The following is a 230,686-nucleotide window of genomic DNA, read 5'->3' as shown; positions in this document are numbered from 1 at the left end:
TACGAACGCTGGCGGCTTACCGGAAGTTAATGTGCATGGTGAAACCGGCTTTAATGTAGATATCGGTGATATCGATGCTTTTGCTGAACATGTTGAGATGATAATCCGGGATCGCAAATTGATGAAAAAGTTTTCTATAAATGCCAGAGAATTGGCTTCAACAAAGTATAATTCGAACAGGATAGTCCCACAATATCTTGAATATTATCAAAAAATCCTGTCTTCATAACAAAACCCAATTAAGAAAACTGTGGATAAGCAACCACTAATTATTACCCACCGTGGACGGGCAGACCACAATTTGCCCGAGAATACTATTGATGCATGTGAGTTAGCACTGCAACAAGGCGCAAATGCTTTAGAAGTAGATGTTCGTTTTTGCGGCAGCGGTGAGCTTGTAGTCTTTCATGATTTAATGACAAAGAGAATGACTAATAAAAATGGTTTGCTATTTTCCACCTCCCTTTCCGAATTAAAAAAATTGCGCCTTAATCCACAAAATGAGAAACCACTGTATGTCCCGACACTTACAGAATTTATAGAGCATTTCAAAAATACAGTCCCAATCAATCTTGATGCTAAAGTATTTACACCAATTGCCGGACAATTTGCAAAATATATTGTTCGTGCTGTGAAATCATCCGGCTATAGAGAGCAATTCTGGATATCTTCTTTTAATCCTATTTTTTTACGAACAGTTAAATATTGTGGTGAAGATATTAAAACCGGATATCTTTTTGAGAAATATGATATTTTCAGGAAAATTTCAGAACCTTTCTTTTTTGCGGATTATTGGCATCCCGAAATAAATATAGTTAATGATACGTTTATAAAAATTGCACAAGAAAATGATAAGAAGCTTTTTGTCTGGACTGTAAATGAACAGTCCGAAATCAGTCGGCTTAACAATTATGATGCAGTAAAAGGTATTATTACTGACTTTCCACATGAGATTTCAAAATACATTGATCAGAATCCGAACAAATAGTCTATAATCTTAAACACATTCTAAATAATCCTAAAGCCTGTCGAATATTATATCACTTGTGTTCAATCTTCAATGGAGTGAATAATATGCAGGAAGCATTTCAAGAGTATAACCCAAATTATATCCCGGATATGGAAGATGTAAGTACGCTTCCGCCAAAAGTACAGGAAATTCTGTATGAAAAGGAAGTCCAGGTAGAAATACCCAAATATCATGTTGTGTTATTTGATGACAGTGATCATACTTATGATTATGTTATCGAGATGCTGATGGCAATTTTCGGCCATAATAACAGCACGGCCTTTCAGATGGCCTGCGAAGTTGATGTTTTAGGCAAGGTTGTTGTTTATACTTCCAATAAAGAGCACGCAGAACACAAACGCGATCAGATTATCAATTATGGTTCAGATTGGCGGCTAGATCATAGTCAACATTCTATGCGAGCAAGCATTGAATTGGCTAATCAGGATATTGATCTGCAACAATAATCAGTTTTTCATCTTCAGGGCATTTTCAAACTGATCGTAGTCTTTTACAGTCCAAAGGCAAAAGACTATTTCCAGGTCTAAGTTATTTTCCATTAAAAAATCTACACATACTTTTAACATTAGTGGGGCACATCTTTCAATTGGATAGCCAAAGATTCCCGTACTAATTGCTGGAAAAGCAATACTTTTAAGATTGTTTTCACGGGCAAGCTTTAAACTGTTCAAGGTAGCAGAGGCAAGTTTTTCATCTTCCTGGCCTTCACCCATTTTTGGGCCCACTGCATGAATTATGTGTTTCGCTTTCAATTTACCCGCAGAAGTTATAACCGCTGTTCCTACCGGTGTATGACCTATTTTGTTGCTTTCTTTCTGTATCTCAAATCCACCTTTAGAAACAATTGCAAATGCAACACCTCCACCATGTTGCAAAAATTCATTTGCCGGGTTTACAATTGCATCGGTTGCCTGCTCCGTAATATCTCCTTGAAGCAAAGTAATTTTTCCGGAATAAAATGACTTGGAAATCAATGATATTATCCTTCGTAAACTGTCTTTTCATCCACAAAACAAAGTGGATTGCCAAAGGGATCAAGAACATAAAAAAGACGCTCACCCAGTTCATTCTCTTTGATATTGGAATCAATTTCAGCATCCGGGATTTTCATTAACCGGAAAAAAAGCGCATCAAGGTTTTTAACAGAAAAATAAGTGAATTGGTTTTCGTGGTGCATCCAGCCCTGGCCTAATTTATCGCCATTGGCCAATGGGTCATAACATGATAAACTAAATCCTTCATATTCAAAAAAATGTTTACCGCTGGAAACACGTTTTCCTTTAACTCCTAATACCTGGAAATAAAAATCTGCTGCCTGCTCAATATCAGAAACAGGTAATACAATCCGAAATAATTTTGCCATATTTTTTTTCACTCAAAAACGATCCAGGTTTTAAAACCAGAAGATTAAAATATTATTCCCCTGCCATAAGGTCCATAAAAGCTTTACTCATTTTCTCATGTGTAGCATCAAGGGATTCTGATATTACTTTTACACCTGCTATTACGGGCATAAAATTGGTGTCGCCATCCCAACGTGGCAAAAGATGATAATGAATATGTTCTTCAATTCCAGCACCGGCAGCTTTGCCCATGTTCATTCCCATATTAATCGCCTGTGGATTAAAAATTTTGCGCAAAACCAAAATTGATTTATTTATTAACAAATTGCATTCAGCTTGTTCTTTATCTGTAAGTTCCAACAAATCGTTTGTATGCCGGAATGGGACGATCATAATGTGCCCGTTATTATAGGGGAATTTATTCAAAATCACATAACAATACTTGCCGCGATACACAATGTGATTTGTTTTGTCATCGTCTTTTACAACATTACAAAAAACACAGCCTTTGGTCTTTGTTGTTGTAGATACATACTCCATTCGCCAGGGTGCCCACATATTTTCCATAATAAAATCCAAAATGTAATATTACTTTTTAAACAAAAAAAGATGACGAAAAAGCTAAAATAAAATTTAAAACATTTCCGTCATCAATTTACTTAAAACCACTGAATTTTTAAAAAACAGCTGGTTTATTCTTCATCTTGTTCTTTGGCAGCTTCAATAATTTTTTGTGTTTCTTCACCCGGAACTTCCTCGTAGTGAGAAAACTTCCTGCTGTGAATACCACGGCCCTGGCTCATTGAGCGCAGTGTAGTAGAATATTTATAAAGCTCCGACAGAGGTACATTTGCTTTAATAACCTGGAATTTTCCATCTGCATCCATACCCTGAATTTTACCACGGCGGCTGCTTAAGTCCCCCATTACATCGCCCATATATTCATCAGGTACTCTTACATCAATAGTATAAATCGGCTCCAGGATAACGGGTTTTGCAGCCATAAAAGCTTTTTTAAAAGCCATGGAAGCGGCCACTTTAAAAGCCATCTCCGAAGAATCCACATTGTGATAGCTTCCATCAAAACAAGTTGCCTTTATATCAATAACAGGGAATCCGGCTAATACGCCTTTTTCCATTGTTTCTACAATACCTTTTTCAACCGCCGGGATAAATTTACCGGGGATAACACCGCCAACAATTGCATTTACAAACTCAAAACGTTTTCCACGCGGTAACGGTTCAATTTTGATATGACAATCTCCATACTGCCCTCTACCACCGGATTGCTTTTTAAATTTACCTTGAGTTTCTGCACGGCCTTTTATTGCTTCCCTATAAGGAATGCGTGGTGTTTCTTCTTCTACCTCAACCCCAAACCTTGTTTTTAAGCGGCTTAAAATTGTAGCAAGATGTAATTCTCCCTGGCCGGAAATAATTGTCTGGTGTAATTCTGCATCATTAGTATAAACAAATGTCGGGTCTTCTTCATGTAATGTATGCAAGCCTTGTGCAATTTTATCCTCATCACCTTTGGCTTTTGGTTTAATTGCTTCACGAATACGTGGTTCAGGAAAATCAATCTTTGGAAAATGAATTTTACTACCCTTTTTACAAAGCGAATCACCAGTATGGGTTTCTTTAAGTTTTACAAGTGCTGCGATATCACCAGCAACCAATTTATCAACAGAATCTTTGTTTTTCCCATTTAAAGAATAAATCTGCGCGATACGTTCGTTTTTGCCGCGCGTAGTATTTTCAACTTCATCTCCAACACTTAATACCCCGGAAAAAACCTTAATAAACGAGAGTTCACCCATGTGTTGCTCACCACTGGTTTTAAAAATCAATGCTGATAAAGGACCTTTTGTATCAACATGAATTTTTTCACCTTCTTCGGTATTATAATCTTTTAATTCATTTGGCGCAGGGCAAAAATTAACTATTACATCCAACAATCTTTTAACACCGATATTTTTTTCCGCAGATGTACAGAAAACAGGATAAACCAAATCGTGGGCCATTGCTGTTTTTAGTCCTGTTCTAAAATCATTTTCATCCAGGCCGCTTTCAAAATATTTTTCCATTAATGAGTCATCGCTCTCAGCAACGGCTTCTACAAGTTTTAAATGGAGGTCATCTGCTTTTTCCTTTAAATCGCCTGGAATATCTTCCTCGGTGAATTGACCGCTTCCATCTATTTTAAATTTTAACAGTTTCATTTTGATTAAATCGACGATCGAATCAAAACCCGGACCCGCATTAACAGGAAACTGTGCCAACACAATTCTATGATCAAGATCTTCTGTTAAATCATGATATACTTGGTCAAAATCTATATTTTCCTTATCCAGTTTATTTAAAATAAGTACACGGGGTACATCATTTTTTTCCGCTTCTGCCCAAACGAGCTCTGTTCCAACTTCAACTCCGGAAGGTGCGGAAACTACCAGGAATACGCTATCTAAAACACGCATACTACCTACAACTTCACCAAAGAAATCTGAAAAACCTGGAGTATCGACAATATTAATTTTATGGTCACGCCATTCACCGTGCATTAAACTTGTGTTAATTGAAATTTGGCGTTCAATCTCATCAGAATTGTAGTCGGAAGTAGTTGTCCCCTGCTCAATACTGCCAATTCTGTTTACTACTTTCAGGTTATGAAGCAATGCATCTGCGAGCAGGGTTTTGCCCGCACCTCCATGCGCACATAACCCAATATTACGAATTTGATCTGTTTGAAATACTTTCACTGTTTCCTCCTTACATATTGCAAGTTTGTTAGGTAGAATGTTATTCTTGATACGGGAACCGTTGGCATTAAAGCTGACAACGAAGACCAGGTAAAAAGAGTTTAATTTTAATATTCAGATACCTGTAAAAAACCAAAAAATGTGGTTTTTTAAAAGGCGAGATTTCAATGACAAAAGCTACTAAAAAGAACCGAATCATACAAGATAATATCAGCCTCTTTTTCTTAATCTGCTTCATTCTTACATAAATTTTGTTACTGAAAAAAATTGCAAGAATTTAATCAAACAACTGTCAAAGTTTTATTAATACCTTCTATGGAGATATAAAATGAAAATTATACATGCGATCTTATTAATGCTTTTTACAGTTGCATTTTTTGCCTGCTCAAACCAAACAATTGAAAGTAAGAAACCAGAAACGCAAATCTTAGTTGATGGGATTGGTAACGATTGGGAAAAATACAACTTAGTTTTTAACGAAGATTTTAATATTGTTTTCGGGGCATTAAATACAGATCCCACTTTATACCTGATGTTCCGTTTTAATGATCAGAGGCTGGCACGAATGTTTGCATCACGTGGTGTTTATCTTTGGCTGGATAAAGAAAAAGAAACCGGTATTATGTATCGCGATGAAAATCTGTTTCCGAATCCTGGACAGCGTAGAAACCGCGGAGATATTCAACAAGGCTATTTCCCAAATGGAACCTTTATTGTCCAAAAAAAGGATACTGTAATTGAGCAATCTTTAAAAAGCTACCCAAACTTAGAGGCCGCCTTTAACCTGAATGATGGTTTATATTGTTTTGAGTTTAAACTGCCTTTAAACTCAACCTCGCCGGTAACTTTTATTTCTGATGATAATGAACTTAAAGTTGGAATTGAACTTGCTGAAGTAAGTGAAGAAGTTCGTTCACAAATGGAACAACAACGTCAAGGAGCGAGAGGATCTGCTATGTCTGGAGGTCGCTCCGGAGGAGGAAGAGGAATGGGCGGACGTGGCGGCATGAGAGGTGGTGGAAGACCAGCTCAGCCGAAAACGGATTTTGACGGAAAAGAAATATGGCTTAACATTATTTTAAACAACTAATATTAACTTTTATAAAGGAGAAATACATGTTTAAATCTATCTTTATGAGCATTTCAATTTTAGTACTATTTTCTGTAACGATAGCTTGCAGTCAGGAAAGGGGAAGACGCTTTTCTCTTGAAGACCAGATAAAGAACTTAAAAGAAAACTTGGAATTGACAGATGAGCAGGTAGAAAAAATAAAACCCATTCTTGAAAAACAACGTGAACAAATGCAGGAGATGCGCGATAATTTTGATGGAGAACGCTCAGAAATGCGTGAGGCGATGACGGAGATCCGTGAAGAAACTGATAAAAAAATCAATGAAGTATTAACAGATGAACAAAAAGAAAAATATCAGGAAATACAGGAAGAGAGACGCTCTCGCCGAAGAAGGCCATAAACAAAACTTTTCCCAAGATATCCGGTTTTTGTAGATGAAAAGGTTTTGGGTTTATACCACGTGTTAATTAAATTCATTGCTCATAAACAAAAGCCGGATTTCTCTTTGTACAACTACCAAAAATCATATCGTTATTTTGCCCAGGTTGCAGATGACATAAAAGACATTGCAGAAGAAGAACTACTTTCCCTTGGTGCAAAAAACACACATTTAGCTTACCGTGGAATACATTTTACCGCAGAGAAAGAGTCACTCTACACCATAAATTTTAATTCCAGATTAATTAACCGGGTTTTGGCACCAATTAAAACTTTTGCCTGCCATTCGGATCAATACTTATATAAAACCGCAGTAAAAATTAACTGGTCCGATTTTTTACAAACGACCGACACATTCGCTGTTTTTGCCACAGTCTCCCACAGTGCCATAAAGCATTCAAAGTTTGCTGCTTTAAGGCTAAAAGATGCGATCGCTGACAGTTTCAGAGAAAACATCGGGCAAAGACCATCTGTTGATACGCGTAACCCTGATGTTTGGATCAATCTGCACATTGAAAATAATGAAGCGGTAATTAGTATTGATACATCCGGTGGAAGCCTGCATCGCCGTGGCTACCGCCGTAGAAGTGTTCAAGCACCAATGGTTGAAACTCTTGCAGCAGCCATTATTAAATATTCTGATTGGGATGGTAATACACCGTTGCACGATCCGTTTTGTGGTTCGGGTACAATTCTATGTGAAGCATTTTTGAAGGCCAGCGCAACGCCAGCTTCTTTTCTCAGGGAGAAATTTGGTTTTGAACAATTACCCGATTTTGATGCTAAAGTATGGCAACAGGTAAAAAAAGACAGTCTTGAAAAAATCGTTTCTATTTCTGAAAACTTAATTACAGGAAGTGACATAGCTTTACAGGCCGTTAAAAGTTCAACTTATAACAGCTCTCTAATCGATCCTAAAAGCTTAATTAAAATCGTACGTAAAGACGTTTTTGAAATTGAGTCGCTTGAAAACAAAACCATAATTGGCAATCCGCCTTATGGCATAAGGTTAAATAATGAGGAGGATCTTAGCAGCTTTTACAAAAACTTTGGAGATTTTCTTAAGCAACGCTGCAAGGGATCCACAGCCTATATTTATTTTGGGGAGCGAAAATATATAAAAAACATTGGATTAAAAGCATCATGGAAAAAAGAGATTTCCAATGGTGGGTTGGATGGAAGACTGGTTAAATATGAGCTCTATTGAAAATAAATTTTCTAAAACCTCAATCGCCACAGTTTCTTTTTAAGCCATTTCTGCGCCAGCTCGTAATTGTCAAAAAGTCTTTCTTTTTCCTTAAAATGGGGTGGATGTACAGAACGCCGGCCATTAATTTTTTTAACCGGGATAACTATATGAAGCATCTCATGATACATTAAATATTCACGCACATAATCCGGAATACGTTTTTTGTCAAAAATGCGCGAGATAACTAATAGATTGCGGGAATGATCGTAAAAACCCAACCGCCTTGTACTTTTATTTAAACTCCAGCCCAATATTGGTTTCGGAACAGCAGAGTCAAAATATGACCTGTTAACCAAATCAAAAATATCAGTTAAATTATGATACTTACCAATGGGCGAATAATCCGGAGAAACTTTGGATTTAGGAAAACTCATATTTGGTACAATGAACTGATTAATGTAATTACGATAATGGTGCCGGATTTCTTTTTTGGTTTTTAGGCGAAACAATTTATCAAATAAAATATACCCAACCGCCTGGATTGTTTCATCCGGGGCATCAAAGAGCTTATCTGAAATGCGAACATAAATAATTCCGTTTCTTAAACGAATGGTATGGCTTAAATTTTTGTAGGCATAATAAGAAACCCGCAAATCATATTGTTCTGCGGGTTTATAGTTAGTTTTTATATTTGAGATTATTGCGTGTAATTTTTCATCCATAAATCAAAATTACAAAACAGCAATCATAAAAAAAATTACAAATTAAAAGAATCGCCAATATCCATTATTTTTACCTCGTTTCCATAGCTAAATGATTTACTGGCAAATTCTTCAGGGTCGACATCAATCATCGGAAAAGTTTTATAATGCATTGGGACCGTTAACCTTGGCTTTACAAGGTCAACTGCCTCAACGGCATCATCAATACCCATTGTAAAATTATCACCGATACAAACCATCATCACATCAACAAGGTTGTGTTTACCGATTAGCTGCATATCAGAAAACAGTCCCGTATCCCCAGTATGATAAAAAGTCTTGTCATCTATAGTTAATAAAATACCGGCAGGCATTCCACCATAAGTACCATCTGGAAATGATGATCCGTGAAAGGCCGGTGTTAATTTTACCCGTCCAAACGGAAAATTATTTCCACCCCCAATATGCAATGGATGCGTCTCAATGCCTTTTGCACCATAATATGTGGCAATCTCAAAATTTGCGATAATAGTACTTTTACAATTTTTAGCGATTGACTCAACATCTGAAATATGGTCTCCGTGTGCATGAGAAATTAAAATATAATCTGCATTTAAATCGGATGCTTTATGTTTAGCAAGCGGATTACCTTCTAAAAATGGATCAATAACTACGCTGGCCTTTGGAGATTCTAACAGCCAACCGGAGTGACCTAAAAATGTTAGTTTTGGCATAAGGAAACCTCCCTTAGTTTTAGTGGATTTTTATGAAAAGCTTACTTCTAATGTACAAAATTGAAAAAAAAATGAAATATCTATATTTCAAGAATACAAAATAAAAAACCCCGAACTTAAATAAGCCGGGGCTTAGAGAGAGTGTTAAAATTAATTTAACACACTTGTATTTTTAAAAGGAACTTTTAATTCTGCAAAATCAGTTATTTCAAAAGAATAAGTTTACGCGTTTGGACAAATTTGCCGGCACTGAAACGAGCAAAATAAATCCCGGATGCCTGTTGTTGGCCAGTCATATTTGTACCACTCCATTTAAACTCATGAACACCGGATGATAATTCCCCGGAATATATTTCTGTAACCAATTCGCCTGCTGCATTATAAACAGCTAGTGATATTTTTGTATATGCTTTTTCAGCCGGTATTTCAAATCGCAAAGTTGTTTCCGGATTAAATGGATTTGGAAAGTTCGGCAGAAGTTTAAATCCTGTAACAATCTGATTTGCAGACGCTTCAATAACTGAGTGATATGTACGGACACCTGACATGCTTATATCTGATAGTCTGTACAAATAGTTCTCTCCATTTACTACATTGTTATCCACATATGAATAATTATTGACGGTGCTTGAATTACCTTGCCCGGCTAATGCCGAGTTATCTTTATATGAAGAAATTTCAGCAAAAGTATTATTCTGTTTTGTTGTTCTTTCTAAAATATAACCCAGGTTATTCAGCTCAGATGCTGTTTCCCAATTTAACTCAATAGAGTTATTTCCTGCTACCGCTGTGAATGAAGTTAACTCAACGGGTAAAGAATTATCTGCAGAATTAGAGCCAATTCCAAACTCTGAAAAACTACTAAGGTTAGCACTGGAGTACAAAGTATTTCCAATACGCTCTGTATTAATTGGGTTCCAGGCTGCTCCACTATTGGCACGTCTTAAAATTACGAGTTTATCCGCATCTGATATTCCACTAACTCCAGTAATATCTATGTAAACCTCTGCAGTAAAATTGCCGGTTAACCCTGTTTCACTTATTGTCCAATACTTAGCCGGGCTCACAACATTGGGCGTAATTGTACTGGCATCAGGCGAGGTGGCACTACCACTAAAGCCAGCATCACCCGGATCAGAATCTGTACGTGAAATGCTTAATGATCCACCATCTGTGTCTGTGTTTGTTTCAAACTCAACAGCCGCTCCAGTATTACCAATAAGGTACATAAAAGCCTGTTGTTTAATAACGCTGGCAGATCCACTTTGTGTAAAAACCATAAATTTGCCTACTGGCATATCAGTGTAAGTTGTCCTTGTCCGGGCAGCTCCACCGCTTGTATTTAACCAGTTTACCTGAATTGAATCAATTTTAGAGGTTGTTCCTAAACCAAAATGGGCACGCATATCAGATTGTGATCCGGCTCCGGATTGAGATGATATTTCTCGCATCTGTTCTGTTGTACTAGTCTGCTCGGGAATATTCGCAAATAGATGAATCTGTGTGCCAATCGCAGAAATATTTTTTGTAGTTCCCACAAGCTTGATATTGGCAAAACTATTTCCGTTGCTTGTTGTATTTGTATAAAGAAGCGGCTTATAAAAACGGCCCACAACAAAATCCTGGTCTCCATCATTGTCAATATCAGCAAATGCTACACCGCGACCATTGCTGGTATTTGTGCCATCGTCAAGTGAAAAAGTTGAAGACATTGTAAGAGTGTAATTTGGAGTTCCCGAATTTACGTACAATCTACTGGCTGGATTTTCAAAAACGGCATCACTCATTGTCGATGTAAAAAGGTCTAAATCCCCATCATTATCAACATCAGCCCAGGCACTACCACGAACATAATATTCATCTGTAGAAATATCCCCGGCTGTTGCATCTGAAAAGGAAGTGGTACTAGTGGTGCTTGTGTTTTCGAATATAAAACTATGCTTTGTTCCTGCTTCAGGTTTTGTACCTGTATATAAATCCAAGTCACCATCGTTATCCCAATCACCCCAGCTGCATGCCTGAGTAGAAGTTTGTGTTGGTCTTAAGGTCGCAGGAGTGTCATCTACAAATGCACCTGATCCATTATTTTTCCAAAGTGTATTAAGTTTAGTAGATCCGCGGGCAGTATATATATCCATATAGCCATCGCCATTATAATCACCCCAAACCATTGCACCGGTTAAGTTAGAATACGCATTGTTAATGCCGTCAATGGTTCCGCCACTTGTAATAATATCTCCAATTCCAGATGGGTTTCTTGTACTTCCGGAACCTGCATCATTTCTAAAAAATATATTGGTCTGGGCAATTTCCCCGGTAAAAAAGATATTCCCTCTTTTTTGATATAAATCAATAAAACCGTCATTGTTATAATCACCCCAACCAACAACTCGTGAATCATCACTATCATCAACAATGTCTCCGAAAGTGGTGTTGTTTGTAAAATCGCCGGCACCATCGTTTATAAAAAGATTATTAGGCGGCTCACCACCATTAAAACCAGGCTCAGCATTTGCAACATATAAATCTATATTTCCATCATTATCATAGTCGCCCCATGTTGCTGTACCAGATGTTCTTTGAGTTGCTGTTATAACGGAAAGACTAGCATCTGAGAAAGTACCGGAAGAGTTACTAAATAAGACATTGTCATAACTTGTGCCATCTGACGCATTTCCACGGCTTAAAAAAAGATCGACCCAACCATCATGATTATAATCTGCAAATGAAACACTTGTTGATTCTTCAGCAATCTCATCAAGGTTTGTTGGCCCGGAAAATGTTTGTGCGGAAATAATTGAGGTCAAAGAAAAAAAGAGAAGTATAAAAAATTTTAGTATCGAGTGTTGCATAAACAACCTCCATGTTGAAAAATTATGATTAAGTTATTATTATTTATGCCGATCATTATGGTTTTTTTAAATCCAACGCTAATTTAAGCGCAGCAACGTTTTATTGGGTGTTATATGTCACAGAACAATATTATCAATTTTTTTTTGATCTGTTTGTAGGAAAATCTTATTTGAAGACTGCTATATTTTACGATTAATAAATCAAATCAGGCTAAGAAAGATCGGAGAGTATTTTCAAAATTTATGGGCGAACTGGAATGAACCCAGTGTGTTGCATTTTTGATTTCTTCAATTCTTGAATTGGGGAATTTCTCTTTAATTATCAACTCATCATTAAATGTAATATACTGAGATTCTGAACCTTTCATGAACAATGTTTTTGTCATCACCGGATTACTTATTTTTAATCCATCTAAAATATTATCAATATTCATTTTCAAAGCAGGCAGGTTCATTCTCCACTTGAAACGATTGTTCTCCGTCCTGAATAAATTTTTAAGCAGGAACTGAATAATACCGGGATGCACTTTTAACTTTTTCAGTAGCTCATTTTCAATTTCTTTTCGGGATTGAAACAGGTTAAGGTTTATAAATAACAACGCATTTATAAAATCAATAAATTGTGTTGAATTATACTTTTTTGGTGCAATATCCACCACTATAAGTTTGCTGAGAAAATGAGAATGGTGCTTTGAAAAATTCATAGCTACCTTTCCACCCATAGAATGACCAATGAGCCGTATATCAGAAAGGTTTTGTCTCTCAAGAAACAGCCTGAGATCATTACTCATTACATCGTAATTTATAACATCACTATGAGGCGAGCGTCCGTGGTTTCTTAAATCCACCAGGTAAAAACAATAATCTGCCGACATTTTCTTTGCTATGGACATCCAATTATCCGACATACCAAAAAGCCCGTGCAAGATAACAATTGCCGGGCCTTCACCAATTTGTTTAAAATTTAGAATCATATATAAAAACTATACCATAGCACCGTGGCACTTTTTGTATTTTTTACCACTGCCACATGGACAAGGGTCATTTGGTTTGGCTTTTTTCTCTACACGAATTGGCTGTTTTTTATTTGAACGTTCTTTAGAAGCCTTCTGAATATCGGTTTCGCCACTGGTATCAACACCGCTGTAGCCCATATTTGTTGTGGTTTCGTGCACCATATTCATGTTTTGTTTACGAAGTTCCGCACGATTCTGTGGTTGTGGTTCTTCAATTTGTAATTTACCAATCAGCCAGTTTAATGTCTTTTCATTAATTGTGTGGATCAAATCCTCAAATAAACCATAGGCTTCACGTTTATACTCAATCAATGGATCTTTTTGGCCATAGGCCCTTAAATGAATACCTTCCTTCAGCATATCCATTTGGTATAGATGATCTTTCCATTCTTCATCGATGACGCGCAAAATAAAATAGCGCTCAAGGACAGCCATTCTTTCACGGCCCATGCGCTCTTCTTTAATTTTGTACACATCCATCAGCGATTTTTTTACAGCTGCTTTCAAATCATCAAATGCAAAAGAATGAACATTTTCCCGAATTTTCTTAAAATCAGAAAAAGCTACTTTTTGGATTGCAGACTCCAGGCCATCGATATCCCATTCTTCCGTATGCCCTACAGGATCAATATAGGCAAGACATGTGGATTCAATAAACTCATCAAGGATATTTTCAAGTTCAGCAGATGGGTCTTCCTCACTTAGGGCAACTCGCCGGCGATCGTAAATCACTGTTCTCTGCTGGTTCATTACATCATCATAATCGATCAGTCTTTTACGAATGGAGAAATTTCGGCCTTCTACTTTTTTCTGTGCTTTCCCAATAGAACGGGTCATCATTTTGTGTGTGATCACTTCACCTTCTTCTGCACCCAAACGTTCCATAATTCCGGCTACACGTTCTGATCCAAACAGGCGCATTAAATCATCTTCCAGACATAAATAAAAAACCGTACTTCCAGGATCGCCCTGGCGCCCACTACGACCACGTAACTGCCTGTCAATCCGGCGCGATTCATGGCGTTCTGTACCAATAACATGTAAGCCTCCGGGAATGTCATTTTCCGGATCACCGGCCTGTAGAACTGTGGGTCCAAGTTTTATATCCGTACCACGACCAGCCATGTTTGTAGCTATTGTTACGGCACCTGGCTCTCCCGCTTGTGCAACAATTTCAGCTTCGCTTTTATGCTGCTTTGCGTTTAGTACATTATGTTTCAGTCCGCGACGTTTAAACATACGGCTCAAAGTTTCAGATACTTCCACTGTAACAGTACCAACCAAAACAGGCCGACCAAGGTTATGCATTTTTTCCACTTCGTTTACAATGGCATTATATTTTTCGCGTTTTGTACGGAAAAGCAAGTCTTCCCAATCATAACGCGTAATAGGTTTATTTGTAGGAATAACCATTACATCAAGCTTGTATATTTCCCAAAACTCAGCTGCTTCAGTTTCAGCCGTTCCTGTCATCCCGGCAAGCTTGCCATACATCCGGAAATAGTTCTGCAACGTTATGGTTGCCAGGGTTTGGGTTTCCCTTTCAATCTTAACATTTTCCTTAGCTTCAATCGCCTGATGCAATCCATCGCTGTAGCGACGGCCGGCTAAAATACGACCTGTGAACTCGTCCACAATAAGTACTTTGCCATCCTGAACAACATATTCCTGATCTTTTTCATACAAAGAATACGCTCGCAACAGTTGGGATATATTTTGCAGCTTTTCGCCACGTTCATTTATTACCTGGTAAATTTCGTCTTTTTTTGCAAGCTTTTGGCTATCGTCCAAAGTGCTATCACTTTCGATAAGGGCAACTTCCTCACCCATATCAGGCAGCAAAAACATTTCCGGTTCTGCCGGATTAAGACACTCACGCCCATTTTCGGTTAAATCGATTGTGTGGCTTTTCTCATCAACGATATAAAACAAGTCTCCAAAATAATGTTCGTCCGAAGTTTTGTTTTGTCCTTTATCGCGCAGATAATCATTTTCAACGCCCTGTACCAGCTTTTTGATGGAGGGATCCTGGTACAATTTCATCAATCGTTTATTTTTTGGAGCCCCTTTTTCCGCAAGCAGAAGTTTTTGCGCGCCTTCATTAACTTTAGAATCGTTTATCAGGCTATTGCCTTCTTGGATAAGGCGGTTAACCAGGCGGCTTTGCTGAGTTACAAGTCGGTCAACCAAAGGCTTCATCTCGCTGTATTTATGTGTTGATACGCTAACAGGCCCGCTGATGATCAGAGGCGTTCTGGCCTCATCAATCAAAACACTGTCAACCTCATCCACTATGGCATAATGATGGCCACGAATCTGAACCATGTGTTCTTTCGTGCTGGCCATATTATCGCGCAGATAATCAAAGCCAAATTCATTGTTCGTTCCATAAGTAACATCACAATTATAGGCAACCATGCGCTGCTCAGGTGTCATATCATTTAAAATTACACCCACGGAAAGACCTAAATAACGGAGAACTTCGCCAACCCAATCGGAGTCACGCTGGGCAAGATAATCGTTTACTGTTATTAAATGAGCGCCTTTACCTTCCAAAGCATTTAAGTAAAGAGGAAGAACAGCAACAAGAGTTTTACCTTCACCTGTGGCCATCTCTGCAATTTTACCCTGATGCAAAATAATGCCGCCTATTAGCTGTACATCAAAAGGGACCATATCCCAGCTTGTATCACGCCCGGCTACTTTCCATGATGTACCCTTCATTCTGCGACAAGCATCTTTAACCACAGCAAACGCTTCAGACATGATGTCATCAACTGTTTCACCGTCTTTTAATCTTTCCTGAAACTCAACTGTTTTGTTTTTTAGTTGTTCATCAGACAGGTTTTGATATTCCTCATAAAAAGTGTTTATTTCATCCACAACACTTTGAAGTTTTTTTACTTCTCTGTCATTTTTTGAACCAAAAATAGATTTTATTACTGTTTGAATCATTATTTCCCCTAGTAACCTTTCAATAGTCTTTCAGCTAAAAAAACCGGTAATCCTGCATTAACGATCTTATTATAAGTTTTTTGAATTTCGTAATCTAACCGAATATACTCGATTTTGTTCTCCGCATCATCATAAACCACAAAGCATGTACGAGGGTCACCATCGCGTGGCTGCCCAACACTGCCCACATTTACCAAATATTTTTGGCCTTTATTAAAAGTGAATTCTGTTTGGCGGTAATAATCTGATTTTGAAAAAATAACCGGAACGTGCGAGTGGCCTATAAAACATGTTTTTTGATTATAAACTTTCAAGTGTTTTTGGGCATCGCTAATGGACAAAACATAATCCCAGTTTGATGGATTTTTAGGTGATGCATGCACCAGGTAGGAACTGTCTAAATCGTGACTAAACGGCCAGGATTTGATATACTCTTTATTTGTTTCAGTTAGTTTTTCCTGTGTCCAGAAAGTTGACAGCTTTGCATACTCATTAAAATGTTGAATATCACCAATTCCGATGGCAGCATAATCATGATTCCCCATTAAAACCACTTCACAATTATCCCTTACCAAATCTATGCATTCATTAGGGTTTGGACCATAGCCGACAACATCACCAAGGCAGTAAATCTTATCAATTTCTTTATCCTTGAGATAATCTATAGCACGTTGCAGGGCTTCAAGATTTGCGTGAATATCAGATATAATTGCGATTGTCATTTTATTAAGTAATCCTGGAAACCAATCCTCGGCCAGATTTTTTAATCCGTTTTTCTGATTTCAATTGTTTTATGAGTGCATCTAAAATACCATTAATAAACTGATCGCTTCTGTCGGTGCTATACAGTTTGCTAATTTCAATTATCTCATCCATTGTAACTTCCGGCGGAACGTCTTCAAAGCAAATAAATTCTGTTAAGGCCATTCTTAAAAGTACTCGGTCAATAACCGCGACACGTTCAAACTTCCAATTTTTTAATTTTCCTTTTATCAATTCATCAAATTCAACTTTGTTTATTGTGCAATCCTTAACAATTTTCATTGCAAATTCAGAAGCATGGTCCGGTTCTGATTGCTTCAGCAAGTTGAATTGTTCATCCAATTCGATATCATTATATTCGCTGGCATATAGTACCTTCAGCGCAAATTCCCGTTCTTTTCTTCTATCCATCATTCGTATTTATAAAAACCTCTTTTAGATTTTCTTCCCAGATAGCCGGCAGCCACCATTTTTTTAAGCAAAGGACATGCCCGATACTTAGGATCACCCAATCCATCATATAAAACATTCATTATACTTAAACACACATCAAGGCCAATAAAATCCGCTAAAGTTAACGGGCCCATTGGGTGGTTCATCCCAAGTTTCATAACTGTATCAATGGCTTCTTCATCTGCAACGCCTTCCATCAGACAATAAATGGCTTCGTTTATCATTGGCATTAAAATTCGATTGGAAATAAATCCTGGGTAATCATTTACTTCAACCGGTGTTTTGCCTAGTTTTTCAGAAATTGATTTAATTTTTGAATAACATGCATCTGATGTTGCCAATCCACGAATTATTTCTATCAATTTCATTATTGGCACCGGATTCATAAAATGCATCCCAATAACTTTATCCGGCCGATTTGTAACTGCTGCGATCTCTGTAATTGAAATAGATGATGTGTTGGTTGCCAAAATCGTATCAGCGTCACAAATAGAATCAAGCTTTTTAAAAATCTCTTCTTTGATTTGTTGGTTCTCGGAAGCTGCTTCTACAACTAAAAGTGAGTCCTTGGCAACTTCATAGTCAGTAGATAATTCAATTCGTGAAAGAGTATCTTTTAGATCTTGTTCACTGATTTTTTCTTTTTTTAACTGCCTGTTTAAATTTGCTTCAATCTTGCTGAATGCCGCATTTAAAAAGTCATCTTTTATATCGATTAGATTAACAGAATAGCCCGTTTGAGCAAATACATGAGCGATCCCATTTCCCATCGTTCCACAGCCAATAACGCTTATTTTCCCTAAAGACATTTTACATCCTTTCTACTATCACTGTTGATGCCTCACCTCCACCAATGCAGATGGAAGCTAATCCGCGTTTAGCACTTCTTTGTTGCATTGCATTGAGCAATGTTACCAAAATTCGGGCACCGCTCGCACCTATTGGATGACCAATAGCAATTGCACCTCCATTGACATTTACTTTTTCAACAGGTATTTCGAGTAAGCGGTTATTGATCAAGGTTACCACAGCAAAAGCTTCATTTATTTCAAACAAATCTATATCATTAATTGTTAAGTCTGCTTTCTTAAGCGTCTTTTTAATCGAGTCTGCCGGAGCCGTTGTAAACTCTTCAGGCAGTCTTGCAGCCGATGACTGGGCTACAATTTTTGCCATTGGTTTCAACCCAAGCTCGTTAGCTTTCTCCGCAGACATCAATAATAAAGCTGCAGCACCATCATTAATCGATGATGCATTTGCTGCAGTTACCGTGCCATCTTTTGCAAAAGCAGGGCGAAGTGTTTTCATTTTATCAAAATTTGCTTTTGATGGCCCTTCATCTTCACTAAAAACTAAGGGATTTCCTTTACGCTGCGGTATTTCTACATCTACAATTTCATTTTTAAACAATGATTTACTTTGGGCTTCCTGCGCACGTTTATAGCTTAAAATGGCAAATTCGTCCTGTGCTTCACGGCTAACATCACAGTTTTTTGCACACAACTCAGCGGCATTGCCCATATGAAAATCATTATAAACATCCCACAAACCATCTTTGATCATTCCATCAACTACCTGACCATGTCCCATTTTACTACCACTACGCAGTTTAGGAAGATAATAAGGTACTTGTGACATATTCTCCATACCGCCTGCAATAATGACATCAGCATCACCAACCATTATGGCTTGCGCAGCCAACATCACAGATTTAAGCCCGGATCCGCAGACTTTATTTATTGTCATGCACTGAACATTCTCATCTAATCCCGCGCCTAAGGCAGCCTGCCTGGCAGGGGCCTGTCCTTCGTTTGCTGCAAGTACATTGCCCATAATTACTTCATCGATCAGGGCTGAATCAATTTTGGATCTTTCAAGAGCTTCTTTAATAACAATGCTGCCTAGTTTTGTAGCCGGAACGTCTTTTAGTGTTCCCATAAATGTTCCAACAGGCGTGCGGGTTGCCGAAACAATTACAACTTCTTTTATATTTTTCATAATAGTCCAAATTATATTATTGATAAGTTTGGCAATTTAGCTATTTTACCTACTTTTATCAACTAGGCAGATGTGTCTTTGTATCAATTATTATTCGGAACAGGATCAGAAGTTATTTGTTATCCTGATTTTCGTCTTCTGAGGAAAAACGGTCGTAAGCATCAATAATTTCCTTTACAAGCGGATGTCGAAAAACATCATTCTCAGACATCTCGACAAAATCAATTTCGCTGACATCTTTTAAAATATTAATGCTGCTTATTAAACCGGATTTTTTTGAGGAGTCAAGGTCAACCTGTGTAATGTCTCCAGTAACCACTGCTTTTGAATTTTTGCCCAACCGTGTAAGAAACATTTTCATCTGCATAAATGTGCTGTTTTGTGCTTCATCCAGAATTACAAAAGCATTATTCAAAGTTCGGCCTCTCATATAGGCCAATGGCAATACTTCAATATTATCATAACTAAAATATTTTTTTAATGCATCCTTTGGAATCATTTCAGAAAGTGCATCATAAAGGGGTTTAAGGTATGGATCAATCTTTTCCTTAAAGTCACCTGGCAAAAAACCCAAACTTTCACCTGCTTCTACTGCCGGCCGTGAAAGAACTATTTTTTTTATTTTCCCATTTTTAAGATTGTTTACAGCCATTGCAACAGCAAGATAGGTTTTGCCGGTTCCTGCAGGCCCGATTGCAAAAACAAGATCATTTTTGATCATTGACTCAATAAACTTTTCCTGCTTTTCAGATTTAGGAGAAATTGTTTTGGAAAGGGTTTGGATGGATAAATCCTTACTTATATATCCATCTTCCTGGTTATTATTATGTATGGCTAACTGGCTTGAATAAATTTGAATTGTTTTAAGTACATCCTGAGATGTAAGTTTTTTATTCTTCTTTAGTGTTTCAGAAATATCACTAAAAATATTGGAGATCAAGTCAATTTCATCTTGCTCACCTATTAGTTTTATTTCACTGCCTCTTGGAATAATACGAACACTAAAACTTTGCTCGATTAGAATTATAAATTCTTCATTTTTACCGTAAAAGGAAACAGCATTTATTTTCGGATCTAACGTGAATATTTTTTCGATTAGTTTTTCCATAAACAGAAAAAGCTTCTGGCCAAATTAACCAGAAGCTTTTTATAGTTTTAATATCTCTTTTAGCGGGCTATTTGAATAACCTGATGTGGATAAACCACGTTTGGATCAGAGATAGAAGTTTTGTTTGCTTCGTATAACTTGTTCCACTGGAAAGTACTTCCGTACACATTTGAATACCCAGCAATCATAGAAAGATTTTCACCTCTTTGCACCAAATGCTCGTTTGGTCCAACTACGCGAGGAATCAAAAATGTCTGATCAGGGAAAATCAAATCAGGATCTTTAATTTGATCTGAATTTGAAGAGTAAATTCTAATCCATGCATAAGCATCATTATAAATATCAGGATTAGCAGCTATTTTCCACAGATAATCACCACGTGTAACTGTATAAGAAGGAGGAACTGCTCCTTTTCCTTTTTCACGTGCCTGATCAATTAAACTTTGGATTTGGTTAATCAATTGCTCATTTGCACTAACAACAGACAGGTCATTTTCTTTTAATGCATCCAAACGCGCCTGCAAGTCATCAAGCTCATTCATTCTTCCATAAATATCTTCAGCAGATAAGGAAAGAACTGAGTTTACGTCGCCCCGAAGTTGTCCTAATTCATCTCCAAATGCCTGGTTTCCAGCTCCATCGGAACCACATTTTGCATAAATGTCAGTCCAGCACTGATCGATCTCAGCATTTAGTCCATCTAATTCTTGTTGCAACCTGGCTATACGCGCATCTTCATCTGCAATACCCTGGTCAGCATTAGTAAGTCTGTCTTGCCATTTTTGTAATTCTGCCACATATACTTCTTCAGTCATTTCCTCGTAATTATAAGAATTCTGAGCAAATGCCGAAACCATAGAAAATATCACAAATAAAAGTGTGATTTTTGCAAATTTCATATCTAGTCTCCTGTCGTTTATAAACGATAATTATTCGGAATCATCCGAATGCCGCTCAGTAACGGCAGCATCTACTTTTGCTTTTTCAGCTTTAACTTTTTCTAACTCAGCTTTCTTACTGTCAACCTGGCTCTGTAAGTCGTCTGCTTCAGCTTTTTTCTCTTGTTGTGTTTTCTCTGCACTTAACGCTGCTGCACGGGTTTCTTCCAACTTCTGAATTTCTTCTTCACTTGGCTTCCAACCACAGCTCGTTAAACTAAGTCCCAAAATTAAGAATAAAGAGATCACCAAGAGCTTGATGGAAAATGTTTGTTCTTTCATTAACAAGCCTCCTAAATGAATAATAATAAATGAATTGCAGGGTGAAACCTACTAAAATACTAGAATTATGTCAAGTTGAATTATCTATCTGGTTAATCTAAAAATCAATGGTTTTAATGCTTAAATCTAAAAGCTGTTTGTTATCAACTTCTGAGGGCGCCATATCCATTAGTGAAAGCCCTGAATTCGTTTTTGGAAAGGCAATTACATCACGTATTGAATCATTTCCAGTGAGCACTGTAACTAGCCTATCCAATCCAAATGCAATTCCTCCATGAGGCGGTGCCCCATATTTAAGGGCATCAAGCAGAAAACCAAATTTACTTTCGGCCTCTTTTTTGCTAATCCCTAATGTTTTAAACATTTTTTGTTGGAGATCAGTATCATGAATCCTTATACTTCCGCCGGCAATTTCATTTCCGTTTAAAACAAGATCATAAGCGCGAGCTTTTACTTTTTCAGGCGTTGTTTCAAGATTTAAAATATCGTTTTTAACTGGACTCGTAAATGGATGATGACGCGCAACATAGCGTTGTTCTTCACTATCATATTCAAGTAACGGAAAATCGGTTATCCATAATAGGTCATATTTAGATTTATCTATCATATCCAACTGTTCAGCCAGGTTCAGACGAATCTGTCCTAAAACATCAAATGTGGTTTGATAATTATCAGCAACAATTAAAACCAAATCATCTTCTTGCAGATTGAGTTTTGCAATAAGCTTTTGCTTCTCAACATCCTTTAAAAATTTTGCAATACCGGTGCTTATTTCACCTTCGGTATACCTGAAAAATGCTAATCCTTTTGCTCCAAACTTTTTTGCATCCGTGATTAAATTGTCGATTTGTTTACGACTAAACCTTTGACCATTTTCAATTTTAAGACATGCTATCTCACCATTATTTCCAACAACATTCGCAAACGCATTAAAATCTGTATTTTGGAATATTTCATTTAGTCTATTAATTTTTAAACCAAATCTTAAATCAGGTTTATCCGAACCATATGTTTCAAAGGCTTCTGTATAACCCATCCTTTTTATTGGCATTTCAATATCAATATTCAGGATTTCTTTAAATAATGTTTGTGTCAATCTACTTGCAACATCTATGACATCATTTTCATCAACAAAAGAAAGTTCAATATCAATTTGGGTAAATTCCGGTTGACGGTCTTTTCTTAAATCTTCGTCACGAAAACACTTAACAATTTGAAAATACTTATCAAAGCCTGAAATCATCAACAACTGTTTATAGGTTTGGGGCGATTGCGGCAAAGCATAAAATTTGCCAGCAAAATTTCTACTTGGAACTAAGAAATCACGTGCACCTTCTGGAGTTGATTTCATTAGAATTGGTGTTTCTATTTCACAAAAACCACTCTCTACTAAATAATTTCTGACGAGATACGAAATTTTACTTCTAACCTGAATGTCTTTATGAAGTTTATCCCGTCTTAAATCCAAATATCGATATTTTAGACGTATTTCTTCATTTACATTAATATTGTCATCAATTTCAAAAGGTGTTGTTTGAGATGTATTTAAAATCTCGAGATCAGTCGATGCAATTTCAATATCACCGGTTGTTAAATTAGTGTTCTCTGCATCTTGCGGGCGGGATTCTACAATACCGGTTATTTTTATTACAAATTCGTTGCGAATTGACTTTGCAACTTCATAGGCTTCGCCATTAATTTTTGGATTAAATACAACTTGTGTAATTCCATATTGATCACGTAAATCTATAAAAATCAATCCGCCATGATCTCTTCGTCGCTTAACCCATCCACTAAGCGTTACAGATTGATTTAAGTTTTCTGCGGATAATTCACCACAGGTATGTGTCCTTAACATATTAAAAAAAACTCCCTAAGAGGTAATTGCTTCATGAGGGCGGAAGATAAAGAAATTAGTGATAGGTCTCAACTAAAAAAAAAGCCCCGATTTAATCGAGGCTTAAAGAGGATTAATTACTGAAAATCCATTTATATCGGGCTTGTACATCACCGTCTTTTTTGTCGATTTTTGCAAATCGCCAACTCTTGATTCTTCGTGTAATACAATTCTCAACATTTCTGCTTTTTAAGGTAGATTTTACTATCCTTACTTTAGTAACCCTTCCTTCAGGAGAAATCGTAAATTGTGCGGTTGCACTTCCCTTTAAGTTTGGATTTATTCTTGATTCTTTTTTATAACAATTTTCAATAGCGTCTGCATGTTTGCCAACAACACGTCCTATAGCATCCTGAGAACGGGCAGTTGATTTTGAGCCTCTACCTGAGATACTACCTTCAACACCTTTAATGGCAAAACTTGCGTCTCTATTAATCGATACGGAGCCGCTTTGTCCAACACCACTGCCAATTAAGTCATCAATTCCTGCTGTTCCCGCACGTCCTCCGCTTCCTGCTCTTTCACCTAAACTGGATCTGCGTGAGGAAGATGATGCGGATTCAAGGCCACCAACTCCGCTAAGTACCTGGTCTAAATCGCCAAGGGCACCACTACCGGACTCTCCTAAAACATCATAAACAGCATCACCTGAACCACCTTCACCACCTGCAGATAATTCACCTAAAACACCTTGACCTGCCACTTGTTGTTGCATAGCATCACGTGCTGAAGCCCTTCTTGCTGCGTCCCTTCTGGCCGCATCTCTTCGTTCCGCTGCTGAAGGTCCTGCCGCTTCTTCCCTTTTCCCTTCATCGCGCTGTGCTCTGGCATCTTGCTCTGGTTCTTGATCAGCAGTTGTACCTTCTTCTTCAAGGGCTAAGGTTTCTTCTTCTGTTTCTTCAATAACAGGTTCTTCAAATGTCGTGTCATATACTTTCTGTATATATTTTGCCTTAATAACGTTTGCTAATTCTTCTTCAGAATACACAGTATTAGCTAGAATAATAACCGTGGTATAAACCAAAATTAGCGATGAGAGTAAGATGAGGTAAAAACGGGAATCAATCCCATCAAGTATCCCTCTTTCAAACTCTTTAGGAAAGCTGACGATTCGATAACCTCCGCCACCGGCGGCACGTTTAACACCTTGAGCTTTAGGATTTGGTTTTAAGACTTTCATTTACATGCCTTTTTAATAATATTTGTTATTAACCTTTTTTAATCGTTAGAAGCCGCATTTTATAAAATTGGGATTTACTACATGTAAACATAATTTTATAAAGCATCTCAAAAGGAACAGTTTGGTCTCCCTGAATTATTACCGTATGAGTAAACTCTGTCCCAAAATCAATTTCAAGTTGCTGTTGCTCCTGTGCTACCGCGGCCAATGCAGTATACAGAGGTTGAATTAAAACACTTTCACTATCAACATCACTTACAGGCATTAATGCATTATTATTTACTAAAATTGCATCTTTTGTAACAGATACCTGTAATTCTTTTTTGGGTTTGTCACCCATAAAAGATTCCGGGAGTTTTAATTCTTCCGAGGCTGTAACCAATGCCCCTTCAGCAGAAAACGACTTTAAAAGGAAAAGAAGAATGATCGTCATCATGTCCATCATGGAGTTCATGTTTAACGCACCAGATTCTTCCCTTTGGTGTCTTTTCGATTTAGATGGTTGAAATGCCATTTAATTCTCCACTATTCTATTGGATAACGCTGCCAAAATTAATTTCCGGGAACAGCGCTTTTTCTGTTCCTTCATCGTCATATGTTTGAATATTGTCAATTACATTTACCAGGTTCTGGTATTCAACACTATTTCCCGCAGTTATTACAGCGCGGTTTTCATCCCGATATCCTTTACCAGCAATCGCTTTTTTAACTTCGATTAGTTTGGTTTTTAATGTTTCATAATCGTATGAACCATCAGGTAAAACAGGAACGGTTGGGCCTTCACCTGATTCTGAAGGAAGTATAACCTGGGCATTAGCTATTGAAATTCCTGCCTGGGTAATGGCCAGCTTAAGGCCAATCTTTTTCTCTTCTTCTTTTTTATCTTGCTGTTCACCAGGGTTATTTCCAACTGACTTTGTGGGAGGAGCATTTATTTCAATAGCGCCTAGTTTAACCCATTCAGCTCCTTGCAACAATAAAGGAATTAACACAACCATTAAGTTCATAACGGGCCTGATATCCAAGTCCATATCCAATTCATCGGAATTTTGCCTTGCAGATGGTTTATAAGCCATTTTTTAACCCTTATAAATATTAACGATTGCCTGTAATAAGATTGATCAACTTAACCAGATGCTCATCCATTTCATCAATGATTTTACTGGTTCTGTTGGCGATGTATGTATAAATAATCAATGTTGGGATAGCTACCATCAGTCCAAAAATTGTTGTATTCATCGCAGTTGATATACCATTGGCTAATAATTTTGATTTTTCTGATTCAGGTACACTTTCACTACCAACAGAAGCAAATGATAAAATAAGACCATAAATCGTACCCATTAGACCTGTTAATGTTGCAACATTGGCGAGCATCGAAAGATAATTTGTTCTTTCTTTTAGCTTAGGGATTACTTCTAATGTCCCTTCATCAACTGCATTTTGAATTGCCCTGAAATCTAATGTTTCGCTTTCATTTGCTCTTTTTAATCCACGTAAAACAACAAATGGTAAAGCTTTTAGTTTTCCTTTTTCACACAATTCAATGGCACGTTCCATGTTACCACCAGCAACCAGTTTTCTTATTTCTGCCATAAACTTATCAGCATTCACATTAGAACGAACAACAATATAATAAATCCGCTCAATTGCTATAGCTGCTGCAATTGCTCCAAACAATGCTATGAAATACATAAACATTGAACCGTCTTGGCCTAAGCCAAATGAATTGCCAAATTGGTCTACAAATAAACCCATGAATTAATCCTCCTACAAAAAGTACTTTTGATTATCGATTTCTGTTTAGTAGTTTTTTTATGTCTATTTTTTCTGCGTCATCTTCTTTAACAGATTTAACCTTTAACGTCTGTCCTTCATCCAATATTTCTTTTAAAAAGGATTTTTCCAGATTAACTTCGTCAAACTCTGGTTTTATTCTTTGGCTAAATAACTGTACTTGCGGTTTTTCAACTTCAATTTTAATAACAGCCTCTCCAGCTTCAACTACGCCATCATCAGCAACCTGAAAGTCTGTTTGAGTAGTATCAGCAACCTGGGCAATTGTGTTTGATGCAAATAGAAAGATTCCGCAAAAAAATGCCAGTAAAAAGAATTTTTGTTTTTTCACTTAGTTTCCTTCATTTCTTAAGGGAATTCTGTTTTTTCTTAGTGTATTGATTTCTTTAAGGGTTTTCGGATCAACAAATGTTGATGAATGTACTTGTTCAGTTTCGGCAGTAGAGTTTAAATCTAAAGGAACTAATTCAAAATAGCCATACAATTTTAAACCCGATCCCGTAAGATCTTTATCTAGTACATCAACGGCGATAATATTTGATCCGCTCTTTACAAAACGGTCAAACGTATAATAGTCCAATGTATCAACAATTGAAAAGTCATCTGCTTCATCATCAACAAGATATTCACCATTCAAATAAAGTCTGAAATCATCATCAGCGCTTACATAAATTTCACCACCAACTACCTTACCATTTAGTGAAAAAGATTTTCTAAAGAAGACTAATGTATCCGCAGCAGGCGTTGAAACTGTCTCGGCTATGCCCATACCAGTACTTGTTGTATCAGATAGCCCCAGACTTGTACCCAGTGAATCCGTTGCAAGATTGGTTGTTGAGTCAACAAGTCCTAATGCGGGATTTGCTGTTCCAAGTGAATCGGCAAGTGAATCTACTGGAGCTGGAGCAAAATCCAAAGCTTCTTTTTTAGCTGCCCAAATTGCTAATGGATCCACACCAAGTCCGCTAAATTGATTAAATGTTCCTGGCACAACGGCAACAGTTTCCCAGGATGAGTCATCAAAATCTGCTTGTATCCATACAATTGGATTATCTGTTATAGAGTGCAACCAACTTTGGTCTGAAGTTATTTCAAAACGTTCTTTTTCAATACTTTCTGAATAGCGAACAGGATCAAGCTCAAGCAATCGCATCATTAATTTGTTTGCCCAAGTCCCTTTTAAGACATATTGTTCTTTTAAATCAAAAGCAGATTCCAGCAAAGCAAGAGAATTATCGCTAAGGTTAAAATAGTAAGTTTCTGTTGCGATACGGCCGTCATCATAATTGTAATTCTGAGTAGAATCAAATAGAGTCTCGTACGCCATACTTGCAGAATTTGCACTATCGCTGTAAACCCTCATCCGTTCACCCATTTCTACTGAAAAACGAAGTATCCTTTCCTGGGTGCTCCGGGTAATATCATTTTCAATATTATTTTCTTGTGCAAGCTGCAATGTATTTGAATATGCCTGTATCGTAAGTTGAGAAAGGTTTGCACTTTCATCGATCATCTGGTTAGCATCATTGTCAACACCGTAATAATCTAATCCTTGAGCATTTTTTGAACCAAATTCTTTCTCAATAAGTTCTCGGTAATCGGAATAATTTTTGTCAAATTGATTTAGCGCTGTAACTGCAAGTTGTTCATATTCATTACCTAATATGTTTGAGGTCAATAAGATTTGTCTTTTTGATTCTTCAACATACTTATTTGAAAGACCTAAATCACCGGCTTCATTAATATTCCGTAAATGCGCTTTGATTGTTTGATCCACCGCAGGCGCAACTACTTTTGTATAAACACTGTTTTGATATAAAATAGCTGACAATAAATTACTTCCCGCAGGCGGTTCAATATTTAAAGCATTTTCAACATTTTCAGATGTCAGGCTTGCCTGTGCATATAATAATTTTGAAATTTTGTCTTTTGCTTTTCCATACCATTTTACAGCAAGATCTTTAGTTGAATCTGCTTCAACTTCACGGGCAGCCAAACTGTCATTCGTAGCCAAAGTTGTATCCCTGGTCCCAAACATATCTACATTTAATTTTTCTGCAATAACAGGAATTTTGTCAACAACTTCTTTATAGCGGTCAACAGCATTTTCGTATAGCGCCGCCGATTGCTCATTAATTTGCTTTTTCTTTACAAACTTTTTGTTCTTATCAAGATTTGGATCCATTTCCTGCTCAACATAGATATCTGCAAACTCTTCGTAACTTCTGGCAATATTATATGTCGCTTCAAAACTTCTTGGAGATCCAAATGCTAAAACCTTTGTATATGCTGTATTTAATTCGGTTAAAAGGCCTGTAAGGGTTTGTCTTTGAGCTTCAATATTTGACTGAGGTTGTGTTAGTTTTACAGAAACAAATTCATCATGGATAATATCCGCCAATTTATGGACAGCTTCACCAGCGATAAATGGATTTGATTCTTTTCCTTCTCTTTTAAACTGCTCACTTTTTGCAATTGCTTTGTTGTATTCAACTTTTGCAGCCACTGTTTGGCTATTATTTAGGAAGTAGTTACCTCTTTCATAAAAAGCTGTTACAACACGATCATCGTTTGGATATTTTTGAGCAAACTCATCATAAATTTTGTTTGCTGCTGCAAGGTTATCAAGTTTTAGATAAAGTTCTGCATTCTTAAAAAATAAGTCTACAGAATAATCCAGTGCAGGATATGCGGCTATATAAAGATTGTTAACACGAATCGCTTCTTGCCATTCACCAGCTTTTTGGTAAAAATAACTACTATTGTACAGTTTTGATTCTATATCCGGGGATTCTGGATAGGAGGTAAAAATTCGTTCCGAAATTTGCGCAGCATTAGAATATTGTTCTAATTCTTTATAGTTATCTACCATTTTATTAAGAGCATCTACTGCAAATTTTGATTTTGGAAAGTTTGTTGCAATCAAATCAAACGTTTCATTTGAACGAACCCAATCGCGTGCTTTTTCAAAATTTAAACCAGCATTCCAAAGCGCTGGTTCAACATATCTTTCATCATCCGGTGCTTCATTATATAGCCGAATAAACTCATTAGCAGCAGAAAAGAAATCACCTTGCTCTGCAAGAAATTCCGCATTTTTAAAGATTGCTTCCGCTAATCTTCTGCTTGCAAATTCACGTTGTTCTTCAGGCAGATTTTCATCGCTTAAAATTCGTTTCGCAATAATTTCACTATCTTTAAATTTACCTAAAGCAAAATAAGAATCCATTATGGAACGCATGGCTAAGCTTTTTTCCTTGGCACCTGGAAATCTACGTACAAGCGTTTGGAAGTAAACTTTTGCTTCACCAAATTTCTTATGGTTATAGTAAATTCCGCCTGCGCTTGCCAGGAAATTTGGAGTATATTCACCATTTGGAAATAAGCGCACATAATTATCATACGATTGAATTAAATTTGTTTCTTCCTGGGTTAATGATTCTGGATTTAACTGAGCTATATCCGCAAGGCTAATGGCAGAACTATCTTGGCCACCATACTTAATTTTAACAATTGTATCAGCTACACCAACGGCATAAAGTGCTGCTTCGTGCTGATGATGTGTTTCCAAATAATCATTACTAACAGTTAAGTATTCTTCAAAGGCTTCATCAAATTTGCTAAGCTCTTTATCTAACATCAAAGCGTAATTCCAGTGAATATCATATGCGTTTGAATCACTTGGAAAAATAGCCAGGTAATCTTTACAACCCTGTCCAAATTTAAGCCAATGTTGTTCAACAGGTTGGCCATCTGCTTTCAATTCCTGGGCTTTCCCAAGATCATAAATAAGATTTGTCCGGAAGGCTTCTTCACTGTTTTTATAAGCCGCATTCAGATAAGTTACTTTATCAAGGTCATCTGAGTTTTCCAGATTTGAATACCAATTTGCCTGAGGATTGTATAGCTTGTAAAGTTTCTCTCTTTCATTATAAGCAGCAATATCATCACCACCGGAATAAACAGCCTTGGCGATAAAATCCTGCATTAATGGTGCTTCTTTATAATCAGGGTACATATCAAGCAAGTTACTGAATGCATATATCGCCTTTTCCTGCTCATCAATTTGCTGATATGTTTGTCCAATAGCGCGCATAATATCAACGCCATAAGGTTTGTCACCTAATTTTTCAATCATTCTTCTGGCTTTATCAACACCGGTTGCTGTATAAGCTTCATCAGTAAAACTTATACCGATATATTCTATCGCTTCATCTCGCACATTGGGATTGCTTATTTCTTGCTTGGGATCCAGTATTTCAGCGCGATGAATATCGTCAGCAACAGCTACAAAATATGTGATCGCATCATTATAATACTTAGGATCATGGGATGACAATTTGTAATAACTCCAGCCTAATTTGTACAGTGCTTCATCGTAGCGGCGTGAGTTTTTGTATCGCAGAACTTTTTTATAAAGCTGAATCGCTTTTCTTAATTCCAGAATCGACTGTTCATCATCATTTTTGTCTTCTCTGGGTTTAAAGTAATATTCTGCCAATTGAATATATGACTCAGGAGCAAAAGGGCTATCAGGATATTTGTCTATTACTTCCTGAAATAATCTTCGGCTTTGAGGACCTTCATCCATTTTGTTTTTTAGCCAGGCAACGCTGTACAAAGCGTCATCCGCAAAGTCACTCGCCGGATATTCATCTAATAGTTTTTCATAAACCTGAATTGCTTTGGTATAGTCTTTTACTGGAGCTTCGGGAAGTTCTGGTTCGGTTGGAATCTCACCATTTGTAAATTTTTCGTATTCAACCTCATAAACATCAAATAACTCATCAAACTTTTCATTTGCCTGGTCGTATTCACGGTCAGCCTCTTCAATGTAATATTCTGAAATCCGAATATAAATTTTATCCCGGTCTTTAATCTTCAGAGCATTATCAGATAGGAAACCTTCTCCAAGTTTTTTCCCTTCAACCAAAGATTTCTCTTCTTCCTTGTGAAGCTTTTCAGCTTTTCTGTCATAGAATTTCTTTATTTCCATTAACTCGTCAATAGAAATCTTCTCAAATAACGAGTCTCTGTTTGCCAAAGCTGCATTTTGTGCAAGTAACGGTTGGCCAATAAACAGAAAACCTAAAATTACTAAGATCAATACTAAATAATTTTTTACTGCTTTTTTACTTTTCATGCTATTATTCCAAAAATTCTCATGTATAAAATTTTTATTGATCCGATTCATCTTCTTCAAAACTTGGCGGGATGGTATTATCTGTATTGTTTACGTCATCAGTTTCATTTGTTTCCGTTTCATGAGTATCAAAATAGCTTTCTTCAAATTGTCGGTTCAATTCTTCCCTCTCACGGATTCGTTCCTGACGCCTAACCCTTCTGGTCATCAACGTTATTTCATTTTGTATCTGGCGAATTTTGTGAACCACATTTTGTTTGCGCTTCATCAGCAAATCATTGATTTTTTGGATTTGTTCACGCATTTGGCCTATTTGTTCTTTTTGCTGGCTACGGATTGCAAAATTAACATTTGCAAGACCAAAGGCACCATAATCGCTCCATCTACCCAGGTTTATATTTGTCTGGTTCATTTTCATTGAAAAAACCCAGGTATCCAGATAATCCAGTTTCTTCAAAAGATCATTAAATCTGTCTTTACTTATTTCCAAGTTAGCCAGTTTTTTATAATCTCTTCTAGATTTTGCATTTTGAATTTGTACATCAAGACGAGAAATCTTTCGTGCAATTTCCTGGCGTTCTGTGCTTGACTCTGCTCTCATTTGTGCAATTTTTTTATTTTCTGATTCAACCACACTTTCTTTTCTGGCCAATGGATGTTCATCAAAATAGTTGAAACCTAAAACTGTACTGCTTTCCAAAGGATAAGAATTTATTGCACGATAAATTTTGAGCTGCATTGATTCTATTCTTTCAACCAATACATCATCATTCTTTTCAGTAGCTTTTTGTTTAAGGCGATCTAATTCCTGCAATTGAGATTTTAATCTTCCAACCTCATTTGTTGCAGCCATTCCTACCGGACTTAAATCTGCATATTTCAATTTGAACAATGGTTGCTCAACTTTTTTACGCATTGTCACAGCTCTATTAAATGCCTCAAGGTTTTTTGACTCAAGCGCTTGTTTTTCTAATCGGCCGGATGTCTTTACAATATCTTCAAGTTTTAATTGCTGTTCATTCAGATTATCCGAATGTTGTTTAATTTCCTTTGCATTGTAAGCAAAACGGAAATTGTCAATCGCCCCTTTTGTGTCGAACTCAAGTTGGTTTATATAACCAAGCAATGTTCTCGCTTCAAGATTATATTCAGAATTTAGGAAATTGGAAATCACCAATTCTAAATACTGTTTGGCATTCTTAAAGTTACGATCAGAAATCATTTTACTAATTTCAAGTTTATAAAATGCCCAACCATAGCCCATTAATACGCGATCGTAATTAGAATAATTACCGGCAATTTCATCATAATGAGTTATTGCCTTTTGCGGGTTGCCTAGCTCGTACTGGATATATCCCATCTTGGCAAGTATATCAAACCTGAAATCCGGTTCAAGATTTGCAGTTTCAAGGATTGAAGAAAGCACGGTATATGCTTCTTCAAAATTTTGTGCCCCGGCCAATGCTTTAGATTGTATAAACCGCGCATAGTCATAAAGTGGAGATTGAGGATTGATTTCATAAGACAATGAAACAGCATCTTCAAAAAACTTTCCATTTAAAGAAGCATTTATTGCAAGTAAAAGGGCCTCTTCATATTGAGCATCCGATGAAGAAATAATATTCTGCATTTGCCGGAAATGCTCAACAGATTCGCTATATCTTTCAAAGTGACTAGTTATTTCAATAAGTCTTTTATATGTTTTGGGTGCATAAGATGATGATGGATAATCACTGATTAATTCTTCAAACTGTTCTTCAGCCATATTAAAACGGCCAAGCTGGTAATTACTTTCTGCCATGTAATATAGAACATCATCCAGTTCACCGATTTGACCATATTTCTTTAATATTTCTGCAAAAGAGAGTTGTGCCAATTCAAAATATCTAAAATTAAAAGCCTGAACAGAATGTTGCAATTCACGACCAAACATGCGCTTTAAATCGCCAACTGTTGATTTTTTTATCAACCTCTTTTTAATAAGCTCTATATCGGTAACACGTAAATGGTATTTAATGCGCTCTGTTCTTTGCCATTCATGGTATACATCAAAAATAGAAGAAGCTCCTGCTGAAGAAGAAGTCGTTTTACCAGTCGCAGCACCAAAAGTAGAAACCATTTTTTGGTTTGCTTTATTTAGGCCTTCAATTATTTGAGGATTTGCGCTCAAGTTAATCGCAGGATCAAGTTTTATCAATTCTTCAGCCAGATATAACAATTGAACAGCATCATCAAACACCCGTTGACGTTTATAATCCATCACACCTTTATCAATTGTAGATTCAATCCTTGTTTCAAGGTCATCAATAAAGCTGTATAATTGAGTCGCAGAAGCAGGTAAACGGTTTTTCAAAGCTTTTATTTCAGATAAGCTTCCTTGTAGTTTGTCAAAATATTGAGCTCTTTTGTCCGAGACACTTCCAACGCGTGATTTAATTTCCTCATTAATCATCCGTATTTGCTGAACAAGATATCTCTCTTTTTCAATATTCTGTTCACCATAACGCGTTAACAACTTATTTATATATGTTTTGAGATGTTCACTAAACTGGTCATCGGTCATTGAACCCGATTGGGCATAGGTAGAATGTTGTAAGAGGATAAAAACTAAAAGGTAAGAAAACCACTTGGAAAGGGTTTTAAAACTCATACCAGGCACCTTATTTTATTTTAACCCTTTGTAAAATTCAAAAGGATATTGAACTTTGTTAGTCAGATGTGTTTTGGGAGGAAAGTAATATAAAAAAAATCAGAAGCAAATTAAGAAGTGTAGTCAGTGACATGAATCCGGTTAATTGCCCGGCTTAACGCTAACTTTGCACGAATATCATCAATATTTTCTGATTTAGTTTTTAACCTCTCCTCTGCTCTTTCTTTTGATTTTAATGCTCTGCTGACATCGATTTCATCTGATTTTTCGGCAGATTCAACAATAACTTTTATTTCATTATTGCGAACTTCACAAAACCCACCACTTGTTGCAATGTAAACACTCTCTTTCGAGTTAGTCCGTATTTTAATTGCTCCGACGGTGATATTAGAAATTACCGGTGCATGATTCGTTAGAATTTGAAATTGACCTCTTACACCGGGAACAACACAACTTAAAACTTCTTCAGAAAAAGTCTTTCCAAAAGGAGTAACAATCTCCAAATGAAGATTTTCGCTCATTTATAGCTCCCTTTTGTTTCGACTGCTTAAATCGAAACTTAAATAAAAAGATGATGCAAAACATCATCTTTTATCATATTTATTTTTTTTCTTAAAATTAATAATTATAAATCTTTAGCACGCTCAAGAACTTCATCAATTCCACCTACCATATAAAAGGCTTGTTCAGGTATATGATCGTATTCACCTTCAACAATACCCTTAAATCCTTTTACTGAATCTTCTAAGCGAACATATTTCCCAGGAGTACCTGTAAACTGTTCTGCAACAAAGAATGGCTGTGATAAATATTTTTGTACCTTACGTGCACGTGCTACTACATTTTTATCTTCATCACTCAGCTCATCCATACCTAAAATTGCAATTATATCCTGCAAGTCTTTGTATTTTTGAAGGATTTCCTGAACACTTTTAGCAACAGAATAGTGTTCTTCACCCACAACACGAGGATCAAGAATTCGCGAAGTAGAATCTAACGGATCCACAGCTGGATAAATTCCAAGTTCAGATATTTGCCTAGATAAAACTGTTGTTGCATCCAGGTGAGAGAAAGTTGTTGCCGGGGCAGGATCTGTTAAATCATCGGCAGGTACATAAATTGCCTGTACAGAAGTAACTGAACCTTTTTTAGTAGAAGTAATCCTTTCTTGAAGGGCTCCCATTTCCGTTGCAAGGTTTGGCTGATACCCAACAGCAGATGGCATACGGCCCAACAGCGCAGATACCTCAGATCCAGCTTGCGTAAAACGGAAAATGTTATCAACAAAAAGAAGCACGTCTTTGCCCTCTTCATCGCGGAAATATTCAGCTTGTGTCAAACCTGTCAATGCAACACGTTGGCGCGCTCCGGGAGGTTCATTCATCTGGCCAAAAACCAGTGCTGTTTTATCAATAACACCAGATTCTTTCATTTCAAGCCAAAGGTCATTTCCTTCCCTTGTTCTTTCACCAACACCGGCAAAAACAGAATAGCCGCCATGTTCGGTAGCAATATTACGAATTAGTTCCTGAATTAAAACAGTTTTACCAACACCTGCACCACCAAACAATCCAGTTTTTCCACCCTTTGTATAAGGTTCAAGAAGGTCAATTACCTTAATTCCCGTTTCAAGGATTTCTGCACTTGTACTCAAATCTTCCAATTTAGGAGCCGGTCTATGTATTGGATATTTTACTTCATTTTTAATTTCCCCTAATCCATCAATTCCTTCACCAATTACATTTATTAATCGCCCCAAAGAGCCTGGCCCTACAGGAACTGTAATAGGAGCACCTGTATCTAAAGCTTCCATTCCTCTTACAAGGCCATCTGTTGAGTCCATTGCCACAGAACGTACAATATTTTCACCAAGATGCTGCTGCACTTCTGCAACTAGTTTTTTGCCATCTGCCAGTTTTATTTCTACTGCATTATAAATAGCCGGCAGTTTACCTTCATCAAATTCAAGGTCCAAAACAGGACCAATTACCTGACTAATTTTTCCTTTATTCATTGAAAAAAAGCCCTCGTTTATGATTCTTTAAGTGCTTCGGCGCCACCAACAATTTCATTCAATTCTGTTGTAATGGCTGCCTGTCTTGCTCTGTTATAGTGCAAGGTTAATTTTGATTTTATTTCTTCTGCATTTTCTGTTGCGCTGTCCATTGCTGTCATGCGTGCACCTTGTTCAGCTGCATTACTTTCAAGCAAAATTCGCCAGATCTGCACATTTAAATGCTTTGGTATTACTGTACTAAGAATCGATTTCACATCAGGTTCGTAGATATAATCTACCGCGTGGTATTCTTCATTATTCGATTCATCTACAGTAAACGGTAAAAACGTCTCAGTAATAAGGTTTTGCTGAATCGCAGATTTAAACTCATTATACACAATTTCAATTCTGTCAAATTTTTCGGATGTATAAGCTGATATCAAGGTTCTAGAAATTTCCAGTGCATCTTCAAATGATAAATGATTGAAGAAGTTTTGTTTTGCAGAAAAAATCGGATAATCACGTTTCCCAAAAAATTCACTGTTTTTTCGGCCAATGGTATACAGTTCATACTCAGTGTCTTTATACTGCGCAATTCGTTCTAAAACACTGCGAACAATATTACTGTTAAATCCACCGCACAGCCCTCTATCCGCCGCAACAGCAACAATTAAAACCTTTTCCACCGGTCTTTTGATCATAAGATCTAAATTTACTTCAGATTGATCAATTTGAGAAAGGTGTGCGATTAGATCTCTCAGATCATATGCATATGGCCTGATAGCTACAATATTTTCCTGAGCCCGCCGCAATTTTGCCGCAGCAACCATCTTCATGGCTTTGGTTATTTGCTGAGTACTTTTAACACTTGCAATTCGCTGCCTTATTTCTCGAAGGGTTGCCATCAATCTCCCTCATACCTGAAAGCTTCAACAAATTTAGATAAAATATCTTTCATTGTATTTTCAAGCTCTTCACTAATCTTGGATTTTTCTGCAATTTCTTTCAAAACGTTCGGATATTTTAGTTCCAAATGATTAATGAACTCTTCTTCAAAACGCTTTATTACAGAAACAGGTAACTGATCGATAAATCCATTTGTAGCTGCAAAAATTATTGCAATCTGTTTTTCAAATGGTAATGGTTGATACTGACCTTGTTTCAATATTTCAACAAGCCGTTCACCACGACGCAACTGTTGTTGTGTCGCTGCATCAAGATCTGAACCGAATTTTGCAAAAGCTTCTAATTCTCTGTACTGGGCAAGTTCCAAACGTAAACTTCCGGCAACCTGTTTCATAGCTTTGATTTGTGCACTACCACCAACACGTGAAACAGATATACCGACATTAATCGCTGGTCTTACGCCAGAAAAGAATAAATTTGATTCAAGAAATATCTGACCATCAGTAATGGAAATAACATTTGTTGGAATATAAGCGGAAACATCACCAGCCTGTGTTTCAATAATAGGCAATGCTGTCAGTGATCCTCCACCAAGGTCATCACTTAATTTTGCTGCACGTTCCAGCAAACGGGAGTGAACATAAAACACATCACCAGGATAAGCTTCACGGCCCGGAGGACGACGTAAAAGCAAGGAAACCTGTCTATATGCCCACGCATGTTTTGATAAATCGTCATATACAACAAGTGCATGTTTTCCATTATCACGGAAATATTCACCCATTGCAACACCTGCGTATGGAGATATAAACTGAAGAGGTGCAGGATCATTTGCATTTGCAGTAACAACAATCGTGTACTCCATAGCACCTTCATCTTCAAGTGTTTTAACAACTCGGGCAACCGTAGATGCTTTTTGACCAATAGCTACGTAAACGCAAAATACGTCTGTACCTTTTTGGTTAATAATTGTATCGATAGCAACGGCTGTTTTACCTGTCTGACGGTCACCGATAATCAACTCTCGTTGGCCACGGCCAATCGGAATCATCGAGTCAATAGCTTTTAACCCTGTTGCCAATGGCTCTTTTACGGGTTGACGTTGAATTACGCCTTCCGCTTTGCGCTCAACTAAAATAAATTTATCTGTTTTGATTTCGCCTTTGCCATCCAACGGAATTCCTAGTGGATTAACAACCCGGCCCAACATTTCTTCCCCTACAGGAACCTGAACAACCTTGTTGGTACGTTTGACAGTATCACCTTCTTTGATCAAAGTATCTTCGCCAAAAAGAATAATACCAACATTGTCCTCTTCAAGGTTAAAAACCATTCCCATCACATCATTAGGGAACTCAATCAGTTCGCCGGCCATGGCTTTTTCCAGGCCATACACACGGGCAATCCCGTCACCAACCTGAAGAACAGTACCAACTTCATAAACATCTGATTCTGTCTGAAAGTCTTTTAACTGTTTTTTCAGAATTGCAGAGACTTCATCTGGTCTAACTGCATTGCTCATTTATTCAACCTCTTATTTAAAACTTTATGAAATCAGTTTTTCTTTTAATTTTGACAATTGATAACGAACACTGTTGTCAATAATTACATCTTCAATCTTCACAGTAAATCCACCAATCAAAGAACTATCTTCCTTTGCTTCAATAAGAACAGACTTTTGTGTTATATTCTCAATGTTTGATTTTATGCTGTCTAATTGTCCATCGTCCAGACTGATCGGACTTGTAACTTCTGCAACGATTTGATTTTTATGACTTAGAAGAAGCTCATCAAACTTTAAAAGGATTTGATCTAAAACATCAACCCGTTTTTTTGAGCTTAACAAGAACAGAAAATTCATTGTCAATGGATCAAGTTTTCCTGAAAATAAATTTTTGAATACTTCTGTCTTCTTAGTTCCACTTAGCAACGGGTTTAATACAAATGTTTTAAATTGAACATTCGAATTAAATAGTTCTTTTAACTCAGCTAAATCATTAGCAACTGTGTCTAGTTTCTTTTCATCTTGCGCCAGCGAAAACAATGCTTTTGCGTAGCGAATTGATATTCTGCTCAAGTAAACTCCTGCTAATTCTTTAACGATTTTGGCATAGAAGAGATATAATCATCAACCACTTTTTTGTTCGTTTCTTTATCTATAGCCTGGGTTAATATTTTCTCAGCTGCACCAATTGCCAAATCTACAACTTCAGCTTTAAGGGATTTGATAGCATCATCACGTTGCTTCTCAATCTCCTGTTTAGCCTTTTCTACTTCTTTTGTAGCATCTTCACGTGCTTTATCCAAAATCTCAGAACGGGTCTTTTGTGCAATATCTTGTGCTTCTCTTAAGACCGACTGTGCTTGTGCATCAGCTTCTGCTATCATTTTTTTATGCTTACTTAATAGTTCTTCGGCTTCTTCACGCTGCTTTTTTGCCTCATCAATATCATTGCGAATCCCCTCTTCCCTTTCGGTAAGAGAGCTTAACAATGGCTTCAGGGCTGTTTTATATAAAATGACCAGTAGTATGAAAAATGTAACCCATACCCAGATCATCATCCCAGGATTTAGTTCTAGCATTTTTAAGTTTCCTAACCTTTGTTAACCAAAAAGAACGCAATTACAATACCAAAAAGTGCAACACCCTCAATCATCGCCGCAGCAATAATCATTGTAATACGAATGGCGTTTCCAGCTTCCGGCTGACGTGCTGTTCCGTCCATTGCTGATGCGGCTAATCTTCCGATACCCATACCAGCGCCAATTGTAGTTAAACCTGCGCCAAGGCCAGCTGCTAAATATGCTAATGCTAATGACCATTCACCCATTTTTAAACTCCTCCTAAAATATTATATGTAAGTGTATTTTATATTTTTATTTTTAACTTTAAATTTCGTTTTAATGATCCGGATTTACACTCATTCCAATAAACAATGCCGAAAGAAGTGTAAAAATATATGCCTGAATTGTTGCTACTAATAATTCCAAAAAGAAAACAAACAATCCAAAAGCAATTGATATTGGTGAAGCAAATAATGTTTTAAATACAACCACCAAACCAATTAATGCAAACAATACAATGTGCCCGGCAGTCATATTTGCAAACAGACGAATCATCAAGGCAACATGTTTTGCAATTAAACCGACCAACTCTACAACAAACATTAACGGCCACAAATAACCAGGAACACCATGAGGAACAAGTCCTTTATAATATCCGATTAACCCGTTTTCTTTTACACCAAAAATTTGAGTTGATAAAAATGTTACCAATGCCAGAGAAGCTGTTACACTGATATTAGCTGTAGATGTTGAAAAAAGCGGAATTAATCCCATCAGGTTGGCAACCCAGATAAACATAAAAAAGGTTACTAATAGTGGTGTGAATTTTTTACCATGTTTTTCACCCATGTTGGAAATTGCAATTTCGTCGCGTACAAAAACAACGATCATTTCCAAAAACATTCCAAATCCGGACTGAACTTGTTTGTCCCGTTTTACTGACCGGAACATAATCAGCAGAATTATCGCTGCAATCCAAATCATTACAACATGGTTTGTAATAGAAAAATCCAGTGAAACTCCACCAATTTGAACTGGCTCAAATTGCGGCAAATGAATATGTATCCCAAAAGGTAAGTGCCATTCCGTACTATTAGAAATATGGTCAATGATCCACTGGCCTATATTTCCCGATTCAGCAGCTTTAGGAACTGTTGCAACAGAATCTGAGACGGCGCTTGTTGTTGTAACTTCGGTCATTTTTAAATTTAGCCTGACTGTTTAAAAGTATGTAAAATGTATATTTCTACTGTTTGAAATAGAAAATATAATATAAAGAAGGCAACGCTAAAAACAAAATGATTTACAGGCATTTTCATCACAATTGTGAAAAAAATTGCGAGCAAAAAAAATAATCTAATTAGTGTTGACCTGATATATCCCTTTACGAACTCAATGTCCGGTTTCTTTAGAATTTTTTTAATAAAAAAAAGGGTAATGAACACATTTATTGTGCAAAGTACCCCTGCAAGTACAAATCCTAAAATTTCGGCCGTTTCTATTTTACTATTAAAATAGATTAATATTACGACACCAGTATAAATCACTAAAATTCCTGAAATATATTTAAATAACTCTTTTAACATCAATCAGGATCTTTTTCTATATGTGTGATAACGATGTATAGCTTATAAAAACCCAAAGATAACCCGACAAACAATCCAATCAATAGAAATAAAAAATTGAAACCATAAGCCTGATCTATTTTATAACCAACAAATCCAAATATGATCATTGCACTTATAAAAAAATAAGTAATATTTAAATAAGGGCCCGCTTTGGAGTAAGCCGAATTAATTTCTTTTTGGTTATCTTTCTTCTTTTTTACAAAAGACACCAAACTACACGTTGCCTTTTTCTACTTGAGAAATTGTATTTTTTGGTATGGAAGAGTTTGTAATTCCCATGTCAGCTGTTCCATCAAAAACCGCACCTTCATCAATAATTAGTTTTTTTGCCTTTAATTCACCAACAAGGCTTGATTTAGGTTCCAGAACAATTTTCTCATTTACGTTTACTTTTCCTTTTACCCGGCCACCAATTACCGCATTCACCGCTTCTATATCACCTTCAACCTGGCCGTTTTCACTAACTGTAACGGTATGTTTACAAATTAATTTACCCTTTATCGTACCGGCTACATGAATACTGCTTTCTGTTTTTATATTGCCTTCGATATGAGTCCCTTTTCCAATAAAATTTAATTCTGCAGATTGGGCCCCTGAGTTATTTTTTAATGCCACTGAAAATTCCTTTCAATTTTTATTACGTTCTAATGCGCTTACATACATCATCGGATCAATCGGCTGGTCGTTGTTCCATACTTCAAAATGAACATGCGCCCCACTGCTGATCTCTCCTGTATCACCAACAAGAGCGATTACCTGCCCTTTGGTCACCTTTTCCAGAATTGAGACCAGGTTTCGTTGATTATGTTTGTACAAAGATGTATATCCATACTTGTGTTTAATTATTAAAATATATCCAGACTTTAATGTCCATCCGGAAAAGATAACTGTGCCATCGGCTGTCGCTTTAATGGCTGTCCCTTTTGAAGCTGCAATATCAAGCCCATAATGCGGATCGACGACTAAATCTTTAACTTGATAACCACGCGTTATAAAACCATTAACCGGCATTATAGAAGGGATAAAATTAAAAATTGTCCGCTTTTTTTCCGGCTTTAGGTTGTCAAAATCCAAGTCTGTCAGCGACGTGTCGTCTTCAGCAGAAACTTTTTCGATTTGGACATAGCCGGTTAGTGTGTTGCGGATATCATCATTCATTTTACGCATTTTTGAAAGGTCGCTCTGCATACCCTCAACACTTTGCAAACTTGTACGCAACTCAAAATTTTCTTCTTTAAGTCTTACATAATCCAAGGCAATGTTCGCCACACTCCAATAGCTTGCGGCACCTAAAACAATCAATACCAAAACTACAACTGCTGATATTAATAATGATCGTACAGCAAAAGCACTTAATGTGAAATTTTTAGGATTGTCTTTGCTATCGGGGATTATGAGGAATGAATATGTTTTGATTTTTCTTTTTGAACGTGACATTTTCTAAACTACTTATCCTGGATTTGATCAAATAATTCCACCAAGCGACTCAGGTCTTCCGGAGAATAAAAGTCAACCTCAATAGTGCCGCCTTCCTTTTTAGGACGAATATTTACTTTTGTTCCCAAAGAATCACGCAAATTATCTTCAACTTTCTGCAGAAATATGCTACGACGAGGTGCTTCTTTCTTTTTAGGCTTTGTTTTAGATTTTTCGTTTGCTTCTTTAACAAGGCTTTCTACTTTGCGTACAGAAAGGCCGTCTTTTACAATTTGTTTCCAGACTGACTTTTGATTTTTTTCATTTGTAATGGCCAGCAAGCTGCGTGCATGCCCCATACTTATTTCACTTTTACGAACACTATCCTGGATTAATGAAGGCAGTTTTAACAGGCGGATGATATTTGTAATTGTACTCCGCTCCTTGCCAATTTTTTGAGCAACTTCATCCTGAGTTAATTTACATTCATCTATCAATCTTTGATAAGCCTGTGCCTGCTCGATAGGATTTAAACGTTCGCGCTGAACATTTTCAATAATGGCCAGCTCAAGCATTTCTTCTTTGGTTTCAATTTGGCGGATATAACAAGGAACTTTATCCAACCCGATTTCTGTGACAGCACGTAAACGTCTTTCACCAGATATCAACTCATAATGGTCATCAACCCGGCGCACTGTAATTGGCTGAATAACACCATTTTCTTCGATGGAAGATTTTAATTCCTGTAAAGCAACAGGATCAAACTCCAAACGTGGTTGATATGGATTTGGGCGGATTAGCAAAACCTCTATTTCCAGAAGGGTTGCATCTTCGCTAATTGGTGCAGATTTTGTATCGGGGATAAGCGCGTTTAATCCGCGGCCGAGCCTATTTGTTTTTTTCACCAAGGACTTCCTCTGCAAGATTCATATAATTCTGACTTCCAATACAGACAGCATCGTACATTATAACCGGCTTACCAAAACTTGGTGCTTCTCCAAGACGCACATTTCTGCTAATGGCAGTTTTATACACCTTTTCTTTAAAATAGTCGCGTACTTCGTGGGCAACCTGGTTACATAAATTTAAACGGTTGTCGTACATCGTTAAAACAACACCCTCAATTTGCAGCGATTTATTTAGGTTTTTTTGCACAAGATGTACAGTATTCAGCAATTGAGAAAGACCCTCCAAGGCGTAATATTCACATTGAATGGGAATCAAAACAGAATCCGCTGCTGTAAGTGCATTTAATGTCAATAAACTAAGAGATGGCGGGCAATCAATAAAAATATAATCATATTTTTCTTTTAACTCGGCCAGGGAATGTTTCAATTTGTATTCCCTTCCGGATTTAGATACAAGCTCTACCTCGGCACCAACAAGACGAATATGCGATGGAATTAAATCCAGGTTTGGAACGACCGTTTTCATTGTCGCATTTGAGGCATCCTGATCACCAACCAAAACTTCGTAAGATGTGACTTCATTGTCTTCAGGATTTACACCGACCCCGCTTGTTGCATTTGCCTGCGGATCCATATCGATTAATAAGGTGGAGCGTTCTGCGATGGCAATACAACTGGCCAGATTAATAGCCGTAGTCGTTTTTCCTACACCGCCCTTTTGATTTGTAATAGCAATTATTTTGCCCATACTTTTCTGATATTCACTTTTTTTAATCTGAATTTGATGATTTTTTTACGATGCCGTTCTTTTTATCGCTGGTTTTTTAAAGCACCCTAAAAAATTGAGATGGGCAATTTAAAATGATCGATCTTTTAAAGCAAGATGATTTATTGAGTCTAAGATGCTGGACTTTAAGATTGTAAGAATCATAATCTGGAAGATTCTTTCTTTTGACTAATATTCAGATTATTTCAATCTTTCAGTCTTTAATTATTCAAATCCTTTTCCCCGCAGCGCTCAGAGACTTCTCTTAAAAGTCTCTGCACTTCTTCATTTTGATCAACCAATTTGTTATTGTTAGTTGAATTCAAGTCTTGCACAACCTTGATTGCCTGGTCACAACTATCTGCCCGGGAATACATATCTGCCAATCTGCCCAAGCAAGTAATTTTATGGTTTGGATTGGCTTGCGGATCGAAGTCAATTAATTCCAACAAAGCTTTATAAGATGCAATTGCCTTGGGAAAATCTTTTTTCTTCATAAAAACATGGGAGTGTGCCCAGCGCATAAAAACACTTTGCGGATATTCCTCGATAATATTAATCGTCAGTTCCTCAGCCTGATCGAATTCCCCAAAATCCAGCAGAATATAAATGAGCTGGTGCATCGCTAAATATTTACTGTACGAGTCATGCTCAATGGTTTTACGGATCAAAGCAATGCCCTCTTCCCTTTGATCAGGGATAAACGGGATCCAGTCTATTTTTGTGCTGAGCCAATATTTGTAGGCACCCAAACCAAGATATGCATCCCAAATTGTGCTATCGGTTTCTATGGCCTGCTCCAGATAATCGGCCGAGCGGCTGCCGTTTTTTACTGCGCTTAACCATTCACCAATTTGTCCCTGGTAAAAAGCCAGATAGCCATAAGCGCTACCAACATAAAATTCTGTTTTGGCTTTTTGCTTTTCTTGTAAATCTTTGCGCTCAAGTTTGGCTTCACCTTTGTTTATCACAAATTGTAGGGCATCGTAAAAGGATTGGTTTTCTTCGGTGTTTTCAAAATGGGTCATTTTGGAGTTGAGAACTGAAGCATAGTAAAAATGCACAGCAAGCGAGGAATCACCATTTTGAATGCGGTTGGTTAGCAAGGTTTCTGCCTGGCTGAATTTGGTGTTTATGGTAAGGTCAATACTTTCTTTTACCCAATTCTGGCTCTGGGCAAAAATTGCCTGACTAATACTTATAATTAAAAAAAAAGTAGTTGAAAATCTTTTTATCATCGAACAACCGCTATTTTACCAACCTGTTTTTTATCGTCAGAGACAACCACAAAGTAATAAATTCCGCTGCTTAACGGTTTATCATTTTTATCACGCAAATCCCAGGGAAGGGTTATTTTTTCTGAGCTTTCATTTTTCAGGGTTTGCACGGGATGTTGGTTCAAATCAAAAATAGATATTTTAGCATTGGCCGGCACCGCGTAAAAATAACTAACCCCAATTTCCACCTTTGCCGGGTTTGGGCCAAACACCACTTTAGATCCATCAGGGGGTTTAATGGTTGAATCCGGGATAAAAGTAAAGTTTGCAGTTACTGATGTATCGCGGCTGTTGGAAACAAGAAATGCTATATCCTGAGGAATAAAATCCAAAACAAGTGGCTGGTTTACACCGGATGAAACTGAGAAACTATTCATGTTTTCAGAATTAAAATGATTTAAGCGGATATCCGGATTATCGCTGTTTGTTGATATGGAGGCTAAACCACCGGTTTGCAGAATTGAATCCACAGAAATATAATAAAATGACTCGCTATTAACTTTGGTTTCAAATTCTACTATTGTACTTCCATTATATTGGGCAGACTCCGAAATTTCAATTTCCGGGAAATCAGCAGCATCATTAAAAAACTGATCCGCAACAGACCGGCTACCGGTAAAATACATCCATTTGCCATAATCATTGAGACTTTCAGAAAATGACGAGCCTTTCTTTTTTAAGACAATATCCATCGCATTCAGGGCTACGACACTTTCTTCGCCAATTGTTTCAAGAATTTCGATTGTCACTTGTGGATTGTATTGTTCAGCAAGCATATGAAAATAAATTCCATTGCCATACATATTGGATTGCGAAGTGAAACGAAGCGACTGAACAGACCTGAAGAGACCCGGTAAATAGGCATAATAATCATTTACATCAGGATATAAAACTTCTTCCAGCCAGGTCGAGAGCATCTCCAGAAAATAACGTTGCGCAAATGGATTTACATTTTCCCAGACCGGATAACCCAATTGAATTGCGTGGTTAAACTCATGAGCTGCAGTTACACGCATCCCATCAAAGCCTTTGGTTGCCAACCCGGAATTTTGGAAATCATTATCCATTTCTATAAAACTTGTGTAAAAAGTTCCAGAGGCACTGTTAACAATTTGTTCGGTAAGAGTATATCCATAATCAAAACTGCTAAGGCTTGAAAAAACTATGGTGTAGGTTTGAACTTCATTACCCAAAATATCCTTTGGCGCTTCAAATCCCAATTGATCAATTTCTATCTCCCAGGAATAATCAAAAAATACTGCAGCGGAGTCAATAAAATCCGGGATGCCATTTTGTGAAATATCTTCCAATGGTACTGAATGTACGTCTGTCGTATCGTAGTGGAGAATAAATTTTCCTTTTGGTGATTGTATTTGCATTTGCCTGGTAGGTACTGTGGCCAAAAGATAATTGTCAGCAGCTTTTTGTAAATCCCTGCTCAACTGATCGTAAATATCACGCAGGGCAAATTGATAAATAAATCCACCGCTCTGCCCACGAGTTAAATTATCAACACCCAAATACGCTTTTACTTTTTCCTGTAGTTCTTTCTGTTCAGCAGTCATTTCCGCAAACAACGGTGATGCAATAAAACCAGATAGGATTAGGATTAGAAAACAATATATTTTAAAACGATTGAATTTTGGATTGGACATTTTTTGTTGGATTAATTGTTTATAATTACTTTGAACCGTCTTTGTTTTTGTTTCTATAAGATAAGATTACCGGCACGCCGCTAAAACCAAATTGTTCCCGCAATTTATTCTCCAGAAAACGTTTATAGTTTTCCGTTATCAGGTTTGGGTGATTGCAATAAAAAGCAAACAAAGGAAAATTAGCATGCAATTGTGTGATATAATTTATTTTGATTTCTTTTCCTTTTACCGCGGGTGGAGTGGTTTCATGGATTAACGGACCAAAAAAATTATTCAGTTCAGATGTCTGAATCCGTTTGGTCATTTCCTCCATAACTGTGTTCACCAAATCCAATGCTTTGTACAACCTTTGCTTATTATGCACCGATACAAACATCATTGGGATGAAACGCAGAACGCCCAATCTCTCTCTGATATCCAAAGTATACTCATTTATAGTTTTATGATCTTTTTCTATCAAGTCCCATTTATTTAGCAGTAAAACAATTCCTTTTCGCTGATTGGTGGCTTCGTTTAACAAATAAACATCCTGGCGGGAAAGTCCTTCATTTATATCAACCATGTAAACCACAACATCGGCGCGCTGAATACTGCGAAAGGTACGCAGATTACTGTAAAAAAGGATGTTTTCTTTTACCTTGGCTTTCTTCTTCAGTCCGGCCGTATCAATCAATAAATATTTTTTATTTTGATAGTTTAGTTCCGAGTCAATTGAATCACGCGTTGTACCGGGAATGTTTGTAACAATCGAACGATTTTGCTCGAGCAGTGTATTTACGAGTGATGACTTGCCAACATTTTCTTTCCCTACAACCGCGATTTTGATACCGTCAAAATCCTGGTCACGCGCCGGAACGGTTTTTATGGCAGAGGCAAGTGTATCCAGAAAATCACCAATACTGCGCCCTTTCATAGCTGAAATTGGAATCGGTTCTTCAAGACCAAGATTATAAAATTCTCCCACATACGGATCGTTACGCTGGTCATCCACTTTATTTACAACAACCAGTACTTTGCTTTCACTTTTCCGCAGCATTGAAGCAATCTGCTCATCAATTTCTGTGATCCCGGTTTGAGCATCTACAACAAACAATAAAATATCTGCTTCATCTACAGCAAGATCAACCTGCTCTTTGATGGCAATATCCATTTGTTCGGTAGAAGCCGGCAAATAACCACCTGTATCAATCAATACAAATTGCTGACCGGTCCACTCTACATGCCCATAATTACGATCACGGGTAACACCGGGTTTGTCATCGACTATTGCCTGGCGCGATCCGATCATGCGATTAAAAAGGGTTGATTTTCCTACATTTGGGCGGCCAATAATAGCCACGATTGGTTCACTCATTTTTACAATACTTTCTTATTTTCTATTATGTTATAACTTCTGAAATCTTCATTCAGCAATCTGCACTCGCCAATCAAAGCATCTGAATTATGAATGCGGATTAACGATTTCCGATTGTGGAAGTTTTAATCTCGATAATCATTCTTAATAATTGCATTTTTTTCTGCTGTCTTCGAACTCTTTACAAAAATTGAAATCAATTCATCATTTTCAGCCAAAGCAATTTGAATTTTTTCCAATGACTTAAAAAGCTTTGCATTCCGTATAATCTTGAGACATACGAAAGATTCTCTCAACTCTTTTAAAACAATTTTGATTTTATGAATGAAGTCCTTTCTCGATTCCGCACTTTGTGCTTCACCATAATTTAAGGCTGGTGATGTCCCTGACCGAACAAGTTGACCCGATAAATGGTTTGCTGCCTTTTTATTTGGCATTTCTTCAATTAATTCTATTATAAGTACAGCAAACTTTATTAGTCTTTCTTCCAGGTTAGAACTTTTATTATTCATGTTATCCATTCAATAATGTCAGCAACCTGCTTTATTTCTGCAATCATCATTCAGCAATCTGCACTCGCCAATCAAAGCATCTGAATTATGAATGCGGATTAACGATTTCCGATTGTTGAAGTTTTAAAAACTCTTCCAGTTCCTTTGGCAAGTCACAAATTTCACCACTATAAACATGGCAGGCAACACCCAGTTTTTCAGATAACTTTTCAACGGTCCAATCATCTAAAAATAAATCATTTTCATTTAAAACTCTCGGCGGCAGTAAAACCACATCACCAAGATCTTTGTCTTTTAGTTGATCATAAATATCTTCCGCCACTAACAAACCGGAGACCTGAATTGACGGCCCATACCATTTGTTGACTATGGGAGTTAAATCAACATTAAGATTTTTTATTTTGCGTAACGGATTTATGATTTCATCTTCGAGTAACTTATGCGCCAAAAGTCCTGTTACCCAGGTGACTTTTACCAGTCTTGACATCTCTTTGGGCATCTTTGGATAATCTTTATTAAAGGTGTCGATCATATCACGAAACTCGCCAACGCCATTTTCAATTTGATAAAACGCATCATAATAAGCTGCAGAAGGCAACGGCTGTTTGGCTTTGATGAAAAACTCATCGGACAAATAAATAAAACTATTGCCCAGTTCTTCCTTCATTTTTACCCTGCGCTGATCAACAAAATCGATCATCTCAGTTAATTCCTGCGCCGTATGGATACGCAAAGGCGTTAAACGTTTACGATGCTGAGTTAGTCCCAAAGGTACAACTGCAATGGATTTTACACCGGGATAAAACTGTTTCAGGTCGTTTACAGTCTGGTCAAATATTTCACCATCATTCACTCCTGGTGTTAACACAATTTGTGTATGTAGTTCAATTCCGTTGGATGTAAGATATTTCATCTTTTCCAAAAGGTGATCATCTTTTTTAATACCCAGCAAAAACTTGCGTGTTTTCTCTTCCGTAGAATGTACCGAAATATAAAGTGGTGACAATCGTTGCTCAACAATCCGTTCCAAATCAGATTGTTTCATTGTTGTCATTGTTACGTAATGGCCATACATAAAAGAGTAACGGTAATCTTCATCCTTAAAATAAAGCGGTTTGCGCATGCCTTTAGGGTTTTGGTAAACAAAACAAAAAACACAATTATTACCGCAGGCCATAAGCTCCATGTCTTCAAGCTCAAGACCAATATCTTCATCCATGTCTTTTTCAATTTCAAACAAGATTTGTTCATCGCCGCGCTGAATTAACACTTCAATTTCTTCACCACTTTGGTGAAAACGGTAATCAAGTCTGTCGTTTATTTTTTTACCATTTATCGATTCGAGCATATCCCCGCTGTGGATTTGCAATTCTTCTGCGATACTGTCTTTTTCTATGGTGGTAATTTTAATCATAATTGGCCTTAAAATAACACGATGCCATCACTCCAGATGATGGCATCGTTTTGCAAATAAAAATTTATTAAAAAGAGTGCGGAAGTTAAAGGTTTGCCCGGGCAAAAGCAAGATAAGAAGATTCTTTAAAAGCTAATAATTATAAAAGTTTAATAGCCATTACAAGTTGGTCATTTTCTTTTTCCGGCAGGTTGGAAAAACAATTTTCAATAGATTCTACAATGTCATTTTTTTCTGATGAAAAATGCGGCAAGCAGAATTCATTCATCGTTTCTGGATCAGTAATATCTTTACCGGAGACATAATTTACCAAAGTCGATTTGGGACGCATTTTTATTTTAGTCGCCTTAATAATTTTGGCATACTTCGATTCGTAAAAAACGGGTAAAGAATCCGGATTAATTACATTATTGTTTTCATTTAAAATTAATGGCAAAGCCTGGTGGATAGAAAATGATGTAAACTCTGGTTTTGCAGCATTTATATGGCCCATGGATAATGTAAACGCCGCATTATAAATATCGGGGGAAAAGGCCCGCAGAATCATATCAAACACATTGTACAAATCTTTTTCCTGAAAGTTTTTTTCTTTTAATCCTCTGAAATAACCTGTAGCAAATTGCTGCAAAAGCAATTGAACAAAAGACGTGTTAATATCTTTTGCAAATCCACCGGATATAATATAAATGTAGTTTTGATTATCAACATATACCGGAATAAAAACAGTTGTAACAGGAGGCGCAGCGAATTTAACCCGTGCAGAAATTCTAAAATATTTATTTGCCTGGCGATAGTTTAAACTTTTAATCGCTTCAAGATTTTTTAATGGCAATTCTGTTGTAGTTTTTTCTTTGCCATTTTGAGCGTTTAATAATTCAGTCCTCAGCTGTTCGTTTTTGTGAAATAAATCGATCACATCTTTACGAATAGCAATATGGCTGTGGATTCGAGCAACAATTTCTACAGGATCAAAAGGTTTTGTCAGATAATCTGCCGCACCAAGAGCTAATCCTTTAGCCTTATCAACGGTTTCATTTTTAGCAGAAAGAAAAATTACAGGTATGTGTTTTGTTTCGTTGCTTTCTTTCAGGATTTTACACGTTTCGTAACCATCCATCCCGGGCATCAGAACATCGAGCAAAATAAGATCTGGTTTTTCAGTATTGGTAACTTCTATGGCTTCCTTGCCGGATGACGCGCTTACAACATTAAAATTATTATTGGTCAGTGTTCTGTCAAGAAGCTTAACATTAATATTGTTATCATCAACAACCAATATTTTAAGATCTTTTAAATCCATTTATTTCTATTCTATTTTTTCCTTTGTCTTCTTATCGGTTTCAGCCAATCAATATTGAGATTTCAGGAAAGAAAGAACGGAAAAGTTATCTCTACTGGATTGCTATTTCGTTTTCATTGTAAAAACGCCATCCCAGTTTTCCCCGGGTGGCTCGGTTTTATTGTATTTACAGCGTCTTACATATCTCTGACAAGGGCCGTCTTTGGCATCAATTGCCAGGGCTTGCTCAAAATAATTGATTGCCCAATCCCAGTTTTGCTCGAGATATTCTTTAAATCCACGTTTAAATAGCTCAATCACTTTCATTTTTTTATCAGGCAATCCTTTTTCTGTAATCCCGACTAATTCATAAACTTTGACTGGCTCAGTTTTCCCTTTTACACGCAAAAGATCAAGCTGACGCGTGATAATTTTGTCACCTGCTTCTTTTACTGTTTCATCGCCAATCATAATATCTGTGCCATATTGCTTATTAGCCGGTTCCAGGCGTGCGCCAAGGTTTACGGCATCACCCATAACCGTATAATCAAAACGGGTTTCGCTGCCCATGTTGCCTACAACCATTTGGCCGGTATTAACACCAATCCGTGCGTAAAGCTCATCACGCCCCTGTTTGCGCCACAGAACACGCATTCTTTCCAGGGCCTCTTGCATTTCTAAGGCAGTAGCACAGGCGTTAAAAGCATCGTTACCATGAGAAACAGGTGCACCAAAAACAGCCATAATTGCATCGCCTTCATACTTGTCCAACATACCATCATATTTAAAAACAATATTTGTCATTTGAGTCAGATAATCATTCAAAAGGCTAACAAGGGCTTCCGGTGATAATTTTTCAGAGATTGTCGTAAAGCCGGCCACATCGCTAAACATTACAGTACACTTTTTCTTTTCACCGCCAAGCTTAATTTTTTCAGGATTGGCAAGCAGTTCATCCACTACGGATTTAGTTACAAAGTGGGAGAAAGTTGTGCGGATAAACCTTTTTTTGCGTTCCTCTGTTGCAAAGCGGTACATGTAGACCAAACTAAATGTCGCAAAAATTGTCAACATGGGCGACACAATTTCTACCCAGATATTCATATCAAATAACATCATAGAGACAATGACATGGAAAAAGCCTGTAAGGATTACTAAAAGGATACTATACAATGGTGTAAAGTAACTCATCAGAATACCAAGGATAATACCGATACTAACCATTAGTAAAAACGATTGCGTATTACTTAACCGCTCAATAAAGTCATCATTGATAAGTGTGTTTATTATGTTGGCATGTATCTCAACCCCAGGGAAGGCAGGAAATACCGGAGTACTTCGTAAATCAAACAGGCCTGCCAGACTGGTCCCAACCAAAAATATTTTATTTTTATAATATTCCTTTGGTACCTCTTCTGCCAAAACGTGATAAAAAGATATATACCGAAATGTTTGAAATGTACCATAATAAGTGATTCGCATATTTCCATTTTCATCAACAGGAATGCTGCGCACCAAATTACCCTGGGAAAATAATTCAAGTCGGTTTGGTCCATTCATGGCAAGTTCATCAATTTTTTCAAGCTCCATAAACATTCTCAAAGCCAACGACGGATATAAATGATTATTAAATTTAGAGAACAGATGAATTGTCCTTGCAACACCATCATCATCGGGATTAAAATTTACATGACCGTTGCCCGTGCTTGCATTTAAAAGCTCAATGAATTCATTTTCAAATCTTTTTTGCTTGGCAAAATCCGGTAATGGGTTGCCTTTTATCTGATAATGGAATTTCCCACTTTCAAAACCTGCCGGCTCTTTGGACATTTCGTAACGGAAATTCAGAGAATCAGCTTTGCCATAATAGAGCGCATTGAAAACATTGCCTGCTTCTCTTACCGAGCTGACAAACTGTAAATCCTGCTCTGTTTGCCAGAGAACTTTATCAAAGATAATATCAAGCCCGATAACCTTTGCGCCACCATCATTTAAGTTTTTAATAAGCTTTGGATAGTATTCCCTTGGCCACTGTGAAAATTTACCAAGCTTTGATGTGGCTAATCCATCAATATCTACAATTACAACGGTGTCAATTGAAAATTTTTCAACATCCTGTACTTTTTTCTTTACGCGCCAGTCATAGGTTCTGGCTTCGTATTCATACATAATGTCATTGGCAAAATAATTAGCCATTAGCCAAACTATCACTGAGGCTAAAAAACCCAAAAACGCACCATAACCAATCCGGCCTAAATGTTTTTTCATTGTTTTTTCCTAAAAGTTGGTTTATAAATGAGAGCGGTGGAATTTCCCGATTAAGTCAATAATTGCATTGATATCATCGCGGTTATTATAAAAATGCGGACTAAAACGTAATGCACCATCCCGGATAGAACAAATCACATTATGCTTTTTTAAAAACATAGATAATTCTTCAGCATCAGGGTGTGAAAAAGAAAAAATACCAGACCAGTAAAACGAATCTTCATGCCCCAGAAATTTCATACCATAGTCAGGCAACCTGTCCACCATTTGTTTTCCCAAAATGAGAAGATGCTGTTCTATCGTTGCAATCCCAACCCGGTGCAATATATCCAGCGAGGCGGATAAGCCACATATTCCTAAATGGTTTTGTGTTGCATATTCAAAACGTCGCGCATCAGGTAGTAATTCAAAATTATAATCGAGATAATCAAGAGAGTTTGTTACACTGTCCCATCCGACAAAAGCCGGTGATATTTTTTCAAATAAATTTTGTTCAAAATACATAAAACCAATTCCCATCGGACCCATTAGCCACTTATGTCCACCGCAGGAAAGGAAATCTATATGACAAGCTTTTACATCCAGCGGAATAGCACCTAAACCCTGAATCGCATCCACACTAAAAATCAAATCATGATGTTTGGATAGAGCGCCTATCGCCAGCAAATCATTACGGTAACCTGTGCTAAATTCTACAAAGCTGATTGAGATCATCCGTGTTTTTGGTGTAATCGCTTTTTCGATATCTTCAACCTCAATGCAGCCATTTTTGCTTTTTACAAAAACGACCTCAACACCCTGTTTTTGCAAATTTAAGAACGGGTAAACATTGGATGGGAATTCAAGATCGGTTAAAATGATTTGATCACCTTTTTTCCACTTTAAACCCTGAGCCAGCCAATTGAATCCCGTGGAAGTGTTGGCAGTAAACGCAATTCCATTTTCTTCAACATTTATAATTTTAGCAAGTAAGGAACGTGTTTGGTCACGTAATTCAACCATTTCTTCAAAAAATTCAATTTCACCAAAACTACGGTTATTGATAAACCAATCCATCTTTTCACGCACATCTGTAGAAAGTGGCGAAACCCCGGCGTGGTTCAAATAAATCTTGCTGTTTGTAAAAGGAAACTGGTTTCTGTAAGCTGTAAAGGGCATTGAATAATCCTCTTCTATTTATAATTCGTTGCAAGCAATAAGGCTTTCTGATTATATAAACTAATGAAATGCTGAACTGTTGAATTAATGCAAAACAATTCTTCCTCGTCTCACCTAATCAAAAATTCAATTATTCATTAATTCATTTCTAATAATCACCATCATCATAAAAGGCAGATTGATGATGCGTAATATTTGCCGGGTAAGATGAAAAATCTACAACAATTACATCTAATCGTACATCTTGCCCTTCGTATTTAGGATTTTCACTTAAAAACCCATAGACACCTTTAATAATTTGTTGCTGTTTTCGCTTATTAACACGAAATTCTGCTGCGCCCAGGGGTTTGGAATAGAAACTTTTTACTTCGGATACTACAACAGTTGAATCTTTTTGGGAAATTATATCCAACTCCGAACGGCCAGAACGATAGTTTTCTGCAATGATATTATGGCCGGCCTGCTCCAAATATTTTTTAGCAAGCTGTTCACCTTTTTTGCCGAGAACCTGATTTGCAGTTTTGTTTCCCATGGAGATTCCGGAGTGCCCGTTAACTATTGAAATGCTGTTGGTTGAACATTACTGTTTATGAAAATAAATTGAAAAACGATCTAGTTCAATAATTTCCAATAACTTAAGGACTTTTTATGAACCGTCTAATAATTATAATTCTCTGTTCCCTTTCTATTGCTTTTGCTCAGGAAACTGATACACTTTACATATTACAAACCACAGATCTACATGGTCAAATTTATCCTTATAATTATTTTACAGACCAGCCGGATGAAAGGGGTGGTTTGGCAAAAGTTTACACACGTGTAAAAGAATATCGTCAAAAGCATAAAAATGTAATTCTGCTCGATTCGGGCGACTTAATGCAGGGAACACCTCTTGCCTATTATTTTAACCAAAATGAAAGACACTTAACCCACCCAATGATTTTAACAATGAATTACATGGGATATGATGCATTTGCTGTAGGCAACCATGATATTGAGCAAGGATTGTTTGTTTATACACAGGCTGAAAAGAATTCAAATTTTCCCTGGCTTTCTGCAAACTCAGTTATGGAAGATGGACGAACATTTTTTGAACCTTCCACAATTATAGAACGAGGGACAATTAAAATCGGCATTTTTGGTTTAACAACACCTGGCATACCCATGTGGCTTGATAAAACGCTCTATCCGGGAATTGAATGGCAGGACATGGTTGAAACTGCCAAAAGCAAAATTAAATCACTCCGCCCCAAAGTGGATGTTATGCTGGGAACTTTTCATGCCGGGTTTAACGCAGAATATAGTAAAGCGGCAAGTGATGCTGCGGGTATTCCCAATGAAAATGCATCAACCTGGGTAGCCGAGCAGGTAAAAGAATTTGATGTTGTTTTTGCAGGTCACTCGCACCGGGCGGGTCCAATGAAAATTGGCAAAGAAAATAAAATGCTCTTTGACGGTGAACCGGCAAAGATCAATGCCGGGTTTTGGGGACGTAATTTGGCCGTAATAGAAATTATCCTTAAAAAAGAAAATGATGCCTGGAAAATTACAAATAAAAGTGGCTGGATTGAATCGATGAAAGATGTTGAGCCGTCTCAATCCATTTTAGACCTGACAGAATATTATCATAAAACTACTTTAAAATACATCCGCACGGAAATCGGCTCATTAACCAAAGCTATTGATGCAAAAAAATCTAAGTTTAAAGATACTGCCGTTATCGAATTAATTAACAAAGCACAGATTGCCCATACAGGAGCAGATATTTCTTTTGCTGCTTCGTTTAACGATCGGTTTAGCATGGAAGCCGGGCCAATTTCCATAAAAGATATTTATGGGATGTACCGTTATGAGAATTTTCTTTACATGGTTGAAATGAGCGGCCAGCAGATAAAAGATTTCCTTGAGTATTCTGCCAAGTATTTTGAAATGGAAGATGGCAAAATTATCGGCAGTAAAAAGATTCCCGGATTTAATTACGACATGGCTGAAGGTGTAAATTATAAAATTGATGTTCGTAAACCGGTTGGTCAGCGAATCATAAAAATGAAAGATGCCAAAACCGGCAAAGCTTTTGATCTTAAACGTAAGTATAAAGTAGCTTTAAACAGCTACCGAGCCAGTGGCGGCGGCGGACATATGGCTGCAGCCGGTGCAAGCGACAACCCGATTATTTTTAAATCTAGCAAAGAAATGCGTAATATTTTGATTGATTATATTTCGAGTGAAAAGACAATTACACCAAGTGTTGATGGAAATTGGGAAATTGTAAAAAACTAATCATGAATTAATGTCATTCCGAGCGGAGCAACGCGAAGAGAAGAATCTTATTATTAAAAGGGATGCTTCGTGACTCAGCATGACATATTAAACTTTGAAAGCAATTGAATAGCAGGTCAATATGAAATCAAAAATCTTCGTAATCCTTATCTTACTTTCCGGCATGGTTTTCTCTCAGGAAACCTTGCAACCCTATCACTGGGCAAATTCTTATATTGATTATTTTATCGTGCGTGGCGATTTACAAAAACTGGACAAGTTGAATCGTCCTTTTTCAAGAATGGAGATTACAAAACTCTTGTTGAAACTGGATTTGGAATCGGACACTTTTTCTGCCAAAGAGCAAAAAATGCTAAAATTACTTCTTCGGGAATTTGAGTTTGAAGGCAGGCAGCTTGTTAAAGAGGAAAGCGGATCCGGCTGGTTGAACTTAATGAATAAGGCAATGAGTTTTTTGGGCAAAAGCAAAGACAAGCTTGGTTTTAAAGCAGGAGCCTATGCAATTGCCGGCTACAATTCGCTTCAAATGGCTGATTCATCTTTTGGATCGTTTCAGCTTAACCCAAGGGCAACTCTGTCATTCCAGGATATTTTGACGCTTCAACTGAATATCAGAATTTTTAACAAAGCACCTGAGAATTATATCGGCAAAAAATTCTCGGGCGTTTATGCTTATACTGAACAAAGTTACCTAAGCCTCAACACCGATTGGTTTGGTTTAAAATTTGGACGTGATTATATGCAAAGCGGGCCGGGACAAACAGGTCAATTACTTTTTTCTGACAACAGCCAACCTTTTGATATGTACCATGTTCGTTTAGGCAAAAGCACCGTTCAGTTCTTATTTTGGGGAATGTTGATGAATGCGGTTTCAACAGCGGGATCTCCACAGGCTAAATTTTCAAACACCGCTGATCGATACCTTAATGGTCATAAACTCAGTTTCAATATTGCCAATAAATATCGTTTTGCCTTTAGCGAAGTAATTTTATACGGCGGGGCAAATCAAGGCTGGGATATGGGACTTGTTAATCCCTTAATGTTCTACTATGGATACAACCTAAACAACAGTAATTTTGACGCAAATATTATGTACAACTTTGAATGGGATCTGTATTTTGATAATAATATAGAATTCTATGGTGAGTTTTTGCTTGATGATTTTCAGGTTGAAAAGAAATCACCGGGTGATCTGGAACCCAACGAGCTTGGACTTATTGCTGGTGTTAAATGGGGTTTACCTTTTGGAATGACTGGCAGTTTGATCAATGCGGAATATGTACAGGTGCGCAACCGCACTTATAATGTAAAAAACAACCGCTGGGAAAAATATCTGCACCGCAACCAGGTAATCGGATATGCACTCGGCAATAACCTTGAGCGCTATTATCTTGAGTATAACTGGTGGGCTTTACCTGAGCTAAAAGTTGCCATAAATGCCGGGTTAATCCGCCAGGGAGAAGGAACTGTCCAGGGCGAATTTAACACAGATTTTGAAAACTATACAGTTGAAGAAGGCTATGACGAACCCTTCCCATTTGGGACGGTTGAATCGGATATCCATACCGGAATAAATGTTTTTTACAAACCAGCAAACATTGGCCATATTGAATTGGATATTAGCAACCATAGTTTTACAAATTATAACCAGATTAAAGGTAACGATGAGAATGATCTACAGGTGCGTTTAAACTTGTGGTTGCAATGGGATTATATTTTTAATCAGGAAGAGGACGAATGAGACTAAATCCGAAAGCAGGATTATAGTTCATCTAAATCCCCCTAATCCCCCTTTAAAAGGGGGACTGTAGTTCATTGGCTAGTACCAAAATCTTGTTAGGGGGATAATAGTAATGTAAAGGAATAAATTTTGTTTTTTGCACATGAACTAAAAGCCCGCGGTTTGATTTATAATGGTCGTCACCTTCCCTATAATCCCCAATTGGTTGAAAGGGCGAAACAACTCCGAAAGAACATGACTTTTGCTGAAAAAAAACTTTGGAAGAAATTCTTTAAGAACTTTCCTTTAAGGGTGCTACGACAAAGACCAATCGATCATTTTATCGTTGATTTTTATATTGCTAAGCTAAAATTGGTAATTGAGATAGATGGCGAAATCCATGAGAAAACAGAAAACATTGAATATGATAAACAAAGATCACTATTTCTTGACGTATATGGTTTAAAAATAGTCGCTTTAACAATGACCAGGTTATCAACTCATTCGAGAATGTTTGCAAAGAAATCAATAGCTACATTGACAATAAGCATAAATAAGCCTTTTCCTGTCTTTTTTTCTTTAACCTAATTCAGTATATTTGTCCTAATAATTTTTTAGGATCCTCAAATGAAAACATTACTCTTTTTTGTATTACTATTTTTTTCGGCTACATATTCTCAGACTTATGAAATTAACAGGAAAATTGCAGCAACCATTTTACCTCAGGGTATTCGCTGGCAGTCACTAAGCTCAAATGGTTTCTCCTATAATTTTCCAACAACTTTATCACAAATTAGCGGAAGCAATCCCGCTGCCCTCGTTTTTTTTGATACTTTGGCTGTTGGGTTGTCCTATCAATATAACTCCAATATAAATGAAGCATATCTCGCTGATTTCGGTTATATCAATAGCTATATTGGTTTGCCCCAATCTTTAGCTTTTGTTTATCCCTGGAATGAGTCTTTAACAATAGGATTTTCAGCTTCTCAAAAATATAATAGTATTTTGGATTTTGGAGAAATGGATATAACAACAATCGAGAATCCGCAAGGAACAGGTGAGACTTTCTCTTCAAAAAGACAAACGAATATTTATGCCTTTTCAGCAATTGCTGCTTATGATATTTCTCGTTTTTTATCTGGAGTAAGTTTCGCAATTCGTGTCAATTATGATTATTTCCGTATGAAAGATAAAATTTGGCACTTAGAAACTAATGCTTCTGGTTCTTCTCCCAGTTTTGCCACAGGAGTTAATTACAGAATTGAAACCGGGCATGGACAAATTGAACTTGCAGGTTACTATGAAACGGGTATTGATATAAGTGGCGATTTGGAATACAAAGGTGTAAATCTCATTCAAACTTTAGACCCTGATCCAAATAATGGTAGTTTTCAAACACCAATTATTAATCCCAGCACTTGGAAGGCAGTTGCTGAGCTTCCAAACCGTTTCCACTTCGGGGTAAATTTTAGAAGTGCGACAGACATATTTTTAATGGAATTGTCCTACGCTGACTGGGAATCAGCAGGTCTTTTTAAAAATAGTCTTGATTTCTCAACAAGTTATGGACATCCGTTTTCAGACCAACTCCTAATTTTCTACGGAATTTTTATTATTAATCACAAATTCAAATCGAAATATTTATATTCCGAAAATAAATTTAACTCAAAATTTTTAACTGTCGGCGCTAATACTCTATTTAATGGATTCAATATCGACATAGTTATTGCAGATAGCCACCTGTTTAGTCACAAGTGGCACAAACAAACAATCTTTAAATTCGCTGTGGGGAAAGCTTTTTGAAACCAAATTTATAAGTCAGCATCGGCTATAGAAATACGTGCCGGTTTATTACCCCACGCCTTTTTTACTTTATCAAGCACTTTTATATAAGTGTTATAATCAGCTTGTGAATTTGATTTTATTGAAACTACTAATTCCGGATGATCAGCAAGTTCTGTTTTCACCAATGATGTGATCTCGGCAAGAGAAATCTCTTCTCCATCAATTGCCACACGGTTTTGCCCATTTATCATAATATTGACAAGGTTATCTGGGTGGATTTCTTTTTCTTTCCCCGGAAATTCTGGTAAATGCAGGCTAATGCCCTTTTCAACATCAATACTTGTTGTTACCAGAAAAAAGATCAACAATAGGAAAACAATATCAGCGAGTGATGAGGTAGGTATTTCTCCATCATTTTTACGTGGCTTAGCTAAAAACATATAACCTCCCAATTTTTGATGAAAAATTTTGTTAACTGGAACAGAATTTGTTGCTCTTTAACTAATTCGTATTAATAGAGATGCCCGATTCTTCTTATTAGAATTTGTGGATAATCGGTATAAGGATATAACCTTTTTGCTTTAAACTAAAAAACATCAAATTTGGGAGAAAGTCAAATTAAAATCAGTGAGGGTATTAAAATATTATTTGGGATACTTTCTTCGTCAACATGACAATCAGATTTAATTATAAAAAAGGCTTGTCATTCCCCGACAAACGGGATTTTCAACCTGCATGTTTTTAGCAGGAATCTAATACATGAAGCACCGGATTCCCGATCAGAACATTCGGGAATGACAAAAAAAAAGCGAGAACAATGTCTCGCTATATAATCTTATCTGCGTTCACGGCGTTTGCCTTTTGAAGGGCCGTCTTTTGGAAATCCACCCCTTTTATCTTTCCGATCGCGGAAGCTTTCTTTTTTTCCGGTGCGCTGATTATCCCTTGGCTGTGCCACTTCTACCTGGATAGATCTTTTATCAAACTTTGCACCGCGGAAGGCAGCTAAAACCTGGTCTGCATAAAATTCGCCCACTTCAAAAAAGGAAAAGGTTTTCATAACTTCAATCTTGCCAATTTCCATTTCCCTATCCTGGCAGTAGCGGTTTATCAATCCAATTAATGTGCCGGCATTCAAATTGTCCTTGTTACCAACATTTATAAAAAAGCGAGTATAGCGTGTTTTGGAAAAATCTCTTCTGGATTTTTTTTGTCTGTCCGGGCGGTCCGAAAAATCGCGTCTTGATTTTTCAACAAAATTAATATCTTTTGCATTTTTATAATAATCGAGAAAGCGGTTAAACTCCAAAGCCACAAAATTTTTAATCAATTCTTCTTTATCCAGATCTTTTAGTTTTTCATAAACATCCGGTAAAAACGGATCGATCTGTTCATGGTCAATTTCAACATTTTGCATTTTATCGATCAGATGAAAAAGCTGGGTTTTGCAAATTTCTGCACCACCGGGAACACGTCGATGTTCAAACTTTTTACCTATCAATTGTTCAATGCGTCGAATCTTGCCCTTTTCCCGGCTATGAACAATATTGATCGCAATACCGGCTTTACCTGCACGACCGGTTCTACCACTTCTGTGCGTGTAAACTTCCAGGTCATCAGGCAAATCAACATTTATTACATGGGTCAAATCATTTACATCCAAACCTCGTGCCGCAACATCTGTTGCAACCAGCATTTGCAGGTTTTTTACCCTAAATTTTTGCATAACAAAATCACGCTGAGATTGAGTTAAATCTCCGTGAAGCGCATCGGCATTATAACCATCGTGAATCAGTTTATCTGCAATCTCTTTTGTCTCTTTTCGTGTACGGCAAAAAATAATCCCGTAAATATCCGGGTTAATATCGGCGATTCTTTTAAGGGCCAGATAACGATCTTTGGCCTGCACCATATAATACAGGTGCTCCACATTTGCGGCTCCGGCATTACGCTTGCCAACCGTAATTTTTTCCGGATCACTCATATAATCTTTAGCAATTTTCTCTGCTTCGCGCGGCATGGTTGCAGAAAATAAAAGAGTGTTTTTATCAGAGGGTGTGTCCTGCAAAATATTATTCAAATCTTCCTGAAAACCCATATTGAGCATTTCATCGGCTTCATCCAAAACCACAGTATTGATTGTTGTAATATCTGCTTTTTTGCGATACATCAAATCCAGCATTCGGCCTGGTGTAGCCACAATAATATGGACACCTTTTTCAAGTGATTTAATCTGCCGGTTAATATCTGTCCCACCATATACAGCAGTAATATTCATACCCTTTATAAACTTAGAATATTTTTTTATATCTTTAGCAATTTGAATACACAACTCGCGGGTTGGGCTGAGAATCAGCGCCTGCGTATTTTTGTTTTCAAGATCAATGTGTTCAATAATTGGTAATCCATAAGCGGCTGTTTTGCCAGTTCCTGTTTGTGCCAATGCAACTAAATCGGTTGGTTTGCTTAACAACAACGGGATTACTTTTTCTTGTACAGGTGTCGGTTTTTCAAAACCAAGTTCCTGAACACCTTTTAAAACATTTTCTGATAGACCAAGCTGATCTATGGTAATACTTTCCAAAATCTTCTTCCTTTTCAAATAAATAAATATACCGATTGAAACAATTTGTATTTTGAATCGAGTATAATTGTCAAACTAAGTAGTTTAAATAACAAACCAATTCTGTTTCAATATAATAGCCGCGAAAGGTACTAACTATTAGGCCAAATAGCGAATCTGTTTTTAATTGTGATTTGCTCTAATAGGACGGGCTCTTTTAACATTATAACTAAAACCGAAACGCAAAAAACCTGTTATGAGTGATTTGTTTAAAAGTTTAGCCACAATTATATTCAATGGAGTGTATAACCACTAATAATAATGAAGGCATAGAAATGACACTTGAAGATTTAGGATATACCAAAGAATTAGAAGCTTACAGAAAAGAACAGAACCTTGACTCGTTTGGAATCGGAAGGGTTATTTCAGAACATAAAGGTCGATTTTCTGTAAAAACTGACTCCGCCGAGTTTGATGCAGAAGTTATTGGAAATATGAGATTTACAGCTTCAAATAGAATTGACTTGCCTGTTGTCGGCGATTGGGTGTCCATTGCAGAATACGATGATAACAAAGCTCTCATCCATGCAATTTTTCCCAGAAAGTCAATTATTGAAAGAAAGGCTGTTGGCAAATTTGGGCAAACACAAATTATTGCTTCAAATATTGATTTTGGAATAATCGTTCAGTCTATAAACAGGGATTTCAACATAAATCGACTGGAGCGTTATCTGACGATATGCAATGCTTCTAAAATTGAACCTATTATTATTTTGAGCAAAGTTGATTTAATTGATAAACAACAAATGGAAGAATTGTTATCTCAAATAAAAGAAAGAATTAAAAACATCCCGATATTTGCAATAAGCAACCAGACTCAATTGGGTATTGATGAGCTAAAATCCAAACTAATAAAGGGGTGTACTTATTGTTTATTGGGTTCATCAGGTGTAGGAAAGTCTACACTTATAAATACATTAACCGGAACCATTATGATGGATACCGGCGAAATAAGCAAAAGTATTGATCGAGGCAAACATGTAACAAGCCACAGAGAATTACTTGTTTTAGAAAATGGAATATTAATTGACAATCCTGGAATGAGAGAAGTTGGAATAACAGATAGTTCTGGTGGTCTTGAAATAACGTTTGATAAAATTTTGACTTTTGCTCAAGATTGTAAGTTTAATGATTGCACCCATACAAATGAAAAAGGTTGCGCTGTGTTGGCTGCAATTGAAAATGAAGAATTAGATTCTGACTCTTATGCAAATTATCTTAAGATGGAAAAAGAAAAAATGCATTTTGAATCGAATGCCCAAGAGCGAAAAAAGAAGGACAAAGATTTAGGAAAATTGATAAAACGCATCAAAAAACAAAAAAGAAATATCAAGTATTAATCATTTAATAATGAGTAAAAATTTAATATGAATATCCTATTTATCATTGGTAATGGATTTGACCTAAACTTAGGAATGAAAACAAAATACACTGATTTTTATAAATATTATCAATCCATTGATTCGTCAAGTGATTCGATAATCAATCTAAAAAAAGACATATCTATAAACTTAAAAAATTGGTCAGACTTAGAATTAGCTTTAGGGAAATATACCCAAAATATTAACTCTGTTAAGGAATTTGACTTAGTATTTGAAGATATCGGTGATAATCTTTGTGATTTTCTTTTACAAACTGAAAGCAATTTCAATTTCAATAAAATAGACAAAAAAAAGCTGTTTGATTATTTCTCTTATCCAGAACGTTTACTTTTGAAATCAGATAAAGATAAGCTTTCTATGTTCAAAAGAAATTGGAATAACTCTAACTGGAATGTTAATGTTATTACTTTCAATTATACTCGGTCTATCGAAAAAATATTGGGGGAAAAACCGCAAAATTTACAAATTGGGTCCAATAATAATTATAAGATAATACTACAAAGGATAGAACATATTCACGGTTATGCGAATGACAGAATGGTGATGGGTGTAAATGACATATCTCAAATCGCTAATACTAGTTTCCATACCAATCAAGATATTTTAGAAGCACTTGTTAAAAACAGTTGCAACCAAGCCAATAAACATGGCATTGACATACTATGTAAACAACAAATATCATATGCAAATTTAATATGCATTTTCGGTTCATCAATAGGTGATACCGATAAAATGTGGTGGATCGAAATTGGTAAACAATTACTTAAAGGAAGTAGTTTAATCATCTTTGAACTGGGTGAACAAATATCGCAAAGAAGAGGATATCTACAGGCGCGAAAAGAAAGAAATATTAAAGAAGCTTTCTTAAACAAAACTGCACTTACAAATGAAGAAAAGAAGAAGGCTGAAAAGAATATTTACGTTGGTATAAATACGGATATGTTTAATATTACAATAGATAATGTGAGCAATCTATAAGGCCATAATTTAAAAAGGATAAATTTGATTATTTTTTATTAAATGTCACATCAAAAGAATCCTAAAACATTAAAAAACATGTGGTAGTAAAGACTACCCTTTCATTGTTTTTTACATTAAACAACGTTTTGACACAACAAATGAGCAAATTTCCAGAAATAGATGAGCTAAATAATATCTTCATAAAACACAAAATAGAAATACGTTTCTCGAGTTCAGATTTCCTTGCTGAAAATGAAGACTATCGAGCGGTTGAATTCAAAGTAGAAGGAAAGACATTTAATTTCTATGTTGAGGATGAAAATGGTGATATTCGCTATAATTATCCATTGTTAAATCTATGTCTTGTTTTGCGGGAACTCGAGTTTTATGCTGAATCTGATGATTTTTTGATATGGTGTAAGGAACGTTATTTAGAGCCCAAAAACGAAAAGGTACTTGCTCATTTTAGAAACCTCGGAACCATTTATCGCGAAGTAGAAAAAATTCTTGGCAAAATTGACAGCCAGGTAAGTGACTGGGATTTTGAGATGGGAAGCGGTCCCATGTGGGATTTGAGAAAAAAGGGAATAAAATGAGTTCGAAATGGTATGACATATTCTCATTTACTTATGACTCGTTCTTAGAAAAATTATATTTTGGAAGTAGACAACAAGCCATAGATTTTTTAGACTTAAAACCTGGACAAACTATACTTGACATTGCTTGTGGTACCGGTGCAAATTTTAAGCATATAATCGCAACAAAAGCGGATATTGAAATTTATGGAACTGACTTATCTGAAGGAATGCTGAACAAAGGCCAGGTAACGATTAGTAAAAAAAAATGGAAAAACATTACATTATTTCAAGCAGATGCGAGAGATTTAACTCCGGCTTTTGTTAAAAAACGAATCAAGAAAGAACCCCATTTTGATAGAATTATTTGTTTTTTAGGGCTTTCGGTTATTCCAGATTGGGAACAGGTTTTAGATAAAATGCTAAATTTGTTGAAAGAAAATGGAAGAATAGTAATTGTAGATGTTTTTGCAGAAAGAAGAAATTTCAATACCTGGTTAGTTGAAAAATTTGCAAAAGCAGATTTAAATCGGAAAATTTGGCAATTGCTAAAAACTAAAACATCTCAATTCCATTATAAATATTTACCCATTAAAGAAAGCAAAGTTGGTGGTAAATTATTTTTAGCCACAGGAATTAAAAATAGTCCTTCTAACAAAATATGAAAACCCAATGCCAACCTATTAGCTAACTGCTTTATCTTCAGCCCAATCCAAACAAACAAGTAATCCTTTGGAATTAATCTCATATTTCCAGCCTGATTTTGAACAGACCATAATTCCATCCTTATCTGCTTCGGGTAGCTTTGCTCCATGGCGGCTCATCCAGCCGACTTGTTTAGCAGGAACACCGGCCATCAATGCATATTGAGGAACATCTTTAACAACCACTGCCCCGGCGGCAATAAATGCAAAACGTCCAATATCATGGCCACAAACTATGGTGGCATTTGCTCCAATCGAAGCACCATATCCAACAATTGTTTTTAAGTAGAATTCTGCCCCTACCTGCGGAAACTCGCATCGTGGTTCCATGATATTTGTAAAAACCATCGAAGGGCCGCAGAAAACATAATCTTCAAGCTCCACACCCTCATAGATTGAAACGTTATTTTGGATTTTGCAAAAATTGCCAATTTTTACATTATTCGCCACATTTACATTTTGGCCAAAAACGCATTTCTTGCCAATTCGAGCAGCACTTTGTATATGGCTGTAATGCCAGACTTTTGTGCCTTCACCAATTTCAACGTTATCATCCACATAAGCGGATTCGTGGACAAAAAAGTTTTGTTCGTTCATTTATAACCTTTGTTTAAAGTACTCATTTTAGTCTGTCATTCCTTGGAGTGAAGCTTGCGGAACGTGCAAGGAATCTGAATGGTCTTATATAAAAATCGGATTCCCGATAAAAACGTTCGGGAATGACAATTTGAAGTTTAATATCTCAAAACTAACTTTGCCTACAACAATAAAAATGGATGCGCTTCTTCGTTACCAGGTTTCTCTATTTTTGCATGGCGGATTTGATAAGCAAGCTCCACAGATGTGCGGGCATGACTAATCCTAAAACCACCACCATTAAGAATATCTTTATAAATCTCTGTGTGTAAATCAGTAAAGCCGCCTGAAAACTCAATCTCATCCCCATCAATTGTGATAGAACGAAAAGTTGTTTTCCCATCATTTACAGCTTGTTCAGGCAAGTCATTTCTATCTAAAGAAAGATACCAGCGTACATTTGCTTTTTCCAATTCTATAAATCCTGAAGCTTTTCTCTTTTCATTAATATGCACCTGGTGATTTTGAACATCCCCAAATATCCAGGTCAACATATCAAAAAAATGTATTCCAATATTGGTTGGCACACCACCCGATTTTTCCTGATCACCTTTCCAGGAATAATCATACCATTTTCCGCGGGAAGTAATATAAGTTAATACGATTTCATGTTTTTTATCGTTTGCTTTTTTCTCAATTTTTTCTTTTAAAGCAATTATGGATTTGTGTAGCCGCAGCTGCAAAACATTATAAATATTTGTTTCAGATTGTTCTTCCAAAGTTTCTAGGGCATCCAGGTTCCAGGGATTCAAAACCAACGGTTTCTCACAAATGGCATGGGCACCAATCCGCAAAGCAAAACGCATGTGTGCATCATGGAAATAGTTTGGCGAACAAATACTAACATAATCGATTTTATCGGCTGTACTTTTTGTTCTCAGCATTTCAACATGGCGATCGAATCGTTCAAACTCTGTAAAAAAATCTACATTTTCAAAGTACCGATCCAGAATTCCAACCGAATCACTTTTATCCAAAGCACATTTCAGATTATTTCCAGTTTCAGCTATTGCCTGCATGTGCCTTGGTGCGATATAGCCGGCAGCTCCTATTAAAGCAAAATTTTTTGCCATTTTTCTCCTTTTAAACCCATTCTGGCCATATGCAAGATTTGGGAAGCGGCGAAATTTCAGGTTTTATAGTCAATAATTTTGGGTTTCAAATGTAAAGCCAATATTAACTATTCTTTAAATTTAAACAAAATTCTAATGATTAAAATCACCATCGTTCACTCTTTTAGCTGTAAATTAGAATTCTTAAAGGAAAATCAATCTTGAAAAAGGAAGTAGGTTTTTAGTACATTTAAAGCTTGTAATAATTGAAAATATTTTTAAATCTACCGATAACCAGAATAGTTCAAAAATTTATGTCAACCAAAGCAACAAACATACATCCGGTTTTAGACCAAATAATCCAAAAAGATGCCAAAGAAAACTTGCTCAAACAAAGAGCAAAAGTCTTTTGGATGACCGGTCTTTCCGGTTCCGGAAAATCTACCATTGCCATCGGTGTTGAAAAGGAACTCCATAAAAAAGGATTTCTTACTCAAATTCTTGATGGCGACAATGTGCGAAGCGGCATTAATAATAATCTTGGATTTTCTGAAGATGATCGCATCGAAAATATCCGGCGCATTTCAGAAGTTTCAAAACTGTTTTTTAATTGTGGTATAATTACGATTAATAGTTTTGTAAGCCCGACTATCGAAATACGTGACCAAGCGCGCAAAATTATCGGGCCGGAAAATTTTGTGGAAATTTATATAAATGCCCCATTGGAGATTTGTGAAAAGCGTGATGTAAAAGGATTGTATAAAAAAGTACGCAATGGAGAGATTAAAAATTTTACAGGAATTGATGCGCCATTCGAGGCTTCTGTAAATCCGGATATTGAAATCAGAACAGCCGAATTAACAATTGAAGATTCAATACAAAAAGTACTTGAAAATATTTTACCATTAATTGAAAAAAAATAGATACCAAATTTTTGAAACAATTTGGAAACCGCAAATTACGAGAGCCAAATAACAAATAAATTACAAAAATGAAACTTTCACTATGCATGACCACAATTCTTTAAGTTTTTATTATAATAAATGTAGTGAAGGTTAATGTGAGTATTATTTTTTTGAGATTTGTTTGTCTTTTGTATTTTGTGTTTTAGAATTTTAGGAGATACCGTGTACAATTATAACATTAGCCATTTGCGGGAACTCGAAGCCGAGTCCATTTTTGTGATGCGTGAAGTGGCCGCACAATTTGAAAAACCTGTCCTGCTATTTTCGGGCGGCAAGGATTCGATTATTATGTTTCACCTGGCACGAAAAGCCTTTTATCCTGCTAAACTTCCCTTTCCGCTTTTGCATATCGATACAGGCCATAACTTTCAGGAGACCCTGGATTTCCGTGATGACCTTGTAAAGAAAACCGGTTCACGCCTGGAAGTACGTTATGTGGAAGATTCTATCAAACAAGGCCGGGTTGCCGAAGAAAAGGGACCTAACCCAAGCCGGAATAAAGCACAAACCGTTACTTTATTGGATGCAATTGAAGAATTACAAGTTGATGCAGCCCTTGGTGGTGGCCGCCGTGACGAAGAGAAAGCCCGAGCTAAAGAACGCTTCTTTTCACACCGTGATGATTTTGGTCAGTGGGATCCTAAAAATCAACGTCCTGAATTATGGAATATTTTCAATGGCCGTAAAAACATGGGTGAACATTTCAGGGTTTTTCCAATCAGTAACTGGACAGAACTGGATGTTTGGCAATACATAAAAATGGAAAATATCGATCTGCCAAACCTTTATTTTACCCATAAACGCGAAGTTGTAAACCGCCATGGAACTTTTCTGGCAAAATCGCCCCATATTCAATTATTGAAAAATGAAAAATGGGAAAAGAAGACAATCCGCTTTAGAACAATTGGCGATATGACTTGTACAGGCGGCGTTGAATCACCGGCTGATAATCTAACAGACATCATCAATGAAATTGCTGCATCACGAACTACAGAACGAGGCACGAGACATGACGACAAACGCTCTGAAGCGGCAATGGAAGACCGTAAAAAAGAAGGATACTTTTAATAATGACCGACCCGATATTACAAAATTATGATAAAAGCGAACTTTTACGTTTTACTACCGCAGGCAGCGTTGATGATGGTAAAAGTACATTAATCGGCCGCTTACTTTATGATAGTAAAGCCATTTTTGAAGACCAGATGGAAGCCATCGAAACAGCCAGCCAAAAAGTAGGTGACGAAGAAGTTAATCTTGCCCTATTAACCGATGGCCTGAGAGCAGAGCGTGAACAAGGGATTACGATTGACGTGGCTTACCGTTATTTCGCAACACCCAAAAGAAAATTTATTATTGCTGATACACCCGGCCATGTTCAATACACCCGCAACATGGTAACCGGGGCTTCCACAGCCAATGCAGCCATAATTTTAATCGATGCACGACATGGTGTGATTGAACAAACTCTGCGCCATGCATTTATTGCTTCTTTACTTCAAATTCCACATTTGATTGTCTGTGTAAATAAAATGGATCTCGTCGATTATGATGAGAAAGTTTTTGAAAAAATAAATGACGATTTTATGGGCTTCTCCGCCAAGCTGGATGTGCAGGATATTCGTTTTATACCAATCAGTGCGCTTAAAGGTGACAATGTTGTAATCCGTTCTCAAAAAATGGATTGGTATAATGGACCAACCCTGATGTATCTGCTGGAAACGATTTATATTGCCAGCGATAATAATCACATCGATCCACGCTTTCCCGTTCAATATGTCATTCGTCCTCAAAGCAAAGAATTCCCGGATTATCGCGGTTATGGTGGACGTATCGCAGGAGGGACATTTAAAAAAGGCGATAATGTTCACATTTTACCATCAGGATTTTCTTCCTCAATTAAAACTATAGATTTTTATGAAGAAAGCCTGGAAATGGCCCACACACCACAATCTGTAACTTTGACACTTGAAGATGAAATTGATATCAGCCGTGGCGATATGATTGTCAGGGAAAACAACCGGCCTAATGTTGACCAGGATATTGATATAATGGTTTGCTGGCTAAATGATAAACCAATGATCCCCGGTGGCAAATATGCCTTAAAACATACGTCAAATGATGTGCGCTGCATGGTTAAAGATGTGAAATACAAAATAGATATTAACACTTTGGATAGAAACAGCGAAGACAAACAAATTGATATGAACGACATAGCACGGCTTTCAATCCGCACAACCAAACCTCTTTTTTATGATAGTTATCGCAAAAACCGTATTACAGGCAGTGTTACTTTGATTGATGAAGGTACCAACGAAACTGTTTGTGCAGGGATGATTGTTTAGATTTTAAAACACAGGATTTTAAAAAAAAATATCAACGGAATTGGGACGCTCCCAATTCCGTTTTTTATTACGAAGAATTTCCCGGGCTAATAGTTTTCCCGTACAAATTTCATAACCTCTTTTTTAACTTTCTCCAAAGAAGTCTTTTGCATATCAAAAGTTAGCTCTGCCTTTTCTGATTTTTCAAAATCGACAGTTACTCCGGGCACATCTTCAAGTTCGCCATTAAACGCTTTTTCGAAGAACCCTTTTTCATCAAATTGTTTAGCAAATTCTGCTGTTGACTCCAGATGCACTTCCACGAAATTTTTACACATCCCCCGCACAAAATCACGGCTTTCAGCATAAGGCGATACAAAGGAAGCAATGGCAATAATTCCATTTTTCTCTAAAATCGATGATAAATGCCCAACGCGTTTTATATGGCTGTTAACCTCGTCTTTGGAGAATCCTACATTTGGAAATAACGCACGAACAGTGTGGCTATCCAGCCGTTGATGCTTGCGTTTTTCTTTTTCCAGTTCTTCAGCAATCATATCTCCTAAAGTAGTTTTACCAGAATATGGAATACCCGTAATCCAGATAACCATCGATGGAACTTCTACTTTGCCAAATTTAAGTTTATCCCAGCCCCGCTCATGAACATAGTAAATGAACATTTTGGCAACCATCTCCAGTAAGCCAACTTCAATAGCTGTTTCGATTTGCCCGGTAAAAATATAAACAATAATTACTGTAGTCGTAGTGGCAGTAATTCGCCAGGAAATGGTTTTAAGAAAAGTGCGTAGTTTTGAGTCTTTAAACATAAGGTATTTTGTAATTAAAATAAGTGTTGAGTTGTAAATTAGCTATTGCCAATTATCGGCTTAATTTTTGCTAAAATGATCGCTTCCGGGTTTATTTTCACCTTCGTTTTCATTCTTAAAAAAATGTTTTCCAAAAATATTATAAAAGATCCTTATCAATCCCGGCCCCCACAAACTGCCGGTTAAAAAATACATCATTAAAATAAAAAAGATGGGTGTATATGGCCATTCATTAATAAGACCGATATTTGAAATTATCAGCAAAACTGCTGAAACGACATACCCAAACTGCTTTATTTTGGCAGTTTCATTTGGTTGTTTTGAACTCATTTTATCTAAGCAGAAACTGCTTTTAAGTTGTCCATATCAATTTCTACGGACAAAGTTTGCATAATTCCATCAATGGTGATTACCAGGCGTGACTCGCCTTTTTTATTCATAACCGTTCCCTGCAATCCTTTAAAAGGACCGGACATTACTTCTACAAGGTCACCTTGCCTGAAATAGTTTTCAAGCTGTAAAGATTGTGGATTTAGTAAAACGGTTCGCATAGCCTCAATTTGCCAATCCGGAACTATGGCAGGCTCGCCATTAAAATTAACAATTTTTATTATGCCGTGTGTTTCAAGAATTCCAAAGCGTTCTTTATACTCAAATTGGCAAAACAAGTAGCTTGGAAATAATGGCAGCTCTACTTTTTTCTTGCGGCTTTTATACTCACGTACGGTGTTCAACAACGGCAAATATGCTGTGGCACCTTTTTCGATAAGAAGCTCGTAGGCCTTTTTTTCATGCCGCGGACGTGTGTATAATGCGTACCAGTTTTTCATAAAATATATTACCAATAATTTCTGAGTTTTATGGAAGCCAAAATTTACGCTTTCTAAATTTATGGTCAAATATTTCTATTGAACAATTTTAAAATAAATTCTGACAAATCTGCTATTGATATATTATTTTTATCGATGTCTGAACCTGTAAACAATACAAATGCATCGTCAAAAGTATGCATACCGTTAAAAACCGTTTTTTCAAAAAGATCCTTATTCCACAATTGTCCTTTCAGGTCATATCCATCATGGGCAATGGCAACCAAATCTGCAAAGGACGAAAAACTATTCTCGTTACCCAATTCCAGTTTTGAAGGATTTCCGTATAATTCCTGGCCTTTAAAAACTTTTTTTATGATTTTTTCGCCGGTAAGCGGATCAGCCATTTCAAATAATTTTTGCTCTAATTCTGCAATTAAGGTATCGTACTCAACGCCCGGTTCAACACTCCCATTTTTCTCGCGTCCTTTTAGGTTGACAAAAATTCTGCCCGGATACAAGGCATACGCTTTTGATTGGGGATGAATATCGTGCAGGGTTTGTGGAACGGGTTTTGTAAAACGCAAATAATCATTTTGCCAGAGCCAATTATTCAAATAGACTTCTTTTTTCAATGTAGTAAATCCATGATCAGATAAAAGCATCAAAGCAGTGTTCTCATCTATTGTTGAAACAATCTGCCCGATAAGTTCATCCAAACGTCCATAAAATTTTTCATATAAATCAACAAAATGCGGATTGCCGGTTTCCATAAATTCCCACGTAAAATGATGCAATCGATCTGTTTCCATTATATGGGTCATAAAAAAATCCCACTCACCCTGCTCAAAATAGTGCCACATCATCTCAATTCGTTTTTCCAGAACAGATTTCAAATCCTGCAGGAAAGCCGGGAAATCTGTTTTTGCAAGTGCGGTATCCGCGTCAATTCGATAACCCTGATCAACAAGAAATTTTCCTTCATTTTTCGGATAGGTTCCTTTTAAAAGGTCATTGCCTAAAAAACCACAAATTGAAATTCCATTAACCGGCTTTGGCGGAAACGTTGCCGGCACATTCATTATAAAAACTCGTTTACCCAAGTCTGAAATCTTTTCAACAATTGTTTTGCATTTTAAATGCCCGGCGTTTGGCGTAAACCAATCCATGGTTTGCGGGTTTCGCTCCGTGAAACTTAGAATGCCATGCTCCTCAGGTTTTTTTCCGGTAAGAAAGGAAGCCCAGGCAACAGAGGAAACAGGCGGAATAACAGAGTCCATTCTTTTAAAAGAATTTTGTTTTGCCAATTTTGCAAAATGGGGCATTTTTCCCGAAGCAATCATTTTTTTCAAAAACGAAAATGGTGTCCCATCCAAGGCCAGAATAAATATTTTAGTAAATTTATTTTTAGTCATTATATCAAACAATTTATAAGTAACTTTATCACAAAAATGCGTAATTATGTTACTACAATGTTATATTTTACAGTTAATATTCGCATCAAGAAGTTATCCGTGCGCACAGATTTAAAAATAGAATGTTGCTAAACTGCCATCTCTTTTGATTCAATTTTACAATCATTTAATTTAAATATTTGTAAATAACCGGACAATAAAAATTACTATCTCCAAAAACTTAACTATCGGAATTGATTGTATTGCCCTGCCACCGAACTTTTCCGGTGCCGCTTATTATATTTTGAATTTAGTCCGCAGTCTACTTCAACAAGAGCGGGATGTGAATTATCAATTTTTTTGCAAAGAAATCCATACAGAATTGTTTTCAGATTATTTGAAAAATGATGACCGGATAATTACAGTTGCGATAAAAAACCGTTTTCAGCAATTATATTTTTACGAATTTTCATTGCACAAATATTTGTTAAAAAACAACACAGATATTTTCCTGGCAACGCATTATATAACACCGAAAGCAAATAATGCCTACAAAATAATTTCAATTTTTCATGATATGGGTTTTATTCTTCATCCGGATTATTATCCCAAAATAAAACAGATTTATTTTTCGCGGCAAATACCAACTTTTATAAAACGGGCAGATAAAATTATAACAGTTTCCAACTCAACTTTAAACGATTTAACAAAACATTTTCCCGAAAGTAGTGAAAAATCTTTATGTATTTATCCGGGAACAGATCACATAAAAAGAAAACCATCGGCAAATAAATCGGCCAGTACTCCCCCGTTTATTCTGGCCGTTAACTCTTTTGAAAAGCGAAAAAACATCCCTTTTATTCTTGAGATTTTTTCCATGCTTAAAACCAAATATAACATTCCTCATCAACTCTATTTGGTTGGTCAGCAAAATAATCACAGCACACATTTGAAAAATTTAATATCAAATCTCAAGCTGAAAAACTCAGTTCAGATTTATGCAAATGTCACAAATGAAGATTTACATAAATTTTATAATGACGCCCAATTTTTTATAAGTACTTCACAATATGAAGGCTTCGGGTTTACACCTTTTGAAGCAATAAAAAGCGGGCTTCCTGCGTTCCTTTTTAAAAATGCTGTGTGCGAAGAATTTTTTGGCAACCATGAATATGTAATTGAAAATACGGATCCTGATGTATGGGCCGACCTAATTTTTGAAAAGATGAACAAAGGATTTCCAAAAGCATTAAATCAAAGTATTTTCGAAGAACTTACCTGGTCGAATACCAGCAAATCATTTTTAGATTTGTTTAAGGGAATGTAAAAATTCATGTCAGAAAAAATGATATTTTCAGTTTTATCCATAGTAGGCAAACTGGGCTCGGCCTTAAATGAAGAATCGCTGCATGCAATTTTACCGGAGGAAATGAAAACCACCGATTTAAAATCCCGCCTGAACACAATGGAATCTTCAGGAAAAATAAGCAGGCTCAATGAACTAATCGTTCCGCATGTAAATCCAAATCAATTTTCAAAAAATAAAAAGCTTAGCCGCGATTTGTTTAAATCCAATAAACGCTATCTTAAACTTTTTGCCCAAATTCCCTGGGTGCGTTATATGGCGCTTACCGGCTCAAATGCTTTTGAATCATGCTCTAAGAATGATGATATTGACCTGTTTGTTATTTGTGCACCAAAAAGATTATGGATTATTTATTTAACAATGACAATATTGGGGAAAGTTTTTAATAAACGACCTCTTTTTTGTGTCAATTATCTTATTGATGAAGATAACCTGAAATTGCCCCAACAGGATTATTACAGTGCTGTACAGTTTTATAAAATGAAGCCACTTTTCAATGCCGGCTTTAAACAAAAGTTATTAATTCAAAATAAATGGATAGCTGAAAATTTGCCGAATGCATCTTCCGCATTTTCAACAGAAGAATTTTACAGACTCCGAAAAGACTTTACCGGAAAAGCAACTAACAGCAGAGTCTGGAGCTGGCTGAATAAAAAAATATTAGACTTTTATAAAAAACGTTGGACACGAATGTACCCGTTTCAGATAAATAAAAATATTTTAATTGACGAAGGTTTGGCAAAACTTCATAGAATTGACCACAGTTCCATTTACGATGAAATTTTATAAATAAACAAAACATAATTTACGCCATGGATAAAAACTGATCATAACAGAAAAAGTCTACAAACATTATAAAGCCGTAATTAACAATTTGAACAATCTCAAAATAATCCGTGCCCTTCTGTGAAAATCCGTGGTTAATAAAAAAATGAAAATCCTACTCAGCCATTCTTACTTTCTTCCTCTGGATCCAAAAGAAGAGGCCAACCACAAGCCTTATCCGCCACTTGCACCTTTGTATCTTAGCGCACTTATCAGGCAGGAAACAGGAATTCAATGTCGTTTTTATGATGTAATGTTTGAAAAAAACGTTTCAGGCTTGAGGGCTGAAATTGAATCTTACCAGCCCGATATTGTCCTGATTTATGATGACGATTTTAACTGGCTCACCAAAATGTGTTTGCAAAATATGCGCAGCGCAATAATTGATCTTGTTAAAAATAAAATTCCCGGAGTCATTTATATTGCGCACGGATCAGATGCATCAGATCAGGCTGAGTTTTATTTAAAATCAGGATTTGATTATATCATTCATCGTAATGCTGAGGGTATCGTGTTACAGTTTTTGCAGTTGTTAAAAAATCAAAAAGAAAAAATTTCCGTGCTGAAAAGTTTGTCTTACCTGGAGAATGGCAAAACAATTTCTACTAAAATAAATACCGCGCAAGATTGGATTGAGAAAATCCCGGTTGCTGATTGGAAATCAATAAACCTCAACCCGTACCGGGAAATTTGGCAAAAACATCACCGCTTTTTTTCGCTGAATATCTCCACCGCACATGGCTGCCCTTACCGCTGTAACTGGTGCGCCAAACCGCTTTATGGCCGTTCTTACAAACTACGTCCTGCAGAAATTATTGCAGATGAATTTAAAATTATCTCCGAAAAATTAGGTGCTGATCATGTTTGGGTCACTGATGATATTTTTGGGTTAAATCCCAAATGGCTCAATCAATTTGCTGATGAAATTGAAAAACATGATCGCACAGTTCCATATAAAATTCAGGCACGCGCAGATTTAATGGATGAAGAATATGTTGCCAACTTAAAACGTTCCGGATGTGAAGAAGTTTGGCTTGGTGCGGAATCGGGCAGCCAGAGGATTTTAGATGCAATGGACAAAGATACGAGTATCGGCCAAATTAAAACCGCAGCGAAACTACTAAAAAACGCCAAAATTAAAACTGCCTTTTTTCTTCAATACGGTTACCCGGGCGAAACCTGGACAGATATTAAACTGACACTGCAGCTTGTACAACAATGCGTGCCGGATGCGATCGGGATTTCTGTTTCTTACCCCCTGCCCGGAACAGAGTTTTATAAAAATGTTGAGCACGAGTTGAAATCTAAAAAAAACTGGGATGACAGCGGTGACCTGGCGTTAATGTATAGTGGAGAGCATCCTGCCGAATTTTATCGGACCTTACATAAATATACGCATCATTATTTTGGGTTCATTTCTTTGAAAAGGAAACAGCCATTTGGAAAATTTGTACGGCGGTTTGCAGCGCAATACAGACATATCCCTGGGATGATATTTTACAGATTGGCGATGCAAAAGTATTTAAGTTAACCAAAATAAATTTCGCCACAGATAGACACCGATTTTCACAGAATAAAACTGCAACTTTGCATTTTTAATAGTTTTTTTGGGGGTTACCCAAAATACTAAATGAGGGGTATTTATCCTATCAGTGTTAATCTGTGTACATCCGTAGAAAAAGAATAAAGAATTCATAATGAAAACTATATTAACCCACACTTACTTCATCAAAGAAGATCCGTTGGAACAAAAGGTAATGAAACCTTATCCGCCGCTTGGTTTGCTTTACCTTTCGGCCTGGCTAAAAGAGCATAATAAAAATGTGCAGGTTTTTGATTCAACATTTTCCAATCGCAAAAAAATGTTTGCACATCTTGAAAAAGAAAACCCGGATATTTTAGGCATCCATTGTAATATGATGACCAAATTTGTGGTTTTGGAATTGATTGATTTTTGCCGGAAAAATAATATTATTTCTATTTTAGGCGGCCCGGATGCAGCCACACAAATTGATGAATTTCTTAGTTATGGTGCGGATATAATTATTTCCGGTGAGGGTGAAGAAACGTTGCTTGCCGTAATAAACCATCTTGAGAAAAAGGAAAAAAATAATCTGAATGAAATTGCCAATGTCAGTTTTAAGGATCAGAACGGTAAAATAATTTCAACATCACGGACTTCATCTAAGAAGCAACTGGACAGTTTTCCTTTCCCGGATCGTGAGGCAATAAATTTAAACCTTTATCTCGATGCATGGCATAAACATCATAGCCAGCGATCGTTATCCATTGTTACGGCCCGGGGATGTGCCTTTACCTGCAAATGGTGCAGTCATTCGGTTTATGGTTTTACGCACCGCCGGCGCAAACCGGAAAAAGTTTTGGAAGAGTTAAAAATGCTCATCCCAAAATACAAGCCCACACATTTGTGGTATGTGGATGATGTATTCACAGTGAACAAACATTGGTTAAAGCATTATGCCCGATTGTTAAAAGAAGAAAATATTTATCTGCCTTTTGAATGTATCGCCCGTGGTGACCGGATTGATGCTGAAATTGTAAATATCCTCAAAGAAATGGGTTGCTACAGGATTTGGTTTGGTGCGGAATCGGGCAGCCAAAAAATACTGGATGCCATGTCACGCGGCGTTACAAAAGAACAAATCGAAAAGGCTGTTTCTTTATGCAGGTCTGCTGGGATTGAATCCGGCCTGTTTGTGATGTTTGGTTATCCCGGTGAAACTATTGCTGACATCAATGAGACGATTGATTTTATAAGTTCAATCCAACCGGACAATTATTTAACTACCATCGCCTACCCCTTGCGCGGCACACAATTGTTTGAAGAAAAATCTGATGATGTATATGAGCATGATTGGAGCCGGACTATCCAACGATATCTTGATATGAAGCAAAGATTTTCAGGCACTTTGTACCGCAACGCCATGCAAAAACTGGCCTATGATTATCAAAGAAAAAAAATGATCCGGCTAAAGAAAGAGTTTTTAAAACAAACCTACTATTATGTCCGATCGCTTTATTGCCAGTTTAGCATAAGCAGGCTTAGAAATAAACGTACCTGACCTCCACAAAACAAACGTGGTTTCTTTTTTCTTAAGGTCATGGTAGTAAGGGAAAGTCCATCTTAAATATTGCCCCTTCACCGGGCTTACCTATTGCAGATATTTTCCCTTTGTGCTTTTCCATGATTTGTTTACAAATGGAAAGGCCAATACCAGTTCCTTCAAATAGGTTTTTTGGGTTTAGTTTTTCAAACGTAAGAAATATGCGGTCATTGTTTTTTGGATCAAAACCAATGCCATTGTCTGAAATTGTAATTTGAAACATCTTTCCTTTTTTTGTACCCGAAATGTCTATCTGGCTTGAATTAAATTTTATAGCATTACTTATCAGGTTTTGGAAAAGTTGTCTAATTTGTAACTCATTTGCATTTATTTTTTTAAGCGGGGCAACCTTAATTTCAACCTCATTTTCCTGGATTGCAATTTCCAGGTCTTCTAAAACCGATTGTACAGCACTGTTTAAATCCAACTTTTTAAAATCAATATCATCTGCTTCAATCCGTGACAATTGTAGTAGACCATCAATTAAAGCGCCCATTCTTTCACTGGCTTTTTGCATAGAGTCTATATACTTGTTCTCTGTCTCATCAAGTTTATCATCACATCTTTTTTTTAGCATATTGCTAAAGGTGTGTATTTTCCGTAACGGTTCTTTTAAGTCATGCGAAGCGATATAGGCAAATTTTTGTAGTTCCTGATTTTGTTGTTTTATTTTCTCATGTTGTTCAATTATTTCATTTTCAAGGCGGTTTTTTTCTACAGCGTTATTAACAGATCTTTGCAAGCCTTGAATTGTCAGGTGTTCTTTTACTATATAATCCTGAGCGCCTTTTTTAAATGATTGCGCAGCAATACTCTCGTTTCCCTGCCCTGTAAGCATAACAACAGATATATTCTTTTGGCCTGATTTGTTCAATTCATCTAAAAACTCTAAGCCTGTAAAATCAGGTAAATTATAATCCAGTAAAACACAATCTACCCTTTGTTCATCAAGCAAATCCAGTCCTTCGGCACCAGTTTCAGTTTCAATTACATTATAAATAAATTTTGTTTTTCCTGAGATTTGCCCCAACATTCTTTTGTAGAACTCAGTATCAGTTGGGCTATCTTCTACAATTAAAATATCCAGCTTTTCCAGGTTATCATTATTAACTTGCATGATTATTCCTTTGGTAAAATAACTATCTCAAACCAATATTCTTTTAATTTTTGGACAGCTTTGATAAAACCCTCTAGATTGACAGGTTTTTGTATATATGAATTTGCCCCGTCATTATAACAGCTTTCAATGTCCCGTGGGTCGGACGAGGTTGTTAATACAACCACAGGTATTTTTCGCAACGATTCATCCTTTTTTAATTCACGCAACACTTCCCTCCCATCTGTACCCGGTAGGTTTAAATCCAGTAAAATGATTCCTGGACGGGGTGCTTTTCTTTTATCGGAATACAGGCCTTTATTAAACAAAAAATCCAATGCTTCTTCACCATCTTCACAACGGTGAACCGGGTTTTTAAGGCCAGACTTTGTAAAAGCCCTAATTGTAGTTTCGTAATCTTCCGGGCTGTCTTCCACAATTAATATGGGTTGATGAACACTTATCATCATAGGTCTCCTCTGAATTGATTATAATCAAATAAAGGGCTTCCCTGCTCAACATCTTTTATCCTTTGAAAATCAGTTATTTATATTTTGCTCTTTAATTGTAAAAAAAAATGTGCTTCCTTTTCCCATTTTTGATTCCAGCCAGATTTCACCACCATGTTTTTCAATTATCTTTTTAGAAATTGTTAGCCCGGCGCCTATCCCGCTGCCATAGTTTTCCCGGCCATTGAGACGTTTAAAGATTACAAATATTCTCTCAAAATATTTTTCTTTTATCCCAACGCCATTGTCTTTTATATAAAATGTATGTGAAGGACTATCGGAAAGCCGTAACTCATTATTTGCTTTATAACCTATTTTTATCAATTTCCGGTCATTGTCATTAAACTCTATTGCATTAAGAATGAGATTATGAAAGACTTCTGTTACACGCGCTTTATCGCAATAAAATTGCGGCAGGTTGTTATCTATGTAAAATTCTACATTTTTTTTATTCTTAGTTTCCAAGATGCTATTTTTAAGGTTTTCAATAATTTCGTTGAAATTGGTTTTTGTATTTTCAAATCCATGTTCATCTATACGTGTGTAATAGAGCAGCGCATTAATCATTAGTTCAATCCTTTGAGCCAGACGTCCTAATGTCTTTAGTTTTTTCTCACCATCATTCCCCAGTTTATCTGAGTAGTCCTCGATAAGAAAGGAAGAAAAATTATGAATACCGCGTAGTGGTTCCTTTAGGTCATGCGAGGCGATATAAGCAAAACGTTGCAAATCCCGGTTACTTTTAGAAAGGGCTGTATTGGTATTTTTAAGTTTTTTTTCTGCCCGACAACGGAAAGCAACTTCCAGCTTTAAATCTTTCTTTTGCTTTTCCGATGAAAGGAACAACTTATAAATACTGATAAACAATCCAATTAGAACAAAAATATAACTTACTTTTTTTAGCAGGTGGGCGGCGTCAAACTCAAAATCAAAAAGCTGGTATGAAAAAGACATGAACATGGCCTGGCCCATAAAACCAACAATTAAGGATAGTACCAGCCAGTGTTCAAACGGATCCTTTTTCCAGCCACCTTTGCGCAAGTACCCTAATAGCGCTAATAAAAAAAACAATGCCGGGATAAATTCTTGCGGCCTGCCAAAAAACAATTCCGGGTAGTAGGCGCGGGGCAAGGGCACGAAAACAAAAAAGAGGAAACTCATCATTGTAAAAACGCTTGTAAACAGGTAAACCAGGCGTTCATTTATTACTTGCCGATCTGTAGCATTAAATTCTTTTCTCCATGCCCATAAGCTTAATAGCATAAAAGCAGAAAGGAACAGTCGTGAAGCTACCCAGCTCCAGGGTAACAGGTGGTCTGGCAAAGATATAAAGAGACCGACAAACCAGGTACTTGTAACAACACCATGATAACCGTCTAAGAACCCGGTGCTTAAAAACCCGGTTCCGATAAATAAAAAGGTATTGTTCTTTTTAGAATAAAAACGCAGTAAGGCTAAAATCCCAACTATAAAAGAAAGAATGGTAGCGACAGTTTCCAAAAGGGTATGAAACTCAGTACTGCCATGCCAATCGGAATCGCGCATCAACATGTAGCTAAAAAACAGCAAGGCAAAAAGAAGCCAATACGTAATTTTTTTTTGTTTAATAACACTCTTATCAGGACTCATTTCAAAGCCAGTAAATAAAATTAATTTTCATTAAATCTCTCGTTAATCGAAAAGTAAAATATACTCCCTTCACCATACTCGGATTCCACGCATATTTTACCACCATGCCTCTCAATAATTTTTTTTGTGATTGTAAGCCCACTGCCCGTACCGCCTCCAAACTTATCACGGCCATGCAGCCGTTTAAAAATCTTAAACACGCTTTCTTTATGTTTTTCACGGATACCGATACCATTGTCTTTCACATAAAAAGTATGTCCATCTTTACATTCGCACTCCTGCTTATTGCCGTTGGAAAGATAGCCCACTTCAATCCACTTTTCTTCTTTATCATTATATTTAATGGCATTTGTAATCAGGTTTCTAAATACTTCGGTTATCCGTACTTGATCGCATTCTATCTCTGGAAGAGCATTGTAATATACTTTAATGTTTTTTTCTTTCAGTGTTGAGTCAAGCGTATCAACAATATCATGTACTATTTTGTTTACATCCGTTTTTTTAAGAGCCAACTCCTGTCTTCCCACCCGTGAGTAATAAAGCAAATCATTTATAAAACTTTCAAGCCGGTTTGATAAGCGTATTAAAGTATCTATTTTGTTGTTGCCTTCTTCATCCAAAATATCAGCATAATCTTCTTTTAAGAATGTAGCGTAGTTGTGGATACCCCGTAAGGGTTCCTTTAAATCATGTGAAACGATATAAGCAAAATCATCCAATTCTTTGTTACTATTCTGCAAGGCAATGTTCAGGGTTTTGAGATCTTCCTTGGTCTGCAGGTTATCTGTTATATCGGTTGAGATTCCTCCCACAGCAAATACATTTCCATTACCATCCAATATTGGAAACTTGACAGAAAGGTATGTATGTAGGCCGTCCTCATGAGGGGCTTTTTCTTCTAAAGTTAATTCTTCTCTTGCATTAATAATTTTTTTATCATTTTCTATAAACGCTTCAGCAATCTCTTTCGGAAAAATATCAAAATCGGTTTTTCCTTTTAGCTCTGAAAAACTTGTTTTAAATAAGTCTTCATATACTTTATTTACCATTAAATATCTGCCCTTAATATCTTTTATATAGATAACCGCACTAGTATGGTCCAGAAAAGAGTTTAAAAGATTTTGGCTTTTTTTCAGTTCTTCTTCTTTTAGCTCCATTTTTTGGAGTTCACTTTTATATTTTTTTTCGTTCAGTTGTATAAGCTTAAGGCTGATTTTTAATCTCCCTAACATTGTTCCTATAATCAACGCAACACACAACGGGACAATTAGCTGGGTATATTCAAAAGACCTGATAAAAAATAAAAATTGAATAGTAAAAAAACAGCCAATGCTTATAATTGAAAGACTTATATACCTGAAATATATTTTCCCCTGGTTAATATCCATTGTCTTTTTATTACCTCCGCAATCAACTTGTTTCTTAAAAGAAATACGCGCCCATTATTTTAGGGACAAAGCAATGCTTCTCTGCCCGCTGGTAGAATGGCGTTAAAATAAATCTTAAAAAACACAGCTATTTGAAAAATTAATAAGACAACTATCGACATCTAAAATATTGCCTTGAGACAATTAGGTTCTTTTGGCGTTAAACAAGAAATGTATTTTCAGTATAATCCGTTTTGCTAAAATAAAGTTCTATGGTATGGTTTTCTTTATACTTTCATTTTCTTAACTTTATTTTGTCGACCTTTTGTTTGACTCAAATCCAGGTTTGTTCACTTTTTCGCCGGTTTGGACAAATATCAAAGTTTGAACCTGAATTTTACACAAGGAGTTTTATTCAGAGCTCATAAGCTATTTAGTGTTAATCAGCTATAAATCAGATAGTATTTGCAAAAATATATTATCGCATATCTTAAACTATTTTTTATTGCTAGTAATTTTAATACTGGTTTTTGTTTCATCATTGAATAAAAATGGACGTATTTTATGAATACTTTTAAAAAGAATATTGCAAAATATTTAGCTGAATTTATTATTGTTTTGGTAGGTGTATTCTTTGCCATTTTGCTCGGCAACTGGAATACTAATCAATCAAATGAAAACTTAAGGCAAAAACTACTTACCAGTATCGCAATTGAATTAGAAGAAAATAAAAAACGTTTAGATCAGGCTATTGAATATCACACAGCTTTTATTTTAACCCTGGATAGTTTGTGGGTACATTCTGAAAAATCAACATTACAAAAGCCTTTTTTTGAAAAACAAGGATTTCGGCAAATCCCAAACTGGAAAGGTGTTGGTATTCCGGTTTTACAAAAAACCTATTATGAAACTGCTGTAGTAAGTAATATTTTTCCTGACATGAAATTTGATTTATTAAGTAGTATCACAAAAATGTATGAGGATATAACCATACATAATGCAGGAAGAGAAAAAATAATTAATCAAATGTACAAATTTAATTCTGAAACCAAGTTTATTGATGTATTGTTGACAATTGAGATTATAAGAGGTGATGTACTCCAATTTGAGAAACATGTATCGAATGAATGCGAAAAGACTTTTAAGCTTATAAGAGAGAATAATTAATTTGCACTTCATAAGTTCAGCACAGAAACTTTACGCGAACGATGAATAGTCAATCGCAATTCTATCCAACCAAAAACCTATTAATCTAAAGACATACCAATAAAAACTATCACTCATTTTTTAAAAATTATTATTAATTAGCAAATCGATTATAGTTCTCAAGTTTCATCTTTCATCATTTCTTTTAACCAATATTTTCCGGTATTCCAAGTGAAGAAAGTAAAAACAAAACCTACTTGTGAAACAAAGATCAAACCAACCCGTAATCACCCCGAATTGAAAAAATATTAAAAAGAAAAAGTATATTTGATTGAAACGAAAAATGAAAACAATGGCTACAAAAATATTTAAAACAAAACTCTTCACTAAAACAATAATTTTTAATCTCGAGGAAAAAATGAATAAGTCATTCCTACTGATATTAATTCTGGGATCTCTTTTATTTGGCCAAAATAAAAATAATTCCACAATTAGCGGGTTCGTTTTTGATGAGGCGAACCAGGAAGCAATGATAGGCGTAAATGTATTTATCGAAAATTTACTGATTGGGGCAAGCACCAACAGAAGCGGCTATTATGTTATAACCGATGTTCCAACGGGTCAGGTCAAAGTTCAAACATCCTATATCGGATATAAAACCCAGGAAATATTGGTAAATGTTAAGCCAGATGATGAGGTCAAATTGAACATCATCCTCAAAGAAGACATAATGGAAAGTGAGGCCATTGTTGTTTCAGCGGATTCTATCCCGATTGCGGTAAAAATGTTCAAGGCCGATATTTCAACAATTAAGTTGGCGCCGGTTCAATTGAACGCCATTCCACAAATTGCAGAAGCAGACTTACTGCGATCTCTGCAAACACTTCCGGGAATTTTGCCATTGTCCGATTTTTCTTCCGCACTGTATATCCGCGGTGGAACACCGGATCAAAACCTTTACCTTCTGGATGGGACCGACGTCTATAATCCGGAACATGCCTTTGGCCTTTTTTCTACTTTTAATACCGATGCAATCAAACAGGTTGATCTCTCCAAAGGGGGCTTTGGAGCGGAACGAGGTGGAAGACTTTCATCGATGATTGACGTAACAAATCTTGATGGCAACAGGGAAAATTTTGAAGGAAAAGCGTCCATAAGCCTGCTCTCTGCAAAAACAACATTGCAAATGCCATTAGGAAAATCGGGTTCCTTATCCGGTGCAATTCGTCGAACGTATTTTGATAAAACCGTGGCCGAAGTAATTGATGAAATTCCTGATTATTATTTTTATGACGGCAACATAAAAGCTTTTTTTGATTTGAATGCCAATAACAAACTTACCTTAAGTGGCTATGGTGGGCGCGATGTTTTGGATCTGGATTTCAATACAAATGATGATTTCGATCTTGGCCTAAAATATGAGTGGGGAAATTATACCGGAAGCGCAAAATGGACACATGTTTTTAATCCAAAATTATTCTCAAATTTTTGGGTAACCGGAAGCCGTTTCTCATCCTATTTTGAATTTGAAGGTATAGATGTTACAGAAGAAAACATTCTGAATGATATAACCGTCAAAGGCAGCCTGGAGTATCATTACTCAAATAGTTTCAATCTTAATTTTGGATTTGAGCAAAAACACCTCAAACTTAGGTATATAACAAAACAACCCGGTGTTGAAGTTCATATTGCGCCCATACGATCAAACACAGTTGGCTATATTTCTACCGGCTGGAGGCCCGATTGGAACTGGGATATAAAAACCGGGTTGCGCTTCAATTTCTTTAATGCAGACAAAAATTACACAACCCTGGCACCAAGACTGGCAGTAAAACATAGATTGGATGAGAAGAGTACCTTAAAGTTTTCCACCGGTCTGTACCATCAATTTTTACACCGCATTCCCCGCTTTTTTATTGCAGATATCTGGACTGCCTCGAACGAAGATTTAAGGCCGTCTTCTTCCACTCATATTATTTTAGGTTATCAGCGTGAGCTTGCAGATTATTGGCAGTTTGAGGTTGAAACATATTATAAGACATACAAAGACATTTATTCTTATGATCAGAATTTTATTACAGATTTGGAAGCAACAAAATTTAATGAAAAGGGCGATCCAATTTTCCAAACCGCAGAGCCACTTTTAAACAGGGGAAAAGGGAATTCTTATGGATTTGAAGTATTGCTTAGAAAAGATGTGGGTATTGTAACCGGCTGGGCAGGATATTCATTTGCCAACACCGAACACACCATAAAGTCAATCAATGATGGAAACTCCTTTGAACCACGTCATGACCGTAAACACACGGTCAATCTAATTTCCAACATCGATTTGGATAACACATTCCGTTGGATGTACGATATGCCTGTGAAGCAAGATAGCAGCAGTTGGAAACTGGGTGTTAATTTCGTTTTTTCAACAGGTCAGCCAATCACCGAACCCGGATCGGCATATTTAGGTTTAACCACCCCGGATGATCCCACAAGAGGTGTTTATTACCACCCTACAGAAATCAACCAGGTCCGCCTTCCTGCTTATGCGCGATTAGATCTTAGTGTAACCTGGACTTTAATGTTTGACACCTGGAAGATGTCGCCATATTTACAAATTTATAACATTGGTAACCGCAAAAATGTTTGGTTTGCCAGTTATGATTATTCAAACGGATTGCCAGATTTTAAAGAACAATACATGTTTCCATTATTACCAACACTTGGTGTAAATTTTGAATTTTAATTTTTTTGAAAACCGGAGTATCGAAATGAAAAAAGTAGTAGTAATTTTATTTGTCATGTTTTTAATCTCCGCCTGCGGTGAAGGTGTGGTTGAGGTTGAAAACAAGAGTTATCAGCCAAAAATAAGTATAGATGGATTTTTACATCCAGGTAAAAAAGTTGAACGGATCCATATATTTAGAAACTTTAAGCTTGGTGAAAATATTACAGCAGACAAGATATTCTTTGATCCTGCAAAAACAATCGTCAAAATTATTGATGAGGAAAGTGGAACGCCATACACGCTTACACTAAATCAAAACCCGGATACAACTGATTTAGAAGACTATTATTATGAATATAATGGAAATGATTTGGTAATTGATTATGGAAAAAGCTATACGCTGGATGTAACCACAGAAGCGGATGGCAAACAATTGTCAACCACCTCCACCACAACTATACCAAATGCCGGTTTCCATATTGCTGGTATAAATACAACCAGTATGCAATTTGCCCAGCAAGAGCCAGGTGGTGATTTTGCCACTTTCCAAATAGAAATTGAACGGGCGCCCGGCACTAACTTTTATGTTGCGGCCACAAGACCATTGGATATGAGGTTTGAAAACTTTATTACAAACCATCTTTTTGGAGAATTGACGCGTGAAGATTTTGACGAAGATCTTGATGATTATGATTCTGCAGAAGATTGGATTCAAAATACACCACTTACCTCCGGAACAAGCACACTAAACATTTTTATGTTCGATCTGTTCTTTTATTCGGAATACCGTGTAATTGTTTTTGCAGCGGATGATAATTATCGCGAATACCTGCAAACTTTTAACAGCACACAAGAACCCGATGGCAACTTCCATGCAGCACGATTTAATTTTGAAGGCGATGGCATTGGAGTTTTTGGATCTGTAGTAACAGATACCATTTATTTTGAAGTAACGCGTTAATTTTATTGAACAAAAAAAAATAGTTTTACAGTTCTTAATAAGTGTATAGCCGGGAAATAGAAATTGATTCCGGCTTTGCACATCTTTTTGTACCTCTCCCTTCTCTTATAATTCCATAAAAACATTATCCGCTTAAAACTATCCCTTTTTTTTGAGAATATAGACTATCATAACGGGGCCACCATTATCCTTAAGAAAATAAAAATTTAGGCCCATGAAATTCTTCATTCCATTAATTATCAGGGATTTCGTTTTCTAAACATCGACTGAGCCGCTTTGAAAATAATATTGAATTTAGTCTGTTAGTCATGTTTGGCCATGCGCGAAATTCTTATAGATATAAAAGAAATAAATGATTTTATATGTACGCAACCCGGACGGTAAAAGGACGTTTCTCAAATCACCTTTAACGTTACAATTTTTTGCAAACTCTTTGTCTTCCAAAGTGAATTAATTAATCCTTAGCCTTAAACCAATAACAGGCACGATACTTTGTGTACCATGATCGATGTTATCCAATAATTTTTTTCCATCACGCTTAAGATAATAACGCCCACGATATTCTATCTTCAACGAAGCATCAATATTATCGGATAGCGGAATAAAACCACCAACGTTAACCATCCATGCCACTTTAGGATTTAAAGTAAAACTACCCTTTGTTTCTCCGGAGGAATTTGGGATATCTCTTCTTCCATTATCTTTACGTATTCCAAATGCAGCATATCCCAATTCCAAAGTGAGTTGTTTCCAATAAGCGTGGATTACCGGGCCTATCCACAATTCAGAATATGTGCCACCAACCTTGTCTTTAATTGTTGTTTTACCACTATCATCAAAACCATTAAACTTTGCCAAATCTCTCTGTCCTCTATCAGCCCTAAAAAATAAACCAGTAGCGAACCATTTATTCCATTTATAAGAACCAATAACATTAATTCCCAGCTCAAATATGTTTGCAAGCCTTTCTCCCCTGGGATCTCCGACTTCGGCTTTGATCTGCGCCTGGTAATGATTGAATGTTAAACCAGAATCAATTAACCACTCAGGCTCATTTTGTGAAAATGCTAAACCGGATAATAAAAATAAAACGACAAAACTGTAAGGCTTGATCATATCACCTCCAAAGAAAATATTTTCTAATAAATAACAATCCCGAAAATCTACAAATACTATGTTTAACTGAATTAAAAAACAAACGTATGTATATTTTTTTTGCGCTTATAATTTTAATAGTTTTTGCCAAATTGATTTAATACCTCCTTTTTCCGTATAATCAAGCCCATCACAACGACCAAAAAAAATACCTTTATAAATGCAACCAACCGATCTGTTTGACAGCTATGCCAAAGATTATCAAAATAATTTTATAAAAAATCCATTGGCCGAGTATCAGCGAAGCATCGTTCATGAAATTATAAGGCCGTGTCTTTCACCGCAAAAAAAAGTGTTGGATGTTGGTTGCGGCCCAGGTGCTGACTTTGATTTTTACAAATCATTGAGTCTGAACATCGACGCCATCGATATCTCACGTGAGATGGTAAAAGCAGCACGACAACAAGCTAAACGCCTGGGCTTGAATGTGCGAATTGCACGCTCTGCAATTGTGGATTTTGTGCCTGATATTAAATACGATATTGTTATTATGAATTTTGGTGTTGTTAATGCAATCGATAACCTTGAAGAATCTTTAAAAACACTATCAAGAATAATGGCAAAAGACGGACTTTTATTTATTGTTTCCATGCCGCCTGTACATATTTTTTCATTTAAAGCAGACTTCCTGTTTTTTCGATTTTTCAAGCTATATAATCGGCTTTTCCAACATAAAGCTATTACACAAGAAGGTTTTATTTTTAAATATTACACATTCAGGGATTTTAAAAACTACTTTAGATTAGAACAACGAAATAATTTATGCAGCATCCTCCCTTCTCCACAGCAATTTGCAAACTCATCCTTTGCCCAGAAATGGACAAAACTATTTATCAAACTCGATAAAAAATTGTGCGGAGTGATTCCTTCATTTTTTGGCGCAGACCATATTGTTTACAAAATGAGTGTCAAATCACTGGAAAATAATAACTGATTTGCTAATACACGGAAGATAGTTGTCCTTATATCTCAATATAAAAGCCATTTTTATTTCTGGTATAAAGCGGGAGAAACTCCGGTATATTTTTTAAACTGTTTGTAAAAATTTGCCATATTAAAAAACCCACAGTTAAAAGCAATTTGGCTTATGGTCAGATTTTTATCCAAAAGTAATCGGCAAGCTTGGTTTACACGCGTTTCATTTAAAAATTGAATAAACGTTTTTTGGGTATTTTCTTTAAAAAAGCGGCAAAATGCAGATTGCTCCATGTTGGCAATTTCAGCTGCATCTTTGATCGAAATTTTTTGATTATAAAATGAACGTACATAATGATGGACTGCATTAATCCGTTTGTCTAAATCTTTGCGTTTTGGTTTAAAATCCGGCTCGTTTAACAGATTTATATTTTTTTCTTTTGACAAACAATCAAGCAGCTTTATTAAAGAGATTAATCTTTTAATACCCTTTTCTGCGATCAGATCATCCAAAATCTCGAGAAAGTTTCTTGCTATTATCTCAGGAAAACTTATCCCATAACGGGCATTCTCAAATAAATCTGCAACCAAATTGAATTCAGGCTTTTCAATAAACGATGCAAGCAGATCAGACGGGAATTGCAGCACAACTGCTTCAGTTTCTGTAACTGGCTGATCATTATTAATCCAGACGTGAGCCAGGTCAGGACCAATAAATACCAGATCCCCATTTTTAAATTTTTGAATTGATTCTCCAATATACCTGATGCCCTCTCCTTTAACGATATAAACAAGTTCATATTCAGGGTGAAAATGAAATGGCATCTCCAATTTGGGGACAGAAAACTTCACAGCCTTAAAAGAACTTTGAACTGGATATATTATTTTTTCTTGCTTTAGTTTCAAAATTATCACTCCAAAACCACTCAGGTAATATTTTTTATGATTGCAATATAATATATTGATATTTAATCAAATCCTGCAAAGAAAGTATAATATATTGCAATAATTGGCTAACAAATCCCTGATAAAAAGAAATATATTTTAAAAGACCCGGAGATATAATGAACCCTGTTATTTACAAAAGAAAAAACTTTGAACCTGATTTTAGTGAACTTTTAAAAGTACTAAAAGGTGAAAAACCAAAACGCCCTGTATTATTTGAGTTTGCTTTAAATGATCGAATCGTTGAAAAATTATCTGGTGAACCCAATCAGGAATCACCAAACAGAATGGCTCCCTTTCAACGTTTGATTAGTGCTTTTATTAATGCCGGATATGACCATACTACCATTTCTGCCTGGCGAACAAACACTTTAAGTTTCCCTAAAAACGAGATTGCAAAGAAAAAGAGTCACTCTCTCAACTCAGGAAATATGATCACAGACCAGGAAAGTTTTGAAAAATATCCCTGGCCGGATCCTGAAGTTGGTGATTATAATCTTTATTATGATTTGCGCAGTGAACTTCCGGATGGGATGAAACTAATTGCCAGCGGAAATGGTGGTATTCTGGAAAATGTTATCGATTTAGTTGGTTTTGAAAACTTATGTTTAATGTACATGATGGATGAAAAACTAACCACCGAAATCTTTGATGCTGTTGGGTCCAGGTTACTGCGTTTTTATGAGCTGGTTGCCCCTATAGAAACAGTCGGCGCATGTATTGTAAATGATGATTGGGGCTTTAAAAACCAAACCATGTTTTCTCCGGATATGCTTAGACGTTGGGTATTTCCCTGGCATAAAAAAATTGTCCGTGCAATTCACAAAGCGGGCAAACCGGCAATTCTGCATTCCTGCGGGCAGCTAAAAGATGTGATGGACGATGTAATTGATGATATGGGTTTTAATGCCAAGCATTCTTTTGAGGACCAAATTACCCCGGTTGAAAGCGCTTTTGATTTGTGGAGTAAACGTATTGCAATTCTTGGTGGGATTGATATGGATTTTCTGGCGCGGAGTACTCCTGAACAAATAATTAAACGCTCGAGTACGATGCTGAAAAAAGGATTAACTGAAGGCGGATATACGCTAGGCTCCGGAAACAGTATCCCGGAATATATCCCTGATGAAAATTACCTTGCCATGATTTCTACCGTAAACACGATTTGATTTTATTTATTTTAAAAGGATAATAAATGGACAATTTATTAAAAAAATTAGCACAAGTTGTTGAGGTTGGCAAAATAGACAAAAACACCCCTTTTCCACCGGAATTAAAAGGTGAAGACGGCGCATCCGAACTGACCCTTAAAGCAATCGAACAAAAGATTGATCCACAGCTTATCCTAAATAATGGCCTTATGCCCGGCATGAAAAAAATTGGTGAAAGGTTTGCCAAAGGCGAAGTTTTTATACCGAACATGCTGATTGCCGCCCGTGCCATGAATGAAGCCATGGAGCATTTACGACCACATTTCTTAGCTGGTAATATAAAACCAAAAGGGACACTGGTTCTTGGCACAGTTCAGGGCGACTTGCATGATATAGGCAAAAATCTTGTAAAAATGATTATGAAAGGCGATGGATGGGATGTTGTTGACCTCGGAACAGATGTTTCCAGTGCAAAATTTGTTCAGGCAGTTGAGGAAAATCCGAATTGCATTATTGGGCTAAGCGCATTGCTAACTACAACCATGCTCAACATGGAAGAGGTGGTAAAGGCTGTTAAAGAGAAAAATGCAAAGACCAAAGTTTTTATTGGCGGGGCACCTGTCTCACAAAACTTTGCCAACAAAATTGGTGCCGATTCGTTCTTCCCCGATCCGCATAGTTTAGCCGTATATTTTAATTAATGGCAATTTTACAATTATCAACCTGGAAAAATTTATGATTCAACTAAATGGTATCACCATTACTGAGGCGAAAGAAATTTTAAAAAGCCAGACCCCGAAAGAAGTTTTAACTTTTTACAATGAGCCATATAATATTACAGAAGAACAGATTGAATTCTATAATCAAAATGGGTTCATAATCCTAAAAGATGTACTTATTGGCCCTGCTCTGGAGTTTGCCAAAACTGTAATGGAAGCGGCTGTATTGATTCGCAAAAAAGAAGATGAAAGATCACTTTCAGAAAAAAGCCCTTATGAACAATCATTTCTTCAATGTGGTTTTTTGGCTTTCGATTTTCAACCTGTCAAAGACTATGTTTTTGGAAAAAGGTTTGCCGGGATTGCCAGAGATTTAATGCGGGTAGATGGAATACGATTATGGCATGACCAGGCACTTTTTAAAGAAGCCGGAGGAAGGGCAACTCCTGTTCACCAGGACAGTAGCTACTGGCCTTTATCAAACCCCGAATTAAGCACCACAATTTGGCTCTCTCTGGATAATGCCCCAAAAGAAAAAGGTTGCCTCTATTTTTATCCTAAATCGCACCTGGCAAAAAAAGAATATGTTGATATTTTCAAAAATCCGCATCAGCCTAAACAGTTGCAGGATTTTAAAAAAGTATATGCACCGCTTAATGCTGGTGATGCAAGCTATCATTCTGGTCTTACTTTCCACGGGACGGAAGAAAATACAACGGGCGATCTCAGGGAAGGCATGACCATGATTTACATTCATGATGGTAATAGGTTTGACGGCTCTGATAGAAGGAATGCAACCCACAAATCCTGTGAAGGGTTAAAAAATGGAGAAAAGATTGATACAAAATATACACCAAAACTCATTTAAACTGGTTCTGTGAAATGAAAAAATTTACATCCCTCCAAATAGCAAATCCTGATGATTTAATTTTCGGTAATTCCCCTAAACCGGTTAAATGCGGCAATGATTTAACTATTGGCGACGGAATGGTCTATCCCGAAATAAACTTCACTTTGCCCACAATGTTAATTAATGATTCGACGTGGCAAGAGGTATTAAACCATTATGATGATATTTGTAAAAATATTTTAAACCGATCAAAAAAACTGCATATCCCGGGGTTGGTGATAGAGTTTGAACAGCTGCCTCCTATGACCATGAAACCAGAATGGGGAGCAGAAATAACCGCACTTATAAAAAAACATCTTGCTGATTTTTATAAAGAATCTTCAATCCCTACAGCACTCAGGGTAACTGTGGTTGATTTGCGTGATGCTGACCATCCACCTTTGCTGAGAACCGGAGAAAGCTGGGAAACTACACGGCAAGCATTTGTTTTGGCAGCCCAAGCCGGAGCGGATATTTTATCCATTGAATCTGTTGGTGGAAAAGAAGTACATGACCAGGCTTTGATGTATGGTGATCTTGCCGGTATTGTTAGCTGTCTTGGCATTCTTTCCCATCGGGATGTTGGCTGGCTTTGGGATGAAATCAGTTCAATTTGCAATGAATATAATGTAGTACCCGGTGGCGATACAGCTTGTGGATTTTCCAACACTGCAATGCAGTTGGCGGGACAAGGAATGCTGCCCTCGGTTTTGGCCGCGTTGGACCGTGCTGCATCGGCACCAAGAAGTTTGGCAGCTTTTGAACATGGCGCTATTGGCCCCTCCAAAGATTGCGCTTATGAGGGCCCAATAATTAAAGCAATAACCGGTTTCCCAATTTCCATGGAAGGAAAATCTTCCTGTTGTGCTCATTTTAGCCCATTGGGAAATATTGCCGGAGCAGTTGCAGATTTATGGAGTAATGAATCAGTACAAAATATACAGTTATTAAGCGGAAGTGCGCCTGAGGCTTTCTTAGAATTGTTGGCCTATGACTGTCGGCTTTTTAATACCGCATCTTCTAAAGCGCTTGTTTATCGTGATTTGATGGTTGAAAGCGACATAAAACATAGCCCGGAAGCATTGATTTTAGAACCGGAAACCGTTATAAAAATTGCCAGTGAAATAATCAAACATGAAAGTGGTTTTGAAAAAACTAAAGCAGCCGTACAATGTGCCAGTCAAGCAATTTTAGAAGCAGTTGATTCAAAAAGAATTGTTTTAAACAAAACAGAAAGCGACTGGCTTACAACCCTTCGCTACTCTATGAACCTTATCCCTGGTAATGCGCAGGCTGGATTGGAATTTTTAGAAAATAATTATGGGTCGTTTTTTAACAGGGCTGCCTATGGATTATAACAATAAAGAAAATACCTTTGCCCAAAAATTGGATGTTCCGTTTAACGAGCTGGAGATAAAAACAAATGCAGTTCTCAGTGCAATGGGCTATAATCCGGCAAACATGCAAAATGTCCCGACAATACTAATTGAAGAAATCAACACACTGTTTAAAACGCTTGAAGAACATCTTAAAATTAAAGCAGGCTATAAATTATTTTCAGCATCAGAAGTGGAAATTGGTAAAACTGAAATCCATATAAAAAAGAGTATTTTTAAGAGTGGCAAAATAATTAACGGCCAAATAAAGCATGCGGAGTCGCTTCTTCTTTTCGTCTGTACACTTGGAAAAGAGTACGATGCCTGTATTGAAAAAATTAAATCAGAAAATGATATGTTTACAGTTTATGTTGCAGATACCATCGGTTCAGAACTTGTTGAGCTGGCCATTGACTGGATGGAGCAAAATATTTGCGGTATGCTGGAAGGTTTGAATTATAAGCACAGTAACCGGTTTAGCCCCGGATATTGTGGATGGCCTTTAAAAGATCAACACACACTTTTCTCATTTCTGCCTCAAAATTTTTGTGGTATTAACCTTCATGAATCTGCTCTTATGAGCCCAATAAAATCTGTAAGTGGCATTTACGGTTTAGGCAAATCGATAAAGAAAAAAGCCTATCAATGTTCTATTTGCGACAAAACTGATTGTTACAAAAGAAATCACCAAGGAGTTTAAAAATTCCCTACATAAATAAACTCTATTATTTTTGCGTCAGAATACCTTAAAAGCTACTTTTGGCCTAAAAAATTATAAAAGCCTGAATGAGCAAAATTCTATTTTTTAATCCCAGAAGTGCAAATCATAGCCACCGCATTCCAAATTCTATTTTGCAGATTGCTGCATCGATTGAAGGCAAGTTTGATTATGCTATCGTTGATGGTAACCTGGAAAACGATCCATGGAAAAAGATTCAGAAGTATTTGGCGTCCGGCAACTTCAAATATTTTGGCTGCACGGTTATGCCCGGACCTCAGCTGAAACAAGCAATCCCATTTTCCAAAAAAATTCGAGATCTTTTTCCTTCAATTAAAATTATTTGGGGGGGATATTTTCCTGCAAACCAACCTGATGCAGTGCTTTACTCCGGCTTTGTCGATTTTATTATTAACGGCCCCGGTGACACTGCTTTTCCTGAGCTTTTGAGTGCGATTGAAGACGGACTTGAAATTGGCAAAATCCCAAACCTGATTTATAAATCCGAAAACAAAATAATCAGAACTGCCAAGGCTGCCCTGCCCCAGATGGATGATCTCCCTTCCCTGCCATATGAAAAATTAAACCATTTTTACCCGATGGAAAAATATCTTGGTAAAACATTTCTTGGTAAAAAGACAATTGCCTATCATTCCAGTTTTGGATGCCCGTTCACCTGTTCGTTTTGTGCCGTTGTACCAATCTACAATGCACGCTGGCAAGGGAAATCGGCAAAAAACATTTTTAAGGATATAAAATATTTAAAAAACGAATATGGCGCAGATGCAATCGAATTTCATGATAATAATTTCTTTGTTTCCGAAGAGCGTGCGGTAGAATTTGCCCAACTAATAAAAAATGAAAATATGCATTGGTGGGGTGAAGCCCGAATCGATACCATGGATAAATATTCTGATGAATCTTTAAAAATTATTTCAGAAGCAGGTTGTAGGATGATCTTTTTTGGGGCGGAAAGCGGCAATGATGAAGTTTTGAAGCAAATGAACAAAGGGGGAAAGCAAACAGCAAACCAGATAATAAAATTTGCTGCACGCCTGAAGAAGTTTAATATTATACCCGAGTACTCTTTTGTGTTAGGCCTTCCGGCAGAAAATGAACAAAAAGTCTGGCAACAAATTAAAGCCGATGTGTCATTTATAAAAAATGTTAAAAAAGCTAACCCAAACACAGAGATAATAATTTATTTATATAGTCCGGTACCAAATGAAAATTCTGAGTTATTTAAAGAAGTCCAATCCGCTGGATTTGAGTTTCCAAACAGTTTGGAAGACTGGATAAACCCACATTGGGAAAACTTTGATTTACGCAAAAATCCATTAACACCCTGGCTAAAACCATATATGATTGATTACATCCAAAACTTTGAGGCCGTATTAAATGCCTATTCGCCAACGGTATCCGATTTTAGGTTAACCTCTTCAAAGCGTAAATTACTTAAGTTAATTTCCTTCTTGCGCTATAAAGCAAACATCTATAAAATGCCTTACGAAATAAAACTCCTTTTTAGATTGTGGAAATACCGTCAACCAGAGATAGAAGGCTTTTATGCGAAGTAAGCGACACCGGCTCAGAGTATTAATACGCAAGCTTATATCACCTATTCTTAAATGGCTGTATATCAAATATACAAGCAAACAACGCAGCTACACTTATAAGGATATGAGTATAGAAATTTTTCCTGGTGTATTTCCCCCACGTTTTTTTCATACAACTCATTTTATTTTGGAGTATTTACAAAAACAGGATATTGGCAGTAAATCCTTTTTAGAGATTGGTGCAGGCAGCGGCCTTGTTTCCATTTATGCAGCAAAGCAAAAGGCTAAAGTAACCGCTACGGATATAAGTGAAATAGCCATCCAAAATGTTAAAGAAAATGCCAAGAGTTTAGATTTGAAAATTACTGTAACAAAATCAGATCTGTTTAAAAAAATACGCAAAAAGAAATTTGAATGGATTGTAATCAACCCCCCATTTTATCCAAATAACCCAAAGAATGATCCTGAACATGCCTGGTACTGTGGTGAAAATTATGAATACTTTCATAATCTTTTTGAGCAGATTGGGAATTATATGAATGAGAAAAGTCATATCATTATGGTTTTAACAGATACAGCACCTATAAAACAGATTATTTATATAGCAGGCAAAAACGATTTTATTATGGGTGTTGAAAGAATAAAAAAACATCTTTTGGAACGCAGTTTTATATTCACCATAAAAAAAGCTTTACAGTCTGAAAACCTTCCAAAATAAAATAGACAAGGACCCGGCACTAAAATTATTGTTAGCATTAAATATTTTAGTTAAATTAGTTTTTCATTATTTAAAATAAACTGTTACCCAAAATAAATTATAAGAGAATAATAATGAGTAATCTTAAAAAAGTATTAATTCCAGTAGTCCTGCTTTTTGTGATTTATGCCGTTTATATACTAAAACCTACCAAAGCTATCGGATCGTTTGATAAAGTTCGAGCGGGTGGGGAAATCAATCAAAACATTAATGTGCTTGTAAATCAAAGCAAAGGATTTGACAGGGATGCAAATGGCATGATTTTAGCCTTTTACGCCAATGATATAAAAAATCAGGAAGCGATTGTAAGCCTTAAAGAACCAGGCCCTGCTGAAATTGCTACTGCCAGGGTTGTTGAAATACTCGGGCATATGCATGGTGACACATATATAGCCACAAGAGTTACTGTTGTAGAATAAACCTGCCTTATTATTCCGTTCCCGAACAATGTTTGGGAACGGTAAACAAAACAAATTTCTTTTTTAATCATATTATTTGTCTCTTCAAGACCTCAATTTCTAAACGATTTTTCTCTTTCTAAACCCTTCCGAAAAAAGTTTATCTTTTTTTGAAAAAAGCTCCTGCAAAGCACTAAAATTAAATTTGATCATCCAATTCTTATTATTATATTTGGGGCTGTAAATCTTAGAGGGAGATTTCTTTTTATCTAAGATTAAGACAAAAAAATCCGATACTTTAGGTTTAATACGATTACAAGGTAATACATGTTAATTATAACTGCCCTTGCTGCCCTAGGCGGGCTAACTCTTATTTTAGCAGCAATGCTTATTATTGCCAATAAAAAGCTTCATGTAGAAGAAGACCCAAGAATTGACATCGTTGAGGATTTACTACCTCACGCAAATTGTGGAGCCTGCGGATTTCCGGGATGCCGTCCATTTGCCGAATCAGTTGTTTTAGGGGAATCTCTCCCCGGAAAATGTACAGTAAGCTCTGAAGAAGGCCGGATAGATATTGCTAATTTTCTTGGCGTAGATGTCGGATCAGAAGAAAAGCAAGTAGCAAGATTGGCTTGTGCGGGTGGAGTAAATGTTGCCCGTAATCGGGCTAATTACACAGGATTGCAAACCTGCCAGGGAGCATCACTTGTTTCCGGTGGTGGCAAAGATTGTTTTTGGGGTTGCCTCGGGATTGGAGATTGTGAAGTTGTCTGTGATTTTGATGCAATTACAATGAACCCATTTTCACTTCCTGTGGTCAATGAAGATAAATGCACAGCCTGTGGTGATTGTGTAGAAGTGTGTCCAAAAGATCTCTTTTCTATCCAACCTGTCAGCAACCGGCTTTGGGTTGCCTGCAAAAACCTTGATGAAGGTGATGATATTCTTGAAGCCTGCCAGGTGGGTTGTACAGCTTGTGCACGTTGTGCTATGGATGCACCCGGTGATTTAATCACTATGAAAAATAATTTACCCGTTGTTGATTATAACCAGAACCATAAAACTCAAGTTCCTATCCAACGCTGCCCAACCGGAGCTATTGTTTGGTTGGATGAGAAAAAGGGTGTAGTAAAAGGAGAGAAAAGTAAAAAAGTTATCCGTAAAGGTGAACGAAGGGTTGGCACAACATAAATAAGTGTTAAACAAATTGTCATCCAATGAAACGGAGCTTCACATTGTTTCAGTACTGAATGACAAAAAAAAATTAAAACCATATAAGAGTAAAAAATCTTAAAACAAAGGAGCCATCATGGCTAAAGAGACTAAAAAATTCAAATACACAGGCACACGTGTTGCGATGGATGGAAATACCGCAGCAATTATGTGCGAAAGGGAATCAACCGATGCAGCAGGTGCTTACCCAATTACACCATCCACACAAATGGGTGAATATTGGGCAGAAGAAGCTGCTAAAGGCCATTTAAACATTTCAGGTCGTCCATTGATTTTTATTGAACCTGAAGGCGAACATGCAGCAGCAGCTGTAACAGCCGGTCTTTCAATGACAGGTTTACGAGCGGCAAACTTTTCATCCGGTCAGGGTATTGCTTATATGCATGAATCACTTTATGCAGCAGTTGGAAAACGTTTGACCTACGTGCTTAACATTGGTGCACGGGCCATGACAAAATCAACTTTGAACGTGCATGCCGGACATGATGACTACCATGCTGTTGATGATACTGGTTTTTTTCAACTCTTTGCTAAAAATGCCCAGCATGTGGCAGATATGAATATTATCTCGCATCGTATAGCTGAATTGGCATTAACACCCGGTATTATTGCCCAAGATGGTTTTTTAACAACTCACCTGATTGAATCACTGCTTATCCCAGAACGTGAACTTATAAGTGAATACCTTGGCAAACCCGATGATTTAATTGAAACACCGACTGCTGCTCAAAAAATTATTTATGGCGACACACGCCGTCGTATTCCTGAACTTTGGGATGTTGATAATCCTGTAATGGCGGGTATTGTACAGAACCAGGATTCTTACATGCAAAGTGTTGCAGCACAGCGCCCTTTCTTTTTTGATCATATCCAAGAGCTTACAGACCAGGCTTTTGAAGAATTTTATAAATTGACCGGACGCCGTTATGAGCGTGTTATGAGTTACAAAGCTGATGACGCAGATTACCTGATTGTTGGTCAGGGCAGCGTTATCCCAAGTGCTGAAGTTGTTGTTGATTATTTACGCGAAACCCGCGGATTAAAAATTGGTGTTATCGATCTTGTAATGTTCCGTCCTTTCCCTGGTGATCTTCTCAGTAAATTTTTAAAAGGCAGAAAAGGTGTTGCGGTTCTTGAACGTCTTGATCAACCATTGGCTGTTGATTTACCTATTATGCGTGAAATCAGGGCTACATTGACAAAATGTGTTGAAAACGGTGCTGCTAAAAAAGGCAAAGTTTATCCTGAATTAGAAAGTTATAAACAATCTGACGTACCTGCTTTATATTCCGGATCTTTTGGAATGGGTAGCCGTGACTTGCAGCCCGAAGGAATTATAGGGGCTATTGAAAATATGCTTCCCGATGGCAAACAGAAAAAACTGTTTTATCTTTCGATTGACTTTATCCGCGAAACTGCACACACACCTAAACAGCAAATTTACCAGGAAACAATCGAAGACGCATATCCCAATGTTAAAGAACTTGCTATCCATGGATCTGAAAATCCAAACCTGATGCCTGATGGCGCGATTACTGTCCGCTTTCACTCTGTTGGTGGTTGGGGTGCAATTACAACCGGTAAGAACCTTGCAATGACTTTGTTTGAGCTTTTAGGATATAATATTAAAGCCAATCCGAAATACGGTTCTGAGAAAAAAGGCCAACCAACAACTTATTATCTTGCTGCAGCGCCTGAACCTATCCGCATTAACTGTGAATATTTTTATGTGGACGTTGTGCTTTCACCGGATCCAAATGTTTTTGGCCATACAAATGCCCTGGCCGGTTTAAAAGATGAAGGTTATTTCATAATCCAGAGCGATGGTGAATCTGCCGAGGAGGTTTGGGCAAGTATTCCAAAACACTATCAAAAAACAATCATCGATCGTAAAATTCATGTGTACTATATAGATGGATTTAAAATTGCCCGTGAAGAAGCGACTGATCCTGAACTACAATTAAGGATGCAGGGTATTGCCTTCCAGGGTGCTTTCTTTGCAGCATCACCTGTTATGAAACAAACCGGATTGACAGATGAAAAACTATTAAAAGCAATTGAAGACCAGTTGCAATACAAATTTGGTGCAAAAGGTCAGCGTGTAGTTGATGATAACATGCGTGTTGTAAAACGTGGTTTTGATGAAATCAATGAAATTACAAATAAAGTCCTTGGTGCCGGACATTCCAAAGAAGATGTTGTTGCTTCCGGACCTGCTTTACCAATGATGATGAAGGACATTCCTGTAAGCGAATCTAAAACAACAGACATCCACAGGTTCTGGGAACAGACAGGTAATTTCTACTTACGCGGTTTAGGAAATGATAACCTTACCGATCCGTTTATTGGGTTAAGTGTAATGCCTGCTGTCACTTCTCTTTTCCGCGATATGACCGGAATCCGTTTTGAACATCCTGAATGGATCGCCAATAATTGTACAGCTTGCGGAAATTGTTACACTGTTTGTCCGGATACAGCGATCCCCGGTTTAGTGAGTGACGTTTCCGGCGTGTTAGATACAATCGTAACAAGAGTAAAGAAAAATCACGGTAAGGTAGACTTATTGCCTAAAGCTGTTCGCCAGTTGGAAGGAAAATTACGAACTCTTCTAAATGGTGCAAAAAATGGTGCTACAGTCAGCGATCATATCAGCAAAGCAATTGATCTGACAATTAAGGACAGTAAAGATGCTACAGCCTTAACAAAAGAATTTAAATGGTTCCGCGAAGAGCTGGGCGACTTCCAGTTTGCTTTAACCCGCCCTTACTACGATCTACATGAAAAGAAAGCTCCAAATAGCGGTGGACTTTTTAGTATTACGGTAAACCCATATACATGTAAAGGTTGTATGGAATGTGTTCAGGTATGTGATGATGATGCCTTAAGGCCGATAACTCAAACCGACGGTACTATAAAACAATTGCGCAATGAGTGGGATTTGTGGATGGATCTGCCAAACACACCTGCAAAATACAACCGTGTAGATGATCTTGAAGAAAAAATTGGCGCACTTGAAACAATCCTGCTTAATAAAGATGCTTATCTTAATTTTGCCAGTGGTGATGGAGCTTGTCTCGGATGTTCAGAAAAATCTGTTGTTCACTTATTTACAGCAACTGTAGAATCCTTGATGCAACCACGTGTTGAAAAGCATGTTGCCTATCTTGATGAACTGATTAAAAAACTGGAAAAACATATTCAGCTTAGATTGATGCAAACCATCGATATCAGTGACTCGGATACAATGGAGAAAATTGTTAGCGAAATGAAAGACAACGATTTAACCATGGCCGGGATAACAAGTAAACTGGAAACTGCACAAGGTGGCGAACCTGTTGACCAGGAATGGCTGCGTAATGTAACCCAAATGCTTGCCAAACTTAAAAAACTTAAATGGCGTTATGTAGATGGAACTACGGGTAAAGGGCGCTCCAATATGGGTATGACTAACTCTACCGGTTGTACATCTGTTTGGGGAAGTACTTATCCTTTTAACCCATATCCATTCCCATGGACAAACCATCTGTTCCAGGATTCCACATCAATTGCGATGGGTATTTTTGAAGGACACATGGCTAAAATGGCCGACGGTTTCCGTACTATCCGCATGACTGAACTTGAATTAAGCGGAAATTATGAGCCGGCTAAACATGATGAGTTTTTTACATATTTTAACTGGCACAAATTTACTGATGAAGAATTTTTACTTTGTCCGCCGGTAGTTGCCCTTGGTGGTGACGGTGCCATGTACGATATTGGTCTTCAAAATCTATCCCGTTTGATGGCATCCGGTAAACCTATCAAGTGTATTATTGTTGATACACAGGTTTATTCAAACACAGGTGGTCAGGCGTGTACATCAGGATTTATTGGCCAGGTGTCCGATATGGCACAATATGGAAAAGCCATTAAAGGTAAAGAAGAGCCCCGTAAAGAGATTGGCTTACTTGCCATGGCACACCGCAATACCTATGTGTTACAGGCAACATTGGCTAACACAAGCCACATGATTGAAGGTTTTATAGATGGCTTACAAGCTAAGCGTCCGGCCTTGTTTAACCTTTATACAACTTGTCAGCCGGAACATGGTGTTGCAGATGACCTTGGTGTTAACCAAGCAAAACTTGCAATGGAATCACGCGCATATCCTATTTTTAAATACAATCCGGATGAAGGCGTAAAAGCAGCTGATGCATTTGACCTTACCGGTAACCCTGCTATGGATGATATATGGCCAAGCTATTCCCTTAAATATATGGAAGATGGCCGTGAAAAATCCATGGAAGTTGCAATGACCTTTGCCGACTTTGCTGTAACTGAAGCTCGTTTCCGTAAACATTTCCGCAAAGCACCGCATGATACCTGGAATGATGATATGGTTCAATTGAGTGAATTCCTGGAAATGGGTGAAGATGATCGTGAAGGCAAATTTCCATTTATTTGGGCAGTTGATAAAAAACAACATTTAAGCCGTGTACTTGTAGCAAAACCAATTGTAGAATCATGCGAAGAACGTCGTGATTTCTGGATTATGCTTCGTGACCTGGCAGGTGTTGATGTAAAAGAAACTGAGACTGTTGATCTGGAAGGTAAAATCCGCAAAGAAGTTGTTGGCAAGATTACACAGGGACTTATGCAATTAGCCGGTGGTAATGGTGAAGACCTCGCCGATCTGGCACTTGATACTCCTGCTGAGTCGGGAGCATCTGAAGCTCCTGCGCAGGCAGCAGACGGAAGCGGAGATTACATGGCACCATGGCTGGATACAGAAGAATGTACTGCATGCGACGAATGCATTAAAATTAACCCAAAGATTTTTGAATACAATGGGGACAAAAAAGCATTCATCAAAGATCCAAACGCTGGCCCTTACCAGGATTTGGTAAAAGCAGCTGAAAAATGTACAGCCCAGGTTATTCATCCAGGATTGCCTGCTGATAAATCTGCAAAAGATGCGGATAAGTGGATTAAACGCGGCGAGAAATATAATTAAACAATACTTGTGTCATTCTGAGCGGAGTGAAACGTAGAGAAGAATCCAATTGAATACGGGATCCTTCACTGCCCCGATAAAGAACATTGGGATTCGCTCAGGATGACATTTAATAAAAGGTAGAATAATTCAGTTTTATGGCATTTCTTTTTTCGAAAAACAATACGTTCAAACACGGTATTCATCCGCCGGAATCAAAAGATGAAACTAATAAATTACCTATCCGGCGTTTTCCGTTTGCACCCGTGATGATAATTCCATTGGCTCAGAATATCGGGTCACCATCCGAAGCTGTTGTTCGTGAAGGCCAGGAAGTTGTACGTGGCCAGGTAATAGCAAAAGCAACGGGATTTGTTTCTGTCCCAACTCATGCACCGGCTTCCGGTACAATCCGTAAGATTGGGAATGTGCCTACTATAAGCGGAAAAATGACAACAGGAATTTATCTTGAACCATTTCCTTCAGATACTCAGGAAGTTATAGAGGGTGCGCCAATAGAGGCAGACTCCGCCACAGTTGATGAAATTATTGCCGGCATTCAGGATGCAGGGATTGTTGGTCTTGGCGGTGCAGCTTTTCCGACGCATGTAAAATTAAAAGTGCCGGAAGGCAAAAAGTGCGACACTCTTTTAATAAACGGTGTGGAATGCGAACCGTACCTGACAACCGACCATCGTGTTATGCTGGAGCAATCGGATGATATTTTTGCTGGCATCAAATACCTGCTTAAAGTTACAGGAGCAGAAAAAGCTATAATCGGAATTGAAGCAAATAAACAAGATGCTGCCGATCATTTGCAAAAAAATATTCCTCAAAATGGGCTGGATATTTCAGTTGCTGTGATTCCTGTAAAATATCCTCAAGGTGCAGAGAAAATGTTAATAACTGCCGTCCTTGGCCGCGAAGTTCCTTCAGGCGGATTGCCAATTGACATAGGCGTTGTTGCCGTAAATGTGGCCACTACTGCAGAAATAGGCCGATTATTGCCGCATGGCCGTGGCATCCAGGAACGGGTAATTACCATAACCGGTCCCGGTGTAAAGAAAAAAGGAAACTGGCAGATCCCAATTGGTACACCATTGCGCTATGTTTTAGAGCAGGTTGGAGTTGAAGATAATATCAGCCAGGTTTATATGGGCGGCCCAATGATGGGTGTAGCTGTTTCAAACCTGGATATTCCAATTGTAAAAGGAACATCCGGTGTTGTGGTTTTTACCGATGAACAAGTTAAAACACGAAAAGAAAAGATTTTTCCATGTATTAAATGCGGGGCATGTGTAGATGCCTGCCCAATATTTTTAAACCCTTCCAAATTAGGCATTCTCGCAAAGAAGGAAGGTTATGATGAGATGACTGATGAATACAATTTAATGGATTGCTTTGAGTGCGGATCATGTACTTATGTCTGCCCATCAAATATTCCATTGGTTCAATATTTCAGGTTATCCAAGTCAATTTTAAGAAAACGTAATTGATTAAAAACAACCCACTCACTAATTCCCCTCCTTGGAGGGTAAAGGGTGGGTAAAAATAGTTCTGCTTTTATCAATCACTGAAATTGAATCAAATTTTGGAATTCCCATAAAGAACAGGGATTTCGTATAGAACGCTCAACCAGGATCCATAATTAAAATGAGTTTAAACAAAACACTTAGCATTCACACTTCACCGCATATTGTAAAAGGCATCAGCACCGATGTAATTATGCGCAATGTTGTCTGGGCACTTATACCAATTTCAGCATTCTCGGTATATGCCTTCGGGATTAGCGCATTGCTTGTGCTGGTAACTGCCGTTGTCTCCAGCGTGCTGGCCGAACATTTATTTTGCAAAATCACAAATACTGAAACAACAATATCCGATTGGTCAGCCACCATTACAGGATTGCTTTTTGGCTTAACTTTGCCACCTAACTTTCCATTATGGATGGTTTTTTCCGGAGGTTTTATAGCCATTGGTTTAGGTAAATTTATATTTGGCGGGTTGGGATACAATGTTTTTAATCCTGCTCTTGTAGGACGCGCCGTTTTACAAGCAGCATTTCCTGTTGCAATCACAACGTGGTATCCGGCATTCACCGCCGACCGTTTTACAACACTGTCATCTTCAACATTTACTTTTCCATTTGCAACACCGGTTTATGATACCGTAAGCGGTGCGACACCATTATCAGCTTTTAAATTTGATAAGATCGCAGCCGACTCTATGGATTTGGTTATGGGTTTAACCAGTGGCTCAATTGGTGAAACCAGCGCCATTCTTATTCTTCTTGGAGGTCTATATCTTATTTACAGAAATATGATGAACTGGCGAATCCCGGTTTCTATGCTTGGAAGCGTTTTTATAATTAGCGGACTGCTTCACCTTTTTAATGATCAACTTTATGCATCACCCTTGTTTATGCTTTTCTCCGGTGGATTAATGCTTGGTGCCGTTTTTATGGCAACTGATATGGTAGCCTCACCCATTACACCATTAGGATGTTGGGTTTATGGAGCTATTATCGGCACACTGATAATTGTAATCCGAACCTGGGGTGGTTTACCCGAAGGCGTTATGTATGCAATTTTACTTGGCAATGCCATCTCTCCACACATTGACAATCTTATAAGACCTCGTGTTTATGGAACAGGTAAGAATAGGGGGCAGGCATGAACCAATTCGATCCAACAAAAACAGAGAAACCGGCAAGCGATTTAAAAATGTTCCGGGCAATGGTTGGCGTAGGTATTATGTGCGCATTGATGATTGTTCTAACCTACGAGTTTACATTTGATGTAATCAAACAAAATAAAAGTGAAGCATTGGAAAAAGCTGTATTTAAAGTATTACCAGGCGCGACAAAAAAGACAACCTATAAATTAGAGGATGATGAAAGTTTTACTGCTTTTAAACAAGAGCCGCAGGGTGAACAACTTGTTTATGCAGGATTTGATGACAATAATAAATTGGTTGGCATTGCTATTGAAGCAAGCGGCCAGGGCTTTCAGGATGTGTTGAGAATCCTTTACGGTTACTCTCCCGAAAAACAAACTGTAATTGGCTATTATGTTTTGGAAACAAAAGAAACACCAGGTTTAGGTGATAAAATCGAGAAGAACCAAACTTTTCTTGATAACTTTACAGCCTTAGATGTTTCTTTGAATGAGTCATTAGATGCCATCAAGAATTTTGTAGTACCTGTAAAAAGTGGTACAAAAGAAAATCCCTGGGAAGTAGACTGTATTACCGGAGCCACAATTTCATCTAAAGCGATTGGAAATATAATCAGCGAAAGCTCAAAATACTGGGTTCCTGTAATTTATAATAAAAAAGATTCGTTTGAGTAAACTAATTTGTCATGCTGAGGCACGAAGCATCCCCCAATATTGGATTCTTCGCTACGTTCAACTGCGCTCTGAATGACAAATGTATTATATAAAAAATAAAAACGTCAGTTCACTCAGCGCTTCTGCGTTGAATTGAATAACATGGATAGCAAATGGAAATGCAAACAACAAAAAAGAAAAGTGGGTTTTTTGATTCTTTGAAAGAAAGCCCATCAACTGATGAATTTATAAAAGGATTATGGCGCGAAAATCCTGTATTTGTGCAAGTACTTGGCATGTGTCCGGTTTTGGCCGTAACAAATTCTGCAGAAAATGCTTTGGCCATGGGCTTAGCAACACTTTTTGTTTTGCTGATGTCTAACTTACTTGTGTCATCATTACGGAATTTTATTCCAAAGCAAGTACGGATTGCCACCTATATTTTAATAATCGCTACTTTTGTAACTGTAGCTGATTATGTTATTATGGCCATTAGTTTGGATTTACATAAAGCACTTGGTGCGTTTATCGCGCTGATTGTAGTAAACTGCTTAATACTTGGCCGGGCAGAAGCTTTTGCATCCAAGAATACAATTGGGAAATCTTTGCTTGATGCCCTTGGAATGGGATTTGGGTTTACTTTTGCGCTGCTTTGCCTTGGTGTTGTGCGAGAGATTTTTGGCAACGGGACTATTTTTGGTTTCCCATTTTTTCCTGACAGTTTTCAGGAATGGGTGATCATGATACTTCCTGGCGGAGGCTTTTTTACTTTAGCAATTTGGTTACTTGTTTTTAATGCCGCCAAAGAACGCAAAGAAAGGCAATTAAAGAAAGCTGCGTAAAGTGGTTGTTGAAAAGATAATTATTATGTCATGCTGAGGTACGAAGCATCTCCTAAAGAATGGGATTCTTCGCTACATTTCATTACACTCTGAATGACAGTCAAAGTTTTATTTAGGATTATATTTTATGAACGATTCACTCTGGTTTATTTTTATTAACGCAAGTTTGATTAACAATTTTGTACTTGCCTATTTTCTTGGTATTTGCCCGTTTCTTGGTGTATCAGGAAAACTGGAAACGGCAACGCGTATGGGCGGTGCGGTTACTTTTGTTATGATCATTGCATCAATGTCAGCTTATGGAATCAATGCTTTGCTCATAGCTATAAATGCTCCGTTTTTACAGCTAATCTCATATATTGTTGTAATTGCGTCAACAGTTCAGCTTGTGGAAATGTTTATCAAAAAAATGAGCCCTGCCCTGTTTCGTGCGCTTGGTATTTTTCTTCCGTTAATTACAACAAACTGTGCCATTTTAGGATTGGCACTTTTCCAGACCAACAAAGGTTATGGCTTTCTGGAAAGTTTTGTTTACGCACTTGGTGCTGGAGCTGGTTTTACTTTAGCCCTGATTTTAATGGCCGGTTTGCGGGAACAGCTTGATTTAGCAGATGTTCCCAATGTAGCCAAGGGAACTGCTCTTACGCTGTTAATCGCAGGCATATTATCGCTATCCTTTATGGGGTTTGCCGGATTAGGTGGATAAGCTGGATTTAAGAAAACAAAAATTAAATGAAATTGAAAATTTTAAAATGGAGGGGAAATGGCCCGCTTACAAGATTATGATATAAAAACACAACATAAGGCGATTGTTAAAAAAACAGATCGCTTAACCCCGGAAGGAACAGAAGAAGTACGGGAGATTGTTGTTGAAATCGATCGTCCTGAATTTGAATATAAAGTTGGACAAAGTGTTGGTGTTCTCGTTGAAGGCCAGCACGAATTCGGCAACAATGTACATCACAGATTATATAGTGTTGCTGATATTCCAAGCAAAAGTAAAAAACCACAGATTAAGCTGCTTGTAAAACGCTGCTCTTATGTGGATGATTTTAGTGGCGAAATTTTTGATGGTGTTGCATCGCATTATCTTTGCAACAAAAAAGTGGGTGATGAAATTCTATTGACTGGCCCATTTGGCTTACCTTTTGACCTGCCTGAAGATAAAAACTCAGATTTATTATTAATCGGAATGGGAACCGGGATTGCACCTTTTAGGGCACTGGTTAGGCATCTTTATAAAAATGTAAAAGATTGGAAAGGCAAAGTAAGGCTATTCTATGGCGCAAGAAGCGGGTTAGAATTATTGTATATGAATGATAAAAACGACGACCTTACCAGCTACTATGACGAAGATACTTTTGAGGCATTTCAGGCTTTAAGCCCTCGTCCACATTGGGCTGATCCCATCGCATTAGATTATGCATTAGAACAGCGCACTGAAGAAATATTGCAAATGCTGGATAAATCAAATACTCATGTTTTTGTTGCCGGTCATGATAAAATCAGTGATATGTTAGATAAAGCATTTGTTACCATACTGGGCTCAAAAGAAAAGTGGCAAAACCGAAAAGCAGAATTAATTGCAGGTAAGCGTTGGGCAGAAGTGATTTATTAATTTTCCTGTAAGGCAAGAAGCTTTTTTGTCCTCTTTACAATAAGAGGGCCTTCATAAATTAAGCCGGTGTAGATTTGAATGAGATCAGCACCGGCTTTTATTTTTTCTAAGGCATCATTAGCTGATGAAATTCCTCCAACACCAATAACAGTAATAGTTGAATTTTTCTTGATATAGCGTATAACTTCATTTGATCTATCAAAAACTGGTTTTCCGCTCAAACCACCATCACCAATATTTTGAATTAACTCTGACCGGGACTTTAAGTTTTCCCTGCTTATTGTTGTGTTGGTTGCAACGATCCCATCTGTTTTTGTTTCCTTAACAATTTCAATAATATCATCAAGCTGGGCATCTGTTAAATCTGGCGCTATTTTTAACAGGATTGGTTTTCGCTTAACCTTTGTGTCATTCCTTTTCTGCAAGGAATTTAGTATATGCATCAAAGGTTTTTTTTCCTGCAATTCACGTAAACCGGGTGTATTTGGTGAACTGACATTTACCACAAAATAATCTACAAAATCATATAAAGCATCAAACCCTTTTAGATAATCATCTACAGCCTGCTCATTGGGTGTAAGTTTATTTTTGCCAATATTACCGCCTATAATAATTCCGGATTTGGACTTTTTAATATTTTCTACGGCAGTCTCTAAACCTTCGTTATTAAAACCCATCCTGTTTATAATAGCAGAATCAACCTTTAATCTAAATAATCGCGGAATTGGATTTCCTGGTTGGGCCAATGGTGTAACAGTTCCAATTTCAACAAATCCAAAACCCATTGCAGCAAACCCATCGATATGTTCAGCATTTTTATCAAAACCTGCAGCCAGGCCAATTGGATTTTGAAAATCAATCCCAAAAACAGTTTTCTTTAATTTAGATGCTGAATAATTGCAAATTGTTTTTAATACACCTTGGATTAGCGGATTTGAAATTGCCGCAAGTGTGGTTTTATGAATTTTTTCCGGGTCAGCTTTAAAAAAAAGAGGACGGATAATTTTTTTATAAATCATAAATTTATAGTGGATTTTAAGCTTTGGAGATTTTTAAACTAAATTGTTATCTTTAATGTTGACAGGATGCAAAAGAAAATTATCTATAAAATGTAATTCATAAAATAAATAATAACACCTGTAACTGAAACATACATCCAGACTGGCCATACCCAGCGCGCAAGTTTTTTGTGGTTTACAAATTTTCCCTTAAATGCAAAATATACCAGCGATAAAATGAAAGGAACATTTATTCCGGCAAAAATTATATGTGGGATTAATATCCCAAAATAAACTGGGCGAGTCCAATCGTGATAAGGATAAGGAACACTGCCAACATTATAGTGATAAAACAAATATGATATTAAAAACATTGCTGAAATGATTAATGCTGAAATCATAAATTTTTTGTGAGAAACTTTATTAGCCTTCCGAATACTAATAAACCCCAAACTAAGCATGATTGCGGCTATACCATTTAGTAAAGCATTTAAGGTTGCCAGGTTTTCAATTTCCATATTGCAAAATCTTATCCTAATTAATTATAGATTGTTTTTTAAGTGATCAATATGTTCGTTCAATAAAGTAAGGCTTTCTTCCTCTTCATAATTATAATAGCCTCTGATAACACCATTTTCATCAATCAAAACAAATGCACCGCTATGCCCGCGAGGAAGTTCTCCACCAAGTTTAAAACCATTTTCGTATAGCGTTTCTATGGCCTCTTTTTCTGTTTTCAAAAATTGCCAGCGCTGATCTGCAACACCCCAGTTTTCAGCATATTCAATTAAAGCCTGTAACGAATCTCTTTCCGGATCTACGCTAAAGCTGACAAATTGAACGTCTTTCTGAGTTTCATATTTTTCATATATAACAGCCATTTTACGAGACATAACTGGGCAAATTCCCGGGCAATTTGTAAATATAAAATTAGCTACCGTTATTTTATCGTTAAAATTTTCGTTTGTATATGTATTACCAAGATGTGACTTAAATTCAAAGTCAGGCACTTCATAAAGTTCAGGAATAGTTGTTTGTTGTAATCGCCATTGTGCAAAAAATACAGAGCCGATTAGAAGAAGTAATAGTATTAATGCAGGAACCAGACGTTTCATTTTAGCCTCTTTGTATGTGTAAACTTTTGGAAGAAATATACAAAACAAATTCGTGGTCGGAAATATAAAAAAAGAAATAATGGACAAAAAAAATCCCGCCGAAGCGGGATAAAAAATTAATTGTCTTGATTATAAATAACAGCCTCTTTATTTATTGAGGGGCCTTCAATACTCTCAATTTCCCCACGATACATTGTGTCTAACATGGTAAAGCCAATAAATATGGCAAGAAAAATCAAGGATAAGACTAAGGCAGTTCCATACAGTTTGTTATCATATTTTAAATGCATAAAATACAAGGCTACCAGGCTTCCTTTTATTACAGCAACTGTCATGGCTACAAATAAATTAAATGCCCCAAAATCAAAACCGGCTACAATTACAGTAACAGCAGTTAAGACAAATAAAATCCCGGCAATAGTAAAGTAAACGCTTAATGGAAGTATGTGATGATGTGCTTGTGTTTTTTCTGTCATAATGCCCTACCCTATTAAATACAATAAAGGAAATAAAAATATCCAGATTAAATCAACCAGGTGCCAGTATAGTCCTGTCATTTCAATTGGTGTATAGTATTCTGATGAAAAATCATCTTTAATGGTTCGTACCAAAACCCAGCCAATCACGATCATTCCAAGAACAACATGAATTCCGTGTAATCCGGTCATAGTAAAATAAATACTAAAAAAGATATGCGGATTAACAGAAGTTAGTCCTTCATAAGTATAAAAATGCCCCGGTAATTGGCCAAGCTCAATTTTATGACTATACTCAAAGTATTTTACTACAAGGAAAGTAGCGGCCAGTAACAAAGTGACAACCAGCATCCAAACTGTTTGTTTCTTGTTATTCAACTGCATTGACCGAATGGAAAGAGCCATGGTCAAAGAGCTTGTTATTAAAACAAATGTATTCAAAGCGCCAAGGTTCACATCAAGCAAACTGCTTGTCTCAACAAACATCTCCGGATGCCAGGCACGATAAATGGCATAAAATGCAAATAATCCGCCAAATAGGAGAACTTCAGTCAACAGGAAAATCCACATTCCAAGCTTTGCAGTCTCCGCCTGTTGCTCCGCATCTGAGAAATGGTGCTGTAAATAAGATGGATGTTCTACGTGTTCCATATACCTCTCAATATATTATGATTAGTTTTATATTCGGCCATGAAGCTATTATATTTTAATAACAGCCGTTAACCTTCTGTGTCTTCTTTTTTGATTAACTTGTCGTCTATCACCATGCGCGTATCATAATCATATGGATCATGATCTAGCACTACATCATTTTCAAAATTGTGATGTATTGGAGGAGATTGAGTTTGCCACTCCAATGTCAAAGAACCCCATGGATTTTCAGGTGCTTTTTCGCCTTTAAACAAAGAGTGAATTAGATAAACCGCCATTAAAACAAAACCTGCTGCCAGTACCCACGATCCATACGATGAAAACGCATGTAGCGGCTGGAACTTGTCCAGGTAATTGTAATAACGTCTTGGCATCCCTTGTGACCCAAGGAAAAACTGGGTAAAGAATGTCATATTAAAACCAACAAAAACCAAGATAGCTGACCACTTTGCAAGGGTTTCATTATACATGCGACCCCAAATTTTTGGCCACCAGTAATGCAATCCACCAAAGAAAGCAATTACCGTCCCGCCCATCATAGTGTAATGAAAATGTGCAACCACAAAATAAGTATCATGCATATGTATATCTATGGAAATTGCACCAAGCATAATACCTGTAAAACCTCCTATGGCAAAGAGAAACATAAAGGACATGGCCCATAACATCGGTGCATCAAGTTTAATTCTGCCCTTATACATGGTAGCCATCCAGTTAAACATTTTTACCCCGGATGGGATTCCTACAAAAAAGGTTAAAAATGAAAATACAACTGCTGCAAGTTCTGATTGGCCACTTGTAAACATATGGTGTCCCCAAACCAGAAAGCTGATTAAGGCAATGGCCATACTTGAGTAAGCAATAAGTTTGTAGCCAAAAATTTTCTTTTGAGAGAATGTTGCAATTAATTCACTTATAATACCCATTCCAGGAAGAACCATTATATAAACTGCGGGATGAGAATAGAACCAGAAAAAATGCTGGAATAAAACAGGATCTCCGCCCATTGCCGCATCAAAAATACCAATTCCAAAAGCACGTTCCAGAATTAGCAGAACCAGTGTAATTCCTAAAACCGGTGTTGCAAGAATCTGAATAACGGCAGTAGCATATAATGCCCAAACCATTAGAGGCATCTTAAACCAAGTCATACCAGGAGCACGCAATTTGTGCACTGTGGCTATAAAATTGACTCCGGTAAAAATAGACGAAAACCCTAAAATAAATGCACCAAGCGTCATCGAAATTACAGCGGTTGACGTGGTTGTGCTGTATGGAGCATAAAAAGTCCAACCTGTATCAACAGCACCGGCAACAATTGAATAAAGAGCAAAAACGGCCCCAATTATATAAATATACCAGCTTGTCAAATTTAACCTTGGGAAAGCAACATCCTTTGCGCCAATCATTAAAGGAAGGACAAAATTCCCAATAGCCGCCGGTATTGCCGGAATAATAAAAAGAAATATCATTACCGCACCATGTAGCGTAAACATCTGGTTATAAGTATCAGCAGTAATAATATCCATGCCTGGTGACATTAGCTCTAACCGGATTACAACCGCAAAAATACCGCCCAGCAAAAATGAAATCATAACACCAAAAAGGTACATAACCCCAATTCGTTTATGATCCAAAGTATACAACCAGGACTTTATGCCTTTAAACTCATTTAAATAATTAACACCTGCTGTAGAACTCATACTTTTCCCTTTTACTTTACAGTTTTCAAATAGGCAATTAAGGCATCAATTTCATCATCCTTTAATACACCCTGATAGGTCGGCATTACCGGTTGAAATCCTTCAACAATCTCTGCCTGTGGTTCCAAAATAGATTTTCTTAAATAATTTTCATCAACGGTTATTGAATTACCATTTGTCATTTTTTCTTCCCTGCCGAAAATCCCCTTAAAAGTAGGGCCGACACTTGGGTTTCCATCAAGTGTATGGCAGGTAAAACAGGCTTTACTTGTATAAAGCTCAGCACCCCATTCGTCCGGCGGTAAATCGCTGCCGCTACTATTTGAGGTTAACCAGGTTTGATAATCTTCTTCTGTTACGACTTTAACCTTGCCAATCATATCCGAATGACCTTTTCCACAATATTCTGTACAAAATAAATCAAACTCGCCGGTTTCTGTTGCTTCAAACCATAATGTGGAATAGCGGTTTGGCAATACATCCATTTTTACACGGAAATTCGGAATAAAGAAACTATGGATTACATCTGTTGAAGACATAAGCAAATTAACTGGCTGATTAACCGGAACTACAAGCTCATTAGTAGTAGTTGCGCCTTCTTCGTAGTTAAATGTCCAAAACCATTTTTGGCCTGTAACTTTTATTTCCATTGGATTAGAAGGTGGGACATTCATTGTTAGATACGTTTTAAATCCCCAAACAAAAATAATAAACACTAGTATTGTAGGTACTACTGTCCAGAAAACTTCCAAACCAGTATGATGCGCAATACCCGGTGTAAATTGTGCTTCCCCTTTTTTCCGGTATTTCCAGGCAAAGAAAAAACTACCACCTGTTACCAGAATGAAGAAAAATATGGAAAGATATAAAACAAAATAAAACAGGGCATCAACTTCAGACGCTACCGTCGAACTTTGTCCAGGAAAAAATAGTGTTCCGTTCGGATCCATGTATGCTAATCCTTAATTAGTATTATTTTTGATTTTCTTAAACTAAAACTTTGTGTTTTTTATTTTCGCGAATCCAATAAATTGACAAAAAAGAACCTAAAATCAGTAGCGTAATTACCCCTCCAAGCCGCATTATATTTTTGGCAAAAGGTGTATAAGTATTTGCTGTTGCGTCATAATGATAACAGTATAAAAGTAACTTCTCAAGTGCACTTCCCACTCTTCCTTCTGACGCTTCTAATAATGCAAATTTTAAATCTTTAGGCTCATAATTCAAACCGTATAAATAACGCGAAATTTTTCCTTCAGGAGATAAAACAAATGCAACTGCCGGATGGGCATATTCATCGCGTTCTTCTACATAATAGTACTCAAAACCAAAAGCCTCTGTTAATGTATCTATTGCTTCCTGCGAGGCTGTAAAAAATGTCCAGTTTTTCTTTATCTCAGGATCACTTATTTCAGCCAGATAAAATTTTTTCTTTTTCCTTGCCAATTCAGGTGTTTCATCAGGATCAATACTTATTGTAATAACTTTGTACCTATTATCTGATTCCCAGTCTAATTTTTTAACACTAGCTGAAACCGCAGTCAATACTTGGCTGCATAACATGGGACAATCATAATAAGCAAAAGTAAAAAGAACCGGGACTTCGGAGTTAAAATAGTCAGTAAGAGATACAGTATCGCCCTGTTCTGTTGTTAATGGTACATCTAAAGGGATAAAACTACCGCTTTTTTCAAAAACATTTATTTTCTTTAATTCTTCTACATCATCTCTAACCTGCTGAGAAAAAAGCAGACCAAATGAGACCAGCAAAAAAATTATTAAAAGCCGCATATTACTTGTTATAATCCTGTACAACAAGCTTCATAGCAAGATCGATTGGTATTTGGTACATACCTTTTTCTTTATCAATTACCTTAAATCGGGTAAGCAGTTGGTTTTCAGCTTTCTGGATTTCCATAAGATCTTTAGCCGGATTATTCACTGCAGATTCTGTGATAGCATTTTCCATATTATAGACAAAATAATCACGGACAAAAACAACCATAACAATAATTAAAAGAACTAGACCGATTGTCCCTAAAATTAGCCCTTTTACACTTACATCTTTCTTTTCATATCCTGAAGACATATTGAATCCTAAATAAAATTAATCTTTAAACTTTAAACTTGATAGAGGCTTCTAAACGCCTTTCACCAACCGGAACCAGTGGATTACTGGTTAAATTATTCCAAAAATTCCAAAGGAAAAAACCACCAACAGCAAGAATAGTACTCAAATCCATCCAGCTAAAGGAAGGTCCGTGACCATGAGAAATTGCCGGTCTTATTAACCAGACCATGTCTACATAGTGCATGATTATCAGCCAGATTGCCACAAATTTTAGCCATGAAAAATTCCTTTTTGAAGCACGTATCAATACAGCTAAAAACGGAAATACAAAGTGGCCAAAAATTATTATCAGTGTAATGTTACTCCATCCGTTTTCCCAGCGTGTAAGATAATAAACTGTTTCTTCCGGGATATTTGCATACCAAATCAGGAAGTATTGAGAAAAACCCATATAGCCCCAAAAAATTATAAAGCCAAAAATTATTTTGGCCAAGTCATGATAATGCTCGACTGTGAAGGTATCTACTAAATACCCTTTTTTTCGAAGATTGAGGCCAAATAAAATCACAAAACAAAGGATCGCTAAAAAGTTGCCGGCAAAAAAGTAAAGCCCATAAATTGTAGAAAACCAGTGTGGTTCAAGGGACATAAGCCAATCAAAAGAAGCAAATGTAGATGTTAATGCAAATAAAATCATTCCCGGCGCACTGATCTGTTTCATTTTTAAAATGATCTTATCATCAGGATCCTTGTCCTGTTTTAAAGACAATTTGTATAAAACACGACTAATCAAAAACCAAACTGTAAAATAGAATACAGCGCGGATTATAAAGAATGTATTATTCAGGTAGCCTGCTTTTGCTGTCAGAATCGGATCACTTGCGACAACTTCTTCATGGGTCCAGTGATATAAGTCGTGCATTCCAAATAAAATGGGAATAAAAAATATTGCCAACAAAGGAAAACTGTACATGGCCGCTTCTGTAAACCTACGCATCACAATATTCCATTGTGAGCCAAACAGATGATTAACCAAAGTGAAAAACAATCCACCCAATGCAAACGTTAACCAAAATGTATAAGCAATCAGGTATGAATCATAGAACTGTTTGGGATCTATAAACCATCCTATGGCGCTTACCACCAAAAATACAGCTCCTACAATTAGAGCATTTCGCCCCAGTGTACCTTTATTCGAAATTGTATAATTACTCGTGTCTTTACTCATTTTTTTCTCTAATTAAGCTCGTTAAGTTTGTCTTTGGGTAAATCTTCTACAGTAGCAGTTTGCGTTCTTTGCAAAGCCCTTACATAAGCCACAATTGCCCAGCGGTCATTAACAGGAATTTGCTTTCTATAAGCAGGCATATTACGAACACCATTGTTTATCACTTCATAAATATAGCCATCATCAAAGGCTAAAACATTTTCCTGGAAGAAAGATGGTGGTGGTAAAAATCCACGTTTTGGTACAATACCTTTTCCATCACCGGATCTGCTGTGGCAAGGTGCACAAAAAATATCATATCGCTCTTGACCCCGTGCCATTAACCCGTGTGTAACTTCCATCGGGATTGTTTTAAGATAGTTTCCGTTTTCATCACGGCCACGATAGTAGGCATCATCTTCATTTAGTTCACCACGAGCAACTGTTCCTTCAACGAGCGGGCGCATGGTAAGTCCATCAGCAAAAAACTCACTCTCTTCCTGTGGATCATATCGCTGTTGGTCATCCATATTTGGATTTAAGTGAATGGCTGGCTTTTCTGAAGGAGTTCCCCGGAAACATCCAACAAATATAAGCGGCAGAACCACAAGGCTTAGTACCTGTTTTAACCATTTTTTAATATTTAATTTCAAAATAAACCTTCCCATTTTATTACCCTTCATCATCCGGTACAATTAGTTCAACATTTGTTCCACCGATTGATTCAAGAAAGCTTTTTGTTTTTTCAGGATCAAATTTAGGATCGTGTGCTTCTACACTGACAAAAAATCCATCATCATTGGCTTTTTTTGAAAAATTATCAGAATAAAAAAGCGGATGATGTAATCGAGGTAAACCATTTAAAACCAACATTCCAATAAGAGCAGTGCTGGCAGAAAGCAGAACCATAACCGCCCAGGAGGCAACACCAAATGCCTGATAACTAAAAAGTGGCTTTCCGGATAAAACCAAAGGATAATCTACAGCAGAAGTCCAGTACTGAAATAAGTACATGCCTGCGACAGAAAGAAAAGCAACGACACCTACCATATATCCCAAAGGAGAGCGTTTCTCGCCCATTGCATCATCCATTCCGTGAATCGGGAAAGGTGAATGGCAGTCGTATTTTTTATAGCCTTCTTTATTTACTTTCTCTGCTGCGTGTAAAAGATCACCAGGATCTTTAAACTCGGCTAAAACAGCCAATACATTTTTATCACTCATTATTTACTTTCTCCTTCATGTCCGTTATGCCCATAATGAGGGTCTGCTTGCGGAAGCACTCCTTTAACCTCAGACATTGCAATCATAGGCAAATGTTTGATAAACAATAAAAAGAGTGTAAAAAACAATCCGAAAACACCAATCATTAATGCGACATCCCAAAATGTTGGTGAAAAATAATCCCAGGCAGAAGGCAGATAATCCTTTGCAAGGGTTGTTACAATTATTACAAAACGTTCAAACCACATCCCGATATTTACAAAAATAGAAGCAACAAACATCACAGGTATGCTCCTTCTTAATTTACGGGACCAGAAAATTTGCGGAACCAGCACATTGCATGAAATCATTATCCAGTAAGCCCATGCATATTGGCCAAAAGCACGATTGACAAATGCAAAAGATTCGTAGGGATTGCCGCTATACCAAGCTACAAAAAACTCCATTCCATATGAATAGCCTACAATCATCCCTGTTAAAAGGATAATCTTATTCATATTTTCAAGATGTGTAACCGTAATAATATTTTCAAGGTTATATATTTTCCGCGCAATAATCGCCAAGGTCATCACCATAGCAAAACCGGAAAAGATAGCACCGGCCACAAAATACGGTGGAAAAATTGTCGTATGCCAACCGGGAATTACACTGGTTGCAAAGTCTGTACTAACCACACTATGTACAGAAAGAACCAATGGTGTAGAAAGACCGGCTAAAAGCAAATAAGCCAACTCATAATGCTTCCATTGTTTATTTCCACCTCGCCACCCTAAAGATGCAACACCAAGAATAATTTTACGAATTTTGTTGGTAGCACGATCACGCAATGTAGCCAAATCGGGGATCAAGCCTGTGTACCAAAACATAAATGAAACAGTAAAATATGTACCAACCGCAAAGAAATCCCACAGGAGAGGACTTCTAAAATTTGGCCACATATCCATTTGGTTTGGAATCGGGAAAAAATAATAGACTGCCCAAATACGGCCAACATGAATACCTGGAAAAATCAAGGCACAAATAACTGCAAAAATTGTCATCGCTTCGGCAAATCGGTTAATGGATGTACGCCACTTTTGTCTGAACAAAAAAAGCACTGCGGAAATCAATGTTCCGGCGTGACCAATCCCAACCCAGAATACAAAGTTTACTATCGCCCAACCCCAGCCAACAGGGTTATTTAAGCCCCAAATACCGGTACCTTCCCAAACCAGATAACCAATTGATCCAACCATTACCATCATTAAAGAGGAGAAAAAACCAAAAAGTATGGCCCATTCTTTGGTGGTTTTCGATTCAACTACTTTGGAAACACTTTCAGTAATAGATGCAAAAGTAGGGTTACCCGTAATTAAGGGCACTTTATAATCTACACTTGCATCTGTTTCAATGTTCTTCGAACTCACATTATACTCGCTATTTAATTAACTTACTGTTTCGATTAGTTTTTCAATTTCAGGATTTGGATTGCGTAACTTGGCCATAAATGTAGTGCGAGGCCTGATATTCAACTCTCCTAACATAGCGTAATTGCGGTTTTGCTTTTTAGCTTTTACAACATCGCTTTCAGGATCGTTTATGTTGCCAAAAACAATGGCCTCTGCAGGACATGCTTGCTGACAAGCTGTTACATAATCAACATCTTTAGCCTGACGACCTTCATTTTTTGCAGTAATCTTTGCACCCTGCAACCTTTGTGTACAATAAGTACATTTTTCCATTACACCACGGAAGCGAACAGTAACATCCGGGTTCTGTGCCATTTTAATTGTTTCAGGGTAATCATTAGTATAATTAAAAAAGTTGAAACGGCGAACTTTGTATGGGCAGTTATTTGCACAATAACGAGTTCCAACACAACGGTTATAAGTCATTACATTTAAACCTTCTTCATCGTGCAGAGTAGCCTGAACCGGACAAACCTGCTCACATGGAGCATTTTCACAATGCTGGCAAGCAACAGGCTGGTAAACCATTTCGGGATCATTTACATCACCTGCAAAATAGCGATCCAAACGAATCCAATGCATTTCACGGCCTTTTTCAACTTCTTCTTTACCGATAACCGGGATATTATTTTCACTTTGGCATGCAACCAAACACGTATTACAACCGGTGCATGTATTCAAATCTATTGTCATACCCCATTGGTAACCTTCTTCATAAGAATAATCTTCAAATAAAGATTCCAATGGTGGATGCTTAACCATATCAGGAGCAAAACTTGGATGCTGACGATACTGTTCAAGAGTAGCTTCACGGATTAGCGGACGCTCTTCCATTGAATTATGATCTTGAGTATTTGCCAATGCATAGGTTCGCCCTGTCTTTGTAATTTTTGCTCCATCTGCAGAAGTTGAGTTGGCCGAAGTTCTCAAAACATTGACATTAAATCCGGCACCATCTGCAATACGACCAATATTTTTCCTTCCGTAACCAAGCTCCAATGCAACAACATTGTCTGCAACACCTGGCGTAACCGAAACAACAATATCCATCGAACGCCCATTAACTGAAAGCGTTACCAAATCTTTTGAATTAACACCAAGTTCCTGAGCAGTTCTTGGATTGATTAAAGCGGCGTTGTCCCAGCAAAGTTTAGTAACCGGGTCCGGCGCTTCCTGCATCCAGCCGTTGTTTGCAAAACGTCCATCATACATAGAAGATGAAGCATAGAAAACAACTTCAAGATTTTCTTTTGACAGGCTATTATTGTTTAATTTCGTGTCAGAGATGAGTACCGAAACTGCAGAACTGTTGACAGAAGGAGCCGTATTATTTGATGCTTCATAAAGGCCATCATGTAAAACTTTGCGCCAACTTTTACCAAGAGTTGATGTTTTTAATAAACCTTTCCAGGTATCCTGAACAAGATCATGTCCTGTTTTGTTACTTCCTGAAACAACAAGGTTTAAGACTTCGAGATTGCTTTTACTATTATATAGTGGTTGAATAAGTGGCTGGGCAACAGAAAGTGTTCCATCTAGCGCCGCCGCATCTCCCCAAGATTCAAGGAAGTGAGACATTGGAATTAGCCAATTGGCATTTGCAGCAGTCTCGTCTTTATGTACAGCCAGGGAAATTTTGGTTTCTACTTTTTCTAGAGCTGCAGCAATATTTAGATCAGCTGCGGCAGAATAAACCGGGTTTGATCCAATCGTGACAAGCGTGTTAATTTTACCAGAATTTGCCATTGAAGCAAAATCAGCCAGATTACTATCTTCAAGAACCGCATAAGAGGGGTTGTGATATGTAACAGTAGCATTATTGTTTTTAAGCGCTTCATTAATTGCAAAAACCAAGGCATGTGTAGCAGCACTTTGGCGATGCCCTGCAACTACCAGCGATGTGCCTTTATTCTTTCTTAAATCGTCAACCAGGGCATTCACCCATTTGGATTCAACAACGCTGGTGTCAGCATTTGCAATACCCAAGGTAGAGGCCAGTTGACGTGCAAAACCTTCGATATTTGCCTGTGAAAGTTGCTTACGATGATCTGACATACCGCCCGTAATTGAGAAACTTGACTCTACAACATACAAACGGTTCATTTCATCTTTTTCAGATTCGACCCTGCGTCCTTTTGCAAACCCAAGGTTTGAAGATACAGACTCGACACCTGTTCCAAGAAAATCATTATCAAGTGAGACAATAACTTTTGCGTTTTCAAATTGATAATTCGGACGTAAAAGTTTTCCCGTGGCAGCTTGTAAACCTTTGTACATGTTGGCATAACTTACAGGTTCATCAATTACCCATATAGCTTTTGGAAATGCTTTCTTAAATGTACTGTATAATCCATGCAAAGTTGGAGAAGAAAACTCACCTGATATTACAGCAAGGCCTTCGCCCTGGTTTTCTGCAAACTGAGTATGTTTTTCTTTCCAGAATGCTACAAAGCTTTCCCAGTCAGATTGCTCACCTTCATGCATAATTTCTTTAGCACGATCCGGATCATAAAGGTTTAAAATTTCTGCCTGTAAAAAGGCATTTGTTTTTCCACGGGAAGAAGGATGTTTTTCATTTCCTTCAATTTTTGTTGGTCTTCCGCCATGGCTTTCAACAAGAAGCCCATAAGCGTGGGCACCAAAAGTTGCTGTGGTAGCATAGTATTGTGGAATTCCGGGAACCACATTTTCCGGAGCTTTTACATAAGGCACAATTTTTTCTACAGGACGCCTGCAACCGGCCAAGCCTGCAAAAGCAATTGATGCGCCCATCAAACCCAAAAATTTTCTACGAGAAACGGGATTTGTCATCTCGGATGCATTTTCAGGAAATTCACGTTCTAAAAACTGTTGAAATTCCGGCGTATCAGCAAGCTGATCCATGCTGCGCCAGTATTCTTTTCCACTAATATTTTTTTGTATTTCTTTCATCGATGACATCCTGAACAATCTATGGGAGGTGTGATATTTTTTTCTTTGATTACTTGCTGGGCAAATTCAGCCTGGTTGTCCGGCATTGTCCAGTTCATTTTTGTAACCTGGTCCAACGGGCGGATATGATTTTCCGGAGTGCGGTGGCAAGTTAAGCACCAGCTCATACTAAGTGATACTTTCTGCTCTACTTTGTCCATCGCGGCAACATTTCCATGGCAGCTTTCGCAACCAATACCAACATTAACATGCGCACTATGGTTAAAAAATGCGTAGTCGGGCAAATCATGAACACGAACCCACTCTATTGATTTTCCAGTAACCCAGCTTTCTCTTACCGGATCAAGTTTTGCATTATCTGTACCTATCAGTGAATGGCAATTCATACAGGTTTCTGTTGGTGGTACATTTGCTTTTGCAGAGACCTCAACAGCAGTATGGCAATAGCGGCAATCCATACCCAAATCTCCTGCATGCAATTTATGGCTGTAATCAACGGGTTGTTTTGGTCTATAGCCAACATCTGTATATTCCGGTGATCCATAATACCAGAAAAAACCTACCAGCCCACTGCTAAGGAAAATTACAATAACAGCAAGATAGACAGGCCACAAATTGGCACTTTTATTAAAAATTTGAGACAAGAGTTACTCCTCTTTCACATTAAAAAATTAGAACTTTGAAATATTTTATTGTTTTTGCGGGATCAAATCTTTATAGACAAAATTTTGAAAAATGTTAATATAAATTGTGGAAAAATTATTTTCAAACACTTTTTTTATTTTCTATAATTTTCTTTAAATGACTCCATCTACTACAATCACCATGAACAACAGAAATAAATAAATAATAGAATATCCAAACAATCCTTTAATTTCTTTTTCCGATCTTTGCTTGTTTGCTTTAAACGTTTTTGATAAAAATATTACACCCAATACCACAGCAGCAAGAATATACATTATACTCAGACTTTGATTTATCAGCATAAATAAGCTGCTGATTACAAGAAGCCACGAATAAACAATTATTTGTCTGAAAGTAGAATTATCTCCTTTAACAACCGGCATCATCGGCAAATTTGCAACACGGTAATCATCTTTATATACCAGGGCCAATGCCCAGAAATGAGGCGGGGTCCATAAAAAAATAATTAAGAATAAAATCCAGGGATCCAAAGCCATAGAACCGGATGCTGCAACCCATGCCCCAACCGGTGCCATTGAACCAGCAGCTCCGCCAATAACAATATTCTGAGAAGTGTTTGGTTTTAAATAGAGTGTATAAAATAAACTGTAAAACAAAATAGTGCTTAAAGAAAGCAGTGCACTATACCAGTTAAAAAACAATCCAAAAATAAGCAACCCTGCCACACCAATTGATATAGAAAAAACAAATGCTGCAACCGGACTAATTTTATTTGTAGGCAAAGGGCGTTTTGCTGAAGTCCTTTTCATCTTGGCATCGATATTACGCTCGAAACACTGATTAAGCGCATTTGCCGATCCACCCGTTAAATAGATAGCTATGATTACGAGCAGAAACCTGAATGGTTCATTGATTAGGCTTCCTTCTAATACAAGTGCGGTTCCGCCGGTAATAACCACAAGCAACATTATCGTTGGCTTGGTTAAATCAAAATATGATTTAAGAGTTTTTCCCATAATCCTTTTGAAGGGCCTAACCTTTCTTTTCTACTTTGTCTGATTTTTCCGCTTTTTTCTTTACAGGATTCTGTAAATCAAATGTATCTGCATTTTCAACAAGATATTTGAATTTTTCTTCAAACTCTTCTAAGGAAACACCTGCCGTGGCTGCATATTTTGCCAGCTCATGCGGATCATTAAAATCATCCTGGTTTAAGCGGAGCATGTACCTGTATGCAATATGGTAAGATTCTGAATCAGTATCCACCAATCTTATCTTCATCTTTTTCGTTTTAGGGTCAAGGATTTCTTTAAAATACATTGGAATAAACTTGCCTTGTTGCATAGATATTAAGGCTCCATTGCCGCCGTCATATAAAAACTTGGCAGCCATGTAACCCAAATCACGGCAGTATTCCATATCAAACGGGATGGGGTCAGCACAGCGCAGCTCATAACCAATATTCTTAGCAACAATGGTTGTTTTTAATCCAAACTCTTCCAATCGTTTCTGAACATGGTATTTAAGAATTTCACCAAAATTAATTTCAGCAAAACGCAGGTTATCATGTTCATCTTTTTCAATATTTACAAGCTCATCAAATGCATGTGGATCAAGCTTATCGATTAAGCCTTCGGCAATAATAGCCACACCATCTTCGCGGCCATAACTTTTGCGCTTTATTATTGCACCAACCAAAGTATCGATCATTTGGTTCAATGAAATTTTATCTGGAAATTCTTCAGGGATAAGCGTTAAAGTTGCACCGGCAGATTTACCAGTCCCCAGTGCAAGGTGGCCTGCTTTGCGCCCCATTGTTACAACAAAATACCAACGTGTTGTTGTGCGGGCATCGGTCATTATATTTTTTACAATTTCTACACCAATATGGCGGGCTGTCTGGTATCCAAAAGTAACTGTACCGTGCGGCAGGTCAAGATCATTGTCAATGGTTTTAGGAACATGGGCAACCTGGATGCGGCCATCCGCTACTTCTTCTACTTTGTGCGCAGAAAAAGCCGTGTCATCACCACCTATCGTAATAAGTTTATCGACATTTAATCTTAATAGTGAGGTTACTGTATTTTCCAGGAATTTTTTATTTTTTGTGGGATTGTCCCGTGCAATGCCCAAATAAGAGCCACCACGGAAATGAATACGGCTTACCGTATCAATGTTTAAATTGACAATATTATCTATATTTCCCTGCATGAGCCATTTAAAACCATCGCGAATACCGATAACTTCCGCACCGGCAAGGATTGCTCTAATGGTTGCAGCGCTAATAACACTATTAATACCAGGCGCAGGGCCGCCGCCAACCAATATGGCTAACCGTTTAGGATACATTTTTAACTCCGAGATTTTTATATGGGGATTAAAATTTAGCCCGTGAATTTAATCGGTTGTACCCAAGTTTTCAAATATAAATAACAGAAAACCGTTATATTTGTGTTAAAATTATGTTTATCCCTATTAAAACATCAATTTCAATAAAAACAAGAAAGCTATTTCTGCTATTAATTAGTTCATCGAAGCTGGAAAATGATTTTGTTAGGTAAACACTAATCTTGCTTCATTAAAAAATTATGGTAATTATTCTTTGTTAAAGATTTGTCTTTTTATTATTTTAAGGCTTACAAAATTTAATACAACCCCATGATTATACAGGATATAAATTTAAACGGCTTTAAATCTGTCGATCCAAGTATCGGTCTTGATCTAACTGCCATTGAAAATAAAAGTATTCTCTCCGCACGCGCAGAAAACAAACGTTTCCTGTTCAAATCCCTGCTGGGCATTATTTACGGACTCAGTGACTTCGAAAAGCCTGACTTTAAAGATTATGAATCAATGATTTTTACCGGGCGAACCAATCTAAAATTTGACGATTATATCCTGCACATAGAAAGAGATTTTGAAACCGGAATTGTTGCTGTACTCTCTGAAGGGAAAGAGAAACAAACCCCCGTTTTTCAGGGCAAAGATACAAACCTTGGCAATAGCAGCCGTCCATACATCCACATTCTCGAATCGTTTTTTTCAATAAATGATAAATCCTTTTTAATTGAAGTCTGTAAAGATAACCTGGAATCTGATAAATCTACTTTTGGTGAATTGCTGGATCTGCTTTATCTTTTTTTACGGCCTAAGTTCAAGCTTGCTGCCATCCGTAAACTGATTGACTCTTCCAATAATATCATTACAAATACAGCTTACAAAAACAACGGGAACAAACCTGCTGATGATATAAAACAATCATCCACAAAATTACAGCTGTTAAAAAATGCCAAGAAAATTGAGCAAAGCTGCACAAGCCTGAGAACAGATATTGATAAGTTAAAGAAGTTTTGGATGGATCTTTCTGACAGGCCATTAAGAACCAACGGAATGGATGCCAGTTTAAAACAGCGCTTTCCTTTAATTTATCACCTCGATGCAACAAAAGTAAAAAAGGAAATCCAATTTCTGAATAGCTTGCAGGAAAATCACAGGGAACTTTATAAAAAAATCCAGGAGCTTAATAATCAGAAAACCGAGCATGACAAGCTGCTTAACCAAAAGTTACTTGTTTATGCCAACCTGCCGGATACGTTTATAGAAGATTTTCAAAAGTATCAAAACCTGTCGATTGATCTTGCCCACATGAAAAATGAGTACGACAAACTTTCAATCCGAATTGGTACTTTGCAAATTGAGCTTAACCAAAAGAAAAAAAATGAGTTACTGACCTACTCTATCAGTCTGCTCTCAATTTTAATTGCCGGCTTAATTTCCTTTCCTTCCCAAATTTTCGAAACGCTTGGCGCTATGCTGATTGCAGCAGTGATTGAGTTTTTGGTTTTTCGCAAAATTAAACAAAATATTTTCTTTGTCATTGAAACAACCCAGTTAAAACAAACTCTTCTCAAAAAGAAAATTCAAACCGTAGAAGCTGAAATTTTTAGCCTGCGCAATGAATCCTATTTATTGGATGACCTTGAGTACATTGATACACATATCGAGCGTTTTAAAAAATACAAGCAAGTAAAAGAAAAGCAGCAAATTTTAAAAACCCAGAAATTAGCTTTGCAAAAGAAACTCGAATCCGAAAAATATGCCATTACAATTCCTAAATTAGAGCGGAAATATAAAAACCTGTTGGCCTTAAATCCTGAAGACGGGCTGGAAAAGTATCTTGATGAGTTTGAAAAAACACAAAACGCGGCCATGAAAATCAGCAGGCAAAACAGAACAAAAGACAGGCTGATCCCACTCCAAAAAATAATTGTCAAATACCAGACCATGCTAAAAGAGCTGGATAAAACAAAAGGATACATCAAAGATTTTCTTGATTCCGAAAACCTGGAAAATGACATCGACAGCCAAATAGCCACATTTGAAAGAAATCTCACCCATCTTAAACAAAAACTTAATATCGAAAACCCGCCGGGTTAAAACCCATTATTAATGGAAATCCCAAAAGAAATTTTATTATTTGCCATAGGCGCAATAGCCGGCTTTATGAATGTATTTGCCGGTGGCGGTTCTACCCTGACATTACCCGTTTTAATTTTTGCCGGCCTTGATGCCGCAACAGCAAATGGTACAAACCGCATTGCAATTTTCCTTCAAAATGTTTCCGGTATCAGCAGTTTTAAAAATCAAAAAATTACGGGTGCGCGGATTGCATTAAAATACTCACTTTTTACCATTCCCGGTGCAATTATTGGCGCTTTCTATTCAATAAAAATTGATGATGTCTGGTTTGAACGTATTCTTGGGATTGTGATGATTGGCGTAGTAATTTCCCTGTTTCAAAAGCGGAAAGGAAATCCGGGTCTGAATGAGACAGAAAAACCGGGTTTCTTTTTTTATTTGTCGCTTTTCGCGATTGGATTTTACGGTGGCTTTATTCAGGTTGGGATCGGATTTATTATTATGGGTACGTTGTTTCATTTTTTACAGACATCGCTGGTACGCGTAAATTTTTATAAACTAATTCTTGTTTTGATTTATACCATCCCAACAATTTTGGTTTTTGTTTTTAATGATAAAATTAACTGGGCGCTTGGTTTATCCCTCGCAGCAGGTAATATGCTCGGTGCATGGATTGCAGCCCATGTTACTGTAAAAAAAGGTGATAAATTTATCCGCTATATTTTGGCAGTTGCAATAATCTTAATGGCTATAAAACTTTTTTTATAAAATCATTTTTATTACCACTGAGTACATGAAGGGTACAGAGTTTTAAAAAACTATTTTCTCCTCTGTGGTCTCTGCGATCTCTGTGGTAGAATTATTCAAAATAATTTATGACACACTTATCTAAATTAAACCTGCCAAACTTTTCTTTCAGGATTGAAAATGAATCCATCTTTGATCCAATCCGCAAAAAGTGGGTAGCACTTACTCCTGAAGAATGGGTGCGTCAAAATTTTTTGGCTTATCTTGTACAGGATAAAAAATATCCTAAAAGCCTAATCAAGGTTGAACAAACAATTAAAGCTTTTGAGAAAACGCGACGTTGCGATGCAGTGATCCATACAAGTGAGATAACCCCGCTGGCCATTTTGGAATGCAAAAAACCTAATATCAAAATAACAGAAAAAACCTTTAAGCAGATTGCATTGTATAACTCTGCTTTAAATGCACCATACCTGATAATTACAAACGGGATGGATCATTATTGTTGTAAAATTGAGTTCGATCCCACCAAAATTATTTTCCTGGATCACATCCCGGATTACGAGGAGATGAAACTGGAAACTTAATAATGGATACTTGATACTGGATAAAAATTTCTTGAAATAGTGTATCAGTATTTGAGTAAGATTAGTATCTGTTCAATTTCAAATTTAATAAAAAGGAAAAAGCAATCGAAACAAAAACCAACTTATATGCCTACGCCCTATGGCTGGCCGTTTTTACAGTCGGCTATAATTTTATAGAAGGACTTGTCTCTGTTTATTTTGGGATGGAAGATGAAGCCCTGACTCTTTTTGGTTTTGGACTTGATAGTTTTATTGAAACCATTTCGGCTCTTGGCATTGTAAATATGACCTACCGTTTAAAAAATGATTCATCGCTGGAAAGAAGCCCGTTTGAAATTCTTGCCCTAAAAATTACCGGTTGGTCCTTTTATGCCCTTGCCTTTGCACTGGCTGCCGGGGCGGTGATTGGCCTTATTGAACAGCGATCGCCCGAAACAACTTTGTCTGGAATTATTATCAGCAGCATTTCTATTTTTAGCATGTGGCTTTTGATAAAACTAAAAAAAGATGTTGGCCGCAAACTGGGCTCAGATGCCATTATCGCGGATGCAAACTGCAACCTGGTGTGCATGTATATGTCTTTTATTCTGCTGGCCTCAAGCCTGCTATTTGAGTTTACCGGCATTGCTTATTTTGATATTTTGGGTGCCGCCGGACTAATTTGGTTTTCTGTAAAAGAAGGCAAAGAGGCTTTCGAAAAAGCAGCTGGTAAAGAGTGTGGCTGTGAAGATGAGTGTAAGGTTTGAATAATTGTAAAACCTAAAACAATGTTGAGCATATGATGATTTAACGGTGTAAAAACTTACAACTAGAAATCATGCCTCGGTGGCTAAATTCCTACTTAACGCTATTGTTAGCATGTAAAAACTCTTCAGTTTCCTTATGATAATTGCTCATTAAAGAAACAGCTCTTTCTAATAAACCAGGCCTTATTCTCCTCCTTGAAAGAAGTTCACCTAAATCAGTATTCTTTTTATTAAGATTAGTGAAATCAAATAGTTCGTTTTGTTTTTGTTTGTATAAAGTATACCTATAGTTTGAGGATAGAAGAGATATGTTTTCGGTTTTCATAAATTTATAAACTTTGTTAATTAAAACTTTATCATCCGTTTCCATTATTGTAATGTGTGGATTAAACGTTCCTTGAAAATCCGGCTTTTTCCAGATTGGACTACCTTTCATTTCAGGACAATAAACAGTTAAGTACAAATAATATTGGTTCTTAAATGAAAAAATACCTGGAGTTCTAATTCCAATTTGGGGAGGTGGCGAAAGAAAGTCATTAAATTTTTTTTCATTTATTATTGGTTCTTTCTCAGGGCCTCTTATAGTAATATGAATACTAGCCTTTTTTTCTTTCTGACTAAAAATACTCCTCAGTGAGTTTAGAATAAAAACAATATCGTTTTCTAAAATTTCTAAAAATAGAAAATACATAAACTACAGCACCAATATTTCTTTAGTTCATTATTTATACTCTCATGCATTAATGCACCATATATATAGTCAGAAAAATTCTCTGCATTACATCTACACTTTTCTGTCAGTTCTTCTTTTTTTTCATTTTCTTTACAAAATAAAAAATTTTCATATAAATCTAAAAATTTTTGATAGTCTTTATCTGTTTTATATGAGCCGATAATATCTAAACCATAAGAGAACCTCTCCAACGGCGTAAGCTTTGTTAGCTCAATAAATTGATCACGATTTTTTACAGGTAAAGCTACAATTGGAAGAATTGTTCCAAAAATGGTCAACATCCTACTATATTTCAAATTAATATTTTTCTTTCTCCAAGGTTTTATTTTGTCATTCCTAGTTTTTTCATAATTTAAACAAAGGGTTCTCCAATATCTAAGAATATCGTTTAACAAAAATAATGGTTTAAATTTATCAGTATCTTTTTTATCTCTAAAATAGTGATCAACTATTTCAACTATAAAAGTCTCATATAATTCATTGTTATGAATTGCTTTACTTTCTAGCAAAAGAAGCATTCTTGCAGTAAATGAATTTTCGTAATCATCTAATGGAGAATCCAACTTCCCTAACATGTCTTTTAACGAATATACTTTCAGAAATCTTCCATCATTGCTAAAATCAGGATAATCTAATTGTTGATTTATGTTTATTATTTCAGCTAGTAAAAGTAATTCGTCTAATTTGCTGATATCTTTTTGTTCATGTTTTGATAGAATAAATAAATCTAAATTAGAAACATTACCAACTTCCCCTCTTCCAATTGATCCAACACAATAAACAACTATATCTTTGAATTTATCTTTTAAACAATTATTGAATTTTTTTCTTAAAGTGTCTATTCTTTCAGTAGAATTAGTCGCTCTTTTATTGAGCATACTATGACTTTTATATGTTTTTTTATAAATCATAACTCTCCTTAATTATGCTATAATCTATCAAAACGTTAATATTGTATCATTTGGGGCAGATTATTTTGAAATACAACATCCATAACATATTAAAAAACAACTGCTTTTACAAACTTCAATTTCAATATGTGGCGAATATCCATTATAGAAATAAGACTGTTATTTTTATATATGGGATTAACAATAACCCTATCATATAAAAAATAAACAAAACAAATTAATTGAACTTCTCCCAAACATTTATTAGACTCGGGCGCGTAAAATTGATTATCTTAAATACTTTCTAAAAGTTTCAAGTTTCAAGTTTCAAGTTTCAAGTTTCAAGTTTCAAGTTTCAAGTTTCAAGTTTCAAGTTTCAAGTTTCAAGTTTCAAGTTTCAAGTTTCAAGTTTCAAGTGAGCAAGAGTAAGAGTATGAGTATGGGCAAGAATTAAAAGAAAGAAAATAATTGATTAGATATTATTCAAAAAAAGACATTGAAGAAATTCGCAAAAGCGCCAGGCTTGTTTCCAAAACTCTGGGGCTTGTCGCAGGAAAAATTGAACCCGGTGTAACCACACTCGAACTGGATAAGTTGGCCGAAGAATTTATCCAAGACAATGGCGGGAAACCTGCTTTTAAGGGTTATGCCGGAAGCAAAACACCATTTCCGGCCACATTATGTATGTCTCGCAATGAAGAAGTTGTCCATGGAATCCCGTCAAAAAAACCGTTGGAAAATGGTGAAATTGTTTCGGTGGATTGTGGCGTAAAACTAAACGGCTTTTATGGTGATCATGCCTACACTTTTGTCGTTGGTGAAACCAATCTACAGGTTTTAAGGCTTCTTAAAGTTACCAAAGAATGTCTCGACATTGGAATTAGCTTTGCCAAAGATAAAAATAAAATCGGTGACATTGCATACCACATTCAGGAACATGCAGAAAGTAATGGCTTTGGTGTAGTGCGCGAACTGGTTGGTCATGGTGTTGGCAAACATTTACACGAAGAACCTCAGGTTCCCAATTATGGCAAAAGGGGCAAAGGGACACGTTTAAAAAATGGAATGGTGCTGGCCATCGAGCCAATGATAAATATGGGTACGAAAAATGTTATCCAGCTGAATGATGGCTGGACAATCATCACTGCAGACAAAAAACCCTCAGCACATTTTGAACACGATGTGGCAATAGTCAATGGCAAGCCGGAAGTACTTTCAACATTTGATTATGTGGAAGAAGCATTAAAGAAAAAAGGCTCAATAGTTATATAAAAGAACCGAAAGGCGTTGTGCGAAAAGCGTATCCAGCGTCAAGTATCAAAGGATCAAGTTTTTATGAAAATTGCAGTAGATTTTGACGGGACCATTGTAGAACATAAATATCCCGAAATTGGGAAAACCATACTATTTGCTTTTGAAGCTTTGAAAGAACTTCAGGATCGCAAACACAAACTTATTTTATGGACCTACCGCAGCGGCAAAGAGCTTGATGAAGCTGTCCAATTTTGCAAAGATAATGGTATCGAATTTTATGCTGTAAATAAAAGCTTTCCTGAGGAAGAGTTTGATAATTCAAAAGCAAGCCGCAAAATTGACGCGGAACTATTTATCGATGATAGAAATTTAGAAGGCTTCCCTGGATGGACAAATGTGCTAAAAATTATTCATCCTGAAGATTTTGGCATTGATACAGAACCGAAAACAATAATGGATAAATTCCGGGATTTTATTGATGAGTTAAAAAGCTGAAGTCCTACTCGAAACTTTTTACAGCTTCATCCGAGGTATCGAAAATTTCAATTATTTCTTCCAGCTTTGTGATTGTAAAAACCTTACGGACACTGGCATTAACAGAAGAAAGCTTCAAATCACCATCTTTCTCTCGCACAGTCCTTAAAGCACGAATCAACCCACCAATTCCCAAACTGGTGATCATGCTAACCTGTTTTAAATCAATCACAAGATATTTTCTATCTTTATTTAAAATGCTGAGAATTTTTTCCTGCAATTTATCTGTTTCATCTTTCTGAACCAGATTCCCTTTTACAGTAAGTATTACAACTCTATTAACCTTTGTTTCTACAAAATGCATTACGTTTCCTATAAATATTTAAATGATAAAATTACTTGGGATATATTACAAAAAGAAGATTGTTTATGTATCGTCCGGAATCTTTTATAATTAACTATAATTTTATTTAACAAAAAAGCATTACACGAAAAATTTATAAAAAAGTTATATTGAAAACAAAATGGTACTAATCGCGGAAAAAACCACACGTTTTAGTTTAGAATATTTAAAAGTTAGTCTTATCTAATTTTTTATTTGATTAACCTAATTTCTATTTCTATATTTACATCAAAGGAAAAATGCCAATGCCTGTTAATATTGTATTTGATTCATTTATAGCCGGAATCCTGGCCAGTCTTGCTTGCGGTCTGGGCGTACTTCCATTACTGTTTCCAAAACTAAACCTGGAAAAAAGAACAGGTTTGGGTTACGGTATTGCCGGTGGCCTTATGTTTTCTGCCTCGGTTTATAATTTACTTTTGCCCGGGTTAAGTACTTCCGGCACCCATCTTTCATTTAATGATGTTGCACCAATAATTATTGGAATCGGGTTGGGCGCAGCTTTCATCTGGTTTGCCCATGCAAAAATGGAAACAAACTTTGATGGATCGAACAAAACTAAGGCCAGTACACGCGGGCAATTATTAATTTTTTTAGCTATGGCCATCCACAGTATCCCGGAAGGAATTGCAGTTGGCGTAGGCTATGCATCCGGTGAAGTTTTTGACACTGATTTTGGATCATACATTGCATTAGCAATAGGAATCCATAATATCCCTGAAGGCTTGGCAGTAGCAATCCCGATGCGTGCTGCGGGAGCGACCATAAATCGCTGTTTCTGGGCAGCTGTTTTAACAAGCATACCGCAACCGATTGCAGCCATACCGGCAAGTTTAGCATCCTGGTTTTTTCAGCCATTGATGCCGGTATTAATGGGTTTTGCTGCCGGAGCTATGATCTACCTCGTTTTATTGGAATTGATCCCGGTTGCATTGGAACAGGAAAGCCCATCCAAAACTGCATGGTTTTTCACGATTGGTTTTTGCGCGATGCTGTTAGTCCAGGTGATTTTATAGATGCTGGATGCTTGTGTTCCTGACTTTTGCTACGAACCAAAAAATTATCACCACAGAGACACAGAGAATCACTGAGATAAAAGTACTTTTCATGAAACTTCGTTTTAAGGGTAAAAGGGTTATCAGTTGGGGATAAAAATATTTAAGTAAGCGATGAAACGAACCCTGAATTTTCTTTTATTTTTTTATTCGTTTTCTTTGCGGCCTCTGTGTTGAACAAAATATTTTTACCAGATAAGTTCTAAATTCAAATTTTGAGGTAAAAAATGATAGATCCGATTATAGCTTTAACATACGCTTTTGTGATTGCAATTATCCTGGGCCTTTTATTCTGGCCGGAAAAAGGCATGTTCTGGCAATTCAAAATTGGTAAGCGCAACACCGATCGCGTTATGATGGAAGATACGCTGAAACAATTATATGATCATGAATACCGCAACAAGCCAAGTACCCTAAAAAGTATATCCGGGGCCCTGGAGTTAAGTCAGGAAAAAACAGCCATTCTCTTGGAAAAATTAAGCGGGATGAACCTGGTCATTTTTGATGTGTCAAAATTTAACCTGACCAATGAAGGCCGGACATATGCTTTAAAGATTATCCGCATGCACCGCTTGTGGGAGCGCTATTTTGCAGATGAAACAGGCCTTTCGGAAATGGAGTGGCACAAAGAGGCGGAACTGCGCGAGCATACGACAACCAATGCCCAGGCAGAACAACTGGCTCAACATATGGGCAACCCGGCATTTGATCCTCATGGTGATCCAATCCCAACAGCTAAAGGTGAAATACCACCGCAAAAAGGCAAACCTCTATCCGAACTTATAGAAGGTGAGTTTGCAATAATCACCCACATTGAAGATGAACCACCTGCATTATATGCCCAGCTTGTAGCAGAAGGATTAAATCCGGGAATGCAAATTCACTTGTTAGAAAAGTCCTCTTCAAAAATCCGTTTCACATCTGAAGGTGAAGAGATTGTTCTGGCTCCAATTGTGGCCGCAAATATCACCACGATCCAGATATCAAAAGATCAGCAAATAGAAGTCCCCTCTAAATCACTTTCAGACTTAGCTGTCGGTGAATCCGGTGAAGTTGTGATGATTTCAAAATCGTGCCGTGGAATGCAAAGACGGCGTCTTATGGATTTGGGCATCATTCCCGGAACAGTGGTTACAAGTGAATTACAAAGTGCAGGAAAAAACCCTACAGCATATAACATCCGTGGTGCAATGATTGCCTTGCGAGATGATCAGGCCCGAGTGGTTCGAATTAAAAAAAATAATTAAATCCATTAACCGGTGTTAAAAACGTAGAGACGCGATTAATAACAAAAACATGGAACCTGATTACCGTGTAAAAACGTAGAGACGCGATTAATAACAAACATGGAACCTGATTACCGTGAAAAAACGTAGAGACGCGATTAATCGCGTCTCTACAGAAAGATAAAAATGACCAACCCAAATTGCGAAACCTGTGCCGTTCATAACAAAAGCCAGCTAAAAAGGCTTGGTATAAATATGGATAACTGGGATTTTGCCTTAGCTTTGGCAGGAAATCCCAACACTGGTAAAAGCACCGTATTTAATAGCCTCACCGGTTTACGCCAACATACCGGCAATTGGCCGGGAAAAACTGTTACTCGGGCGGAAGGTGGTTTTGAATACAATGATAATAAATACAAACTGATTGATCTGCCGGGTACTTATTCCCTTCTTTCAACCAGCACCGATGAAGAAGTAGCAAGAAATTTTATACTGTTTGGCCAACCGGACGTAACAGTTATTGTTGCCGATGCAACCCGGCTGGAGCGTAACCTCAATCTTGTTTTACAGGTTTTGGAAATTACAAATAGGGCAGTTTTATGCCTCAACTTAATAGACGAAGCGCAGCGCCATAAAATTGAAATTGATGACAGGCTCCTCTCAAAGGAATTAGGAATTCCTGTAGTTCCAACATCTGCACGCAGTGGAAAAGGGATTCCAGAACTGTTAACCAAAATTGATGAGGTGGCCAGTGGCAAATTTGTCTGTAAACCTTTTCGCAGGAAAGACAGTTCACGAAAGTTGGATAAAGCTATTGCACAACTGGCAAGCCAAATTGAAAATCAATACAAGGGAATTGACAATGCACGTTGGCTGGCCCTGCGTTTGCTGGAAGGTGATAAACACATTGAAGAAGCTATGCAAAATAATGAACTGGAATTTGCATTGAACAGCAAAATAAAAGAAAAAATATGAGAATTACAATCTACATTTCTCTGATTTTAATATTAAACCTTGTGCACGCTCAAGCTACAGAGCTTGTAACAGACAGGCCAGACCAAACAGAATCTGCAGTAGTTGTACCTAAAAACAGCTTACAGGTAGAAAGCGGTCTTTTATATCAAAATGAAGATCCGGCTGAATCATACGAAATTGCCGGTACATTATTTCGTTTTGGGCTTTTCCAGGAAGCCGAACTTCGAATTGGAAGCAGCTACAATCTGAATAGATTTAATTCTAATAATGATTTTGAAAAAACAATCGCTTTGCAACTAGGCACCAAAATTCATCTTTTTGAAGAAACCGCAAACATGCCGGAAATGGCATTAATAGCTCAAGTATCTTTCCCGCCTTTTGGAAACGATTCAGATGAAAAAGCTGAACCCGGATTTTTGATGGCTTTGGAAAAATCTCTATCCGACAGGTTTAGCTTGGGTATTAACGCAGGTGGTGACTTTGTTGATGGTTCCGGTTTTAATTTTAAATACTCTGTAGCTGCCGGAGTTGATTTAACTGAAACTTTTGGATCCTATCTGGAAATATATGGCAGCAAACCGCAAGACACAGACCTTAATATTCTATTTGATGGTGGAATTACCTGGATGGCCGCACCGCTATCACAGATAGATCTGTCAGTTGGCAAATCTTTAAATAGTGACATTGAGAGCTGGTATTTTAATATTGGAATATCCAGCTTGTTTCAGAATATATTTTAATGGAAAAAAAAATGAGCAATCTTACAAACGAAAAAATACTCAAAACAGCACAATCCCTGCGTTGGGAAATTGGTGATGACCTGCATGACAACCTGATGAATAACCTTTATGCAGACGCAGGAAGAATAAGCGACAAAGTAATTATAAAATCCGGTAAAAAGGGACGTTTTAGCTGGGAGCGGACTTTAGATAAAATATTAACCAGTCCTATAAGTGGCTTCCCTGTAATGCTGATTATTTTAACTGCAGTGTTTTGGATTACCATCGAAGGGGCCAATTATCCATCCGGGATGCTGGCGGAATTTTTGATCGATTTCCTGCACCCAATCGTAAAATCATTTTTCATTTCGATGGGATCGCCTGATTTTATCACCGGGTTGCTGGTAGATGGGATTTACCTGGCCTCTGCCTGGGTTATTGCTGTAATGCTACCGCCGATGGCTATCTTTTTTCCTATTTTCACCTTGCTGGAAGATTTTGGATATCTCCCGCGAATTGCTTTTAACCTGGATAATTTATTCCGCAAATCAGGAGCGCATGGCAAACAGGCTTTAACAATGAGTATGGGTTATGGCTGTAATGCTGCCGGCATCGTGGCTACGCGTATCATCGATAGTCCTCGTGAAAGACTGATTGCCATTATCACCAATAATTTTTCTTTATGCAACGGGCGCTGGCCAACACAAATATTAATCGCCTCTTTGTTTATTGGGGCAATCGCTCCACCTGCAATGGCTGGATTTGTATCAGCCATGTCGGTTGTTGGCATTGCCCTTCTGGGAATATTCTTTACATTTCTTGTTTCATGGGGTCTTTCCAAAACAATCCTAAAAGGCGAAGCATCTACTTTTAGCCTGGAGCTGCCACCATACCGACCACCACAAATTTGGCAAACAATTTACACCTCGTTAATTGACCGCACACTAATCGTTTTATGGCGGGCCGTTGTTTTTGCCATGCCTGCCGGTGCCGTAATCTGGCTTTTAGCAAATATTTCCATCGGCGATTTGAGCATTGCCGAACATGTTATTTTATTTCTGGATTCTTTTGGCTGGCTTATCGGGTTAAACGGCGTAATTTTGCTTGCTTACGTGATCGCAATCCCGGCCAATGAAATCGTAATCCCTGTTATATTAATGCTAACTGTACTTAGTTTAAATATTGCAGGTATGGGTGAAGGTACCGGCGTCATGTTTGAGCTTACTGATGATAACGCTTATAAATCTCTTTTTAGCCAGGCCAACTGGACGCTTTTAACAGCAGTTAACCTTATGCTTTTTAGCCTGCTGCATAATCCCTGCTCAACAACAATCTACACCATTTACAAAGAAACCGGCAGCGCTAAATGGACCTGGTTTTCGGCTTTAATGCCTGTAGCGCTTGGTTTAATTGTTACTTTTTTTGTAGCCCAAATCTGGCGAATATTCTTTTAAAAGTACCAAAAAATGTTTAGGTTAGATTGTTAAATATCATCCAAATTTTACTTTATCTTTTATCCATAAACTTAACCTGGAGATTAAAATGAGTATCCGGTTTTCTGGAATTATAATCTTTATTTTATTAACAATTTTCATCTTAGCATGTGGAAATAATAAGCACTCAAAAGTTGATTCAGAACAAAACAACAGTGAAATTCACGCACATCAAATAGCTGATTCCATTTCCGGGATGCAATTAAACGATGGCCAAAAATGGCTGATGGATGAGCATACACGATCCAGCTTTAAAAAAATGGCTTCCACCTTTTCCGCCTCAGATCATAGCTCAATTGAAGGCTTACAAGGTGTTGGCGTGGAATTACGCGGCCAGGTAAATGAGCTTTTAAAAGGCTGTACAATGGATGGTGCCGCACATGATCAGCTTCATGTTTTCATGATGGGCTATATCCCGGCGGTCGATTCGCTTTCATCTTCAAATAATTTGGAATTGGGCCAAGAGCAAGCCATAAAAGTTAAAGAATACCTTGACGCTTATAGCGTATATTTTGAATAAAGCTAACAGGCATGATTGATAATATTATTTATAAATTTCTGTTTGAACACTCACAAAAAAGTGAGATATCACGTCGTGAGTTTATTAGTAAAAGTATGATGCTTGCTTCAGGATTTGCTTTGGCCTCTTGCAGTGAAAATTCATTGGGATCAAATCCCGAGTCTCCGGGAAAGCTAATTGGAAGTTATTCAACAAAAAAAGTAATTATTATTGGTGCCGGCATTTCCGGATTAGCCGCTGCTTTTGAGCTTTCTCAAGCGGGCCACGAGGTAACAATTTTTGAAGCAAGAGACCGTGTCGGTGGAAGAGTTTTGACGCTTCGTGAACCATTCTCTGATGGATATTTTGCAGAAGCCGGAGCAGCCAGAATTCCACCGGATCATGATCTCACAATCGGCTACGCCGAATATTTTGGACTTCAGTTAGATCCCTTTTATCCCAAATCCGGGAGTTACATAAACTTAACATCCAACAAACGCACCCTCATTGCAGCCAATGATTATCTTAATACTCCGCCCTGGCCAGGTGGATTAATAAACCGTAAAGACTATTCTAAAATAAAAGGTGGCATGGATTCTTTGCCTCAGGCTTTCGCAGGATCACTCGCCGGAAAAATTCAATTACAATCACCTGTTGTTTTCATTAATCAGGGAACTGAGCAGGTAATTGTTAGGCTTTCCAGTGGTGAAGAATTTTCAGCAGACAGGGTTTTATGCACCGTTCCTTTGCCAATTCTTAATCGAATAAAGTTTACACCGGCCCTTTCTACGGAAAAAATAGAAGCAAGCACAGGTGGCTATAACTATCGTGCATCTTCAAGAATTTTTATTCAGTTTACAAAACGTTTTTGGGAAGACGAGCAATTAAATGGTTGGGGCAATAGCGATTTACCTGAAGAAATTTGGCAACCGACATGGGATACTTCCGGGCCCAAGGCCATGCTATTATCCTACTTAAGAGGAAACCGGGCTTTGGAAGCGGATAAAAAAAACTTTGAAAACCAAAAGCAACACGTTATTGACCGCTGGAAAAGTGCTTTCCCAGGTATTGAAAATTATGAAGAGGACTATACCTCTCATTCCTGGACTCTTGATGAATGGTCAGGCGGTGCCTGGGCTTCTCCCACTGCAAGCCAGGATGCTTCGCTTGCTTCCCATATTGGCAAACCGGAAGATCGAATTCATTTCGCTGGTGAACATGCTTCGGATAATCATGGTTGGATTCAGGGAGCTCTTGTTTCTGGTTTGCGTGCTGCTAAAGAAATCCATGAAGCCACTTTAAATAAAGTTTTCAAGATAACTTAACGACTGAACATCAATCTCAAAAAATATAAAAGATTATAAATGGGAAAATCTAAAAAAATAAAGTCCCCTTGCAATAGTAATTGTAAAATGTCCAAGAAAAGCGGATTATGTAAGGGCTGCAAACGAACGATTGATGAAATTGAGCATTGGGGTAAGTTTTCAAATAAAGAGCGTAAAAAATTGCTCACCGAAATTTTGACACGATAATATCTGTCTACAATATTCCATTTCCGGCTAAACTATTTTTTTTCAATCACCTACCTGATAATTATTATTTGATTTGAAAATATCTGATTTTCCTAGGATATCACCCTGTTTGAAAAAGTAGTTGTTTTTTAATAAGTTATTTACGTTGAGTTGGTGCAAAACAGTTTGCAACCGGATAGTATTATGATACTGCTTTATTTTTAACACTCGAAAAAATGAATCGAAAAGAAGAATTGTTTTTAGAAAAAATTGAGTTTATTGGTAATATCAATGATGAAAGAATTTTTGTAGATAACTTACAATTTGAAGTTTATTATTCATTACTGAATAGATCAAAAATAACTGGAAAAATATTTGGTACAAATGAAAACTACAAAACCCTAATCAACTTGATAAATAGTAGTGCTAGTTACTTAAATTTGATTGCAGAATTTGACGATGAAATTATATCTAGTTCTAAATTGAGTTTAAGAGGGATTTCCGGAAAAGATACTTCCAGAGATCCTAAAGACAGAATGAATTTTGAGATTGGTAGATTTGAGTTGTTGGATTTAAAAATAGTCCATTCGTTTAATTCGGAGTCAAAAAAAAGAATAATTACATATTTTTTAGATGGCCCTCATGATGTTTGGAATGTTCGAAAAACCATTGAAAAAAATGATAGCGGAGAATATTATGATCATTTTCAAAAGCTATATTTTGATATCGACAACGATTTTCTCATTTATATAACTCAACGGGTTTTCTCCGAGAGTGATAACACAGATACTTCTAATTTTGATATTTCAACAAATAAATACATTTTAACTGTTGAAACAGAATTGCCAATTGAAATATTAAGTGATGATTGCTTTATTGAGAAAAGTAAATCTATTTGTGATGATTTACTATTACTATCATCATATTTGAGCAAAAGTTGGATTGACTGGTATGGCTATTATTTAAGTTCGAGTAATTCAATTGTCAAATTCTTTCAAAAGTCTCGAGATGTTGAGCATAAAACTATTTATCCAGATAAATTTCCAATTAACATATATAAAAACAAAAAGTTTTTTGATAAAAGCATAAAATCTTTAAATGACTCAAATTTCGATATAAGAATGGCTCTAACATATTTTATTGCAAGCCAAAAGAGTAAGCATGTAGAAGAACAATTTACTACGTTATTTTTAAGTTTAGAAAAATTAAAAGATTCGTTTGCCCTACAAAGAAAATTAAGTAAAAATTTATCCGATAAAGATTTCAAAAAACTTCGCTCAAAAATATCCGCTTTAATTGAAACTGAAATAGTTGAAAATGATATTCTTGATGAAATCAAAATAAAATTACCAGAATTAAATCGTCCATCAGTGAAAACTGTTCTATTTAATCTTTTTAGTGAATTAGATATCACTTGGAAAGATATTTATCCAAAAGATAGTGATTTCACTTTAATAAAGACTAGGGACACATTATTTCATTCATCATCTAAAATTGAGATTGATATTATTATAAGTGAAGTTATAAGATTAGAGATATTACTAGATAGAATTATTTTAAAATTACTAGGTTGGAATGATCTAAGCCAGGTAAAAAAAGAATATCATAATTCATGGCTACTACACTGATCGTAGTATAACAATATCTTGTAGGCGTATTTGCTCGCGGGAGCCTGGTTTTGATTAATTTAATTTTCAACTATCATCTGGGAAATTAGCATTTTATGACAAAATCCAATACAAACATTTTTATCAATTCATTACTTGCCTTTGTGACGGCGTTTATTATTACAACCGTTTTTCATGAACTTGGACACTATCTGTCATATGTGTTTTATGGTGCAGATCCAACACTATTTCATAATTTTGTTCAAACACCCAATCAGATTTTAGATATAAAAGTAAAAATAATTTCAGCCTTTGCAGGGCCTGTTATCAGTGCGGTTCAAGGAATCATATTTGCATTAATTGTTATCAAAAGTAAACGTAATACCTCAAATCATTTATTCTTCCTTTGGTTAAGTTTGTTAGGTTTTGTCAATTTCTTTGGTTATCTGATAATTACACCGTTTAGTACAATAGGAGATACAGGAAAGGTTGCTGAACTCCTAAATATGGATTTCACCATCAGGGCCATCATTGCTGTGGTAGGTTTTATCACGCTAATATGGGTTATTTTAAACGTTGCGAAGAACTTTGCCAATTTTATTCCAATGCCGTGTAAAATGGATTCAAGAGTTAAATATGTATATCGACTAATGTTTTTCCCAATTATTATCGGAAGTCTTATAAATACAGTTTTGGCATTTCCAGTTGTCGCAATTTTAAGTATAATATATCCAGCAACCAGCCCCTATGTGATAATGATTTCATTCCCAATGATTCTTAAAGCAAAAAGCCACCATGTATCAAAACCTAATCTTGAAACCCGAATATCCAAACAATTGGTAATTTTTGCATTATGTGCCATTTTTTTAAATCGTTTATTAACACTTGGTATCGGGTAAGCAGGTGCAAAATCTGGTTAAAATCACCAATTATTTTGTTTTCAATGTCTGTTCTTAGAATTGTAAAAAACAATCCAAAGTAATAAATTCTGTTGATAATATTCCCTTCACATTTCAAGCAGGTTCAGATGCTTCCAAATTTTTCAGGTATTCTGGATAAAAAAATATCTGCAACAATTCTATTAATTTTCCTATTTGGTTTCTTAGCTTATTTGCCATTGCCCTGGGATGAACCTGTTGATGATGCTTTAATTAGCCTGCAAACAAAAATACGTGGCAATCGCCCGGTGGGAGAAAAGTTTGTTGTAGTTTATATCGGTGATGAAGACTTAGAAGCATTAGGTGGCTGGCCATTAACCCGCGATTATTACAGTTATCTGGTTCATATTTTAAAGTCATCAAACGCAAAGGTAATTGCAATTGATTTGCTTTTTGGCAAAGCCGATAACAGGCACCCAGAATTTGATCAAACCTTTTCCACGTTTTTACAATCTTCCGGAAATGTTTGCCTGCCTATGGTTTTTTCTGAGTTACTTCCTCAAGAAGCGCATTCTGAAAACCTTTTCTATATTGGCGAAAACCCCACATATCCAATAAAACAATTTAGAGAAAACGCCGCAGCCGTTGGATTTAGTAATTTTGCAAAATCGGGGAATGTGCTAAAGGTTCCTTTAAAGGCTTTAAATGGAGATGAGACCTACTATTCTTTTGGTACACAAATCGCCCGAATGTTTGAAAGTGGGGATAATGAAAACCCTGAAAACATTCTTTACTTAAATCATTTTGGAGATCTTAATCAGATTCAATCCATCAGTTTTGTAGAACTATTAAAAAAATATTCAACAGCGCCGGATTCTATTGATTTTGAAAATAAGCTGGTGTTAGTAACAGTTACAGCCCCGGGAGTTTCTACCTTAAAAAGTACGCCACTCACAAATGCATTTCCTGCGTCATTAATTCATTTAACAGTTGCTGAAAACCTGATTAATAAAAATTTCCTGGTACAGGTTTCTTACATAATTCAACTATCCCTTTTGATTATAATCCTGATAGGATCCTATTTTATTAATTTTATAAAATCAGATAAATCATTTATCATTTTCAGCAGTGGGCTTATTATTCTGTTTTGGGTTTTATCGCAAACAGCTTTTTCAGTTCAAAACCTAATTGTTCCAATTTTCTACCCAACTTTGGCCTTTCTTTCCGCTTTCACTTATTTCTTAACAGATCGGTTTTACCAAAAAAACGAGCAACAATCTTCTCTTAACAAATTGATGAATGAACAGTTAAGTTATAAAGAAAATCAACTTAAAGAAGCAGTGGAAAAATTAAATCAGCAAGAGATTAGTTCAGACGAATTAAAAGATTTGGCCAATCAAAGAAAACGAGAAATTCTCCAACTTGAAAAAGATATTGAAGACCTAAAAATTTATCACAAACCACAAGAAAACAAATCTACAATTGCTGCCAGTTTTAAAGATATTGTTCACTCAGAAAAAAGCCCTATGTTAAAAACACTGGAGCTGGTTTTAAAAGTAAGCAAAAGTGATATTCCTGTTTTAATTATGGGCGAAACTGGAACCGGCAAAGAAATGATAGCCCGGGCAATCCACAGCAACAGCATTAGAAAAAACCAGCCCTTTGTTGCAGTAAACTGCAGCGCCCTTAGCGAAACATTGCTGGAGAGTGAATTGTTTGGCCATGAAAGAGGAAGTTTTACAGGTGCCAGTACACTTCGGCGTGGACGGTTTGAAATGGCCGATGGCGGGAGCATTTTTCTTGATGAAATCAGCGAGACATCAAATGCATTCCAGGCAAAATTACTGAGGGTTTTACAAGAATCGACTTTTGAAAGAATTGGTGGTGAAAAAACACTAACAACAAATATTAGGGTTATCGCAGCTACAAATAAAAATCTTAATGATGAAATAGAACAAGAAAAATTCCGCACCGATCTTTTTTACAGGCTCAATGGGTTTCCGGTTAACTTACCGGCTCTTCGCGAAAGGCAAAACGACATTCCTTTGCTTGCCCAATTCTTTCTTAAAAAATATAATTATGAGCTGGAAATTTCTGAGCAGGCAATAAAAGCATTGCAACAATACAACTGGCCTGGCAATGTCCGTGAATTGGAAAATAAGGTTCAGCGAGCTGCAATAATAGTTCAAAGCGATAATCGAAATATAATAAAGAAAAGTGACTTTGACGATCCATTTCCAGAAAATTCAGCTTTGAAAGAAACTGCAATTCACATGTCATTAGAAAAGCAGATTATTGAAACCATGAGGTCACTCAATTTTTCCCGGTCATCAATTTCGCAAACGGCACAGTTACTTGGTAAGCGTGATCGTGGTACTATTACCGAATATTTCCGAGGTATCTGTTTTGAATATCTGGTAAATGCAAACTTTGATATTGATCTTGCTGCAAAAAATATTGCAGATTCAAAAGACGCTGAAATTATTGATTTAGTAAAAACAAAAATAAGCACTTACCTGAATAACCTTGACAGTAAAGATCAAACAATTTCTGCATTTAAAGGCCTTCCAAAAAAATATCATCCCTTTTTAGAAAAAGTACTAAATCATTTGAATAAATAATCAGTACTGGTCAACAATATTTGCGGAATTTTTCCGCGATACAAATTTTACTCCGCACTTTTCCCTCACTCATTCTGAAAACAGCATTTTCTCTTAATGCGTTTAATATCAATAAGTTATACACATAATTTTTCACCTGGGATATCCTGGCATTCCATTTGCGTAAACAGATGCAACAAATTAATCGAACAAACAATTCACACATAGAGGAGAATTAAAATGTATAACATTTTATTTACAAATATTGCAACAGCACTTCACAAATTTATAGCATTCTTTTTTTTACTAACCTTTTTAATTATTAGCTGGGGATGTGAAAATAATAATTGCTCTACCTGTTCAGATTGGGATTGGGATGATAAAGACAAAATTCATGGCTCTGGAAACGTTATAGCCGAGGAACGTGAAATGCCTCAATTCCATTCAATTAACCATGCAACTGTTGGGCTTGTAAAACTTACTTATGGCGATTCTTTGAAAGTTGTGGTGACTACAGATGATAATATTCTTGAATATATTAAGACCGAAGTAGTAAATGAAGAATTGATTATATCGATTGAATCTGACAAAAGCCTTTCCAATTTTGATCTGACTTTTGATATTACAATTCCTGAACTAAAATCATTGAAAACAAGTAGCGCTGGAAATATTGATGGACAAAACAAATTTTATGTTGACAAAGTGGACTTTGTATTGACAAGTGCCGGGAATATTAGCCTTGAGCTTGAGGCTGAGGAAATATATTCAGATTTATTTAGTGCAGGAAATCTTTTATTAAAAGGATCGGCAAATTTACACATAGCAAACTTATATTCCGCCGGTAATCTTGTTGCAAATTCACTTTCCACAGATACAACGCATATTACGCTAAACAGCGCCGGAAATGCCCATGTGAATGTTTCGGATTATCTTAATGCGACCCTTAATAGTGCAGGTTCATTGTATTATACCGGCCATCCTGAAATAGTATCAAGACTGACAAGTATTGGAAGAATTTATAATTCAAACTGATTAAAAAAAATTCATATGGAATTGATATAAAGATGATTAAATTTAAATATCAACATGAGAGAAAAAAGATGAAAAAAATCATAACTACAATCATACCAATATTACTTTTCTGCTGCGTACTAAACTTATCCGCACAAGGTGTTTCCCGCTCAATGGGAGTTGGCCTAAGGGCTGGTTTCTGGAACCATGATGTGCCTAAAGAAGCTGCGCCGGGCGTATCTGTATCAGCGTTGTTTTCCGGATCATTTTATTTCTTTTCCCGCCTTGATGGAAACTGGTTTTTGGAAACCAGCCTTGGTGGAGTAGCCAAATCAGAAGTTAAGGCATCTTTTACCGGCACAGGTGTTGAGTCGGCAACATTAACCCCGCTTTTATTTGGTGCACGATACGATCTTCTATCGCCAAAATATAACAGCATGCTTCAACCATACATTTCGCTTGGTGCAGGCGCCTATTTTAGCACCCAATCAAATGTTGGTACCAGCCAAATTTTTAGTGCTAATGTTTCCACTGAAACAAAAACAGAACCCGGTGTCTTTTTAGGAACAGGAATAAATGCTGTTATAAGCCCCTCTTTTGCATTGAATGCCGATTTTAAATATCACGCAATACACCAGGCAGAAGACGCATTTATTGATTTTAGCGGAACTGAGTTCAGTATCGGTTTTTCATATATGTGGGGCAAAACACCGCAAATTTATGAGGTGGATGACGTAAAGCTTATTGTACAGGATATTTACCCTGCTTATTACCAATTCTATAACACGTATCCTATTGCTCTTGTTGCTTTAACAAATACTTCCAGTTATCCAATCGAAGTAAATGTTATTTCTGAAATGCCCGGCTACTCCGAGCGTATTCAGGAAAGCGGGTTTATAAAAATTGGGCGTGATGAAACAAAAGACATACCGGTGCAAGTGCTGTTTGGGCCCAAATTACTTCAAACCACACAACGAAAACCTGCTGTTCTCGATTTAAGAATTGAAGCCCGAACGGGTGACATCACTTCAAAAACAGTAAGTGTAAACCTTTTTGTACACAGCCGAAATGCCTGGAATGGACAAATTGACCGCCTTGGATTTTTTATTACTCCCGATGATGATGATATAATGAAATACAGTCGTGAGATTGTGGCAAATGTTCCGGCGTCAGAATCAGACGAGCTTGTAAATGTAAACAGTGCCAGGGCTATTTTTAATACGCTGCAAAACAGTGGATTGTATTATCAAAGCGACCCGAATATTCCTTTTTATAAAGATGATTATGTTCAATTTGCAAAGGAAACAATCGAAAAAAATAGTGGCGATTGTGATGACCTTGTGGTCCTTTATTCTTCCATGCTGGAAAGTATTGGGATTAATACTGCTTTTATCCAGGTAAAAGATCCTTCAAGAGAACTTGCCCATTTACTGCTCATGTTCGATTCCGGTCTTCCTCCGGAAAAGGGCCACTTAATCAGTTCAAATGAAAAACGATTTGTGATTCAAAATAGCAGTTCCGGAAAAAGTTCTATTTGGCTTCCAATTGAAACTACCCTTGTTACCCTTGGCTTCGATAAAGCGTGGGAAGCCGGGGCAACTACTTATTTACAGGATGGCGTTATCCGGTCGGGGATTCAAAACGGGTGGTTTACAATTATAAGTGTCGATTAAAGAATTAAATGAATTTAGGAGAAAAAAATGAAACTATTTTTTGTTTTAATTACGATCCTCCTTTTTGCATCAATCTCTTTTGGCTCCGATACGGGAGTTAAAATAGTCTCCATAAAAGGTGATGTAAATGTGCGCTATGGCCTGGATGAGAAGTGGCATCCTGCGGCAACAGGAATGATTTTAAAGGACATTGACACAATTCTATCCGGAGAAAATGCAGAAGTAATTTTGAAAACAAGCGATGAAAAAACTTTTAACCTTGGTTCTAATTCCATTCTTGATATTGCGGATTTGAGGAGAGTGCAAGAGAGAGAATTATTTCTATACCTGATGTCAAAAAAAGTAGACAAAATTGAAATACCCAAAAATAAAACACGATTGCGTGTTGCCAACGTTAGTGTTGTCCACGGTGCATTAAAAAAAGGCTCTGATAGTACAGAAGTTGATACATCAAATGTATATTGGTTTTTGATGGAAAAGAATGGCGCCCTTGCATTGCAAATTCAAAAATACTATACAAACAGCATTATTAAACTACACAAGTTATTAGATAAGTATGGTTCGCAGGTTAACCAGGCCGAACTATATTTTTATATTGCCAAAGGATTTGAAGCGATTGACAAAAATGGTCAGGCTATTGACGCTTATGAAAAAAGCTTAAATCTATTCAAAGAAAAGAATGAAAATCCTCCAAAGGACAAAATCGATGAAATCAGAGAACACATTCAGAAATTGAAAAAATAACAATTTTAACCAAGGGACGGAATTAGCGATAAAACGTCTCTTGGTTAAATTAAAAAATAATCCTCTTTACTTTTATACCAGCACAATTTAAATTCGCGCATTCACAATCTAACTTATTGTCCCCGTAAGTCATTCATAAACAAATTTCATATTATTTATATTAGGAGGTTTCATGGATAAACTTGCCCAATACACTGATCAGGGGCTTGAACTACTAGTATTTTACATTCCCAAAATTGTAACCGCAATTCTGGTCCTTATTGTAGGATTATGGATAATCTCAATGATTGTAAAGGGATTTAATAAAGCGTCATCCCGCTCAAATATGGATGGTTCATTGCAGAAATTTTTAAGCAGCCTGTTCAGTATGGCACTAAAAGTTATGCTGCTAATAAGCGTTATCTCAATGCTGGGAATTGAAACGACCTCATTTGTTGCAGTACTTGGTGCAGCAGGTTTGGCTGTTGGTTTTGCTCTGCAAGGGAGTCTTGGCAATTTTGCAGGTGGTGTACTTCTATTAATATTTAAGCCTTTTAAGGTTGGCGATTTTATTGACGGAGCAGGTCATGCCGGAACAGTTCACTCTGTTGAGGTTTTGGCCACAACGCTAAAAACACCGGATAACAAAACAATTATTATCCCAAATGGCGCCCTGTCCGGAAGTTCGATAACAAACTTTTCTACAGAGCCGCAACGCCGTGTTGATTTTGTGTTTGGTATCGGTTATGGTGATGATATGAAAAAAGCCAAAGACATTATCAAAAAAATAGTCGATTCCGACAGCCGTGTATTAGCTGACCCTGCTCCTTTCATTGCAATTGGCAATCTTGGTGATAGCGCTGTGGATATTACAACCCGTGTTTGGGTAAATGCTGCCGATTACTGGGGCGTTTATTTTGATACAACTGAAGCGGTAAAAGCTGCTTTTGATGCACAAAATATTTCCATTCCATTTCCACAAATGGACATACACACCTATAAAGAAAATTAATAAAAACAATTACCGGTGTATTTATATCTGCATCGGTTATAAACAAAAGGAATAAACCGGAGGATATAGTGAGAAAACTAGTTTCAATTTTTTTAATGATTGGCATTCTGGCAAACTTTTCAATTGCACAAGAAGAAGAAAAAAAACCTGTTTATGGCTGGAAGAACAGTATGATTGGTGATCTGAATTTTACTCAAAATGCGTTTACAGACTGGCAACAAGGCGGTGAAGATTCATGGAGTTGGGCTGCAAATTTAAATGCAAAATTTGAGAACGATCAAGAAAAATATAACTGGGCCAATTCTGCAAAACTGCAATATGGCGAATCAAAAGTTGGCGATTTAGGATCACGCAAAGCGGCTGATGAGATTAAACTGGAAACGGTTTATACTTATAAACTTGGAGTTTTAATCAACCCTTATGCAGCAGCCACAATGCAAACGCAATTTACAAAAGGATATCAGTATACTACAGACGCGCCAAAAGTTGCTGTTTCTAATTTGTTTGATCCGGGATACTTAACTGAAAGTTTTGGTGTTGGTTTTAAGCCAAACGAAACAATCAAAACTCGTGTTGGTCTTGCTGCCAAACAAACTTTTACAACTGATTTCACCGGCTATGCCGATGACAAAGAAACTACTAAAATTGAAGATTTCAAAAATGAGATCGGTGCCGAGTCCGTTACGGATTTAAATATGAAACTTACTGAAACAATTTTGTATGACAGTAAACTTGAGATATTTTCAAACTTTGAAGCTACCGATGAAATTGATGTCAATTGGGACAATACCATTTCTGCAAAAGTAACTGATATTATAAAAGTTAGTTTTAATTTCCGACTGCTTTATGATAAAGATATTTTCTGGAAACGCCAGTTAAAACAAACACTTGCAGTTGGACTTTCCTACTCATTTTTATAGATTTTTTTAAGGGAATCAAATTTGGTTCCCTTTCTTTTTTATATTTTATGTGTTGCAACACGCTTTTTTTTACCATATATTGCGCCCAGTAATAAAAATGAGTAACAAGAAAATGTCATTTGTAAGAGAAAGATTAAAACAATCGAAATTTGACAGCTTATCACATGAAGCCGTTTTAAGTATTTTATTGGCTTCGAATAAAATTAAAGAAATGCATAATGCAGCTTGCGAAAAGAATGCTATTTCGTATCAGCATTTTAATATTTTGCGGATTTTAAAAGGTGTTTATCCAAATGGTCATCCACGTTGTGAAATATCTGCTAGAATGATGGACCGTTCTCCGGATATAACCCGGCTAATAAGTAAGCTGGTCAAAAAAAAATTAGTAGTGCGATCAAAATCAACAGATGATATGCGTCAGTCAGTCGCGATAATCACACAAAAAGGTATTAATCTGCTGGAAGAAATAAACAGTGAATATCAACTTATCGGCCAACAACTTGAAACCGTGTTGGGAGAAGATGACTTAAAAAAAATTATATCAATTTGTGATCGAATTTTAACAGCGGAGTGAGTTTTTTTAACTATTTATGTGTTGCAACACAAATAATGAAAATAATAATTAATTAAAACATAACAGGATAAGAAAGGAACTATCATGGATATAAGAACAGCGGTAAATGATTTAAACAGCAAAATACTTCAAGGTAAAGCTCTCGATGCTTTCGAGGAATATTATGCGGACAATATCGTTATGCAAGAGAATCAAGACGAGCCAACAATTGGTAAAGAGGCAAACCGTCAACGGGAACAAGAATTCTTTTCATCTATTAAAGAGTTCCACGGCGCAGAGGTAAAGAATGTCGCCATTTCAAATAACGTATCAATGGTGGAATGGTTTTGGGATTATACGCACACCGATTGGGGTCGCGTAAATGCAGCTCAGGTAGCTATCCAAACCTGGGAAAACGGCAAAATTATAAACGAAAAATTCTATTATTCAAAATAACAAAAAAAAGAAGGAGTAAGGCAATGCGTAAATTTTTAACAATTATTTTCACAATGTTTGCGGTATTTTCAAGTACATTTGCTGGAAATTATAATCTTGATAAAAGCCATAGTAATGTTGGTTTCAATGTCGATCACATGGTGATTGCTACTGTATCAGGAAATTTTTCTGATTTTTCAGTTTCATTAAATTTTGATGAAAATAATCTGTCCGATTTTGCTGTTGAGGCCGCCATCAAGATTGCAAGCGTGAATACAGACAATGAAAAAAGAGACAAACATTTAGCAAGTCCCGATTTTTTTGATGCAGCTCAGTTTCCTGAAATGACTTTTAAAAGTACAAAGCTGGAAAAGACTGCAAAAGGTTATATCGCTCATGGCACATTAACTATGCGTGGGGTAAGCAAAGAGATCGCCTTACCATTTGCTGTAAAAGGTCCAATAAAAGATCCTTGGGGTAACACACGGATTGGTATTAAAGCCTCGACAGAAATTAACCGTAAAGATTTTGGGGTTAGCTGGAGCAAAACAATGGACAATGGTGGTCTTATTGCCAGCGATGAAGTTGAAATTGTTATAAATGCTGAATTTATACAAGCTAAATAATCTATATAGCAGGCCTTACAGGCCTGCTTTTTTTTTTCATAGATTAACATTTCTGATCATTATTCAACAGCTTCCTTCTTAAGATGTGACTTTTGACTTTCCCCATTATATTTCATCTTTTTATATTACCCGATTCATTTTAAAACTACATTGACTTTTTTTAGGGGGATTAATGGGATTCTTAAAGAAATTCCTGCTTGCTTTTTTTTCAGTTACTTTCGCCGTTACTATTTCATACCATTTTTTACAGCCGTCAACAGACTATATTTCCAGAAAAGAAAAAGACCGTCCATACAGTAAAGCGCAGCGTATTGGTGAAGCCTTTAAGCTTGATTTCAAAAAAACTGTTGATCCTAATTTAGGTTATGTGCCAAAGGAAAGGCTGACTGAAGCCCGCAAAATTGCGGATCAAAAAATTAAAACACGCAACCTAAGAAAATCTGCTGTGGCCAGCGCAACCTGGACTGAACGAGGGCCGGATAATGTTGGCGGGCGGACAAGAGCTTTGATGTGGGACCCCAATACTATAAACAAAGTGTGGGCAGGGAGTTCGAGCGGTGGTTTATGGTACATCAATGACATTACAAATGCTTCTGCAACATGGACAAAAGTAGATGATTTTTGGGATAATATCGGTGTTGTGTCAATTGCCTACGATCCAAATAATACAAATATATTTTATGCCGGTACAGGCGAAAACTGGCGTCAGGGTGACTTTCGCGGTGAAGGGATCTGGAAAAGTACAGATGCCGGAGCAACCTGGGCACAGCTTCAATCATCAACTGCATTTTATTATGTTAATGATTTAGTTGTCCGAAACGAAAGCGGTTCTTCTGTATTATATGCATGCACAGATTATGGCTACGATAAAGGCCAGTGGCATGGTTCCGGTAGCAACGGCATAATGCGCTCAACCGACGGTGGATTAACATTTACAAAAGTCGGTCCAAATATAGCCGGGAAAACGCATCCAATCGCCGGGGGTGATATTGAGATTGCAGCAGATAACCGCATCTGGGTTGGTTCTGTAAAAAATGCCTGGGGCGAAGGCGGTGGCATTATTATGTATTCTGATGATGGGACAAGCTGGACTGTTGATTCTACCAGCTATCACACAATTTCAGGTGTAGGAAGAATTGACCTTGCCGTTGCGCCTTCAAATGCCAGCGTGCTTTATGGTTTGGTTGAAGCCAACAGCGTTGTACAAAATGTGATTTATACAAGTAATAAAGGTGCTTCATGGCAAAACAAAACTGAACCAAACGATCAGGACCCTGGAATCCCTTCATCAGACTTCAGCCGTGGACAAGCCTGGTATGACCTTATAATTCAGGTAGATCCAAATGATGCCAACACTGCAATCTGTGGTGGAATTGATCTTTTTAAAACAACCAATGCAGCAAGTAGCTGGAGCCAATTATCGCATTGGTATGGATTGTTTGGTCTCTATCCGGAAGTGCATGCCGATCAACACCAAATTATGTTTAAGACAGGTTCTTCATCCGAGGTGATTTTTGCAAATGATGGCGGTGTTTTTTACTCCTCAAATGGCGGTACATCATTTACAATGATGAATAATGATTATAATGTCACTCAATTTTATGCCTGTGCAATCCACCCAACATCAGCAACTGATCATTTTCTGGCTGGTGCGCAAGATAATGGTAGCCATAGCTTTACATCGTCCGGCATGAACAGCACAACCGAAGTTTCCGGTGGTGACGGGGCTTACACACACATTGATCAGGATGAACCGACTTACCAGTTTACTTCTTATGTTTATAATAATTTTTATAGATCTACAAATGGCGGTAGTTCATTCAGCAGTGTCGACCATGCGGATGATGGTCATTTCATAAATCCATCTGATTACGATGATGCCAATGACAGAATGTATGCAGCCGATAAAGATGGCTTTTATTTGTTATGGAGCAATCCACAAAGTGGCAGCAGCTTTACAGAAAAAAGTTTAACTGCTTTGTCCGGCCAACAGGTCTCTGCGGTAACTGTTTCACCCCATACAGCAAACCGTGTATTTTTTGGAACTGAAAATGGTGATCTGATCAGGGTAGACAATGCACATGCTTCCACATCGGAAACTGTAATCAACAGTGGATTTGGTATGCCTACATCCTGGATAAATTGTGTTGAAATTGATCCCAATGATGAAAACCATATTGTACTCATTTTTAGCAACTTTGGTATCAGCAATGTTTGGGAAACCACCGATGGCGGTACAAGCTGGAGTGATTGCGAAGGTGACTTACCCGATATGCCAATCCGCTGGGCATTAATAAACCCGGATAATGAGAAGGAAGTTTTACTGGCTACTGAACTTGGTGTATGGTCAACGGACATGCTAAACGGCACGGAAACAAAATGGGAACCGGCAAATGCATCGCAGGCAAATGTACGAACCGACATGTTAAAAACACGCTCATCCGATAATCTTGTAATTGCTGCAACGCATGGACGCGGATTATGGTCGACCGATGTTTTTGCAAATGTTAATGCCGGCTTTTCAGTGAGCAACACGATTGCTTATGTAAACCAGTCAATAAGTTTTACCGATGGCTCAATCAAGGCAACTTCATGGTCCTGGAATTTTGGCGACGGCAATTCTTCAACAAGCCAAAACCCAAGCCATTCTTATACAAATCCCGGAACGTACACAGTTGCATTAACAATAAACGCAGGTGCAGATACTGAGACCAGGACTAACCTGATCCATGTGATGCCAAGTTTAGGAACACCTTTCACTCCGGCACTTGGCGGAAATTTTGAATCAAATCCAAACTATTTTGACAGCGAATCCACTAATGGTTTTATCGATGTTTGGGAAATGGGAACACCGACCAACGCATTGACAACTTTAAATTCCGGAACAAATGGCTGGAAAACCCTTCTCGATTCTGATGCATCAGTTGGCAACTATACAAGTGTGCTCTATACACCAAGTTTTAATTTTACAGCCGCGGGAAGTTATTCGCTCCATTTCAGAAAAAGCATGGAAGCCTCCGGATCAAATGCACCATTTGGTGTTTTTGTTGAATACTCTATCAACGATGGCGCGACCTGGACAAGGCTGGGAAGCAATGGAGATGGGAATGGTACAAATTGGTATGATCAGAGTACACACGATGTAGCAACTGGCGGACATGCCTGGTCGGGAAATTATTCAAACGAAGCTACGTCTTATGATTGCTCTTCACTTGCAGGAAATTCGTCTGTAGCATTTCGTTTTGTTTTTATGATGTCAAAGTTTTATACAGCCGGTTATAATCAGGATGGATTTATGATCGATGACTTTGAAATCCAGGGCGAAACCAATGACACTTCCCTTCCTGTGGAATTATCTTCTTTTACTGTTGCACAAACATCGGTTGGGAAAGGTTTTAAATTGCAATGGAAAACAGAATCGGAACTGGAAAACGCTTTTTGGATAATTGAAAAAAAATCATCAGGAACGTCTTTTATAGAAATAGCGCAGCTAAATGGCCAGGGCACAAAAGCCACGGCAACCGAATACTCTTTTCTTGATCAGGATGTAGATTATAATTCTACTTATACCTATCGAATTGCTGATATTTCTTATGCCGGAAAAATTGAATATCATGATGAAATTACAGCGACTTTAAAGTTGCCTCAAAAGTTTGAATTGGCTCAAAACTATCCAAACCCGTTCAACCCATCTACAACAATAAATTATTCGTTAGCAAAAGATGAGAATGTAAAACTTGAAGTTTATAGTATATCCGGACAGTTGGTTAAAACTCTGGTTAAGGAAAATCAATCTGCTGGTAATTACAATGTAGTTTTTGAAGCGAATAATCTGGCTAGCGGGATTTATATCTACAGGCTTAGTTCGGGCAAGCAAACCTCAATTCGTAAAATGACGCTTTTAAAATAAAGAAATATTTTCTTTATGCTAATATAAAAATGGCTTTATTAATTGAAAAACCGGAACAATCAATCTTAGATTTTCCGGTTTTTTTGTTTTCACAACTATTTTGTTCTATCGGGTGAAAATGTACACTTCATGCGATTAGGAAATCACATCAGAAACACCAAAATATTCATGCCGGGCACAAATACTTTCCTAACCTACACAAAAAATCATAAATAAGTATTGATAACCCATAAATGATCTTCGTATGTTTAACCACATTACATTACGACTTTTTTTAGTAAACTAACCTGCCGGAATTAACACAGATTAAAAGGAGGCACCCATGGAGCCACCAGACCTGAATTGAGTTATTATTTGTATCATTGTAGATTGCTGTAAATCAAATAACCGGATAACACCATGCCAAATCTCAAAGTAATAGTTAATTCTTCTTTTATCTTTATTCTTTTGTCTTTTCTCTTAAACAGCTGTTCCGAGAGTACAAGCCCACCACCTCCAGTAGACAAACCCATAGAGGCCGCCCTGGCCATTGCCGATACGGGCCTGGTTGAACTAAGCCTAAACCTGAAATTGCAAAACGCGGTTTTCCCCCTGGCCTACAGCCTTAGCCGCAACAAAATGGCCGATACAACCCGGGGTGACACGTTGATTTACAGCGGCACACTAACAACCAGTGATACCCTGTTTTACGACAGCAACCTGAAACCACAGACCGAATACAGCTACCGCCTGCTTTTAAACGATAGTTTAGGCATTAAACGCGATACTTTTGACTTTACCCTAAGCACCATGGACACCACCAGCCACGACTTTAGCTGGCAGGTGTTTGAGTTTGGCGGAGAACCCGGAACAGGTAGCAGTTACCTAAACGACGTGGCCATTATAAACCCGGACGACATTTGGGCCGTGGGCAGCATAACCCTGCGTGACAGCGTCGGGGAGTTGCAAAGTTACAACGCTGTACATTGGGATGGGGAGAAGTGGGAATTAAAAAGGATAGAAGTAATCTATAGAGGGAATCCAAGTTTTGCGCCTTTAAATGGTGTATTTGCTTTTGATTCGGATAATGTTTGGTTTTCCAGCGGTCTACCATATAAACCCTTAGGGAACAACAAATGGCAACTTTACCATTTGTGGGATATGGGTGTATTGGATGATGAGGATAGAGGAGTAAACAAAATCTGGGGCACATCGTCCTCTAACCTGTATGTTGTGGGTGGCAATGGCACTATCGTCCATTACAACGGCAACAGTTGGCAAAAGCTGGAGAGCGGCACGGACGTAAACCTGACCGATGTCTGGGGCACACCCGATGGCAGTGTTATCTGGGCCTGTGGCTTAGACCGCAATACCAATACTACTGATCTGATTGAAATAAAAAACAATAGTGTTCAAATAAAATACAGAAATCATGCTTTAGGGGGTGACGGGTTGCCGGACACATTATCAGGCTCCTTGAGATCAGGGGCATATGTTTCACCCCGTCATTTGTTTATACAAAGCCATAAACGTCTTTATTATCAAAACAGAATATTCAACAATTACCAGTCGCTACCACAAGGCCATGTTTTTCCTACCCTAAACCGTATGGCCGCACAAAAACTGAACGATGTTATCCTGTGCGGTTACGGCGCTTACATTTATTACTATAACGGTAGCCATATTACAACACATGAGTTTCCCGGTTCTGACAACAGCCTGGTAAGTGTGGATTATAAAGGCAATACCGTATGCAGTGTGGGTTGGAGCGGTAACAAGGCTTTTATTGTTTTAGGCAGTAACTAATAAAAAATAGAAGGCCATTTCTATTTTGATGAGGAAATAATAATTTGTTCCGTGGCTCGGCGATACGGGATATTTAAAAAGTCGCTATGAAAAGTATGGGACTTAGTGCCTATTATTTTTAAAAGCTTTGCAGGTATCCCTTCCTGGTGTATTTGTAAATATGGAATAACATCGTAATTACCAACCGGAATTGCTTCTTTTTCCTTTTTCCAATTAATCTTCATGGGAAGTGATGTTTTTCCTTTTAGAGTTAACTTTGTTAAAATCGCAAATCCCGATTTTATTAAATGGACCTGTTCCGCGGAAGATAAATAAACACCTCCAAGCTCCTTTTTCTTGATAAGAAAACTCGAAACAATAACAGAATCAACCAGCACATTTAAAGTAACTCCAATATTAAGCTGTCCATTATAACTATGCTCAATTGAAACCGGATCAACTTCTGTTGAAACATCCAACAATTTGTTCAATACAATTCCGCGCTTAACCTGGCCCTTTAAATCTAAATCAGCAAAATCATATACAAATTCCCCATTACTAACTAAAACCGTAGAAGATTCAATTTTATAATTAGCCACATAATAGTATATCTTATACAATCCGGTTAAACCATTACCGGGCTGTAAATGTGCCGGTGGAATTTTAAGGGCAAAGTTGCCATCCTTGTCGGTTTTGGTTACATACTCAAATCCTTCAAAGTAAACTAAAATATCAGAGTTATCGGATGAAAACTGAAGCTGGACTTTACCATTTATTTCCTGTCTTTCTTTGAATTTTATACTTTCCTCAAAGAATGGGTTTTCGGTACAAAATAAAAGCAATCCGCTAAACAGAACAATTATGGCTAATTTTACATACATATTCCATCTCTTCTAATTAAAAATGGCTATAATTTTACTCTCAGTACATGAGTCTTAATATTCAACACCTAATCCGATATAGAACCGTCTGTCCCTCAATGCTATACCCTCTAAAATGTGTTGATCATTAATTATATTTCTAATACTAAATGAAAGGGTATAGTTTAACTTGTAAATCTCAAGTTTTTTACTTAAATGAAAATCCATATTTGTAAAACCAGGAAACTCAATTTCACCAAATCCACCATTAGAACTCCTGACCCAACCCACCTGGCTGCTTTCATTAAACCAGTAAACTTTTGTTGAGAACCCACTATAATCAAAAAATAGTTGAATCGTATATTTTGTCTCGCTTTTAAAAGGAAATGCTGCTTTTTCAGAAACAAATAAACGGGTTGCCCCTGCTTCAAGTGAGAGTTTACCTTGTAGAAAAATAGGCCTGATTTTGGCTTCAATTCCGGTAATATCTGCATCCGGTACATTGTCAAAAACTGCTATTCCTGTTGCGGGTGTTAAAAACGAACGAAATTTATTTTTATAGATGTTTTTAAAATAATTTAAATTGAGCTGAAAACCCTCAATTTTTTTTTGTTTTGGTGTCTCTAACATTAGTTCAAAGCCTAAATCCGTTCCATAATTTTTTTCAGGGTTCAAATCTGGTACTACTTCCGGCCGTAATGGATTTAAAAGGGATGGCATACTTAACTGATGAAACATTGTTGGAAATTTTGCATTATTTCCAACACCCATAAAAAAAGTATAAGCTGCTTGAGATGAACGCCCCTTTAATTGTATTGAGATTTTTAAGGTACTTTCCTGCCAACTATTTTCTTTAAAAAGTCCCGGATAAAAATTTGTTTCTGTCAGACTTGTTCTAAAAAGCATATCACGCTGTTGGTTTTTTACATAATCGTAACGGTAGCTCAAATTTATGTCGGCATAATTAAGGTATTCGGAACCGGTTGCAACTGGCAATTTGAGAACACCGACAACACCATGTTTTTCCCTGGATAATTGAGCGGCCTCCAGGGTGCGGACAAATGTACTTTCTTCCTTGTAATCTAATTTCCCATTTTCGTATTGATAAGCTGTTAAAAAACTATGAGATCCAGAAAAAAATGTCTTTTCTAAATTAAAAAAATAATTGTCATTATAATAATGACGGTCGTAAAACTGCTTATCTAAAATAAACGATCGTCTGGTATTAAGGTTTTGATATGATAAGGAAATTTTGAAGCGATCAAAATTGCCAATATTTCCAGCATAGCTGATGGAACCCAACTGATTAAGATCATCTATTCTCGAAAAAATATTACTATTAAAATAATCTAGTTTAGAGCGCATGTACATGGCGCTAATATTTTTTGAACCTTCTTTTGATAGATTGTAAACCATATTGGCCGAGTGATGGGTTGTACTATTTTCAAGATAACTATCTTCCTCATCATAGGGGCGCCTGCTTCCTGACCGTTTTTGGTTATAGGAAACATGAAGGTTTTTAAAAATATCATGGTTTGCCTGAAAGTTCCAATCTCCTGAATTATATGATCCGAATTTTTGAATAAAGCGTGCTGTATAGTTTTGTTTTAATTTTGGAATAATGTTTATTACACCGGAAAATGCATCACTTCCAAACAGGGCTGTATTACTCCCTTTTATTACTTCAATCTGCTCTATGTCTTCAATGTTTATTAGCGAAAGGTCAAACACATTATCGTAGTTGTTATTCATTTTAACCCCATTATAAAAAACAACAACATCTTCGGCATTTCCACCGCGCATCGAAATTGTTTTTTTGCCGGACAAATCTTCTTCAATTACAATACTTTGATCGACCCGAAGTAAATCCCCAACATCAATATAGCCTTTACCTTCAAACTCTTTTGCCGTAATTATAGTTAAAGATTGAGGTAAATCTTTTGCAAATTCAGAGCGTGCTTTTTTTGCCTCAACAATAATTTTATTTGTTTGTAAAAGGTTTGGTTTTAGATAAAAGTCGGACTGTGAAATAGCTTCTTCCAGAGAGACTTGCATCGTATCGTATGCAATATGATCAAACACAATTATAAAATCATTTCGTTTAGCGGGAATAACCAGTTTAAAGCGTCCATTATTATCACTGGTCGTGCCAATCGGAAAATCTTTTACATAAATATTAACATCGCTTATTTCTTCATGGGTGTTTATGTGACGAACTTTACCCTGAATAATAAAATCTGAGTCGGAGGCATTAAGAAATGAAAAGAAGAAAAATATCAGGATAAACAAAAAAATCTTCATTGTACAATCCGGGTTAGAATTCTTGAATATCGGAAAAATAATAAAAATTATAAGTTTTGCCCAAATGTCGAAACGGTAACAAAATGATAATATTTTCGCTTGGAATATTAAGTGGTATTATAGTCCTTTTAAAAAGTGGATGCAACGAAGAATGTGTAAACAGCTACAATTGTAATTTTAATCAGATAATTTTAGTTTTCTCCCGTACTTAAATTTTTAACCCAATTTAAAATAATATCAACCTGCTCTTCAATCGATAATCCGGAATTATCCAGTTCTTTTGCATCAGACGCTTTCCTTAACGGACCATCGCTTCTGGTAGAATCAATATGATCGCGGCGTTCAATATCTTTTTTTATTTCTTCCAGAGAAATGTTATGGTTTTGCCTGTCTTTTAACCTTCTTTGTGCACGTGCCTCAATTGATGCGATCATAAAAACTTTTAAATCAGCATTAGGTAAAACAATAGTCCCAATATCCCGGCCATCCATTACAATTCCGCCTTTTTTGGCCATAGCTTGCTGCTGAATTACCATCATTTCCCTAATTATCCCGTTAGAGGCTATAAGGCTAACAGCCTGATCAATCTTGGGTGTTCGGATTTCTGTGCTAACATTGCTCCCATTTAAAAAGGTTTGTTGTAAACCATCAATTATTTTTAACTCTATCCTGCTTTCTTGAGCTATTTTAACTGATTCCTTTTTATTTGAAGGATCTGCTCCCTTTTTTAAAACTGCCAAAGTCACTGCCCGGTACATTGCACCGGTATCGATATATATATAACCAATTTTCTTTGCCAGCAATCTTGCCGTTGTACTTTTACCGGAGGCTGCAGGCCCATCAAGGGCTATTGTGAGTTTTTTTTGTGCTATCATTTGTTATAAAATTTGAGTGGTTGCTTCAAACAGCAAGTTGGCAGCCTTTATTGATTACATTTTTTTTAGACGATCAATTTCTTCGTGAGTTAAAAAGCGCCATTGGCCACGTTTTAATCCTGTATATGTTACGCCTGCAAATGAGACCCTGTCCAGATCTTCCACTTCATACTGAAGCTCCTGAAACATCATCCGGATTTGTCTTTTTCTTCCTTCGCGCAATTCAATTTCCATAAAGCTGCAATTATCAACAACACGCAATTCACGTATTTTACATGGAAGTGTTTTTTTCCCTTCCAGCTCAATACCATTTTTAAAGCGGTGCAGGTCGATAGGTTTTATTCTTCTATCCAATAAAACATGATAAACTTTCGGTGCTTTAAAACTTGGGTGGATCAAACGGTTTGTCAATTCGCCATCATCTGTTAAAAGCAGAACACCAGTGGTATTATAATCAAGACGGCCAACAGGGAAAATTCGCTGGGAAGTTTCAATTAACTCAACAACCGTTTGCCGCTTATGCTGATCTTCAACACTGGTTATTGTCTCTTCAGGTTTGTTAAGCAAAATGTATGTAAACTCAGAAACTATATTTAAAGACTTACCATTCACCTCAACATGATCTTTGTTTTCATCAATCATCAGCCCAAGTTGATCGATAACCTTGCCATTCACTTTCACTTTTCCGGCAGAAATCATTTCATCACATTTGCGGCGTGCAGCTACACCGGCTTGTGCCATAAATCGGTTAATTCTCATCATTGATCTGATTCTCCGGATTCACTTTTTTTTTCATTCTTTTCCTCTTCAACTTCTTCCGGTTCAATTACCTTAACTTCAGACACTTCATCAGGGTCAGATTTTGATTCGTTTTCAACACGGGCAATTTCATCCAATAATTCGTTTGAAGGGACATTTTCGCTTTCCATGGAACTTATTCCCAGAGATTCCGGCGACATCTGATCCAAAGCCACCTGATCCAGGCTTTCCAAAAATTTAGAATCGCCTTTTAAAAGTTCATCAACTTCTTTTAATTTTGGTAAGTCGGTAATACTTTTTAGTCCGAAATATTCCAGAAAATAACTTGTTGTCCCATAAAGCAGAGGATTACCCGGAGCCTTTTCACGACCACGAATTGTAATTAAGTTGCGTTCAATCAATGTCCGCACAACACCATCGCTGTTCACACCACGGATCTTTTCCACCTCAACTTTTGTAATGGGTTGTTTGTAAGCAATTATGGATAGTGTTTCCAAACCTTTACGGGTGAGTTTTGCCCGGGAACGGGCCCGGAAAAGCTGGCTGATCCAGGTGGCAAATTCTTCACGGGTTACAATCTGGTATCCGCCGGCCAACTCAACAATTTTTAATGGTGAATTATTTTTTTGGTACTTTTCGTCAATTTCACTGATGAGTTTTTTTATCTTTTTCTCATTGCCAATTTCCGGGAGAATCTCACGCAATTTTTTCCCGGAAACCGGCGAATCTGAAGCAAAAAGAAGAGCTTCAACTATTTGTATATTGTCTAATACCATTTTAAACCTTTATATGTGGATCGGCTTACCATCCAGGCTAATTTTATTTTTTTCCTGTTGATATTTTTCTATATCGGCCGGGCTCTTTTTATTTGCCCATTTTGTTAATAAATCCCTATCCTCAACATAATCATAAAATGGAACTGCCATACCACAGGATGTTTGCACCAGGTCTATTTTCACATCAAATATTTGGCGTGCTCCAGGCAATGGGTTAAACAACGAATATAGTTTTTCCCATTCAGGATCATTTGGCCGAATTGCTTTTGCTACCCCATATAGTCTTAATATCAAAGGTTTTCCTTCGTATGCGCAAAACATAATTGTCATTCTGGGGTTTTCCTGAACATGCGCCGAAGTTTCATTACCGCTGCCGGTTACATTTAACCACACCACCCTGTTTTCATCTAACACGCGAAATGAATCCATCCCTTTTGGTGATATATTAACCCGGCTTTCTGCAGTTGCTGTACCTACAAAAAACATCTTCTGGCTTTCGATAAACTTTTTTATTTTAGGAGAAATTTCAGAGTATCTTTGTCCCAATTTCAATCCTCATCTTCTGAAATATTATCAGTATCCGCAGTCCTTGGCTTTATGCGAATATCATCATAAACATGTGACTGGCTAACCTCAATCATTCCATTTTTAACCAGATCGAGCAAAGCGATAAAAGTTACGATTATTACAATCTTCTCTTTTAATTCCTTCATCAAATCCTGAAAAAGCACAAGTGGTTTGGATTGAAGTCTTAGCAAAATTAAATCGGATTGTTCTTCAACAGTTACTTTAATCATTTGTACTTCATGCTGGTGTATTTTAGGCATGTTGTCCAAAGCTGTTCGGAAAGCCATTACCAGATCAAAAAGTGTTGCATCATCCAAATAATCTTCATCACTAATATCTTCGGTTTTAGGGATAAAATTGAAATACTCCCGGCCAAACATTCTGCTGCGCTTTTCCTCAAGCTCTTCCATCTCGATAGAAGCTTCTTTGAATTTTTTATATTCAATCAGACGCTCAACAAGTTCGGTTCGCGGATCATCAATTTCGTCATCTTCATCAGACTCAGGGCGCGGCAACAAATAGCGTGCTTTAATACTCATTAAAATGGCACACATCTCAATAAAATCACCGGCAATGTCCAGATCCAATATTTTCATAACTTCAATATAATCAAGGAATTGTTTGGTAATTTTAAAGATAGGGATATCATAAATATCCACTTCATTTTTGCGAATCAAAAACAGAAGCAGATCAAACGGCCCTTCAAAAATATCGAGTTTTACTTTGTAAATCATAAGATTGTTTTATTGTGACTGTGTGAATTATTCAATCAACAATTTATTAGTTACCAATTTTAGAGATTGGCATAAAACCAATGGCATCCCGAAGCTGTTTAATATAAGGAACACTTACATCACGCGCTTTTTCTGCCCCCTGCATTAAAACTTTTTGAACATAATCCGGGTTATCCATCAACCTAGTATATTCTTCACGATAGTTTTTTATTTGCTCATTGATGTATTCAAATAGTTCCTGTTTTGCAGCACCCCAGGCAATTCCTTCTTCAAATTTTTTGCGCATTTCTTTTGCTTCTTCCTCCGATGCAAAAGCCTGGTAAATTTGAAAAACAGATGAACTGTCTGCATCTTTTGGCTCTCCCGGCTCCAGAGAATTGGTAATGATTTTATTGATCATTTTGCGCAGTTTCTTTTCCGGTAAAAAAAGAGGAATTGTATTGTTGTAACTTTTACTCATTTTACGGCCGTCAAGTCCTGTTAAAACAGAGCTTTTTTTATCAATAACGGATTCCGGTAATATGAGTAATTCGCCGTAATGGTGGTTAAATCTTTGGGCCAAATCACGGGCCATTTCAATATGCTGGATTTGATCTTTGCCAACCGGTACTTTGTTGGCTTTAAACATTAAAATATCGGCAGCCATCAAAATCGGGTAGCAAAAAAGCCCCATGGTGACGCCTTCTTCCAAATCTGTTTTACCATTTTCTTCATTGGCCTGAATCATCGCTTTATACGCGTGAGAGCGGTTCATCAATCCTTTAGCCGACATACAGGTCAACATCCAGGTAAGCTCCATAATTTCCGGAATATCGGATTGGCGGTAAAACACCACTTTTTCAGGATCGAGTCCGCAGGCCAGCCAGGTTGCTGCAATTTCAAAAGTAGATTGCTGTAAAAGTTTTGGATTTTGATTTTTAATTAATGCATGATAATCGGCTAAGAAATAATATGATAAAACATTTTCGTTGTGGCTTGCTTCAATTGCCGGGCGGATTGCGCCAACATAATTTCCTAAATGTGGTGTACCTGTTGTGGTTATGCCTGTTAGTACAACTTCCCTGGACATGAACTTCCTTTCAATCTTGTGTAATGAAAACCTTTACAGAATTTAAACACTGAAGGTATAAAAAATATTATAAAAATTAGAAGCGGGAATGTACAAAATTGAGGAAATTATGACAATTATAATTAGCGGCAAACGATTTCATTTTTCAACATTCTATCAAAGAGATTTTATTTACTTTTTGTTTTAATATCCAAAAACAAGCCGACTAAATGAGCTTATCAGATTATAGTTTTCCTTCAAAAAATTTAACTTTTGAATGATTAGCTGTGCTTTATACATTTATGATAGAATCACTTTGTTAATGAGATTTCGAATTTCAGGAGAAAAAATGGCGCAAGAAATTGAAAGAAAATTTTTAGTTACCGGCGATTATAAACCATTTGTGAAAAAATCAATGCGTATTACCCAGGGCTATCTATCCTCTGTTCCGGAAAGAGCTGTTCGCGTTCGCATTAAAGGCGAAAAAGGGTTTATAACCATAAAAGGTAAGGGAAGTGAAAGTGGAACTACCCGCTATGAATGGGAAAAAGAAATATCAACTGCAGATGTTGCTGAGCTACTAAAATTATGTGAACCCGGAATTATTGATAAAACCCGAAATATCGTTGAAGTCGGCAGCCATATTTTTGAAGTTGATGAGTTTTATGGCGAAAATGAAGGTTTAACAATTGCAGAAATTGAGCTCTCATCAGAAGATGAAGAATTTGCAAAACCCACTTGGCTTGGTAAAGAAGTAACGGGTGATAATAAGTATTACAATGCAAGCTTAACAAAAACCCCATATACAAAATGGTAGTTTAAAATGATTAACCCAAGGTTAACCGGATATTCTGGGAGATAAATTATGAGTAAATATTTTTTAACTATTCTGGTATTTATCAGTTTTCCCTTTCACTCCATTTATGGACAACAATATTCTGATGGTGATTCTACTTTTTTACGTATTGTAAAACCAACATCAGTTGACCAACCAAATTTTTCTGGAGATGGCCGACACCAAACGATAAATGAGAAAACCAAACAACCAATTCGCGTTCAGGTTTTGGACAGTAAAAACACTCCTGTTTCAAATGTTTCCGTTCATTTTTTATTTATAAAAGGTCCGGCAAAACAAAAAGGAGCCTTGCTGGAAACCGAGGTTATCCAAACTGACGAAAAGGGTATTGCAGAAAACTACATCACCCTTGGAAATAAAAGCGGCATTTATGAATTTTCTGCCAGAATATATAATGCAGCTCCCAATAACGATATTGTCTATTTCCGGATTCATGGACGTGAAAGTAAATGGGTTTTCTTTTTAGTAATAGGATTGCTGGGTGGTTTAGCCCTTTTCCTTTTTGGAATGGAAATGATGAGCGAAGGCATGAAAAAATCGGCTGGCAGCAATCTCCGTTCTATCCTGAGTACCTTAACCAATAATCGCTTTATCGCCGTTGGTGTTGGAACTTTTGTAACAATGATCATCCAAAGCAGTAGCGCCACAACCGTAATGCTGGTCTCTTTTGTTCAGGCCCAACTGATGACATTTGGACAATCGCTGGGTATAATTCTTGGTGCAGATATCGGAACAACTATTACAGCACAATTAATTGCTTTTAAACTAACAGATTATGCTTTGTTGATGATCGGAGTTGGGTTTCTAATCTTTTTCTTTGGTAAATCACAAAAATATAAAAATATAGGGGAAACTATTCTTGGATTTGGAATGCTCTTTTTTGGCATGAAAATCATGTCCGATGCCATGTACCCATTACGTACATATATTCCCTTTATAGATTTACTTTTAACATTAGAAAATCCACTTCTTGGTCTTTTGGTCGGTACAGTTTTCACAGCACTCATTCAAAGCAGCAGCGCATTTACAGGTATCATCATAATTTTAGGCACGCAAGGTTTAATTACACTGGAGGCAGGCATTCCATTACTTTTTGGTGCCAATATTGGTACAAGTATAACAGCATTTCTTGCCAGCATTAATACCAGCCGCGAAGCAAAACGTGTTGCCATTGCTCATACATTATTTAAAGCTGTCGGTGTTCTGCTTTTTATCTGGTGGATTCCGTCTTTTGCCGAACTCATTCGTTGGATATCTCCAAAAGGAACAGCTTCGATAACAGGAATGGAGCATTTGGCAGAAGTTGTACCGAGGCAGATTGCCAATGCACATACTGTTTTTAATGTTTCATTAACATTTGTGATGCTGCCCTTTACAAATATTGCTGCAAATTGGATTTGTAAAATATTTCCTGATTTAGAAGACGAAGAAGAGGAAAGCCCATTTAAAGTAAAATTTTTAGATGAAGGTTTAATCGACACACCCGCCTTAGCTTTAAATTTGGCGAAAGTAGAAATTCTTCGGCTTGGAAAAAAAGTAAGCAGCATGGTTGAAAAAATTATTAAACCATTTATTAAACCGGATTTCGAAACCCTGGAAGAAGTGGATTTTAATGAACAGGAAGTTAATTTTATTTCTTCAAAAGTTACCCGATACCTTACAAAAATAAGCCAACAGGATCTTGAAGAAGAACGGGTTAACGAGGTATTTCAAATGATGCATGCCGCATCTGATCTTGAGCAAATTGGAGATATTGTTTCAAAAGATTTAAAACGTCTGGCCCAGAAAAAGATGGATTTAAATTGTGATTTTTCAGAACAAGGAAAATCAGAAGTAATAGATTTTCACACAAAAACCATGAAACAAATCAGCCGGACATTAAATGTGTTTAAGGATGTTAACCTGGAACAGGCCAAAAAAGTTGAAAAAAAATATAAGCAGTACCGTTTAATGGAAATGGACCTGCGCCGTATCCATTATACCCGTTTACAGCAGGATGTGCCTGAAACTGTAGCGAGCAGTGAAATCCATGTAACCTTAATTGATTTGCTAAAACGAATTAGCAGCCACGCAACAAATGTGGCGCGTACTTTATTGAACACCGATTTAGTTGGCAAAAATGAAAAAAACAAAAACTGAACTAAAACATTATAAACGGGTTTCGTGAAAAATGAGTATTGTAAATTCAAGATTTCTCCAAAATTGACATTTATCTTTGCACAATGCTTATTTAAAGTTTTTAAAAAGTAACAAAATAAATGATTGATTAAATGAGAAAACCAATACAAAAAAATTTATTGATAGTTCTTTGTTCGTATATAATAATTGCCTGTTCAGATGGTGCCAATCCTACACAGGAATACCCCTTCCTCAAAAAAGAAACGGAATTTAAGATTGATGTCCCGGAACCTTCAGGATTAGCCTTATCCCAAGACAAAACTTTTTTATGGACAGTAAGCGATAATACAAACAGGGTATATAAAATTGATTTTGAAGGCAATATTTTAGGCGAACTAAACTACACCGGAAATGATCTGGAGGGAATTATCCAAAGCCCCAAAGACTCAACTATTTGGGTTGCAGAAGAATATTTATCTCAAATGGTTCAGTTAGATGTGATTGGGAATGTGTTGAATTATGTGAACATAAACGATGCCGGTGGTGAAAATGGACTTGAAGGGATATGTCTCGATCCTACCAATAATCATTTCTATTTGTTAAAGGAAAAAAGTCCCGGAAGATTAATTGAACTGGATGAAAATTTTGATTTATTACAATTTGAGCAAATAAATTTTGCTAATGATTTCTCCGGTATTAGCTACGATTCTAAAAACCAAGTCCTTTGGATTCTTAGCGACCAAAACGAAGAAGTATATGAGTATAGTTTATCGGGGAGCGTTCTAAACACCTATTCCATTTCGGTTAATAAAGCGGAAGGGATTGCTATCGATTCGGAAAACGATTTGATTTATATCGTCAGTGACTCTGCAGAAAAGTTATATATATTTTCGATCCAGAGGAATAAAGAGCAATAGAATATATTCTTAACATTGCTAATTCATAAACAGGTAATCATTCCATGTATCGTGTGAAGTACCGGCCAAATGTTGAAGATAGAAAAGATGAGATGGTTTTTTAGGTCGTCGTAAAAGCTTCATTCCAGCCTGATCGGGAGTTTGGTCACCCTTTTTGCCATTGCATCGGATACATGCACAAACAAGATTTTCCCAAGTATCTTTACCACCAGCACTTTTAGGAATTAAATGATCTATGGTCATTGCCTGGTGGTTTTTTCCACAATACTGGCATCTGTGTTTATCGCGCTTAAAAATATTTTTACGATTTAAAGAGACTTTTTGAAAAGGTTTGCGGACATACCTGTTTAAACGAATTACGCTGGGATATGGAAGTTCAATATTTATAGAATGAATCCCAAGCTGATACCGTTCAATCATTTGTGCCTTTTCCAGCAAAATAAGAATTACTGCTTTCTTTGCAGAACAAATGCTGATTGGAACATAATTTTGATTTAAGACAAGTACGCTTTTTGTAAGCATATTGACACCATCATCAATTAGTCAGAATGTTGAACCAAAATTTAAATTACTTTTTACTTTTCATTTAAAAATGTTTTTACTGCTACAAAATCATCCAGAAGTGATTTATCAAAATCTTTGCCACCTGGGATAAGGCTGTTTATCCGCACCATCCCGCGGGCATGTATTATTTCACTGTCCGATAGTTTAACGGCAACATGGGTAATTCTATTTCCCTCTTCAGCAAAAAACAATAAATCCCCAACTTGTCCATCTAAAGGATTTTCAGAAACTAAAACTGCATCTTCAAACTGCATTGGTGAATCACGCCGGATAGAAATGCCAACCAATTTGTGAAGTAACTGAACATAACCTGAGCAATCAAGCCCTTTAGCAGATTTTCCACCCCAAAAATATGGAACACCTAAAAACCGTTTGGACAGCATAATAAGATTTGAACGATTATCGCCGTTAATTTCATTTAACGAATCCTGTCGTACCCAGCCTTCTTTCCCATCCGGTAAAAACGTTTTTACCATGTCATTTTTAATTTGTTCAAGAGGTATTGAACTTCCGGCACAAACCTCGCGAATTACCTGCGACAAGACATTAGCTTTTTCAAAAATATAGCTGTGGTTTTTAGTAACGGTTTTCATTGTTTCTATTGGCATATCATGCTTGCAAATCTGGTGATTGCTTACCCAGCCTTTGTAACCGTCTTCGCAATGTACATAGCTGAATTGTTTTTCCTTTTCGATACGTTCAAGCTTTTCCCACAACACAACCTGAGAGTCGATTGCACTTCTATAATTTGCTTCCCTGTACAGGTTGGCACTATCAACATTTACATAAACTATTTCCATAATTCCTCATAAAAATAAAATTGAATATAATTAGAATGTTCCAAGATGTAAACTTGAAATTCTTTTGGATTAGTTACTGCCTCCCAACAAAATCCCGTCCTTTTATCTTTAATATTAAAATCTAATTACGTAAATTGCCTCTAATTACCAAACAACAAAATATATTTTTGAAAAAGGAGTTTTAATCATGTTTAAAATCTTAGTTTCCGATTCGCTCCCAACTGAAATTTTAGAAAAGTATAACGGCACCGAAGGCATAGAAGTGGTTAATAAAATTGGCATTTCTATGGATGATTTAAAAAATGAAATTGCCGACTATGACGGCCTTGTTATTCGCAGTAGAACCAAAGTTAAAGCGGATATCCTGGCTGCTGCAACAAACCTGAAAGTTATTGGCCGGGCAGGCGCCGGTGTTGACAATGTTGATACAGAGGAAGCGACTAAGCGCGGTATAATTGTTATGAACACACCTGGTGGAAACACTATGGCCGCAACAGAGCACACCATAGCAATGATGTTGGCAGGCCTAAGAAATATTGCACCAGCAAATGCAAGCATGCTTGATGGAAAATGGGATCGTAAAACCTACATCGGCAACGAAATATATCAAAAAACAATTGGTGTGGTTGGTCTCGGTAAAATTGGCCAGGAAGTGGCAAAACGTCTGGCTGCATTCGATGCAAAATTAATTGGCTATGACCCTGTCATCACCAGCGAAACAGCTGCCAGATTAGGTGTAAAACTTGTTGACTTAAACGAGTTAATGGAACAATCGGATATAATTACAATCCATGCACCAAAAATGCCCGAAACAATAAACATGATTAATGCTCAAAATCTTAAGCTTTGTAAAGACGGCGTAATTTTTGTGAACTGCGCACGTGGTGGCATTATAAATGAAAAAGATTTAATGGGTGCTTTGGATGATGGAAAAGTTGAACTGGCATGTGTAGATGTTTTTAGCAGTGAACCACCTGAAGATTTTGACCTTGCACAACATCCAAAAGTTTTAGCAACTCCACACCTTGGTGCTTCAACCGAAGAAGCCCAAACAAAAGTTGCTGATCAGATTCTGGATCAGATGATTGAGTTTTTCCAAAAAAATGTTGCGCGTAATGCTGTAAATTTTGTTTCGGTTGATGAAGACGTACAGGAGTATATCGCACCTTTCTTTAAACTTGCCGAAAAGCTTGGTTCCGTTTTTAACCAAATTAAAACAAGCCGCTTAAAAGAAATCTCAGTTCGTTATTACGGAAATGTATTGGAAGTACCGGTTGAGCCCATTACATCTTATTTGCTCGTTGGTGCATTAAAGCCTTCAAATGATGAAAAAGATGTTGCTAATGTAAATCCGGTTAATGCGCTTACAGTTGCGCGTGAAGGAGGTGTAAGTATTGAGATTGCCAAAAAAGACACGCCGCTTACAGTCCATACAAATGCAATTGCATGCGATTTTATTACAGAAGAAGGCACTATTCATTTAGCTGGAAGTTTTGTTGGACTTAATATTTTTCATCTTATTGAATATGATGATTTTAAACTTTCCGCAGAACTTGCTGACCAATTATTAATTGTTGAGAATGACAATGTTCCCGGAATAATTGGAAAAGTTGGTACAATCCTTGGTGAAGAAAATGTAAATATCAGCCATATGAGTTCAGGGCGGGATGGAGACAAAAATACTGCGCTCAATGTTTTTAATACAAAGGAGACTGTTAATAAAGAATTATTAATCAAACTTCAAAACATAACAGGTGTTAACAAAGTATATCTCTCAAAAATTGATTAAATCTATAATTCTAAAAAAGGTAAATCCTGAATTATAAACGCAGGGCATGTTGAGAACATAAAAACTCTTTACAACCCTGCGTTTATTTTATCCTGTAATTTTTGACAAATAATAACCTCAACGATGAAAATATCATGTTAAAAAAAATAGCCCCCGGCTCAACAATCTCAGTAATTGCACCGGCGTATCCACCTAATCCTGAAAAAACTGAACTTGGAATTACATATCTGGAGAGCAAAGGATATGAAGTTGTCAGAAATGAATCACTAAAAGGTAATCATGGTTATTTTTCTGCCCCGGATGAGCAACGGATAAAAGAACTAAACGAATCCTTTGCCAACCCAAATGTTGATGCGATTATCTGCGCCCGTGGTGGTTGGGGAAATCTACGCCTGCTTGATAAAATCGATTACAAAACCATTAAACAAAATCCAAAATTATTAGTTGGCTATTCTGATATTACAACACTGCAATTGGCAATTTGGCAAAAATGCGAAATACCATCTATTTCCGGCCCGATGGTTGCTGTAGAAATGGCCTCCGGAATTTTAGACTTTACTGAAAAATATTTTTGGGAGCAGATAGATAATCCTGAAAAAAATTATTCAATCAATCTTGCTGAAATAGGAACTGAAAACTGGAATGACGGACAATCCCATGGAACACTTCTTGGCGGATGTTTGTCAATGGTTGCTCATCAGCTTGGTACACCATATTCTCCAAATTATGATGGTTCGATTTTGTTTATTGAAGATGTAGGCGAAGTGCCTTATAAAATTGACCGCTATCTGGCTCAGATGAAACAAGCAGGGATTTTGGACTCAATAAGTGGGTTAATTATTGGAGAATTTCTGGATTGTGAATCAGATGATGAAGATTCATTTTCCGTGGAGGAAATACTACACGATTATTTTGATAACCTCAAATGTCCTGTTATCTACAATTTTCCATATGGCCATGGTATGAAAAAAATATCGATGCCAATTGGATCAAAGACAAGTCTTGACACAAAGAAAGGTAAGCTTGAGTTTGAAAACATTTTCAATTCTTGATTTGTTGAATTAGCTTTTCCTTATCCAGAACCTTTTTAATATGAAAAAGTAAATCCTTGAACTCCAAAGGTTTTACAAGGTAAGCACCTACAGAAAGTTCAATACCCTCGATTGCCGTTCGTAATTCCGGATAGCCGGTTATTAAAATAATTGATACATTTTTTCTAATTTTCCGTGTTTCCCTTATAAAATTTAAATCAATATTACCGGGCATTTTTATATCGGAAATTATTAAATCAAAATGTGAAGAAATAATTAACTCTAGTGCATCTTCGGCATTGTGAGCCTTTTCAATTTCAAATCCATTTAATTTAAGCAAATCCGCCGTTGCCAACAGAAATGTTTCTTCATCATCCACCAACAATATTTTTTTGGGATCCTCATTTGCCATAAATCTTCAATCCTTGGCTACATAGTTTATCGGAATTAGAGTAAATATTCTGCACACATAATTTTAAAATAGAATGAATTTAGGCTCATTTTCTGTGAACAAAATTGAATGAAATTATTTATGGAGCTTTTAAAAACTAAACTGTTTTGAAACATTGCAGCTATATTAAAGAGATAGAATTGCAAACCATATGCCAGTAACTTTTGAATGAACAAAAAAAAAGAAGTGTTAAAAGCATTTACAATTGTTGCAAAGTATTACTGCGTACACAATAATCTTTAAATTCTCCTTAATGCTGCATTGATTGTTTTACCATATTTGGCTATATTTGCCGCTTTCCAAATGAAATGAATTGAATGAAAAACGTCGCCGTTTTCGCTTCTGGCAGAGGCTCAAATTTTGAACAATTGTGCATCGCACAAAACAACGGAAAGCTACCTGCAAAAATTGGCCTGCTAATTGCCAGCAAAAATGGTATTGGTGCTATTGAAACAGCAAAGAAATACAGAATAGCTCATGCAGTTTTTGATACAAAAGAATTTGATGATTTAGAAAAATACAATCATGAACTTCTGGCACGCCTTGATAACAATAATATAAATTTTATTGCATTAGCCGGGTGGCTTAGATTGATTCATTCTTCAGTTATCGAAAAATTCCAAAATAGAATTATAAATATTCACCCTGCACTTCTTCCTTTTTTTGGAGGTAAAGGCATGTATGGAGCTCATGTTCACCGTGCTGTATTTAAAAGCGGCATGCTTGTAAGTGGTGCAACTGTTCATCTGGTTGATCCGGAATTTGACCATGGCCATATAATATTGCAGGAAAGTGTGCAACTCTCGTGTGAAGATACTCCGGAATCTATAGCGGAAAAGGTGTTAAAAATAGAACATAGAATTTTCCCAAAAGCTTTAAGCCTTCTTGTTGAAGGAAATGTGATTCTTAAAAATAACAGGGTTTTTATAAAAGGATAATAAGTAATGAGCAAAAAACGCGCTATTCTTAGCGTTTATGACAAAACAAATATTGATGAACTGGCTCAGTTTTTAGTTGAACAAAATTTTGAAATCATCTCTTCCGGCGGAACTTACAAACTTTTAAATGAAAAAAACATTCCTGTAAAAAAAGTAAGTGATATAACTGGTTTTCCTGAAATACTCAATGGCCGTGTTAAAACGCTTCATCCAAATATACATGGCGGTATTTTGGCAAAACGGGACGTAGACCATTTAGCCCAATTAAACGAGTTAGGCCTATCCCAGATTGATTTGGTTGTTGTGAATCTTTATCCTTTCCAGGAAACAATCGCCCAGGAAGGGGTTACTTTTAATGAAGCAATAGAACAGATTGATATTGGCGGCCCAACCATGATCCGGGCTGCGGCAAAGAATCATCAATATGTAACAGTACTATCAAATCCAAACTTGTATAGCACTTTTATTGAAGAGTATAAATCCAACGCCGGAAAAATATCTGATGAATTTCGCCGAAAATGTGCAGCAGAAGTGTTTCAAACCATGGCCGGATACGACTCTTCAATAGCAGAGTATCTTACTTCAAAAGATGAAATATCAAACCAGTTTGGCTTTAGCGGCAGCCTTCAGCAAAAATTACGATATGGTGAAAATCCACATCAAATTGCAGGATTATATAAAACCAGTGCTAAAAATCCTCTTGGCGAAATGAAACAGCTCCACGGCAAGGAATTAAGTTTTAATAATCTTTTGGATTTGCAGGCTGCGCTAAACATAAACAGCGAATATACCCAGCCTTCCTGCACGATTATCAAGCATAACAATCCATGTGGGGTTGGCATTGGAGATAGTCTTGCCGAGGCCCATAAACGTGCGCGTTCTACTGATGAACAATCGGCATTTGGTGGAATAATTGCAGTAAACCGCGAACTGGATTTGACACTTGCAGAAGACATTGCATCTTTTTTTACAGAATGCATAGTTGCGCCTTCATTTAGTAAAGAGGCACTTGCCAGGCTAACAAAAAAGAAGAATTTAAGACTGCTTACTTTTAACCCGGAAAAATTTCAAAAGCCGGCGATGGATATTAAACAGCTTAGTGGTGGATTTTTACTTCAATCAGCCGATACAATCAATGTTAATATACGTGAATCTAAAATTGTTACCGATCGTTCTCCGGGTGAAGAGGAATGGCACGCCCTTGATTTTGTCTGGAAAGTAATTCGCCATGTTAAATCGAACGCGATTGTTTTTGCCAATCACAAACAAACTTTGGGGATTGGCGCCGGGCAAATGTCACGAGTAGATTCTACAGAAGTAGCTATTCAAAAAGCCAAAAAAGCCGGGCTCTCATTAAAAGGGTCCATAGTTGGTTCCGATGCATTTTTTCCATTTAAAGACAGTATCGAAGCTTTAGCAGAAGCTGGTGCAAAAGCTATTATTCAACCCGGCGGTTCTATCCGTGATGAAGAGGTAATTGAGGCGGCCAATAAAGCAGGAATTGCCATGGTATTTACAGGCATTCGCCATTTTAAACATTAAAAATATTGACAAATAAATTAAAGACTTATGGCCGTAGTTAAACAAATATATCTGCGACTATTTTCAAAAGACTGAGTTGGGAGACTTGAATGGGATTATCATTTTTAAACTTTTTATCGTCTGATATTGGGATTGACCTTGGGACAGCAAATACATTGCTTTATGTTAAAAATAAAGGGATTGTTGTTAATGAGCCTTCCATAATTGCGTTGGAAGAAAACACGGACAAAGTTGTAGCCGTTGGGAATGAAGCAAGGCAAATGCTCGGACGTACACACCACGATATAATGACTATCCGTCCATTAAAAGATGGTGTTATTGCAGATTTTGAAGCCACCGAAATAATGATTAGGGAGTTTATAAAAAAAGCAAATATAAACCGAATGATGATTGGCCGCATTGTAATTTGTGTACCGTCCGGCATTACCGAAGTAGAAAAACGCGCGGTTCGTGATTCCGCAGAACGGGCCGGTGCAAGGGAGGCTGATTTAATATCTGAAGCCATGGCCGCAGCAATTGGTGTTGGGCTGGAAATCAGCGAGCCGATGGGTAACATGATTGTGGATATCGGTGGTGGTACTTCTGAGATTGCTGTGATTTCTTTAAGCGGTATTGTTCACCATAACTCAATCCGGGTTGGTGGTGATGAAATGAACCAGGCGATAATTCAGCATTTCAAACGCTCACATAATTTGCTAATCGGTGAAAAAACTGCAGAAGATATTAAGTGCACCGTTGGCTCTGCCTTCCAACTGGATGAAGAATTAACAAAAGAAGTTAAAGGGCGCGATCTTGTAGATGGGATTCCAAAAACAGTTTCTATAAATTCAAAAGAAATCCGAAAAGCACTTGAAGACCCGATCATGATGATAGTTGAAGCAATCAGGCTTTCACTAGAACGGACGCCACCAGAACTTGCATCAGATATTTTAGACAGAGGTATTATCTTAACTGGTGGTGGTGCACTTCTAAAAAATCTTGATGTTCGCCTGCGTGAAGAGACTAAAATGGCTATCCTTGTTGCAGATGATCCGTTAAGCTGTGTTGCCAGAGGTTGTGGAATGGTTCTTGACGACCCTGATAAATTCCACAAAGTGCTTGTAAAAAATCGCAGGCCTATTTAAGTAAAGTAGTAAATATTAAGTAACTATTGATTTCTTATTTTTTACATTTCAATTCCTACTTAGTATTTTTTTATTAAATGATTTGTCCAATCATAGAATTTGGAATATGGTGTGACCCCGATAATTAATTTTATTTCACATTTCCATCAATCAATCTTGCTGATTGTTTACCTGATATTATCATTTATTTTCATCGTATCCAGCGACAGCACCGTTGTAGAAGGAATGCGTTCATCAAGCTTGACAATGTTTGGTGTTATGCAGGAAACAATTGATGATATGGGTTCTTATTTTAACCTCAGCAAAAAAAACAGTGAGTTGCGCAAAGAAAATACCCGCCTTGCTTATGAGAACTATCATTTGCAGGATGCCCTTCTGGAAAATATGCGGCTAAGAAAGCTACTGCAGTTTAAGTATGAAGTTAACTATGAGCTCATACCTGCAAAAGTAATTGGTTACAGCCCGCATGATATTGTCACAGGCCGAATATTATCCAGCGAAGAAATTGCTAATACCGCCAAAAACAGTGCAGTGATGACAGCCGATGGTTTAGTTGGGAAAATTGTAAAGGTGAGTGGTGATTATGCAATTTGCCAAATTTTGCTTGATCCAAACAGCAGGGTTAGTGCAAAAGTTCAACGCAACCGGCAGCTTGGAATGATAAAATCGGATGGAGCAAATGGTTACATTTTAGATCATGTTCCCAACACAATTACGATCATAGAGGGCGATGTTATTTTCACGTCCGGACTAAGCCAAATTTATCCGGCAAATATTAAGATTGGTGTTGTAAATAAAATAGAGCATGATGAAAAAGCTTTGTTTCAAAAAATATTTGTTACGCCTGCAGTTAATTATAGCAGGCTTGAAGAAGTTTTCATCTATAAAAACAAGTAAATACCGGGCAATACTAAAAATTTAATTGAGCAGGAAAACAGGTTTAATGCAATGAACCAGGAACTAAAATACTTTTTGTTTATTATAATCACTTTTGGAATTGGCTCTGTTTTAGTTCAGGGAATTGCAGTACCATATATTGAAATTGCAGGTGGATGGAAACCTGACTTGGTGCTGATTATTGTTTTATTAATTGGTAAGCGATTTGGATCCGTTGCAGGCAGTACTTCCGGATTTATACTTGGATTAATACAAGATTCCTTAACTGCAATGCCGATAGGAATAACAGCTTTACCAAAAGTTATGGCAGGCTATGCATCCGGAAAAATGACAACTTTGAAATTTGAAGGTTCTGTTAATTTTTTATGGTTTATTGCCTTTATTTTTCTGCATGAGTTTATATTCTATTTCATTTTGCAGTTTAAAACAGATTTAACTTTTACCTATCTCATATACAGCAGGATTTTTCCAAATACAATTTATTCCACTGTTATGATGGGCATAACTTATTTTTTAACTCAAAAATATTTTGCTGAAATCCAATGAGAGAAGTAAACAAACAAGAATTAGAGCAACGCAGATTAATAATAATTGCTGTAATGCTTTTATTTTTTGGAATATTAATATATGGTTTCGTTAGTCTTCAGGTATCAAAAAAAGATTTCTATGCCCAAAAGTCGCTTGATAACAGTGTCCGTAAAGTAACAACCCTGCCGGTAAGAGGTTTAATAAAAGATTCCAAAAACAAAATTTTGGTTGATAATAATGCTTCATTTTATGTGGCAGTAATTCCTAAAGTTATTTCCGATTCAACCACAAGACAACTAACCAGCCTGCTTAATCTTGATAGCAATGAAATAGAAAATATCACCAGGAAGCAATATGGTTTCAGGCCGGTTAAAATTGCCCACGATGTAAAATACGAAACTATAATATTTCTTGAAGAAAACAGATTAAAATTCCCCGGTGTTATAACCTCGCTGGAACCAAAACGTTTTTATAGAGAAAATATTTTCTCGCCACACATTTTTGGATCACTTGGTGAAGTTACTGCTGATGAATCCAGAAAAAATTCAAGTTATGAACAAGGTGACATTGTTGGTAAAACTGCCCTTGAAAAAAAATATGATCTCGATTTGCGCGGATCAAAGGGTGCTGATTTTTTTCTTGTAGATGCATCTGGGCGTGAGCTGGAGATTCTTAATACAGACCGCAACATCAACCCAATTCATGGAAGTAATTTGCACCTTTATTTAGACTATTCCATGCAACAATTTGCAGAATCTTTAATGGTTGATCATCGTGGTGCTTTAGTTGCCTTAGATACACGAAATGGTGGAGTGATTGCCCTTGTAAGCAAACCGGATTATGACCCACGACATCTATCAGGGAAAATTGATTCAGATGTTTGGAATAAACTCTTAACAGATGAAAGTCACCCTTTATACAGCCGCAGCATTCAAAGTGTTTATCCACCTGGGTCAACCTATAAAATTGTTGCCGCCATCGCTGCCCTGGAAGAAAACATTGTAACACCAGATTGGAAAGTTACGTGTCCGGGTTATTACAAACTTGGGCGAAAAACAATAAAATGCTGGAACGCCACGGGACACGGCACAGTTGATATGTATGGTGCCATTAAGGGATCTTGCAATGTATATTTTTATAAACTTGGTCTTAAAATAGGCCTCGATTTATGGGCAAAGTACAGCAGTTTGTTTGCTTTTGGCACCCCAACCGGGATCGATTTGCCAAATGAAAGCAAAGGGCTTGTTCCAACAGAAGCATTTTTTAACAAAAGATATGGCCTTAATGGCTGGACAAAAGGTAACCTGGCCAACCTGGCAATCGGTCAAGGTGAGCTGCTTGCAACCCCGCTTCAAATTGCCCAGTTTTCTATGATAATTGCAAACAAAGGTGTTTATTATAAACCACACCTGTTAAACTACATGGTTCCCCAGGGAAGCGGCTCAAAGACATATTTCCCTACAAATGCACAATATATTACAGGTATTTCTGATGCAAATTATGATATTGTTCGCGAAGCTATGCGCCAGGTAGTTGATGGCGGCACCGGATGGCTAGGAAAAGTACCGGGTGTAGAAATGGCCGGCAAAACAGGATCTGCTCAGAATCCCCATGGTGATTCTCATGCCTGGTTTATGACTTTTGCACCCTATAAATTACCAGAAATATCTGTAGCTGTGATAATTGAAAATGGTGGTGGTGGCGGAGCTGTTGCGGCCCCTATTGCGCGAAAATTTATGGAAAAATATTTTTATAATAAGCTTATTCCCAGACCTGCTCCCAAAAAAGAAGAGCCTGATACAGTTGTTGCGCCAATAGATATTATAAATTTTGAACCGATTGAGATATTTAATGATCCACTTTTAGAAATAGATCAGGATTAGTATGCTAGGCAGAATTGATTTCTCATTATCATTTTTAGTATCAATACTTTTAACGATTGGTTTGATTGCCGTTTATAGTGCAACCAGTTTTACCGGTGTACAAAGCAGCTATTTTCAAAGGCAATTACTATTTGCCATTTTTGGTTTTATACTTATGATTAGTACGGCATTTATTCCATATCGGCTAATCCAAAGAGCGGCTTATCCCTTTTATGGGTTTTCAATATTGCTGTTAATTTTAGTCTATTTTGTTGGTGTCAAAGGGTTTGGAGCGGAACGGTGGCTTGCAATCGGGTCAGTTAGAATTCAACCTTCAGAATTGGCTAAACTTGCCACAATTTTAGCTGTTGCAAAATATTTATCAAATAGAGACGCTGGTGTAAACAAACTAAAGCATTTTACAATTGTACTTACATTTGTTTTAATACCATTTGTTTTGGTTGTTAGGCAACCCGATTTAGGAACATCTCTGGTTTTTGCAGCTATGCTCGTACCATTACTGTTTTGGGCAGGATTGCGCTGGTTTCCATTGTTTTTAATAATTTCCCCTATTTTTACAATCCTTTCTTCGTTTAATATTATTATACTTATTGTATGGTTAGTGATAATTTTAGCTATTCTATATTTTAGCAGACAAAAAATTCTCACAATAATTGCCGTTTTAGCACTACATATAGGTGTGGGGTTAACCACTCCTCAATTATGGAACCAGTTAAAACCTTATCAAAAAAACAGGATTGTTACATTTATTAACCCGGAACAGGATCCACGCGGTGCAGGTTATCAGATCATTCAAAGTCAGGTTGCAATAGGCTCCGGAGGTATTTGGGGTAAAGGTTTTTTAAACGGGACACAAACACATTTAAAATTTTTACCCGCTCAACACACTGATTTTATATTTTCAGTTATAGCGGAAGAGTGGGGGTTTATGGGCGTGCTGGTTATCCTTTTGATCTTTATACTCCTTTTGCTTTATTTGATCAATCTTGCATCGGTAGTACGCTCAACCTTTTCCAGCATTACACTGCTCGGCATAGCCAGTGTTTTGTTTTTTCATATATTTGTAAATATCGGGATGACAGTTGGCGTAGCCCCGGTTACAGGTCTTCCATTACCCTTTATAAGCTATGGGGGATCGTTTTTATTATCGATAATGTTAATGATAGGCGTGGTACAAAATATTTCATATAATAAGTTTTTAATTTAATCTAAAAAAATATCAATAATAAATTGATTTCATTGTAGTTAGGCCATAAATTTTTGGTCAATATTAATTCCCATGCTAAATGGAGGCTTCAAATGGATAAGAATGTTCTCAAATCAATATTAATTTTTCTTTTTTCCATAATTTTAATTACAGGTTGCGCGGGAAGTCGTGAAGAAAGTGACGACTATCTTTCAGAAGATGAAAAACAACAAAAAGAGCTCGATGATATTGAAGCCTTATTAGGTATCTCTTCAGATGAAAACCAACCAGAGAAAAAAGCAGAAGAAACCAGCCAGGAAAATGACAATCAACAAAGTGAAAAACTGGACTTGCTGGGCACAAGTGAAATGATTGACAACTCTCAACCGGCTACAATAACCAGCGAAGAAAAGAAAAAACTTGAAAGGAAAATTTCCCAGCTCGAACAACAATTACGGGAAAAAGATCAATCAATAGCCGACCTCAATGCTCAGGTTACAGTTCAGGAAGCAGAATTAAATAAACGTCCATCCTATAGTGGCGGAACCGCAGCGATTGTAAGCGATATTTCAATGGAAGAATACCAGTCTCGCTATGATGATGCCCGTGCAGAATTTGAAGCCAGAAATTATGAATCCGCAATTCAGCTTTTTGAATCCCTGATTTCTGCAAGTACTTCTCACAATTTATCGGACAATGCACAGTTTTGGATTGGCGAATGCCATTATGCATTAAGGCAATATGATGCAGCGATTATTGATTTTGAAAAAGTATTTACATTTGCAAATTCCAACAAAGCCGACGCATCTCAATACAAATTAGGTTTGTGTTATATGCGAAAAGGTGATACAACTAAGGCAAGAGAAGAGTTTGATAGATTAATAAGAAATTATCCAGACAGCCCATATTCTACAAAAGCAGAAACATTGCTCTCCCAAAATTAGTGATTCAAAGCATTTTCTATTTTTTCGGTAGAAAATGACTGATCATACATATCGACAATTCGAGTAAGGCGGCGTATTCCATAAGGTGTTAGTTTTGGAAGGCGTCCGTCCTGGATTGTTTTCACCAATCCAAGTTTAATAAATTTATCAACCAACGCCTCACTTACTTGCAATGAATTAGCTGCATCAGAAATACTAATTAATTGAGGGTTCTGCATTTTACCTCCCTGGCAAATGAAAATCCTTTTGATATTGGGGTATAGTAATGAATATTCGGTAGGAGAAATAAAAGATTTAGAAGATTTTTAAAATTTGGTAATATTTTCAATTATAGAAATACAATCTAAAGTACGGCTTTAAAAAAAAGGGAAGGCACACGGGAGAGAGCACCTTCCCCAGCAGATCAAATTAATCGATCTGTTTTCTTAAAAAAGTCGGAATGTCCAGATTATCAAGTTTATCAGGAGTATCCTGAGTTTCGTTCAACTCGAAAATCTGTGCATGACCCCGCCTTTCAGCCGGATCAAGCTTTATATTTTCCCTTTTGTAAGTTGGTTTGTCCAGTTCCTTAAAGTCATTTGGTGTAAAATCATCTACGGTTTGTAATGGAACACGCTCTACTTTTGGTTTTTGTAACTGATCTGCTATCTGTGCCTCTTTATTGAAGCCGGTAGCAATTACAGTAACACGAAGTTCCTCTTTCATATCTTCATCTATCACCATACCCCAAATAACATTGGCCCCATCACCGGAAGCAGTTTGAATATGTGTTGCTGCTTCGCCTACTTCAAACATTGTCAAAGACGATCCTCCGGTAATATTGATAAGTACACCGCGGGCTCCGCTTATTTCTGCACCATCCAGTAATGGACTTGTTGTCGCTTGTTCAGCAGCCGCAATTGCACGATTTTCGCCACTTGCAGTACCGCTACCCATAAGCGCATCTCCCATACCGGCCATAATGGTTTTAATATCGGCAAAATCCAGGTTTACATATCCGTGAACATTAATCAAATCAGAAATACTGCGTGTTGCCTCAAGTAAAATCGAATCCACCGTTTTAAATGCGTCAATCACAGATGTGTTTTTATCAATAATTGAGAATATGCGATCATTTGGAATAACGAGCATTGTATCAACCCGTTCACGCATGTTATTATGCCCACGCTCTGCATTTCTTAAACGCACAGGACCTTCAAATGCAAAAGGCATTGTTGTTATCCCAACAGTCAAAGCGCCCATATCCTTAGCAATTTCAGCCACAATCGGCGCGGCTCCCGTTCCTGTTCCACCGCCCATACCGCAGGTAATAAAAACCATATCGGCACCGGTTAGTGCATTTATCACAAGCTCTTTATCATCTTCAATTGCTTCCAGTCCAAAATCCGGATTTGCACCAGCACCAAGGCCTTTGGTAAGCGACTTACCAATCTGGATTTTATTTAAAGCTTTATTTTTATCTAAATCCTGGGCATCTGTATTTACGACAATAAATTCTACGCCGCTTAAACCGGCCTCTATCATCCCGTTAACAGCATTCCCGCCGGCGCCACCAACGCCAACTACTTTAATTTTTGCAGATTGTTCTGCAAGTGAGTCAAATTGTATCATTATAATTCTCCCGATTTTGTTGATACGTTTTTATTTAAATAAGTCATCAAAAAATGAACGAAGGCGATCCATAATCCAGTTGAATCCCAGCTTGTCACCGTCTTCGTTTTCTCCTTCATATTTTAAAGCGTATTGGATTAAACCTACGCCGGTTGAATACATTGGGCTATCAACACTCTCAACAAGGCCGCCACTTACAATTGGTTTACCTATTTTTACAGGGATTCCGGTAACACGTTCTGCCAGATCAACAATGCCATCCAGCAAAGCAGCGCCACCTGTTAAAACAATTCCTGCACCAAGAAACTCCAGAATGTTTGATTTTTCCATTTCTTTTATAGCTAACTGCAGCATTTCTTCCATGCGTGGTTGAATAATTCCTGAAAGCAAAACTTTGGATACTTCCCTGTCTTTGCGCCCTCCAACACCGGCAACTTTTATCAGCTCATCAGCCTCAATAAGAGACTGCATGGCCACACCATGTTTCTTCTTAATATCCTCTGCCTGATCTGCAGAAGTTCGCAAACCCTGGGAAATATCACTTGTTAAGTGCTGGCCTCCTAAACCAATAACAGAAGTATAACGCACACTTCCATCAAAAATCATAGCGATATCGGTTGTGCCGCCGCCAATATCAACAATGGCCACACCCAACTCACGCTCATCTGTATCCAGCACAGCCAGACTAGATGCATATGGTTCTAAAACAATATCTGCCACTTCGTAACCGGCCTCGTGAATGCAGTTTACAATGTTTTGTGCAGAAGCCGCCGCCCCCGTTACAATATGAACTTCTGCTTCCAAACGCGTACCAGCCATGCCTACAGGATTTTTAATTCCATCTTGCTCATCCACAACATATTCTTGTGGAAGCACATGCAAAATTTCTCTATCCATAGGCAAAGCAATCGCCTTGGCCGCATCAATCACCCGAACAACATCTTCTTCGGTTATAATTTTATCTTTACTGCTTACTGCAATCACACCTTTACTATTTATTGACCGGATATGGTCACCTGCTATCCCGGCATAAACCCCGGTAATTTTATGGCCTGCCATTAGCTCCGCATCTTCAATGGCCTTTTTAATTGATTGGATCGTTTTGCGAATATTTATCACCACACCACGACGCAAGCCATCGGATGGAGCCTGGCCAACCCCGACAATATTTAGCTGGCCATATTCATCTCTGCGCCCAACCACGGCCGCAATTTTTGTCGTTCCAATATCCAATCCAACAATGATATCTTCGTTTTTCATTTAAACACCTAATTATTGCTGTCAGTAAAACAGCTCCACCTTCATTTAAACCTTGTTTTCTTTTATTACAATTTGGCCATCAAAGCGCACATCAACATACTTTAGATTATCAATTTTTTTAAAATCCAGATAGTCCTTTAAATAGCGTGCTGCTATAAACAACTGTTCCTGGAAATTATTTTTGTCAACCCGAATAATTGTTTCGCAGCCTGTCAATCCAATTGCGATATAATCTTCATTGCTAAAATTAATTTCTGAAATCATTTCTCTTAAAGGCATTTCCACCATGGAAGAGTAACGTGCAATCTCAACAGCCTTCCTCGCAGTTTCCGAAATTGTTTCTACGCCCTGAATACCCAACTTTTCGCTAATCCCTGTAATAACCGGAAGATCCCAACGGATCGCCTTATCAGGAACCGGTAAAATAAAATTTTCTCTGTCGATCATATTCAAGCCACGACCATAAATAAAGGCCACCGGTTTTCGCTCCGTAATAGTTATCCTCAAAGTGGATGGCAAACTATACAAGGCACTTACCGATCTGATATACGGTGATTTCTTTAGCGTTTCTGCAACATCACCTGCGCTTATTTCCAGCAGTTTCTCACCCGGTTGCAAACCAAGCATTTTTAATATCTCTTTTTTTGCAAGAATCTTATTTCCGCTTATATGAATATCGCTCAGTTCAAAATGGGACAGTTTTTCCTGTAGATGAACATCCAGCGTTTTATATCCATAAGCCAGCAATGACGTAATTGCAATAAGAGTTAGGTAAAGAAGAAGGGCTTTTGCCGGTCTCTTTTTTTTCTTCTTTTTATATTTAGTTTTTTTAGACATTTTTAATTCTCTTAAGAGCTTCTTCTCCAAACTTCCAAATATCCCCTGCACCCATTGTTAAAACCAGATCACCTTTTTTTACAGAAGCACAAATTGCATCTGTTAATTTTTCATTTTCCGCGATATATTCAACTTTACTGCCAATTTCATTTGCAATTAATTGCGAGGTGATTCCTTGCATCGGTTTTTCCCGCGCCGGATAAATTTTCGCCAGAATAACTTTGTCTGCTATTTTTAAAGATTCTGCAAATTCCTTATAAAAATCACTGGTACGGCTAAACAAATGAGGTTGAAAAACGACTACAATATTGTTTTGCCAACCAGACTTTGCTGCATTAAGAGCCGCAGAGACTTCACTTGGATGATGGGCGTAATCATCATAAAAAAGTATACCAGCTGCTTCACCTTTAAATTCAAAACGTCTTTGAACACCTTTAAACGTTGCCAGCGATTCTTTAATCACACTCAACGAAATCCCCAATTCCAATCCAACGGTAATAGAAGCGAGGGCATTACTAATATTGTGATTCCCGGGAAGCTTAATTTCAAACTCGCCCTTTTGGATTCCTTTCACAGATAAATCAAACCAGGTTTTACCATTTTCAAAACGAATATTTTGGGCTTGTATATCAGCCTCACTGCCCAATCCATACGTTGTGGTTGGTGTATTAATTTTGTGCGCTAATTCAGCTACATTTTTTTCATCCGCACATAAGATGGACGCACCATCAAACATGGTTTGGTTTGCAAATTTTAGAAAAGTCTTTTTTAAATCTTCGAGACCTTTGTAAATATCAAGATGATCTTCTTCCAGACTGGTTATCACAGATATTCCCGGATGAAGTGCCAAAAATGAACGATCATATTCATCCGCCTCAGTCACAAAATATTTGCCACTTCCTAAGCGTGCATTGGTTTGCAAATTTTGCATTTTACCGCCAACAACTACTGTAGGATCGAGACCGGCATCTATTAACAGTTGTCCTGTCATGGATGTTGTGGTTGTTTTTCCATGAGTTCCTGCAATGGCAATACCCTCTTTTTTCATCATAAGCTGCCCAAGCATTTCTGCCCGGCGAATCATGGGTATGTTATCTTTATTTGCCTGTGTCATTTCCGGGTTTTCTTTTGGAACTGCTGAACTGTATACAATCAAATCCACGCCACTTACATTTTCCGCTGCATGTCCTTCAAAAATCGTAATACCACGTGATTGCAAATACTTTGTCGTTTCAGACATCTCACGGTCCGAGCCGCTAACCTTGTGTCCCATCTCTGTCAGGATATCAGCCAGCCCGCTCATTCCAGCACCGCCAATCCCAATAAAATGAATTTTCTTTTTACTCTTTTGTAAGCTCATTGATATAGACCAAACTTTTTCTTTAGACCCACCCCTTAATCCCCTCCAAGGAGGGGAAATATATTCCCCTCAAAGTTGTTTCAATTCCCCTTTTGGGGAGGGGTTAGGGGTGGGTTTGTTTTTATACTTTCATTATTCTTTTTATCTCAGCCACAATTTGCCCGGCCGCTTCTGGTTGCGCAATTTTAGCCAAACTATTTTTCATCGGCTCTAACTTTTTTGGGTGATCAATCCAATCGTTTATTTTTGCTGAAAGTATCGTTGGTAAACCATCATTATCTTCTATTAATACTGCCCCATTTTTTTCTTCCATTGCCCGGGCATTTTTAAACTGATGGTTGCCTGCCGCACTTTTCAAAGGCACCAGTATTGATGGCAATCCTGCAATTGTCAATTCTGAAATACTCATCGCGCCTGCTCTGCATATGCTAAACTCAGAAACCTGATATGCCGCCCACATATCATTTATAAATGGTTTTAAAACCACATTTTCAAGATTCGATTTTGCCAACCATTTTTTATATTGTTCAAATTGCAATGTCCCACTTTGCCACAATAGCTGAACGCCTTGCGGTAGTCCCGATTTTTCCAGCCAACTTTTTATGGCCATATTTATGGATGAAGCACCCTGGCTTCCACCAAAAACCAAAATAGTTTTTAAATTATCTTTTAAACCCAGATCACTCAAAGCTTCCGCTTTTGGTTTTAACTTTTCCGGAACAACAACCGGATTTCCACACAAAACTGTATTTGACTCTTTGGCCACATGTTTTTTTGCTTCTTCATATGCAATAAAAATCGCTTTTGCATCTTTTGCCAGCATACGGGTTGTGACACCCGGAAAACTGTTCTGTTCCTGGATAAAAACAGGAAACTTTAACTTAACGGCCATTTTTAAAACCGGGCCCATAACATATCCGCCTGTTCCAATTACAAGATGTGGCTTAAACTTTTTTAACACTCTGCGGCTTTTTAATAAACTTGCCACCAAGCGCAAAGGAAACAGGAAATTTTGAATACTTATACGCCTTTGAAATCCTCGAATATTTAAAAGAACAAGTTCATAACCACGTTCAGGGACTTTTACTGCTTCAATTCCGCGTTGTGTACCAAAAAACAAACATTGGCAATCCCCGTTTTTTTCAAAAACTTTGGCCAGGTTAAATGCCGGGTATAAATGTCCGGCTGTTCCACCACCTGCAAAAACAATTCGCAACTTTTCCGGCATTAATCCACCTCTAAAATTGCGCTTCCCAGGCGTCCACGCGCACTGCTATCATCAGGATTTGTATTTGCGCTTCCATGTTTTATGCTTCGCGAAACATTTAAAAGCAGCCCTGTACTAATCCCCATAAAAAGCATGTGTGATCCGCCATAACTAACAAAAGGCATTGGCAAACCGGTTGCCGGAAATAAATTTGTAACCACGGCGACATTTGTAAATGCGTACAAAACAATATTCAGCGTTATACCCAAAGCCAAAAACTGCCCAAATCCTTCCGGAGCATTACGCGCAATTCTCAATCCACGAACAAGGATAACCATAAACAAAATCAAAATTACGGATGCACCGATAAAACCAAACTCTTCCCCGATGATCGAAAAAATAAAATCTGTGTGCGAATCCGGTAGAAAAAACAGCTTTTGTTTACTTTCGCCCATGCCATTTCCAACCAGGCCGCCACGGCCAATTCCGATAATCGATTGCTTGACCTGATGTGCAGCCATCAATGGATCACCCAGACTATGGACCCAATCTTTAATACGGCGCATCTGGTAATTATTACCATTAATGAGCATAAACAACGCCGGCGGGATAAATGCAAACGATGTATACAAAAGGTAACTTTGTTTTACCCGGCTTATAAAAAGCATTATAGCTGCAATGCCCATAATCATCAAAGTTGTGCTCAAATCCGGCTGGATAAAGACCAGAAATAAAATCAAACTCAGGACTAAATAAATTGGCATCAGGAATTCTTTAAAATCCAACTTATCAATCCCTTTACGTGATAGCTTGTGCGAGAGATAGATAATCACTGCAATTTTAGCAATTTCCGATGGCTGAAAATTCATTAATCCGAGGCTGTACCAGCGTGTCGCACCTTTAATTGTCCTACCAAAAAACAAAACACCGACAAGCAGAAGTATTGTAACAGCGATTAATACCATTGCCGTTTTTTCATTCATCAGCTTGCGATAATCAAACCTGGAAACGGTTATCATGATTACAAGGCATATCAGGCCCCATAACAATTGTTTTTGGAAAAAGTATGTTAATGACCCATAAGCTGCTTTGGCAAACATGGAGCTTGCGCTAAAAACCATCAACTGGCCCAGCATTATCAACAACATTACTGTGCCGGCCAAAACGATATCTACTTTGCCAAGATTCTTCATACTTTTTCAACTTTTTTCATTTTGCGTCTTCTCAGCACAGTCTCTTTAAACTGGCGTCCGCGCTCTTCATAATCACTAAACATATCAAAACTGGCACATGCCGGAGAAAGCAAAACAACATCGCCTTCCTCTGCTATTTGTGCCGCACGCTGTACAGCATCTTTCATCGATTTTTCTTTGTTGGCCGGTTTTATACCCTGCCAGGCATAGGCCATTTTATCCGCCGCTGTCCCAATCAACACCAATTCTTTAACATTTTCAGCAATCAATTTATTTAGTTTGCTAAAATCACTGCCCTTGTCTTTGCCGCCTGCAATTAGCACGATAGGCGTCTTAAAACTTTGCAAAGCAAAATAAAGTGATTCGACTGTGGTCGCTTTTGAGTCATTCACATAAAGGACATTATCTATCTCTGCCACTTTCTCCAACCGGTGTTCAATTCCGGAAAAGGTTTTTAGCACAGCACAGATTTGCTCATTGCCTATTCCCGCTTTATTTGCAGCTAAAGCTGCCGCCATCACATTCATGTAATTGTGAATACCTTGAAGAACAATTTCATCCTCATCAATCAGTTTTTTTCCAAATAAATAGATCGCATTATTTCTATATGCCGCACCTTCCGCGTTTTCCCGGCCAACAGCAAAACTCAATTTTGGCGATTGGATTTTAGATGCCCATTGACTAAGCTTTTCATCATCTGCATTATAAACCAGCAGATCGTCTTCATCCATATTTTGAGTTATGCGCCATTTCGCCTCTAAATAAGCCTCATAAGATGGATAGCGATCCAAATGATTTGGCGCGAAATTTAAAACAACCGCAATTTTTGGTGCAAAGTTAGAAACCGTTTCCAACTGAAAACTGGAAAGTTCAATCACAGCCCAGCGCTCTTTATTTGAGTTATCAACATATTCTGAAAAAGGCTGACCGATATTGCCGGCTACAATTGCGCCACTATCCTTTTGACGCAACATTTCACCAATCAAAGATGTGGTTGTCGTTTTACCATTTGAACCCGTAACCCCAATTACCGGGGATTTATTTAGCCACCATGCCGCTTCCACTTCTGCGTAAACCGGAATATTTTTTTTATAAAACGCTTGTACTACGCCTGATACAACGGGAATTCCCGGACTAAGAACTGCGCAATCTGCTTCATAAACACGGTGGCTGTGTTGACCTAGTTCAAATTCAATTTCATCTTTGTTTAGTTGCTCTATATCCAAAGCTCTTTTTTCCGGTGAAGCGCTGTCACTAACAAAAACCGATGCACCATGCTTCATAAGCATTCTGGCTGCTGCTATTCCGCTCCGTGCTGCGCCGAGCACTGTTATTTTTTTTCCGGAAACATTCATTTTTATTTCTCTATAAATCTTACTCTTGTTCATCCTTTTACACATTTTGCTTATTTAGTGGTTGTCATTCCTGTACGTTTTTAGCAGGAATCTTTATCTTTATTTAGATTCCCGATTAGAAACACTCGGGAATGGCAGAAACAGAATTATTGCGTTTTAAAAGTGGCTACGCTTAACAAAGCCAATAAAATTCCAATAATCCAAAAACGTACAACGACCTTAGTTTCATGCCATCCTTTTAATTCAAAATGATGATGGACAGGTGCCATTTTAAAAATCCTGCGACCTTCACCATACTTCTTTTTTGTGTACTTGAAGTAACTGGTCTGCAAAATCACCGAAAGTGCTTCTATTATAAAAATGCCGCCTATCGTTAATAAGAGGAATTCCTTTTTTAGCAATACCGCCACAGAACCCAATGCTGCTCCAAGCGCAAGTGAGCCGGTATCACCCATAAAAACCTGGGCCGGATAAGCATTGTACCATAAAAAACCAATCGTAGCCCCAAACACCGCCATTGAAAAAATCACTAATTCCTGAGAACCGGGCAGATAAATAATATTCAAATAATCGCTAAAGTTTACATTACTGGTAACATAGGCAATTCCTGCCAGGGCGATAAAAGCAATGGCCGAAAGACCCGTTGCCAATCCATCCAAACCATCGGAAAGGTTTACAGCATTCGATGCGCCGGTAATTACAAAAACAATTATCGGGATATAAAAATAGCCGAAATCCAATTCCCAGTTTTTAAAAAACGGGATACTTGTATTAGAATGAAGCCCTTCAAATGACGGGTGAAAAGCGATCATCAATCCTAAAAACAAACCCAGCGAAATTTGGCCAACTAATTTATAGCGGCCAATAAGTCCTTTTTTCATTTTTTTAATGGCTTTGAGGTAGTCATCAACAAAACCAACAACACCCATAAACAATGTTGCCACAAATGCCAATAACAAATAAATATTTGAAAGATCTGCCCACAATAATGTGCCGGAAACAATGGAAAGCAAAATAATCAGACCACCCATTGTTGGTGTTCCTTTTTTTACCTGGTGCGATTCCGGCCCTTCAATGCGAATCTCTTCACCAATTTGTTTCCTTTGCAAAGCAGCAATTATTTTTGGACCAATCCATAGTGCAATCACCAAAGCTGTTACAGCAGATAATGCAGCCCGCACTGTAATATAGCGGAAAACATTAAAACCGATAAAGATATCTCTAAACTGAAACAAAAAGTCTGCTAACATTTTGTTTATCCTACTTCCATATTTTCATATTTATGAATCGGTGTTTCTAAAAAGTTAAGTCTGGTATTTTCAAGAATCCTACGGCAGATAACCCATCACTTTTTCCATCTGCATACTGCGCGATCCTTTTAATAATAAAATATCTCCACCACTAACTCCCTCAACCAGCTTTGATGCCAGATCATTCAGGTTATCGCACTGAGTAATATTTTTTGATTGGCTTTTTTTCAGCTTGGCACAAGCCGTGTTCATTTTATCGCCAAGTATATATATTTTGTGCGCGCCACAAGAGAGAGCATATTCCAATAAATCTTTATGCATTTTTGCACTCTGCTTACCCAGCTCATTCATATCACCAAGAGCAAGAATCACATTTCCGGTGCGTTTAATTTTAAGAACCGTGTCAATTGCCAACTCCATAGAAGCGGGGTTTGCATTATATGCGTCATTAACAATAGTTACTTCATTCCATTTAATGATTTGCATTCTTTGCGCAAAACCGATGTAACTTTCCAGGGCTTTTTTAATTTCTTTTCCACTAAAACCCATGTTTAAACCAACAGAAACTGCGGCCAGTGCATTACGCACATTATGAATCCCGGGTACCTTCAATTTTATTTCAAAATCATCATTAACTTTTAAACTGCCACAGCCGTTTTTATCGATTGGGCCATAGGCACCTTTTACATCTGCCTCATGCTCAAAAGAATAGGTTACATATTTCAAAGAACTACGATTATAACCCGCTATAAAAGGGTCATCCAGATTCTTATAAATTGTAGAGCCGGCCGGAAGATTATCAAACAATTGGAATTTTTCTTTGGCAACACCTTCGCGTGATTCCAAAAGCTCTAAATGCGTGTCACCGATCAACGTAATTAAAGCATGGCTTGGCTCTACCATTTTCGATAAAATTTCAATCTCACCAAATTGATTTGTTCCGAGTTCCAAAACAGCCGCGTCATGAATTTCCGTAAGCAAAAGCATGGTTAACGGGCAGCCAATCTGATTGTTTTGATTGCCTTTTGTTTTATGCACATTCTGCCGGGTTTGTAAAATTTTTGCAATCATCTCCTTGGTTGTCGTTTTTCCATTGGAGCCGGTTAGTGCAATCACCGGAATTTTAAATTTTTTGCGCTGAACATGTGCCAATTGCTGCAATGCTAAAAGTGTATCCGGCACAACAATCAAAGGTATTTCCAGGTTACTAAAATCCGGGAACCGTTTTTCAGAAATTACTGAGCAAAGTGCAGATTTCGAATGAGACTCGCTTACAAAGTCATGCCCATCAAAACGCTCACCTTTTATTGCCCAATAAATTTGGCCAGACTCAATCGTCCGTGAATCAATTGAAATACCCTTTAAATGACGGGCATTAAATTTTTCATCCGGAATATTTATAAACCGAACATCACGTAATTTCAGAAAATCATTTAATGAAATATCAAGCATAATCTGCTTCCTGTATTATGGCCGCTTCATCAAAATCATGTTTAACCTTACCTATAACCTGGTAGTTTTCATGGCCTTTTCCGGCGATAAGAACAACATCGCCCTTTGTACTATTTTTTACTGCTTTTGTTATTGCATTGCGTCTGTCATTAATAATTTCCATTGATGAATCTTTTTTCATCCCAGCTAAAATATCATTTATTATTTGTTGCGGATTTTCAGTTCTGGGATTATCATCCGTCACAATAGTATGGTCTGCCCATTTTTGAGCGACTTCGCCCATTTGCGGTCTTTTGCCCCGATCTCTGTCGCCACCACAGCCAAAAACCACGGTTAACTTATTTTCTGTTATTTGGCGTACAGTGCTTAAAGCCTTTTCCATTGCATCCGGCGTATGGGCATAATCAATTATTGCCAGAGCTTTATTTTTTAACTGATGCGTTTCTAATCTGCCAGGAACTGATTTTTGGTTTGCAAGTCCTTTTTTAATACTATCCGGTGATAGGTTTAATGCCAGTCCGGTAGCCACAGCCCCTAAAAGATTATAAACGTTAAACTCTCCAACCATTGCTGATTCAATCTTTAATAAACCAGTCGGGATTTGGACATCTAACTGCATTCCTGTGTTGTTAACCTGCCATTTATTTGAATAAGCGTCCGCATTGTTTTTAGTGCCAAAACTGATTTTATTTCTGGCTGTAATTTTAGCTCCGTACGGGTCATCATTGTTTGTTATGGCAAAACCCTCTTCCTCTAATTGAGAAAACAATTTGCTCTTATCTGCAAAATAGGTATCCATATCTTTATGAAAATCCATATGATCCCGGCTGAGATTTGTAAATAAAGCTGCTTTAAATTTTAAACCATCAACGCGGCCTAATGCCAATGCATGTGATGACACTTCCAGCACACAGGCTTTATTTCCGGCTTGCTGCATTTGGGCCAGCATTTCATATAAATCAATTGCTTCCGGTGTTGTGTTCCAGGCGTCTATTTTTTTTGCCCCGATTACATAATGAATCGTCCCTGCTAATCCACAGGAAATGCCCTCAGCTTCCAAAATTGAGCGGATTAAATAGCTGCATGTTGTTTTACCATTTGTTCCTGTAATACCTATCAGATCAAGCTTTTCCAGATATTCTTCATAATAATTGTAAGCCAATAAAGCCATTATGGCTCGTGAGTCTTCAACAACAACCTGGTTAAGTTTTAAACTCTCATCTTTCTGATTAACTACTGCAACTGCAGCCCCTTGATTTTCTACTTGTTTTAAAAATTTGTGGCCATCCGTTTGGAAACCTTTTACCGCAACAAATAGATCACCTTTGCCAACTTTTCGCGAATCATAATGAATTTTATTAATTTCCAGTGCTTCTAAATTCGCCGGAACCTCAACATCACAATTTTTAAATAGTTTTTTTAATTTCATTTCTCTTAGACACCATAACTAACTAATTCTAAGCCCTTACCAGAAACCCACCCCTTGCCCCTCCAAGGAGGGGAATTCTCGCACTTTTATCCAGAAATATTCTATCGTAAACTTAACAAAACCTGTTTGCTGTTTTTTAAAGAACTGCCTGCTTTTAAAGATTGCTTATAAATTTTCCCACTTCCTTCTACTTTGATCAAAATTTTTGAGAAATCAATTTGATTAAATGCCTGCCGTAAAGTTAGACCTTTCAAATTGGGCATTTTTTCCATGGAAACAATTTCATTCACAGAAGCTAGTGTTATTTTATCGCCTTGTTTGTAATAGCTGTTTACAAAATCACCTGCGCCATTTACTTCTACATCAAAATCTTTTTCTTCCAAATAATTAACAACAGAGCTTGTTTTAAAACCTTTTAAGGCCGGAATTGAGTTAACCTTTTCTGCATAAATAAAACTTCCAGGATTTGATATTTTCATTTTAGCCGGTGGATTGAAATTAAAATGAATTATCCGGCCAATAATATCTGAAAAAATGGGAGCAGCAACATCTCCACCATAGTATTGTTTTTGCGGCTCGTCAACAAAAACGGCACAAACATATTTTGGCTTTTCATATGGGGCAAAACCAATAAACGAAGCCACATATTTGCCTTTTTGGTATCTGTTGGTTTTACGGTCAAATTTTTGCGCAGTCCCGGTTTTTCCACCAACTGATATATTTTTTACTTTTGCACTTTTTCCGGTTCCTTGCTCAACAACATCCTTCATAAATTTTTTTAATAATCCACATACTTCCGGGGATAAAATCTGACGTACTTTTTCAGGTTCATTAAATAACGTCCACTCCTCATTTGCCGGATTTTCTAATCCATTTACAACAAACGGTTTATACAAATAGCCGCCATTTACCAGAGAAGAAAAAGCTGCGGTAATCTGCAATGCTGTTACACCAATTTCCTGTCCAATTGCAATTTCAGCTTTGGATAAGCCCGACCATTTTGTAGGACTGGCCAATGTTCCACCTGACTCGCCCAGCAAACCCACATCTGTTTTGGAACCAAACCCAAAATTTTTGAAATAACGAAAAAGCGTGTTTGATGGTAAATTTTCAACAAGTTTTACAATCCCAATATTAGATGATTTTTCTATCACTTTTTGAAAACTTAGCCAGCCATGTTTTTTTGTATCTTTTATATAGTGGTCATATAACCTGAACCGTCCGTTCTCACAAAAAACTATATCATCAGGCTTATGGATTCTTTCCTGTAAAAGGGCGCCGGCTGTAAACATTTTCATTGTAGAGCCGGGCTCAAAAACATCTGTAACTGCCCTGTTTTTTTTGTGCCACTCTTTATATTTTTTATGATTGTTTGGATCAATACTCGGGTAATTTGCCAATGCTAAAACTGCTCCGCTATATGGATCCATAATAACAGCAATCCCCGATTTCCCTTTCATTTTATCTACGCCATTTTTAAGCGCTTTCTCAACAATCGTTTGAATGTCTTTGTCCAATGTTAAATAAATATTTGTACCGGATACCGGCTTCAACAAAGGATAATCTGAATTAAAAGAAACACGACGAGTAGCATCGTATTGCAAAATTGCTTTCCCATCTTTTCCCTGCAACTGCTCTTCAAATTGAAGTTCTAATCCGCTTAACCCAACATCATCCGTATCGGTAAATCCTAAAAGTTGTGCAGCATAACTTTTATAAGGGTAATGACGCCCAAAATTTTCAAAACGAATCAGCCCCGGATCCTTAAATTCCAGCAAAGTACTTACGGAAGACGCGCTTGCTTTGCGTTCCAGATAGGAGAATCGTGAGTTTCTTTCCATCCGTTTTAAATAAAAACTTTCCGACTTAGGAAAAGACCTGGCCAGAGTTTTTGCAATATACTTTTTATTTTTCACAGCTAAAGGATCTGCAGCAATATCATAATAAATAATATTTGTAGCCAGCTTGTTCCCAGCTCTGTCAAATATTGTTCCGCGTTGTGCTTTAAGTGGAATTTCACTCTCATATTGTTTCTTAGCATGACTTGACAAACGCTCATGCTGAACTACTTGAAAGCGAAACAAATTGGCTTCAAGTAATAGCCAAAAAACAAACAAAGCACCGATAACTAAGTAAAAACGCCCTTTATGTAAAGGGGATTGAAACCCAGACATTTATTGCATTCCTGCTGTTTTAATTTCCTGAATTTTTGTTTCTTCCTGTGCGAATTGCTCTTTTATTTTTTCTAGGTTATCCGCATCTTCAATTTTTATCACTAACTGCTCACCATCACCAAAATACAAATCAAATTTTTCATTGGCGATTTTAGAAATCCTGTCAATATTGCTTAGCCGATTTACCTCGGCTTGCAGACTTTCTGTTTCACTCAAAAGCTGTTTTTTCTTTTCATGCAGTGCATGCATATCAGACATTATTAAATCAATCTGAAATGACTGATACAAATAACTGGAAACAATTACTACAACAATAACCAGAAAAAAAGCATTGCCCGTAGTTTTCCAAAATTTATTATCATTATTATTCTTCATAGTATACTCCTTCATAAATTAAACTCTAAACCCGGATGGCAACTCTCAACTTTGCGCTTCGTGACCGGGGATTTTTGTCTATCTCCTCCTGAGATGGCAGAATAAAGTGTGGCTTTAATCTTTTAAAAATTTGTTTTTTTCCACATACACAAACTGGAAATTCCGGTGGACATGTACATGGGTTTTCAGCATTCTTCATAAAATTTTTTACAATTCTATCTTCCAATGAATGATAGGTTATAACGGCTAACCTACCTTTTTTAGCCAAATAATTTTTTGACTCATCCAATGTTTGCTTTAAAATTTCCAACTCATTATTTACTTCTATTCTTAAAGCCTGGAAAATCCTGGCATAGCTTTTTGTTGCAAAACGAGGGTTAACACAGCGGTCAATTATCTTTAGTAGCTCAGTGGTTTTGTCAATTCTTTTCTCCTCACGCGCCTTAACAACTCTGTAAGCAATTTTGCCAGCGAAACGCTCTTCTCCATACTCCTTGAAAATAATTTTCAAATTCTCTTTACTATAATTATTTAAAATCCATTCTGCTGTTAGTTCTTGTGAGCTGTTCATACGCATATCAAGAGAAAGCCCCTGCCGAAAACTAAAACCTCTCTCATTATTATCAATCTGCCAGGATGAAACACCGAGGTCCAGAAAAATCCCATCCAGCAATGAAACTGAAGCTCTTTTTAGAACAGGCTCAAGTTGTTCAAACGTTGTTTGATAGGAGCTGAAATTACTGAAACCCTCCAAACGTTTATTAGAAACATTTATAGCTTCTATATCACGGTCGACACCTAAATAATGTGCCTTCCTTTCAAGTCTATTAAGAATAATTTCCGCATGACCGCCCCCACCTAAAGTTCCATCCAGATAAATGCCATCCGTTTTGTGTATCAAGCAATCTGCAACCTCTTGCCCCAAAACAGGAACATGATAGGCTGAATCCATTGACTAATCCTCGCCAACACTTAAATCAGAAAAGTTGATCTTTTCTACGAGGTCTGTTAATCCAAGTCCTGAATTTTCATTATAGGCCTTGTAGTTGTCCGGATTCCATACCTCCAGCTTATTAACCATTCCCAAAATGAGCATTTCAGATTTTATTTGCGCTTGTTCCAGGATTCGTGCAGGCAACATTATCCTACCTTGCGTATCCATAACTACAGTATGAGCACCGCCAACAAAAAGCCTTATAAATTGTTGCGCATGCTTATCATTTAAGTTAAACTTCCTGAAACTATCAGTGAGGTTCTTCCATTCATCCAGCATATAGAGGTTTAAGTTGCTCTTTTCAAAACCAGGTGCGAAGATAAGTGTATTGTTTGCTTCCGGGCCGATCATCTTCCTGATGCCGGAGGGGACGTTCAAACGGTTTTTGCTGTCCAGTGAACAGATGAACTCACCAGTAAAATTATAATTTGTCATACTATTTTGGATTTTCTCCCCACTTTACTCTTTTTTAAGGGATTTTACTCCACCAAGGATAATGGTTTTTCGGAAGGAAAGCAAACAATATTAGCGTTTATTTAAAGTAATTTTGATAATATTTACGGTGTTTTTTAAACCTGCTCAATTTCCGGGGAGCAACCGTACACCTTTTCAGGTTATATCCTTTTTTAAAGATTAAAACCCTAATCAACCCAATTAATATCTTCCTTGCTGTTTTTATGCGTAATTACGCTTTTTAAGATTTATTGTAAAAGAAACCAATTTCGTTATTTTCTTTTGACTTTTAATGCCGTATATTTAGGTATGATTGTTTTTTATAAATAAACATAAAGAAAAACTAAAACTTGTTTTGTGAAAGGAACACAGAATGGCAGACAAATCATTCAACGCTTTCGAAATGGCTCAAACTCAGTTTGACAAGGTAGCAGATTTAATTGGCTTAGATGAAGGAACAAGAGAATTATTACGCGATCCTTTACGCGAATATCATTTTAGTATCCCAGTAAAAATGGATAACGGAAAAACAAAAGTATTTAAAGGCTTCAGAGTTCAGCACAATAACGCATTAGGACCATCCAAAGGCGGGATTCGTTTTCACCCTCAGGAGACTATTGACACAGTTCGTGCCCTTTCCATGTGGATGACCTGGAAAACAGCGGTTGTGGATTTGCCATTAGGCGGCGGTAAAGGTGGGGTTATTTGTGATCCTCATAATTTAACACCCGGGGAACAAGAACAAATATGCCGCGGCTGGGTTCGCCAGATTGCCAAAAATGTTGGCCCGCTCTCCGATGTGCCTGCACCGGATGTTATGACAAACGGCCAGCATATGTTATGGATGCTTGATGAATTTGAAACCATTCATGGTTCAAAATTTCCTGGTTTCATAACTGGCAAACCTGTAGGAATGGGAGGCTCTCTAGGAAGAACAGAAGCAACCGGTTATGGCGTTATTTACACAGTGCGTGAAGCATTGAAAAAATTGGGTATTGATGTAAAAAATACAACTGCTGCAGTGCAGGGATTTGGAAATGTAGCCCAATACGCCATTCAACTTTATGAAGAACTGGGTGGAAAAGTTATTTGTGTTTCTTGCTGGGATCAAACAGATCAGACCTCTTATACATTTAAAAAAGCTGAGGGAATTGATTATAACACTTTGATAAATATTACAGATCGTTTTGGTGGAATTGATAAAGCCAAGGCGAAAGAAGCTGGTTATGAAATTTTAGATGGTAATGCCTGGATTGAGCAAGAAGTGGATATATTAATTCCTTCAGCCATTGAAAACCAGATAACCGCTGAAACTGTCACTAAAGTTAAAAGCTCTGTAAAACTTGTTGCAGAAGGCGCAAACGGTCCTACAACGCCTGAAGCAGATGCCATTCTAGAAGAAAAAGGTGTATTTGTAATACCTGACTTTTTAGCTAATGCCGGTGGCGTTACCTGCAGTTATTTTGAGCAGGTTCAGAGTAATATGAACTTTTTCTGGCCACGCGAAGAGGTACTTGAAAGATTGGATCAGAAAATGACTGACGCATTTTTAGCAGTTTATGAACTGGCAGAAAAGAAAAAACTGTTTATGCGTGATGCTGCTTATGTAATTTCAATCAGCCGTGTTGCACAGGCCTGTAAAGACAGAGGGTGGGTATAAAACAAGTTGCGTGTTACAAGTTACAGGTTAGAATAACTTTATATAGCCTCAAGCCCGAGGATGTTAAGCAGTTTAATTCGTTACATGGTGAAGCTAACCTGTAACTAGCAAATTGAAACTCATAACAATAGCTATTTCAAATGTTTTATTTTGGATTCAAATTTTATGACCCAACCAAAAAAATCCTTCGATACACTTGTTGTAAGTTTAGAAGAACGCGTACGTGAATTAAACTGCATGTATGAAATCGAAGAAGTTCTGGCCGTTCCTGATTTAAGTACAACTGACGCGCTAAATCAAATAGTAAATATAATTCCAATCGGATGGCAATATCCTGAAGTATGCCGCGTTCAGATTATGTATGGAAGGAAAGAGTATATTTCTGATGCTTTTCGTGAATCGCCCTGGATGCTCCATGCAGATATAAAAGTTAATGGTAGAAATAGTGGCTATATACGTGTTTATTATACTGAGGAAAAACCGGAACAAAATAACAGTCCTTTCTTAGAAGATGAAGTAATTTTAATCAATAATATTGCTACGCGGTTAAGCCATTATGTAATGTACCAAAAGCTTAAACTCGTTTTTAACAAATGGGAAACAACAAAGCAAGATTTCAGCGAAAGAAAAGAGGGTGAATGGAAGGTTGTTTTAGAATTACTAAAAAGGACTGATCCCGATTTATTTATCCGCATATCCCGTAAAATGCTGAATCACCTGGTTTGGCAAGGCATTCCTGAAGCTGAACATCTTCTTCACGAATTCAGCTCTATTCAACAATACCAACAAAGCGAAGTTTTGGGTGAAGTAAATACACCTCTTCAAAAAAGAACATTTGCCCATTCTGAAGAAATTAGTTCCGAAGTTTTTAAGCTGGCTCAAAAATATCTTAGCAAAACGGAAATTCTTACAAATATCCAGAAATGGATGCAGCAGGATAAAACAGCTTTTCTGGTGCGTGCAGCTGCAAATAATGACAGCTCACTTACAGATATTGCAAATGCAATCAGACGTTATTACCAGATTGCACCCGATGGACTGCAATTGATGCCTTCTGCTAAGATTGGTGTGCGTGCCGCTTTACTCCGTAGATTTTTTTCCGATCAGCTAGAGTTTATCAATATTGCAAAAAACTACGTAATGGTTAATGATTTTAACGATCTTATTGACCGTACAATTTTCCCACCTGGTAGCCATGGAAAACTGGGTGGAAAAAGTGCCGGTGTTTTTCTGGCTGAAAGAATCCTGAGAAAAAACATTCATGATCCGGAATTATTAAAGAATATTAAGGTTCCAAAAACCTGGCATATTTCATCGGATACGATGATCCAGTTTATGCATTATAATAACCTGGAAGAAATTCTTGAACAAAAATATAAAAGCCTGAACGAAGTTCGCAAAGAATATCCACATGTTGTACAACTATTCAAAAACTCCTATTTCCCACCGGAAATAAAGAAAAGCCTTTCCGTTGCGCTTGATGATTTTGGTTTTAATCCAATTATTATCCGCAGTTCAAGCCTACTTGAAGATCGCCTGGGTTCTGCTTTTTCCGGAAAATATAAAAGCCTGTTTTTAGCAAACCAAGGCCCAAAAAGAGAAAGACTTGAAGCTTTGATGGATGCAATTGCTGAGGTTTATGCCTCAACCATAGGACCTGATCCAATTGAGTATAGAACAGAGCGCGGACTTTTGGATTTTCATGAAGAAATGGGGATAATGATCCAGGAAGTTGTTGGTAAAAAAGTTGGGGATTACTTTCTGCCCTGTTTTGCAGGTGTAGCATTTAGTAATAATGAATTCCGCTGGTCACCAAGAATTAAACGGGAAGATGGTTTGATCCGACTTGTTCCGGGATTAGGAACACGCGCGGTAGATAGAGTTAGCGATGATTATCCAATTTTAATTGCACCCGGTCAACCTGGTTTGCGAGCAAATGTAAGTGTTAATGATGTTGTCCGCTATTCTCCGCATAAAGCTGATGTACTTAATCTTGAAACACATGAGTTTGAAACGATTGAATTAAAAGACCTGTTTAAAAGTAATGGGGATGATTATCCTCATATTAACCGTGTAGTTTCCATTTTCGAGCATCATAATTTACGCAGGCCAATGGGCATAAATACAGATTATGGGAAAGAAGATTTAGTTGTTACTTTCGATGGTTTAACAAATGAATCTGACTTTATACTTTTAATGCAGCGTATTTTAAAAGAACTTCAGGGTGCTTTGGCAACTCCGGTTGATATTGAATTTGCCTCTAATGGCGATGATTTGTTTTTGTTGCAATGCAGACCACAAAGCTACAGTAAATACGATGCACCAACGCCAATTCCTGAAAATATTCCTAAAGAAGATATCCTTTTTTCAGCAAACCGCTATATCTCAAATGGGCTTGTTCCTGATATTACCCATATCGTTTATGTCGATCCGGAAAAATACAATGAATTAAATGACCTGGAAGACTTAAAAGAAATTGGCAAAGCAATCAGTAAGCTGAATATAATCCTGCCCAAAAGACAATTTATTTTAATGGGACCGGGTAGATGGGGCAGCCGCGGCGATATTAAACTTGGTGTCAGCGTAACCTACTCAGATATAAACAATACCGCCGTGTTAATTGAAGTTGCCAGAAAAAAAGGTAATTATGTGCCTGATCTTTCCTTTGGCACACATTTTTTTCAAGATCTGGTAGAAGCTTCAATTCGTTATCTTCCTCTTTATCCGGATGGGGATGATGTGGTTTTTAATGAACACTTTTTATTAAAGAGTCCAAATCTGTTTACAAAATTATTACCGGAGTTTGAAAAATACAAAGATGTTGTCCATGTAATTAATGTCGCATCAAATTTAGATGGCCGTATATTAAAAATTTTAATGAATGCAGATCTTGAAAAAGCAGTTGCAATTTTTTCATCGCCCGGAAGTATTGATACAGCAGAACCATCTACTGTAAACATATCGGATGAAGATAATATTCATTCTGAATGGCGTGTACTGATGGCTGAAAAACTGGCCTCTCAATTAGATAAGAAACAGTTTGGCGTAAACAAGTTATATCTTGGAGGCAGTTCACTTTTACAAACTGCCCAAACCGGCAGTGATATAGATTTATATATAGACTTTGTAGGAAACAAATCACAAAAAAAAGCTTTAGATAATTGGTTAATGGGTTGGAGCTTGTGTCTTGATGAAATCAATTATCAGCGCACTGGTTATAAGTCTGGAGGGATGCTTGATGTATCATATCTTGACGAAGAACAGAAAGAAAATATTAAAGAAGAAAATGATCTAAAAGAGTTAATTCTAAGTCACTGAGAATAAGAAATCCTGATTTCATTTAATTACAGCCCCATGATGGGTTAAAAACCAAACAGAATGATTTCAGGAAAAAAAACAAATAACTCACTATACATCATACTTTTAATTACATGGAGGAAGACATGAGCGAGTATGTCAAATCTCTGATGCAAGAAGTAATTGCCAAAAACCCAAGTGAACCCGAATTCCATCAGGCTGTGGAAGAAGTTGTCGAGTCGCTTTCCCTTGTTTTAGAACGCCACCCCGAATATAGAAAAGCAAAAGTGCTTGAGCGCATAATCGAGCCGGAACGCGTAATTATGTTTCGTGTACCCTGGATGGACGATCAGGGGAATGTTCATATAAATCGCGGTTTCAGGATTGAGATGAATAGCGCAATTGGACCATATAAGGGAGGGTTGCGGTTTCACCCATCTGTTAATCTGGGTATTTTAAAGTTCTTAGCTTTTGAGCAAGTATTTAAAAACAGCCTTACTACATTGCCAATGGGCGGTGGAAAAGGTGGTTCAGATTTTGATCCTAAAGGAAAAAGTGATAATGAGGTAATGCGTTTTACACAAAGTTTTATGGCTGAACTGCAAAGGCATATAGGTCCAAATACAGATGTGCCTGCCGGTGACATTGGTGTTGGTGGCCGTGAAATTGGTTTCCTTTTTGGACAGTATAAAAAAATTCGTAATGAGTTTACCGGAATCCTTACCGGAAAAGGCCTTAACTGGGGTGGTTCACTTATTCGCCCGGAAGCAACCGGTTATGGTGCGGTTTATTTTGCAGCAGAAATGCTCAATACGCGTGACCAGACTTTGGAAGGCAAAACGTGCCTGGTATCCGGAAGTGGAAATGTTGCCCAGTATACAGTTGAAAAAATAACAGAACTTGGCGGTCGGGCTGTAACGTTATCCGATTCATCCGGGTTTATTTATGATCCTGAAGGCATTAATGCCAAGAAACTTGAATTTGTAATGGATTTAAAAAATGTACGCCGCGGCCGGATTAAAGAATATGCCGATGAGTTTAACGGTGTTACTTTTACTCCAACTGATAACAGCCTGGATCATAATCCACTTTGGGATAACAAAGCAGATTGTGCATTCCCAAGCGCAACACAGAATGAAATAAATGCAAAAGATGCTCAGAATTTGTTAAACAACGGTATTTATGTTGTGAGTGAAGGCGCAAATATGCCAACAACCATTGATGGTGTAAACCTGTTTCTGGATAAAAAAATACTTTATGGTCCGGGAAAAGCAGCTAATGCCGGTGGTGTAGCTGTTTCAGGATTGGAAATGTCTCAAAACAGTATGCGCCTGCCATGGAGCCGTGAAGAAGTTGATATGCGCTTGCAGGAAATAATGAAAAATATCCATACAACTTGTATGGAAACTGCAAAACGTTTTAACTGCGAAGGCAACTATGTAAACGGGGCCAATATCGGCGGTTTCCTAAAAGTTGCAGATGCAATGCTTGATCAGGGCATAGTATAAATGTAAGTTATTTTAACAGCAGGGATTGGTCCATTTCTATCCCTGCTGTTTTTTTAAATAAAATAACTATACATTAAAGCGTCTATGAAACCCAAATCTCCAGAGAACAAATCAAAACTCGCCAAAGCTTTTTATTCTGATTTTCCTACCGGAGACCGTTTTAAAGTATTCCAATCTTTAATGCGTTTTCGTGTTAGAGAAATCCTGCTTGTTTCAAGCCAGTATAATTTATTTCTATTAGAAGAAGACGGGCGCATTTACCAGTTTTTACGCCAGGAATATTTTCAATTAAATCTAAGCCATTCACCAGAAATTGTACGGGTTTCCAGCGGCAAAGAAGCATTAGATCTACTAAGTGAAGAAAACAGAATTGATCTTGTAATTACTACAACCCATAGTGGTGATATTGCCGTAAATGATTTTGCCAGAAAAGTTAAGGAAACAAACCAAAATCTCCCTGTTGTGCACCTTGTTTTTGATACCAGTGAATTTAATCCGCGTTTAACCAGCAGCACACCAAAGCCATTTGACCGAATATTTACATGGAATGGTGATTTCAGAATTATTATTGCAATTATTAAACTTATTGAGGATCAGCAAAATGTTATCCGCGATGTGAAGCTTGCCGGTGTTCAAATTATTTTACTTGTTGAAGATAATATTCGTTTTTATTCCTCCTACCTGCCTATTCTCTATTCTGAACTTCTAAGCCAATCTCAAACGTTGATAGAACAGGGAATCAATCTTTATCATAAATTTTTACGGATGCGCGCCCGCCCTAAAATTTTGCTTGCGACAAACTTTGAAGAAGCATGTCAATATTTTGATGATTATGAAGAATACATTTTAGGGGTTGTATCCGATGTAAATTATATGAGAAATGACCAGCGTGATGAACATGCGGGAATACATTTAACGCGCTATATAAAAGAAAAGAAGGCCGATATTCCTATCCTTCTTCAATCGCACGATTTGGCAAATCAGAATAAAGCTTATAAGGCAGGAGCTTCATTTTTACATAAAGACTCCAGATATCTTTTACAAGAGATCCAGAATTTTACAATAGAGAACCTGGGCTTTGGTGATTTTATTTTTAAAACTGAAAAAGAACAAGAAGTTGGCCGGGCAACCGATTTAAACAGCCTGAAAGAAATGCTAAAAACTATTCCCGATGAAAGCTTAAAGTATCATTCGGACCGCAACCATTTTTCCAATTGGCTAAAAGCCAGACGCGAATTTTGGCTGGCATTTAAACTAAGACCCAGAAAATTATCTGATTATGACAGTGTAGATGATTTGCGCAATCTACTTGTTTCGTCTCTTGATTTGTACACAAGCATGCAGCAACGAGGTGTGTTAACAGATTTCAATAAAGACACATTTGATCTTGAATTTGGGTTTTCGCGCATTGGCAGCGGTTCAATCGGCGGGAAGGCCCGCGGACTAAGCTTTTTAAACCAGCTTGTTAACAATCATGATCTTCACATGAAGTTTGATAATGTGATCATAAAAATCCCATCAGCCCTGGTTTTGGGAACGCATGTGTTCGAATCCTTTATGAACAAAAACAAGTTATTTAAAACTGTTATGGACATGCAGGATGATGAAACAATTTTGCAAACATTTCTGGATGCTGAATTCCCTAATGAAATTTCAGAACAGCTTTTTGAATATCTTGAAATTGTAAAACAACCCATAGCTATTCGCTCTTCCAGTCTTTTGGAAGATTCTCAGTACTTCCCATTTGCGGGTGTTTACAACACAGTAATGTTTGCCAATAACCAGGAACATACAACCACCAGGCTTGTCCGGCTTGTTGAGGCTATAAAAACAGTATATGCGTCTACATATTCGCAAAGGGCGCGCAACTATATGAAGTATACGTCATACCGGCTGGAAGAGGAACGGATGGCCGTAGTAATACAAAACCTGGTTGGCAACACTTACGGCTCTCGTTTTTATCCTGATATTTCAGGTGTTGCAAAATCTTACAATTATTACTCTGTTCCACCTGCAAATTCCGATGATGGTCTTGTATCTGTTGCACTTGGATTAGGCAGGACGGTTGTTGAAGGCGAAAATAGCCTAACATTTTGTCCTAAATACCCAAAGCATATTCAACAGTTTTCAACAGTGGAACAAACGTTGGAAAACAATCAAAACAGTTTTTACGCGATTGAACTTTCGCATGATCATGAGCATCGAATTGGCGATGATAAAAAATATTCCATGAAAGAAGCCGAAGAAGACGGATCACTTCAATTTAGTGCATCTACTTATTCACATGAAAACAGGGCTATTTATGATGGAATCTCGCGTCATGGACAACGAATAATTACCTTATCCCCAATTTTAAAGCAAGAAATTTTTCCGCTGCCTGAAATCATTTCGTCTTTTTTGAAACTTGGCAAAGAAGGCATGGGCAATGATATAGAATTAGAATTTGCAATGCGTTTTTCCAAAGATAAGGAGAAGCCTCACGAATTTTGTCTTTTGCAAATGCGGCCCATTGCCAATAAGAATGATAATATCAAAATCACATTTTCTGAAAAAGAGAAGAAAAATTCACTTTGTTTCAGCGATCGAGTTTTGGGCAACGGACATATTAAAAATATCTGTGATATTATCCTTATTAGCCGCGATAGCTTTGACCGTTCGAAAACTACAATAATTGCCGATGAAATTATGCAGTTCAATTCTCAATTATCAAGAAAAAATAAGCCATATGTTTTAATAACTTTGGGCCGGCTTGGCAGCAGTGATCCCTGGTTGGGAGTACCTGTAAATTGGGAACAAATTGCAGGGGTTAAAGCAATAATTGAAAGCGGCATAAAAGAAATGGTTATCGAACCATCACAAGCATCGCATTTTTTTCAGAATGTGAGTTCATTTAAAATCAGTTATTTTACAATAAATCCTAAAAATGAAAAACACTTTTTAAACTGGGATTGGCTTGATAAACAAAAAACTATTTCCACTCTCCGTTATGTGCGCCACTTAAGATTGGACAGCCCGCTTTCCATAACAATAAATGGGCGCAACAACAGTGGACTTATTTCCTTTAAATAAACCTTGATAACTTCAGTACCAATGTATCAATAGAAACAGAACAATGTTCTGTCGTTACATAACACTTTTTAATTATCCACCATGCCTGTAAACTGTAAAGTAATTGTGCGTGTTCTGGATCTGTTATCAAAATCCAAAAGAATGATTTGTTGCCAGGTGCCACGAACCAACCTGTTTTTATAAACCGGCAAAACAACCATTGGCCCCATTAAAGTAGATCGTGCATGCGCATAGCCGTTTCCATCATGCCATGTGTCATTGTGATGATATCGTTTGTCCATGGGGGCAATGCCTTCCAGCATTTCCGGTATATCTTTCATAAGCCCCGGTTCATATTCCACTGTGCTGATTGAGGCCGTTGCACCATTTATAAAAACCAGCATCTGCCCTTCCTGCAGGCTTTTATCAGCAATAAATTGTTCTATCTCGCGAGTGATATCCACCATATCATTAAAACCATTTGTAGATTTTTGGAATTGTTTGGTTATAACATTCATCAGTTACCCCCATTTAAAGTTTTTCTATATTTTGAATAAAATATACTTTTTTAACACAGAGCTCGCAAAGAACCCTGAGAAAATACTTTTTAGAAATCTTATCGTTGTGCTTGGATGGGTTATGAATGTGAAGAATTAAAAGTTGATACAAAAACAAAAACCCCGGCTTTGCCGGGGTTTTTCTTCTTCGGCGAACTCTGCGCCTCTGTGTAAAAAAAATGGTTACAAAACTACCTACTCATAACGCAAGGATTCCACCGGAATTAAGACGGATGCTTTATGCGCCGGCCAAAGTCCAAAAATCAAACCAATTGCTGTACAAAATGCGAGGCCAATAATGGCCCAATCCATAGGTATGTTTATGGCAAACCCGGTAAACACACTAACCAGGTTACCCAGGCCAAAACCAACTGCAACACCAATTAAACCGCCAATATTAGATAGAATAATAGCCTCTAATAAAAACTGAACCAAAATATTATTTCGCTTTGCACCCAGTGCTTTGCGCACACCAATTTCCCTCGTCCGCTCAGTTACTGATACCAGCATAATATTCATAATGCCAATTCCGGCCACTATTAAGGCCACAATTCCAATCACAAATGCACCTGTTTTTACACCGGCTGTTTGTTCGTTAAATGTCTTTATCTGGCTGTCATTAGAAAAGATGGTAAAATCATCTTCCTCATTGGATTTAAGACCACGCATGCGGCGCATCAATGCACGGGTCTCGGCAATTGCATCTTTAATAATCTCTGGAGAATTGGCTCTCACGGTAATATTTACTGAACGCTCAAAATGGCGATTTGGATCTCGCATGCCATAAATATCTAAAAATTTTGAGATAGGGATAATATTGTAGTTATCAAATCCTGAGCCAAATGCTGATTTCTTTTCTTCGAAAACACCAATTACAGTGTATTTATGTCCGTCAATTTTAACTACCTGCTGTAGAGGACTTGTCCATGGAAATAATTCCCGTGCAATCGCATAGCCGATAACAACTACACTGCGTCCAAACTTAACATCTTCATTAGAAATATTTCTGCCATGCTGCACAAAATGAGTATTATTCGGCGGATATTCAGGAGTGGCTCCGCAGACCGTCATGCCTCCATTCGTAGCTTTGTCACGGTATTTTACTGTATGGCCAAAACTCCAAAGCTCTGCTCCAACCAGGCTAACCGTTCCTACATTCTCACGGATTGCATCGGCATGGGCAACTGTCGTTGGCCGTCTCTTTGCGGCCTTAATTCTTTCCGCCCTGGTAGATGGTCCATTTAACCATTTTTGTACCTGGAAAACATCGCTGCCCAAAACACTCATTTCATCCTCGATTGTATTTTGAATAACCGAAATTCCAGTCATTACACCAATTATTGAAGCAACACCGGCAATAATGCCAATCAGGGTTAAAAAGGAACGTAATTTGTGGTTCCAGATGGATGTTAAGGCCATGCGAAATACTTCAGGTAGTATCATAATGGTTTCCCAGTTTGTTTAATTTCCTACTCAGCGTCATGCCGAAAATAAATTCAGGATGACGGTAATTACTTTATAATTAATGCTTTCATTCTGCTTCGGTTTTCAAAAAATTATTCAAAACTAAGCGCAGTGATCGGATTTAAACGCGAAGCCCTGTAGGCCGGGATAAATCCAGATATAACACCGGTTAAAATTGAAATTATCAACGCCACAATCACGATAGGCAATGAAATGCTTGCCGGCATTACATACGTATTGATTAGTGAGGCCACTCCAAAAGAAAGCACTACACCAATTATCCCACCAATCATACAAATCGTAGATGATTCAAAAAGGAATTGAGCCAGAATAGATTTCTTTTTTGCACCAATACTTTTGCGGATGCCAATTTCCCGTGTCCGTTCAGTAACAGATACAAACATAATGTTCATTACACCGATACCGCCAACAAACAATGAAATTCCTGTAATTAATAAACCAACAAGAACAACAATGCCCATAACATTATTATATGCGTCGATTAGAGTATCCATTGTATTTATGGCAAAATTGTCCTGTTCGACCGGCTTAAGTTTTCTAATTTTGCGCATCTCACCCATCAACTCATATTCAAAATCGGCCATCGCTTCTTGCGAAGGTGCCTTTACAGAAATTGTATAACCACGGTGTCTTCCACCAAAATATTTCTCGAATGTTGTAATAGGTACAAAAATCTGGCTATCAAAATTTGGCCCACCAAAAAATCCGGCGCTTCCTTGCTTTTCCATAATGCCAACAATTCGGAATTTATACCAGCCTATTTTGATCTTTTTATTGATTGGATCTACGTTTTTGAAAAGGCGATCTTTAATATCGGTGCCAATAACGCAAACTTTTTTCTTGTATTGAATATCAGCCGGGACAAGAAAACGTCCAAATTCCGGGAGCCCTTCCGAGACTGCAATATGCTTGTCAGTGGTCCCTACAATTCGGGTACCTTCCAAAACTTCGGATTCGTATTTTGTATCACGACGCGTATCTGTAGTAGGGTTGATGGCCAGGGCATCGTTCAGGCGGGTTTCTAATTTCTGGCTGTCCTTGTAGGTAAGATTGGGCCGGTTTCGAAAATCACGAAAATTGCCGGAGAAAATCCATGGTGTTCGGGAAACATGAAAAACATCAGACCCGACAGCGGAAATACTTTCTTTAAAATTATTGGAAAGACCGTTTGCGGCTGTCATGGTTGTAACAACTGCCACAATGCCAATAATTATCCCAAGAGTAGTTAAAATGCCCCTGCTTTTATAACCTCTTATCGCGTTTAATGCGATACGAAAAGCTTCATTTATGTCTGACATTGATCTCATAAAACAGACTCCGAAAAAAAATTTGAAAACCTTCCAGATAGCTAAACCTGGAAGGCTGATTAATTAATCGTTAGCAGCAAGTCTTTCTTCATCCCCGCCTTCTACACTAACCTCAGTTCCATTTTGCAAAACCTGGCTAATTGCCCGGTAGTTTCCGGTTACAATCTGATCGTTTTCAGAAAGTCCACTGGTAATTTCTATATGTGTCTCACTTTGAATTCCAGTTTCCACCTGAACAGCATTTACTTTATCTCCATCAACAACAAATACAACCTGTACAAAACCATCTTTATCCGGTGTATATTGTGGTGCAGATGCAGAATCTTGTTCAGTTTTCTGGGCCGATTTGTTTTTAAGCTGATCCGGTGTACGTACTGCAACACTTTGGATGGGCACAACCAAAGAGTGTTCACGGACTTCAGTTACTATCTCTGCACCAGCTGTCATACCAGGCCTCAAACTTTCACCGGGATCAGAAATGCGCACTTTAACTTCAAATTCAGTTTTCTGATCGGCTGTACCTTGCGAGCTTACTTTTGCACTACTGGCGATTTCACTTACAACCCCTTTAAACTGAACATCGGGCAACGCATCTACTTCAACAGATGCTTCATCACCAAGTTGTAGTGCTACAATATCATTTTCATCAACATCTACAAGCGATTCCATATTATTAAGATTGGATATCACCATAATTACATCTTCCTGAAATTGGGAACCAAGAGCAATCTCGCCTACTTCTTTATTTAGCTGCGATATTGTTCCGGCCATTGGCGCATAAATTGTGGTTTTAGAAAGATCGTCTTTTGACTGTTTCAATGCTGCATTGGCTTGGTCAACCTGCTCCAAATTTGACTGGTAACGCGCTTTTTCTACTTTGTAGGAGGCATATGCCTGATCCATTGCTGCTTGCGATTCCAATTTCTTATCAAACAATTCTTTCATGCGTTTGTAATCTTTTTCTGTACGAATCATATTTTCTTTAACAAGATTAGCATTGGCCAGCATAGAACGGTGATTAGCTTCAGCACTTTCTACAGAAGCCAAATATTTTTCTCTGTCCAACTGAACCAGGAATTGGTTTTTTTCTACCCAATCACCTTCATTAACATCCATCTTGGTAATTTTGGCCGCTACATCAGCACTAATTTTTACCTGGGTTTCCGGTTGAATAATACCTGTAGAAGATACTGTTTCCACAATTTTCTTATATTCAACTTTTGCAGTTTGCACTGTCAGGGCCTCTTCTTTATCGCTATTCATAGTGAATGATGCGATGATTCCAATGACCACAATTAAAACAGCAAACGTCCAAAACATTTTCTTTTTGCCCATTTTATTTCTCCACATTTGTGATTGGTTGTTTTCTTTTTTGAGGAATTGCTTTTCTCTTTACGGGGAGAGGATGCAAAATGTTACGAAACTTTTTAAAATTGATTTTTCTACAGCCAATAATAAAATCGTTTGAAAATATATTTATTTTGTTAATTTGTCATAGAAAATGTTTAAAACTATTGGCAACCTTCAGTCTAAAACAGAATATTTTACAGGAATAAATGATTAAATCTAAAGAAAAGAAAACAGGTTTGAGAATGATAAACAAAAACTTATCGCTAAAAATAATCGCCTTTTGTTTACTACTTATAATACTTGCGGGTTGCACCGGAATGCTTACAAAAATTGCAGGTGATTTTAAAGGGCCACCAGAAGAAATGCATGTACAAATTAGCGCCAAAGCAAAAGAGCTCATTTCTGATGCATTTTCCGGGATAGATAAAAACAAACTTTTTGATTATCACAATCATATAGTTGGGTTAAACACACATAACAGCGGGACTTTTGTCAACCCTGCGATGCAATCGGTATTGCATCCATTTAGAAACATACGCTACAAAGTTTATTTAAATGCAGCCGGGATTAATGATCCACAACTGACGGACTCACTTTATGTCGACAGGCTTGTACGATTGGTTCGGGCAATTCCGGATCATGGAAAATATGCTATTATGGCTTTTGATAAACACTACAATAAAGATGGTATTATAGATACAAGTTTAACAGATATTTACACACCCAACAACTATGTTTATCAAGTATCACAAAACAACCTGGATTTGTTTATACCTGCGATATCTGTCCACCCATATAGAAAAGATGCAATTGAGGAATTGGAAAAATGGGCTGCAAAGGGCATAAAAATAGTAAAATGGCTGCCCAATGCAATGGGTATGAATCCTGCAGACTCTACAATAATTCCTTTTTATAAAACAATGATTAAACATAACATGGTTTTGCTTTCGCATGCAGGTGAGGAAAAAGCAGTTGAAGCGGAGGAGATGCAAAAACTTGGAAATCCCTTACTATACAGGCTTCCACTTGATTTAGGGTTAAAAGTAATTATCGCTCATTGTGCAAGTCTCGGTGAAAATGAAGACCTTGACTCAGAGGAAAAAGAACCCGTCTCAAACTTCGAACTGTTTTTAAGATTAATGAACAATCCAAAATATGAGAACCATCTTTATGGTGAAATATCCGGTATTACTCAGTACAACCGGTTTAAAGAGGCCTTAAAAGTTTTATTAGAAAAAGAAGAGTGGCATCATCGCCTTGTCAACGGCTCGGATTATCCTTTGCCTGCAATAAATTTTGTAATTCGTACATCCTCATTGGAAAAGGCTGGGTTTATTACTGAAGAAGAGGAAGAAGCATTAAATGAAATTTACTCTTATAATCCTTTGCTTTTTGATTTTGTTTTAAAGCGCACAGTTCGACACCCAGAGAGTGGTAAAAAGTTTTCCGATGATGTTTTTCATTCCCCTTTTAATTTTTAAGGAATTTCTATGGCCGGCATTTTTGGCTTTATAAACAAATCAAAAAAATATAATTCTGAACAGATTTCAGAAGGATTAAAAGTTGCTGCTACTCAAGGATTTGACAATCCTGCCAAGTCTTTTTTATCAAAAGAAAAATCAGTGGGAATTGGGTTTGCAGCGCCTTATTTCAACTCATCCTGGCCTCAAACAAGCAAAAATGGCGCCTATGTTTTCCAATTATTTGGAGAAATATTTTTACCGGACTCATCATTACTATCAGAAAAGAATTTTGAAAATGGTTTTCTTTATCCATTCTTAAAATCGGGAAAAGATTTTTTATTAAAACTAGATGGTGCTTTTATTTTTTCCCTATATGATAAAAACAATGATGAAATGATTTTGTGTAATGATCCCTTTGGAAACTTTTCATTACATTATTATTTCGAGCAAGATCTATTTATTTTTTCTTCTCAAATACACGCAATTACTAAAACATTGCAAAAAAAAGCATTTGATGAACAAGGTCTGAATGAATTTGTTGGCTTAGGCTACAACCTTAATAATCGCACCTACTACAAAGACATAAAAAGACTACAAGCAGCAGAGATAGTGAAAGCATCTCAAACTAAACTTTCAAGTTCTAAATATTATATTCCTAACTATACTTATAATAATGAAACACAAAAAAGTATTATTATAATTAAAGACGCGATCAGTAGTTCAATAAAAAAAAGGATTGAAAATCACAACTCAATCGGAGCAGCAATTACAGGTGGATTTGACAGCCGCGTAACCTGGGGTATTATAGATCATTTAAACTGTACCAAGAAAGTAAAAGCATTTACGCACGGGCTTGAAGATTCCAGAGATATTTCCATTGCCAGAAAGATATCTTCAAAATTGAAATTGAATCATAAAACTCTGATTTTCGATAAGGATTTTATAAAAACACTTCCCTCAATCTGGGAAAAATTCACTTTTATGACAGAAGGTCTTGTTCCTATAACCGCCGCTCATGCATGTAGATCGTGGGAATTTTCTAAAAGAAACTATAAGCTTTTATTGGATAGTCATGGAGGCGCTTTATACCGCCGCCAATTTATGAAGGTTGCTGAGAAACGGATTAATAGTTCCTTGCCGCTTCCAGATCAATTTGTACATTTTATAAAATCACCTCTTTTAAACTCAGGTTTGTTAAAAGAACATTTTCAGTATTCCACTTTAGTTATGATTAAAAAATCCCTTGACCAATATTTTGAATCCACAAACCATATAGAAAACATTGCAGATAAGATTGACTATTTTTATATCAATCAAATTTCTGCTAACCGATATTCATACGCAGGGAATGCTCAAATGAATTGGGTTTTGCTGGCACATCCTTTTCTTAATTTGCAGGCTTTTAATGCCGTTCAAAAGCTTTCTCCTCAGCACAGAAGGAATCAATCTATTTATCGCTATATTGTAAATGAAACCTCCAAACAATTAAAATCATTTTATCTTGAGAATATGGGAATGCCAGCCCCATATCATGGGTTTACTTTTTTTCGGTATTTCCCAATGGTCTACGAGCTTGTGCTTCAAAACTCACTTAAGAAAGTTAATGAAATAGCCTACCATAAATTTTCACTAAGGAAATTTGTAACCGACTACGACCTGTTTTTCAGGGTTAATTTTAAAGAAATTAAAGAAATTCTTTTGAGGGAAAATAGCGTTTTTTTTGATATTGTAGAAAAAAAAGAATTGGAGAATCTGGTAAAAAAAGCTGGAGATAATCATTCCTACAAATTATCGTCATGGGCAAACTTAATTACCCTTAAGTTATTTTTTGATGTTTTTCACAAATAAGAAGATTTATTTTTCTTTTTTATATATTGATACTTCAACATCAAAGTTCTTTTCAAATTCAGCTTCCACATGGTTTTTATCTGTGCAAACAACAATGGATAATTTTTGCGGATGTAAATATTTTTTTGCTGCCTCCCAAACCTGTTCTTTTGTTACAGCGGCAATTTTATCACGGTAAGTTCGGTAGTAATCATCTTCCAGATTAAAGACAGTAATATTGGAAAGCCCGGCTGCAATTTGAGAACCGCTTTCAAAAGCCAGGGGAAAAATTCCAGCCAAATATCCTTTGGCCTGCTCCAACTCTTCATCTGAGACCATTTCTTGCTGAATATTTTCAATCTCTTTTATAATCTCTTTTACAGAATCAATTGCAAATTTTGTTTCCACTGCAGTATTTACCATAAAAACACCCAAGGCTTTACGAGTTATAAAACGTGATGAGACGCCATATGTATAACCCTTGTCTTCTCTAAGGTTTAAATTTATACGGGAAAGGAAATATCCGCCCAAAATTTGGTTAAGCAAGGCTACGGAAAAATAATCGGGATTTGATCTGTCTACACCTAAATGGCCAATGCGGATTTCAGCCTGCTGGGCATTTTCTTTATGTACCAGAAACAATTTTTGTTGCTCGTTCAGGGAAAACTGCGGTTCAGTAATTTTATAAAGTACTGTGTTTTGCCATTTTCCAAAATTTTCTTCCGCAAGCTTTTTTGCTTCAGCAGTAGTCAGATCACCAACAATAATTAAAGTTGCATTTTGCGGTTGGTAGGCTTTTTTATAAAAAGATAAAACATCATCCTGGCTAAATTGTTTAATCTGCCTGCTATTCCCACTGACTGGAATTCCATAGCGGGTTTTACCATAAATTTCTTCGGCAAACTTTTCATGAGCAATGCTTCCGGCATTATCTGCAATTCGTAAACGCTGATTTAATAATCTTTTTCTAGTTCGTTCAATTTCATCTTTATCAAAAGCAGGGTTAAAAAGCGCATCACAAAGCAGGTCAATACTTGGTTGCAATTGTTTTTTTATTGCTATCATCTCCAAAAATGCGCCGTTCCAATCTGCATGCGTACTAAATTGAGTTCCCAGGTCTTCCAGTGCATGGGAAAAATCGAAAGATGATTTGGTAGTTGTTCCTTCAGGTATCAAATCCGAAACAAAAGATGCCAGCCCTTCTTTCCCGGAATCATCAAAATTTGCTCCGGAATTTATTACTAATTGAAAAGCCAGGATAGGTAATTTCTCATGGCGGGCAAAGACAATTTCTAATCCATTGGACAATTTAAATCGATCAAATTCGGGAAAATAAAAAGTACGTGGTTTTTGGGCCTGTGGTATTTGTGAACGGTCAAAAGTTGTTTTCATATTTATTTTGGTAAATAGTTCAATACCACCCTGTTATTTTCTGTTAAATATTTCTGCGCCATGTTTAGAAGTTCTTCCTTTGTAATGGCACCGTAAATGTCAAGTTCGCGATTAATATATCCTGGGTCATCAAAATGCACGGCAGCCACGTTTAATGAATCGGCAATATGAGAAATTGATTGTAATTCTCTCAGTTTCTGTGCATCAATTTGGTTGTTAATCCGTTCAATTTCAGAGTTTTCTACATGGCCTACAATAACCTCATCAATTTCCTTTTGCATTGCCTTTTCAAGCTTTTCAATGGGCACACCATTCTGCGCAGTTGCTACAAAAACCATTAAAGCAGTTCCTTCGGTTCCAAATGTAAAAGCATAGGCGTCCTGGGCCAGCTGCTGCTTATAAACAAGCGAGTGATAAAGACGTGAACTTTTTCCTGTCGATAACAGATCAGAAAGAAAATCGGCAGTGTACCAATCCTTTTCACCAAATGCCGGAATATGATAAGCCATGTGAATACGAGGAAGCTGGATATTGTCTTTTACATTTTCCCTTTTTTCCCCTGAAAACTGACCGCTAAAAGTATTCTTTACTGCCGGAATTGACTTTACGCCTGCTATCGGACCAAAGTATTTTTCAACATACTCTTTTGCCTCAACATCATCAAAATCGCCCGCGATGCATAAAGATGCATTTGCCGGAGAATAATAGGTTTTAAAAAATTCACTTACATCTTGCAGAGAGGCATTATCAATATCGTCCATGTAACCAATAATAGGCCAGTGATATGAACAGTCCGCTGGATATGCAGTTTCCAAAATCTTTTCAAGCCAGGTTCCATAAGGTTGGTTATCAACTGTTTGACGACGCTCGTTTTTTACTACATCAATCTGGTTATCCAGTTTTGCCTGTGTCATTGCCGGAAGTAGAAATCCCATTCTGTCTGCTTCAAGCCATAAGGCAAGCTCGAGATAATGGGATGGGACAGTTTCATAGTAATTTGTGCGATTAAAAGATGTTGAACCATTTACAGATCCACCAATACTCTGAAGCAAACGAAAATGCATATCGCTGCCGACATTCTGGCTGCCCTGAAACATCATGTGTTCAAACAGATGTGCGAATCCTGTTTTACCCGGTCTTTCATTCCAACTACCAACATGGTACCATACATTTACACTAACAATTGGTGTGCTTTTGTCCTTGTGCAGGATAACACGCATACCATTAGATAGCCTATATTCATCATATTTTATGTTTAAATTCATGAGCGGAAGATAAGGATTTTACTATTAAATTGCGAAGCTGAGTTAATGGATTTAGATAAAGATGTAATTTGGGAGTTAAAATGGAGTATTGTTCAAAGAAAAATCTAAAAACAATACTCCGAAAATTAATTAAAGAACTTGCTTTATAATTCCTTCAAATTGCTCTTTTGATCTGGCACCAACAATCTTGCCAAGTGCTTTGCCTTCACGATCAATTACAAAAGTTGTAGGGATGCTTTGAATACCACCATAATCCCATCGGGTCTTATTGTCATCCAACAAAACCGGATAATTAATTTTATATTTATCCATAAAATCTGGAATTTTTTTATGATCATTTGGGCTGTCTACAGAAATACCCAAAATGGCAAATCCCTCAGATTCATATTTGTCAACCAGCTCAACAAAATGAGGTATTTCAGCCCGGCATGGACCACACCAAGTTGCCCAAAAATTTAAAAAAACTACTTTCCCCTTATAGTCTGCCAGGGACACCTTTTTCCCATCCACATCTTGTAATGTAAAAGCCGGGGCCATAGGAGCCTCTTGCTGGCTGGCCTGTTGAGCCTGATTTTGCGGTTGTTGAGTTTGTTGCTTAGGCGCGATATCGGCGGAGGTTGTTTGTGAGTTAACCCAAAACAAACCAAGGAATACAATCACCACAAAGCCAATTGCTTTTACTTTAAAATCTAACTTCATCTAAATACCTTTCTAAATATTATTGTGCATCTTTAAATTTTTCCAAACCAAGTTTTTCAAAAAGCCGTTGGTTAATGTCTTCCGGTAAATCTTCCGGACATTCTTTTTCTTTACATAACACGACTGTCTTTTTAACCGTATCAAAATACACGCGGCAATCTTTGCTCGTCTTTAAAACGTCGATTAATTCTTTGCAGGCATCGGCATCCAGGTCATCACACAAATGCTCACTTATTAATTTAATTTGTTCATTAATATTTTTAGCCATGTGTACCCACCAACCTTTCTTCAAAGTATTCTGAAAGCTGGCCACGCAAAAACTGGCGCGCCCTTAATAAACGGATTTTTACATTTTCTTCTGTAATATTTAGTATCTCGCTTGCTTCTCGTGTGGAAAGACCTTCAATATCACGAAGAATAAAAACTGTTTTATACTTTTCCTTCAAAGTCCCGATTGCCTCATCAATTTTAGCCCGGGTTTCCTCGTTAGAAACATCAATTGTTGGATCCTGGCTCCAATCGACTAGGTTATTAAGCTCTGTTTGTTCCGGATCAAAGTCATTATCCTTAAAATTGGCTTTCCGGATTTTCTTTTTTCGTAAAAGCATGAGAGCTGAGTTTGTTGCGATTCTATAGACCCAGGTAAAAAAGCTACTGCGTCCATCAAACATATGTAGTTTGGCAACAACCGTTAAAAATGTCTCCTGAAGTATATCTTCAGCTTCTTCCTTATTACGAAGAATTCGCAAGGCCAAATTGTAAACCCGTTTGCTGTATCGATTTACCAAAACACTCATGGCATGTTTATCGCCCTGCTTGGCAAGTTCGATTATTTCATTTTCTTCCAATTTGCTTCCTTTTATTTATTGATGATTAACATCATTAGTCGTTACATTATAGTCGAACTTAATTTGTTTTATTTTACAAAACCAGCTTAAACCATTGAGAATTTATAACATTTTCAATTGTATTAATAATCCTAATAACTATGCCCATAAGATACTCAACCTATATTCGAAAAACTAAAAGTTACTTAATTGTTCTAGTAATTTTCCATTTTTTTTCCAACAGCTTTGGCCAGGATAAGAATTATTATTTTTATCACCCGGATATTAAGATCGGTTCTGAAACCACATTTAATCCTTTATCTGTTATTCTGAATGGAGGGTTTGATATTCTCAGAAATGGGAAAAGTTCAAAAAACATTTCAAACCAACATTACAAAATAGGTATTGAAAATGTTTTCCAAAATCTCTCACATCCTCTGAAAAATATAAACAGGTTTGGTTGGCGCCGGTTTCTAACAAGCGAGGTTTTCCCGGTGAGCAGCAAATCTGAAGATTTTCAATATTTCCCCAATTATGGCAACCATATGATTGGACATGGAATGAAATATGTTCGTTTGAGCGAGTGGTTCGATTATCATAATTATTCTTACCCAAAAACATACGCATTTTTAACCTCTATGACTTACGCATATTTAAACGAAGTTATTGAGAATGGTAATAACAGGCATATTAATGTTGACCCAATAGCTGATATGTTGATTTTCAATCCGCTTGGAATTCTGCTTTTTAACACTAATTGGGCAAAAACCTTTTTTTCTAAAACTCTTCCTTTATATGATTGGTCCCTTCAACCTGTTTATAATCCACTAAACAACCATCTTGAAAACACAGGCGAACAGTATGTTTTAAATTACCGCCTAACTGCGAACTATTCGTTGTTTTTTTATTGGGGAACTTCTGGTATTTTTGGTGTTACTTCTGCTTTGGAAGATGGCTATAATTTATCATTCGGTGCCGGCGGGATTGTAAATAGATTAATTGAAAAACATAAAATCAGATCAGGATTTTGGACACGCTATGTTGCGCCAGAAACAATTGATGGTGCCTTAGGTGTGTTTTATGATTATAAACATTCTTTACTTTATTCTTTAATAGTTACCGGCCCCATTTATTACAATGCCCGCTTAAACATTTACCCTGGTTTTTTAAAATATAAAAACTTTTCGCCTGGTATTTTTGTAGGGGCAGGTGAGTTAGACAGTTTCCAATTTGGTATTACATTTGCCGGTTTCCCTTTAGGTTTGGAAACAAAAATATAAATTCAAGAACCATTTTTGTCGTAATCGTAAGGCAGGATATATATAGACTTTGTAAATGGATTAATATCAATATAGACTTTTACTCCGTAAACCTCTTCAATAATTGGAAATTTTAACACTTCTTCAGGTGTGCCATCCCTGACTATTTTGCCATTATTAAGCAATATTAACCTGTCACAATACTGAGCTGCCAAATTGATATCATGTGTGACTGTAACGACTGTTTTCCCTTCATCTTCTCCTAATTGTTTTAACAACCTGTAAATTTCTTGTTGATGTTTTAGATCAAGTGCGGATGTAGGTTCGTCTAAAAGTAATAGATTTGTTTGTTGAACCAATGCGCTGGCAATTATAGTTCGCTGTTTTTCTCCACCGCTTAATTCGCTAAAATTTCTATTTTTCAGGGGAATCAATCCTGTTATGGCCAATGCTTGATCAACAAGTTTTTTTGAATCTTCATCCTTGGTAAAAAGGTTTTCTTCATGCGGGAAACGCCCCATAGCAACTACATCTTGCACTGCAAAATTAAAAGACATGTCCACGTTTTGTGGCACATAGGCCAGTGTTCGGGCAAAATGTTTTCGATCCAATTTTGTAGTTTTCTGATCGTTAATCAGTATTGATCCATTAACTGGTTTTAATATGCCAGCCATCAATTTAATTAAAGTGGATTTCCCGGAACCATTTGGCCCAATAATGCCTACGTAACTACCATCAGATATTAAGAGGGAAAGGGATTCTATAAAAGATGCTTCTGAATAAGAAAAATCCAGCTGATTTATCTTTAACATAAATTACCAACTCATCGGATACTTTATTTGTATTCAAATAAGCTAAAAAAAAAGCCCCAATTGGGGCTTAAAAAATTCTTACATTTTTGATATTTTTATTTATCGCATTTACTGTAACCGCATTCCGGGTTTATACAGGTTAAACAACCATTTTCCATTTTTACACTACGGTCGTTACAATCCGGGCATATTTGAAATTTCGTATTTGTCATATCCAGAACTTCTTTTTTAGGCGCGGCATTTATTGAAACTGCTTCTGCAACTACAGGATTTGTTTCTTTTTCAGTTACACCAATCTCAAGGAAAAAACGTTCTATAACATCGGCAACTTCAGAATAAAACGAATGAACAAAACGTCCATTTCTGTGATAACCGCCGTTTGGATCATGAATGCTGCTTAACTCTTCAAGGATAAAACTTGGATTTGAAGACTTCCTGAAAATTGCTGAAATAAGCCTGGTAAGTACAGCATACTCAGCGTTTTTTGTAAGATCTTTGCTGTTGATAAAAATCTCAATTGGCCGTTTTTTGCCATTTTGGACAATATAGCCCAAAGTGATATAAACGCTGTATTTAACAAAACCGCTGCGTAGTTTATAAACTTTTGCATCCACAATACCCGGGCGTTCTACAACATGCTCAGTCAAATGATCGAGTGGTTCTTCCTGTGAAACTTCAGCTATTTCAAATTGCTGTTCTTCAATACGGATCATTTATATCTCCCTCTACGCTTTAACTTTGGTAAATTCGTTTTCTTTTTTTTGTGTTGTCAGATAGTGAAAGACGGTTGTCAATTCACCACTTGGTAATGAAATAATATCATCACCCTTAACACTTACTTCCTGGTCGCCCATCTTGAGCACAAATGTTTTCTCTTTGGCATCCTGAAATTCCGTTTTTTGTGATTCAACACTCAATATTGGAAAACGGCTGCCATCCCGGTAAATGGTAATTCCTTTTAGCCCTTTTTTCCAGGCGCTCAAATAAATATCCGAAATAGTTTCAGGCTCAATAGTTTCCGCCAAATTAACTGTAGACGAAATACTATGATCAACATATTTCTGACAGCGGCCCTGAATATCTATACGCTGCTGTGCACTAATATGGTGTGCTGTACGGAAAAAATATCCGGGCAAATATTCTGTTAATTCTGCTTCCGTTTGCGCCTCTTTTACCTTGTCACTCAGGCCATTGATATCTATATAAGCCTGCACCGTAGAATGAAAAACTTTAAAAAACTTATTTCCAAATGACTCTGAGCGGCGTGTATAAAAAAGAGCAAAAATTGGTTCCAGGCCACTACTTACACCAAGGTAGTTTTTATTACCATTTTTAAAACTTAAAACAATATTACTGATTGATCCGGTCGGTGCAATGGCCAAGAGTGCAATATTTCGCAGGCCATTTTCCTTTATCAGATCCTGAGTTTCTTTACTTAACGCTTCCTGGAAAAATGGACCGGCAGCATATTTGTTATAATCAAAAATCGAAGACTGGCCTTTTTCTTTGGCTAACTTTGCCGATGCCTGATAAGCTGCATCCGCAATTGTTCCCATTACATTTTCAACGAGTTGAATACCTTCATCAGAATCATAAGCTATGCCCAACTGATTAAGCATATCAGCAGTGCCCATAATACCAAGCCCAAGCCTGCGGGTTTCTGCGGCAGCTTTTCTTTGTTTACCAAGCGGATTAAGTTTTTCGTTCCAGCTAACAACATTATCTAAAAATCGAATAACTGTTTGTGTAACCTCTTTAATTTTATTCATATTCAGTTTTGCAGCCGGCGTAAAACCATGTGTAACAAAACGTGAAAGATTTATAG

General features: G+C 37.1%; 205 protein-coding genes and 1 pseudogene (2 of these 206 only partly in view). 88 read left to right on the top strand and 118 right to left on the bottom strand.

The features are described from left to right. From bshA to HND50_15050, 3 genes are all read left to right on the top strand, one after another. Positions 1-229: the end of an N-acetyl-alpha-D-glucosaminyl L-malate synthase BshA gene (gene bshA, locus HND50_15060; GenBank protein ID NOG46560.1), read on the top strand. 893 nt of this gene lie to the left of the window's left edge; the window shows 229 of its 1,122 coding nt (coding positions 894-1,122); its start codon lies off the left edge, out of view; its stop codon occupies positions 227-229. Between the two features lie 21 nt (positions 230-250). After that, positions 251-988: a glycerophosphodiester phosphodiesterase gene (locus HND50_15055; protein ID NOG46559.1), complete on the top strand. Its 738-nt coding sequence runs from the start codon at positions 251-253 to the stop codon at positions 986-988. Positions 989-1,119: 131 nt separating this feature from the next. Beyond that, positions 1,120-1,476, top strand: a complete 357-nt coding sequence (locus HND50_15050) for an ATP-dependent Clp protease adaptor ClpS (GenBank protein ID NOG46558.1) — start codon at positions 1,120-1,122, stop codon at positions 1,474-1,476. Here the strand turns inward: HND50_15050 and HND50_15045 are convergent, their stop codons facing one another. From HND50_15045 to fusA, 4 genes are all read right to left on the bottom strand, one after another. Further along, positions 1,477-2,001, bottom strand: a complete 525-nt coding sequence (locus tag HND50_15045; GenBank protein NOG46557.1) for a macro domain-containing protein — start codon at positions 1,999-2,001, stop codon at positions 1,477-1,479. A gap of 8 nt (positions 2,002-2,009) precedes the next feature. After that, positions 2,010-2,393 (bottom strand): hypothetical protein, encoded by a 384-nt coding sequence (locus HND50_15040; protein ID NOG46556.1) that lies wholly within the window; start codon positions 2,391-2,393, stop codon positions 2,010-2,012. A gap of 52 nt (positions 2,394-2,445) precedes the next feature. Then, positions 2,446-2,940: an HIT domain-containing protein gene (locus tag HND50_15035; GenBank protein NOG46555.1), complete on the bottom strand. Its 495-nt coding sequence runs from the start codon at positions 2,938-2,940 to the stop codon at positions 2,446-2,448. Between the two features lie 125 nt (positions 2,941-3,065). Continuing rightward, positions 3,066-5,132, bottom strand: coding sequence for an elongation factor G (gene fusA, locus HND50_15030; GenBank protein ID NOG46554.1), 2,067 nt, complete (start codon positions 5,130-5,132; stop codon positions 3,066-3,068). Between the two features lie 328 nt (positions 5,133-5,460). Between fusA and HND50_15025 the strand changes: the two genes are divergently transcribed. The 3 genes from HND50_15025 to HND50_15015 all read left to right on the top strand — a co-directional run bounded on the left by HND50_15025 (position 5,461) and on the right by HND50_15015 (position 7,850). Continuing rightward, a complete protein-coding gene (locus HND50_15025) occupies positions 5,461-6,222 on the top strand; it encodes a hypothetical protein (GenBank protein NOG46553.1) in 762 nt (253 codons plus the stop codon). A 26-nt stretch (positions 6,223-6,248) separates the two neighbouring features. After that, positions 6,249-6,605, top strand: coding sequence for a hypothetical protein (locus tag HND50_15020; protein NOG46552.1), 357 nt, complete (start codon positions 6,249-6,251; stop codon positions 6,603-6,605). A gap of 105 nt (positions 6,606-6,710) precedes the next feature. Continuing rightward, the gene (locus tag HND50_15015) at positions 6,711-7,850 is read left to right on the top strand and encodes a class I SAM-dependent RNA methyltransferase (GenBank protein NOG46551.1); all 1,140 of its coding nucleotides are present in this window, start codon (positions 6,711-6,713) and stop codon (positions 7,848-7,850) included. A gap of 11 nt (positions 7,851-7,861) precedes the next feature. Here the strand turns inward: HND50_15015 and HND50_15010 are convergent, their stop codons facing one another. The 42 genes from HND50_15010 to HND50_14805 form a co-directional block, all read right to left on the bottom strand. Beyond that, positions 7,862-8,554 (bottom strand): M48 family metallopeptidase, encoded by a 693-nt coding sequence (locus tag HND50_15010; protein NOG46550.1) that lies wholly within the window; start codon positions 8,552-8,554, stop codon positions 7,862-7,864. 35 nt (positions 8,555-8,589) lie between these two features. Then, complete coding sequence (locus tag HND50_15005) at positions 8,590-9,267, bottom strand: metal-dependent hydrolase (GenBank protein NOG46549.1); 678 nt, start codon at positions 9,265-9,267, stop codon at positions 8,590-8,592. 203 nt (positions 9,268-9,470) lie between these two features. Continuing rightward, positions 9,471-12,119, bottom strand: coding sequence for a T9SS type A sorting domain-containing protein (locus HND50_15000; protein NOG46548.1), 2,649 nt, complete (start codon positions 12,117-12,119; stop codon positions 9,471-9,473). Between the two features lie 206 nt (positions 12,120-12,325). Beyond that, the gene (locus HND50_14995; protein NOG46547.1) at positions 12,326-13,093 is read right to left on the bottom strand and encodes an alpha/beta fold hydrolase; all 768 of its coding nucleotides are present in this window, start codon (positions 13,091-13,093) and stop codon (positions 12,326-12,328) included. 9 nt (positions 13,094-13,102) lie between these two features. Next, the gene (gene secA / locus HND50_14990) at positions 13,103-16,087 is read right to left on the bottom strand and encodes a preprotein translocase subunit SecA (GenBank protein NOG46546.1); all 2,985 of its coding nucleotides are present in this window, start codon (positions 16,085-16,087) and stop codon (positions 13,103-13,105) included. 11 nt (positions 16,088-16,098) lie between these two features. Continuing rightward, complete coding sequence (locus HND50_14985) at positions 16,099-16,812, bottom strand: metallophosphoesterase family protein (GenBank protein NOG46545.1); 714 nt, start codon at positions 16,810-16,812, stop codon at positions 16,099-16,101. 4 nt (positions 16,813-16,816) lie between these two features. After that, entirely contained in the window at positions 16,817-17,266 is a 450-nt protein-coding gene (nusB, locus tag HND50_14980) for a transcription antitermination factor NusB (GenBank protein ID NOG46544.1), read from the bottom strand. Then, the gene (locus HND50_14975) at positions 17,263-18,114 is read right to left on the bottom strand and encodes a 3-hydroxybutyryl-CoA dehydrogenase (protein ID NOG46543.1); all 852 of its coding nucleotides are present in this window, start codon (positions 18,112-18,114) and stop codon (positions 17,263-17,265) included. The genes nusB and HND50_14975 overlap by 4 nt, the downstream gene beginning before the upstream one ends. A gap of 1 nt (position 18,115) precedes the next feature. Further along, on the bottom strand, positions 18,116-19,294 hold the full coding sequence (locus tag HND50_14970) for an acetyl-CoA C-acetyltransferase (GenBank protein NOG46542.1): 1,179 nt from the start codon (positions 19,292-19,294) through the stop codon (positions 18,116-18,118). Between the two features lie 121 nt (positions 19,295-19,415). Next, positions 19,416-20,411 (bottom strand): PhoH family protein, encoded by a 996-nt coding sequence (locus HND50_14965; GenBank protein ID NOG46541.1) that lies wholly within the window; start codon positions 20,409-20,411, stop codon positions 19,416-19,418. 59 nt (positions 20,412-20,470) lie between these two features. Further along, positions 20,471-21,310 carry a LysM peptidoglycan-binding domain-containing protein gene (locus HND50_14960; GenBank protein NOG46540.1) on the bottom strand — a complete coding sequence of 280 codons (840 nt, stop codon included), beginning with the start codon at positions 21,308-21,310 and terminating at the stop codon, positions 20,471-20,473. Positions 21,311-21,340: 30 nt separating this feature from the next. After that, entirely contained in the window at positions 21,341-21,631 is a 291-nt protein-coding gene (locus HND50_14955; GenBank protein ID NOG46539.1) for a hypothetical protein, read from the bottom strand. A gap of 97 nt (positions 21,632-21,728) precedes the next feature. Further along, positions 21,729-23,489, bottom strand: coding sequence for an aspartate--tRNA ligase (gene aspS, locus HND50_14950; GenBank protein NOG46538.1), 1,761 nt, complete (start codon positions 23,487-23,489; stop codon positions 21,729-21,731). A 112-nt stretch (positions 23,490-23,601) separates the two neighbouring features. Continuing rightward, complete coding sequence (locus tag HND50_14945; GenBank protein ID NOG46537.1) at positions 23,602-24,708, bottom strand: TonB family protein; 1,107 nt, start codon at positions 24,706-24,708, stop codon at positions 23,602-23,604. Positions 24,709-24,736: 28 nt separating this feature from the next. After that, the gene (locus HND50_14940; protein ID NOG46536.1) at positions 24,737-25,222 is read right to left on the bottom strand and encodes a biopolymer transporter ExbD; all 486 of its coding nucleotides are present in this window, start codon (positions 25,220-25,222) and stop codon (positions 24,737-24,739) included. Positions 25,223-25,238: 16 nt separating this feature from the next. Beyond that, positions 25,239-25,784: a hypothetical protein gene (locus HND50_14935; GenBank protein ID NOG46535.1), complete on the bottom strand. Its 546-nt coding sequence runs from the start codon at positions 25,782-25,784 to the stop codon at positions 25,239-25,241. A gap of 19 nt (positions 25,785-25,803) precedes the next feature. Beyond that, complete coding sequence (locus HND50_14930; protein NOG46534.1) at positions 25,804-26,466, bottom strand: MotA/TolQ/ExbB proton channel family protein; 663 nt, start codon at positions 26,464-26,466, stop codon at positions 25,804-25,806. A gap of 31 nt (positions 26,467-26,497) precedes the next feature. Then, positions 26,498-26,836, bottom strand: a complete 339-nt coding sequence (locus tag HND50_14925; GenBank protein ID NOG46533.1) for a hypothetical protein — start codon at positions 26,834-26,836, stop codon at positions 26,498-26,500. Beyond that, positions 26,837-31,648 carry a tetratricopeptide repeat protein gene (locus HND50_14920; protein ID NOG46532.1) on the bottom strand — a complete coding sequence of 1,604 codons (4,812 nt, stop codon included), beginning with the start codon at positions 31,646-31,648 and terminating at the stop codon, positions 26,837-26,839. It lies immediately after the preceding gene. 34 nt (positions 31,649-31,682) lie between these two features. Next, entirely contained in the window at positions 31,683-34,298 is a 2,616-nt protein-coding gene (locus HND50_14915; protein NOG46531.1) for a tetratricopeptide repeat protein, read from the bottom strand. Between the two features lie 110 nt (positions 34,299-34,408). Next, positions 34,409-34,819: a F0F1 ATP synthase subunit epsilon gene (locus tag HND50_14910; protein ID NOG46530.1), complete on the bottom strand. Its 411-nt coding sequence runs from the start codon at positions 34,817-34,819 to the stop codon at positions 34,409-34,411. A 104-nt stretch (positions 34,820-34,923) separates the two neighbouring features. Beyond that, the gene (gene atpD, locus HND50_14905; protein ID NOG46529.1) at positions 34,924-36,312 is read right to left on the bottom strand and encodes a F0F1 ATP synthase subunit beta; all 1,389 of its coding nucleotides are present in this window, start codon (positions 36,310-36,312) and stop codon (positions 34,924-34,926) included. A gap of 17 nt (positions 36,313-36,329) precedes the next feature. Then, positions 36,330-37,199 carry an ATP synthase F1 subunit gamma gene (gene atpG / locus HND50_14900; protein ID NOG46528.1) on the bottom strand — a complete coding sequence of 290 codons (870 nt, stop codon included), beginning with the start codon at positions 37,197-37,199 and terminating at the stop codon, positions 36,330-36,332. Continuing rightward, positions 37,199-38,722: a F0F1 ATP synthase subunit alpha gene (locus HND50_14895; protein ID NOG46527.1), complete on the bottom strand. Its 1,524-nt coding sequence runs from the start codon at positions 38,720-38,722 to the stop codon at positions 37,199-37,201. The genes atpG and HND50_14895 overlap by 1 nt, the downstream gene beginning before the upstream one ends. A 24-nt stretch (positions 38,723-38,746) precedes the next feature. Beyond that, positions 38,747-39,277 (bottom strand): ATP synthase F1 subunit delta, encoded by a 531-nt coding sequence (gene atpH / locus HND50_14890; protein ID NOG46526.1) that lies wholly within the window; start codon positions 39,275-39,277, stop codon positions 38,747-38,749. An 11-nt stretch (positions 39,278-39,288) separates the two neighbouring features. Then, positions 39,289-39,783, bottom strand: coding sequence for a F0F1 ATP synthase subunit B (gene atpF / locus HND50_14885; GenBank protein ID NOG46525.1), 495 nt, complete (start codon positions 39,781-39,783; stop codon positions 39,289-39,291). Between the two features lie 11 nt (positions 39,784-39,794). Further along, positions 39,795-40,031 (bottom strand): ATP synthase F0 subunit C, encoded by a 237-nt coding sequence (gene atpE / locus HND50_14880; protein NOG46524.1) that lies wholly within the window; start codon positions 40,029-40,031, stop codon positions 39,795-39,797. Between the two features lie 70 nt (positions 40,032-40,101). Then, entirely contained in the window at positions 40,102-40,965 is an 864-nt protein-coding gene (atpB, locus tag HND50_14875) for a F0F1 ATP synthase subunit A (GenBank protein NOG46523.1), read from the bottom strand. Positions 40,966-41,350: 385 nt separating this feature from the next. After that, a complete protein-coding gene (locus HND50_14870) occupies positions 41,351-41,602 on the bottom strand; it encodes an AtpZ/AtpI family protein (GenBank protein NOG46522.1) in 252 nt (83 codons plus the stop codon). Between the two features lie 4 nt (positions 41,603-41,606). Beyond that, entirely contained in the window at positions 41,607-42,008 is a 402-nt protein-coding gene (locus tag HND50_14865; protein ID NOG46521.1) for a polymer-forming cytoskeletal protein, read from the bottom strand. A 12-nt stretch (positions 42,009-42,020) separates the two neighbouring features. Further along, complete coding sequence (locus HND50_14860; GenBank protein NOG46520.1) at positions 42,021-42,830, bottom strand: M23 family metallopeptidase; 810 nt, start codon at positions 42,828-42,830, stop codon at positions 42,021-42,023. 8 nt (positions 42,831-42,838) lie between these two features. Beyond that, positions 42,839-43,714 carry a ParB/RepB/Spo0J family partition protein gene (locus HND50_14855; GenBank protein NOG46519.1) on the bottom strand — a complete coding sequence of 292 codons (876 nt, stop codon included), beginning with the start codon at positions 43,712-43,714 and terminating at the stop codon, positions 42,839-42,841. Then, on the bottom strand, positions 43,698-44,465 hold the full coding sequence (locus HND50_14850) for a ParA family protein (GenBank protein NOG46518.1): 768 nt from the start codon (positions 44,463-44,465) through the stop codon (positions 43,698-43,700). Before HND50_14850 ends, HND50_14855 begins: the two co-directional genes overlap by 17 nt. A gap of 239 nt (positions 44,466-44,704) precedes the next feature. Then, positions 44,705-45,721, bottom strand: a complete 1,017-nt coding sequence (locus HND50_14845; GenBank protein ID NOG46517.1) for a hypothetical protein — start codon at positions 45,719-45,721, stop codon at positions 44,705-44,707. Next, entirely contained in the window at positions 45,718-47,415 is a 1,698-nt protein-coding gene (locus HND50_14840) for a T9SS type A sorting domain-containing protein (protein ID NOG46516.1), read from the bottom strand. Before HND50_14840 ends, HND50_14845 begins: the two co-directional genes overlap by 4 nt. 25 nt (positions 47,416-47,440) lie before the next feature. Continuing rightward, positions 47,441-48,769, bottom strand: coding sequence for a ribosome biogenesis GTPase Der (gene der, locus HND50_14835; protein NOG46515.1), 1,329 nt, complete (start codon positions 48,767-48,769; stop codon positions 47,441-47,443). Positions 48,770-48,894: 125 nt separating this feature from the next. Next, positions 48,895-49,281: a four helix bundle protein gene (locus HND50_14830; GenBank protein ID NOG46514.1), complete on the bottom strand. Its 387-nt coding sequence runs from the start codon at positions 49,279-49,281 to the stop codon at positions 48,895-48,897. A gap of 85 nt (positions 49,282-49,366) precedes the next feature. Further along, the gene (locus HND50_14825) at positions 49,367-50,695 is read right to left on the bottom strand and encodes a DUF512 domain-containing protein (GenBank protein ID NOG46513.1); all 1,329 of its coding nucleotides are present in this window, start codon (positions 50,693-50,695) and stop codon (positions 49,367-49,369) included. Positions 50,696-50,834: 139 nt separating this feature from the next. Then, positions 50,835-51,995 (bottom strand): response regulator, encoded by a 1,161-nt coding sequence (locus HND50_14820; protein ID NOG46512.1) that lies wholly within the window; start codon positions 51,993-51,995, stop codon positions 50,835-50,837. Positions 51,996-52,097: 102 nt separating this feature from the next. Continuing rightward, the gene (locus HND50_14815; protein NOG46511.1) at positions 52,098-54,242 is read right to left on the bottom strand and encodes an adenylate/guanylate cyclase domain-containing protein; all 2,145 of its coding nucleotides are present in this window, start codon (positions 54,240-54,242) and stop codon (positions 52,098-52,100) included. A gap of 21 nt (positions 54,243-54,263) precedes the next feature. After that, a complete protein-coding gene (locus HND50_14810) occupies positions 54,264-55,400 on the bottom strand; it encodes an aminotransferase class V-fold PLP-dependent enzyme (protein NOG46510.1) in 1,137 nt (378 codons plus the stop codon). 148 nt (positions 55,401-55,548) lie between these two features. Continuing rightward, the gene (locus tag HND50_14805; GenBank protein NOG46509.1) at positions 55,549-55,932 is read right to left on the bottom strand and encodes a YraN family protein; all 384 of its coding nucleotides are present in this window, start codon (positions 55,930-55,932) and stop codon (positions 55,549-55,551) included. Between the two features lie 116 nt (positions 55,933-56,048). Between HND50_14805 and HND50_14800 the strand changes: the two genes are divergently transcribed. The 4 genes and pseudogenes from HND50_14800 (at position 56,049) to HND50_14785 (ending at position 61,203) form a co-directional block, all read left to right on the top strand. Continuing rightward, on the top strand, positions 56,049-57,680 hold the full coding sequence (locus HND50_14800; protein NOG46508.1) for a bifunctional metallophosphatase/5'-nucleotidase: 1,632 nt from the start codon (positions 56,049-56,051) through the stop codon (positions 57,678-57,680). A 121-nt stretch (positions 57,681-57,801) separates the two neighbouring features. Next, the gene (locus HND50_14795) at positions 57,802-59,421 is read left to right on the top strand and encodes a hypothetical protein (GenBank protein NOG46507.1); all 1,620 of its coding nucleotides are present in this window, start codon (positions 57,802-57,804) and stop codon (positions 59,419-59,421) included. A 234-nt stretch (positions 59,422-59,655) separates the two neighbouring features. After that, a pseudogene (locus HND50_14790) lies at positions 59,656-59,957 on the top strand (DUF559 domain-containing protein). Positions 59,958-60,027: 70 nt separating this feature from the next. Continuing rightward, a complete protein-coding gene (locus HND50_14785; GenBank protein NOG46506.1) occupies positions 60,028-61,203 on the top strand; it encodes a hypothetical protein in 1,176 nt (391 codons plus the stop codon). A gap of 8 nt (positions 61,204-61,211) precedes the next feature. Here HND50_14785 and HND50_14780 read toward each other — a convergent pair whose 3' ends face one another. Both HND50_14780 and HND50_14775 read right to left on the bottom strand, forming a co-directional pair. Then, positions 61,212-61,625 carry a biopolymer transporter ExbD gene (locus tag HND50_14780; GenBank protein ID NOG46505.1) on the bottom strand — a complete coding sequence of 138 codons (414 nt, stop codon included), beginning with the start codon at positions 61,623-61,625 and terminating at the stop codon, positions 61,212-61,214. 395 nt (positions 61,626-62,020) lie between these two features. Beyond that, a complete protein-coding gene (locus HND50_14775; GenBank protein ID NOG46504.1) occupies positions 62,021-63,799 on the bottom strand; it encodes a DEAD/DEAH box helicase in 1,779 nt (592 codons plus the stop codon). A gap of 284 nt (positions 63,800-64,083) precedes the next feature. Here HND50_14775 and rsgA point away from each other — a divergent pair, with 284 nt between their 5' ends. The 4 genes from rsgA to HND50_14755 all read left to right on the top strand — a co-directional run bounded on the left by rsgA (position 64,084) and on the right by HND50_14755 (position 67,390). After that, positions 64,084-65,148, top strand: coding sequence for a ribosome small subunit-dependent GTPase A (gene rsgA, locus HND50_14770; GenBank protein NOG46503.1), 1,065 nt, complete (start codon positions 64,084-64,086; stop codon positions 65,146-65,148). Between the two features lie 27 nt (positions 65,149-65,175). Next, on the top strand, positions 65,176-66,168 hold the full coding sequence (locus HND50_14765) for a hypothetical protein (GenBank protein ID NOG46502.1): 993 nt from the start codon (positions 65,176-65,178) through the stop codon (positions 66,166-66,168). A 140-nt stretch (positions 66,169-66,308) separates the two neighbouring features. Then, positions 66,309-66,746, top strand: a complete 438-nt coding sequence (locus tag HND50_14760) for a hypothetical protein (GenBank protein NOG46501.1) — start codon at positions 66,309-66,311, stop codon at positions 66,744-66,746. Beyond that, on the top strand, positions 66,743-67,390 hold the full coding sequence (locus tag HND50_14755; GenBank protein ID NOG46500.1) for a class I SAM-dependent methyltransferase: 648 nt from the start codon (positions 66,743-66,745) through the stop codon (positions 67,388-67,390). Before HND50_14760 ends, HND50_14755 begins: the two co-directional genes overlap by 4 nt. Before the next feature lie 18 nt (positions 67,391-67,408). Here HND50_14755 and HND50_14750 read toward each other — a convergent pair whose 3' ends face one another. Together HND50_14750 and HND50_14745 are read right to left on the bottom strand one after the other, a co-directional pair. Then, the gene (locus tag HND50_14750; protein ID NOG46499.1) at positions 67,409-68,026 is read right to left on the bottom strand and encodes an N-acetyltransferase; all 618 of its coding nucleotides are present in this window, start codon (positions 68,024-68,026) and stop codon (positions 67,409-67,411) included. Between the two features lie 161 nt (positions 68,027-68,187). Then, positions 68,188-69,138 carry a Gfo/Idh/MocA family oxidoreductase gene (locus tag HND50_14745; protein NOG46498.1) on the bottom strand — a complete coding sequence of 317 codons (951 nt, stop codon included), beginning with the start codon at positions 69,136-69,138 and terminating at the stop codon, positions 68,188-68,190. 293 nt (positions 69,139-69,431) lie between these two features. Here HND50_14745 and cysC point away from each other — a divergent pair, with 293 nt between their 5' ends. The 3 genes from cysC (at position 69,432) to cysN (ending at position 72,427) form a co-directional block, all read left to right on the top strand. Continuing rightward, positions 69,432-70,040, top strand: a complete 609-nt coding sequence (gene cysC / locus HND50_14740) for an adenylyl-sulfate kinase (protein ID NOG46497.1) — start codon at positions 69,432-69,434, stop codon at positions 70,038-70,040. A 204-nt stretch (positions 70,041-70,244) separates the two neighbouring features. Further along, a complete protein-coding gene (gene cysD, locus HND50_14735; protein ID NOG46496.1) occupies positions 70,245-71,150 on the top strand; it encodes a sulfate adenylyltransferase subunit CysD in 906 nt (301 codons plus the stop codon). A gap of 2 nt (positions 71,151-71,152) precedes the next feature. Further along, positions 71,153-72,427, top strand: coding sequence for a sulfate adenylyltransferase subunit CysN (cysN, locus tag HND50_14730; protein ID NOG46495.1), 1,275 nt, complete (start codon positions 71,153-71,155; stop codon positions 72,425-72,427). An 86-nt stretch (positions 72,428-72,513) separates the two neighbouring features. Here the strand turns inward: cysN and HND50_14725 are convergent, their stop codons facing one another. The 4 genes from HND50_14725 to HND50_14710 form a co-directional block, all read right to left on the bottom strand. Continuing rightward, complete coding sequence (locus HND50_14725; GenBank protein NOG46494.1) at positions 72,514-73,233, bottom strand: adenylyl-sulfate kinase; 720 nt, start codon at positions 73,231-73,233, stop codon at positions 72,514-72,516. A gap of 60 nt (positions 73,234-73,293) precedes the next feature. Continuing rightward, complete coding sequence (locus tag HND50_14720; GenBank protein NOG46493.1) at positions 73,294-73,563, bottom strand: hypothetical protein; 270 nt, start codon at positions 73,561-73,563, stop codon at positions 73,294-73,296. Positions 73,564-73,568: 5 nt separating this feature from the next. Continuing rightward, entirely contained in the window at positions 73,569-74,063 is a 495-nt protein-coding gene (locus tag HND50_14715; protein ID NOG46492.1) for a UpxY family transcription antiterminator, read from the bottom strand. Between the two features lie 65 nt (positions 74,064-74,128). Then, entirely contained in the window at positions 74,129-75,457 is a 1,329-nt protein-coding gene (locus tag HND50_14710) for a hypothetical protein (protein ID NOG46491.1), read from the bottom strand. 283 nt (positions 75,458-75,740) lie between these two features. Between HND50_14710 and HND50_14705 the strand changes: the two genes are divergently transcribed. The 4 genes from HND50_14705 (at position 75,741) to HND50_14690 (ending at position 80,710) form a co-directional block, all read left to right on the top strand. Next, positions 75,741-76,763: a glycosyltransferase family 4 protein gene (locus tag HND50_14705; protein NOG46490.1), complete on the top strand. Its 1,023-nt coding sequence runs from the start codon at positions 75,741-75,743 to the stop codon at positions 76,761-76,763. A gap of 6 nt (positions 76,764-76,769) precedes the next feature. Next, positions 76,770-77,591 (top strand): hypothetical protein, encoded by an 822-nt coding sequence (locus HND50_14700; protein NOG46489.1) that lies wholly within the window; start codon positions 76,770-76,772, stop codon positions 77,589-77,591. Between the two features lie 142 nt (positions 77,592-77,733). Beyond that, the gene (locus tag HND50_14695; GenBank protein NOG46488.1) at positions 77,734-79,158 is read left to right on the top strand and encodes a B12-binding domain-containing radical SAM protein; all 1,425 of its coding nucleotides are present in this window, start codon (positions 77,734-77,736) and stop codon (positions 79,156-79,158) included. A 166-nt stretch (positions 79,159-79,324) separates the two neighbouring features. Continuing rightward, complete coding sequence (locus HND50_14690; protein ID NOG46487.1) at positions 79,325-80,710, top strand: B12-binding domain-containing radical SAM protein; 1,386 nt, start codon at positions 79,325-79,327, stop codon at positions 80,708-80,710. Between the two features lie 37 nt (positions 80,711-80,747). Here the strand turns inward: HND50_14690 and HND50_14685 are convergent, their stop codons facing one another. The 4 genes from HND50_14685 to HND50_14670 form a co-directional block, all read right to left on the bottom strand. Next, on the bottom strand, positions 80,748-81,869 hold the full coding sequence (locus tag HND50_14685; protein ID NOG46486.1) for a response regulator: 1,122 nt from the start codon (positions 81,867-81,869) through the stop codon (positions 80,748-80,750). 2 nt (positions 81,870-81,871) lie between these two features. Beyond that, complete coding sequence (locus HND50_14680) at positions 81,872-82,318, bottom strand: response regulator (GenBank protein NOG46485.1); 447 nt, start codon at positions 82,316-82,318, stop codon at positions 81,872-81,874. 69 nt (positions 82,319-82,387) lie between these two features. Beyond that, complete coding sequence (locus tag HND50_14675; protein ID NOG46484.1) at positions 82,388-83,986, bottom strand: hypothetical protein; 1,599 nt, start codon at positions 83,984-83,986, stop codon at positions 82,388-82,390. A 20-nt stretch (positions 83,987-84,006) separates the two neighbouring features. Continuing rightward, positions 84,007-85,218 (bottom strand): PAS domain-containing protein, encoded by a 1,212-nt coding sequence (locus HND50_14670; protein ID NOG46483.1) that lies wholly within the window; start codon positions 85,216-85,218, stop codon positions 84,007-84,009. Between the two features lie 699 nt (positions 85,219-85,917). On the opposite strand from HND50_14670, the gene HND50_14665 reads away from it, so the two are divergent. The 3 genes from HND50_14665 to HND50_14655 all read left to right on the top strand — a co-directional run bounded on the left by HND50_14665 (position 85,918) and on the right by HND50_14655 (position 90,179). After that, positions 85,918-86,520 (top strand): hypothetical protein, encoded by a 603-nt coding sequence (locus tag HND50_14665; GenBank protein NOG46482.1) that lies wholly within the window; start codon positions 85,918-85,920, stop codon positions 86,518-86,520. Positions 86,521-86,917: 397 nt separating this feature from the next. Beyond that, on the top strand, positions 86,918-89,236 hold the full coding sequence (locus HND50_14660; protein NOG46481.1) for a TonB-dependent receptor: 2,319 nt from the start codon (positions 86,918-86,920) through the stop codon (positions 89,234-89,236). Positions 89,237-89,261: 25 nt separating this feature from the next. Beyond that, positions 89,262-90,179, top strand: coding sequence for a DUF4249 family protein (locus HND50_14655; GenBank protein ID NOG46480.1), 918 nt, complete (start codon positions 89,262-89,264; stop codon positions 90,177-90,179). 450 nt (positions 90,180-90,629) lie between these two features. Here the strand turns inward: HND50_14655 and HND50_14650 are convergent, their stop codons facing one another. Further along, positions 90,630-91,295 (bottom strand): hypothetical protein, encoded by a 666-nt coding sequence (locus tag HND50_14650; protein NOG46479.1) that lies wholly within the window; start codon positions 91,293-91,295, stop codon positions 90,630-90,632. Between the two features lie 199 nt (positions 91,296-91,494). Here HND50_14650 and HND50_14645 point away from each other — a divergent pair, with 199 nt between their 5' ends. After that, positions 91,495-92,268 (top strand): methyltransferase domain-containing protein, encoded by a 774-nt coding sequence (locus HND50_14645; protein ID NOG46478.1) that lies wholly within the window; start codon positions 91,495-91,497, stop codon positions 92,266-92,268. Between the two features lie 53 nt (positions 92,269-92,321). Here HND50_14645 and HND50_14640 read toward each other — a convergent pair whose 3' ends face one another. Beyond that, on the bottom strand, positions 92,322-93,155 hold the full coding sequence (locus tag HND50_14640; protein NOG46477.1) for a helix-turn-helix domain-containing protein: 834 nt from the start codon (positions 93,153-93,155) through the stop codon (positions 92,322-92,324). Positions 93,156-93,313: 158 nt separating this feature from the next. On the opposite strand from HND50_14640, the gene HND50_14635 reads away from it, so the two are divergent. From HND50_14635 to HND50_14560, 16 genes are all read left to right on the top strand, one after another. Then, positions 93,314-94,363, top strand: a complete 1,050-nt coding sequence (locus HND50_14635; protein NOG46476.1) for a hypothetical protein — start codon at positions 93,314-93,316, stop codon at positions 94,361-94,363. Positions 94,364-94,389: 26 nt separating this feature from the next. Then, positions 94,390-95,046 carry a corrinoid protein gene (locus HND50_14630; protein ID NOG46475.1) on the top strand — a complete coding sequence of 219 codons (657 nt, stop codon included), beginning with the start codon at positions 94,390-94,392 and terminating at the stop codon, positions 95,044-95,046. A gap of 34 nt (positions 95,047-95,080) precedes the next feature. Next, positions 95,081-95,932 (top strand): phytanoyl-CoA dioxygenase family protein, encoded by an 852-nt coding sequence (locus HND50_14625; GenBank protein ID NOG46474.1) that lies wholly within the window; start codon positions 95,081-95,083, stop codon positions 95,930-95,932. Between the two features lie 14 nt (positions 95,933-95,946). Continuing rightward, a complete protein-coding gene (locus HND50_14620; GenBank protein NOG46473.1) occupies positions 95,947-97,311 on the top strand; it encodes a hypothetical protein in 1,365 nt (454 codons plus the stop codon). After that, positions 97,274-98,029 carry a hypothetical protein gene (locus tag HND50_14615; protein ID NOG46472.1) on the top strand — a complete coding sequence of 252 codons (756 nt, stop codon included), beginning with the start codon at positions 97,274-97,276 and terminating at the stop codon, positions 98,027-98,029. The genes HND50_14620 and HND50_14615 overlap by 38 nt, the downstream gene beginning before the upstream one ends. An 86-nt stretch (positions 98,030-98,115) precedes the next feature. Further along, on the top strand, positions 98,116-99,624 hold the full coding sequence (locus HND50_14610) for a B12-binding domain-containing radical SAM protein (GenBank protein ID NOG46471.1): 1,509 nt from the start codon (positions 98,116-98,118) through the stop codon (positions 99,622-99,624). Then, the gene (locus HND50_14605; protein NOG46470.1) at positions 99,614-100,321 is read left to right on the top strand and encodes a methyltransferase; all 708 of its coding nucleotides are present in this window, start codon (positions 99,614-99,616) and stop codon (positions 100,319-100,321) included. The genes HND50_14610 and HND50_14605 overlap by 11 nt, the downstream gene beginning before the upstream one ends. A 113-nt stretch (positions 100,322-100,434) precedes the next feature. After that, complete coding sequence (locus tag HND50_14600; protein ID NOG46469.1) at positions 100,435-100,779, top strand: hypothetical protein; 345 nt, start codon at positions 100,435-100,437, stop codon at positions 100,777-100,779. Positions 100,780-101,085: 306 nt separating this feature from the next. Then, positions 101,086-101,952 (top strand): RnfABCDGE type electron transport complex subunit B, encoded by an 867-nt coding sequence (locus HND50_14595; protein ID NOG46468.1) that lies wholly within the window; start codon positions 101,086-101,088, stop codon positions 101,950-101,952. A gap of 166 nt (positions 101,953-102,118) precedes the next feature. Further along, positions 102,119-106,987, top strand: coding sequence for a pyruvate ferredoxin oxidoreductase (locus tag HND50_14590; protein ID NOG46467.1), 4,869 nt, complete (start codon positions 102,119-102,121; stop codon positions 106,985-106,987). Between the two features lie 137 nt (positions 106,988-107,124). Further along, positions 107,125-108,462: an electron transport complex subunit RsxC gene (rsxC, locus tag HND50_14585; protein ID NOG46466.1), complete on the top strand. Its 1,338-nt coding sequence runs from the start codon at positions 107,125-107,127 to the stop codon at positions 108,460-108,462. A gap of 157 nt (positions 108,463-108,619) precedes the next feature. Next, a complete protein-coding gene (locus HND50_14580) occupies positions 108,620-109,642 on the top strand; it encodes an RnfABCDGE type electron transport complex subunit D (protein ID NOG46465.1) in 1,023 nt (340 codons plus the stop codon). After that, entirely contained in the window at positions 109,639-110,316 is a 678-nt protein-coding gene (locus HND50_14575) for an FMN-binding protein (GenBank protein NOG46464.1), read from the top strand. The genes HND50_14580 and HND50_14575 overlap by 4 nt, the downstream gene beginning before the upstream one ends. A 158-nt stretch (positions 110,317-110,474) precedes the next feature. Further along, positions 110,475-111,137, top strand: coding sequence for an electron transport complex subunit E (locus HND50_14570; protein ID NOG46463.1), 663 nt, complete (start codon positions 110,475-110,477; stop codon positions 111,135-111,137). A 127-nt stretch (positions 111,138-111,264) separates the two neighbouring features. Then, a complete protein-coding gene (locus HND50_14565; GenBank protein ID NOG46462.1) occupies positions 111,265-111,843 on the top strand; it encodes an RnfABCDGE type electron transport complex subunit A in 579 nt (192 codons plus the stop codon). Between the two features lie 57 nt (positions 111,844-111,900). Then, positions 111,901-112,755, top strand: a complete 855-nt coding sequence (locus HND50_14560) for a ferredoxin-NADP reductase (protein NOG46461.1) — start codon at positions 111,901-111,903, stop codon at positions 112,753-112,755. On the opposite strand, the gene HND50_14555 is transcribed toward HND50_14560, so the two are convergent. The 17 genes from HND50_14555 to HND50_14475 form a co-directional block, all read right to left on the bottom strand. Further along, positions 112,752-113,771 (bottom strand): quinone-dependent dihydroorotate dehydrogenase, encoded by a 1,020-nt coding sequence (locus HND50_14555; GenBank protein ID NOG46460.1) that lies wholly within the window; start codon positions 113,769-113,771, stop codon positions 112,752-112,754. The genes HND50_14560 and HND50_14555 overlap by 4 nt on opposite strands. Before the next feature lie 86 nt (positions 113,772-113,857). Next, positions 113,858-114,271: a DUF420 domain-containing protein gene (locus HND50_14550; protein ID NOG46459.1), complete on the bottom strand. Its 414-nt coding sequence runs from the start codon at positions 114,269-114,271 to the stop codon at positions 113,858-113,860. A gap of 24 nt (positions 114,272-114,295) precedes the next feature. After that, positions 114,296-114,868 (bottom strand): SCO family protein, encoded by a 573-nt coding sequence (locus HND50_14545; protein ID NOG46458.1) that lies wholly within the window; start codon positions 114,866-114,868, stop codon positions 114,296-114,298. Between the two features lie 116 nt (positions 114,869-114,984). Next, entirely contained in the window at positions 114,985-115,344 is a 360-nt protein-coding gene (locus HND50_14540; protein ID NOG46457.1) for a cytochrome-c oxidase, read from the bottom strand. 6 nt (positions 115,345-115,350) lie between these two features. Further along, positions 115,351-115,995, bottom strand: coding sequence for a cytochrome c oxidase subunit 3 family protein (locus HND50_14535; GenBank protein ID NOG46456.1), 645 nt, complete (start codon positions 115,993-115,995; stop codon positions 115,351-115,353). A 68-nt stretch (positions 115,996-116,063) separates the two neighbouring features. Then, a complete protein-coding gene (gene ctaD, locus HND50_14530) occupies positions 116,064-117,698 on the bottom strand; it encodes a cytochrome c oxidase subunit I (protein NOG46455.1) in 1,635 nt (544 codons plus the stop codon). Positions 117,699-117,709: 11 nt separating this feature from the next. Then, entirely contained in the window at positions 117,710-118,648 is a 939-nt protein-coding gene (gene coxB / locus HND50_14525) for a cytochrome c oxidase subunit II (protein ID NOG46454.1), read from the bottom strand. Positions 118,649-118,685: 37 nt separating this feature from the next. Next, positions 118,686-119,489 (bottom strand): SCO family protein, encoded by an 804-nt coding sequence (locus tag HND50_14520; protein ID NOG46453.1) that lies wholly within the window; start codon positions 119,487-119,489, stop codon positions 118,686-118,688. A gap of 1 nt (position 119,490) precedes the next feature. Continuing rightward, complete coding sequence (locus HND50_14515) at positions 119,491-119,787, bottom strand: hypothetical protein (GenBank protein NOG46452.1); 297 nt, start codon at positions 119,785-119,787, stop codon at positions 119,491-119,493. Between the two features lie 25 nt (positions 119,788-119,812). After that, positions 119,813-120,997 carry a hypothetical protein gene (locus tag HND50_14510; GenBank protein NOG46451.1) on the bottom strand — a complete coding sequence of 395 codons (1,185 nt, stop codon included), beginning with the start codon at positions 120,995-120,997 and terminating at the stop codon, positions 119,813-119,815. An 8-nt stretch (positions 120,998-121,005) separates the two neighbouring features. Next, positions 121,006-121,644: a cytochrome c gene (locus HND50_14505; GenBank protein ID NOG46450.1), complete on the bottom strand. Its 639-nt coding sequence runs from the start codon at positions 121,642-121,644 to the stop codon at positions 121,006-121,008. Positions 121,645-121,648: 4 nt separating this feature from the next. Next, on the bottom strand, positions 121,649-122,200 hold the full coding sequence (locus HND50_14500; protein ID NOG46449.1) for a DUF3341 domain-containing protein: 552 nt from the start codon (positions 122,198-122,200) through the stop codon (positions 121,649-121,651). Continuing rightward, on the bottom strand, positions 122,200-123,606 hold the full coding sequence (gene nrfD / locus HND50_14495; GenBank protein NOG46448.1) for a polysulfide reductase NrfD: 1,407 nt from the start codon (positions 123,604-123,606) through the stop codon (positions 122,200-122,202). Before nrfD ends, HND50_14500 begins: the two co-directional genes overlap by 1 nt. 18 nt (positions 123,607-123,624) lie before the next feature. Then, positions 123,625-126,579, bottom strand: coding sequence for a TAT-variant-translocated molybdopterin oxidoreductase (locus HND50_14490; GenBank protein ID NOG46447.1), 2,955 nt, complete (start codon positions 126,577-126,579; stop codon positions 123,625-123,627). Next, positions 126,576-127,223, bottom strand: coding sequence for a cytochrome C (locus HND50_14485; protein ID NOG46446.1), 648 nt, complete (start codon positions 127,221-127,223; stop codon positions 126,576-126,578). Before HND50_14485 ends, HND50_14490 begins: the two co-directional genes overlap by 4 nt. A gap of 153 nt (positions 127,224-127,376) precedes the next feature. Further along, complete coding sequence (locus tag HND50_14480) at positions 127,377-128,240, bottom strand: protoheme IX farnesyltransferase (protein ID NOG46445.1); 864 nt, start codon at positions 128,238-128,240, stop codon at positions 127,377-127,379. Positions 128,241-128,256: 16 nt separating this feature from the next. Continuing rightward, positions 128,257-129,573: a 6-phosphofructokinase gene (locus tag HND50_14475; GenBank protein NOG46444.1), complete on the bottom strand. Its 1,317-nt coding sequence runs from the start codon at positions 129,571-129,573 to the stop codon at positions 128,257-128,259. 309 nt (positions 129,574-129,882) lie between these two features. On the opposite strand from HND50_14475, the gene HND50_14470 reads away from it, so the two are divergent. The 4 genes from HND50_14470 to HND50_14455 all read left to right on the top strand — a co-directional run bounded on the left by HND50_14470 (position 129,883) and on the right by HND50_14455 (position 133,723). Next, positions 129,883-131,661: a hypothetical protein gene (locus HND50_14470; protein NOG46443.1), complete on the top strand. Its 1,779-nt coding sequence runs from the start codon at positions 129,883-129,885 to the stop codon at positions 131,659-131,661. A 12-nt stretch (positions 131,662-131,673) separates the two neighbouring features. Continuing rightward, positions 131,674-132,411 (top strand): sulfite exporter TauE/SafE family protein, encoded by a 738-nt coding sequence (locus HND50_14465; GenBank protein ID NOG46442.1) that lies wholly within the window; start codon positions 131,674-131,676, stop codon positions 132,409-132,411. 107 nt (positions 132,412-132,518) lie between these two features. Continuing rightward, on the top strand, positions 132,519-132,977 hold the full coding sequence (locus HND50_14460) for a type I restriction enzyme HsdR N-terminal domain-containing protein (GenBank protein NOG46441.1): 459 nt from the start codon (positions 132,519-132,521) through the stop codon (positions 132,975-132,977). Between the two features lie 104 nt (positions 132,978-133,081). Continuing rightward, positions 133,082-133,723 carry a hypothetical protein gene (locus tag HND50_14455; protein ID NOG46440.1) on the top strand — a complete coding sequence of 214 codons (642 nt, stop codon included), beginning with the start codon at positions 133,082-133,084 and terminating at the stop codon, positions 133,721-133,723. 91 nt (positions 133,724-133,814) lie between these two features. Here HND50_14455 and HND50_14450 read toward each other — a convergent pair whose 3' ends face one another. Then, complete coding sequence (locus HND50_14450) at positions 133,815-134,414, bottom strand: hypothetical protein (GenBank protein ID NOG46439.1); 600 nt, start codon at positions 134,412-134,414, stop codon at positions 133,815-133,817. Next, positions 134,396-135,367 carry a nucleotidyltransferase domain-containing protein gene (locus HND50_14445; GenBank protein NOG46438.1) on the bottom strand — a complete coding sequence of 324 codons (972 nt, stop codon included), beginning with the start codon at positions 135,365-135,367 and terminating at the stop codon, positions 134,396-134,398. The genes HND50_14450 and HND50_14445 overlap by 19 nt, the downstream gene beginning before the upstream one ends. A gap of 447 nt (positions 135,368-135,814) precedes the next feature. Here HND50_14445 and map point away from each other — a divergent pair, with 447 nt between their 5' ends. Both map and HND50_14435 read left to right on the top strand, forming a co-directional pair. Beyond that, positions 135,815-136,618: a type I methionyl aminopeptidase gene (map, locus tag HND50_14440; protein NOG46437.1), complete on the top strand. Its 804-nt coding sequence runs from the start codon at positions 135,815-135,817 to the stop codon at positions 136,616-136,618. A 63-nt stretch (positions 136,619-136,681) separates the two neighbouring features. Continuing rightward, positions 136,682-137,095 carry a hydrolase gene (locus HND50_14435; GenBank protein NOG46436.1) on the top strand — a complete coding sequence of 138 codons (414 nt, stop codon included), beginning with the start codon at positions 136,682-136,684 and terminating at the stop codon, positions 137,093-137,095. A gap of 4 nt (positions 137,096-137,099) precedes the next feature. Here HND50_14435 and HND50_14430 read toward each other — a convergent pair whose 3' ends face one another. Next, positions 137,100-137,438 (bottom strand): STAS domain-containing protein, encoded by a 339-nt coding sequence (locus tag HND50_14430; GenBank protein NOG46435.1) that lies wholly within the window; start codon positions 137,436-137,438, stop codon positions 137,100-137,102. Positions 137,439-137,722: 284 nt separating this feature from the next. On the opposite strand from HND50_14430, the gene HND50_14425 reads away from it, so the two are divergent. The 21 genes from HND50_14425 to HND50_14325 all read left to right on the top strand — a co-directional run bounded on the left by HND50_14425 (position 137,723) and on the right by HND50_14325 (position 162,688). Further along, entirely contained in the window at positions 137,723-138,493 is a 771-nt protein-coding gene (locus HND50_14425; GenBank protein NOG46434.1) for a ZIP family metal transporter, read from the top strand. 266 nt (positions 138,494-138,759) lie between these two features. Further along, complete coding sequence (locus tag HND50_14420; protein ID NOG46433.1) at positions 138,760-139,779, top strand: DtxR family transcriptional regulator; 1,020 nt, start codon at positions 138,760-138,762, stop codon at positions 139,777-139,779. A gap of 165 nt (positions 139,780-139,944) precedes the next feature. Next, on the top strand, positions 139,945-140,733 hold the full coding sequence (locus tag HND50_14415; protein NOG46432.1) for an iron transporter FeoB: 789 nt from the start codon (positions 139,945-139,947) through the stop codon (positions 140,731-140,733). After that, a complete protein-coding gene (locus HND50_14410; protein NOG46431.1) occupies positions 140,730-141,473 on the top strand; it encodes a transporter in 744 nt (247 codons plus the stop codon). Before HND50_14415 ends, HND50_14410 begins: the two co-directional genes overlap by 4 nt. After that, complete coding sequence (locus HND50_14405; GenBank protein ID NOG46430.1) at positions 141,473-142,906, top strand: ferrous iron transporter B; 1,434 nt, start codon at positions 141,473-141,475, stop codon at positions 142,904-142,906. The genes HND50_14410 and HND50_14405 overlap by 1 nt, the downstream gene beginning before the upstream one ends. 88 nt (positions 142,907-142,994) lie before the next feature. After that, entirely contained in the window at positions 142,995-143,465 is a 471-nt protein-coding gene (locus HND50_14400; protein ID NOG46429.1) for a hypothetical protein, read from the top strand. 11 nt (positions 143,466-143,476) lie between these two features. Beyond that, positions 143,477-144,769, top strand: coding sequence for an FAD-dependent oxidoreductase (locus HND50_14395; GenBank protein NOG46428.1), 1,293 nt, complete (start codon positions 143,477-143,479; stop codon positions 144,767-144,769). 39 nt (positions 144,770-144,808) lie between these two features. Continuing rightward, positions 144,809-144,976: a DUF1289 domain-containing protein gene (locus tag HND50_14390; protein NOG46427.1), complete on the top strand. Its 168-nt coding sequence runs from the start codon at positions 144,809-144,811 to the stop codon at positions 144,974-144,976. Positions 144,977-145,191: 215 nt separating this feature from the next. Beyond that, entirely contained in the window at positions 145,192-146,583 is a 1,392-nt protein-coding gene (locus HND50_14385) for a hypothetical protein (protein NOG46426.1), read from the top strand. A gap of 95 nt (positions 146,584-146,678) precedes the next feature. Then, complete coding sequence (locus HND50_14380; GenBank protein NOG46425.1) at positions 146,679-147,461, top strand: hypothetical protein; 783 nt, start codon at positions 146,679-146,681, stop codon at positions 147,459-147,461. Positions 147,462-147,589: 128 nt separating this feature from the next. Then, on the top strand, positions 147,590-150,061 hold the full coding sequence (locus tag HND50_14375) for a sigma 54-interacting transcriptional regulator (protein ID NOG46424.1): 2,472 nt from the start codon (positions 147,590-147,592) through the stop codon (positions 150,059-150,061). A gap of 219 nt (positions 150,062-150,280) precedes the next feature. Next, positions 150,281-151,072 (top strand): DUF2807 domain-containing protein, encoded by a 792-nt coding sequence (locus HND50_14370; protein ID NOG46423.1) that lies wholly within the window; start codon positions 150,281-150,283, stop codon positions 151,070-151,072. 68 nt (positions 151,073-151,140) lie between these two features. Beyond that, a complete protein-coding gene (locus HND50_14365) occupies positions 151,141-152,724 on the top strand; it encodes an outer membrane beta-barrel protein (protein ID NOG46422.1) in 1,584 nt (527 codons plus the stop codon). Positions 152,725-152,751: 27 nt separating this feature from the next. Beyond that, positions 152,752-153,468 carry a hypothetical protein gene (locus tag HND50_14360; protein ID NOG46421.1) on the top strand — a complete coding sequence of 239 codons (717 nt, stop codon included), beginning with the start codon at positions 152,752-152,754 and terminating at the stop codon, positions 153,466-153,468. A 172-nt stretch (positions 153,469-153,640) separates the two neighbouring features. After that, complete coding sequence (locus HND50_14355) at positions 153,641-154,459, top strand: mechanosensitive ion channel (protein ID NOG46420.1); 819 nt, start codon at positions 153,641-153,643, stop codon at positions 154,457-154,459. A gap of 68 nt (positions 154,460-154,527) precedes the next feature. Further along, a complete protein-coding gene (locus HND50_14350) occupies positions 154,528-155,379 on the top strand; it encodes a DUF3078 domain-containing protein (protein NOG46419.1) in 852 nt (283 codons plus the stop codon). A gap of 97 nt (positions 155,380-155,476) precedes the next feature. Then, a complete protein-coding gene (locus HND50_14345; GenBank protein NOG46418.1) occupies positions 155,477-155,953 on the top strand; it encodes a MarR family transcriptional regulator in 477 nt (158 codons plus the stop codon). Between the two features lie 84 nt (positions 155,954-156,037). After that, positions 156,038-156,388, top strand: coding sequence for a nuclear transport factor 2 family protein (locus tag HND50_14340; protein ID NOG46417.1), 351 nt, complete (start codon positions 156,038-156,040; stop codon positions 156,386-156,388). 23 nt (positions 156,389-156,411) lie between these two features. Then, on the top strand, positions 156,412-156,993 hold the full coding sequence (locus HND50_14335; protein ID NOG46416.1) for a YceI family protein: 582 nt from the start codon (positions 156,412-156,414) through the stop codon (positions 156,991-156,993). 172 nt (positions 156,994-157,165) lie between these two features. Further along, positions 157,166-160,903 carry a T9SS type A sorting domain-containing protein gene (locus tag HND50_14330; protein NOG46415.1) on the top strand — a complete coding sequence of 1,246 codons (3,738 nt, stop codon included), beginning with the start codon at positions 157,166-157,168 and terminating at the stop codon, positions 160,901-160,903. Positions 160,904-161,302: 399 nt separating this feature from the next. After that, positions 161,303-162,688, top strand: coding sequence for a hypothetical protein (locus HND50_14325; GenBank protein ID NOG46414.1), 1,386 nt, complete (start codon positions 161,303-161,305; stop codon positions 162,686-162,688). Positions 162,689-162,708: 20 nt separating this feature from the next. Here HND50_14325 and HND50_14320 read toward each other — a convergent pair whose 3' ends face one another. The 8 genes from HND50_14320 to HND50_14285 form a co-directional block, all read right to left on the bottom strand. Further along, entirely contained in the window at positions 162,709-163,548 is an 840-nt protein-coding gene (locus HND50_14320; protein ID NOG46413.1) for a hypothetical protein, read from the bottom strand. 54 nt (positions 163,549-163,602) lie between these two features. Further along, positions 163,603-165,828, bottom strand: a complete 2,226-nt coding sequence (locus HND50_14315) for a TonB-dependent receptor plug domain-containing protein (protein NOG46412.1) — start codon at positions 165,826-165,828, stop codon at positions 163,603-163,605. Positions 165,829-166,019: 191 nt separating this feature from the next. Next, on the bottom strand, positions 166,020-166,703 hold the full coding sequence (locus HND50_14310) for a (d)CMP kinase (protein ID NOG46411.1): 684 nt from the start codon (positions 166,701-166,703) through the stop codon (positions 166,020-166,022). A gap of 54 nt (positions 166,704-166,757) precedes the next feature. After that, complete coding sequence (locus tag HND50_14305; protein NOG46410.1) at positions 166,758-167,465, bottom strand: rRNA pseudouridine synthase; 708 nt, start codon at positions 167,463-167,465, stop codon at positions 166,758-166,760. Beyond that, positions 167,462-168,238 (bottom strand): SMC-Scp complex subunit ScpB, encoded by a 777-nt coding sequence (gene scpB / locus HND50_14300; protein ID NOG46409.1) that lies wholly within the window; start codon positions 168,236-168,238, stop codon positions 167,462-167,464. The genes HND50_14305 and scpB overlap by 4 nt, the downstream gene beginning before the upstream one ends. A gap of 9 nt (positions 168,239-168,247) precedes the next feature. Further along, positions 168,248-168,784 (bottom strand): pyridoxamine 5'-phosphate oxidase family protein, encoded by a 537-nt coding sequence (locus tag HND50_14295; protein NOG46408.1) that lies wholly within the window; start codon positions 168,782-168,784, stop codon positions 168,248-168,250. Between the two features lie 2 nt (positions 168,785-168,786). Continuing rightward, on the bottom strand, positions 168,787-169,539 hold the full coding sequence (locus HND50_14290) for a segregation/condensation protein A (GenBank protein ID NOG46407.1): 753 nt from the start codon (positions 169,537-169,539) through the stop codon (positions 168,787-168,789). Positions 169,540-169,585: 46 nt separating this feature from the next. Beyond that, positions 169,586-170,608 (bottom strand): tryptophan--tRNA ligase, encoded by a 1,023-nt coding sequence (locus HND50_14285; GenBank protein NOG46406.1) that lies wholly within the window; start codon positions 170,606-170,608, stop codon positions 169,586-169,588. Between the two features lie 328 nt (positions 170,609-170,936). On the opposite strand from HND50_14285, the gene HND50_14280 reads away from it, so the two are divergent. From HND50_14280 to HND50_14270, 3 genes are all read left to right on the top strand, one after another. Further along, the gene (locus tag HND50_14280) at positions 170,937-171,404 is read left to right on the top strand and encodes a CYTH domain-containing protein (protein NOG46405.1); all 468 of its coding nucleotides are present in this window, start codon (positions 170,937-170,939) and stop codon (positions 171,402-171,404) included. Between the two features lie 48 nt (positions 171,405-171,452). Continuing rightward, complete coding sequence (locus HND50_14275) at positions 171,453-173,582, top strand: Na/Pi symporter (GenBank protein NOG46404.1); 2,130 nt, start codon at positions 171,453-171,455, stop codon at positions 173,580-173,582. A gap of 131 nt (positions 173,583-173,713) precedes the next feature. Then, positions 173,714-174,478, top strand: coding sequence for a hypothetical protein (locus HND50_14270; protein NOG46403.1), 765 nt, complete (start codon positions 173,714-173,716; stop codon positions 174,476-174,478). Between the two features lie 18 nt (positions 174,479-174,496). Here the strand turns inward: HND50_14270 and HND50_14265 are convergent, their stop codons facing one another. Both HND50_14265 and HND50_14260 read right to left on the bottom strand, forming a co-directional pair. Continuing rightward, positions 174,497-175,000, bottom strand: coding sequence for an HNH endonuclease (locus HND50_14265; protein ID NOG46402.1), 504 nt, complete (start codon positions 174,998-175,000; stop codon positions 174,497-174,499). A gap of 53 nt (positions 175,001-175,053) precedes the next feature. After that, positions 175,054-175,842, bottom strand: coding sequence for a C40 family peptidase (locus tag HND50_14260; GenBank protein ID NOG46401.1), 789 nt, complete (start codon positions 175,840-175,842; stop codon positions 175,054-175,056). 187 nt (positions 175,843-176,029) lie between these two features. Between HND50_14260 and HND50_14255 the strand changes: the two genes are divergently transcribed. Next, on the top strand, positions 176,030-177,631 hold the full coding sequence (locus HND50_14255; GenBank protein ID NOG46400.1) for a phosphoglycerate dehydrogenase: 1,602 nt from the start codon (positions 176,030-176,032) through the stop codon (positions 177,629-177,631). Positions 177,632-177,765: 134 nt separating this feature from the next. After that, on the top strand, positions 177,766-178,683 hold the full coding sequence (locus tag HND50_14250; GenBank protein NOG46399.1) for an LD-carboxypeptidase: 918 nt from the start codon (positions 177,766-177,768) through the stop codon (positions 178,681-178,683). On the opposite strand, the gene HND50_14245 is transcribed toward HND50_14250, so the two are convergent. Beyond that, positions 178,673-179,074 (bottom strand): response regulator, encoded by a 402-nt coding sequence (locus HND50_14245; GenBank protein NOG46398.1) that lies wholly within the window; start codon positions 179,072-179,074, stop codon positions 178,673-178,675. The two genes, HND50_14250 and HND50_14245, sit on opposite strands and share 11 nt — an antisense overlap. A gap of 356 nt (positions 179,075-179,430) precedes the next feature. Here HND50_14245 and HND50_14240 point away from each other — a divergent pair, with 356 nt between their 5' ends. From HND50_14240 to HND50_14205, 8 genes are all read left to right on the top strand, one after another. Beyond that, positions 179,431-180,051 carry a phosphoribosylglycinamide formyltransferase gene (locus HND50_14240; protein NOG46397.1) on the top strand — a complete coding sequence of 207 codons (621 nt, stop codon included), beginning with the start codon at positions 179,431-179,433 and terminating at the stop codon, positions 180,049-180,051. A gap of 6 nt (positions 180,052-180,057) precedes the next feature. After that, complete coding sequence (gene purH, locus HND50_14235) at positions 180,058-181,593, top strand: bifunctional phosphoribosylaminoimidazolecarboxamide formyltransferase/IMP cyclohydrolase (protein NOG46396.1); 1,536 nt, start codon at positions 180,058-180,060, stop codon at positions 181,591-181,593. Between the two features lie 89 nt (positions 181,594-181,682). Then, positions 181,683-182,717 (top strand): rod shape-determining protein, encoded by a 1,035-nt coding sequence (locus tag HND50_14230; protein ID NOG46395.1) that lies wholly within the window; start codon positions 181,683-181,685, stop codon positions 182,715-182,717. A 111-nt stretch (positions 182,718-182,828) separates the two neighbouring features. Continuing rightward, a complete protein-coding gene (mreC, locus tag HND50_14225) occupies positions 182,829-183,614 on the top strand; it encodes a rod shape-determining protein MreC (GenBank protein NOG46394.1) in 786 nt (261 codons plus the stop codon). Between the two features lie 51 nt (positions 183,615-183,665). Next, positions 183,666-184,160, top strand: a complete 495-nt coding sequence (gene mreD, locus HND50_14220; GenBank protein ID NOG46393.1) for a rod shape-determining protein MreD — start codon at positions 183,666-183,668, stop codon at positions 184,158-184,160. After that, positions 184,157-186,025, top strand: a complete 1,869-nt coding sequence (mrdA, locus tag HND50_14215; protein NOG46392.1) for a penicillin-binding protein 2 — start codon at positions 184,157-184,159, stop codon at positions 186,023-186,025. The genes mreD and mrdA overlap by 4 nt, the downstream gene beginning before the upstream one ends. A gap of 1 nt (position 186,026) precedes the next feature. Next, positions 186,027-187,232 (top strand): rod shape-determining protein RodA, encoded by a 1,206-nt coding sequence (gene rodA, locus HND50_14210; GenBank protein ID NOG46391.1) that lies wholly within the window; start codon positions 186,027-186,029, stop codon positions 187,230-187,232. Between the two features lie 92 nt (positions 187,233-187,324). Continuing rightward, the gene (locus HND50_14205; GenBank protein NOG46390.1) at positions 187,325-188,155 is read left to right on the top strand and encodes a tetratricopeptide repeat protein; all 831 of its coding nucleotides are present in this window, start codon (positions 187,325-187,327) and stop codon (positions 188,153-188,155) included. On the opposite strand, the gene HND50_14200 is transcribed toward HND50_14205, so the two are convergent. From HND50_14200 to HND50_14130, 15 genes are all read right to left on the bottom strand, one after another. Next, positions 188,152-188,373 carry a hypothetical protein gene (locus tag HND50_14200; GenBank protein NOG46389.1) on the bottom strand — a complete coding sequence of 74 codons (222 nt, stop codon included), beginning with the start codon at positions 188,371-188,373 and terminating at the stop codon, positions 188,152-188,154. The genes HND50_14205 and HND50_14200 overlap by 4 nt on opposite strands. Before the next feature lie 190 nt (positions 188,374-188,563). Next, positions 188,564-189,766 (bottom strand): cell division protein FtsZ, encoded by a 1,203-nt coding sequence (gene ftsZ / locus HND50_14195; protein ID NOG46388.1) that lies wholly within the window; start codon positions 189,764-189,766, stop codon positions 188,564-188,566. 30 nt (positions 189,767-189,796) lie between these two features. Next, positions 189,797-191,026 (bottom strand): cell division protein FtsA, encoded by a 1,230-nt coding sequence (gene ftsA, locus HND50_14190; protein NOG46387.1) that lies wholly within the window; start codon positions 191,024-191,026, stop codon positions 189,797-189,799. A 45-nt stretch (positions 191,027-191,071) separates the two neighbouring features. Then, complete coding sequence (locus HND50_14185; GenBank protein NOG46386.1) at positions 191,072-191,863, bottom strand: FtsQ-type POTRA domain-containing protein; 792 nt, start codon at positions 191,861-191,863, stop codon at positions 191,072-191,074. After that, positions 191,856-193,223 (bottom strand): UDP-N-acetylmuramate--L-alanine ligase, encoded by a 1,368-nt coding sequence (locus HND50_14180; GenBank protein NOG46385.1) that lies wholly within the window; start codon positions 193,221-193,223, stop codon positions 191,856-191,858. The genes HND50_14185 and HND50_14180 overlap by 8 nt, the downstream gene beginning before the upstream one ends. A 121-nt stretch (positions 193,224-193,344) precedes the next feature. Continuing rightward, positions 193,345-194,451, bottom strand: a complete 1,107-nt coding sequence (gene murG / locus HND50_14175; protein NOG46384.1) for an undecaprenyldiphospho-muramoylpentapeptide beta-N-acetylglucosaminyltransferase — start codon at positions 194,449-194,451, stop codon at positions 193,345-193,347. Beyond that, entirely contained in the window at positions 194,451-195,623 is a 1,173-nt protein-coding gene (ftsW, locus tag HND50_14170) for a putative lipid II flippase FtsW (protein ID NOG46383.1), read from the bottom strand. The genes murG and ftsW overlap by 1 nt, the downstream gene beginning before the upstream one ends. Then, a complete protein-coding gene (locus HND50_14165; protein ID NOG46382.1) occupies positions 195,620-196,978 on the bottom strand; it encodes a UDP-N-acetylmuramoyl-L-alanine--D-glutamate ligase in 1,359 nt (452 codons plus the stop codon). Before HND50_14165 ends, ftsW begins: the two co-directional genes overlap by 4 nt. Positions 196,979-197,124: 146 nt before the next feature. Next, positions 197,125-198,228 carry a phospho-N-acetylmuramoyl-pentapeptide-transferase gene (locus HND50_14160; protein ID NOG46381.1) on the bottom strand — a complete coding sequence of 368 codons (1,104 nt, stop codon included), beginning with the start codon at positions 198,226-198,228 and terminating at the stop codon, positions 197,125-197,127. A gap of 78 nt (positions 198,229-198,306) precedes the next feature. Next, on the bottom strand, positions 198,307-199,680 hold the full coding sequence (locus HND50_14155) for a UDP-N-acetylmuramoyl-tripeptide--D-alanyl-D-alanine ligase (protein NOG46380.1): 1,374 nt from the start codon (positions 199,678-199,680) through the stop codon (positions 198,307-198,309). Continuing rightward, positions 199,673-201,109 carry a UDP-N-acetylmuramoyl-L-alanyl-D-glutamate--2,6-diaminopimelate ligase gene (locus HND50_14150; GenBank protein NOG46379.1) on the bottom strand — a complete coding sequence of 479 codons (1,437 nt, stop codon included), beginning with the start codon at positions 201,107-201,109 and terminating at the stop codon, positions 199,673-199,675. Before HND50_14150 ends, HND50_14155 begins: the two co-directional genes overlap by 8 nt. 101 nt (positions 201,110-201,210) lie before the next feature. Then, entirely contained in the window at positions 201,211-203,283 is a 2,073-nt protein-coding gene (locus tag HND50_14145; GenBank protein NOG46378.1) for a hypothetical protein, read from the bottom strand. Beyond that, complete coding sequence (locus HND50_14140; GenBank protein ID NOG46377.1) at positions 203,284-203,658, bottom strand: hypothetical protein; 375 nt, start codon at positions 203,656-203,658, stop codon at positions 203,284-203,286. A 25-nt stretch (positions 203,659-203,683) separates the two neighbouring features. Beyond that, entirely contained in the window at positions 203,684-204,610 is a 927-nt protein-coding gene (gene rsmH / locus HND50_14135; GenBank protein NOG46376.1) for a 16S rRNA (cytosine(1402)-N(4))-methyltransferase RsmH, read from the bottom strand. A 3-nt stretch (positions 204,611-204,613) separates the two neighbouring features. Continuing rightward, positions 204,614-205,087: a hypothetical protein gene (locus HND50_14130; GenBank protein NOG46375.1), complete on the bottom strand. Its 474-nt coding sequence runs from the start codon at positions 205,085-205,087 to the stop codon at positions 204,614-204,616. A gap of 391 nt (positions 205,088-205,478) precedes the next feature. Here HND50_14130 and HND50_14125 point away from each other — a divergent pair, with 391 nt between their 5' ends. From HND50_14125 to HND50_14110, 4 genes are all read left to right on the top strand, one after another. Then, positions 205,479-206,765: a Glu/Leu/Phe/Val dehydrogenase gene (locus HND50_14125; protein NOG46374.1), complete on the top strand. Its 1,287-nt coding sequence runs from the start codon at positions 205,479-205,481 to the stop codon at positions 206,763-206,765. Positions 206,766-206,930: 165 nt separating this feature from the next. Next, positions 206,931-210,083, top strand: a complete 3,153-nt coding sequence (locus HND50_14120; protein ID NOG46373.1) for a pyruvate, phosphate dikinase — start codon at positions 206,931-206,933, stop codon at positions 210,081-210,083. Positions 210,084-210,208: 125 nt separating this feature from the next. Beyond that, positions 210,209-211,570 (top strand): NADP-specific glutamate dehydrogenase, encoded by a 1,362-nt coding sequence (gdhA, locus tag HND50_14115; GenBank protein ID NOG46372.1) that lies wholly within the window; start codon positions 210,209-210,211, stop codon positions 211,568-211,570. A 180-nt stretch (positions 211,571-211,750) separates the two neighbouring features. After that, the gene (locus HND50_14110; GenBank protein ID NOG46371.1) at positions 211,751-214,639 is read left to right on the top strand and encodes a histidine kinase; all 2,889 of its coding nucleotides are present in this window, start codon (positions 211,751-211,753) and stop codon (positions 214,637-214,639) included. Positions 214,640-214,707: 68 nt separating this feature from the next. Here the strand turns inward: HND50_14110 and HND50_14105 are convergent, their stop codons facing one another. The 4 genes from HND50_14105 to HND50_14090 form a co-directional block, all read right to left on the bottom strand. Continuing rightward, positions 214,708-215,136 carry a YjbQ family protein gene (locus tag HND50_14105; protein NOG46370.1) on the bottom strand — a complete coding sequence of 143 codons (429 nt, stop codon included), beginning with the start codon at positions 215,134-215,136 and terminating at the stop codon, positions 214,708-214,710. Positions 215,137-215,370: 234 nt separating this feature from the next. After that, complete coding sequence (locus HND50_14100; protein ID NOG46369.1) at positions 215,371-216,618, bottom strand: FtsX-like permease family protein; 1,248 nt, start codon at positions 216,616-216,618, stop codon at positions 215,371-215,373. Positions 216,619-216,731: 113 nt separating this feature from the next. Further along, positions 216,732-217,967 carry an FtsX-like permease family protein gene (locus HND50_14095; protein NOG46368.1) on the bottom strand — a complete coding sequence of 412 codons (1,236 nt, stop codon included), beginning with the start codon at positions 217,965-217,967 and terminating at the stop codon, positions 216,732-216,734. 63 nt (positions 217,968-218,030) lie between these two features. Continuing rightward, entirely contained in the window at positions 218,031-219,302 is a 1,272-nt protein-coding gene (locus tag HND50_14090; protein NOG46367.1) for an efflux RND transporter periplasmic adaptor subunit, read from the bottom strand. Between the two features lie 221 nt (positions 219,303-219,523). Between HND50_14090 and HND50_14085 the strand changes: the two genes are divergently transcribed. Together HND50_14085 and HND50_14080 are read left to right on the top strand one after the other, a co-directional pair. After that, positions 219,524-220,798 carry an amidohydrolase family protein gene (locus tag HND50_14085; protein ID NOG46366.1) on the top strand — a complete coding sequence of 425 codons (1,275 nt, stop codon included), beginning with the start codon at positions 219,524-219,526 and terminating at the stop codon, positions 220,796-220,798. A 9-nt stretch (positions 220,799-220,807) separates the two neighbouring features. After that, positions 220,808-222,628 (top strand): hypothetical protein, encoded by a 1,821-nt coding sequence (locus tag HND50_14080; GenBank protein ID NOG46365.1) that lies wholly within the window; start codon positions 220,808-220,810, stop codon positions 222,626-222,628. A gap of 6 nt (positions 222,629-222,634) precedes the next feature. Here HND50_14080 and HND50_14075 read toward each other — a convergent pair whose 3' ends face one another. From HND50_14075 to HND50_14055, 5 genes are all read right to left on the bottom strand, one after another. Further along, positions 222,635-223,999, bottom strand: coding sequence for an insulinase family protein (locus HND50_14075; protein ID NOG46364.1), 1,365 nt, complete (start codon positions 223,997-223,999; stop codon positions 222,635-222,637). Positions 224,000-224,001: 2 nt separating this feature from the next. After that, positions 224,002-225,264: an insulinase family protein gene (locus HND50_14070; GenBank protein NOG46363.1), complete on the bottom strand. Its 1,263-nt coding sequence runs from the start codon at positions 225,262-225,264 to the stop codon at positions 224,002-224,004. A gap of 129 nt (positions 225,265-225,393) precedes the next feature. Further along, a complete protein-coding gene (locus HND50_14065) occupies positions 225,394-225,963 on the bottom strand; it encodes a TlpA family protein disulfide reductase (protein NOG46362.1) in 570 nt (189 codons plus the stop codon). Positions 225,964-225,982: 19 nt separating this feature from the next. Continuing rightward, positions 225,983-226,231 carry a hypothetical protein gene (locus tag HND50_14060; GenBank protein ID NOG46361.1) on the bottom strand — a complete coding sequence of 83 codons (249 nt, stop codon included), beginning with the start codon at positions 226,229-226,231 and terminating at the stop codon, positions 225,983-225,985. Further along, positions 226,224-226,811, bottom strand: a complete 588-nt coding sequence (locus HND50_14055; GenBank protein NOG46360.1) for a sigma-70 family RNA polymerase sigma factor — start codon at positions 226,809-226,811, stop codon at positions 226,224-226,226. The genes HND50_14060 and HND50_14055 overlap by 8 nt, the downstream gene beginning before the upstream one ends. A gap of 140 nt (positions 226,812-226,951) precedes the next feature. Between HND50_14055 and HND50_14050 the strand changes: the two genes are divergently transcribed. Then, on the top strand, positions 226,952-228,070 hold the full coding sequence (locus HND50_14050) for a hypothetical protein (protein ID NOG46359.1): 1,119 nt from the start codon (positions 226,952-226,954) through the stop codon (positions 228,068-228,070). A 2-nt stretch (positions 228,071-228,072) separates the two neighbouring features. Here the strand turns inward: HND50_14050 and HND50_14045 are convergent, their stop codons facing one another. From HND50_14045 to HND50_14035, 3 genes are all read right to left on the bottom strand, one after another. Then, the gene (locus tag HND50_14045) at positions 228,073-228,861 is read right to left on the bottom strand and encodes a heme ABC transporter ATP-binding protein (GenBank protein NOG46358.1); all 789 of its coding nucleotides are present in this window, start codon (positions 228,859-228,861) and stop codon (positions 228,073-228,075) included. Positions 228,862-228,956: 95 nt separating this feature from the next. After that, a complete protein-coding gene (locus tag HND50_14040; protein ID NOG46357.1) occupies positions 228,957-229,574 on the bottom strand; it encodes a hypothetical protein in 618 nt (205 codons plus the stop codon). Between the two features lie 12 nt (positions 229,575-229,586). Next, positions 229,587-230,686, bottom strand: partial view of an adenosylcobalamin-dependent ribonucleoside-diphosphate reductase gene (locus HND50_14035; GenBank protein NOG46356.1) — the final stretch only. 1,402 nt of this gene lie beyond the right edge of the window; only the last 1,100 of its 2,502 coding nucleotides appear in the window; the start codon falls outside the window, past its right edge; it ends in the stop codon at positions 229,587-229,589.

The organism is Calditrichota bacterium, from assembly GCA_013112635.1.
Classification (GTDB): Bacteria; Calditrichota; Calditrichia; order Calditrichales; family J004; genus JABFGF01.
The sequence above is the reverse complement of the archived record's forward strand: the minus strand, read 5'-3'. Positions and strand labels throughout refer to the sequence as shown.

What these genes read in the sequence shown, in the direction of transcription:
- HND50_15050 (NOG46558.1), top strand. Translation starts at nt 1,120, where the DNA reads ATGGAAGATGTAAGTACGCTTCCGCCAAAAGTACAGGAAATTCTGTAT.
- HND50_15040 (NOG46556.1), bottom strand. Translation starts at nt 2,393, where the DNA reads ATGGCAAAATTATTTCGGATTGTATTACCTGTTTCTGATATTGAGCAG.
- HND50_15035 (NOG46555.1), bottom strand. Translation starts at nt 2,940, where the DNA reads ATGGAAAATATGTGGGCACCCTGGCGAATGGAGTATGTATCTACAACA.
- HND50_15025 (NOG46553.1), top strand. Translation starts at nt 5,461, where the DNA reads ATGAAAATTATACATGCGATCTTATTAATGCTTTTTACAGTTGCATTT.
- HND50_15020 (NOG46552.1), top strand. Translation starts at nt 6,249, where the DNA reads ATGTTTAAATCTATCTTTATGAGCATTTCAATTTTAGTACTATTTTCT.
- HND50_15010 (NOG46550.1), bottom strand. Translation starts at nt 8,554, where the DNA reads ATGGATGAAAAATTACACGCAATAATCTCAAATATAAAAACTAACTAT.
- HND50_15005 (NOG46549.1), bottom strand. Translation starts at nt 9,267, where the DNA reads ATGCCAAAACTAACATTTTTAGGTCACTCCGGTTGGCTGTTAGAATCT.
- HND50_15000 (NOG46548.1), bottom strand. Translation starts at nt 12,119, where the DNA reads ATGCAACACTCGATACTAAAATTTTTTATACTTCTCTTTTTTTCTTTG.
- HND50_14995 (NOG46547.1), bottom strand. Translation starts at nt 13,093, where the DNA reads ATGATTCTAAATTTTAAACAAATTGGTGAAGGCCCGGCAATTGTTATC.
- HND50_14985 (NOG46545.1), bottom strand. Translation starts at nt 16,812, where the DNA reads ATGACAATCGCAATTATATCTGATATTCACGCAAATCTTGAAGCCCTG.
- nusB (NOG46544.1), bottom strand. Translation starts at nt 17,266, where the DNA reads ATGATGGATAGAAGAAAAGAACGGGAATTTGCGCTGAAGGTACTATAT.
- HND50_14975 (NOG46543.1), bottom strand. Translation starts at nt 18,114, where the DNA reads ATGTCTTTAGGGAAAATAAGCGTTATTGGCTGTGGAACGATGGGAAAT.
- HND50_14965 (NOG46541.1), bottom strand. Translation starts at nt 20,411, where the DNA reads ATGGAAAAACTAATCGAAAAAATATTCACGTTAGATCCGAAAATAAAT.
- HND50_14960 (NOG46540.1), bottom strand. Translation starts at nt 21,310, where the DNA reads ATGAAATTTGCAAAAATCACACTTTTATTTGTGATATTTTCTATGGTT.
- HND50_14955 (NOG46539.1), bottom strand. Translation starts at nt 21,631, where the DNA reads ATGAAAGAACAAACATTTTCCATCAAGCTCTTGGTGATCTCTTTATTC.
- aspS (NOG46538.1), bottom strand. Translation starts at nt 23,489, where the DNA reads ATGTTAAGGACACATACCTGTGGTGAATTATCCGCAGAAAACTTAAAT.
- HND50_14945 (NOG46537.1), bottom strand. Translation starts at nt 24,708, where the DNA reads ATGAAAGTCTTAAAACCAAATCCTAAAGCTCAAGGTGTTAAACGTGCC.
- HND50_14940 (NOG46536.1), bottom strand. Translation starts at nt 25,222, where the DNA reads ATGGCATTTCAACCATCTAAATCGAAAAGACACCAAAGGGAAGAATCT.
- HND50_14935 (NOG46535.1), bottom strand. Translation starts at nt 25,784, where the DNA reads ATGGCTTATAAACCATCTGCAAGGCAAAATTCCGATGAATTGGATATG.
- HND50_14930 (NOG46534.1), bottom strand. Translation starts at nt 26,466, where the DNA reads ATGGGTTTATTTGTAGACCAATTTGGCAATTCATTTGGCTTAGGCCAA.
- HND50_14920 (NOG46532.1), bottom strand. Translation starts at nt 31,648, where the DNA reads ATGAAAAGTAAAAAAGCAGTAAAAAATTATTTAGTATTGATCTTAGTA.
- HND50_14915 (NOG46531.1), bottom strand. Translation starts at nt 34,298, where the DNA reads ATGAGTTTTAAAACCCTTTCCAAGTGGTTTTCTTACCTTTTAGTTTTT.
- HND50_14910 (NOG46530.1), bottom strand. Translation starts at nt 34,819, where the DNA reads ATGAGCGAAAATCTTCATTTGGAGATTGTTACTCCTTTTGGAAAGACT.
- atpD (NOG46529.1), bottom strand. Translation starts at nt 36,312, where the DNA reads ATGAATAAAGGAAAAATTAGTCAGGTAATTGGTCCTGTTTTGGACCTT.
- atpG (NOG46528.1), bottom strand. Translation starts at nt 37,199, where the DNA reads ATGGCAACCCTTCGAGAAATAAGGCAGCGAATTGCAAGTGTTAAAAGT.
- HND50_14895 (NOG46527.1), bottom strand. Translation starts at nt 38,722, where the DNA reads ATGAGCAATGCAGTTAGACCAGATGAAGTCTCTGCAATTCTGAAAAAA.
- atpF (NOG46525.1), bottom strand. Translation starts at nt 39,783, where the DNA reads ATGCTAGAACTAAATCCTGGGATGATGATCTGGGTATGGGTTACATTT.
- atpE (NOG46524.1), bottom strand. Translation starts at nt 40,031, where the DNA reads ATGGGTGAATGGTCATTAGCATTAGCATATTTAGCAGCTGGCCTTGGC.
- atpB (NOG46523.1), bottom strand. Translation starts at nt 40,965, where the DNA reads ATGACCGAAGTTACAACAACAAGCGCCGTCTCAGATTCTGTTGCAACA.
- HND50_14860 (NOG46520.1), bottom strand. Translation starts at nt 42,830, where the DNA reads ATGTCACGTTCAAAAAGAAAAATCAAAACATATTCATTCCTCATAATC.
- HND50_14850 (NOG46518.1), bottom strand. Translation starts at nt 44,465, where the DNA reads ATGGGCAAAATAATTGCTATTACAAATCAAAAGGGCGGTGTAGGAAAA.
- HND50_14845 (NOG46517.1), bottom strand. Translation starts at nt 45,721, where the DNA reads ATGATAAAAAGATTTTCAACTACTTTTTTTTTAATTATAAGTATTAGT.
- HND50_14840 (NOG46516.1), bottom strand. Translation starts at nt 47,415, where the DNA reads ATGTCCAATCCAAAATTCAATCGTTTTAAAATATATTGTTTTCTAATC.
- der (NOG46515.1), bottom strand. Translation starts at nt 48,769, where the DNA reads ATGAGTGAACCAATCGTGGCTATTATTGGCCGCCCAAATGTAGGAAAA.
- HND50_14830 (NOG46514.1), bottom strand. Translation starts at nt 49,281, where the DNA reads ATGAATAATAAAAGTTCTAACCTGGAAGAAAGACTAATAAAGTTTGCT.
- HND50_14825 (NOG46513.1), bottom strand. Translation starts at nt 50,695, where the DNA reads ATGATTAAAATTACCACCATAGAAAAAGACAGTATCGCAGAAGAATTG.
- HND50_14820 (NOG46512.1), bottom strand. Translation starts at nt 51,995, where the DNA reads ATGGATTTAAAAGATCTTAAAATATTGGTTGTTGATGATAACAATATT.
- HND50_14815 (NOG46511.1), bottom strand. Translation starts at nt 54,242, where the DNA reads ATGAAAAAACATTTAGGCCGGATTGGTTATGGTGCGTTTTTGGGTTTT.
- HND50_14810 (NOG46510.1), bottom strand. Translation starts at nt 55,400, where the DNA reads ATGCCCTTTACAGCTTACAGAAACCAGTTTCCTTTTACAAACAGCAAG.
- HND50_14805 (NOG46509.1), bottom strand. Translation starts at nt 55,932, where the DNA reads ATGGGAAACAAAACTGCAAATCAGGTTCTCGGCAAAAAAGGTGAACAG.
- HND50_14800 (NOG46508.1), top strand. Translation starts at nt 56,049, where the DNA reads ATGAACCGTCTAATAATTATAATTCTCTGTTCCCTTTCTATTGCTTTT.
- HND50_14795 (NOG46507.1), top strand. Translation starts at nt 57,802, where the DNA reads ATGAAATCAAAAATCTTCGTAATCCTTATCTTACTTTCCGGCATGGTT.
- HND50_14785 (NOG46506.1), top strand. Translation starts at nt 60,028, where the DNA reads ATGAAAACATTACTCTTTTTTGTATTACTATTTTTTTCGGCTACATAT.
- HND50_14780 (NOG46505.1), bottom strand. Translation starts at nt 61,625, where the DNA reads ATGTTTTTAGCTAAGCCACGTAAAAATGATGGAGAAATACCTACCTCA.
- rsgA (NOG46503.1), top strand. Translation starts at nt 64,084, where the DNA reads ATGACACTTGAAGATTTAGGATATACCAAAGAATTAGAAGCTTACAGA.
- HND50_14765 (NOG46502.1), top strand. Translation starts at nt 65,176, where the DNA reads ATGAATATCCTATTTATCATTGGTAATGGATTTGACCTAAACTTAGGA.
- HND50_14760 (NOG46501.1), top strand. Translation starts at nt 66,309, where the DNA reads ATGAGCAAATTTCCAGAAATAGATGAGCTAAATAATATCTTCATAAAA.
- HND50_14755 (NOG46500.1), top strand. Translation starts at nt 66,743, where the DNA reads ATGAGTTCGAAATGGTATGACATATTCTCATTTACTTATGACTCGTTC.
- HND50_14750 (NOG46499.1), bottom strand. Translation starts at nt 68,026, where the DNA reads ATGAACGAACAAAACTTTTTTGTCCACGAATCCGCTTATGTGGATGAT.
- HND50_14745 (NOG46498.1), bottom strand. Translation starts at nt 69,138, where the DNA reads ATGGCAAAAAATTTTGCTTTAATAGGAGCTGCCGGCTATATCGCACCA.
- cysC (NOG46497.1), top strand. Translation starts at nt 69,432, where the DNA reads ATGTCAACCAAAGCAACAAACATACATCCGGTTTTAGACCAAATAATC.
- cysN (NOG46495.1), top strand. Translation starts at nt 71,153, where the DNA reads ATGACCGACCCGATATTACAAAATTATGATAAAAGCGAACTTTTACGT.
- HND50_14725 (NOG46494.1), bottom strand. Translation starts at nt 73,233, where the DNA reads ATGTTTAAAGACTCAAAACTACGCACTTTTCTTAAAACCATTTCCTGG.
- HND50_14720 (NOG46493.1), bottom strand. Translation starts at nt 73,563, where the DNA reads ATGAGTTCAAAACAACCAAATGAAACTGCCAAAATAAAGCAGTTTGGG.
- HND50_14715 (NOG46492.1), bottom strand. Translation starts at nt 74,063, where the DNA reads ATGAAAAACTGGTACGCATTATACACACGTCCGCGGCATGAAAAAAAG.
- HND50_14710 (NOG46491.1), bottom strand. Translation starts at nt 75,457, where the DNA reads ATGACTAAAAATAAATTTACTAAAATATTTATTCTGGCCTTGGATGGG.
- HND50_14700 (NOG46489.1), top strand. Translation starts at nt 76,770, where the DNA reads ATGTCAGAAAAAATGATATTTTCAGTTTTATCCATAGTAGGCAAACTG.
- HND50_14695 (NOG46488.1), top strand. Translation starts at nt 77,734, where the DNA reads ATGAAAATCCTACTCAGCCATTCTTACTTTCTTCCTCTGGATCCAAAA.
- HND50_14690 (NOG46487.1), top strand. Translation starts at nt 79,325, where the DNA reads ATGAAAACTATATTAACCCACACTTACTTCATCAAAGAAGATCCGTTG.
- HND50_14685 (NOG46486.1), bottom strand. Translation starts at nt 81,869, where the DNA reads ATGCAAGTTAATAATGATAACCTGGAAAAGCTGGATATTTTAATTGTA.
- HND50_14680 (NOG46485.1), bottom strand. Translation starts at nt 82,318, where the DNA reads ATGATGATAAGTGTTCATCAACCCATATTAATTGTGGAAGACAGCCCG.
- HND50_14675 (NOG46484.1), bottom strand. Translation starts at nt 83,986, where the DNA reads ATGAGTCCTGATAAGAGTGTTATTAAACAAAAAAAAATTACGTATTGG.
- HND50_14670 (NOG46483.1), bottom strand. Translation starts at nt 85,218, where the DNA reads ATGTTAGGGAGATTAAAAATCAGCCTTAAGCTTATACAACTGAACGAA.
- HND50_14665 (NOG46482.1), top strand. Translation starts at nt 85,918, where the DNA reads ATGAATACTTTTAAAAAGAATATTGCAAAATATTTAGCTGAATTTATT.
- HND50_14660 (NOG46481.1), top strand. Translation starts at nt 86,918, where the DNA reads ATGAATAAGTCATTCCTACTGATATTAATTCTGGGATCTCTTTTATTT.
- HND50_14655 (NOG46480.1), top strand. Translation starts at nt 89,262, where the DNA reads ATGAAAAAAGTAGTAGTAATTTTATTTGTCATGTTTTTAATCTCCGCC.
- HND50_14650 (NOG46479.1), bottom strand. Translation starts at nt 91,295, where the DNA reads ATGATCAAGCCTTACAGTTTTGTCGTTTTATTTTTATTATCCGGTTTA.
- HND50_14645 (NOG46478.1), top strand. Translation starts at nt 91,495, where the DNA reads ATGCAACCAACCGATCTGTTTGACAGCTATGCCAAAGATTATCAAAAT.
- HND50_14635 (NOG46476.1), top strand. Translation starts at nt 93,314, where the DNA reads ATGAACCCTGTTATTTACAAAAGAAAAAACTTTGAACCTGATTTTAGT.
- HND50_14630 (NOG46475.1), top strand. Translation starts at nt 94,390, where the DNA reads ATGGACAATTTATTAAAAAAATTAGCACAAGTTGTTGAGGTTGGCAAA.
- HND50_14625 (NOG46474.1), top strand. Translation starts at nt 95,081, where the DNA reads ATGATTCAACTAAATGGTATCACCATTACTGAGGCGAAAGAAATTTTA.
- HND50_14620 (NOG46473.1), top strand. Translation starts at nt 95,947, where the DNA reads ATGAAAAAATTTACATCCCTCCAAATAGCAAATCCTGATGATTTAATT.
- HND50_14615 (NOG46472.1), top strand. Translation starts at nt 97,274, where the DNA reads ATGGGTCGTTTTTTAACAGGGCTGCCTATGGATTATAACAATAAAGAA.
- HND50_14610 (NOG46471.1), top strand. Translation starts at nt 98,116, where the DNA reads ATGAGCAAAATTCTATTTTTTAATCCCAGAAGTGCAAATCATAGCCAC.
- HND50_14605 (NOG46470.1), top strand. Translation starts at nt 99,614, where the DNA reads ATGCGAAGTAAGCGACACCGGCTCAGAGTATTAATACGCAAGCTTATA.
- HND50_14600 (NOG46469.1), top strand. Translation starts at nt 100,435, where the DNA reads ATGAGTAATCTTAAAAAAGTATTAATTCCAGTAGTCCTGCTTTTTGTG.
- HND50_14595 (NOG46468.1), top strand. Translation starts at nt 101,086, where the DNA reads ATGTTAATTATAACTGCCCTTGCTGCCCTAGGCGGGCTAACTCTTATT.
- HND50_14590 (NOG46467.1), top strand. Translation starts at nt 102,119, where the DNA reads ATGGATGGAAATACCGCAGCAATTATGTGCGAAAGGGAATCAACCGAT.
- rsxC (NOG46466.1), top strand. Translation starts at nt 107,125, where the DNA reads ATGGCATTTCTTTTTTCGAAAAACAATACGTTCAAACACGGTATTCAT.
- HND50_14580 (NOG46465.1), top strand. Translation starts at nt 108,620, where the DNA reads ATGAGTTTAAACAAAACACTTAGCATTCACACTTCACCGCATATTGTA.
- HND50_14575 (NOG46464.1), top strand. Translation starts at nt 109,639, where the DNA reads ATGAACCAATTCGATCCAACAAAAACAGAGAAACCGGCAAGCGATTTA.
- HND50_14570 (NOG46463.1), top strand. Translation starts at nt 110,475, where the DNA reads ATGCAAACAACAAAAAAGAAAAGTGGGTTTTTTGATTCTTTGAAAGAA.
- HND50_14565 (NOG46462.1), top strand. Translation starts at nt 111,265, where the DNA reads ATGAACGATTCACTCTGGTTTATTTTTATTAACGCAAGTTTGATTAAC.
- HND50_14560 (NOG46461.1), top strand. Translation starts at nt 111,901, where the DNA reads ATGGCCCGCTTACAAGATTATGATATAAAAACACAACATAAGGCGATT.
- HND50_14550 (NOG46459.1), bottom strand. Translation starts at nt 114,271, where the DNA reads ATGGAAATTGAAAACCTGGCAACCTTAAATGCTTTACTAAATGGTATA.
- HND50_14545 (NOG46458.1), bottom strand. Translation starts at nt 114,868, where the DNA reads ATGAAACGTCTGGTTCCTGCATTAATACTATTACTTCTTCTAATCGGC.
- HND50_14540 (NOG46457.1), bottom strand. Translation starts at nt 115,344, where the DNA reads ATGACAGAAAAAACACAAGCACATCATCACATACTTCCATTAAGCGTT.
- HND50_14535 (NOG46456.1), bottom strand. Translation starts at nt 115,995, where the DNA reads ATGGAACACGTAGAACATCCATCTTATTTACAGCACCATTTCTCAGAT.
- ctaD (NOG46455.1), bottom strand. Translation starts at nt 117,698, where the DNA reads ATGAGTTCTACAGCAGGTGTTAATTATTTAAATGAGTTTAAAGGCATA.
- coxB (NOG46454.1), bottom strand. Translation starts at nt 118,648, where the DNA reads ATGGATCCGAACGGAACACTATTTTTTCCTGGACAAAGTTCGACGGTA.
- HND50_14520 (NOG46453.1), bottom strand. Translation starts at nt 119,489, where the DNA reads ATGCGGCTTTTAATAATTTTTTTGCTGGTCTCATTTGGTCTGCTTTTT.
- HND50_14515 (NOG46452.1), bottom strand. Translation starts at nt 119,787, where the DNA reads ATGTCTTCAGGATATGAAAAGAAAGATGTAAGTGTAAAAGGGCTAATT.
- HND50_14510 (NOG46451.1), bottom strand. Translation starts at nt 120,997, where the DNA reads ATGAGTAAAGACACGAGTAATTATACAATTTCGAATAAAGGTACACTG.
- HND50_14505 (NOG46450.1), bottom strand. Translation starts at nt 121,644, where the DNA reads ATGGGAAGGTTTATTTTGAAATTAAATATTAAAAAATGGTTAAAACAG.
- HND50_14500 (NOG46449.1), bottom strand. Translation starts at nt 122,200, where the DNA reads ATGAGTGATAAAAATGTATTGGCTGTTTTAGCCGAGTTTAAAGATCCT.
- HND50_14490 (NOG46447.1), bottom strand. Translation starts at nt 126,579, where the DNA reads ATGAAAGAAATACAAAAAAATATTAGTGGAAAAGAATACTGGCGCAGC.
- HND50_14480 (NOG46445.1), bottom strand. Translation starts at nt 128,240, where the DNA reads ATGGGAAAAACTCTTAAATCATATTTTGATTTAACCAAGCCAACGATA.
- HND50_14475 (NOG46444.1), bottom strand. Translation starts at nt 129,573, where the DNA reads ATGTATCCTAAACGGTTAGCCATATTGGTTGGCGGCGGCCCTGCGCCT.
- HND50_14470 (NOG46443.1), top strand. Translation starts at nt 129,883, where the DNA reads ATGATTATACAGGATATAAATTTAAACGGCTTTAAATCTGTCGATCCA.
- HND50_14465 (NOG46442.1), top strand. Translation starts at nt 131,674, where the DNA reads ATGGAAATCCCAAAAGAAATTTTATTATTTGCCATAGGCGCAATAGCC.
- HND50_14460 (NOG46441.1), top strand. Translation starts at nt 132,519, where the DNA reads ATGACACACTTATCTAAATTAAACCTGCCAAACTTTTCTTTCAGGATT.
- HND50_14450 (NOG46439.1), bottom strand. Translation starts at nt 134,414, where the DNA reads ATGTATTTTCTATTTTTAGAAATTTTAGAAAACGATATTGTTTTTATT.
- HND50_14445 (NOG46438.1), bottom strand. Translation starts at nt 135,367, where the DNA reads ATGATTTATAAAAAAACATATAAAAGTCATAGTATGCTCAATAAAAGA.
- HND50_14435 (NOG46436.1), top strand. Translation starts at nt 136,682, where the DNA reads ATGAAAATTGCAGTAGATTTTGACGGGACCATTGTAGAACATAAATAT.
- HND50_14430 (NOG46435.1), bottom strand. Translation starts at nt 137,438, where the DNA reads ATGCATTTTGTAGAAACAAAGGTTAATAGAGTTGTAATACTTACTGTA.
- HND50_14425 (NOG46434.1), top strand. Translation starts at nt 137,723, where the DNA reads ATGCCTGTTAATATTGTATTTGATTCATTTATAGCCGGAATCCTGGCC.
- HND50_14420 (NOG46433.1), top strand. Translation starts at nt 138,760, where the DNA reads ATGATAGATCCGATTATAGCTTTAACATACGCTTTTGTGATTGCAATT.
- HND50_14415 (NOG46432.1), top strand. Translation starts at nt 139,945, where the DNA reads ATGACCAACCCAAATTGCGAAACCTGTGCCGTTCATAACAAAAGCCAG.
- HND50_14410 (NOG46431.1), top strand. Translation starts at nt 140,730, where the DNA reads ATGAGAATTACAATCTACATTTCTCTGATTTTAATATTAAACCTTGTG.
- HND50_14405 (NOG46430.1), top strand. Translation starts at nt 141,473, where the DNA reads ATGGAAAAAAAAATGAGCAATCTTACAAACGAAAAAATACTCAAAACA.
- HND50_14400 (NOG46429.1), top strand. Translation starts at nt 142,995, where the DNA reads ATGAGTATCCGGTTTTCTGGAATTATAATCTTTATTTTATTAACAATT.
- HND50_14395 (NOG46428.1), top strand. Translation starts at nt 143,477, where the DNA reads ATGATTGATAATATTATTTATAAATTTCTGTTTGAACACTCACAAAAA.
- HND50_14390 (NOG46427.1), top strand. Translation starts at nt 144,809, where the DNA reads ATGGGAAAATCTAAAAAAATAAAGTCCCCTTGCAATAGTAATTGTAAA.
- HND50_14385 (NOG46426.1), top strand. Translation starts at nt 145,192, where the DNA reads ATGAATCGAAAAGAAGAATTGTTTTTAGAAAAAATTGAGTTTATTGGT.
- HND50_14380 (NOG46425.1), top strand. Translation starts at nt 146,679, where the DNA reads ATGACAAAATCCAATACAAACATTTTTATCAATTCATTACTTGCCTTT.
- HND50_14375 (NOG46424.1), top strand. Translation starts at nt 147,590, where the DNA reads ATGCTTCCAAATTTTTCAGGTATTCTGGATAAAAAAATATCTGCAACA.
- HND50_14370 (NOG46423.1), top strand. Translation starts at nt 150,281, where the DNA reads ATGTATAACATTTTATTTACAAATATTGCAACAGCACTTCACAAATTT.
- HND50_14365 (NOG46422.1), top strand. Translation starts at nt 151,141, where the DNA reads ATGAAAAAAATCATAACTACAATCATACCAATATTACTTTTCTGCTGC.
- HND50_14360 (NOG46421.1), top strand. Translation starts at nt 152,752, where the DNA reads ATGAAACTATTTTTTGTTTTAATTACGATCCTCCTTTTTGCATCAATC.
- HND50_14355 (NOG46420.1), top strand. Translation starts at nt 153,641, where the DNA reads ATGGATAAACTTGCCCAATACACTGATCAGGGGCTTGAACTACTAGTA.
- HND50_14345 (NOG46418.1), top strand. Translation starts at nt 155,477, where the DNA reads ATGAGTAACAAGAAAATGTCATTTGTAAGAGAAAGATTAAAACAATCG.
- HND50_14340 (NOG46417.1), top strand. Translation starts at nt 156,038, where the DNA reads ATGGATATAAGAACAGCGGTAAATGATTTAAACAGCAAAATACTTCAA.
- HND50_14335 (NOG46416.1), top strand. Translation starts at nt 156,412, where the DNA reads ATGCGTAAATTTTTAACAATTATTTTCACAATGTTTGCGGTATTTTCA.
- HND50_14330 (NOG46415.1), top strand. Translation starts at nt 157,166, where the DNA reads ATGGGATTCTTAAAGAAATTCCTGCTTGCTTTTTTTTCAGTTACTTTC.
- HND50_14325 (NOG46414.1), top strand. Translation starts at nt 161,303, where the DNA reads ATGCCAAATCTCAAAGTAATAGTTAATTCTTCTTTTATCTTTATTCTT.
- HND50_14320 (NOG46413.1), bottom strand. Translation starts at nt 163,548, where the DNA reads ATGTATGTAAAATTAGCCATAATTGTTCTGTTTAGCGGATTGCTTTTA.
- HND50_14315 (NOG46412.1), bottom strand. Translation starts at nt 165,828, where the DNA reads ATGAAGATTTTTTTGTTTATCCTGATATTTTTCTTCTTTTCATTTCTT.
- HND50_14310 (NOG46411.1), bottom strand. Translation starts at nt 166,703, where the DNA reads ATGATAGCACAAAAAAAACTCACAATAGCCCTTGATGGGCCTGCAGCC.
- HND50_14305 (NOG46410.1), bottom strand. Translation starts at nt 167,465, where the DNA reads ATGATGAGAATTAACCGATTTATGGCACAAGCCGGTGTAGCTGCACGC.
- scpB (NOG46409.1), bottom strand. Translation starts at nt 168,238, where the DNA reads ATGGTATTAGACAATATACAAATAGTTGAAGCTCTTCTTTTTGCTTCA.
- HND50_14290 (NOG46407.1), bottom strand. Translation starts at nt 169,539, where the DNA reads ATGATTTACAAAGTAAAACTCGATATTTTTGAAGGGCCGTTTGATCTG.
- HND50_14285 (NOG46406.1), bottom strand. Translation starts at nt 170,608, where the DNA reads ATGTCCAGGGAAGTTGTACTAACAGGCATAACCACAACAGGTACACCA.
- HND50_14280 (NOG46405.1), top strand. Translation starts at nt 170,937, where the DNA reads ATGGCGCAAGAAATTGAAAGAAAATTTTTAGTTACCGGCGATTATAAA.
- HND50_14275 (NOG46404.1), top strand. Translation starts at nt 171,453, where the DNA reads ATGAGTAAATATTTTTTAACTATTCTGGTATTTATCAGTTTTCCCTTT.
- HND50_14270 (NOG46403.1), top strand. Translation starts at nt 173,714, where the DNA reads ATGAGAAAACCAATACAAAAAAATTTATTGATAGTTCTTTGTTCGTAT.
- HND50_14265 (NOG46402.1), bottom strand. Translation starts at nt 175,000, where the DNA reads ATGCTTACAAAAAGCGTACTTGTCTTAAATCAAAATTATGTTCCAATC.
- HND50_14260 (NOG46401.1), bottom strand. Translation starts at nt 175,842, where the DNA reads ATGGAAATAGTTTATGTAAATGTTGATAGTGCCAACCTGTACAGGGAA.
- HND50_14255 (NOG46400.1), top strand. Translation starts at nt 176,030, where the DNA reads ATGTTTAAAATCTTAGTTTCCGATTCGCTCCCAACTGAAATTTTAGAA.
- HND50_14250 (NOG46399.1), top strand. Translation starts at nt 177,766, where the DNA reads ATGTTAAAAAAAATAGCCCCCGGCTCAACAATCTCAGTAATTGCACCG.
- HND50_14245 (NOG46398.1), bottom strand. Translation starts at nt 179,074, where the DNA reads ATGGCAAATGAGGATCCCAAAAAAATATTGTTGGTGGATGATGAAGAA.
- HND50_14240 (NOG46397.1), top strand. Translation starts at nt 179,431, where the DNA reads ATGAAAAACGTCGCCGTTTTCGCTTCTGGCAGAGGCTCAAATTTTGAA.
- purH (NOG46396.1), top strand. Translation starts at nt 180,058, where the DNA reads ATGAGCAAAAAACGCGCTATTCTTAGCGTTTATGACAAAACAAATATT.
- HND50_14230 (NOG46395.1), top strand. Translation starts at nt 181,683, where the DNA reads ATGGGATTATCATTTTTAAACTTTTTATCGTCTGATATTGGGATTGAC.
- mreD (NOG46393.1), top strand. Translation starts at nt 183,666, where the DNA reads ATGAACCAGGAACTAAAATACTTTTTGTTTATTATAATCACTTTTGGA.
- mrdA (NOG46392.1), top strand. Translation starts at nt 184,157, where the DNA reads ATGAGAGAAGTAAACAAACAAGAATTAGAGCAACGCAGATTAATAATA.
- rodA (NOG46391.1), top strand. Translation starts at nt 186,027, where the DNA reads ATGCTAGGCAGAATTGATTTCTCATTATCATTTTTAGTATCAATACTT.
- HND50_14205 (NOG46390.1), top strand. Translation starts at nt 187,325, where the DNA reads ATGGATAAGAATGTTCTCAAATCAATATTAATTTTTCTTTTTTCCATA.
- HND50_14200 (NOG46389.1), bottom strand. Translation starts at nt 188,373, where the DNA reads ATGCAGAACCCTCAATTAATTAGTATTTCTGATGCAGCTAATTCATTG.
- ftsZ (NOG46388.1), bottom strand. Translation starts at nt 189,766, where the DNA reads ATGATACAATTTGACTCACTTGCAGAACAATCTGCAAAAATTAAAGTA.
- ftsA (NOG46387.1), bottom strand. Translation starts at nt 191,026, where the DNA reads ATGAAAAACGAAGATATCATTGTTGGATTGGATATTGGAACGACAAAA.
- HND50_14185 (NOG46386.1), bottom strand. Translation starts at nt 191,863, where the DNA reads ATGTCTAAAAAAACTAAATATAAAAAGAAGAAAAAAAAGAGACCGGCA.
- HND50_14180 (NOG46385.1), bottom strand. Translation starts at nt 193,223, where the DNA reads ATGAGCTTACAAAAGAGTAAAAAGAAAATTCATTTTATTGGGATTGGC.
- murG (NOG46384.1), bottom strand. Translation starts at nt 194,451, where the DNA reads ATGCCGGAAAAGTTGCGAATTGTTTTTGCAGGTGGTGGAACAGCCGGA.
- ftsW (NOG46383.1), bottom strand. Translation starts at nt 195,623, where the DNA reads ATGAAGAATCTTGGCAAAGTAGATATCGTTTTGGCCGGCACAGTAATG.
- HND50_14165 (NOG46382.1), bottom strand. Translation starts at nt 196,978, where the DNA reads ATGAATGTTTCCGGAAAAAAAATAACAGTGCTCGGCGCAGCACGGAGC.
- HND50_14160 (NOG46381.1), bottom strand. Translation starts at nt 198,228, where the DNA reads ATGTTAGCAGACTTTTTGTTTCAGTTTAGAGATATCTTTATCGGTTTT.
- HND50_14155 (NOG46380.1), bottom strand. Translation starts at nt 199,680, where the DNA reads ATGCTTGATATTTCATTAAATGATTTTCTGAAATTACGTGATGTTCGG.
- HND50_14150 (NOG46379.1), bottom strand. Translation starts at nt 201,109, where the DNA reads ATGAAATTAAAAAAACTATTTAAAAATTGTGATGTTGAGGTTCCGGCG.
- HND50_14145 (NOG46378.1), bottom strand. Translation starts at nt 203,283, where the DNA reads ATGTCTGGGTTTCAATCCCCTTTACATAAAGGGCGTTTTTACTTAGTT.
- HND50_14140 (NOG46377.1), bottom strand. Translation starts at nt 203,658, where the DNA reads ATGAAGAATAATAATGATAATAAATTTTGGAAAACTACGGGCAATGCT.
- rsmH (NOG46376.1), bottom strand. Translation starts at nt 204,610, where the DNA reads ATGGATTCAGCCTATCATGTTCCTGTTTTGGGGCAAGAGGTTGCAGAT.
- HND50_14130 (NOG46375.1), bottom strand. Translation starts at nt 205,087, where the DNA reads ATGACAAATTATAATTTTACTGGTGAGTTCATCTGTTCACTGGACAGC.
- HND50_14125 (NOG46374.1), top strand. Translation starts at nt 205,479, where the DNA reads ATGGCAGACAAATCATTCAACGCTTTCGAAATGGCTCAAACTCAGTTT.
- HND50_14120 (NOG46373.1), top strand. Translation starts at nt 206,931, where the DNA reads ATGACCCAACCAAAAAAATCCTTCGATACACTTGTTGTAAGTTTAGAA.
- gdhA (NOG46372.1), top strand. Translation starts at nt 210,209, where the DNA reads ATGAGCGAGTATGTCAAATCTCTGATGCAAGAAGTAATTGCCAAAAAC.
- HND50_14110 (NOG46371.1), top strand. Translation starts at nt 211,751, where the DNA reads ATGCGTTTTCGTGTTAGAGAAATCCTGCTTGTTTCAAGCCAGTATAAT.
- HND50_14105 (NOG46370.1), bottom strand. Translation starts at nt 215,136, where the DNA reads ATGAATGTTATAACCAAACAATTCCAAAAATCTACAAATGGTTTTAAT.
- HND50_14100 (NOG46369.1), bottom strand. Translation starts at nt 216,618, where the DNA reads ATGATACTACCTGAAGTATTTCGCATGGCCTTAACATCCATCTGGAAC.
- HND50_14095 (NOG46368.1), bottom strand. Translation starts at nt 217,967, where the DNA reads ATGAGATCAATGTCAGACATAAATGAAGCTTTTCGTATCGCATTAAAC.
- HND50_14090 (NOG46367.1), bottom strand. Translation starts at nt 219,302, where the DNA reads ATGGGCAAAAAGAAAATGTTTTGGACGTTTGCTGTTTTAATTGTGGTC.
- HND50_14085 (NOG46366.1), top strand. Translation starts at nt 219,524, where the DNA reads ATGATTAAATCTAAAGAAAAGAAAACAGGTTTGAGAATGATAAACAAA.
- HND50_14080 (NOG46365.1), top strand. Translation starts at nt 220,808, where the DNA reads ATGGCCGGCATTTTTGGCTTTATAAACAAATCAAAAAAATATAATTCT.
- HND50_14075 (NOG46364.1), bottom strand. Translation starts at nt 223,999, where the DNA reads ATGAAAACAACTTTTGACCGTTCACAAATACCACAGGCCCAAAAACCA.
- HND50_14070 (NOG46363.1), bottom strand. Translation starts at nt 225,264, where the DNA reads ATGAATTTAAACATAAAATATGATGAATATAGGCTATCTAATGGTATG.
- HND50_14065 (NOG46362.1), bottom strand. Translation starts at nt 225,963, where the DNA reads ATGAAGTTAGATTTTAAAGTAAAAGCAATTGGCTTTGTGGTGATTGTA.
- HND50_14060 (NOG46361.1), bottom strand. Translation starts at nt 226,231, where the DNA reads ATGGCTAAAAATATTAATGAACAAATTAAATTAATAAGTGAGCATTTG.
- HND50_14050 (NOG46359.1), top strand. Translation starts at nt 226,952, where the DNA reads ATGCCCATAAGATACTCAACCTATATTCGAAAAACTAAAAGTTACTTA.
- HND50_14045 (NOG46358.1), bottom strand. Translation starts at nt 228,861, where the DNA reads ATGTTAAAGATAAATCAGCTGGATTTTTCTTATTCAGAAGCATCTTTT.
- HND50_14040 (NOG46357.1), bottom strand. Translation starts at nt 229,574, where the DNA reads ATGATCCGTATTGAAGAACAGCAATTTGAAATAGCTGAAGTTTCACAG.